Source organism: Williamsia sp. z71, assembly GCF_059553375.1.
In genome coordinates this window covers 1-225,752 of the sequence record NZ_JCANWX010000008.1, presented here as the reverse complement: position 1 = coordinate 225,752, position 225,752 = coordinate 1, and the positions used below count along the sequence as shown (strand labels likewise).

The 225,752-nt window shown below is 64.4% G+C and carries 231 protein-coding genes, 5 tRNA genes, 1 other RNA gene and 2 pseudogenes (1 of these 239 running past the window's edge); 118 read left to right on the top strand and 121 right to left on the bottom strand.

Annotated features, from left to right (window positions below; translation table 11 throughout):
* Positions 1-284: the start of an ABC transporter substrate-binding protein gene (locus AC51GR_RS20375; protein ID WP_496326536.1), read on the bottom strand. Its footprint begins 1,087 nt before the window's first position; 284 of the gene's 1,371 nt are visible here — the first part of the coding sequence; its start codon is at positions 282-284; its stop codon lies off the left edge, out of view.
* A 464-nt stretch (positions 285-748) separates the two neighbouring features.
* On the opposite strand from AC51GR_RS20375, the gene AC51GR_RS20370 reads away from it, so the two are divergent.
* The 7 genes from AC51GR_RS20370 to AC51GR_RS20340 are packed head-to-tail and all read left to right on the top strand — an operon-like array spanning position 749 to position 6,421.
* Positions 749-1,279, top strand: a complete 531-nt coding sequence (locus AC51GR_RS20370) for a carboxymuconolactone decarboxylase family protein (RefSeq protein ID WP_496326462.1) — start codon at positions 749-751, stop codon at positions 1,277-1,279.
* Positions 1,280-1,282: 3 nt separating this feature from the next.
* On the top strand, positions 1,283-2,554 hold the full coding sequence (locus tag AC51GR_RS20365; protein ID WP_496326461.1) for an aromatic ring-hydroxylating oxygenase subunit alpha: 1,272 nt from the start codon (positions 1,283-1,285) through the stop codon (positions 2,552-2,554).
* Complete coding sequence (locus AC51GR_RS20360; RefSeq protein WP_496326460.1) at positions 2,535-2,861, top strand: hypothetical protein; 327 nt, start codon at positions 2,535-2,537, stop codon at positions 2,859-2,861. Before AC51GR_RS20365 ends, AC51GR_RS20360 begins: the two co-directional genes overlap by 20 nt.
* Position 2,862: 1 nt before the next feature.
* A complete protein-coding gene (locus AC51GR_RS20355; RefSeq protein ID WP_496326459.1) occupies positions 2,863-4,074 on the top strand; it encodes a metal-dependent hydrolase family protein in 1,212 nt (403 codons plus the stop codon).
* Positions 4,061-4,477 (top strand): nuclear transport factor 2 family protein, encoded by a 417-nt coding sequence (locus AC51GR_RS20350; RefSeq protein WP_496326458.1) that lies wholly within the window; start codon positions 4,061-4,063, stop codon positions 4,475-4,477. The genes AC51GR_RS20355 and AC51GR_RS20350 overlap by 14 nt, the downstream gene beginning before the upstream one ends.
* Positions 4,474-5,604, top strand: a complete 1,131-nt coding sequence (locus AC51GR_RS20345; RefSeq protein WP_496326457.1) for an acyl-CoA dehydrogenase family protein — start codon at positions 4,474-4,476, stop codon at positions 5,602-5,604. Before AC51GR_RS20350 ends, AC51GR_RS20345 begins: the two co-directional genes overlap by 4 nt.
* 1 nt (position 5,605) lies before the next feature.
* On the top strand, positions 5,606-6,421 hold the full coding sequence (locus AC51GR_RS20340) for an acyl-CoA dehydrogenase family protein (protein WP_496326456.1): 816 nt from the start codon (positions 5,606-5,608) through the stop codon (positions 6,419-6,421).
* 72 nt (positions 6,422-6,493) lie between these two features.
* Here the strand turns inward: AC51GR_RS20340 and AC51GR_RS20335 are convergent, their stop codons facing one another.
* The 4 genes from AC51GR_RS20335 to AC51GR_RS20320 form a co-directional block, all read right to left on the bottom strand.
* Positions 6,494-7,009 (bottom strand): MTB12 C-terminal domain-containing protein, encoded by a 516-nt coding sequence (locus AC51GR_RS20335; RefSeq protein WP_496326455.1) that lies wholly within the window; start codon positions 7,007-7,009, stop codon positions 6,494-6,496.
* A gap of 249 nt (positions 7,010-7,258) precedes the next feature.
* Positions 7,259-8,044, bottom strand: a complete 786-nt coding sequence (locus AC51GR_RS20330) for an enoyl-CoA hydratase (protein ID WP_496326454.1) — start codon at positions 8,042-8,044, stop codon at positions 7,259-7,261.
* A gap of 4 nt (positions 8,045-8,048) precedes the next feature.
* A complete protein-coding gene (locus tag AC51GR_RS20325) occupies positions 8,049-9,224 on the bottom strand; it encodes an acyl-CoA dehydrogenase family protein (RefSeq protein WP_496326453.1) in 1,176 nt (391 codons plus the stop codon).
* Positions 9,208-10,209 carry an acyl-CoA dehydrogenase family protein gene (locus AC51GR_RS20320; protein ID WP_496326452.1) on the bottom strand — a complete coding sequence of 334 codons (1,002 nt, stop codon included), beginning with the start codon at positions 10,207-10,209 and terminating at the stop codon, positions 9,208-9,210. Before AC51GR_RS20320 ends, AC51GR_RS20325 begins: the two co-directional genes overlap by 17 nt.
* 202 nt (positions 10,210-10,411) lie before the next feature.
* On the opposite strand from AC51GR_RS20320, the gene AC51GR_RS20315 reads away from it, so the two are divergent.
* From AC51GR_RS20315 to AC51GR_RS20305, 3 genes are read left to right on the top strand one after another with little or no spacing between them, the layout of a single operon-like run.
* Positions 10,412-11,071, top strand: a complete 660-nt coding sequence (locus tag AC51GR_RS20315; protein ID WP_496326451.1) for a TetR/AcrR family transcriptional regulator — start codon at positions 10,412-10,414, stop codon at positions 11,069-11,071.
* A gap of 43 nt (positions 11,072-11,114) precedes the next feature.
* A complete protein-coding gene (locus AC51GR_RS20310) occupies positions 11,115-11,957 on the top strand; it encodes an acyl-CoA thioesterase (protein WP_496326450.1) in 843 nt (280 codons plus the stop codon).
* 48 nt (positions 11,958-12,005) lie between these two features.
* Positions 12,006-13,049 (top strand): NAD(P)H-dependent amine dehydrogenase family protein, encoded by a 1,044-nt coding sequence (locus tag AC51GR_RS20305; RefSeq protein ID WP_496326449.1) that lies wholly within the window; start codon positions 12,006-12,008, stop codon positions 13,047-13,049.
* On the opposite strand, the gene meaB is transcribed toward AC51GR_RS20305, so the two are convergent.
* From meaB to AC51GR_RS20290, 3 genes are read right to left on the bottom strand one after another with little or no spacing between them, the layout of a single operon-like run.
* Positions 13,030-13,917: a methylmalonyl Co-A mutase-associated GTPase MeaB gene (gene meaB / locus AC51GR_RS20300; protein ID WP_496326448.1), complete on the bottom strand. Its 888-nt coding sequence runs from the start codon at positions 13,915-13,917 to the stop codon at positions 13,030-13,032. The two genes, AC51GR_RS20305 and meaB, sit on opposite strands and share 20 nt — an antisense overlap.
* A gap of 28 nt (positions 13,918-13,945) precedes the next feature.
* A complete protein-coding gene (locus AC51GR_RS20295) occupies positions 13,946-15,085 on the bottom strand; it encodes a thiolase family protein (RefSeq protein WP_496326447.1) in 1,140 nt (379 codons plus the stop codon).
* Entirely contained in the window at positions 15,078-16,523 is a 1,446-nt protein-coding gene (locus AC51GR_RS20290; RefSeq protein ID WP_496326446.1) for a class I adenylate-forming enzyme family protein, read from the bottom strand. The genes AC51GR_RS20295 and AC51GR_RS20290 overlap by 8 nt, the downstream gene beginning before the upstream one ends.
* A gap of 52 nt (positions 16,524-16,575) precedes the next feature.
* Between AC51GR_RS20290 and AC51GR_RS20285 the strand changes: the two genes are divergently transcribed.
* On the top strand, positions 16,576-17,340 hold the full coding sequence (locus AC51GR_RS20285; protein ID WP_496326445.1) for an SDR family NAD(P)-dependent oxidoreductase: 765 nt from the start codon (positions 16,576-16,578) through the stop codon (positions 17,338-17,340).
* Positions 17,337-18,095, top strand: coding sequence for an SDR family NAD(P)-dependent oxidoreductase (locus AC51GR_RS20280; RefSeq protein ID WP_496326444.1), 759 nt, complete (start codon positions 17,337-17,339; stop codon positions 18,093-18,095). Before AC51GR_RS20285 ends, AC51GR_RS20280 begins: the two co-directional genes overlap by 4 nt.
* An 83-nt stretch (positions 18,096-18,178) precedes the next feature.
* On the opposite strand, the gene AC51GR_RS20275 is transcribed toward AC51GR_RS20280, so the two are convergent.
* Complete coding sequence (locus tag AC51GR_RS20275) at positions 18,179-18,958, bottom strand: enoyl-CoA hydratase/isomerase family protein (RefSeq protein ID WP_496326443.1); 780 nt, start codon at positions 18,956-18,958, stop codon at positions 18,179-18,181.
* 79 nt (positions 18,959-19,037) lie between these two features.
* Here AC51GR_RS20275 and AC51GR_RS20270 point away from each other — a divergent pair, with 79 nt between their 5' ends.
* Complete coding sequence (locus tag AC51GR_RS20270) at positions 19,038-19,931, top strand: TIGR03619 family F420-dependent LLM class oxidoreductase (RefSeq protein WP_496326442.1); 894 nt, start codon at positions 19,038-19,040, stop codon at positions 19,929-19,931.
* 89 nt (positions 19,932-20,020) lie between these two features.
* Here AC51GR_RS20270 and AC51GR_RS20265 read toward each other — a convergent pair whose 3' ends face one another.
* From AC51GR_RS20265 to AC51GR_RS20250, 4 genes are read right to left on the bottom strand one after another with little or no spacing between them, the layout of a single operon-like run.
* Positions 20,021-20,788 (bottom strand): enoyl-CoA hydratase/isomerase family protein, encoded by a 768-nt coding sequence (locus AC51GR_RS20265; RefSeq protein WP_496326441.1) that lies wholly within the window; start codon positions 20,786-20,788, stop codon positions 20,021-20,023.
* 2 nt (positions 20,789-20,790) lie between these two features.
* A complete protein-coding gene (locus tag AC51GR_RS20260) occupies positions 20,791-21,879 on the bottom strand; it encodes an acyl-CoA dehydrogenase family protein (RefSeq protein ID WP_496326440.1) in 1,089 nt (362 codons plus the stop codon).
* On the bottom strand, positions 21,866-22,771 hold the full coding sequence (locus tag AC51GR_RS20255) for an acyl-CoA dehydrogenase family protein (RefSeq protein WP_496326439.1): 906 nt from the start codon (positions 22,769-22,771) through the stop codon (positions 21,866-21,868). The genes AC51GR_RS20260 and AC51GR_RS20255 overlap by 14 nt, the downstream gene beginning before the upstream one ends.
* Complete coding sequence (locus AC51GR_RS20250; RefSeq protein ID WP_496326438.1) at positions 22,749-24,188, bottom strand: class I adenylate-forming enzyme family protein; 1,440 nt, start codon at positions 24,186-24,188, stop codon at positions 22,749-22,751. Before AC51GR_RS20250 ends, AC51GR_RS20255 begins: the two co-directional genes overlap by 23 nt.
* Positions 24,189-24,349: 161 nt before the next feature.
* Between AC51GR_RS20250 and AC51GR_RS20245 the strand changes: the two genes are divergently transcribed.
* The 6 genes from AC51GR_RS20245 (at position 24,350) to AC51GR_RS20220 (ending at position 31,415) form a co-directional block, all read left to right on the top strand.
* Entirely contained in the window at positions 24,350-25,369 is a 1,020-nt protein-coding gene (locus AC51GR_RS20245; protein ID WP_496326437.1) for a 2Fe-2S iron-sulfur cluster-binding protein, read from the top strand.
* A gap of 428 nt (positions 25,370-25,797) precedes the next feature.
* Complete coding sequence (locus AC51GR_RS20240; protein ID WP_496326436.1) at positions 25,798-26,754, top strand: ABC transporter permease; 957 nt, start codon at positions 25,798-25,800, stop codon at positions 26,752-26,754.
* Positions 26,751-27,653: an ABC transporter permease gene (locus tag AC51GR_RS20235; protein WP_496326435.1), complete on the top strand. Its 903-nt coding sequence runs from the start codon at positions 26,751-26,753 to the stop codon at positions 27,651-27,653. Before AC51GR_RS20240 ends, AC51GR_RS20235 begins: the two co-directional genes overlap by 4 nt.
* Before the next feature lie 62 nt (positions 27,654-27,715).
* Positions 27,716-29,299 carry an ABC transporter substrate-binding protein gene (locus AC51GR_RS20230; RefSeq protein WP_496326434.1) on the top strand — a complete coding sequence of 528 codons (1,584 nt, stop codon included), beginning with the start codon at positions 27,716-27,718 and terminating at the stop codon, positions 29,297-29,299.
* 29 nt (positions 29,300-29,328) lie between these two features.
* On the top strand, positions 29,329-30,378 hold the full coding sequence (locus AC51GR_RS20225; RefSeq protein ID WP_496326433.1) for an ABC transporter ATP-binding protein: 1,050 nt from the start codon (positions 29,329-29,331) through the stop codon (positions 30,376-30,378).
* Positions 30,379-30,383: 5 nt separating this feature from the next.
* On the top strand, positions 30,384-31,415 hold the full coding sequence (locus AC51GR_RS20220; protein ID WP_496326432.1) for an ABC transporter ATP-binding protein: 1,032 nt from the start codon (positions 30,384-30,386) through the stop codon (positions 31,413-31,415).
* 61 nt (positions 31,416-31,476) lie between these two features.
* On the opposite strand, the gene AC51GR_RS20215 is transcribed toward AC51GR_RS20220, so the two are convergent.
* The 4 genes from AC51GR_RS20215 to AC51GR_RS20200 all read right to left on the bottom strand — a co-directional run bounded on the left by AC51GR_RS20215 (position 31,477) and on the right by AC51GR_RS20200 (position 35,542).
* Positions 31,477-32,523, bottom strand: coding sequence for a CaiB/BaiF CoA transferase family protein (locus AC51GR_RS20215; RefSeq protein WP_496326431.1), 1,047 nt, complete (start codon positions 32,521-32,523; stop codon positions 31,477-31,479).
* Complete coding sequence (locus AC51GR_RS20210) at positions 32,520-33,476, bottom strand: TIGR03564 family F420-dependent LLM class oxidoreductase (RefSeq protein ID WP_496326430.1); 957 nt, start codon at positions 33,474-33,476, stop codon at positions 32,520-32,522. The genes AC51GR_RS20215 and AC51GR_RS20210 overlap by 4 nt, the downstream gene beginning before the upstream one ends.
* An 87-nt stretch (positions 33,477-33,563) precedes the next feature.
* The gene (locus AC51GR_RS20205; RefSeq protein WP_496326429.1) at positions 33,564-33,965 is read right to left on the bottom strand and encodes a cobalamin B12-binding domain-containing protein; all 402 of its coding nucleotides are present in this window, start codon (positions 33,963-33,965) and stop codon (positions 33,564-33,566) included.
* Positions 33,965-35,542 (bottom strand): methylmalonyl-CoA mutase family protein, encoded by a 1,578-nt coding sequence (locus AC51GR_RS20200; protein ID WP_496326428.1) that lies wholly within the window; start codon positions 35,540-35,542, stop codon positions 33,965-33,967. The genes AC51GR_RS20205 and AC51GR_RS20200 overlap by 1 nt, the downstream gene beginning before the upstream one ends.
* Positions 35,543-35,656: 114 nt before the next feature.
* Between AC51GR_RS20200 and pcaC the strand changes: the two genes are divergently transcribed.
* The gene (gene pcaC / locus AC51GR_RS20195; RefSeq protein ID WP_496326427.1) at positions 35,657-36,049 is read left to right on the top strand and encodes a 4-carboxymuconolactone decarboxylase; all 393 of its coding nucleotides are present in this window, start codon (positions 35,657-35,659) and stop codon (positions 36,047-36,049) included.
* A complete protein-coding gene (locus tag AC51GR_RS20190) occupies positions 36,046-36,930 on the top strand; it encodes an NAD(P)-dependent oxidoreductase (protein ID WP_496326426.1) in 885 nt (294 codons plus the stop codon). Before pcaC ends, AC51GR_RS20190 begins: the two co-directional genes overlap by 4 nt.
* A gap of 51 nt (positions 36,931-36,981) precedes the next feature.
* Here the strand turns inward: AC51GR_RS20190 and AC51GR_RS20185 are convergent, their stop codons facing one another.
* Complete coding sequence (locus tag AC51GR_RS20185) at positions 36,982-37,167, bottom strand: (2Fe-2S)-binding protein (RefSeq protein WP_496326425.1); 186 nt, start codon at positions 37,165-37,167, stop codon at positions 36,982-36,984.
* 14 nt (positions 37,168-37,181) lie between these two features.
* Entirely contained in the window at positions 37,182-37,799 is a 618-nt protein-coding gene (locus tag AC51GR_RS20180; protein ID WP_496326424.1) for a fatty-acid--CoA ligase, read from the bottom strand.
* Positions 37,800-37,952: 153 nt separating this feature from the next.
* Between AC51GR_RS20180 and bfr the strand changes: the two genes are divergently transcribed.
* The 4 genes from bfr to AC51GR_RS20160 all read left to right on the top strand — a co-directional run bounded on the left by bfr (position 37,953) and on the right by AC51GR_RS20160 (position 41,230).
* Positions 37,953-38,432, top strand: coding sequence for a bacterioferritin (gene bfr / locus AC51GR_RS20175; protein ID WP_496326423.1), 480 nt, complete (start codon positions 37,953-37,955; stop codon positions 38,430-38,432).
* A 138-nt stretch (positions 38,433-38,570) separates the two neighbouring features.
* A complete protein-coding gene (locus tag AC51GR_RS20170) occupies positions 38,571-39,236 on the top strand; it encodes a chymotrypsin family serine protease (protein ID WP_496326422.1) in 666 nt (221 codons plus the stop codon).
* Between the two features lie 111 nt (positions 39,237-39,347).
* Positions 39,348-40,301, top strand: coding sequence for a GlxA family transcriptional regulator (locus AC51GR_RS20165; RefSeq protein ID WP_496326421.1), 954 nt, complete (start codon positions 39,348-39,350; stop codon positions 40,299-40,301).
* Positions 40,302-40,357: 56 nt separating this feature from the next.
* Complete coding sequence (locus tag AC51GR_RS20160) at positions 40,358-41,230, top strand: hypothetical protein (RefSeq protein WP_496326420.1); 873 nt, start codon at positions 40,358-40,360, stop codon at positions 41,228-41,230.
* Between the two features lie 21 nt (positions 41,231-41,251).
* Here AC51GR_RS20160 and AC51GR_RS20155 read toward each other — a convergent pair whose 3' ends face one another.
* The 3 genes from AC51GR_RS20155 to AC51GR_RS20145 are packed head-to-tail and all read right to left on the bottom strand — an operon-like array spanning position 41,252 to position 42,567.
* On the bottom strand, positions 41,252-41,581 hold the full coding sequence (locus AC51GR_RS20155; RefSeq protein ID WP_496326419.1) for a rhodanese-like domain-containing protein: 330 nt from the start codon (positions 41,579-41,581) through the stop codon (positions 41,252-41,254).
* Between the two features lie 49 nt (positions 41,582-41,630).
* On the bottom strand, positions 41,631-42,047 hold the full coding sequence (locus AC51GR_RS20150; protein ID WP_496326418.1) for a MarR family transcriptional regulator: 417 nt from the start codon (positions 42,045-42,047) through the stop codon (positions 41,631-41,633).
* A gap of 49 nt (positions 42,048-42,096) precedes the next feature.
* Entirely contained in the window at positions 42,097-42,567 is a 471-nt protein-coding gene (locus AC51GR_RS20145; protein ID WP_496326417.1) for a hypothetical protein, read from the bottom strand.
* A gap of 169 nt (positions 42,568-42,736) precedes the next feature.
* Between AC51GR_RS20145 and AC51GR_RS20140 the strand changes: the two genes are divergently transcribed.
* Genes AC51GR_RS20140 through AC51GR_RS20130 form a run of 3 tightly spaced genes read left to right on the top strand, consistent with a single transcriptional unit; the run spans position 42,737 to position 44,856 of the window.
* A complete protein-coding gene (locus tag AC51GR_RS20140) occupies positions 42,737-43,360 on the top strand; it encodes an AIM24 family protein (protein ID WP_496326416.1) in 624 nt (207 codons plus the stop codon).
* Between the two features lie 5 nt (positions 43,361-43,365).
* Entirely contained in the window at positions 43,366-44,085 is a 720-nt protein-coding gene (locus tag AC51GR_RS20135) for an AIM24 family protein (RefSeq protein WP_496326415.1), read from the top strand.
* Between the two features lie 9 nt (positions 44,086-44,094).
* Entirely contained in the window at positions 44,095-44,856 is a 762-nt protein-coding gene (locus AC51GR_RS20130; protein ID WP_496326414.1) for an AIM24 family protein, read from the top strand.
* Between the two features lie 117 nt (positions 44,857-44,973).
* On the opposite strand, the gene AC51GR_RS20125 is transcribed toward AC51GR_RS20130, so the two are convergent.
* The 3 genes from AC51GR_RS20125 to AC51GR_RS20115 form a co-directional block, all read right to left on the bottom strand.
* Positions 44,974-45,447 (bottom strand): Dps family protein, encoded by a 474-nt coding sequence (locus tag AC51GR_RS20125; RefSeq protein ID WP_496326413.1) that lies wholly within the window; start codon positions 45,445-45,447, stop codon positions 44,974-44,976.
* Between the two features lie 131 nt (positions 45,448-45,578).
* Positions 45,579-47,033, bottom strand: a complete 1,455-nt coding sequence (locus tag AC51GR_RS20120) for a catalase (protein ID WP_496326412.1) — start codon at positions 47,031-47,033, stop codon at positions 45,579-45,581.
* Positions 47,034-47,160: 127 nt separating this feature from the next.
* Positions 47,161-47,598, bottom strand: a complete 438-nt coding sequence (locus tag AC51GR_RS20115; protein ID WP_496326411.1) for a Fur family transcriptional regulator — start codon at positions 47,596-47,598, stop codon at positions 47,161-47,163.
* 140 nt (positions 47,599-47,738) lie between these two features.
* On the opposite strand from AC51GR_RS20115, the gene AC51GR_RS20110 reads away from it, so the two are divergent.
* Positions 47,739-48,359 (top strand): DUF2231 domain-containing protein, encoded by a 621-nt coding sequence (locus AC51GR_RS20110; RefSeq protein WP_496326410.1) that lies wholly within the window; start codon positions 47,739-47,741, stop codon positions 48,357-48,359.
* Between the two features lie 25 nt (positions 48,360-48,384).
* Here the strand turns inward: AC51GR_RS20110 and AC51GR_RS20105 are convergent, their stop codons facing one another.
* Entirely contained in the window at positions 48,385-48,858 is a 474-nt protein-coding gene (locus AC51GR_RS20105; protein ID WP_496326409.1) for a MarR family winged helix-turn-helix transcriptional regulator, read from the bottom strand.
* Between the two features lie 65 nt (positions 48,859-48,923).
* Here AC51GR_RS20105 and AC51GR_RS20100 point away from each other — a divergent pair, with 65 nt between their 5' ends.
* The 6 genes from AC51GR_RS20100 (at position 48,924) to AC51GR_RS20075 (ending at position 54,584) form a co-directional block, all read left to right on the top strand.
* The gene (locus tag AC51GR_RS20100; protein ID WP_496326408.1) at positions 48,924-50,045 is read left to right on the top strand and encodes a substrate-binding domain-containing protein; all 1,122 of its coding nucleotides are present in this window, start codon (positions 48,924-48,926) and stop codon (positions 50,043-50,045) included.
* A 118-nt stretch (positions 50,046-50,163) separates the two neighbouring features.
* Positions 50,164-50,457 (top strand): FmdB family zinc ribbon protein, encoded by a 294-nt coding sequence (locus AC51GR_RS20095; protein ID WP_496326407.1) that lies wholly within the window; start codon positions 50,164-50,166, stop codon positions 50,455-50,457.
* Positions 50,458-50,502: 45 nt separating this feature from the next.
* Positions 50,503-51,759, top strand: a complete 1,257-nt coding sequence (fmdA, locus tag AC51GR_RS20090) for a formamidase (RefSeq protein WP_496326406.1) — start codon at positions 50,503-50,505, stop codon at positions 51,757-51,759.
* Positions 51,760-51,801: 42 nt separating this feature from the next.
* A complete protein-coding gene (locus AC51GR_RS20085; protein ID WP_496326405.1) occupies positions 51,802-52,842 on the top strand; it encodes an alpha/beta fold hydrolase in 1,041 nt (346 codons plus the stop codon).
* An 84-nt stretch (positions 52,843-52,926) separates the two neighbouring features.
* Positions 52,927-53,466: a DUF1097 domain-containing protein gene (locus tag AC51GR_RS20080; RefSeq protein ID WP_496326404.1), complete on the top strand. Its 540-nt coding sequence runs from the start codon at positions 52,927-52,929 to the stop codon at positions 53,464-53,466.
* Between the two features lie 155 nt (positions 53,467-53,621).
* On the top strand, positions 53,622-54,584 hold the full coding sequence (locus tag AC51GR_RS20075; RefSeq protein ID WP_496326403.1) for an SMP-30/gluconolactonase/LRE family protein: 963 nt from the start codon (positions 53,622-53,624) through the stop codon (positions 54,582-54,584).
* A 171-nt stretch (positions 54,585-54,755) separates the two neighbouring features.
* Here the strand turns inward: AC51GR_RS20075 and AC51GR_RS20070 are convergent, their stop codons facing one another.
* Positions 54,756-57,593 carry an ATP-binding protein gene (locus tag AC51GR_RS20070; protein ID WP_496326402.1) on the bottom strand — a complete coding sequence of 946 codons (2,838 nt, stop codon included), beginning with the start codon at positions 57,591-57,593 and terminating at the stop codon, positions 54,756-54,758.
* A 127-nt stretch (positions 57,594-57,720) separates the two neighbouring features.
* On the opposite strand from AC51GR_RS20070, the gene AC51GR_RS20065 reads away from it, so the two are divergent.
* Complete coding sequence (locus tag AC51GR_RS20065; protein ID WP_496326401.1) at positions 57,721-58,767, top strand: class I SAM-dependent methyltransferase; 1,047 nt, start codon at positions 57,721-57,723, stop codon at positions 58,765-58,767.
* Between the two features lie 311 nt (positions 58,768-59,078).
* Here AC51GR_RS20065 and AC51GR_RS20060 read toward each other — a convergent pair whose 3' ends face one another.
* Complete coding sequence (locus AC51GR_RS20060) at positions 59,079-60,476, bottom strand: GntT/GntP/DsdX family permease (RefSeq protein ID WP_496326400.1); 1,398 nt, start codon at positions 60,474-60,476, stop codon at positions 59,079-59,081.
* Positions 60,476-60,991: a gluconokinase gene (locus AC51GR_RS20055; protein WP_496326399.1), complete on the bottom strand. Its 516-nt coding sequence runs from the start codon at positions 60,989-60,991 to the stop codon at positions 60,476-60,478. The genes AC51GR_RS20060 and AC51GR_RS20055 overlap by 1 nt, the downstream gene beginning before the upstream one ends.
* Positions 60,992-61,116: 125 nt before the next feature.
* On the opposite strand from AC51GR_RS20055, the gene AC51GR_RS20050 reads away from it, so the two are divergent.
* Entirely contained in the window at positions 61,117-61,830 is a 714-nt protein-coding gene (locus AC51GR_RS20050) for a FadR/GntR family transcriptional regulator (RefSeq protein ID WP_496326398.1), read from the top strand.
* On the opposite strand, the gene AC51GR_RS20045 is transcribed toward AC51GR_RS20050, so the two are convergent.
* Both AC51GR_RS20045 and AC51GR_RS20040 read right to left on the bottom strand, forming a co-directional pair.
* Entirely contained in the window at positions 61,824-62,558 is a 735-nt protein-coding gene (locus AC51GR_RS20045) for a hypothetical protein (protein ID WP_496326397.1), read from the bottom strand. The two genes, AC51GR_RS20050 and AC51GR_RS20045, sit on opposite strands and share 7 nt — an antisense overlap.
* A 100-nt stretch (positions 62,559-62,658) precedes the next feature.
* Positions 62,659-64,074: an NHL repeat-containing protein gene (locus tag AC51GR_RS20040; protein ID WP_496326396.1), complete on the bottom strand. Its 1,416-nt coding sequence runs from the start codon at positions 64,072-64,074 to the stop codon at positions 62,659-62,661.
* Between the two features lie 99 nt (positions 64,075-64,173).
* On the opposite strand from AC51GR_RS20040, the gene AC51GR_RS20035 reads away from it, so the two are divergent.
* The gene (locus AC51GR_RS20035; protein WP_496326395.1) at positions 64,174-64,983 is read left to right on the top strand and encodes an endonuclease domain-containing protein; all 810 of its coding nucleotides are present in this window, start codon (positions 64,174-64,176) and stop codon (positions 64,981-64,983) included.
* Here the strand turns inward: AC51GR_RS20035 and AC51GR_RS20030 are convergent.
* Both AC51GR_RS20030 and AC51GR_RS20025 read right to left on the bottom strand, forming a co-directional pair.
* Positions 64,980-66,005, bottom strand: coding sequence for an aspartate-semialdehyde dehydrogenase (locus AC51GR_RS20030; protein ID WP_496326394.1), 1,026 nt, complete (start codon positions 66,003-66,005; stop codon positions 64,980-64,982). The two genes, AC51GR_RS20035 and AC51GR_RS20030, sit on opposite strands and share 4 nt — an antisense overlap.
* A 2-nt stretch (positions 66,006-66,007) precedes the next feature.
* Entirely contained in the window at positions 66,008-67,273 is a 1,266-nt protein-coding gene (locus AC51GR_RS20025) for an aspartate kinase (protein ID WP_496326393.1), read from the bottom strand.
* A gap of 171 nt (positions 67,274-67,444) precedes the next feature.
* On the opposite strand from AC51GR_RS20025, the gene AC51GR_RS20020 reads away from it, so the two are divergent.
* Complete coding sequence (locus tag AC51GR_RS20020) at positions 67,445-68,707, top strand: putative hexosyltransferase (RefSeq protein WP_496326392.1); 1,263 nt, start codon at positions 67,445-67,447, stop codon at positions 68,705-68,707.
* A gap of 106 nt (positions 68,708-68,813) precedes the next feature.
* Here the strand turns inward: AC51GR_RS20020 and AC51GR_RS20015 are convergent, their stop codons facing one another.
* Positions 68,814-69,512 (bottom strand): TetR/AcrR family transcriptional regulator, encoded by a 699-nt coding sequence (locus AC51GR_RS20015; protein WP_496326391.1) that lies wholly within the window; start codon positions 69,510-69,512, stop codon positions 68,814-68,816.
* Between the two features lie 123 nt (positions 69,513-69,635).
* Here AC51GR_RS20015 and AC51GR_RS20010 point away from each other — a divergent pair, with 123 nt between their 5' ends.
* From AC51GR_RS20010 to leuA, 3 genes are all read left to right on the top strand, one after another.
* The gene (locus tag AC51GR_RS20010) at positions 69,636-71,165 is read left to right on the top strand and encodes an MFS transporter (protein WP_496326390.1); all 1,530 of its coding nucleotides are present in this window, start codon (positions 69,636-69,638) and stop codon (positions 71,163-71,165) included.
* A 35-nt stretch (positions 71,166-71,200) separates the two neighbouring features.
* Positions 71,201-71,776, top strand: coding sequence for a nitroreductase family protein (locus AC51GR_RS20005; RefSeq protein ID WP_496326389.1), 576 nt, complete (start codon positions 71,201-71,203; stop codon positions 71,774-71,776).
* A 161-nt stretch (positions 71,777-71,937) separates the two neighbouring features.
* The gene (gene leuA, locus AC51GR_RS20000) at positions 71,938-73,791 is read left to right on the top strand and encodes a 2-isopropylmalate synthase (protein ID WP_496326388.1); all 1,854 of its coding nucleotides are present in this window, start codon (positions 71,938-71,940) and stop codon (positions 73,789-73,791) included.
* A gap of 81 nt (positions 73,792-73,872) precedes the next feature.
* Here the strand turns inward: leuA and AC51GR_RS19995 are convergent.
* Positions 73,873-74,762: pseudogene (locus AC51GR_RS19995) on the bottom strand (LysR family transcriptional regulator).
* 21 nt (positions 74,763-74,783) lie between these two features.
* Positions 74,784-76,115, bottom strand: coding sequence for a cytochrome P450 (locus tag AC51GR_RS19990; RefSeq protein WP_496326387.1), 1,332 nt, complete (start codon positions 76,113-76,115; stop codon positions 74,784-74,786).
* Between the two features lie 101 nt (positions 76,116-76,216).
* On the opposite strand from AC51GR_RS19990, the gene AC51GR_RS19985 reads away from it, so the two are divergent.
* Entirely contained in the window at positions 76,217-76,834 is a 618-nt protein-coding gene (locus AC51GR_RS19985) for a TetR/AcrR family transcriptional regulator (RefSeq protein ID WP_496326386.1), read from the top strand.
* Between the two features lie 13 nt (positions 76,835-76,847).
* Here the strand turns inward: AC51GR_RS19985 and AC51GR_RS19980 are convergent, their stop codons facing one another.
* A complete protein-coding gene (locus tag AC51GR_RS19980) occupies positions 76,848-77,012 on the bottom strand; it encodes a DUF1272 domain-containing protein (protein ID WP_496326535.1) in 165 nt (54 codons plus the stop codon).
* A gap of 109 nt (positions 77,013-77,121) precedes the next feature.
* On the opposite strand from AC51GR_RS19980, the gene AC51GR_RS19975 reads away from it, so the two are divergent.
* The 3 genes from AC51GR_RS19975 (at position 77,122) to AC51GR_RS19965 (ending at position 79,405) form a co-directional block, all read left to right on the top strand.
* Positions 77,122-77,742: a class I SAM-dependent methyltransferase gene (locus AC51GR_RS19975; protein ID WP_496326385.1), complete on the top strand. Its 621-nt coding sequence runs from the start codon at positions 77,122-77,124 to the stop codon at positions 77,740-77,742.
* Positions 77,743-77,820: 78 nt separating this feature from the next.
* Positions 77,821-78,750 (top strand): EamA family transporter, encoded by a 930-nt coding sequence (locus AC51GR_RS19970; RefSeq protein WP_496326384.1) that lies wholly within the window; start codon positions 77,821-77,823, stop codon positions 78,748-78,750.
* A gap of 64 nt (positions 78,751-78,814) precedes the next feature.
* On the top strand, positions 78,815-79,405 hold the full coding sequence (locus AC51GR_RS19965) for a TetR/AcrR family transcriptional regulator (protein ID WP_496326383.1): 591 nt from the start codon (positions 78,815-78,817) through the stop codon (positions 79,403-79,405).
* A gap of 172 nt (positions 79,406-79,577) precedes the next feature.
* Here the strand turns inward: AC51GR_RS19965 and AC51GR_RS19960 are convergent, their stop codons facing one another.
* Entirely contained in the window at positions 79,578-80,552 is a 975-nt protein-coding gene (locus AC51GR_RS19960) for an NAD-dependent epimerase/dehydratase family protein (RefSeq protein WP_496326382.1), read from the bottom strand.
* A gap of 119 nt (positions 80,553-80,671) precedes the next feature.
* Between AC51GR_RS19960 and AC51GR_RS19955 the strand changes: the two genes are divergently transcribed.
* Complete coding sequence (locus AC51GR_RS19955) at positions 80,672-81,529, top strand: SDR family oxidoreductase (RefSeq protein WP_496326381.1); 858 nt, start codon at positions 80,672-80,674, stop codon at positions 81,527-81,529.
* 11 nt (positions 81,530-81,540) lie between these two features.
* On the opposite strand, the gene AC51GR_RS19950 is transcribed toward AC51GR_RS19955, so the two are convergent.
* Entirely contained in the window at positions 81,541-82,263 is a 723-nt protein-coding gene (locus AC51GR_RS19950) for a lysophospholipid acyltransferase family protein (protein WP_496326380.1), read from the bottom strand.
* A gap of 57 nt (positions 82,264-82,320) precedes the next feature.
* The gene (locus AC51GR_RS19945; protein ID WP_496326379.1) at positions 82,321-83,208 is read right to left on the bottom strand and encodes an alpha/beta fold hydrolase; all 888 of its coding nucleotides are present in this window, start codon (positions 83,206-83,208) and stop codon (positions 82,321-82,323) included.
* A 92-nt stretch (positions 83,209-83,300) separates the two neighbouring features.
* Between AC51GR_RS19945 and AC51GR_RS19940 the strand changes: the two genes are divergently transcribed.
* The 11 genes from AC51GR_RS19940 to AC51GR_RS19890 all read left to right on the top strand — a co-directional run bounded on the left by AC51GR_RS19940 (position 83,301) and on the right by AC51GR_RS19890 (position 94,054).
* Entirely contained in the window at positions 83,301-83,948 is a 648-nt protein-coding gene (locus AC51GR_RS19940) for a TetR/AcrR family transcriptional regulator (protein WP_496326378.1), read from the top strand.
* A 196-nt stretch (positions 83,949-84,144) separates the two neighbouring features.
* A complete protein-coding gene (locus AC51GR_RS19935; RefSeq protein ID WP_496326377.1) occupies positions 84,145-84,591 on the top strand; it encodes a DUF6153 family protein in 447 nt (148 codons plus the stop codon).
* Positions 84,592-84,759: 168 nt separating this feature from the next.
* Positions 84,760-85,983: a L,D-transpeptidase gene (locus tag AC51GR_RS19930; RefSeq protein ID WP_496326376.1), complete on the top strand. Its 1,224-nt coding sequence runs from the start codon at positions 84,760-84,762 to the stop codon at positions 85,981-85,983.
* Positions 85,984-86,073: 90 nt separating this feature from the next.
* A complete protein-coding gene (locus tag AC51GR_RS19925; RefSeq protein ID WP_496326534.1) occupies positions 86,074-88,185 on the top strand; it encodes a heavy metal translocating P-type ATPase in 2,112 nt (703 codons plus the stop codon).
* A 42-nt stretch (positions 88,186-88,227) separates the two neighbouring features.
* A complete protein-coding gene (locus tag AC51GR_RS19920) occupies positions 88,228-88,548 on the top strand; it encodes a metal-sensitive transcriptional regulator (protein WP_496326375.1) in 321 nt (106 codons plus the stop codon).
* Positions 88,549-88,623: 75 nt separating this feature from the next.
* Positions 88,624-89,898 (top strand): Mur ligase family protein, encoded by a 1,275-nt coding sequence (locus tag AC51GR_RS19915; protein ID WP_496326374.1) that lies wholly within the window; start codon positions 88,624-88,626, stop codon positions 89,896-89,898.
* Position 89,899: 1 nt separating this feature from the next.
* Complete coding sequence (locus AC51GR_RS19910; protein WP_496326373.1) at positions 89,900-90,625, top strand: type 1 glutamine amidotransferase; 726 nt, start codon at positions 89,900-89,902, stop codon at positions 90,623-90,625.
* Positions 90,626-90,630: 5 nt separating this feature from the next.
* Positions 90,631-91,185, top strand: a complete 555-nt coding sequence (locus AC51GR_RS19905; RefSeq protein WP_496326372.1) for a hypothetical protein — start codon at positions 90,631-90,633, stop codon at positions 91,183-91,185.
* Complete coding sequence (locus AC51GR_RS19900; protein WP_496326371.1) at positions 91,185-91,721, top strand: hypothetical protein; 537 nt, start codon at positions 91,185-91,187, stop codon at positions 91,719-91,721. Before AC51GR_RS19905 ends, AC51GR_RS19900 begins: the two co-directional genes overlap by 1 nt.
* Before the next feature lie 70 nt (positions 91,722-91,791).
* On the top strand, positions 91,792-92,436 hold the full coding sequence (locus AC51GR_RS19895; protein WP_496326370.1) for a phosphoribosyltransferase: 645 nt from the start codon (positions 91,792-91,794) through the stop codon (positions 92,434-92,436).
* Positions 92,437-92,713: 277 nt separating this feature from the next.
* Positions 92,714-94,054: a hypothetical protein gene (locus AC51GR_RS19890; RefSeq protein WP_496326369.1), complete on the top strand. Its 1,341-nt coding sequence runs from the start codon at positions 92,714-92,716 to the stop codon at positions 94,052-94,054.
* Between the two features lie 3 nt (positions 94,055-94,057).
* Here the strand turns inward: AC51GR_RS19890 and AC51GR_RS19885 are convergent, their stop codons facing one another.
* From AC51GR_RS19885 to AC51GR_RS19860, 6 genes are all read right to left on the bottom strand, one after another.
* Complete coding sequence (locus tag AC51GR_RS19885) at positions 94,058-94,621, bottom strand: uridine kinase family protein (RefSeq protein ID WP_496326368.1); 564 nt, start codon at positions 94,619-94,621, stop codon at positions 94,058-94,060.
* A gap of 7 nt (positions 94,622-94,628) precedes the next feature.
* The gene (recR, locus tag AC51GR_RS19880; RefSeq protein ID WP_482137001.1) at positions 94,629-95,240 is read right to left on the bottom strand and encodes a recombination mediator RecR; all 612 of its coding nucleotides are present in this window, start codon (positions 95,238-95,240) and stop codon (positions 94,629-94,631) included.
* A 6-nt stretch (positions 95,241-95,246) separates the two neighbouring features.
* Positions 95,247-95,567 carry a YbaB/EbfC family nucleoid-associated protein gene (locus AC51GR_RS19875; protein WP_496326533.1) on the bottom strand — a complete coding sequence of 107 codons (321 nt, stop codon included), beginning with the start codon at positions 95,565-95,567 and terminating at the stop codon, positions 95,247-95,249.
* Positions 95,568-95,648: 81 nt separating this feature from the next.
* Positions 95,649-95,996 (bottom strand): hypothetical protein, encoded by a 348-nt coding sequence (locus AC51GR_RS19870; protein WP_496326367.1) that lies wholly within the window; start codon positions 95,994-95,996, stop codon positions 95,649-95,651.
* Positions 95,997-96,007: 11 nt separating this feature from the next.
* Complete coding sequence (locus tag AC51GR_RS19865) at positions 96,008-96,865, bottom strand: pseudouridine synthase (RefSeq protein ID WP_496326532.1); 858 nt, start codon at positions 96,863-96,865, stop codon at positions 96,008-96,010.
* 87 nt (positions 96,866-96,952) lie between these two features.
* On the bottom strand, positions 96,953-97,393 hold the full coding sequence (locus tag AC51GR_RS19860; RefSeq protein WP_496326366.1) for an SRPBCC family protein: 441 nt from the start codon (positions 97,391-97,393) through the stop codon (positions 96,953-96,955).
* Between the two features lie 119 nt (positions 97,394-97,512).
* On the opposite strand from AC51GR_RS19860, the gene AC51GR_RS19855 reads away from it, so the two are divergent.
* Both AC51GR_RS19855 and AC51GR_RS19850 read left to right on the top strand, forming a co-directional pair.
* Positions 97,513-98,925, top strand: coding sequence for an FAD-binding oxidoreductase (locus AC51GR_RS19855; protein ID WP_496326531.1), 1,413 nt, complete (start codon positions 97,513-97,515; stop codon positions 98,923-98,925).
* Positions 98,922-100,247 (top strand): class I SAM-dependent methyltransferase, encoded by a 1,326-nt coding sequence (locus AC51GR_RS19850; RefSeq protein ID WP_496326365.1) that lies wholly within the window; start codon positions 98,922-98,924, stop codon positions 100,245-100,247. Before AC51GR_RS19855 ends, AC51GR_RS19850 begins: the two co-directional genes overlap by 4 nt.
* Here the strand turns inward: AC51GR_RS19850 and AC51GR_RS19845 are convergent.
* From AC51GR_RS19845 to ffs, 5 genes are all read right to left on the bottom strand, one after another.
* On the bottom strand, positions 100,244-102,547 hold the full coding sequence (locus tag AC51GR_RS19845) for a DNA polymerase III subunit gamma and tau (RefSeq protein ID WP_496326364.1): 2,304 nt from the start codon (positions 102,545-102,547) through the stop codon (positions 100,244-100,246). The two genes, AC51GR_RS19850 and AC51GR_RS19845, sit on opposite strands and share 4 nt — an antisense overlap.
* Before the next feature lie 114 nt (positions 102,548-102,661).
* On the bottom strand, positions 102,662-104,005 hold the full coding sequence (locus AC51GR_RS19840; protein WP_496326363.1) for a glycosyltransferase 87 family protein: 1,344 nt from the start codon (positions 104,003-104,005) through the stop codon (positions 102,662-102,664).
* A 38-nt stretch (positions 104,006-104,043) separates the two neighbouring features.
* A complete protein-coding gene (locus tag AC51GR_RS19835; protein ID WP_496326362.1) occupies positions 104,044-105,366 on the bottom strand; it encodes a glycosyltransferase 87 family protein in 1,323 nt (440 codons plus the stop codon).
* A gap of 48 nt (positions 105,367-105,414) precedes the next feature.
* Positions 105,415-106,695: an aspartate aminotransferase type Ic gene (locus AC51GR_RS19830; protein ID WP_496326361.1), complete on the bottom strand. Its 1,281-nt coding sequence runs from the start codon at positions 106,693-106,695 to the stop codon at positions 105,415-105,417.
* 79 nt (positions 106,696-106,774) lie between these two features.
* Positions 106,775-106,871, bottom strand: an RNA gene (gene ffs / locus AC51GR_RS19825) — signal recognition particle sRNA small type.
* 93 nt (positions 106,872-106,964) lie between these two features.
* Between ffs and AC51GR_RS19820 the strand changes: the two genes are divergently transcribed.
* Positions 106,965-107,053 (top strand) — tRNA-Ser (locus tag AC51GR_RS19820).
* A gap of 70 nt (positions 107,054-107,123) precedes the next feature.
* Here AC51GR_RS19820 and AC51GR_RS19815 read toward each other — a convergent pair.
* The 3 genes from AC51GR_RS19815 to AC51GR_RS19805 form a co-directional block, all read right to left on the bottom strand.
* Positions 107,124-108,422 carry a dicarboxylate/amino acid:cation symporter gene (locus AC51GR_RS19815; RefSeq protein ID WP_496326360.1) on the bottom strand — a complete coding sequence of 433 codons (1,299 nt, stop codon included), beginning with the start codon at positions 108,420-108,422 and terminating at the stop codon, positions 107,124-107,126.
* A gap of 158 nt (positions 108,423-108,580) precedes the next feature.
* Positions 108,581-109,615 carry a DNA polymerase domain-containing protein gene (locus AC51GR_RS19810; protein WP_496326530.1) on the bottom strand — a complete coding sequence of 345 codons (1,035 nt, stop codon included), beginning with the start codon at positions 109,613-109,615 and terminating at the stop codon, positions 108,581-108,583.
* Positions 109,612-110,655: an ATP-dependent DNA ligase gene (locus AC51GR_RS19805; RefSeq protein ID WP_496326529.1), complete on the bottom strand. Its 1,044-nt coding sequence runs from the start codon at positions 110,653-110,655 to the stop codon at positions 109,612-109,614. The genes AC51GR_RS19810 and AC51GR_RS19805 overlap by 4 nt, the downstream gene beginning before the upstream one ends.
* Before the next feature lie 28 nt (positions 110,656-110,683).
* Here AC51GR_RS19805 and gluQRS point away from each other — a divergent pair, with 28 nt between their 5' ends.
* A complete protein-coding gene (gene gluQRS, locus AC51GR_RS19800; protein ID WP_496326359.1) occupies positions 110,684-111,607 on the top strand; it encodes a tRNA glutamyl-Q(34) synthetase GluQRS in 924 nt (307 codons plus the stop codon).
* A 69-nt stretch (positions 111,608-111,676) separates the two neighbouring features.
* On the opposite strand, the gene tgt is transcribed toward gluQRS, so the two are convergent.
* The 3 genes from tgt to AC51GR_RS19785 form a co-directional block, all read right to left on the bottom strand.
* A complete protein-coding gene (gene tgt / locus AC51GR_RS19795) occupies positions 111,677-112,939 on the bottom strand; it encodes a tRNA guanosine(34) transglycosylase Tgt (protein ID WP_496326358.1) in 1,263 nt (420 codons plus the stop codon).
* A gap of 67 nt (positions 112,940-113,006) precedes the next feature.
* On the bottom strand, positions 113,007-115,352 hold the full coding sequence (locus AC51GR_RS19790; protein ID WP_496326357.1) for an MMPL family transporter: 2,346 nt from the start codon (positions 115,350-115,352) through the stop codon (positions 113,007-113,009).
* A 51-nt stretch (positions 115,353-115,403) separates the two neighbouring features.
* Positions 115,404-116,030, bottom strand: coding sequence for a TetR/AcrR family transcriptional regulator (locus AC51GR_RS19785; RefSeq protein WP_496326356.1), 627 nt, complete (start codon positions 116,028-116,030; stop codon positions 115,404-115,406).
* A gap of 156 nt (positions 116,031-116,186) precedes the next feature.
* Here AC51GR_RS19785 and AC51GR_RS19780 point away from each other — a divergent pair, with 156 nt between their 5' ends.
* The 3 genes from AC51GR_RS19780 to AC51GR_RS19770 all read left to right on the top strand — a co-directional run bounded on the left by AC51GR_RS19780 (position 116,187) and on the right by AC51GR_RS19770 (position 118,543).
* Positions 116,187-116,690: a hypothetical protein gene (locus tag AC51GR_RS19780; protein WP_496326355.1), complete on the top strand. Its 504-nt coding sequence runs from the start codon at positions 116,187-116,189 to the stop codon at positions 116,688-116,690.
* Between the two features lie 138 nt (positions 116,691-116,828).
* A complete protein-coding gene (locus tag AC51GR_RS19775) occupies positions 116,829-117,275 on the top strand; it encodes a hypothetical protein (RefSeq protein ID WP_496326354.1) in 447 nt (148 codons plus the stop codon).
* Between the two features lie 110 nt (positions 117,276-117,385).
* Positions 117,386-118,543, top strand: a complete 1,158-nt coding sequence (locus tag AC51GR_RS19770) for an acyl-CoA dehydrogenase family protein (RefSeq protein WP_496326353.1) — start codon at positions 117,386-117,388, stop codon at positions 118,541-118,543.
* Positions 118,544-118,630: 87 nt separating this feature from the next.
* On the opposite strand, the gene AC51GR_RS19765 is transcribed toward AC51GR_RS19770, so the two are convergent.
* On the bottom strand, positions 118,631-119,440 hold the full coding sequence (locus AC51GR_RS19765) for a crotonase/enoyl-CoA hydratase family protein (RefSeq protein ID WP_496326352.1): 810 nt from the start codon (positions 119,438-119,440) through the stop codon (positions 118,631-118,633).
* Between the two features lie 194 nt (positions 119,441-119,634).
* Between AC51GR_RS19765 and AC51GR_RS19760 the strand changes: the two genes are divergently transcribed.
* The 18 genes from AC51GR_RS19760 to AC51GR_RS19675 all read left to right on the top strand — a co-directional run bounded on the left by AC51GR_RS19760 (position 119,635) and on the right by AC51GR_RS19675 (position 139,589).
* Positions 119,635-121,797, top strand: coding sequence for an MMPL family transporter (locus tag AC51GR_RS19760; RefSeq protein WP_496326351.1), 2,163 nt, complete (start codon positions 119,635-119,637; stop codon positions 121,795-121,797).
* A gap of 38 nt (positions 121,798-121,835) precedes the next feature.
* Positions 121,836-122,255, top strand: coding sequence for a response regulator (locus tag AC51GR_RS19755; RefSeq protein WP_496326350.1), 420 nt, complete (start codon positions 121,836-121,838; stop codon positions 122,253-122,255).
* Positions 122,256-122,524: 269 nt separating this feature from the next.
* Entirely contained in the window at positions 122,525-122,920 is a 396-nt protein-coding gene (locus tag AC51GR_RS19750; RefSeq protein WP_496326349.1) for an NADH-quinone oxidoreductase subunit A, read from the top strand.
* Between the two features lie 41 nt (positions 122,921-122,961).
* The gene (locus AC51GR_RS19745) at positions 122,962-123,516 is read left to right on the top strand and encodes a NuoB/complex I 20 kDa subunit family protein (protein WP_496326348.1); all 555 of its coding nucleotides are present in this window, start codon (positions 122,962-122,964) and stop codon (positions 123,514-123,516) included.
* Positions 123,513-124,205, top strand: a complete 693-nt coding sequence (locus AC51GR_RS19740) for an NADH-quinone oxidoreductase subunit C (protein WP_496326347.1) — start codon at positions 123,513-123,515, stop codon at positions 124,203-124,205. The genes AC51GR_RS19745 and AC51GR_RS19740 overlap by 4 nt, the downstream gene beginning before the upstream one ends.
* Positions 124,205-125,488 carry an NADH dehydrogenase (quinone) subunit D gene (gene nuoD, locus AC51GR_RS19735; RefSeq protein WP_496326346.1) on the top strand — a complete coding sequence of 428 codons (1,284 nt, stop codon included), beginning with the start codon at positions 124,205-124,207 and terminating at the stop codon, positions 125,486-125,488. Before AC51GR_RS19740 ends, nuoD begins: the two co-directional genes overlap by 1 nt.
* Complete coding sequence (gene nuoE / locus AC51GR_RS19730; RefSeq protein ID WP_496326345.1) at positions 125,485-126,318, top strand: NADH-quinone oxidoreductase subunit NuoE; 834 nt, start codon at positions 125,485-125,487, stop codon at positions 126,316-126,318. Before nuoD ends, nuoE begins: the two co-directional genes overlap by 4 nt.
* A gap of 1 nt (position 126,319) precedes the next feature.
* A complete protein-coding gene (nuoF, locus tag AC51GR_RS19725; RefSeq protein WP_496326344.1) occupies positions 126,320-127,618 on the top strand; it encodes an NADH-quinone oxidoreductase subunit NuoF in 1,299 nt (432 codons plus the stop codon).
* Entirely contained in the window at positions 127,618-130,023 is a 2,406-nt protein-coding gene (locus AC51GR_RS19720) for an NADH-quinone oxidoreductase subunit G (protein WP_496326528.1), read from the top strand. The genes nuoF and AC51GR_RS19720 overlap by 1 nt, the downstream gene beginning before the upstream one ends.
* Positions 130,020-131,258 (top strand): NADH-quinone oxidoreductase subunit NuoH, encoded by a 1,239-nt coding sequence (gene nuoH, locus AC51GR_RS19715; protein ID WP_496326343.1) that lies wholly within the window; start codon positions 130,020-130,022, stop codon positions 131,256-131,258. The genes AC51GR_RS19720 and nuoH overlap by 4 nt, the downstream gene beginning before the upstream one ends.
* Entirely contained in the window at positions 131,251-131,784 is a 534-nt protein-coding gene (gene nuoI / locus AC51GR_RS19710; protein ID WP_496326342.1) for an NADH-quinone oxidoreductase subunit NuoI, read from the top strand. Before nuoH ends, nuoI begins: the two co-directional genes overlap by 8 nt.
* Positions 131,785-131,832: 48 nt before the next feature.
* Positions 131,833-132,609 carry an NADH-quinone oxidoreductase subunit J gene (locus tag AC51GR_RS19705; RefSeq protein ID WP_496326527.1) on the top strand — a complete coding sequence of 259 codons (777 nt, stop codon included), beginning with the start codon at positions 131,833-131,835 and terminating at the stop codon, positions 132,607-132,609.
* The gene (nuoK, locus tag AC51GR_RS19700; RefSeq protein ID WP_496326341.1) at positions 132,606-132,905 is read left to right on the top strand and encodes an NADH-quinone oxidoreductase subunit NuoK; all 300 of its coding nucleotides are present in this window, start codon (positions 132,606-132,608) and stop codon (positions 132,903-132,905) included. The genes AC51GR_RS19705 and nuoK overlap by 4 nt, the downstream gene beginning before the upstream one ends.
* Before the next feature lie 6 nt (positions 132,906-132,911).
* Positions 132,912-134,795 carry an NADH-quinone oxidoreductase subunit L gene (nuoL, locus tag AC51GR_RS19695; protein WP_496326340.1) on the top strand — a complete coding sequence of 628 codons (1,884 nt, stop codon included), beginning with the start codon at positions 132,912-132,914 and terminating at the stop codon, positions 134,793-134,795.
* A complete protein-coding gene (locus AC51GR_RS19690; protein WP_496326339.1) occupies positions 134,792-136,357 on the top strand; it encodes an NADH-quinone oxidoreductase subunit M in 1,566 nt (521 codons plus the stop codon). The genes nuoL and AC51GR_RS19690 overlap by 4 nt, the downstream gene beginning before the upstream one ends.
* Positions 136,354-137,967 (top strand): NADH-quinone oxidoreductase subunit NuoN, encoded by a 1,614-nt coding sequence (gene nuoN, locus AC51GR_RS19685; protein ID WP_496326338.1) that lies wholly within the window; start codon positions 136,354-136,356, stop codon positions 137,965-137,967. The genes AC51GR_RS19690 and nuoN overlap by 4 nt, the downstream gene beginning before the upstream one ends.
* Positions 137,968-138,015: 48 nt before the next feature.
* Complete coding sequence (locus tag AC51GR_RS19680) at positions 138,016-139,113, top strand: NAD(P)H-dependent amine dehydrogenase family protein (RefSeq protein ID WP_496326337.1); 1,098 nt, start codon at positions 138,016-138,018, stop codon at positions 139,111-139,113.
* Positions 139,110-139,589, top strand: a complete 480-nt coding sequence (locus AC51GR_RS19675) for a carboxymuconolactone decarboxylase family protein (protein WP_496326336.1) — start codon at positions 139,110-139,112, stop codon at positions 139,587-139,589. The genes AC51GR_RS19680 and AC51GR_RS19675 overlap by 4 nt, the downstream gene beginning before the upstream one ends.
* Positions 139,590-139,609: 20 nt before the next feature.
* Here the strand turns inward: AC51GR_RS19675 and AC51GR_RS19670 are convergent, their stop codons facing one another.
* From AC51GR_RS19670 to AC51GR_RS19630, 9 genes are all read right to left on the bottom strand, one after another.
* The gene (locus AC51GR_RS19670) at positions 139,610-139,777 is read right to left on the bottom strand and encodes a hypothetical protein (RefSeq protein WP_496326335.1); all 168 of its coding nucleotides are present in this window, start codon (positions 139,775-139,777) and stop codon (positions 139,610-139,612) included.
* 188 nt (positions 139,778-139,965) lie between these two features.
* A complete protein-coding gene (locus AC51GR_RS19665) occupies positions 139,966-141,381 on the bottom strand; it encodes an ABC transporter substrate-binding protein (protein WP_496326334.1) in 1,416 nt (471 codons plus the stop codon).
* A 248-nt stretch (positions 141,382-141,629) separates the two neighbouring features.
* A complete protein-coding gene (locus AC51GR_RS19660; RefSeq protein WP_496326526.1) occupies positions 141,630-143,000 on the bottom strand; it encodes an ABC transporter substrate-binding protein in 1,371 nt (456 codons plus the stop codon).
* Between the two features lie 46 nt (positions 143,001-143,046).
* Positions 143,047-143,802 carry an SDR family NAD(P)-dependent oxidoreductase gene (locus AC51GR_RS19655; protein WP_496326333.1) on the bottom strand — a complete coding sequence of 252 codons (756 nt, stop codon included), beginning with the start codon at positions 143,800-143,802 and terminating at the stop codon, positions 143,047-143,049.
* Between the two features lie 41 nt (positions 143,803-143,843).
* Positions 143,844-144,053: a ferredoxin gene (locus AC51GR_RS19650; protein WP_496326332.1), complete on the bottom strand. Its 210-nt coding sequence runs from the start codon at positions 144,051-144,053 to the stop codon at positions 143,844-143,846.
* Positions 144,050-145,336 (bottom strand): cytochrome P450, encoded by a 1,287-nt coding sequence (locus AC51GR_RS19645; protein WP_496326331.1) that lies wholly within the window; start codon positions 145,334-145,336, stop codon positions 144,050-144,052. Before AC51GR_RS19645 ends, AC51GR_RS19650 begins: the two co-directional genes overlap by 4 nt.
* Positions 145,333-145,812 (bottom strand): hypothetical protein, encoded by a 480-nt coding sequence (locus AC51GR_RS19640; protein ID WP_496326330.1) that lies wholly within the window; start codon positions 145,810-145,812, stop codon positions 145,333-145,335. The genes AC51GR_RS19645 and AC51GR_RS19640 overlap by 4 nt, the downstream gene beginning before the upstream one ends.
* 31 nt (positions 145,813-145,843) lie before the next feature.
* Positions 145,844-147,190, bottom strand: coding sequence for an aromatic ring-hydroxylating oxygenase subunit alpha (locus AC51GR_RS19635; protein WP_496326329.1), 1,347 nt, complete (start codon positions 147,188-147,190; stop codon positions 145,844-145,846).
* Between the two features lie 335 nt (positions 147,191-147,525).
* Positions 147,526-148,140, bottom strand: a complete 615-nt coding sequence (locus AC51GR_RS19630) for a TetR/AcrR family transcriptional regulator (RefSeq protein WP_496326525.1) — start codon at positions 148,138-148,140, stop codon at positions 147,526-147,528.
* A 174-nt stretch (positions 148,141-148,314) separates the two neighbouring features.
* On the opposite strand from AC51GR_RS19630, the gene AC51GR_RS19625 reads away from it, so the two are divergent.
* Positions 148,315-149,307, top strand: a complete 993-nt coding sequence (locus AC51GR_RS19625; protein WP_496326328.1) for an NAD-dependent epimerase/dehydratase family protein — start codon at positions 148,315-148,317, stop codon at positions 149,305-149,307.
* A 63-nt stretch (positions 149,308-149,370) separates the two neighbouring features.
* On the opposite strand, the gene AC51GR_RS19620 is transcribed toward AC51GR_RS19625, so the two are convergent.
* From AC51GR_RS19620 to AC51GR_RS19605, 4 genes are all read right to left on the bottom strand, one after another.
* A tRNA-Ser gene (locus tag AC51GR_RS19620) sits at positions 149,371-149,461 on the bottom strand.
* A 76-nt stretch (positions 149,462-149,537) separates the two neighbouring features.
* Positions 149,538-149,747 (bottom strand): CsbD family protein, encoded by a 210-nt coding sequence (locus AC51GR_RS19615; protein ID WP_496326327.1) that lies wholly within the window; start codon positions 149,745-149,747, stop codon positions 149,538-149,540.
* Between the two features lie 184 nt (positions 149,748-149,931).
* Positions 149,932-150,390 (bottom strand): nucleoside deaminase, encoded by a 459-nt coding sequence (locus AC51GR_RS19610; protein ID WP_496326326.1) that lies wholly within the window; start codon positions 150,388-150,390, stop codon positions 149,932-149,934.
* A 16-nt stretch (positions 150,391-150,406) separates the two neighbouring features.
* Positions 150,407-150,916 carry a tRNA adenosine deaminase-associated protein gene (locus tag AC51GR_RS19605; protein ID WP_496326325.1) on the bottom strand — a complete coding sequence of 170 codons (510 nt, stop codon included), beginning with the start codon at positions 150,914-150,916 and terminating at the stop codon, positions 150,407-150,409.
* A 94-nt stretch (positions 150,917-151,010) separates the two neighbouring features.
* Here AC51GR_RS19605 and AC51GR_RS19600 point away from each other — a divergent pair, with 94 nt between their 5' ends.
* Positions 151,011-151,994, top strand: a complete 984-nt coding sequence (locus AC51GR_RS19600; RefSeq protein ID WP_496326324.1) for a prephenate dehydrogenase — start codon at positions 151,011-151,013, stop codon at positions 151,992-151,994.
* Here AC51GR_RS19600 and AC51GR_RS19595 read toward each other — a convergent pair.
* From AC51GR_RS19595 to AC51GR_RS19580, 4 genes are all read right to left on the bottom strand, one after another.
* Positions 151,967-152,593, bottom strand: a complete 627-nt coding sequence (locus tag AC51GR_RS19595) for a putative glycolipid-binding domain-containing protein (RefSeq protein ID WP_496326323.1) — start codon at positions 152,591-152,593, stop codon at positions 151,967-151,969. The two genes, AC51GR_RS19600 and AC51GR_RS19595, sit on opposite strands and share 28 nt — an antisense overlap.
* 163 nt (positions 152,594-152,756) lie before the next feature.
* Entirely contained in the window at positions 152,757-153,509 is a 753-nt protein-coding gene (locus AC51GR_RS19590) for a class I SAM-dependent methyltransferase (protein WP_496326322.1), read from the bottom strand.
* A gap of 13 nt (positions 153,510-153,522) precedes the next feature.
* The gene (locus AC51GR_RS19585) at positions 153,523-154,473 is read right to left on the bottom strand and encodes a hypothetical protein (RefSeq protein ID WP_496326321.1); all 951 of its coding nucleotides are present in this window, start codon (positions 154,471-154,473) and stop codon (positions 153,523-153,525) included.
* Positions 154,474-154,576: 103 nt separating this feature from the next.
* The gene (locus tag AC51GR_RS19580) at positions 154,577-156,073 is read right to left on the bottom strand and encodes a pyridoxal phosphate-dependent decarboxylase family protein (RefSeq protein ID WP_496326320.1); all 1,497 of its coding nucleotides are present in this window, start codon (positions 156,071-156,073) and stop codon (positions 154,577-154,579) included.
* A gap of 391 nt (positions 156,074-156,464) precedes the next feature.
* Between AC51GR_RS19580 and gad the strand changes: the two genes are divergently transcribed.
* Both gad and AC51GR_RS19570 read left to right on the top strand, forming a co-directional pair.
* Positions 156,465-157,835 (top strand): glutamate decarboxylase, encoded by a 1,371-nt coding sequence (gad, locus tag AC51GR_RS19575; RefSeq protein WP_496326319.1) that lies wholly within the window; start codon positions 156,465-156,467, stop codon positions 157,833-157,835.
* 291 nt (positions 157,836-158,126) lie between these two features.
* The gene (locus AC51GR_RS19570) at positions 158,127-158,753 is read left to right on the top strand and encodes a response regulator transcription factor (protein ID WP_496326318.1); all 627 of its coding nucleotides are present in this window, start codon (positions 158,127-158,129) and stop codon (positions 158,751-158,753) included.
* 35 nt (positions 158,754-158,788) lie between these two features.
* On the opposite strand, the gene AC51GR_RS19565 is transcribed toward AC51GR_RS19570, so the two are convergent.
* The 3 genes from AC51GR_RS19565 to ctaD all read right to left on the bottom strand — a co-directional run bounded on the left by AC51GR_RS19565 (position 158,789) and on the right by ctaD (position 162,074).
* Entirely contained in the window at positions 158,789-159,526 is a 738-nt protein-coding gene (locus tag AC51GR_RS19565) for an MBL fold metallo-hydrolase (RefSeq protein ID WP_496326317.1), read from the bottom strand.
* Between the two features lie 8 nt (positions 159,527-159,534).
* Positions 159,535-160,095 carry a hemerythrin domain-containing protein gene (locus AC51GR_RS19560; protein WP_496326316.1) on the bottom strand — a complete coding sequence of 187 codons (561 nt, stop codon included), beginning with the start codon at positions 160,093-160,095 and terminating at the stop codon, positions 159,535-159,537.
* Between the two features lie 170 nt (positions 160,096-160,265).
* Entirely contained in the window at positions 160,266-162,074 is a 1,809-nt protein-coding gene (gene ctaD, locus AC51GR_RS19555; RefSeq protein WP_496326315.1) for an aa3-type cytochrome oxidase subunit I, read from the bottom strand.
* 432 nt (positions 162,075-162,506) lie between these two features.
* Here ctaD and AC51GR_RS19550 point away from each other — a divergent pair, with 432 nt between their 5' ends.
* Positions 162,507-163,259: a hemerythrin domain-containing protein gene (locus AC51GR_RS19550; RefSeq protein ID WP_496326314.1), complete on the top strand. Its 753-nt coding sequence runs from the start codon at positions 162,507-162,509 to the stop codon at positions 163,257-163,259.
* A 15-nt stretch (positions 163,260-163,274) separates the two neighbouring features.
* On the opposite strand, the gene AC51GR_RS19545 is transcribed toward AC51GR_RS19550, so the two are convergent.
* Positions 163,275-163,664, bottom strand: coding sequence for an SRPBCC family protein (locus tag AC51GR_RS19545; RefSeq protein ID WP_496326313.1), 390 nt, complete (start codon positions 163,662-163,664; stop codon positions 163,275-163,277).
* 524 nt (positions 163,665-164,188) lie between these two features.
* On the opposite strand from AC51GR_RS19545, the gene AC51GR_RS19540 reads away from it, so the two are divergent.
* Positions 164,189-164,500, top strand: a complete 312-nt coding sequence (locus AC51GR_RS19540; protein WP_496326312.1) for a hypothetical protein — start codon at positions 164,189-164,191, stop codon at positions 164,498-164,500.
* A gap of 89 nt (positions 164,501-164,589) precedes the next feature.
* Positions 164,590-165,126, top strand: a complete 537-nt coding sequence (locus AC51GR_RS19535) for a glutathione peroxidase (protein WP_496326311.1) — start codon at positions 164,590-164,592, stop codon at positions 165,124-165,126.
* Positions 165,127-165,172: 46 nt separating this feature from the next.
* Here the strand turns inward: AC51GR_RS19535 and AC51GR_RS19530 are convergent, their stop codons facing one another.
* From AC51GR_RS19530 to AC51GR_RS19520, 3 genes are all read right to left on the bottom strand, one after another.
* On the bottom strand, positions 165,173-165,352 hold the full coding sequence (locus AC51GR_RS19530; RefSeq protein ID WP_496326310.1) for a hypothetical protein: 180 nt from the start codon (positions 165,350-165,352) through the stop codon (positions 165,173-165,175).
* Positions 165,330-165,701 (bottom strand): hypothetical protein, encoded by a 372-nt coding sequence (locus tag AC51GR_RS19525; RefSeq protein WP_496326309.1) that lies wholly within the window; start codon positions 165,699-165,701, stop codon positions 165,330-165,332. Before AC51GR_RS19525 ends, AC51GR_RS19530 begins: the two co-directional genes overlap by 23 nt.
* A gap of 144 nt (positions 165,702-165,845) precedes the next feature.
* Positions 165,846-166,436 (bottom strand): TetR/AcrR family transcriptional regulator, encoded by a 591-nt coding sequence (locus tag AC51GR_RS19520; protein ID WP_496326308.1) that lies wholly within the window; start codon positions 166,434-166,436, stop codon positions 165,846-165,848.
* 125 nt (positions 166,437-166,561) lie between these two features.
* Here AC51GR_RS19520 and AC51GR_RS19515 point away from each other — a divergent pair, with 125 nt between their 5' ends.
* On the top strand, positions 166,562-167,128 hold the full coding sequence (locus AC51GR_RS19515; RefSeq protein ID WP_496326307.1) for a hypothetical protein: 567 nt from the start codon (positions 166,562-166,564) through the stop codon (positions 167,126-167,128).
* 532 nt (positions 167,129-167,660) lie between these two features.
* Here AC51GR_RS19515 and AC51GR_RS19510 read toward each other — a convergent pair.
* Together AC51GR_RS19510 and AC51GR_RS19505 are read right to left on the bottom strand one after the other, a co-directional pair.
* A tRNA-Arg gene (locus AC51GR_RS19510) sits at positions 167,661-167,733 on the bottom strand.
* 56 nt (positions 167,734-167,789) lie between these two features.
* Positions 167,790-167,881, bottom strand: a tRNA-Ser gene (locus AC51GR_RS19505).
* A gap of 104 nt (positions 167,882-167,985) precedes the next feature.
* Between AC51GR_RS19505 and hisC the strand changes: the two genes are divergently transcribed.
* Positions 167,986-169,050 carry a histidinol-phosphate transaminase gene (hisC, locus tag AC51GR_RS19500; RefSeq protein WP_496326306.1) on the top strand — a complete coding sequence of 355 codons (1,065 nt, stop codon included), beginning with the start codon at positions 167,986-167,988 and terminating at the stop codon, positions 169,048-169,050.
* 99 nt (positions 169,051-169,149) lie between these two features.
* Here hisC and AC51GR_RS19495 read toward each other — a convergent pair whose 3' ends face one another.
* Entirely contained in the window at positions 169,150-170,133 is a 984-nt protein-coding gene (locus AC51GR_RS19495; RefSeq protein WP_496326305.1) for an alpha/beta hydrolase, read from the bottom strand.
* Between the two features lie 141 nt (positions 170,134-170,274).
* Between AC51GR_RS19495 and AC51GR_RS19490 the strand changes: the two genes are divergently transcribed.
* Positions 170,275-170,727: an acyl-CoA thioesterase gene (locus tag AC51GR_RS19490; protein WP_496326304.1), complete on the top strand. Its 453-nt coding sequence runs from the start codon at positions 170,275-170,277 to the stop codon at positions 170,725-170,727.
* An 8-nt stretch (positions 170,728-170,735) separates the two neighbouring features.
* On the opposite strand, the gene AC51GR_RS19485 is transcribed toward AC51GR_RS19490, so the two are convergent.
* Both AC51GR_RS19485 and AC51GR_RS19480 read right to left on the bottom strand, forming a co-directional pair.
* Positions 170,736-171,989: a hypothetical protein gene (locus AC51GR_RS19485; protein ID WP_496326303.1), complete on the bottom strand. Its 1,254-nt coding sequence runs from the start codon at positions 171,987-171,989 to the stop codon at positions 170,736-170,738.
* A 233-nt stretch (positions 171,990-172,222) separates the two neighbouring features.
* Positions 172,223-173,548 carry a UDP-N-acetylmuramoyl-tripeptide--D-alanyl-D-alanine ligase gene (locus tag AC51GR_RS19480; protein ID WP_496326302.1) on the bottom strand — a complete coding sequence of 442 codons (1,326 nt, stop codon included), beginning with the start codon at positions 173,546-173,548 and terminating at the stop codon, positions 172,223-172,225.
* 79 nt (positions 173,549-173,627) lie between these two features.
* Between AC51GR_RS19480 and AC51GR_RS19475 the strand changes: the two genes are divergently transcribed.
* Positions 173,628-174,716, top strand: coding sequence for a D-alanine--D-alanine ligase family protein (locus AC51GR_RS19475; protein WP_496326301.1), 1,089 nt, complete (start codon positions 173,628-173,630; stop codon positions 174,714-174,716).
* 27 nt (positions 174,717-174,743) lie between these two features.
* Positions 174,744-175,736 (top strand): magnesium transporter CorA family protein, encoded by a 993-nt coding sequence (locus AC51GR_RS19470; protein ID WP_496326300.1) that lies wholly within the window; start codon positions 174,744-174,746, stop codon positions 175,734-175,736.
* Positions 175,737-175,830: 94 nt separating this feature from the next.
* Here the strand turns inward: AC51GR_RS19470 and AC51GR_RS19465 are convergent, their stop codons facing one another.
* Positions 175,831-176,277, bottom strand: a complete 447-nt coding sequence (locus tag AC51GR_RS19465; RefSeq protein ID WP_496326299.1) for an Hsp20/alpha crystallin family protein — start codon at positions 176,275-176,277, stop codon at positions 175,831-175,833.
* 157 nt (positions 176,278-176,434) lie between these two features.
* On the bottom strand, positions 176,435-177,349 hold the full coding sequence (locus tag AC51GR_RS19460; RefSeq protein WP_496326298.1) for an alpha/beta hydrolase: 915 nt from the start codon (positions 177,347-177,349) through the stop codon (positions 176,435-176,437).
* Between the two features lie 96 nt (positions 177,350-177,445).
* Here AC51GR_RS19460 and AC51GR_RS19455 point away from each other — a divergent pair.
* Positions 177,446-177,733: pseudogene (locus AC51GR_RS19455) on the top strand (hypothetical protein); the annotation flags it as partial.
* A 329-nt stretch (positions 177,734-178,062) separates the two neighbouring features.
* On the opposite strand, the gene AC51GR_RS19450 reads toward AC51GR_RS19455, so the two are convergent.
* From AC51GR_RS19450 to AC51GR_RS19440, 3 genes are all read right to left on the bottom strand, one after another.
* The gene (locus AC51GR_RS19450) at positions 178,063-179,031 is read right to left on the bottom strand and encodes an antibiotic biosynthesis monooxygenase (RefSeq protein WP_496326297.1); all 969 of its coding nucleotides are present in this window, start codon (positions 179,029-179,031) and stop codon (positions 178,063-178,065) included.
* 8 nt (positions 179,032-179,039) lie between these two features.
* Positions 179,040-180,470, bottom strand: coding sequence for a guanine deaminase (locus AC51GR_RS19445; protein WP_496326524.1), 1,431 nt, complete (start codon positions 180,468-180,470; stop codon positions 179,040-179,042).
* A 149-nt stretch (positions 180,471-180,619) separates the two neighbouring features.
* Entirely contained in the window at positions 180,620-181,642 is a 1,023-nt protein-coding gene (locus tag AC51GR_RS19440) for an alpha/beta hydrolase (RefSeq protein WP_496326296.1), read from the bottom strand.
* Between the two features lie 246 nt (positions 181,643-181,888).
* Between AC51GR_RS19440 and AC51GR_RS19435 the strand changes: the two genes are divergently transcribed.
* Positions 181,889-182,944: a beta-ketoacyl-ACP synthase 3 gene (locus AC51GR_RS19435; RefSeq protein WP_496326295.1), complete on the top strand. Its 1,056-nt coding sequence runs from the start codon at positions 181,889-181,891 to the stop codon at positions 182,942-182,944.
* On the opposite strand, the gene AC51GR_RS19430 is transcribed toward AC51GR_RS19435, so the two are convergent.
* Positions 182,941-183,657 (bottom strand): GntR family transcriptional regulator, encoded by a 717-nt coding sequence (locus AC51GR_RS19430; protein ID WP_496326294.1) that lies wholly within the window; start codon positions 183,655-183,657, stop codon positions 182,941-182,943. The two genes, AC51GR_RS19435 and AC51GR_RS19430, sit on opposite strands and share 4 nt — an antisense overlap.
* Before the next feature lie 192 nt (positions 183,658-183,849).
* On the opposite strand from AC51GR_RS19430, the gene AC51GR_RS19425 reads away from it, so the two are divergent.
* Entirely contained in the window at positions 183,850-185,205 is a 1,356-nt protein-coding gene (locus AC51GR_RS19425; RefSeq protein ID WP_496326293.1) for a cytosine permease, read from the top strand.
* 40 nt (positions 185,206-185,245) lie between these two features.
* Positions 185,246-185,947, top strand: a complete 702-nt coding sequence (biuH, locus tag AC51GR_RS19420) for a biuret amidohydrolase (protein ID WP_496326292.1) — start codon at positions 185,246-185,248, stop codon at positions 185,945-185,947.
* A gap of 26 nt (positions 185,948-185,973) precedes the next feature.
* Here the strand turns inward: biuH and AC51GR_RS19415 are convergent, their stop codons facing one another.
* Positions 185,974-186,351, bottom strand: a complete 378-nt coding sequence (locus AC51GR_RS19415) for a DUF5997 family protein (protein WP_496326523.1) — start codon at positions 186,349-186,351, stop codon at positions 185,974-185,976.
* Positions 186,352-186,398: 47 nt separating this feature from the next.
* On the opposite strand from AC51GR_RS19415, the gene AC51GR_RS19410 reads away from it, so the two are divergent.
* Positions 186,399-187,121, top strand: a complete 723-nt coding sequence (locus AC51GR_RS19410) for a LysR substrate-binding domain-containing protein (protein WP_496326291.1) — start codon at positions 186,399-186,401, stop codon at positions 187,119-187,121.
* An 18-nt stretch (positions 187,122-187,139) separates the two neighbouring features.
* Here the strand turns inward: AC51GR_RS19410 and AC51GR_RS19405 are convergent, their stop codons facing one another.
* The 15 genes from AC51GR_RS19405 to AC51GR_RS19335 all read right to left on the bottom strand — a co-directional run bounded on the left by AC51GR_RS19405 (position 187,140) and on the right by AC51GR_RS19335 (position 197,078).
* Positions 187,140-188,060 carry an exodeoxyribonuclease III gene (locus AC51GR_RS19405; protein ID WP_496326290.1) on the bottom strand — a complete coding sequence of 307 codons (921 nt, stop codon included), beginning with the start codon at positions 188,058-188,060 and terminating at the stop codon, positions 187,140-187,142.
* A gap of 64 nt (positions 188,061-188,124) precedes the next feature.
* Positions 188,125-188,919: an endonuclease/exonuclease/phosphatase family protein gene (locus tag AC51GR_RS19400; protein ID WP_496326289.1), complete on the bottom strand. Its 795-nt coding sequence runs from the start codon at positions 188,917-188,919 to the stop codon at positions 188,125-188,127.
* A 259-nt stretch (positions 188,920-189,178) separates the two neighbouring features.
* Positions 189,179-190,159 carry an Abi family protein gene (locus AC51GR_RS19395; protein WP_496326288.1) on the bottom strand — a complete coding sequence of 327 codons (981 nt, stop codon included), beginning with the start codon at positions 190,157-190,159 and terminating at the stop codon, positions 189,179-189,181.
* Between the two features lie 550 nt (positions 190,160-190,709).
* On the bottom strand, positions 190,710-191,180 hold the full coding sequence (locus AC51GR_RS19390) for a hypothetical protein (RefSeq protein ID WP_496326287.1): 471 nt from the start codon (positions 191,178-191,180) through the stop codon (positions 190,710-190,712).
* Between the two features lie 32 nt (positions 191,181-191,212).
* The gene (locus tag AC51GR_RS19385; protein ID WP_496326286.1) at positions 191,213-192,136 is read right to left on the bottom strand and encodes a major capsid protein; all 924 of its coding nucleotides are present in this window, start codon (positions 192,134-192,136) and stop codon (positions 191,213-191,215) included.
* 3 nt (positions 192,137-192,139) lie between these two features.
* On the bottom strand, positions 192,140-192,907 hold the full coding sequence (locus AC51GR_RS19380) for a hypothetical protein (protein ID WP_496326285.1): 768 nt from the start codon (positions 192,905-192,907) through the stop codon (positions 192,140-192,142).
* Between the two features lie 39 nt (positions 192,908-192,946).
* Positions 192,947-193,348, bottom strand: coding sequence for a helix-turn-helix domain-containing protein (locus AC51GR_RS19375; RefSeq protein WP_496326284.1), 402 nt, complete (start codon positions 193,346-193,348; stop codon positions 192,947-192,949).
* On the bottom strand, positions 193,335-193,655 hold the full coding sequence (locus AC51GR_RS19370) for a hypothetical protein (RefSeq protein WP_496326283.1): 321 nt from the start codon (positions 193,653-193,655) through the stop codon (positions 193,335-193,337). Before AC51GR_RS19370 ends, AC51GR_RS19375 begins: the two co-directional genes overlap by 14 nt.
* A gap of 162 nt (positions 193,656-193,817) precedes the next feature.
* The gene (locus AC51GR_RS19365; protein WP_496326282.1) at positions 193,818-194,114 is read right to left on the bottom strand and encodes a hypothetical protein; all 297 of its coding nucleotides are present in this window, start codon (positions 194,112-194,114) and stop codon (positions 193,818-193,820) included.
* Positions 194,111-194,410, bottom strand: a complete 300-nt coding sequence (locus tag AC51GR_RS19360; RefSeq protein WP_496326281.1) for a WhiB family transcriptional regulator — start codon at positions 194,408-194,410, stop codon at positions 194,111-194,113. The genes AC51GR_RS19365 and AC51GR_RS19360 overlap by 4 nt, the downstream gene beginning before the upstream one ends.
* Entirely contained in the window at positions 194,407-195,633 is a 1,227-nt protein-coding gene (locus AC51GR_RS19355; RefSeq protein WP_496326280.1) for a DUF3631 domain-containing protein, read from the bottom strand. Before AC51GR_RS19355 ends, AC51GR_RS19360 begins: the two co-directional genes overlap by 4 nt.
* On the bottom strand, positions 195,630-196,031 hold the full coding sequence (locus AC51GR_RS19350; RefSeq protein ID WP_496326279.1) for a DUF2742 domain-containing protein: 402 nt from the start codon (positions 196,029-196,031) through the stop codon (positions 195,630-195,632). The genes AC51GR_RS19355 and AC51GR_RS19350 overlap by 4 nt, the downstream gene beginning before the upstream one ends.
* Positions 196,032-196,132: 101 nt before the next feature.
* A complete protein-coding gene (locus tag AC51GR_RS19345; protein WP_496326278.1) occupies positions 196,133-196,723 on the bottom strand; it encodes a hypothetical protein in 591 nt (196 codons plus the stop codon).
* Positions 196,720-196,890, bottom strand: a complete 171-nt coding sequence (locus AC51GR_RS19340) for a hypothetical protein (RefSeq protein WP_496326277.1) — start codon at positions 196,888-196,890, stop codon at positions 196,720-196,722. The genes AC51GR_RS19345 and AC51GR_RS19340 overlap by 4 nt, the downstream gene beginning before the upstream one ends.
* Positions 196,890-197,078: a helix-turn-helix domain-containing protein gene (locus tag AC51GR_RS19335; RefSeq protein WP_496326276.1), complete on the bottom strand. Its 189-nt coding sequence runs from the start codon at positions 197,076-197,078 to the stop codon at positions 196,890-196,892. The genes AC51GR_RS19340 and AC51GR_RS19335 overlap by 1 nt, the downstream gene beginning before the upstream one ends.
* Before the next feature lie 104 nt (positions 197,079-197,182).
* Between AC51GR_RS19335 and AC51GR_RS19330 the strand changes: the two genes are divergently transcribed.
* Together AC51GR_RS19330 and AC51GR_RS19325 are read left to right on the top strand one after the other, a co-directional pair.
* Entirely contained in the window at positions 197,183-197,854 is a 672-nt protein-coding gene (locus tag AC51GR_RS19330; RefSeq protein ID WP_496326275.1) for an XRE family transcriptional regulator, read from the top strand.
* Entirely contained in the window at positions 197,841-199,025 is a 1,185-nt protein-coding gene (locus AC51GR_RS19325; RefSeq protein ID WP_496326274.1) for a site-specific integrase, read from the top strand. Before AC51GR_RS19330 ends, AC51GR_RS19325 begins: the two co-directional genes overlap by 14 nt.
* Before the next feature lie 18 nt (positions 199,026-199,043).
* Here AC51GR_RS19325 and AC51GR_RS19320 read toward each other — a convergent pair.
* Together AC51GR_RS19320 and AC51GR_RS19315 are read right to left on the bottom strand one after the other, a co-directional pair.
* Positions 199,044-199,128: transfer RNA gene (locus AC51GR_RS19320), tRNA-Ser, on the bottom strand.
* A gap of 13 nt (positions 199,129-199,141) precedes the next feature.
* Positions 199,142-199,627, bottom strand: coding sequence for a MarR family winged helix-turn-helix transcriptional regulator (locus AC51GR_RS19315; RefSeq protein WP_496326273.1), 486 nt, complete (start codon positions 199,625-199,627; stop codon positions 199,142-199,144).
* Positions 199,628-199,774: 147 nt separating this feature from the next.
* On the opposite strand from AC51GR_RS19315, the gene AC51GR_RS19310 reads away from it, so the two are divergent.
* Positions 199,775-200,743, top strand: a complete 969-nt coding sequence (locus tag AC51GR_RS19310) for an NAD(P)H-quinone oxidoreductase (protein ID WP_496326522.1) — start codon at positions 199,775-199,777, stop codon at positions 200,741-200,743.
* An 82-nt stretch (positions 200,744-200,825) separates the two neighbouring features.
* Here AC51GR_RS19310 and AC51GR_RS19305 read toward each other — a convergent pair whose 3' ends face one another.
* The gene (locus tag AC51GR_RS19305; protein ID WP_496326272.1) at positions 200,826-202,022 is read right to left on the bottom strand and encodes a cysteine desulfurase-like protein; all 1,197 of its coding nucleotides are present in this window, start codon (positions 202,020-202,022) and stop codon (positions 200,826-200,828) included.
* A 92-nt stretch (positions 202,023-202,114) separates the two neighbouring features.
* Between AC51GR_RS19305 and AC51GR_RS19300 the strand changes: the two genes are divergently transcribed.
* From AC51GR_RS19300 to glfT1, 4 genes are read left to right on the top strand one after another with little or no spacing between them, the layout of a single operon-like run.
* A complete protein-coding gene (locus tag AC51GR_RS19300) occupies positions 202,115-202,663 on the top strand; it encodes a bacterial proteasome activator family protein (protein WP_496326271.1) in 549 nt (182 codons plus the stop codon).
* A 20-nt stretch (positions 202,664-202,683) separates the two neighbouring features.
* Complete coding sequence (gene wzm / locus AC51GR_RS19295) at positions 202,684-203,583, top strand: galactan export ABC transporter permease subunit Wzm/RfbD (protein ID WP_496326270.1); 900 nt, start codon at positions 202,684-202,686, stop codon at positions 203,581-203,583.
* 4 nt (positions 203,584-203,587) lie between these two features.
* Positions 203,588-204,385 (top strand): galactan export ABC transporter ATP-binding subunit Wzt/RfbE, encoded by a 798-nt coding sequence (wzt, locus tag AC51GR_RS19290; protein WP_496326269.1) that lies wholly within the window; start codon positions 203,588-203,590, stop codon positions 204,383-204,385.
* Positions 204,378-205,280, top strand: a complete 903-nt coding sequence (gene glfT1 / locus AC51GR_RS19285) for a galactofuranosyltransferase GlfT1 (protein WP_496326268.1) — start codon at positions 204,378-204,380, stop codon at positions 205,278-205,280. The genes wzt and glfT1 overlap by 8 nt, the downstream gene beginning before the upstream one ends.
* 63 nt (positions 205,281-205,343) lie before the next feature.
* On the opposite strand, the gene AC51GR_RS19280 is transcribed toward glfT1, so the two are convergent.
* From AC51GR_RS19280 to AC51GR_RS19270, 3 genes are all read right to left on the bottom strand, one after another.
* Entirely contained in the window at positions 205,344-205,832 is a 489-nt protein-coding gene (locus tag AC51GR_RS19280) for an SRPBCC family protein (protein ID WP_496326267.1), read from the bottom strand.
* Positions 205,833-205,952: 120 nt separating this feature from the next.
* A complete protein-coding gene (locus tag AC51GR_RS19275) occupies positions 205,953-207,164 on the bottom strand; it encodes an RNA polymerase sigma factor (protein WP_496326266.1) in 1,212 nt (403 codons plus the stop codon).
* Positions 207,161-207,496, bottom strand: a complete 336-nt coding sequence (locus tag AC51GR_RS19270; protein ID WP_496326265.1) for a YciI family protein — start codon at positions 207,494-207,496, stop codon at positions 207,161-207,163. Before AC51GR_RS19270 ends, AC51GR_RS19275 begins: the two co-directional genes overlap by 4 nt.
* 104 nt (positions 207,497-207,600) lie before the next feature.
* Here AC51GR_RS19270 and AC51GR_RS19265 point away from each other — a divergent pair, with 104 nt between their 5' ends.
* Positions 207,601-208,479 carry an LLM class flavin-dependent oxidoreductase gene (locus AC51GR_RS19265; protein ID WP_496326264.1) on the top strand — a complete coding sequence of 293 codons (879 nt, stop codon included), beginning with the start codon at positions 207,601-207,603 and terminating at the stop codon, positions 208,477-208,479.
* Here the strand turns inward: AC51GR_RS19265 and AC51GR_RS19260 are convergent.
* Both AC51GR_RS19260 and AC51GR_RS19255 read right to left on the bottom strand, forming a co-directional pair.
* The gene (locus AC51GR_RS19260) at positions 208,476-209,129 is read right to left on the bottom strand and encodes a response regulator (protein ID WP_496326263.1); all 654 of its coding nucleotides are present in this window, start codon (positions 209,127-209,129) and stop codon (positions 208,476-208,478) included. The genes AC51GR_RS19265 and AC51GR_RS19260 overlap by 4 nt on opposite strands.
* A 46-nt stretch (positions 209,130-209,175) precedes the next feature.
* Positions 209,176-210,387, bottom strand: a complete 1,212-nt coding sequence (locus tag AC51GR_RS19255) for a sensor histidine kinase (RefSeq protein WP_496326262.1) — start codon at positions 210,385-210,387, stop codon at positions 209,176-209,178.
* Positions 210,388-210,566: 179 nt separating this feature from the next.
* Here AC51GR_RS19255 and AC51GR_RS19250 point away from each other — a divergent pair, with 179 nt between their 5' ends.
* Positions 210,567-211,229 (top strand): DUF4352 domain-containing protein, encoded by a 663-nt coding sequence (locus AC51GR_RS19250; RefSeq protein WP_496326261.1) that lies wholly within the window; start codon positions 210,567-210,569, stop codon positions 211,227-211,229.
* A gap of 16 nt (positions 211,230-211,245) precedes the next feature.
* Here the strand turns inward: AC51GR_RS19250 and AC51GR_RS19245 are convergent, their stop codons facing one another.
* Positions 211,246-211,668 carry a GtrA family protein gene (locus tag AC51GR_RS19245; protein WP_496326521.1) on the bottom strand — a complete coding sequence of 141 codons (423 nt, stop codon included), beginning with the start codon at positions 211,666-211,668 and terminating at the stop codon, positions 211,246-211,248.
* A gap of 380 nt (positions 211,669-212,048) precedes the next feature.
* Here AC51GR_RS19245 and AC51GR_RS19240 point away from each other — a divergent pair, with 380 nt between their 5' ends.
* Both AC51GR_RS19240 and AC51GR_RS19235 read left to right on the top strand, forming a co-directional pair.
* Entirely contained in the window at positions 212,049-213,602 is a 1,554-nt protein-coding gene (locus AC51GR_RS19240; RefSeq protein ID WP_496326260.1) for an MFS transporter, read from the top strand.
* Positions 213,589-214,425, top strand: coding sequence for a GNAT family N-acetyltransferase (locus AC51GR_RS19235; RefSeq protein WP_496326259.1), 837 nt, complete (start codon positions 213,589-213,591; stop codon positions 214,423-214,425). Before AC51GR_RS19240 ends, AC51GR_RS19235 begins: the two co-directional genes overlap by 14 nt.
* A gap of 66 nt (positions 214,426-214,491) precedes the next feature.
* Here AC51GR_RS19235 and AC51GR_RS19230 read toward each other — a convergent pair whose 3' ends face one another.
* The gene (locus AC51GR_RS19230; RefSeq protein ID WP_496326258.1) at positions 214,492-215,877 is read right to left on the bottom strand and encodes a WS/DGAT/MGAT family O-acyltransferase; all 1,386 of its coding nucleotides are present in this window, start codon (positions 215,875-215,877) and stop codon (positions 214,492-214,494) included.
* A 173-nt stretch (positions 215,878-216,050) separates the two neighbouring features.
* On the opposite strand from AC51GR_RS19230, the gene AC51GR_RS19225 reads away from it, so the two are divergent.
* Positions 216,051-217,013, top strand: coding sequence for an LLM class F420-dependent oxidoreductase (locus AC51GR_RS19225; RefSeq protein ID WP_496326257.1), 963 nt, complete (start codon positions 216,051-216,053; stop codon positions 217,011-217,013).
* On the opposite strand, the gene AC51GR_RS19220 is transcribed toward AC51GR_RS19225, so the two are convergent.
* Positions 216,991-217,428 (bottom strand): DUF4259 domain-containing protein, encoded by a 438-nt coding sequence (locus AC51GR_RS19220; protein WP_496326256.1) that lies wholly within the window; start codon positions 217,426-217,428, stop codon positions 216,991-216,993. The two genes, AC51GR_RS19225 and AC51GR_RS19220, sit on opposite strands and share 23 nt — an antisense overlap.
* Positions 217,429-217,666: 238 nt before the next feature.
* Here AC51GR_RS19220 and AC51GR_RS19215 point away from each other — a divergent pair, with 238 nt between their 5' ends.
* Entirely contained in the window at positions 217,667-219,208 is a 1,542-nt protein-coding gene (locus AC51GR_RS19215; RefSeq protein ID WP_496326255.1) for a phytoene desaturase family protein, read from the top strand.
* Positions 219,209-219,218: 10 nt separating this feature from the next.
* Here the strand turns inward: AC51GR_RS19215 and AC51GR_RS19210 are convergent, their stop codons facing one another.
* Positions 219,219-220,013: an SDR family oxidoreductase gene (locus AC51GR_RS19210; protein ID WP_496326254.1), complete on the bottom strand. Its 795-nt coding sequence runs from the start codon at positions 220,011-220,013 to the stop codon at positions 219,219-219,221.
* A gap of 76 nt (positions 220,014-220,089) precedes the next feature.
* Between AC51GR_RS19210 and dprE1 the strand changes: the two genes are divergently transcribed.
* The 5 genes from dprE1 to AC51GR_RS19185 all read left to right on the top strand — a co-directional run bounded on the left by dprE1 (position 220,090) and on the right by AC51GR_RS19185 (position 225,728).
* Positions 220,090-221,511, top strand: coding sequence for a decaprenylphosphoryl-beta-D-ribose oxidase (gene dprE1, locus AC51GR_RS19205; protein ID WP_496326253.1), 1,422 nt, complete (start codon positions 220,090-220,092; stop codon positions 221,509-221,511).
* Between the two features lie 33 nt (positions 221,512-221,544).
* Complete coding sequence (gene dprE2, locus AC51GR_RS19200; RefSeq protein WP_496326252.1) at positions 221,545-222,306, top strand: decaprenylphospho-beta-D-erythro-pentofuranosid-2-ulose 2-reductase; 762 nt, start codon at positions 221,545-221,547, stop codon at positions 222,304-222,306.
* A gap of 4 nt (positions 222,307-222,310) precedes the next feature.
* Positions 222,311-224,194, top strand: coding sequence for a galactan 5-O-arabinofuranosyltransferase (locus tag AC51GR_RS19195; protein WP_496326251.1), 1,884 nt, complete (start codon positions 222,311-222,313; stop codon positions 224,192-224,194).
* A gap of 119 nt (positions 224,195-224,313) precedes the next feature.
* A complete protein-coding gene (locus tag AC51GR_RS19190) occupies positions 224,314-224,709 on the top strand; it encodes a hypothetical protein (protein ID WP_496324071.1) in 396 nt (131 codons plus the stop codon).
* 122 nt (positions 224,710-224,831) lie between these two features.
* Positions 224,832-225,728 carry a transposase gene (locus AC51GR_RS19185; RefSeq protein ID WP_496324072.1) on the top strand — a complete coding sequence of 299 codons (897 nt, stop codon included), beginning with the start codon at positions 224,832-224,834 and terminating at the stop codon, positions 225,726-225,728.
* Positions 225,729-225,752: the final 24 nt, after the last annotated feature.

Here is a 225,752-nt window from a genome sequence, read left to right as displayed (position 1 = left end):
CACCACGAGGTGAACACCTTGGCCGCGTCGACGAACTCCGAGTTCTTGGTGAAGCCCACATCGGAGAACACCCCGACCTTGATCTCCGAGTCCGTGACCCCCTGCGCCGTGGAGCCTTTCGGCGACCCCGACGTGCAGACGTCGGACAGGTCACCGAATTCGCCCGATGCGGCGGCGGCCGCAGTCGTGCCACCGCCCCCACCTTCTTCGGCCCCGGTTTCACTGCTGTCTCGGCCGCTACAGCCGGCAACGAGCACCGTGACCGCCATCAAGGCGATCAGCATGCGTTGTGGTTTCACATTGTTCCTCTCGACTACGTCCGTTCCGTCTTCGGATTAGGGAGATCCGAGACGGGTTGTGGACCCTGCCCACAGCGGATGGATTTGCACGCCGTGGGCTGTGACGCTTCCGCTAGTAGGAAACTAGCTTCTCCCATTTGAAGAATCAAGATTTTGTAGGATGCAGGTCACACCTTACTGAAACTGTGACCATCGGCAAACCGGACAAGATATGCACCCGGCGGACCGCCCTCCGCCCATTTATCCTGGTGAGCGGCCCAGGCGACCAGACGCTCACGGAAGTGGCCAAGTCAAGGACCCCGCAGACGGACCAAACCACCCATCACAGCCCCCAGGACCACCCGAGTCAGGGAATTCTTCGGCAGGATTGACTAACCGAGCGGTTCATGGAAATCTAGGTATTCGAAAGTGAGAACGTGATTCTCCGACTGAATGAGAGGAGGTGGTGGATGCGTCTGCCCCCGCTACCCGCGGACCAATGGGACGAGACCGTCGACACTGCCCTGAAAGGCATGTTGCCCAAGTGGCGCAGGAATCCGGAGAACGCCGGGACGATCCTCGCCACCCTGGTACGGCATCCAGCCCTGACACAGGCGTACCTCGGCTTCAATGTCTACATCTTGTTCAACTCGACCCTGCCGGCACGCCTCCGCGAACTGATGATCCTGCGGATCGCAACCGTCGCGAACTGCGACTACGAGGCGCACCACCACATCGAGCTCGGCAAGCAGGCGGGTTTGACCCCGGAAGAGATCTCCGCAGCAGCCCGCGGCGAGGGACTCAACGACTTCGACAGCGTGGCCCTGCGCTCAGTCGATGAACTGAATCAGCACTCTCGAATCTCTGACGAGACCTGGGCGGAACTGTCCGACCACCTCGACGAAAAGCAGCGGATGGATCTCGTCTTCACGGTCGGGTCCTATCGAATGCTCGCAATGGCTATCAACACTTTTGACGTACAGCTCGAACAGGAAAGGTAAATCATGGCCCACTTTGAAAAACCAGCTGCAGGCAGCTGGACCGAGCACTGGCCGGAACTCGGCACCGCACCGGTTGATTACTCGGATTCGACCGACCCCGAGTTCTACCAGGGCGAGATTGACGCCATCTTCAAGAAGAAGTGGGTCAACATCGGACGCGTGGAGCGCATCCCCCGCAAGGGCAACTACTTCACCCGCGAAATCGCGGCTCTGGGAACCTCGCTCATCATCGTGCGTGATTCCGAGGGCAAGGTCCGTGCCTTCCACAACGTCTGCCGTCACCGCGGCAACAAGCTGGTCTGGAACGACTTCCCGAACGAAGAGACCTCGGGTACCTGCCGCCAGTTCACCTGCAAGTACCACGCGTGGCGCTACAGCCTCGAAGGCGACCTGACCTTCGTCCAGCAGGAGGGCGAGTTCTTCGACCTGGACAAGAACGACTACGGCCTGGTCTCGGTCAACTGTGATGTCTGGGAAGGCTTCATCTGGGTCAACATGGACAACGACGCCAAGCCGTTGGATGAGTACCTCGGCCGGCTCGCCAAGGGCGTCGAGGGCTACCCGTTCCATGAGATGACCGAGGTCTACAGCTACAAGTCGACGATCAACAGCAACTGGAAGCTGTTCATCGACGCCTTCGCCGAGTTCTACCACGCTCCGGTGCTGCACCAGAAGCAGGCGACCAAGGAAGAAGCCGAGAAGTTGCTGCACCACGGCTTCGAGGCGCTGCACTACGACATCGACACCCCGCACTCGATGATCTCCACCTGGGGAGGCATGTCGCCGCCCAAGGACCTGAACATGGTCAAGCCGATCGAGCGCGCCCTGCGAAGCGGCCTGTTCGGACCGTGGGATCGTCCCGACATCGAGGGCCTCGATCCGCTGCCCGAGGGCATCAACCCCGGCAAGGCAAAGCCTTGGGGCATCGACGAGTTCGAGTTCTTCCCGAACATGTCGCTGCTGTTCTGGGCGCCGGGCTGGTACCTGACCTACCACTACTGGCCCACCGCGGTGAACCAGCACGTCTTCGAGGCCAATCTCTACTTCGTGCCCGCGAAGACCCCTCGTGAGCGCCTGGCACAGGAACTCGCCGCAGTCACCTTCAAGGAGTACGCGTTCCAGGACGCCAACACCCTCGAAGCAACGCAGACGATGCTCGCCACCAAGACGGTCAGCGACTTCCCGCTCTGCGACCAGGAAATCCTCCTCCGCCACCTCCACAAAGTGGTCAAAGACGAAGTAAGGGAGCACAAAAATGCCACAGCTACCAAGTGATTTCGCTGATCTAGAGAAGTTCTCTGACTGGATCCTGGCCACCGAGCAGGAGCGTTACGCAAAGCGTCTCGACTCTTCGATGGACGAGATGCAGGAGTTCTACGACGCCGGCATGGAGCGCATCGAAGCCGCGCTCGACTACTGCGACAAGTTCGATCTGTACGAACTGCCGGACGACGTCCGCGCACTCATGTACCTGTTGCAGTCGCTCATCATGGTGTCGTTCCCGATCGAGGTCTGGAAGCAGCCCCGCGTGCTCGACAGCGGTGCGGCGTGGGTCGAGACCGTGAAGCAGCCGGTGTTCTGACATGCAAACACTCGTAGCGGCGGGCCTACTCGACATCGATTCCGGCGAAATCGTCCGACCCGGAGTAATCCGGATCGACGGAGAACGGATAGTTGGAATAGGAGGTACTCCAGAAGGCGAAATCACCGATCTCGGTGACCTGATCCTGGTCCCTGGCTTCATGGACATGGAAGTCAACCTGCTCATGGGAGGACGTGGCGAAAAGCCCGTCGCATCCATGGTCCAGGATGATCCGCCGCTACGAATGTTGCGTGCCGTGGGTAACTCCCGCCGCACGCTGCGGGCCGGTTTCACCACGGTCCGCAACCTCGGTCTCTTCGTGAAGACCGGTGGGTATCTCCTCGACGTCGCCCTCGGCAAGGCCATTGACGCCGGCTGGGTCGACGGTCCCCGGATCATTCCCGCCGGACACGCGATCACCCCCACCGGTGGGCACCTCGACCCGACGATGTTCGCGGCCTTCATGCCCGGCGTCCTCGAGTTGACCATCGAAGAGGGCATCGCCAACGGTGTCGACGAAGTCGTCAAGGCCGTTCGGTACCAGATCAAGCACGGCGCCCAGCTCATCAAGGTTTGTGTCTCCGGTGGCGTCATGTCGCACACCGGAACTGCAGGCGCCCAGCACTATTCATTTGACGAACTCTGCGCGATCGTCGACGAGGCACATCGCCGTGGACTGCGGGTTGCCTCGCACACCCACGGGGCCGAAGCCGTCAAGAACGCCATCAGGGCCGGAATCGACTGCATCGAGCACGGATTCCTCGTCGATGACGAAGCGATTCAGATGATGGTCGACAACGGGACGTTCCTTGTCCCCACGACCCGGTTGATCGACGGCATGGACATCTCCCATGCCCCCGATGAACTCAAAGACAAAGCGGCCATCATGTTCCCGCAGGCCCGCATCTCCGTGAAGAAGGCCTACGACGCCGGTGTGAAGATCGCCGTCGGAACCGATGCCCCCGCAATCCCCCACGGCAAGAACGCAGACGAGCTCGTCGCCCTGGTCGACCGGGGCATGAGCCCGCTGGCCGTCTTGCGCGCCGCCACCACCGTGGCCGCCGATCTGATCAACGTCACCGACCGCGGCCGGCTGGCCGAGGGCCTGCTGGCCGACATCGTCGGTCTGCCCGGAAACCCCTTGGACGACATCACCGTTACCCAGAATGTGAAGTTCGTGATGAAAGGCGGCAAGATCTATGTCAACAAATGATGATCTGCTCGAGCTTCAGCAACTGCTGGCCCGGTATGCGGTGCGGATGACACAGAACGACGTCGAAGGCGTCGTGAGCGTCTTCACCCCGGACGGCACCTACAGTGCGTTTGGTGATGCCTTTCCACTCGATCAGTTCCCCGACCTGGTCGCCGCGGCGCCCAAGGGCCTGTTCATGACCGGCATGCCGTTGATCGAGATCGACGGCGACACCGGAACCGGTACGCAGCCACTGTGTTTCGTCCACGACGCAACACACGACATGCGGATCGGCTACTACAACGACACCTATGCCCGCACCGAGGCCGGCTGGCGGATCAAGACCCGCAAAATGACCTTCATCCGCCGCAGTGGCGAACATGATTCGGGCATTCCGCACGCATTCGAACGTCCGGGTGCATGAACGGCGATCACATGAACGGCGATCAATTGAACAATGCCGAGTTCCGCTCGGCTGTTCGAGAATGGCTCGACGCCAATGATCTGACTGGAGGTCCCGACCACTCTCTGGATGGTCAGGTCGAGCAGTTGAATCGGGTGCGTCGGGCCCTTTTCGATGCGGGGTGGATGCGTTACGGCTGGCCTGCCGAGGTCGGCGGGCTGGGCGGACCGGCGGAACTGCGCGCGGTCCTCGGTGAAGAGGTCGCGATCCGCGACCTCGCCGAGCCCGGCCTGTATTCCATGATCGAGGTCCTGGTGCCGACGATGATGTCGTACGCGACACCGGAACTGGCCGCGGAGATGGTCCCGTTGATGCTCAGCGGCGCCGAGCAGTGGTGCCAGGGATTCTCCGAGCCGGGTTCGGGCAGCGATCTGGCGTCGCTGACCACCAAAGCTGTTCAGCAGGGCGACAACTGGGTGATCTCCGGCCAGAAGGTCTGGACCAGCCTGGCCCAGTACGCCTCTCGATGCGTCCTGCTGACGCGAACAGGTCCGGGCCACAACGGGATCACCGCATTCTTCGTCGACATGGACACTCCCGGTATCACCGTTCGGCCGCTGCGTACGATGCACGGGGTCGACGAGTTCGCAGAGGTCTACTTCGACAATGTGGTCGTCCCGGCCGACCGGATGCTCGGCAAGCCCGGTGACGGCTGGGGGGTCGCGATGGACCTTCTCCCCCACGAACGCTCGACCTGCTTCTGGCATCGCATCGCATATCTGTTCACCCGGCTGGACCGCTTGCTCACCCAGTCCGCTCCGATCGTGACCGCGGCGGACGACGCCGAACTCGGCTCCGCCTATCTGGCGCTGCACACCATTCGCTGCCGGTCCCGGATGACCCAGCAGCGTCTGGCCGACGGCGCCCAACTGGGGCCCGAAACCTCTGTCGACAAGGTGCTGCTGGCCACTGCCGAACAGCAACTGTTCAACACCGCGCGTGACCTGCTCCCCGGCGCCATCGAGCTCTCGGAGTCGGAATGGCGGATCGAATACCTCTATTCGCGTGCCGCGACGATTTATGGCGGCACCGCGGAGATCCAGCGCAACATCATCGCGCGACGACTACTCGATCTCGGGAAGGAGTGAAATGGACAAGGACGAACTCCTTTTGCTCACAGAGACTTTCCGCAAGGCAATGACCGGCGCATCGGGCCCTGAGCTCGATGCCGCACTGGTCGCACTCGGCTGGAACGAGATGCTCGCCGAGATCCCGGACATCGCTGTGCCGATGGTGTTCCGACTCCTCGGCGAGACCGGTGCGCACGCATCGGTCATCAACGATGTGATCGGCGAATACATCCCACTGCCGTTTGCCGGCGGTTCCTGGGTTGTTTGGCATCGCAAGAGCAGTGCCACCTCGAGCACCCTCGATCCGGAGTTGCCGCTGGAGGTGGTCGGATCGTGCAGCGGGACCCCGCTGCCCGTCGCCACGCTGGCCGCCGCCCAACGCGCGATCGGATGGTGGCTGGTCGGCACGAGCCGGACGATGCTGTCCATGGCCCGCGAACACGCCCTCAGTCGCACCCAGTTCGGCAAGCCGGTTGCCGGGTTTCAGTCGATTCGTCACAAGCTCGCCGAAACCTATGTGGCGATCGAAGGCGCCGAGGCAACACTGCAGGCGGCAACGGGCGCGGCCGCGGCTGCGGGTCCGGAGACGCAGCGGGCCGACGAGCTGGGGTCGATCCTGGCGAAAGCCGCAGCGGGACAGGCTGCTCTCACCGCGAGCAAGCACTGCCAGCAGATCCTGGGCGGCATCGGATTCACCGAAGAACACGACCTGCAGCGCCACATCAAACGCGTGCTGGTCCTCGACGGTCTGTTCGGCAGTGCACGGGAACTCACCCGTGAGGCCGGCGCCATCATTCGCAAGCAGGGTCACGCACCCCGCCTCGTCGACCTGTAGAGGCAACACGCCGAACAAGAAGGGCCGGTATCTCGTAAGAGATACCGGCCCTTCTCGTTTCAGCTATCCGGTCTAGCAGCCCGGGATTGCTTCTCCGGAGCCCTGCACGGCCAGGACGGTGCAGAAGGTGACGCCTGCAACGACCCAGTTGCCGTCGACCAGCACGGCCTCGCCACTCTGGCCCGGCAGCACGGGGTTGCCGTCCATGGTCAGATCCCAGGTGACAAGCGCCTTGTCCTCACCATCGAGGGTGACTTCCTGGACGACAGCTCCGGTGTTGGCGGCCTGGGGGTTTGCGACCATGCCCTGCAGCACCGGCCCGAAGACCGCGGCATTCTCGACGTACTTGGTGCGCTCTTCGATCGGCGCCTGGCCGTCGAAGAAGGTCTCGTAAGCGACGGTGATCGCCTCGGTGGTTGCCGGGTCGGCGGCGGCTGCGGCACTCGAGGTGGCAGCGGCAGAGGACGTGGTTGCGCTGGACGTCGACGAGCTGTCGTCGCTGTCATCGCTACAGCCGGCAACGAGGCCGACCAGAACAGCAGCGCAAGCGCCCGCCGTGAGAGCCCTACGGACGATCGAGTTACGCATGGCGTGAGTCCTTTCTCGTGGACAGAGGTTCCGGCCACTGAAATCAAAGCTGAAGTCTCCGGCCGATCAATGGGCACTTGCGATTTCGCATGTGCGACCACTCACCCGCTACGACGACTGAGACTGATAATTGCATTCTCGGAAGGATCGTACGACATTCTCGCAGGGCCCTGAAGGGATTCGAGGAAATCCGCAGAACAGTATTCCCAAGATCCTTTGACCACCACACCTGTCGTGACCGTAACGCTCTTAAGTGATCTTCGCCTTCATTTCGTCGAGGCGTGCCAGGACCGGATATCCGTTGACACTCAGCGCATTTCCGTGACCGGTCTGATGAATGTCGAACACGGACTGGATCGCCGCGTAGAAGCCCTGGACGTCCAGGGTCTGGTTGACCGCCCGCTTGGCCTGACGCAGCCCGAACGGCGGCATCGACGCGATGTGCCGAGCCAGTTTCGTCGTCTCGTCGTCGAGATCGGCGCGCGGCACCACCTTGTTGACCATGCCGACCTGCTCGGCCTCCACCGCGGTGACCGGGCGGCCGGTGAACAGGATCTCCTTGGCCTTACGCGGACCGAGTTCCCATGTGTGACCGTGATATTCGACCCCACCGATACCCATCAACACCACCGGGTCAGAGAACTGCGCATCATCGGCCGCGACGATCAGATCGCAGGGCCAGCACAGCAGCAGGCCACCGGAGATGCAACGTCCCTGAACCGCCGCGATCGACGGCTTGGGGATGTTGCGCCACCGCAGCGAGTACTCGAGGTAGCGGCGGCTCTCGTTCTGATAGATCAACTCCAGCGTGATCTTGTCCGGGACCGGGCCGCCGCCCTTGAGATCGTGGCCGGCCGAGAAATGCTTGCCCTCGGCACGCAATACGATGACAACGACCTCGGGGTCGTCGGCCGCGCGCATCCACGCCGCATCCAGTTCGTCCAGCAATGCGGCGTTCTGTGCGTTGGCTGCTTCCGGACGATTGAGCGTGATGGTTGCGATCTTGTCGGCAACCTCGTAGTCGATGTACGTCATGGTCTCATCCCCTCGGTAGTCCGAGCACACGCTCGGCAATGATGTTGCGTTGCACCTCAGATGTACCGCCGGCGATGGTCCCGGCAAAGCTCCGCGCGTACCGGTCGAACCAGCTTCCGCTGAAATCATCGTTGTTCAAGGGCATGTGGGGTGAGCTGACGGCCGGATGGATCAGGCCGTCGACCCCGGCGGCGTTCAGCGCGACCTCGGAGGCCGACTGAACCGCCTCGGAACCAAGCACTTTCAGCACCGACAATGCGGCCACATCCTCTTCACCGCGGGCCGTGCGGGCCAACGCTGCCGAACCGAGCAGACTCAGGGCCTTGGCGTCCATCAGAAGGGTGGCGTATCGGTCACGATCCAGGGCCGTGGCGGGCCGGAAGTCGCCGATGAGATCCTGTAGGCGATCGGCGAACCCCATCCAGAGCAGATTGCGCTCGTGGCCAAGCGATCCGGACGCCACACCCCAACCACCGTTGAGTGGCCCGATCAGGTTTTCCGCCGGCACCCGGACGTCATCGAAGAACACCTCGTTGAAGTCGGTGTCATCCGCCCGGCAGACCGACGCGAACGGACGTCGGGTGACCCCCGGCAGGTCGGTCGGTATCAGCAGAACACTGATCCCCTTGTGTTTCGGTACGTCCGGATCGGTCCGGACAAATGTCAGCAGTACGTCGGCGTGGTGAGCGCCGGAGGTCCAGATCTTCTGTCCGTTGACGACGAAGTGGTCACCGTCGCGGACGGCGCGGGTGCGCAGCGACGCCAGGTCGGATCCCGCGCCCGGTTCGCTCATCCCGAGCGCAGCGGTGATCTCGGCGCGCAGAATCCTTGCCGCCCAGTGGTTTTTTTGTTCCTCGGTACCGAACGACAGGATCGATGCCGCGATGATCCCGAGACCCTGCGGATTGAAACTGTGGTAGATCCGGCGGCGCGACAACTCCCGCAGGTGAACGTACTGCTGCAGGATCGTTGCGTTCCGGCCACCGAATTCCGGCGGGTTTCCGGGCAGCAACCAGCCATGATCGAACTGCACCCGCTGCCAGCGTCTGGCCCACTGCGGCATGTCCGCACTCGAATGTGAACGCTCGGTGGTCTCGGCCTCCGCCGGCACATGCTCATCGAGGAAGGCGATGAACTCCTGCCTGAACGCCTCCAACTCGGGATCAAATGTCAACTGCATGTCGCTCCTCGAAGATGCGGGCACGGTGCTGCGCAGCGCCACCGAGCAACAGTTCGCCGGACTTCGCCCGTTTGAGCGCGAACTGTAGGTCGTTCTCCCACGTGAATCCCATCGCGCCGAACAGTTGCAGGCCATGCCGGAAGACCAGGGACTGGCACTCACCGGCCGAGGCCTTCGCCATGGATGCCGCGACCACACAGGCCTTGTCGTCGCCGGCCGCGATGGTCTGTGCGGCGAAATAGGCAAGGGCGCGTGCTCGTTCGATGGCCACGTGCATGTCGGCGGCCTTGTGCTTGACCGCCTGGAACGAACCGATCGGGACACCGAACTGCTGTCGGGATGCGACGTGCTCGAGCACCATGTCCAGCACCCGCTGGCAGGCACCGACCGTCGTCAGCGCCAGGCCGGTCAACGCCACCGGCATCGCCAGGGACACATCGACATCGGCGCGATCCGCACCATCGGCCCGGACCCCGACGAACGAGACCTCGGCGATGTGCAGGACGGGGTCGAAGACCTCACTACGGGTGGCGAGGACCTGATCGCCCCGCACGACAAACGTTCCGGCCGGGGTGAGGACGGCGATCCGGTCGGCACGATCGCCGTCGAGGATGTGCTTGGCGGTGCCGTCGAGCACCCATCCGGCGCCCTCACGGCGAGCGTTGACCCCGCCGAAGACGGCCGCACCCGACCCGCCGTCGAGTTCGTATCCCGGTGCCAGTGGAGCGAACTGCGTCATCGTGGCCAGGTACGGGGTCGGGTCGGTGGCCCGGCCTAGTTCCTCGAGCACGATCGCCAGTTCGACGGCGTCGGCGCGGTCGGACAATTCCGTCCACCCGAGTTTGTTGTAGAGCTTCCACAGCGGTGCGGGATCGACCCCGCCATCGACGACACTCCGGATGAACGCGGGGGAACACTCTTTCGCGACCACGCCGCGGATGGTGTCGCGCCATAGACGTTGGTCCGAGTCGAACTCCAACAGCATGCCGGCAGGCCTCCTTCTCCGTCGTGTTTCCACGACATGATGAGAATATCATTCTCACATAGGGTTAGTATCGATCTCGAAAGTGTTGGTGACTTGCATCCCGAACGGACTTTTCCGGGCTCAGGTCCGGTAGAGTGCCAGCCATGTTCTCCACACTTCGCCGCGGACCAGCGTCCGACAAAGGCCCAGGAGCGATCAGGTCGTGACCAGTCCCAGCGAAGAGCCGGCATGGAAGCAGCGCGCGGTCGAGCGTTCGATCAAGACCGCCAAGCTGCGCGCCGAGCAACGCGTCCAGAAGTTCCTCGATGCCGCGCAAGCGATCATCACCGAAAAAGGCACAACCGAGTTCACCGTCCAGGAAGTGGTCGACCGGTCGCGTCAGTCGCTGCGGAGTTTCTATCTCCAGTTCGACGGCAAACATGAACTCTTGCTCGCCCTGTTCGAAGACGCTCTGGGCCGGTCCGCCGATCAGATCCGGGCCGCCGCCGCCGGGCAGACCGATCCCCTGGCCCGCTTACAAGTCGCTGTTCAGCTGCTCTTTGAGCTCTGCAGGCCCGATCCCAACGCCAAGCGGCCGCTGTTCAACGACTTCGCGCCGCAACTGCTGCTGACGCACCCCGCCGAGGTCAAGATCGCCCACGCACCCCTGCTCGCCCTGTTCACCGAGTTGATGGAACTCGCTCACGAGGCCGGCGAGCTGCGTCCCGACGCCCATCCCAAGCGGACGGCCGCGATGACGATGCAAACCGTCATGTTCATCGCGCAGTCGAGCGGCGCCACCGACGACACCACGGTCCAGCCGATCACCTCTGACGAGGTCTGGCAGTTCTGCGCCAAGGGATTTTCCGCTTCCGAAAAGTGAGAATGCTGTTCTCCTGCTGAAGAATTCTGCTTACAATCGGTAAATGGCCGATATGTGGAGTGACCTTCTCAGCTGTCTCGAAGTACGGCAGTTGACCCCTGACAACAGTTCCGATACCCCGCAACCGGGCCCCGGGACGACTGCCGCGGTATTCGAGGGGCAGAACCAGAATCTCGAATATCACCGCCTTTTCGGCGGTCAGCTCCTCGGCCAGTTCATCGCGGCCGCACTGGCGACGTCGCCGGGCAAGACGATCAAATCGATCCACTCCGTCTTCAGCAAAGAGGGCCAGGCGGACGAGCCCGTCACCTACGACGTGGTGCGCCAGCAAGAGGGACGCACGTTCGCCAGCCTCCTGATCACCGCACATCAGTCGCGCGGCGTGATTGCGTCGGCCGCCGTGTCGATGCACGTGTCAGAAGACGGCCCGGAGCTCCAGGAGATCGGTGCACCCTCACCCCTGCTGTCCGCGGACCACGACGTCGACTTCAACCTCATCCCGTGGGAGACCCGGACCGCAGGTGACCTGAACTCCACCGGTGTCTCGGCGCCCGAGTTCGAGTTCTGGATGCGTACCCCCGCCGTGGACCCGGCGCTCGCACCCGCACTGGCCGCGTACGCCACCGACCTGACACTGATCGGCACCGCGCTGCTCCCCCTGGAGGGCTACAGCCAGATCGGCAACGGCACCGCGTTCCATTCCGCGGTCACCTCGCACACCATCTGGTTCCACCGGCCGTTCCGCACCGACGAGTGGCTGTTGCTGCGTCAGCACAGCCCGCTGGTCGCACATTCCCGTACGTTCGGTCGCGGTGACATCCTCACCGAAAGCGGAGCGCTCGTTGCCTCGTTTGCGCAAGAAGCCATGGTCCGCATCAAGTCCTGACCACTTCCGTTCGAAACACCTGGATTCACAACAGATCTGAGGGCACACATGGCGATCAATGCTGCACCGAACCGCGTTGTCCAGTGGGCAACCGGCAACATCGGCACCAAAGCACTACGAGGGATCATCGAACACCCGGCACTGTCCTTGGCCGGTGTCCATGTTCACAGCGACGACAAGGTCGGCCGGGACGCAGGTGAACTCGCAGGTCTGGACCCGACCGGGGTCACCGCGACCAATGACATCACCGACGTGATCGCGCTTGCACCGGACTGCGTGCTGTACATGCCGGCTGCACTCGACGCCGACGAGGTGTGCAAGCTACTTGCCGCAGGTATCAACATCGTCACCACCCGTGGCGAGTTCCACCATCCGGCGACCATGGATCCGCAACTGCGGGCAGCGGTGGAGGAAGCCTGCCGCGCAGGCAACGCCTCCATCCACAGCACGGGTAGCAGTCCCGGATTCAGCACCGAGGCCATACCCCTGGCGGTGACGTCCATCCAGCGGCGTCTCGACAAACTCACCATCGACGAATACGCCGATCTGACGTCACGCAATTCGCCGGAGATGCTCTTCGGGATCATGGGCTTTGGACAAGAACCCGCTGAGTTCAACGACGCTCGACTCGAACACGCACGGACCAGCTTCGGGCCCTCGATGCGACAGACCGCCGAGGCGCTGGGTCTGACCCTCGACTCGATCGAGGCGGGCGGCGAAATCGGCTTGGCCACCAAGGACATCGAGATCGCTGCCGGCACGATCAAAAAGGGAACCGTGGCGGCTCAACGGATCAGCGCGGTCGGCCTGCGCGATGGTGAGCCCCTCATCGTGTTCCGGGCCAACTGGTACTGCTCGGTCGACTTCGACCAGGACTGGGATCTGTTGGCCACCGGCTGGCGGATAACCGTCGAGGGCGACGCACCGCTCGTGATGGACATCAAGTTCACCGTCGGGTCCGAAGACATGGCCGCAACCACTCCGGGATACACCGCCAACCGGGCGGTCAATGCGGTCCCCTACGTCTGCGCGGCCCCCGCCGGTATCCGTACCACCGCCGATCTACCCCAGATCATTGCGAGATTGGGCTGACCCCTGCGGGCGCGGCGATCAATTGTTCGGCCGCGCCGTAGGGGTCGGTTCGGCCCGCGGCCACCGCTTCGGCCAGCGGTCCCAGATCCGGATGCATCTGCAGCAGCGTTTGGGCCAGTGACAGGATCTGCACCCGGGCCCGTGCGGACTTCCGGTCGGCGTTGTCATCACGGTGATGTGCGTCGATGACGTCCACCAGCTCATCGATCCCCTCGCCACGCACGGCGATGAGTTTGAGGATCGGGACACCGGATTCGGCCCGCAGGTCACGGACGGTCTGGTCGGCACCGTCGCGGTCTGCCTTGTTCACCACCAGCACGTCGGCGACTTCCAACAGACCTGCCTTGGCAGCCTGAATGGCATCTCCGGCACCGGGATTGAGAACCACGACGGTCGGGTCGGCGATGGCTGCCACCTCGACCTCGGACTGTCCGACCCCAACCGTCTCGAGGACGATCAGGTCGTAGGAGATCGCACCCAGGAGCCTGATCGCCGCCGGGACGGCAGCCGACAATCCGCCCAGATGGCCACGGGTGGCCATGGAACGGATCAGGACGCCGGTGTCGTTGATGTGCGCGGCCATCCGGATGCGATCGCCGAGCAGCGCACCACCGGAATACGGCGACGACGGGTCGACCGCGAGCACCGCAACCTTCAGACCACGCTGCCGATAGGCGGTCACCAGGGCTGCCACGGTGGTCGACTTCCCGGCGCCGGGTGGGCCCGTCAGACCGACAACACGCGGCTTTGCCGACCCGATCACCGCCAGTACCTCATCGCGGCGCGGACCCTCGACCAGAGTGAGCAACTTGCCGGTCGCCCGCTCCGATCCGGCCCGCGCCGCAACGATCAGTTCATCAATTGTCATGCGTGACAGTGACTGTGAGCCCTCGAGCTCACGCGTGGACCTCGACCACAACAGCAGATCCCATACCGCCACCGGCACACATGGCCGCCACACCGATTCCGCCACCGCGGCGACGCAGGTCGTGGATGAGGGTGGTCAGCATGCGGGCACCACTGGCGGCCACGGGGTGACCCAGCGAGCAACCACTGCCGCTGGTGTTGACCAGGTCGGGGTTGAGGTCGAGCAACTTGATGGTCGCGACACACATCGCCGCAAACGCCTCGTTGATCTCGAACAGATCGACGTCTCCGACCTTCAGTCCTGCTCGCGCAAGCGCTTTGGGGATCGCCTGGACGGGGGCCAGACCGGTGAACGCCGGATCGATACCCACCGAGGCCCAGGAACGGACCGTCGCCAACGCCGGCAATCCGAGGTCGCTGCTGGCGACCGTCAGGAGCGCAGCCGCGTCGTTGGCACCACTGGAGTTGCCCGCCGTGATCGAAAATCCCTCGATCTCGGGGTGCAGAACTTTCAGGGAGGCCAGCTTTTCCAGGCTGGTGGCGCGGCGCGGGTGCTCATCGACCGAGAAGAGTCCGTGGACCGTCTTGATCGGCACGACCTCGTCATCGAAACGGCCCTCGTCGATCGCGGCGATGGCATTCATGTGTGAACGGTATGCCCAGGCATCCATCTCTTCGCGGGTGACGCCGGCCTTCTGCGCAGCGTTCCAGCCGACGGTGATCGACATATCGCGGTTCGGGGCGTCGGGACGGTCGGGGTGGGTCGGCGACATCCACGGTTCGATCCAGTCCTCCCCCACCCGGAACTTCGATTTCGGTGAGGTCGAGGCGGAGTTCACGCCACCGGCCAGGATCAGCTGATCCATACCGGACTTGATGCTTCCGGCTGCGGTGGTCACGGCCGACAGGCTGGCCGCGCAGTGCCGGTTGACCGCCAGGCCGGGAACCTCGGTCAGGCCGGCGGTGATCGCTGCGTGGCGGGCGATGACGCCACCGCCGTAGAGCCCCTCGGCCAGGACCACATCGTCGATCAGTTCCGGGTCCAGGGTGCTGACCGCAGCGTTGACCACGTGGTCGGCGAGATCGTAGGCGTCGGTATCGCGCAGACTTCCCTTGACAGCGGTGCCGATCGGGGTGCGCAACGCCGATACGATGACGGCTTCAGGCATTGTTGTTCTCCAGTTCTGCCACAAGGTTGCGGCGCAATAACTTTCCGGTCTCGGTACGTGGGAGCTCACTCTGGAACACGATCACGTCCGGGGTCTTGGACGAGCGGAGACGATCCCGGACGAACTGCCTGATCTCGTCGGCGTCACCGGTGCCGACGACAACGGCAACGAGGCGCTGCCCCCATTCGGGATCGGGCACACCGATGACTGCGGCCTCGCTGATGCCGGGATGATCGTGCAGGACGTCCTCGATCTCGGCGGGGGCGATGTTCTCACCGCCCCGGATGATCGTGTCGTCCGAGCGTCCCTCGATGAACAGGTAGCCACCCGAATCGAGATGGCCGAGGTCGCGGGTGGCGAACCAGCCCTCGTCGTCGAGCACACTCTTGCCGCCGTACTCACCCGAGATCTGTTCACCGCGAACGAACACCAACCCGGTCTGACCGTCAGGTGTCGGGTTCCCCTCTTCGTCGCGGATCGCGATCTCGATTCCCGGCAATGGCTGCCCGACGGAGCCCAGACGATCCCGTACCTCGGGATCTGTTGAGGCGAAAGCGATTCGGTGGTCGTCCGGTCCGAGGACCGCGATCGACGAGGCGGTCTCGGTCAAGCCGTAGGCGTTGACGAAGTTGGTGTCCGGGAACAGCGCGAGCGCACGCTCGATCACCGGACGGGGCGTACGCGCACCCCCGTAGGCCAGGCTCTTCAGGAACGGTTGGCCCGCATCCGCCTCGGTGGTCGCATCGACGATGCGGGCCAGCATGGTGGGCACGACCATTGCGTGGGTGACCTTTTCGCGCCGCACCGTCTCGATCCACGCCCGCGGCTCGAAGGCGTCGATGTACACGATCCGCCGACCGCTGTAGAGATTCGACAGCAGATTGGTCAGACCCGCGATGTGGTACGGCGGCACCGCGACCACAGTCGCATCTTCCGGTGAGGCAGAGGAGAATTCGATCGTGTTGAGCACGTAGGCCAACAGGTGCCGGTGGCGCAGGATCGCCGCCTTCGGCGCGGCGGTGGTTCCACTGGTGTAGATGATCACCGCGACGGCATCTCCGTCGTAGTGCGCAGCAGGCCGGTCGGCATCGTCCATGGGGACGCTGCTCTCGAGGGAGTCGATCCAGGAATCGAGGTCGTCCTGGTCGAGCACCAGCGCACCCGGGTGTCGCTCGTGGAGAGCGGTCAACTGCGCCTGTCCGAGCCGGTAGTTGAGCGGCACGAACGGAACACCGGCCATCGCGGCGCCGAACAGGGCAACCGGATACGCCAAGTGGTTGATCCCGGAGTACAGAACCGCCGGGTACTCGGTGAATCTCGTCGCCGCCCGGCGTGCGAGGTCCAACATCTGTCCGGCGGTGCTGGTTCGGCCACCGGCTGTCACGACGGCTCGATCGTCCGCCGACGCTGCCATTTCCAAGATCATCGTGATATTCATGAGAACATGATTCTCTCAGACTGAGATCGTCAATTGCAAGAAGGGAAACCCCATGGAAATCAGTGGCAGTTCCGCCATCGTCGTCGGAGGCACCGGTGGACTCGGTGAGGCGACCGTGCGTCGTCTGCACGCCGCAGGCGCAAAGGTTGTGGTGGCCGACGTGGCCGACGACAAGGGCAAAGCACTCGAGAGCGAGCTCGGTGTCCGCTACGTACGCACCGACGCCAGCGATGAGGCCTCGGTCAATGCGGCCATCGCCGAAGCCGAGGCCCTGGGCCCGCTGCGCGTCTCCGTGGACTGCCACGGTGGTCCCGCCGGCGGCGGCCGACTGGTCGGCAAAGACGGCAGCCCGATGGAGCTCGAGGCCTTCACCAAGACGATCAGCTCGTACCTGACCTGGACCTTCAACGTGACCCGCCTCGCCGCGGCCGCGATCGCCCGGCAGGAGCCGCTCGACGAGGGCACCCGTGGCGTCATCATCAACACCGCCTCGATCGCCGGTTATGAGGGTCAGATCGGCCAGCTCCCCTACGCAGCCGCCAAGGGTGGCGTGATCGGCATGACGCTGGTCGCCGCGCGCGACCTCTCGCCCCTCGGCATCCGCGTGATGGCCATCGCCCCCGGCACCATCAACACCCCCGCGTACGGCAAGGCCGCCGACCAGCTGGAGGCCTACTGGGGCCCGCAGGTTCCCCACCCCAAGCGCATGGGCCGTTCCACCGAGTACGCCGCACTCGTCGCCGCGATCGTCGAGAACGACTATCTCAACGGTGACGTCATCCGCCTCGACGGCGCACTGCGGTTCCCGCCGAAGTGACCGACGGAAGGCCGCTTGACGGAAAGGTCGCATTCGTCGCCGGCGCCAGCCGGGGCATCGGTGCGGCCATCGCGGTGGCGCTCGCGGATGCGGGCGCCTCCGTGGCCGTCGCGGCGCGATCTGAGGCAGAGGGTCGGGTCCCGGGCACCATCCACTCCGTCGCCGAGCGGATCACCGCCGCGGGTGGCCGGGCGATCCCGGTGCCCTGTGATGTCACCTCCGAGGCATCGATCGGAACAGCGGTCGAGAAGACCGTCGCCGAGTTCGGTGGCATCGACATCCTGGTCGCCAACGCGGGCGTACTCTGGCTCGGCCCGATCGAGAAGACACCGCTCAAACGGTGGCAGTTGTGTCTCGACGTCAACCTGACGGGTGTCTTCCTGATGACCCAGGCCGTCATCCCGCACCTGCGGGCGCGGGGCGGTGGATCACTGATCGCCGTCACGACGACCGGTGTCGACATGATCGATCGCGGCTCGAACGCGTATTGGGTGTCGAAGGCCGCGGTGGAACGGCTCTACCTCGGGCTCGCGTCCGACCTGAAGACCGACAACATCGCGGTCAACTGCCTGAGCCCGTCGCGGGTGGTGCTCACCGAAGGGTGGGCCGCCGCCGGTGGCGGACAGAAGATCCCACCGGAGGCGATCGAGCCCCCGGAGACCATGGGTCAGGCGGCACTGCTGCTCGCGCAGCAGGATTCGACCGGGATCACCGGGACGATCCAGCGCTCGGAAACGCTGATCCCCCGGTCCTGACACACAGAAATTCGCGCCACTTGCCGCGATTCGCGCCTGTTGCAACGGGCGCGAATAACGGTAAGTGGCGCGAATTTTGCTTGCTACTCGGGGATGTCGGACGGGATCCAGCTCGGGGCGCGCTTCTCCATGAAGGCGCGCATACCTTCTCGGGGTTCCGGTGACGTTTCCAGCGCCCCGAACATCGTCTGGTAGTCGATGAGGCCGTAACGCTCGTTGAGCATGCGCTTGACCTGAGCCCGCGCCTCGGGAGCGGTCTGCAGGATCTCCCGCGCCGCGGTCAACGCCGCCGCCCGGAGGTCTTCGTGTGGCACGACCCGCGAGATCACGCCGAGGCGCAGGGCTTCCGCCGCGTCGAACTTGCGGGCGGAGAGGATGAGATCGCGCGCTGCCGCCAGGCCCACATGCGCGGGAAGTGCTGCGGCGTAAGTGGCATCGGGGATGCCGCGCAACAACTCGGGCACCCGGAACGTCGCCCGCTCGCTGGCCACCGCGATGTCGGACATCATGGCCACCAGCAGTCCGCCGGCCTGGCAGATGCCGTTGACCGCGGAGATGACCGGCGCGCGGCTGTCCCGAATAGTCAAGAACGGCAGCACATCATGGCCGATGCCGTCGGGAAGGTTGTCGCCCGGTTCGGCCCGGCCGCCGAGATCACCACCGGGCGCGAACACATCACCGGTACCGGTGATGATGAGTGCAGCCAGGTCGGGATCCGAATTGACCAGACGTACAGCTCGTTTCAATCCGTAGTACATCGCAGGGGTGAACGCGTTGCGCGCCGCCGGACGGTCGATCGTGCACCACCCGATCGGTCCCTCGCGTTTGAATTTCAGGCCACCGGCTCCCAGATCATCAGTCATGGGTGCAGACTATCCGATTTAACACAATTGAGAATTCGATTGTGCGACATTGGGAATCATCCTCGCATAGCCTGTCAGCATGAAATTCTGGTGCGGCACTGCATTCATGAACACAATCGAAATGCCGTCGGTGGCAAAGATGATGGACGAGGCCGGATATCACGGCATGCTCGTCTCCGACCATCTGGTCTATCCACGGAACCCCAAGACCCCATATCCGGCCACGCCGGACGGCAAACCGTTCTGGCACCCGGAAACAGAATGGCCCGACCCCTGGGTCCTCACCGGCGCAATGGCTGCGGTGACCACCAATCTCCACTTCGGCAACAACGTCTACATCGCACCCGCGCGTCCCATCATCGATGTGGCCAAAGTTGTCGGGACCGCTGCCGCGATCGCCGGCGGCCGCGTCTCGATCGGCCTCTCCGCCGGCTGGAATCGTGAGGAGTTCGAGCTCCTCGGACAGGATTTCGACAATCGCGGGCCGCGCCTGAACGAGATGATCGAAGCATTGCGCGTGCTGTGGAAAGGCGGCTGGGTCTCCTGGAAAGGTGAGTACTACGACATCCCGGAGATGATGATCGAGCCCCATCCCCCGGAGCCCGTCCCCATCCTGTGCGGTGGTGAGTCCGGCCCGGCCCTACGTCGCGCCGCGCGGCACTGTGACGGGTGGGTGGGCACCGCGTACACACTCGAAGATGCCAAGCCGTGGATCGAACGCATCAACGGTTTGCGTCGTGAGTACGGTCGCGAGAACGAACCCTTCGAGATCATCATCGGGTTGCGCGAGGAGCCATCACTCGACATCTACAAACAGGCCGAAGATCTGGGGATCGGCGCAATCATGGTGAACCCCTGGGCCAATTGGGAGCGTACGCATTCGGGTGACCACGACGATCTGCGCGCACCTGCCGAGCAGTACCGCGCCCCGTTGGAAGCGTTCGCCGAGAAGTACGTCTCCAAACTCGCCTGATAACGCCGTCCCCAAACGAGCCACCTATACGAAGACGAGCCACAAATTTGTGGCTCGTCTTCGTATTTCCGGCTCGTTTGGGGTTGGGGCTAGCTCTTCTTGGCGGTCAGTCGGGCGATGTTCGCCTGGAAATCGTCGGTGGTGAACGACTGATGCTCGGCGCTCATCGCGAAGTCGAGGGTCGCCAGCACTGCCCGCTCGAGGTGCAGGTTGAGTAGCCGCTTGGTGGCTTCCACGGCCTGCTGCGGTTGCTCGGAGATCCGCTTCGCGCAGGCCAGGGCCTCGGTGAGCGGGTCGGCGACAACATGATTCGCCAATCCCATCTCACGGGCCCGTTCCGCGGTGATGCGGGCACCGGTGATCGCGTATTCCTTGGCCAGCAGAAGACTGGTGTGGAGCGGCCAGGTGACCGGTCCACCGTCGGCGGCAACCAGCCCGACCTGCACGTGCGGGTCCGCCAGGTATGCGTTCTCGCCGATGTAGACCATGTCGCTGAGCGAGACGAGGCTACAGCCCAGTCCGACCGCGGGACCGTTGACCGCCGAGACCACCGGCACCCGGCAGCGAGCCATGCCGAGCACGATCTCCCGTCCGTCGGCGATGGTCTGTGCACGCAGTTCGTCGTCCTTGGCCAGCTCGGCGAGATATGCGAAATCGCCGCCGGCGGAGAAAGCCTTGCCGGCTCCGGTCAGGACCGCGGCGCGGGCTCCGCGGTCGGCGCTCAGCTGCGGCCACAACCGCGCAAGGCCCACGTGCAGCTCATGATTCACGGCATTGAGCGCGTCCGGCCGGTTCAGCGTGATGATGCGCAGGGACCCGTCGGCCTGGACGTCGATCTCGTCGGGCATGTCATACATGGTCAAACTCCCAATCCTAGGATTCGCGATGCGATGATGTTCTTCTGAATCTGTGACGTTCCACCCATGACGCTCTGCGCCCGGCTGTAGAGGTAGGCACCGAGCAGTTCCGGGTCCGAGGTCCCGACCACGTCGAGGGCAGCGTGGCCCACGGCCTGTTCGACCCACGTCATCAGCAACTTGTCGAGCGAGCCTTCAGAGCTGTGCTGGACGCCGTCGAGCTGTTCCGAGAGCCGGCGCCGCACGTGTAGGCGAAGCATCTCGGTTTCGATTGCCGCCCAGACGAGGTCGGCCGACGGCTTGCCTTCGGACTTCTTCGCGATCTGGTTGACCGTCTTGCTGTATCGGGCGGCGAAGCCCAGCGTCGACGGCTCCCGCTCGTGCCCGACCACGGTCATCGCCAGCTTCCAGCCGTCTCCGGGTGCGCCGACCATGTTCTCCGCCGGAACGCGGGCACCGTCGAAGAGGACCTGCCCGAACTCGGTGGTGACACCGCTGATCATCTTCAGCGGTCGCTGTTCGATGCCCGGCTGGTTCATCGGCACGATGAAACCCGAGATGCCCTTGTGCCGTGGCACATTCTTGTCGGTCCGGGCCAGGAGCAGGCACCAATCAGCGTTGTCGGAGTAGCTGGTCCAGATCTTGTGACCGTGGATGACGTACTCGTCGCCGTCGAGGGTGGCCGTGGTGGTGAGCGACGCGAGGTCCGATCCGGCACCGGGCTCCGAGAAGCCCTGGCACCAGCGCTGCGTGCCGTTGATCATGCCGGGTACAAAGCGCTTTCGGATCTCTTCGCTGCCGTGGTGGCCCAGGCCGAAGACCAGGTAGCCCAGGCTCGGCCGGGCGGGGAACGCGGCGCGCGCCAGTTCTTCGTCGAGGATGACGTCGTAGACAGCGGGCAACCCCTGTCCGCCATACTCTTCCGGCCAGCTCAGCCCGAAGAACCCGGCCTCGTACAGAGCCCGGTGCCATTCGCCCATGCGCGAGAAGTACTCGTCACCGGAGGTCGCGAACGTACCCTTGCGCTCCTCCAGCCAGGCCCGCAGCCGCTGCCGGAACGCGGCTTCTTCTGTGGTGTCACGAAAGTCCAATTTGGATCTCCTCCAGGCTCACTGGGAACAATTCGGTGGATGTCAGGGCCCGGCGCAGATAGAGGTGCACCACGCACTCCCAGGTATTGCCGATGCCACCATGTACCTGTATCGAGGTCTCACAGACCGTCCGCGCCGTGCGCGCACAGTAGAGCTTCGCGATGCGCGCAGCCTGTAGCGCTTCGTCGGTCGGCAGTTCATCGACGGCCCAGGCCGCATGCCGCAGCACACTGATCGAGCCCTCGATCAATGCCAGACCTTCGGCCAGCAGGTGCGCAACCGCCTGGTACGAACCGATTGTCGCGCCATACTGCTCGCGCAGTTTGGCGTAGTCGACAGCGGTGGCGTGTGCTCCACGTGCCGTACCGACCAGGTCCGCGGTCGTGGCGACCAGGGCCAGCGCCAGGTTGCGCTCGGCCTGCTCCGATGTCAGGTCGCCGACCGCAGCCGGTTCACCTGCGACGTCAGCGCGGAGCCTGGTCAGGTCCACTGCCTCATGCGACGGTCCCAGATCGATTGTGCTGACCTGGTTCCCGCGCAGGACCGTCCCGCGGTCGAAGCCACGTGCATCGATCGCCTCATCACCGACAACAGCGGTGAACCGATGAGGTCCCTCCACCAGGTGACGCAGCACGTCGTCGGCGAGGACGGGACCCAGGAACGGGACGTCGACCAGACCGCGACCGAACTCCTCGGCGACGATTGCAACCTCTACCGCCGAGGCGCCGTCGGAGCGCAGATCACGCCACCCGGTACTGTCGACCACTTTCTCCAGCCGCGCGATGCGGCTCGCGTCATCGAGATCGGAGACCGCGGACGGTCCCAGATCATCGGCCAATTTTGAAGCGGCATCGCGCAATTGCCGCTGCTCACTCGTCAGACGAACGTCCATAGCGCTCCTTCAGCACTCTGCGCAGCACCTTGCCGGATGGCAGGCGCGGGATATCAGATACGAATACGACCTCGCGGGGTCGCTTGTAGGTCGCCAGCCGCTGACCGATCAGATCGATGAGTTCGCCGGCCAACTCGGAGAGTTCATCGGTGCCGACGGATTCATGGACGGCCACCGCCGCGACGATCGCCTCGCCGGTGACCGCATCGGGGACTCCGAAAACGGCACAATCCGCGACCGCCGGATGACCGTGCAGTACCGCCTCGACCTCGGCGGGAGCCACCTGGAAACCCTTGACCTTGATCATTTCTCTCGATCGATCGGTCAACCGCGTCCAGCCGTCGGCGTCGATTGTGCCGATGTCGCCGGTTCGATACCAGCCGTCGCAGAACGCCTCGGCGTTGGCATCGTCAGGAAGATATCCGGCCATCACCGATTCGGATCGAGCCTGGATCTCCCCGACCTCACCGGGACCGAGGATCTTTCCCGTCTCGATCGACATCACCCGGAGCGTGACACCGGCCGGCGCCCGGCCGACGCTGTCCAGGCGCGCACCGTCGATCGGATTGCAGGTGATGACCGGAAGTTCACTGGCCCCGTAGGCCGGGACCCACGGCACACCGGTTCGGTCCGTGACCTCCTGCGCGACGCTGGGGGTCACCGGGGTCGCGCCCCACATGATGTAGCGGAGCGACGACAGATCGTACTTCTCGAGATCCGGATTCGAGGCGAGCGCCAAGGCGATCGGCGCGACCGCCATCTCGATGGTGATCCGATCGCTCTCGATGTGACGCAGCATCAGACCCAGGTCGAAGCGGCGATGCAAGCGCACCCAGGCGCCGGTGTCGAGGGCGGTGATGACGTTGAGGATGCCCAGGATGTGTGAGGGCGGGGTGAGTATCTGTAGGCGGTCCGTCGCGGTCAGCTCCAGCGAATCCCGCCAGTGCCGGACAGCGGCGCCGAAGGACGCGTGCGTGTGGCGGACGGCTTTGGGCATCCCGGTGGTCCCCGAACTGAACACCAGCACGGCGTCGGTGTCGGGATCCACCTCCGGCCGGACGCCCTCGCCGGAACCGGCTTCGGCGGGTTCGATCGGCTCATCGAGGTCCAGCATCGACATCAGGCCTGCCAGAACCGGGTTGTCACCGACCGCATGCGAGGCCCTGGTGATCGCCAGCGCATGCTCGACCTCGGCACGCTTGTAGGCCGGGCTGATCAGCACGACAGCGGCTCCGACCTGCCAGATCGCCCGCACCGCAACCACGAACTCGGGGCGGTTAGAGGACAGGAGCGCAACACGCTGTCCAGGCTCCACACCGCGGTCGACGAGGGTGGCGGCCAGCCCAGCCGTCATCGCATCGAGCTGCGGCAGCGTGTAGCTGCGCCCCTCGAATGCAAGGGCGACGGCCCCGTCCATGTCCACGTCCTAACCGAGGATCGACCGGCAGGCATACGCCGGTCCACCTTCTTCGAATCAACTTGAGAGGATCCTAGCTCACTGGCGAGAATACTATTCTCATCTAGTAGAATCTACGTATCAATCTGGGTACGCTCGACACAACACGAAGGAGGTGGCTCATGGCGAGGCCCCCGTTATTCCAGCGCGCAACCGTGACGAGGATCGTCAAGGAGACCGCTGACGCCCGCACATACGTACTCGCACCACACGAGGCGCCGATCACGTACCGGGCCGGTCAGTTCATCACCTTCAAGATGCACCTCGATGGTGAAGAGGTGTTCCGTTCGTACTCGATGTCCAGCGCCCCCGAGACCGATTCCGAGCTGATGACCACGATCAAGCGGGTCCCCGGTGGCAGGGTCTCGAATTGGATGCACGACAACATCAGCGAAGGCGACGAGGTCGAGATCACCAGGGCCGCAGGTCTGTTCTGCCTGAGTGACACGACCGCTCCCCTACTCGGATTCGCCGGCGGTAGCGGCATCACGCCGATCCTGTCGCTGACCAAGAGCGCCCTGGCGACCACCAACCGCCGTGTTCGACTCCTCTGCGCCGACCGGGATCCCGAATCGGCGATCTTCCACGCCGCCATCGACGAACTGGTTGCCCAGTACCCCGACCGCCTGTCCGTGGTGCGCAGTTTCGATGTCGAACACGGATTTCTCGACGCTGCAAAGGTTCTCGAGTTCGTCGGCGAGGACACCGACGCGGACAGCTACCTGTGCGGCCCCGACCCCTTCATGGCGGTCGTCAAATCCGCACTGCCCGGGCCCGGCCGGATCATCGCCGAAGAATTCGGCGCGGCGGCCCAGACCGTCCCCGAAGCCGAGCCCGAAGTCGAAATGGCGACCGCCCCCGTCGAGCTCGGCACCGCGTTCATCCAGCTCGGCCGCAAGAAGGTCGAGATCGCCCGCAAGGCCGGCGAGACCATCCTCGAAAGTGCCCGCCGCGCCGGCCTTTCCCCGCCGTTCTCATGCGAGTCCGGGAACTGCGCCACCTGCATCGGCGAGGTCCTCGAAGGCAGCGCGACCATGCGCGCCAACAACGCACTCGACGACGACGAGGTCGCCGACGGATTTGTACTGACATGTCAGGCCGTGCCGGATACACCGACGATCAAAGTGCGGTACGAGGACTAGGCCTCCCCCTCCCGATGCCGGTAGGGCTGACGCACTCTGCGTCAGCCCTACCGGCATTGCCTTTTTCGCGGCCACAGGCACTGAGAATGGTTGGTACAAGCAAGTTTTCGCCACGCAGAGCCTTCAAGCCCACACGGTGACAGCACGGCCGGCAGCGGGTTTCGGCGCCGGGCCGGGCGGGCGCCACCTCCACTGATCGTCAAGTGCATTTCAGCACAGCAAATGTACGGCCATACCTTGCCCTCACTGTCCGACTTCCGCTAGGGTTTGGATCACAGTCGCTGGTTGATGCGGCACACCTCACAGCGCGAGCTGACGGCGAGTACGTATCGCCGGCCGCGGGCACAGCCCGTTCCGCGGCAGTCGCGAAACCCGACCATGGCATCTCGACTCGGCCTCCGCCCTGTGCTGGACGAAAGTTGACACTCATGCTCCAAACGATCGCCACGCGTCTTGCACGCAGCATCGCGGTGGTATTGCTGGTGACCATCGCGGTCGTGGGCCTGCTGAGCCTCGCGCCCGGCTCGGCATCCCAGGTCATCCTCGGCGAGAACGCGACACCGGAAGCCGTGGCCGAGCTCGATGCGGAGCTCGGACTCGACCAACCCGTGTGGTCGCAATATCTAGACTGGCTCAAGAATGCGCTGCAGGGCGACCTCGGAACCTCGCCGCTGACAAACCAATCCGTCTCGGAGGCGATCTTCGAGCGCCTTCCGGTCACGCTCGAACTCGCTGTACTGGGCCTGGTGTTGGCACTGTTCGTCGCCGTCATCATGGGCGTGCTGTCGGCCGCCCGTCCCGGTTCGGCCCTCGATCGTGGGATCAACGCACTGTCCGCGGTGTTCCTGTCGGTGCCGGCATTCATCGCCGGGCCGATCCTGATCTACTTCTTCGCCATCCAGCTCCAGATCTTCCCCGTGCTGGGATGGTCCGACATCAGCGACGGTCTCGGCGAAAACCTCCGCAGCGCAATACTTCCGGCCATCGCAATCGCCCTGACCGAGATCGCCTCCTTCCACCGCCTACTGCGCACCGACCTCATCTCCACACTCGGTGAGGATTACATCGCCGCCGCGCGAGCGAAGGGGATGAGCCGCACCTACGTGATGTTCCGCCACGCGTTTCGGCCGTCGTCCTTCTCCCTGATCACCCTGGCCGGCATGAATCTCGGTCGGCTCATCGGCGGGACCGTGATCGTCGAAACACTGTTCGGCCTACCGGGACTCGGCCAGCTCATCGCCACCTCGATCACCACCCGAGATCTGATCATGGTCCAGGGCATCGTGGTGTTCATCGCCGTGGTCTATGTCGCCGTCAACACCCTCGTCGATCTGAGCTATGGACTGATCGATCCCCGGGTCAGAAAGGTTGCTGTAGCAGCATGACCAACATCGTTGCCAAACAGAGCGTTCCGCCCACCGCCGATGTTCCCGGTACGGAAATCGCCCTTGCCGTCCCCGTGGTCCGATCACATCGCTCGGTGCTCGTGTACCTCTCGGTGTTCTGGCTCTGCGCCCTCATCCTCGCCGCCCTGTTCGCCGGACTGTTGCCCATCGCCTCCTACGAGACCCCCGTGGGCGCACCACGACTCGGCCCTTCTTGGGGATCGCTCGACCTCCTCCTCGGGACCGACAACTACGGGCGATCCGAACTCTCGCGCATCATCTACGGTGCGCGGGTCTCCCTGGTGGTCGGCACCGTGGCCGGGATCATCGGATTCGCGATCGGCACCCTGACCGGACTCATCGGCGGGTATTTCGGACGCCACCTGGACAACGGCATTTCCCTGCTCACCGACGCAATGCTCGCGTTCCCGCCGCTGATCCTGCTCCTGGCGCTCGCATCGATCTTCAAGCCGAGTACCCAAACATTGCTCCTGGGCCTGTCACTGGTGGTGATCCCGGCCTTCATCCGGTTGTCCCGGGCCAACACGATGGCCTGGTCGTCACGCGAATTCGTCCGTGCCGCACGCAATATGGGGGCCGGCCATTCCCGGATCCTGTTCAAGGAGATCCTGCCCAACGTCATCGCGCCGTTGGCCTCCTACCTCCCGATCGTGATGGCAGCGCTCATCGTCGCCGAGGGCTCTCTGAGCTTTCTCGGTCTCGGCATCCCGCCGCCCACGCCCAGTTGGGGCGGCATGATCAGTGAGGGCAAGGACGCATTGTCCACCTCACCGCATCTGGTCTTCGTACCGTCGCTGGCGATCTTCTTCACCGTCTTCGCACTCAATCAACTCGGTGATCACCTACGCCAGAGGTTCGACAAGACGCTTCAGCACTGATCACTCGGCACCCGTCCACAGCCTCACCTTCACTGCCAATGCATCATCACGAGAGGTCACACATGTCCCCGAGCAGACGTTTACCCAGGCTCCTGGCCGCCCTGCTGTCCGTGTTCGTCTTCGCCTTCGTCGCCGCCTGCGGTGGCGGAAGCACCACCGGAGGTACCGGTGGCGCTTCGCAGGACGAGGGCGATCCGGTGGCCGGTGGCACTGCCGTCATCCTGCAGGCGGGCGAACCGCGATCACTTGATCCGGCCGCACTGTCGAACACCTACTCGCATCAGCCCGCCCTGGGCAACGCCATCTACGGGACATTGATGACCAACAACGTCGACACCTATGCGCCCGAGTACAAGATGGCAACCGACTTCTCGACCACAGACGGCGGCACCACCTTCACCCTGATCCTGCGACCGGGCCTGTCGTTCACCGACGGAACCCCGCTGGATGCCGAGGCGGTCAAGTTCAACTGGGATCGGCTGAAGGATCCGGCCCTGGCCTCGACGACCATCCGCCAGGCGATGCAGATCGCCGGTACCGAGGTCGTGGACCCGACAACGCTCAAGGTCACTCTCGCCGCCCCGAATCCGCACTTTGCCCAGTCCGTTCTCTCGGGTGCGCTGAACTGGATCGCGTCACCGACCGCTATCGCCAAGGGCCCGCAGGCCTTCGACGCCGCACCGGTTGGCGCCGGCCCATTCACCGTCGTCAACTGGACCCGGCAGGACTCGGTTGAACTCGTCAAGAACCCCGGCTACTGGGATGCACCGAAGCCCTACCTCGACAAGCTGACGATTCGGACGGTGGCCGACTCGAACCAACGTCTCAACGCCATCATGACGAACGCCGCCAATCTTTCTTCCGAGAACAACCTGGCCAACCTCAACAAAGCTGACCAGGCCGGTTTCAAAACCGAAACCGTGCCGACCGGTGGTGGGCAGTACATGGGCATGAACGAACGTCGCGCGCCCTTCAACGACATCCGGGCACGACGCGCCGTGGCGCTGGCAACAGATGTGGTCGCACTGAACACCGTTGTCTACAACGGCGAGAACGAGATCCCGGAAACCCTGTTCCCGGAGGGATCCCCATTCTACGAGAACATCAAGCTGCAGGAGACGAACAACAAGCAAGAAGCACAGAAGCTCTTCGACGAGCTCGCAGCCGAAGGCAAGCCGGTCTCGTTCACGTTCCTGTCGTACCCCACCACCGAGAGCAAGATGGTTTCCGAAGGCCTGCAGACTCAGCTCAGCGCTTTCGACAACGTCGACATGAAGGTCGAGGTGCTCGATTTCGGCGCACTCACCGCCCGAGCCGGGCAACGCGATTTCGACATGCTCATCTCGTCGGCCGTCATCCAGGATCCTGACTACCCGCTGTGGACGGCTTTCCACTCAAAGTCGCCCGGCGGCTTCGTGGGCACGAATGATCCCCAGCTCGACGCCGCCCTCGACGCCGGCCGGCTCGCCACCACCGAGGCCGATCGCAAAGCCGCGTACAAGACCGTGCAAGAACGTCTGGCCGCAGTTGTTCCGGGCATCTGGTACACAAAGGCCGTGCCCTCGGCCATGTACGGCAAGAACGTCAACGGCGTTGAACTCTACACGCTCGGATCGCCTTTGCCCGAGAACATCTGGATGAACTGAGCCACCCGCAGCGAAAGGGCACAACCGGCATGACAACTCACCGCGATCCCCAGGGCACCACGGCAGTGTTGCCGAAGAATCGGCCACTGCTCGAGGTCAACAACCTGCGGGCCTACATCGGAACCACCCGGGGCACGGTCCGGGCGGTCGACGACGTCTCGCTGACCCTCGACACCGGTCAGGCCCTGGGGATCGTCGGTGAGTCCGGCTCGGGCAAATCCGTGATGGCCCGCGCCATCATGGGTTTGATGCCCGCGCGGTCTGCCCGCTCCGGCGAGGTGTACTTCCAGGGACGGAATCTGTTGTCCCTGAGCAAAAAAGAGACGCTCGAGACCTGGGGCAAACAGATCGCCATGGTCTTCCAGGATCCGGGCCGATCGCTCAATCCCGTTGTCCGCGTGGAGCGTCAATTGACCGAGGGTATGCGGCGACACCTGGGTATCGGCCGATCCGAGGCCCATGACCGCGCACTGAAGCTCCTACAGGAGGTCGGTGTCCCCGACCCGGAACGTCGGCTGAGCAACTATCCACACGAGATGTCCGGCGGGATGCGCCAGCGGGTCATGATCGCGATCGCCCTGTCATGCGAACCCGACCTGCTCATCGCCGACGAACCCACCACCGCGCTCGATGTGACCATCCAGCGTCAGATCCTCGACCTGCTGCGCGGTGTGCAGCGGGAACGCGACATGGCGATGATGCTCATCAGCCACGATCTCGCCGTCGTGGCCGGGCGGACCGACCGCGTATCGGTGATGTATGCCGGCCGCCTTGCCGAAGTCGGTTCCACCCGTGAAGTATTCGATGCACCACGGCACCGCTACACCCACGCCCTCCTCGGGGCGACACCAACCATCGATCATGCTCGGCACGCCCCACTGAACGTGATCTCCGGGTCGCTGCCCGACCCGACATCGCCCCCTGACGGCTGCCGGTTCGCACCGCGATGCACCCATGCTCAGGACGATTGTGTGACGCCGGGCCCTGATCTGGCATCGGTCGGCACCGACCATCACGTCGCCTGTCTGCACCCGGTCACACCCCAACCCGTGAAGACTCTCACGGCATCCGGAAGGTAAAACCCATGGCCGGCAGCGGAAACGCACACCTACGCGGCGACGACGCACTGCTCAGCGTGCAGGACCTCGTGGTCGAATACCCTACCAAATCGGGAACTGTCCAGGCGGTGTCGAAGATCAGCTTCGATGTGCTCCCCGGCGAAACCCTCGGCATAGTCGGCGAATCCGGGTGTGGCAAGTCCACCACCGGACGTGCGGTTCTGCGCCTGGACCGGGTCACCGCAGGGCGGATCAGATTCGGCACCGACTGGATCGAGAAGGCGCCCGAAAAGCAGATGCGGGAATTGCGCCGCGACATGCAGATGATCTTTCAGGATCCGATCAGTTCGCTCAATCCCCGCCGGCCGGTGAAAGACATCGTCGTCGAGGGGATGACCGTGGCCGGCGCCTCGAAGGCCGAGCGCGCCACCACCTCGGCCACCGTCCTCGAGTCGGTCGGACTGCCACCCGAGCGATACTCGGACGTCTTGCCCCGCGCCCTCTCCGGCGGTCAGGCCCAGCGCGTGGCCATCGCCCGCGCGCTGGCGCTGAACCCCCGACTGCTGATCTGCGACGAACCCGTCTCCGCACTCGATGTGTCGGTCCAGGCCCAGATCCTCAATCTCATCGAAGAACTCAAGGCCGAGTTCGATCTCACCGTCGTCTTCATCGCCCACGACCTCGGTGTCGTGCGCACGGTCAGCGACAACGTCATGGTGATGTATCTCGGCAAGGTCTGTGAGTTCGGGGATTCGGCGGAGGTATACGACAACCCCACCCATCCGTACACCAGGGCCCTGCTCGACTCGGTGCCGTTGACCGACCCCGACAAGGCTTTTGCCGGTCCCGCCCTCCAAGGCGACGTGCCCTCGCCACTCGACCCGCCGACCGGTTGCCGGTTCCGCACCCGCTGCCCCGGCGTGCAAGACCGTTGCGTCACAGAAGAACCCGAGATCCGGCAGACGCGTCCCGGCCAGTATGCCGCCTGCCACTTTCCGCTGACAGTGTTTGACAACAGCGGGCCTCCCGCCGTGGATACGACGAAGACGCCGGCATGAGTCGGGTGCACGAATAAGAAAAGGCCCCGCGAAAGCGGGGCCTTTTCTTATCTGAAAGTCGCTAACCGGCCGCAGCACCGTGCTCACCCAGGGCTGGGGGCGCACCGTACTCGGGCACAAAACCGTCGATACGAATCGGGCAACCGACCAAGCTGAATTGGCCGGCCTTGACCACCATGCCGGGATTTTCCGCCAGTGCCTCGGGCAGGGTGCGGATGGCAGCGGCCGGGACCTGCAACGGACGCAACCGCGCCTCCCAGGACTGCGCGGTGTCGGTGGCCAGCACCGCGGACACGACCGCAAGGACCTCGTCGCGGTTCGCGGCCCGCTCAGCCATTGTGGCGAACCCCTCGATACCGGCTTCCGCGGAGAACGTCCGCCAGAATCCGTCGTGGGTGATGAACAGCGCCAGGTAGCCGTCGGCAGTCGGAAACAGCTGCGCCGGAACATAGTACGAATGCGCACCATTGGGCATCCGGCGCGGCTCGGTGCCCTCGTTCAGGTACGCCGATGCCCGGTAGTTGAGCTGCGAGAGCATCACGTCGCGCAGCGACACGTCCACCTGTCCGCCCCGGCCGGAGATGATCTGCGCCAGCAGACCGAGAGCGGCGGTCAGTCCCGTCGAATTGTCGGCGGCAGAATAGCCCGGCAGGGTCGGCGGTCCGTCGGGGTCACCGGTCAGTGAAGCGACACCGGTGACCGCCTGGATGACGTAGTCGAACGCCGGGTCATCACCCTGATCGAGGCCGTATCCGGTGAGTGCGACGCAGACGATCTTGTCATTCCACTTCTGCAGCGCCTCATAGGTCAATCCGAACTTCCTGATCGCCGACGGTTTCAGGTTGACGATGAGCGCATGGGATCGACCGGCGAGTTCACCGAGCCGGGCCTGACCGGCCTCGGTGGTGAGATCGAGGCAGATGCTGCGCTTTCCGCGGTTCAGGCTCGCGAAATAGGCGTCGCTGACCTGACGGGACAGGTCTCCGGTCGCCGGTTCGATCTTGGTGACCTCGGCGCCGAGATCGGCGAGCATCATGGTCGCGTAGGGGCCGGCCAGGATGTGCCCGACCTCGAGGATGCGGATCCCCGCCAGGGGTCCAGAACTCATCGCAGATCCGCAACGAGCCCGGCGATCACGTCCCGGGTGCGGTACTTGGAAGCAATCAACTCGTCCCGGGTGTCACCGATGGGGAGCAGGCGCATGGACAGGTCGGTCACGCCGGCGTCCTCGAACTGCTTGAAGCGCTTCATGATCGCCTCTTCGTCGCCGACTGCACACAGGTCGCCGACGTCTTTCGCATTGCCCTGATCGAGCAGTCGCTGATAGTTCGGGGAGACCTCGGCCTCGGCCAGGATGCGGTTGGCCCGTTCCTTGGCCACGTCGACCTGCGACGGTGCACACAGGCAGACCGGGATGCCGGCCACGATGCGCGGGGCACCGCGTCCGGCCTTCTCGGCGGCAGCGGTGATCTTCGGAACCACGTGATCGGCCACGGCACGCTCGTCGGCCATCCACAGGATGGTGCCGTCGGCGTGTTGGCCGGCAATGTCGAGCATGACCGGCCCGAGAGCGGCGATCAGGATAGGCAACGGCGCCACCGGTCCGAGGTCGAGCGGGTTGTGCACGTTGTACGTCGAGTTCACGACATTCACCTCACCGGGCGCCTTTTGCGCGGCGTTGAGCACCTCGAGATAGTCGCGGGTGAGCTTGGCCGGCTTGTCGTACGGAAGACCGAGCATGTCCTCGACGATCCAGTGGTGCGACGGCCCGACACCCAGCGCCAACCGGCCCCCGGTCGCTGCATGCGCCGACAGTGCCTGGCGGGCAAGAGCGATGGGATGCTGTGCCTGCAGCGGCACGACGGCCGTACCGATCTCGATGCGAGAGGTCTTGGTACCCATCAACGCCACGGTGATCAGGGCGTCGAAGTCGGTGGGGATCTGCGGCACCCAGGCCGTGTCCATCCCGGCCTCTTCGGCCCAGACGATGTCGGCCATCATCCGGTCGACCTTCTTGGTCGCGTCACCCCGCTCCGGACCGATCATCACCCCAACGCGCACGATACCTCCAAAGTTTACGAAATCAGTTCTTCCACATGGTTTGTAGAATCATGTGGCAGGTTGGTCCTGGTGCTTCCCCGGGCCGGCCTAAGCCGGCGCGGTGGTACCCGTCAGTTCCCGCATCCCGCTCACGAGCTTGTCGAGCGGGGTCGCAGTGGGGAACACCGCCGCCGCGCCGATGTCCAGGAGTTTCTGCACATCGGACTGCGGGATTGTCCCGCCGACAATGACTTTGATGTCTCCGGCGCCGGCCTCACGCAGTGCGTCGACCACACGCTTGGTCAGTCCGATGTGGGCGCCCGAGAGAATACTCAGACCGACAACGGTGCAGTCTTCCTGCAGTGCGATCGACACGATGTCTTCGATCCGCTGCCGGATACCGGTGTAGATCACCTCGAATCCCGCATCACGCAGGGTGCGGGCAACGATCTTGGCGCCTTTGTCGTGGCCGTCGAGGCCGGGCTTGGCGACGAGAATACGGGCGGTCATCAGAACACCACCGGCTGCGAGAACTCGCCCCACACGTCTTTGAGTGCGGTGGTCATCTCTCCGACGGTGCAGTAGGCATTGGCACAATCGATCAAGGGTTGCATGAGATTTTCCGTTCCTTCCGCGGCTCGCGACAGCTTCGCCAGCGTGTTCTTCACGGCCTCGTCATCACGCTCGGCCTTGACCTTCGCCAGGCGCTTGAGCTGCAGCTCACGCCCTTCGGCGTCGAGTTCGTAGGTCGCGATGTCCGGGGCGGCCTCTTCGGATGCAAAGCGGTTCACACCCACGACCGGGCGCACCCCCTGCTCGATGTCCTGATGGATCTTGTACGCCTCATCGGCGATGAGACCCTGCAGGTAGCCGTCTTCGATCGCAGCGACCATGCCACCGTGGTTCTCGAGGTCACTCATGATCTCGATGATCTTCTTCTCGGTGGCGTCGGTGAGGGCCTCCACGAAGTACGAGCCGCCGAGCGGATCGGCAACCCGGGTGACACCGGTCTCGAGGGCCAGGATCTGCTGGGTGCGCAGCGCCATCGTGGCCGATTCCTCACTGGGAAGTGCGAAGGGCTCGTCCCAGGCGGCGGTGAACATCGACTGCACACCACCGAGGACCGAGGCCATGGCCTCGTAAGCGACTCGTACCAGGTTGTTCTGGGCCTGCGGGGCGTACAGCGAGGCGCCGCCTGCGACACAGCCGAAACGGAACATCGCCGCCTTCTCCGTCTTGGCGCCGTACCGTTCGCGCACGATCGTCGCCCAACGGCGACGGCCGGCCCGGTACTTGGCGATCTCCTCGAAGAAGTCGCCATGGGTGTAGAAGAAGAAGGAGATCTGCGGAGCGAACTGATCGATGGTCATCCGACCGCGCTCGACCACCGTGTCGCAATAGGTGACACCGTCGGCGAGCGTGAAGGCCATCTCCTGCACGGCATTTGCGCCCGCGTCACGGAAGTGTGCACCGGCAACCGAGATCGCGTTGAAACGCGGGACCTCGGCGGCACAGAACTCGATGGTGTCGGCGATCAGTCGCAGCGACGGCTCCGGCGGCCAGATCCAGGTGCCACGCGAGGCGTATTCCTTGAGCACGTCGTTCTGGATTGTGCCGGTGAGCTTTTCGCGGGGCACACCCTTCTTCTCCGCGGCAGCGACATAGAGCGCCAACAGAATGGCGGCGGTGCCGTTGATGGTGAAGCTGGTGCTGATCTTGTCCAACGGGATGTCGGCGAACAAGATCTCCGCATCGGCGAGGGTGTCGACGGCACAGCCAACCCGACCGACCTCGTCGGTGAACTCGGGGTCGTCGGAGTCGTAACCGCACTGGGTCGGAAGATCGAGTGCCACCGAGAGTCCGGTGCCACCCTGTCCGAGCAGGTACTTGTACCGCTCATTGGACTCTTCGGCGGTGCCGAATCCGGAGTACTGCCGGAAGGTCCAGAGTCGTCCCCGATAGCCCGACGGGAAGTTGCCGCGGGTGAAAGGGAACTCGCCTGGGGCGGGCGGGGTCGACCCCTCGGGATTCGGTCCATACACCGACTCAAGAGGGATGCCAGAGGAGGTTTCCACGTTCTCGTTCATTGTTGAATACCGTACTTGCAAAAAATGAGAATGCCAATACCATTTATGGGAATGGTCCTTGAGCTGTTGCTCAACGCAGCGGCAGGGCCAATCGGAGAGAGGACCGTACACCAGATGAGCACCGACGCCACCCGCCGCGAGACCTACGACGCAGGTATGAAGGTTCGCGAGGAGGTGGTCGGGGCCGAGTACGTCGCCCGAGCGGTCTCCGCCACCACCGACTTCACCCGCCCCATGCAGGAGCTGGTGACCGAGTACTGCTGGGGCGCGGTGTGGACCCGCCCCGGACTCGGACGCCGCGAGCGCTCGATGATCAACCTGGCGATGCTCACCGCGCTCGGCAAGCCCACCGAACTCGCCGCCCACGTCCGCGGCGCACTGACCAATGGAGTGACCCCGGAAGAAATCCAGGAGGTCCTGTTGCAGACCGCGATCTATGTCGGCGTCCCCGCCGCACTCGAATCCTTCCGGGTGGCAAACGAAATCGTTGCGGAGCACATCGCATGAGCGCGCCACAGAAAAATCAGGTCGCTTTTGTCGGACTGGGCAACATGGGTGCCCAGATGTCGATCCGTCTCCTCGACGCCGGTTACGACGTCGTCGGGTTCGACCCGGCCCCCGCCGCGCGCGACGCCCTCATCGCCGCAGGTGGCAAGTCCGCCGCCGGCGCCGCCGAGGCCATCGCCGGTGCCGAGTTCGTCATCCTGATGCTGCCGAGTTCGCGGGTCGTCGAGGCGGTCCTCGGCGACGAGGCCGTGCTCAATGCACTGGGACCGGGGACCACCGTCGTCGACATGAGCTCATCGGAACCGTTGTCGACGGTTGAACTCGCCAAGGCCGTGGAGAAGACCGGAGCGGTCCTGGTCGACGCGCCCGTCTCCGGCGGGGTTGCCGGTGCGCAGGGCGGCAAGCTGACCATCATGGCCGGGGGCACCGAAGAAGCCGTCACCGCGATCGCCGAGGTGATGGCCCCGATGGGAACGATGACGCGCGTCGGCGACACCGGCGCAGGTCACGCCCTCAAGTCGATCAACAACCTGATGGCAGCGGTCGGACTCCTCGTCACCTCCGAAGGCGTGGCCATCGGCCGGCGTTTCGGTCTCGACCAGGAGCTGATGGTGTCGATGCTGAACGCGTCGAGCGGTCAGAACGCGGCCACCGATGTGAAGTTCCCCCGGTTTGTCATCCCGGAGACCTACAACTCCGGGTTCCGGATGGAACTGATGCTCAAAGACATGCGGATCGCCACCGGCCTCGCATCCGCGATCGGTGTCCCCACCCCGCTCGGTGAACGAGCCGTCGAGGTCTGGGCCACCGCCGACAAAGACCTCGGCCCCGGAGCCGATCAGACCGAGATCGCCAAATGGACGGCTTCCCAAACCCGATAATGTGCCCTTTTGGCGACCGTTTCCCCAGGTGAGCGCCGCCAAAACCCCACACTATCGGGGGGCGGTGGGCGCCTGGGCGTAATGCGCCTCGATGATGGCCCGGACGGTGTGCCGGCAGCGACCACAGTCGCGGCCGGCACCACAGGCGTTCGCGACCTCTTTCGACGTGCGGGCCCCGTCGACGACGGCCTGCTCGACGACGTGGCTCGTGACCCCTTGGCACAAACAGACATACATGCGAATACCTGCGGCTAACTGATCGTCTGGAGTTCCATGACACGCTCCAGCCTTCCGACGAACAGCGGCGGATACACGCCGACTCCGGCACCTTGCATCCATTCGGCGGCGGCGTCCGGCCGCTCCACCCAGGCGATGGCATTTTCTTCGGTGTCGAGTTCCACCAGGATCATGACTTCCTGACCATCATCGAAAGCCTGATAGATCCAGACCCTACGCACGCCGGCGGCGATGAACCGACGTAAACTGACCCTTACCTTTTCGAGCAATGCCGTCACGTCCTCCACCGGCGCAATGGCTGCCACGATGACCCCGGATTCCTCCGAAACCGGCGATTCGAGTTCGATTTTCTCGACGACATCCCCGGCGAACATCGGTGGAATTTCTTCCACACCGGCCGCGTCGTACCACTCCATCACTGCGGGGCTACGCAAGAGTTTGTCGATGGATCCCCGGTCATGCAGCCCCAGCGTGGCGAAAACCCGTTTGGGTTCATGTAGTGCCCGGTAGACGACGAGGTGATGGGCGCCCAGGCGGGCCAACGAATCATTGTTCACCGCAAGGCGATCCATGATTCCGGCTTCATCGGCCACGGAAAAGTCCGCGGCCAGGATTCGCGAATGCTGGGTCATCTGATCCGTTCCTGGTGTCAAAGGTCTGGCATTGTCGGTCAAAACGCCATGCTACCGGGTAAATTGATCTGAGCGCGTGGCTTCATACAGCCCCACCTGGACCAGCCCTCCCGGTGCTGAAATCACGCGCTTCTTTTGACGTGAGGAGAAACCATGCAAGGAGATCCCGAAGTTCTCAAACTGCTCAATGAGCAGTTGACCAGTGAACTGACGGCAATCAACCAGTATTTTCTGCATTCGAAAATGCAGGAACACTGGGGATTCACCGAGATAGCCGCCACCACCCGCGCCGAGTCCTTCGACGAGATGAATCATGCCGAAGCACTCACCAACCGGATCCTGCTGCTCGACGGACTACCCAACTACCAGCGGCTGTTCTCGCTGAAAGTCGGACAGACACTGCGCGAGCAATTCGTCAGCGACCGGGCCATCGAGGTCGACGTCATCAACCGACTGAAGCCGGGAATCGCGATGTGCCGGGAGAAGCACGACACCACGAGTGCGATTCTGCTGGAAGGGATCCTGGCCGACGAGGAAGTACATTTGGACTACCTCGACACCCAGCTCGAGCTGATGGACACACTCGGCGAGGCACTCTACCTCGCACAGTGCGTGGCGCGCCCTCCGAAGTGATCCGGATCGGCCGTACATAGCTCGACGAGGCGACATCGACGTGCCTGCGTTCTGCGGCTACCCTCGGCTCCAAAGGCGATGACACGAGGGCCTGACAACCAGGCCCTCGTGTCTTTGCATGGTTCACGTGAGGAATTGATGTTCAAGAAGGTCGGCACGGTCATCGCAGCCCTGTGCGCACTGCTCGCACTCACCAGCCTGGGGGTGTCGACCGCCGCCGCCGCGCCACCGAAGACCAACCTCGGTGGCGGATCCGGCCTCCTGTTCCCCGAGGGCCGGGGCGGATTCAGCGCCTGCACGCTCACAGCCATCGGACACGATCAGAACAATGCCCTGGTCGGCTTGACCGCCGGGCATTGCGGAGATGCCGGCACACCGGTCCTGGCGGAATCGGCCAGATCAGCAGGCGCCCTCGGCCAGATCACCTACAGCGACGAAGTCCTCGACTACGCGATCATCCGGTTCGACGCCGGCAAGGTCAATCCGGTCCAGCGGGTCGGCGGCGTGACCATCCGCGGACTCCGCACACAGGCGCCGCAGTTCCTCGAACTCATGTGCAAGGAAGGCCGCACCACCGGCAATACCTGCGGGGTCACCTGGTTCTCCGACGGTTTTGCGCATTTCAGTCAGATCTGCGTCGTCGAGGGTGACAGCGGAAGCCCCGTGGTTGTCGGTGACCGCCTCGTCGGCATGGTGAACGCCTACTACTTCTTCGGGTGCGTGGGTCCCGAGACCGGCACGAACATCAAGCCGATCCTCGACGACATGAGCCGTCGGGGCATCACGGACTTCCGGGTCATCTAACCCTCGCCGTTCAGGCCGTCCGGATTTCGCATTGCGGTAGATCGCGATGAAGGCTGCGACCAACATTGGCCAATTTGACGGTCATCGAAAATTTTCCGCCATACTGGTCAAGTGTTGAAATCAGTCGCGATCATCCTGCAGGAACCGGTGGCGGCATTCGAGTATGGCGTCGTGTGCGAGGTCTTCGGCGTCGATCGCACCGACGAGGGCGTACCTCCCATGGATCTACGGGTGTGCGGGATCGAGCCGGGCACACCGCTGAACTTCACCACCGGAGCGCAGATCGTCCCGACCTATGGACTCGACGCCTGCGCGGACGCCGACCTGGTGGCGATCCCGGCCGGTCGGCTCACCGCGGACTACCCCGTCGAGGTACTCGAGGTACTCCGCGCAGCCCACAGGCGTGGCGCCTACATCCTTTCGGTCTGCACCGGGGCGTTTGTGCTCGCCGCCGCCGGCCTTCTCGACGGGAAGTCCGCCACCACCCACTGGAAGTACGGCGCCCAGATGGCCGAACTTTTCCCCGAGGTCCGCGTCAACACCGACGTCCTCTACGTCCAAGAGGGCAACATCATCACCAGTGCGGGCACGGCTGCCGGTATCGATGCCAGTCTGCACCTGATCCGGACCGAACACGGACCGGTCGCAGCCAACAAGATCGCCCGCCGGATGGTGGTCCCACCCCACCGCGACGGCGGGCAACGACAATTCGTGAAAGAGCCTGTGCCCGAATGTGACAGCGACGGATTCGGGCAGGTCCTCGGCTGGATGTTGAGCAACCTCGACTCCGACATAGCCATCTCCGACATGGCTGCGAAAGCACACATGTCCCCGCGCACGTTCGCGCGCAGATTCCGCGACGAGGTGGGAACCAGCCCGCTTCGGTGGCTCACGGAGCAACGGGTACTGGCCGCCCAGGGATTACTGGAATCGAGCGATCACGGCATCGAGGAAATCGCGAGACAGGTCGGCTTCGGTTCGGCAACGCTGCTGCGTCATCACTTCTCGACCGCTGTGGGCATCACACCGACCGCATTCCGGTCCCGCTTCGGCTGCGTCGGCTGACGCCGACACCCCTCTACGATGGGTTCCGATCCCCCCGACGGGAAGTAGCGGAGACGATGACCAGCAACTCAGACGATCCAGAGGACCAGCGGCCGGATCTGAACAAGCATCCGGACAACACCGAAGCGACGCAGTTTTTCACTCCTCCGGTCAACCTCTACCCGGCGGAGCCGCCGTACCCGCCCTCGTCACCCGATCAGTTCGCGCCGTATACCCCGCCGCAGTACGGGGAGCCGCTGCACAGCCAATACCCATCGCAGCAATACCCAACGCCCCAATACCCGACTCATCCCTCGGGGCCGCAATACCCGGCACCGCGGTACCCCGAGTCCGGGTTTGCCGGTGGCCCTCCAGCGGTACGCCTTCAACCAGCCGCGGTCCCGGCCACCCGCACGTTGGGGGCCATTGCATTGGTGGGCGCGCTGTTGTTCATCCCGTACGGCTGGTTGACCTGGGCTTCGTTCGAACCGAAATACACCGATGCAGCGAAGGTTTCGGTCAATGGCTGGGGTCAGGTGTTCCAGGATGGTTCACAGCTCATCATGGATCCGGGAACCACCGGGATGCCCTTCGCGGCATTCTTCATCCCGTTCCTGGTGTTACCGGTGGCAATTCTGGCGCTGCTGGTCATCTGCAACATCGGCCGCTTCGGCAACTCGATCGCGATCCTTGTCCTGTCCGTCCTGCACCTGTTCCTGGCGCTGGTATTTCTGGCCGTGCCCAGCACGTGCATCATCTTCGACAACGACGACGATTCGATCTTGTTCGAAGGACTGAACGACTTCTCGACAGGACCGGGCACCATCCTGGCCACCGCGACCCTGATGGTGATGACCGGGACGAGCATCGCGGGCGTCGTCCTGGGTCGCAAAACGGTCAACCCCTCGCCGGTTGTCCCCGCCGGCCACGGCGGATATCTCGGCTTCTGAGCATCGCCCGCCAACGTCGCCTCAATCGGTGAGCATTCCGCCCGCAGCGCGCCATTGCACCAGCCCACCACTCATGTTGACCGCCTCGAAGCCGTTCTCCACCAGAAGGTTCGCCGCACCTGCCGACCGGATACCGCCGGTACAGAAGGCGATGAGCAGTCGGTCCTCGGGAAACTCCAGACAGCGCTCCAGCAATCCTTCGAGCGGCGCGTGGACCGCGCCGGGTATGTGCACCCGGTTCCACTCGAATTGTCGACGGACATCGATGATCAGCGCACCGTCTCCCACCAGACGAACAGCTTCGACGGCGGTCACCGACGGCGGGCGGCGTAGATAGTGCCGGATACTCATGAACGACTCGACTTCATCCCTTCAGCTTAACTGAAGGTTGCTGGCTTGGTCAGCCTTCCGACACCACACGCAACATTTGCGCGCGGAGCGCCTCGGTCAGTTCGGGATTCGCCGCCCCGAACTCCGCATCAAGGTCGGCCACCACCGTGGCCGCGCGGGCCAGCAGCGCTTCCCCATCGGCCGTCACCGCCAAGGTGGATGGAGTCCCGGCGTGTGCCGTCCCGTCGTCGACGAGACCGGCCGCCACCAGAGCCGCCACCGCGGTGTGGGTGCTCTGGACCGTGATCCGCGAGCGGCGGGCAAGTTCGCTGAACGAGATACCCGGCGTTCCCCGAATATGCCCGAGCAGCCCGAACTTCCGGGTGGTCAATCCGAGCGGCTTGAAGGCCTCGGCCAACTCCGCTTCCCACACCCGACTGACCGTGAGCAGCATGACAGTCGGACTGAACGGAGGTGGCTGCGGCATCTGCTCAGGCTACCCACCGACAAGGGGTCGCAACGGCCAGGGAAGTCCGTCAGCGCTCTGAGGGCTCCGCGTCATACGATTCGGCGAACGAGATCCGCGGCAGCGTGGTCGCCGCATAGACCGTCAGCGCCAGGAACACCACAAAGGTGAGCACGAAACCGGCTGCCACAACGGCAAATCCGTAGTGAACGACACGCTCGATGACACCGTCGCCCGACACCCATAACGAGGCAAACGCCGACAGCACCGTACCCAGCAGCGCCCACGCCGCTCCCCTGGCCCGCGGACCCACGGTCGACACGTAGAACAACCGCTCGTAGATGGCCGTCTCGAACTCGTCGACGGCAGCCGCCCGCACCGGATCATCCCCGGCAACCGAGCGCAGCTTCACCGCCAGATCGACGTCTTTGTCGAGGCGCTGCGCCTCGGTCTGGCGGTACCAGACGTACAGGCCCACCCCGACGACCACCGCGAGAACAAAGATCCCAACACCCACTGCCGCCCACGATGTGTCATTCACCTGACACACGTTACAGAAAGCGCCCTATCACGCCAGGGCACCGGTGGCCGTTGCGGACACCGGTGATCATTTGAACTATGGATGGGTCTGTTCACCAGGGTCCGCTGATGCCTACGATGACGCGGTATCAAAAGTGCACGGTTTCGAACTCGTAGGGGAAATGGGTCAGATGGCCGAGTTGATCGGATTGACCAAGCGCGTTGTTGAAGCACGCCTGAACAACACGTCAGTCAAGGCAGTGAGTGGATCGATGATCTCTTATCAGGGGCAGGTCGAATTCAAATCGGCCGGATTCGGCGGCGGATCAGGGGTTCTCGCCGGGCTCAAACAGAAGGCGACCGGCGAGTCACTGAAGTTGATGGAGTGCACCGGCAACGGCATCGTGCACCTGGCGATCAACGCGCAGTACACCACGGTCCTACAGCTGAACAACGAGACCATTCAGGTCGAGTCACGGCAACTCCTGGCCATGGCAGGTGATCTGCAGACCAACGTCCAGTTCGCCGGCGTCGGCGGGATGTCCAGCGGTCAGGGACTTTTCACCACCACCGTGACCGGTAGCGGTCAGGTCGCCCTGTTGTCGGCCGGCGGTCCACTCATCCATCTCGAGGTCAATCCCAATCTGCCGGTGGTGGTCGATCCTGATGCGTTCGTCTCCGCCAAAGGCCAACTCCAGCAATCGTTTGTCACCGATGTCAGCTGGCGGTCGATGATCGGCCAAGATGGCGGTGAGGCGTTCTCGTTGCGCTGGCAGGGCCAGGGTGTTGTGTCCATCCAACCTGCGGAGCGGTGAGCGACATGGTTTTTGAGAAGATCAACTCGAAGGTTGTCAAGGTCGACGTCGGCCAGGCCGGTGGTGTGGTCGCCCGTAAAGGCGCGATGCTCTTCTACACCGGTCAGATTCAGTTTTCCCCGCACCAGATCCCCGGCGCCGGCGGGATGCCCGGCCTCGGCGGTATGGGTGCGGTCGCCGGGATGGCCGGCCGGATGATGCGCGGCGAGCACGAGGCCACCATGATGGCGCAGGGTCACGGGCAGGTCCACTACGGATTCGGTGGGCTCGCAGTGCATGTCATCGACATGCCGCAGGGCGGCACCGTCACCGCCGACGCATCCAGGACACTCGGCTACACCGCGGGCCTGCAGGCTTCTATCGTCTCGATGACGTCCCAGGGCAACGGTGGCGGCGGTGGACGCGGCGGTGGACTGATGGGTGCGCTGCGCGGAGCGGCGACCGGCGCGTTGACCGGCGACGGCATGTTCACGACCCAGCTGCAGGGCATGGGCTCGGTGGTGTTGCTGGCCCACGGTGAGGTGCTGGAGATCCCCGTCGGTGGCCAATACCCGGTCATCGTCGACCCGCAGGCGTTTGTCGGCACATTCGGCAATGTGCAGACCCAGTTGAAGTCGACGGCGGGCTGGCGCGATGCCGTCGGACGTGGGGCCGGTGAGGCGATGCAGTTGCAATGCCATGGTCAAGGAACTGTGTTCGTACAAGCGTCCGAAGAAAAGCTGTAGGGGAAAGCCATGAGCGACATACTCAATCCGTCGATGCTGCAGGGCGACGACAACATTCCCGGCAACAACTACGCGTACTACATGCAGATGACCAAGCCCTGGATCATGTCCAAGGGCGCGATGATCGCCTACTACGGACAGATGCAGTTCCAGGCCCTCGTCCAGGGCATGCAGACCACGATGATGCAGCAGCTCGCCGGAACCATCAGCGCGCCACTGTATATGGGCGACTTCATCATCGCCCAGGGACAGGGCACGCTCATCATCGGCGACCGCGGATACGACATCAACTCGTACGATCTCGAGGACGGCAACCTGACGGTCCGCGCGGCGAACCTGCTGGCGTTCGAGCCGGGACTGCAGCTCAACCAGTCGATCGTCCCCGGCTACCTCACACTCATCGGCAGCGGCAAGTTCCTGGCGTCATCCAACGGACCGGTCATGTTCGCCGAACCACCACTACGCGTTGATCCCGAAGCGCTTGTCGGGTGGGCTGATTGCCCGTCCCCCAGCCATCACTACGACCAGGGTTGGGTCACCGGATTCATGGCCGCCGGTGCGGCCATGATGGGTGCGGCCAGTGGAGAAGAGCAGCAGTTCGACTTCACCGGATCCGGCACGGTCCTGATCCAGTCCAGCGAGAAGGTCATCAACGACCACAATCTGGTGCGGAGCCTGGAAAGCCAGATTCCGGGTCTGTCCTCGGTCGGTCTCACCCGCCTGAACCAGACGATCCAGTCGCAGATGGCACAGCAACAACAGATCCGCTGAGCGGGGAAGAACACCGGGCGCACCCGACACACAAAAGCCCCCCACGGCCGCGGGGGGGGTTGGCCGTGGGGGCTTTTCGCCGGGTGATGCGGGCTGCACATCACCTGCGGTCTGGTGTCAGGCGACCTGCGCCTGCCACATCCAGTGCAGTTGTTCGAGCCGCGCCGCAAAGCCGATCAGCAGATCCTGGGTGACCGGATCGGCCTTCTCGGTCGTCTCGATACGGGCCCGCAGACCGTCGACAACAGTCTTGATATTGGCGACGATCGCGGTCACCACGTCGACGTCCTTGGTCCAGCCCTCGTCGATACCCTTGGTGCCGGCGGTCTTCGCCACGGTCTCGGCCCGACCATCCGGGCTGACCCCGATCGCGGTGGCGCGTTCTGCTGCCGCGTCGGTGAAGTCGCGGGCCGTGGTGACCAGTTCGTCGAGTTCGAGGTGAACCGAACGGAACTGCTGGCCGACGACGTTCCAGTGGGCCTGCTTGGCGATCAGGGAGAGGTCGATCATGTCGACCACTGTCTCCTGCAACGCCTTACCTGCCACGGCCTGCTGATCTTGGGTCAACGTGCTGGTGATGGGATTCGTCATTCCGCTACCTCCTGGTTCGCGCAATTGATGCCGATGGGTTGCTTCGAACTCCGACGATCCCATCGAACGGCGCGGGATCTGTGGTCTGAAGTTCTGCCACTCTGGATCGTTCAACCAGAGCGAGCAGACTCCTATTCCCCGTTTCGGACACCTTCTTCGACCCGTTTGCCGAGATCGGCGTCCACGTTCTTCCAGTACTCGAACACGCGGGAGAGAACCGGCTCCCGGACACCACCGCGTACGTGACCAACGATGTTGCCCACCAGTCGTTCCCGGGCGTCGTCGTCGAGCACCTCGCGGTAGAGGATCCCGGCCTGCGTGTAATCACCGTCTTCGGCGTGCTCGATGTAGCCGGCGCGAACTGCCCGCCCGTCGAACTCCCACAGTCCCTCGTCACCGGCCGCCTGCGGGTCTGCGTGTGCCCCGCCAAATGAATTGGGCGCGTACACAGGCGTGTTCGGGTCGTTGAAGGTGTAGGCCATCGCGCCTTCCTTCGAGTAGGAATTGACCGTGGTCGCCTTGGCCGAGTTGACCGGCAGCTGGGCGAAGTTGGCGCCGATGCGGTACCGATGCGCGTCGGCATAACTGAAGACCCGTCCGAGCAGCATCTTGTCAGGCGAGAAGCCGATTCCCGGAACCACATTCGACGGTCCGAACGACGCCAGCTCGATTTCGGAGAAGAAGTTCTCCGGATTCCGGTTCAGCGTCCACTTACCGACCTCGATCAAGGGGTAGTCCTTCTGCGACCAGACCTTGGTCAGGTCAAACGGATTGAAGCGGTAACCTTCGGCTTCATCCACCGGCATGACCTGGACCTTCATGGTCCACGTCGGGAACTCGCCACGCTCGATGGCCTGGTACAGATCCTGACGATGGTAGTCGGGATCGGTGCCGGCAAGTGTGTCTGCTTCGGCCTGGGTCAGGAACTCGATGCCCTGATCGGTTTTGAAGTGGTACTTGACCCAGAAGCGTTCACCTGCGGCGTTCACCCACTGGTAGGTGTGCGAACCGAATCCGTCCATGTGCCGCCAGCTCTTCGGGATGCCTCGGTCACCCATCAACCAGGTCACCTGATGCGCACTCTCCGGACGTAGCGTCCAGAAATCCCACTGCATGTTGTGGTCGCGCAAACCCGAACCGGGCAAACGCTTTTGGCTGCGGATGAAGTCGGGGAACTTGATGGGATCCTTGATGAAGAAGACTGGCGTGTTGTTGCCGACGAGGTCGTAGTTGCCGTCTTCGGTGTAGAACTTCATCGCGAAGCCGCGCGGGTCGCGCCAGGTGTCGGGGCTACCCTGCTCGCCGGCGACCGTCGAGAAGCGGACCAGCGATTCGGTCGTCTTGCCCGGCTGCAGGAACTTGGCCTTGGTGTATTTCGACACGTCCCCGGTGATGGTCAGCTCGCCAAATGCGCCGCCGCCCTTGGCATGCACAACACGCTCCGGCACGCGCTCACGGTTGAACTGGGCCAACTTCTCGATCAGATAATGATCATGGAGCAAGATCGGCCCCTGGGTTCCTGCGGTGAGTGACTCATTGTCACTCGACACCGGAATCCCAGCATTCGTGGTGGTCCGTGGGTTCATTACTTCCTCCTGTTTATTTCGCGCCGAGGGCGCTCATGCGTTTTGAAAGGTGTTGCACTACAGGAAATGTGCGGCTTCCGGCGCCGATACCGATGGTCAGCGACAGTGGCCGTCGAAGGGTCTACCCTTACTCGGCTTGTGCCTGGCATTGCGGGCAAAGACCCCAGAATGTCACTTCGGCCTCGTCGATCTTGAAGCCGTGACCGGTTTCCGGCTGCAGGCAGGGGGCCATCCCCACCACGCAGTCGACGTCGCGGACCTCGCCGCAACTCCGACACACCAGATGATGGTGATTGTCGCCGATCCGGCTCTCGTACCGGACCGCAGAACCGGCCGGCTCGATACGCCGCAACAGTCCCCGCTCCGAGCAGACCCGCAGTACGTCGTACACGGTCTGTGTGGACACGCCCCCGAGCTGTTCGCGGACGCGAGTAGCAACGAAGTCGGCGGTGGAATGCGGATGGGTCTCCAGCAACTCGAGTACAGCCACCCGTGGCGCCGTCACCCGAAGGCCCACCGCACGCAGCTGCTGCTGTGTGTCGAGGGAAGGCTGCTGGAAACTCATGACACTGACCATACCTCCTTTTCTGGAATGAGTCCAGATTATTTCTGGACTGATTCCAGTAACCGGAAAGGGCAGGTCGCGGGCCTTGATCTCGACCATCCGAGTGATTGAAAGACCTCGACACGGGGAACCACTGCTGGGTGACCACCCCATCGAACGACCCCATCGAGAACCCCCCGAAAGAGACAGAAGCCGCCGGGCAACCGGACACCGTCTCGCTGACCGCTCCTGGCCGGCCGGATGGATCGCGCCCGATCGCACGCGCACTGCTGGCAGCGGAGAGCGTAGAAGCGGTCGACGGCCCTGCGAACGCGCTCGCCGGAATTCTGAACACCAAGTTTCCGCCGGCAGCCCTGACATTCCTACGAGGCCAATGGCTGGGACATCCACTTCATCCCATCCTCGTGACCGTCCCCATCGGAGCCTGGATGGCCGTGCCGTTACTCGATGCGACCGGCCAACGCGCTGCCGCCCAGCGTCTGGTCGCATTCGGTCTCATGGCCGCCGTTCCCGCCGGCGTCACCGGCCTCGTCGAATACACCACACTCGACACACCCCAACGTCGGGTTGCGGTATTCCACATGGCGACGAACACGATCGGGCTCGCCTGCTTCGCTCGCTCGTGGCGAAAGCGTCGGCGTGGCAACGCAGTGCGGGGATCGATCTGGTCACTGGCAGGACTTGCCGTCTCCGGTGTCTCAGGTGCACTGGGTGGGCATCTTTCGTACGCCCAGAGCGCGGGGGTGCTACGGGAGCGATAGGCGCTAACCGTCACTCCCGGGGGAATCAACGCAGAAGCGCTTCGCTCGAATCAGAGGGGACCGGCGGGACGACGAGCCTCTCAAGCATTCGCGTCAGCTTGGCGGCATCTCTGTCGCCGACCGTATCGGAGAACTCCTTGATCGTGGATTCGGTCACCCCGTTCCATTCGGCGAGTGCGGCGGCGCCCCGCGCAGACACGAGGACCAGAACCTTACGTCGATCATTCGCGTCCGCGCGACGCAGCACCAGATTGGATGACACGAGTTTGTCGATGATCTTGGTGAGAGTCGGGGCGGGCGTGCCCACGTGATCGGCGATCGCACTCATCGGCGATCCGGCCGTGTCTGCCACGAAGTTCAGGATTTGCCATTGATCCACAGTCGAACCGTACTGCGCAAGAGCGTCTTCGAGTCGACAGGTCAACTCACGTTCGGCAAGCATCAACAACCGGAAGAACCCCATGGTTCCACTGGTTCCTTCCAGTGATGACGATGCCATGCATAGAGACTCTAGACCAGTTCAATTGAAACGCCGATGTAGCAATCAGCGCCTACAGTGCATTCGTGAACATCGGCGGTGTGAGCCACCCCATCCACATGCGGGAGGAGCGGCCCGATCTGGTCGCGCGTCGCGAAGGTGTGCTCAACATCGCGTTGGTGATCCCACTTCAGGGACCGGCTGGACTCTTCGGACCGTCGTGTGAGGCTTGCGCCCAACTCGCGGTCGAAGAGGCAAACGCCACCGACGGGGTGATGGGCCGTGAAGTTCGACTGATCGCTGTCGACGGCGGCCAAGCACCGAACCGCGTCGCCGATGAGGTCGGCGCCCTGATCAACGCTTCAGCCATTGACGCCGTCACCGGGTGGCACATCTCTGCCGTCAGGGAGGTGCTGGCACCGCGAATCGGGGCACGCATCCCCTATGTTTACACCGCACTCTATGAAGGCGGTGAGCGACGGCCCGGCGTATTCCTGACCGGGGAAACGCCGGATCGCCAGCTCTGGCCTTCTTTGCGATGGTTCGACCGCAACGCCGGCATCCGACGTTGGGCCATCGTGGGCAACGACTACATCTGGCCTCGAATGTCATCACGCTCGGCCATCAAGTTCCTACGGGCCGAGGGTGGCATCGCCTGCGACGAGATGTTCGTTCCGCTGGGAACCACCGATTTCGGGGCGGTACTCCGTCGACTCGAGAGCAGCGGGTGCGAAGGGGTCCTGATGCTGCTGATCGGTGACGACGCGGTTGCGTTCAATCGGCAGTTCGCGGCCGCAGGATTCGACCGAGACCTGATCCGCTTCAGCTCGCTGATAGACGAGAATGTCCTGCTCGCTTCCGGTCCCGAGAACACCCGCGGACTGATGACCGCCGCAGGATTTTTCGACGATCTGTCCACTGCTTCGAGCCTGGACTTCTCTGCCCAATACTTCCATCGCTTCGGGTCCGGCGCACCGGTGCTCAACAGTCTCGGCGAATCGTGTTACGAAGGCATCCGATTGATCGTCGAACTCATGAGACGGTCCGGATCAACCGAGGTGAACCCGATGCGCGCGATCGCAGAGGGACTGACCTACGAAAGTCCCCGCGGCATGGTCGAGATCCGGGACGGACATCTGACCCAGTCCGTTTTCCTGGCTGCCGCTGACGGAATTCAATGGGATGTGTTGCACGAATTGCACTCCTGACGTCCTGGGACGTCCCGTTCGTCGCCTCGCCCAACGCGTTAACCGATCATTTACACAAAAACCCACCATCGTCACGTTCGCTTTGAAATAGTTTCTACAGAAAGTATTTCAAGAGAAAGTGAATCGGTTGGCCACTTACACCTACCGCTGCCCCGAGTGCGGGGAATTCGATCTGGCGCTCCCGATGGGCTCTGCGAACCGAATCACCGAGTGCCTCACGTGCCGCCAGCAATCCACGCGCGTCTACTCCGGGCCGGCACTACACGGGAGTGCATCACCGCTGCGCCGCGTTCGCGAACTAAGTGAAGCCAGCTCCTCCGAACCCATCATCACCCGCCACGTCCCGCAAGCCGCGCGCGCCCGACCGGCAGGGACCACAAACCCCCGCCATGGCCTCCTCCCACGTCCCTGACCAAATCCGTTCGTACCGAGCAACATCCACGAATCAGGAGATCACATGCCCGAAATCCTCTTCGATGTCGACCAAGCCAAACTCATGAAAGATCAAGCGGTGCCGGGCCATAACCGCTGGCACCCCGACATCCCGGCCGTCGCGACCGTCCGGCCTGGTGCAGAGTTCCGCCTCGAGTGCCGCGACTGGACCGACAATCAGATCGGCAACAACGATTCGGCCGACGACGTCCGCGATGTCGACCTGAGCAAGGTCCACATGCTCAGCGGTCCGATCGCGGTCGAAGGCGCTGAGCCGGGCGACCTCCTCGTGGTCGACATCCTCGACATCGGACCTGTGCCACAGGCTGCGGGTCCCGGATCGGGTGAAGGATGGGGCTACACAGGCGTCTTCGCGAAGAAGAACGGCGGCGGCTTTCTGACCGACCACTATCCGGATGCCCTCAAGGCGGTGTGGGATTTCCACGGCCAGAATGCGACATCCCGACACATACCTGGTGTCGAATACACGGGTATCACCCATCCCGGACTGTTCGGCACCGCACCATCGGCAAAGATGCTATCGCGCTGGAATATCCGCGAACAGGCCTTGATCGACACCGACCCTCACCGGGTGCCGGCGCTGGCGCTGCCACCCCTGGCGAAGAACGCGGTCACCGGACTGGCCACCGGAGAGGTTGCCACCCGAATTGCAGAGGAGGGCGCGCGGACCGTTCCCCCACGCGAAAACGGCGGCAACCAGGACATCAAGAACTTCAGTCGCGGTTCACGGGTGTTCTATCCGGTCCACGTAGAGGGTGCCCTGTTCTCGGGCGGCGACCTCCACTTCAGTCAGGGCGACGGTGAGATCACATTCTGTGGCGCCGTGGAGATGGGTGGGTTCGTCGATGTACGGGTCGATCTGATCAAGGGTGGCATGGAGACCTACGGGGTGACCACCAACCCGATCTTCCTGCCGGGCAACGTCGAACCGCGTTACAGCGAGTTCCTCTCCTTTGTCGGAATCTCGGTTGACCATGAAACCGACACCAACTATTACCTCGACAGCACCCTGGCATATCGCAATGCATGCCTCAACGCCATCGAGTACCTCAAGAAGTTCGGATACACCGGTGAGCAGGCATATCTGCTCCTCGGTTCCGCACCGATCGAGGGACGCCTGAGCGGCGTCGTCGACACCCCCAACTCGTGCTGCACACTCTACCTGCCGACCGCCATCTTCGATTTCGAAATCAGGCCATCGTCGGCCGGGCCTACAAGTGTGGACAGAGGTCAATGCGCGACCAGTTCCGCTGCCCTATAACAGCTTTCAAAATCCACCGATCCTTTCAAGCAGAGAGAACCAATGATGAGCGAAACCGAAGTGCACACCTTCGAACTCGGAGATTTCACCACCCAGCACGGCGCCACCCTGCGTGGAGCACAACTGGCGTACACCACCTACGGTGAGCTCAACGCCGACAAGTCGAATGCAATCGTCTATCCGACGTGGTACTCCGGCAGGCACTGGGATAATGAGTGGTTGCTCGGCCCAGGCCGAGCGCTCGACCCTGCGAACTACTTCATCATCATCCCGAACATGATCGGCAACGGCCTCTCGACGTCCCCGAGCAACACCGAGGGAGCCTATGCCGGACCACGGTTCCCCGACATCACCTTCTACGATCAGGTCCGTGCTCAGCACGCGCTCGTCACCGAGCAGTTCGGTATCGAGAAACTCGCGCTGGTCACCGGGTGGTCGATGGGTGCAGGACAGACCTATCAGTGGGGCGTGAGTTATCCCGAGATGGTCGAACGCATCGCACCGTTCTGCGGATCCCCACGGACGGCCCCCCACAACCAGGTGTTCCTCGACAGTATCGCCGCAGCACTGAAGGCGGACGCCAAATTTGCGAACGGATGGTACGGCGATGATCTTCCGATCGTCGGACTCCGGGCGTTCGCGAGAGTCTATGCGGGGTGGGGTTTCTCGCAGGCGTTCTACTGGCACAAAGAGTACGAGAAACTCGGCTACACGTCACTGGAAGACTTCGTGGTCGGCTTCTGGGAGGGCTTCTTCCTCGATGGACGTGACCCGAACAACCTGTTGACCATGATCTGGACTTGGCGTAACGGAGATGTCGGTCTCACACCCGGATTCAACGGTGACACCGAGGCGGCGCTTGGGTCCATCCGGGCAACGTCCATCGTGATCCCCGCCGAAAAGGATCTCTACTTCCCGCCGGAGGACGAGGCCTGGGCCGTGAGTCACATGAGCAATGCGGAACTCCGCATCATGCCCGGGATCTGGGGTCACTTTGCCGGTGGTGGCAAGAATCCCGAAGACATCGACTTCATCGATGCCGCACTCCTTGAGCTGCTCGCCAAACCGGGTGGCCTGAGCTGACTTTCATCCATCGGTCGGGTGGGTTTTCCCGAACCCACCCGACTGTCCCGGTCATACCCAGTCCACCTCTATGTCAGGACCTCCATGAAGTTCACACTCCCCCATGAGATCAGCGCATCGATAGTCGCTTTTGCGACGGTCTTTCTCACTATGAGTCCGCTATTCATGCCCACCTGGGCCATCTTCATCACGTGGGCCGGGATCTTCTTGCTCGGCGGTCCGTCGCGTGAGAACGCGACGAGGATGGTCATCGCCACCACTGCGGGCACCGCCTTCGGCGTTGTCGCCCTCTACGTGAACAACACCATCAGCCCACATATCGGTGGCGGGACATTCGGTAAGACACTTGCGCTCGCCATCATCATCTTCGTGGTGAACGCATCGCTGCTCACGCTCGGACGCCTTCCGCTCTTCAGCCTGATTCCAGGCATGTTCTTCGGATTCGCGTCGGTGACCGCAACCTACCTCGGCGGTTTCGGCTTCGACGCAGAAAATCTGGGTGCTGCTGCCGTCAGCTCCGCCGCGATGTGCGCGCTCGGTCCGCTCGCGGCATACCTCGGTGTGCGACTCATGAATGTGAAAGCCACACGTCTCGACGCTGCCGAACCCAGCCCGGCGACCTGACGATCTCGGTTCCCGTCACCCGCTGCCGGCTCCCGGGTGGCGGGTGGCGGGATGTCGGGCCGCTGATCCGGACATTGATCCGAAGTCGGACATCACCACAAACGGTGTCGCCGAGCACCTAAGCTGGGAACATCCGACTGGGCTGGGAGGCCATGATGTCGAAATTCTCACTGCGTACTGCAGTACGTCTGATTGCGAGCGCCGCGCTGATCACGGCAACGATATCCGTGGTGGGAGCACCGGCAGCACAAGCCGCGGCGACCTGTCCAGGCGCCGGGCAGGCGCCGGTTCTGGTCGCCCGGGTCCCCGGTGCCGCACTCGAAGGACTCACCGTCGATCCCGCCGGTCGTCTCTACACCACAGATCTGGTCAGCGGCCGCCTGTTCCGGATCGATCGTCCCGGGGCCGGGGCGGTACCGGTGGCGACCGTCCCTAATGGCGGCGGTGGAGCCCTGGCCTGGACCCCGGACGGCACGCTACTGGTTGGTTACGGTGCCGATGTCCGGGTTCTCGTCGGTGACGTGCTGCGCGCCGCCTCGATCGGGAAGTTCAACCCGGCCACCGGCAGCCTGACGCCGTTTGTCACGGGCCTGAGCGCCGCGAACGGTATGGACGTGGCAACAAACGGAACCATCTACGCCACCAACGATTTCGGCGCGCTGGTCGGCAGAGTGTTCCCCAACGGGGCGGTTCAGCCCGATTGGGCCAGTCTCCCGAGCGCCAACGGAGCGGTCCTGAACAGCGACGACACCTACCTCTATGTCTCACGCACCTTCGTGAATCCGGGGGTCAGCCGCATCCCGGTCAACAATCCCGGAGCCCCGCAGTCCCTCGTCACGTTCGCCGGTGGCGACGTGATCGCGGCCGCTGACGGTCTGACCCTGGATTCGCAGAACCGGCCGATCGTCCCCACCGACATCAGCGGTGAGATCCTGCGGGTCAACGGCCCGAACCAGTTCTGCGCCCTGGCTTCCGGCCTTCCGGCGTCGAGCGTGGTGTCCTACGGCCGCAGCGACTCCGGGTTCTCCAAAGGACGTCTGTTCCGAGCCGGTTTCGACGGCAACATCTACGAAATCCCCGGCGCCTTCGATCCGAACGCGACCACCGCAGCCCCCTGACCCCCCACCGTCGACCGTGCCGATAACACCGTCGACCGTGCCGAAATCGCAACTGAGCGTGCCGGAATCGTCACCGCGGGACCGCCAGGGAACCGAGTGGGAACCGAGTGGGAACCGAGTGGGGCACACTCGGTGGTCGGTTCGGCACGCTCGACGGTCGGTTCGGCACGGTCAACGGAGTTGGTCGGCGATGGCGGTGCGGGCCGACTCCAGCAAGGCGGTTCGGTCCGGTACAACCACATCCTGCGCATGCGGGGCCGGCGGACGGTCGATCACGGGCGCATCGGGCGCCTGGTCCGCCGCGGCGTGCAGCAGCCGCGCACAGGAATGGTCGCCGAGTTCGTCGAGCAGATCGGCCAGATTGCGCAACGCCGCCCACAGGTGCGTCCAATTGCCGGTGCTCGCAAAGTAGTCGATCACCTCGCGGTATCCATCAAGCGCTTGCCGGATGCGGCCGCTGCGTGACCGCACGGTGAGCAATCCGACCGTGGCCACGCCGATCAGGAACGTCGCACCGGTGGTCCTGGCCAGTTCGATCGTACGGAGATAGTGCGTTTCGGCAATCAGTCCGTTGCCGGCGAAATTCTCGATCTCGCCGCTCACGTACTCGTTCCACGCAACCATCGAGGGGAAGTTCGCACCGGTGCTGCCTCGACTGTTGTACGTCCGCGCAGACTCGATATCTCCGGAATAGACGGCCGCGAGCGCCGCGACCCCCAGCGGCTCGGCCGGCCTCGGTGTCACTTCCTCTGCGGCCAGGCAGTATTCGCGAACCTCCGGATAGTCGCCGCGGGCCAGTGCCGTCACCGACAGGGTGGCCAGGCACGTCCAGGTCTGGGACGGATCGGTGGCACACCCCAACCCGATCCGGGACAGTTCGTCGGCGCGGGCGTGATCCCCACCGTGGTACGCCGCTTCGGCGGCCACACCAAAGGTGAACGCGGCCTGCGGGTGCGCGAGGAGGTGGGGGTCGGTTGCCAATTCCTGAGCCCACTCGCGCAATTCGATCAGGTCGCGGTACGAGATCGCGTCGAAGAGTGAGTTGATCATGGATACCGCCGCATCCGTCGATCCGCGGCTCCGGGCCAGTCGCCACGCGGCACGCAGATTACCCAGTTCGCGGCGCAGATCCGCATCCGCCTCGGGTTCGCGATCGGTCATCATGGCCGCACCGATTTCATGGGACCGTCGGATCGCCCAGTCCAGCAACAGTTCCTGCGCCGACTCTTTCTCCTCGGCAGCGGCCAACCGGTCCATACCGAAGGTTCGTATCGTCTCCAGGATCCGGTATCGGGCGGTGCCGCCGGAGACGTCGACGACGATCATCGATGCATCAACCAGCCGGGCCAGAATCGCACCGGGGTCGCCGGGTATCCCCAGGTTCGCCGAGAGTTCCTCCGCTGCGGTCAGATCGATGCCGTCGGCGAACACGGTCAAGTGCCGGAACAAGCGGCATTCATCGGGCTCCAACAGGTCGTATGACCACTCGATCGTCGCTCGCAGGGTGCGATGCCGCAGGTCGCCGCTCGGTCGTCCGCCACCGAGCAGATCCAGCGACCGATCCAGGCGGTCGCGCAGGTCGGTCAGTGTGAGGGTCGACAGTCGTCCGGCGGCCAACTCTATGGCCAGCGGTATCCCGTCGAGACGGCTCACGATCTCCCCGACGATGGCCAGTCGTGGAGCCGTCGGTTCGAGATCGGGGCGGATGCGGCGACCACGTTCGATGAACAACTGCACCGACGGCGCCGTCGAACCATCATGATCATCGGCCGGCAAGGGCAGCGGCAACAGGCGCCACGCGAATTCTGTTGGAATCCCCAGTGATTCCCGAGAGGTTGCGATGACGGTCAACCGGGGGCAGGCATCGAGGAGGCTGACGATCACATCGCGAGCCGCGTCGAGCAGGTGCTCGCAGTTGTCCACCAGGATCATCAGCTCGCGGTCACCGAGCACCGCGACGCAAGCACTGACGACGTCACCCCGAACCACATTGACGTTCAACGCCGCCGCGAGCGCATGCGGTACGGCCGCAGGATCGGTCAACGGCGCGAGCAGAAGCACCGTCACGTCCGGTGCGTCGCGGGCGATCGCCAACGCGACACTCGTCTTGCCCACGCCCCCGGGTCCGACCAGCGTGACGAGCCGTTCCTTCACCAGCAGCTCGCGCAGCTCGGCCAGCTGCCGATCGCGACCGATCAGCCGGGTCCGTGGCAGCCGAGGCCTTGCCTCCGACGGCACCGCGGACGGTCCGGCGGCGCCGCCGGCTATCTGCCGCTCGAGTCTCGACAAGGCCGGGGAGGGATCCAGTCCCATCTCGTCGGCAAACCGTGCGCGGAATCGTCGTCCGACAGACAGTGCCTCCGACGACTCCCCGGTGGCCGCCAGAACACGCATCGCCAGCAACACCGCCGGTTCCCGCAACGGATCACCTGCCAGCCACGAGGTCGCCAGACCGACGACCTGACCTGCGACCCCGGCTTCGATCGCGCTGTGGATCAGAGCGTCGGTCACATCGCGGTGCAGCTGATGGCATTCGGCGACCGCGGTGGCGATATCCGTGACGTCCGTGAGGTCGGCGAGCAGCGGTCCTCGCCACAGTTGGTGCGCCTCCCGAAGCAGTTCCAGAGCCTCGGCCGGATCGTGCTCCAGTCGACTTCTGGCCTGCGCCAACAGATGTCGGGCCTGCGATACATCGAACTCCGCCGGTGCCAGCTCGAGCTGGTAGCCGGCGGCGACCGCCCGTAGTCGCCCCGACGCCGGACCGAGATGTCCACGCAGGCGCGAGATGTGCGCCTGGAGCGCGGCTCTGCCCGACGCCGGCGCCTCCGACACCCACAGCGCGTCCACCAACTGACCGGCCGGGACCGTCCGGCCCGCCGCCAACGCGAGCATCGCCAGAACCGCCCGGCGTTTCGGGCCTTTCACGTCTACCTGCATGCCGTCGACGACCAGACGGAGCGGCCCGAGGACCTCCACCCGGATTGGCGGCGACGTCGCATCATCGACCATCGCCCACCTCCTGTCAGTGCCGTGCATGCCGGTGTCAGCGACGTGTCTGTCACAGCATCGACGCTGTTCAGTGTGACCGGTTGGACCGGTCCACCGCATCAGTTACTCACTCGAAGGAGCAGTTGAGATGGATGAGAACAAGATCATGGAGTTTCTCGGCCGGGTCGTGACCGACATGGGAGCGGCCGGCGCGGCCGGTTCGATCACCGTGGGCAACCGCCTCGGCCTCTACCGCGCACTCGCGCAGGGCCCGGCCACCGAAGAAGCATTCGCACGGCGAACCGGGTACGACGAGCGGTACCTCACCGAATGGCTGCGCGGTCAGGCCGCCGGCGGATACGTGGCGTACGAACCGTCCACCGGGGAGTTCTCATTGACCGACGAGCAGGCGTTCTGCCTCGCCGATCCGAACGGACCGAACGTGTCGGCCGCGTTTGTGGGTGTCCTGGGCTACCTGCGTGCCGAGCCTGCGATCACCGAGGCCTTTCGCACCGGTGCCGGTGTCGGCTGGCACGAGCACGATCACAGCGTGTTCACCGGTATCGACGCCTTCTACCGTCCGGGCTATGCCGCCGAGCTGATCCCGAATTGGATTCCCGCGCTCGACGGGGTGGAGGCGAAACTCACTGCGGGGGCCGCGATTGCCGATATCGGTTGCGGTCTGGGGTCGTCATCGGTCTTGTTGGCCCAGTCATTCCCCCGCAGCACGTTCGTGGGTGTGGACTACCACCACGAATCCATCGACCTCGCGCGCAAACACGCCGCCGAGGCCGGGGTCGGAGATCGCGCCACATTCGAAGTCGGGACGGCACAGGACTTTTCGGGCCACGACTACGACCTGATCACGATGTTCGACTGCCTGCACGACATGGGCGACCCGCTCGGCGCGGCCCGGCAGGTGCGCAAGGCCATCGCCGGCGACGGCACCTGGCTCCTGGTCGAACCGGCCACCGCCGAGAACGTCGAGGATACGTTCAATCCGGTTGGGCGCCTTTACTACAGCGGATCGACGTTCCTCTGCGTCCCCAATGCCCTGTCCCAGCCCGGTGGTTATGCCCTCGGCGCGCAGGCACCCGAATCGGCATTGCGCCAGATTGTCGACGAGGCCGGATTCACCAGGTTCCGGTTGGCCGCACAGACCGCGTTCAACAACGTCTATGAGATCCGCCCCTGAGGCGTCCCGCACCACCCAGAGAGGTCGACATGGACATCCCGGTTGTCGCCGGCGGCGTCGCCACCGCGGTGTTCGCGTTCAGCACACTGCCGATGTTGACCAAGGCATGGCGCACCAAGGACGTGAATTCCTACAGTCCCGGCAACATCGCCCTGGCCAACATCGGCAATCTGATCTATCTCGTCTACGTCCTGCATCTCCCGCTCGGACCCGTCCTGGTCCTGCACCTGTTCCACACGTTGAGCACCGGACTCATGCTGTTCTGGTACGTGCGTTACGTGGCGCTGGCCCGGGGCGGCGGCCGCGCTCGGCTAGATCACCAGGCCGAGCAGCAGGACCACGATCAGCCCGGCCACCGACAGAACGGTCTCCATGATCGACCAGGTCTTGACGGTCTGGCCGACCGACATTCCGAAGTACTCCTTGACCAGCCAGAATCCGGCGTCGTTGACGTGTGAGAAGAACACCGAACCCGCGCCGATGGCCAGCACCACCAACGAGAGTTCGCCGCTGCTGAGTCCGTCGAGGAGTCCGAGGATCAGCGACGACGCGGTGATGGTCGCGATGGTCGCCGAGCCGGTCGCCAGCCTGATCAGTGCGGCGAGAACCCAGGCCAACAGGATGACCGAGATGTTGGCTTCCTTGGCCCAGTCGGCGAGGAGGGTACCGATTCCGCTGTCGACGAGCACCTGTTTGAACCCGCCACCCGCCGACACGATCAGCAGGATGCCGGCGATGGCCGGAAGTGCTGCGCCCGTGCACTTTGCGATGGTGTCGCGGTCCATGCCGGAACCCCGCCCGAGGGTGAACATCGCGACAACGACGGCGATCAGCAAGGCGATGACCGGCGTGCCCATCACGTCGAGGATCTGCCGGACGATCTGATCGTCGTTCTCGATGAAGATCTCGGCGATCGCCTTGCCCAGCATCAGGACAACCGGGAGCAGCACGCTGAAGATGGTGATGCCGAAAGACGGCCGCTTGCTGGTCTCACCGTCGGACGGGTCCGCGTCGAACGTGGTCGGGACCGGCAGCACAACCCACCGGCCGGCGAGCTTTCCGAAGAGCGGGCCGGCGACGATGATCGTCGGGACCGCCACCGCAACACCGAGGGCAAGCGTCGTGCCCAGATCTGCACCGATGACGTCGATGGCGACGAGCGGACCCGGATGCGGCGGCACGAATCCGTGCATCGCCGACAGACCGGCCAGCGCCGGGATACCGACGGTGATCAGCGACAGTCCCGAACGTCGCGCGACGAGGTAGATCACCGGCATCAGCAGCACCAGGCCGATTTCGAAGAACATCGGCAGGCCGATGATCGCGCCGACCAGCGCCATCGCCCACGGCAACATGCGCGGGGAGGCGTGTCCGACGATCGTGTCCACGATCTCGTCCGCGCCGCCGGAATCGGCGAGCAACTTGGCGAACATCGCGCCCAGGGCGATCAGGATGCCGACGCCGGCGGCCGTGGATCCGAATCCGGTGGTGAATGAGTCGAGCACATCGGGGATCGCCTCGCCGGCAACAATTCCCACGGTGAGTCCACCGCCGACCAGTGCGAGGAAGGGATGGAACTTCGCGACGGTGATGAGGAGGACGATCACCGAGATGCCGGCCAGCGCCGCCAGGATCAGCTGCCATCCCGGCGCGACGGGTTCGGGCAACTCCGTATCGGCTGCCAGCACAGCCATCGATGCGGCGTTCATCAGTTCTCCTCGGTGATGTTGGGGTCGGCGCCGGCGGCGGCGACATAGGCCTCGACGATCTCGTCGATGGTTTGGTCGATGTCGATCTCGTAGCCCTGCTCATCGGCACCGAGGGGCTCGAGGGTCTCGAACTGTGAGGCGAGCAGCGAGGCCGGCATGAAATGTCCCGGCCGGCTCGCCTGTCGGCGTCCGATCAACTCCGCGGTACCGGACAGGTGCACGAATCGCACCGTCGGGCAGTGCGCGCGAAGCTGGTCGCGATACTTGCGCTTGAGTGCCGAACAGCTCATCACGCCACCGTCGCCGTGTTCGGCGAGCCACTGGCCGAGCGTCTCGAGCCAGGGGTACCGATCATCGTCGTCGAGGGGATGGCCGGCCGACATCTTCGCGATGTTGGCCGCCGGGTGGAAGTCATCGGCATCGGCGAACGGGACCCGGAGACGTTGCGCGAGCGCGGCCCCGACAGTCGACTTGCCCGAACCCGACACCCCCATCACAACCAGAGCTGATCGCATACTTCTCCTCGCCACATCCTGCTCACCCACCGCAGTTCCCAGCTTCAATAGTCATACTTTTGTAAGGTTGTCCGTCATAAAACCAGTTCTTTGGTACACGAGCAAGCGAATGAGAAGATAATTGCGTGGCATCTGACACAACCGTGGGTGAATTGCATGGCAATGTTGTGACCGATCTCGGAACCCGGATCGTGTCCGACCACCATTCCGCCGGTGATGTGCTGACACTCGACGGCGTCGGCAAGCACTACGGGGTGTCGCGGACGGTCGCGCGCGAAGCCATCCGGGTCCTGGAATCCATGGGCATGGTGGCCTCCCGCCGTCGGGTGGGAATCACCGTTCAGCCCAAAGCGATGTGGAACGTCTTCGACCCACGGCTGATCCGCTGGCGCCTCGACGCGGGCGAGCGAACCGAGTTCCTGTTGACGCTCTCAGAGTTGCGCCGCGGTTTCGAACCGGTCGCCGCAGCGCTCGCCGCCGAACGCGCCGACGAGCATCAGTGCCGCATCCTGGCCGCCGCCGTGTCGGACATGGTGGTACACGGCCGGTCCGGCGACCTCGACCAATACCTGCTCGCGGACATGATCTTTCACCGCACCCTGCTCGAGGCGAGCGGTAACGAGATGTTCCGGGCACTCAGCGATGTCGTCGGTGAGGTCCTCGCGGGACGGACCCATCACGGCATGATGCCGACCCGCCCCAACCCCGCCGCGATCGACCTCCACGATCAGGTGGCACGGGCCATCCGACTGCGGGATCCGGCCGACGCGGAGCGGGCCATGCGCGAGATCATCGTCGAGGCCGCGGCCGCCGTCTCGAACCCCGGCAGCGATCAGTAGCGACTACCGGGGCGGAAGATCTGCGTCGGCTTCATCCGCTGCGACGACGGCAACCACTGATTGACGCCGCGCCGCAGGGCGAACAGCGCGGAGAACAACAACAAGGTGAACTGCAGCCAGCCGATGATCCGAATCGCAGCAGGCACCGACGAGTAGTCGAAGAGCAGGTCGATGCCCATCGGGATGCACAGGAGCATCACCAATGCCATCGTCACGTAAATGTTGCGGGCGCCGCGACTACGGCGACGACCGACCGCGACCAGCAGCGGGTACTGGACCGCCAGCAGCACAAGGGTGGTGATCAGCATGGCCGGCGGGAAGAATCCGGCGATCGACTCGATCTGGTCGGCAGGTGCGGCGTTGCTCGGGTCGTCCCGGACGCCCTCCTGGAGACGTTCCTTCAGCAGGTCGGTGATCGAACCCAGATTCGCGAACCCGTAGATCACCCCGATCAGGGCGGCTCCCGCGGCACCGAGCCACAACAGCCAGGCGTGATACAACGACGCCGGCGGTGGGGTGTCGTCTTCGAGGTCGGCGTGGTCCTTGTCTTTGGAGGTCCGGCCCTGCGCGATCCTGGCCATGTCGGCCGCATCGAGTTCCGCCAGCGATGGCATACCGGCCAGATCAGGCGGCACGATCGCCGAGTCGCCCGGCGCCACCTCTGACTTCTCGACGTTCGGTCGGTCGCGCTCCGGTTCAGTCGGCTGATCCCCTGGGTCCTGCGTCACACCGTCGATTGTTGCACCCGCCACCTGTCCGCAGACCGCACCCCGTCACCGGCAAAGTGAAGCGAGTTTGGTTTCACGGGAAACCCATGGCGGTGACGGTTCAGCCGATCTTCAACATCCGACCGATAGTCGCCTGCCACAGCGCGCCGTCGGCGCTGATCGTTCCGGTGAGCTGCATCGGCTCGTCGATGGGCGCGATCCCCACCTGGGTGTGCGCCCGTCGCTCCCCGGTGTGGAAGTCGACGGCCGTGTAATAGACCGGTCCGATCTGCTGCACTCCCCCGCCGGGTGCCAGTGGTCCGTAACTCAGCGCATGAATCAGACCGTCGGCGCGGGAGAGCTTGGGCAGGGTGGCCATGCGGTCACCGCTTTCCCATATCCGATGACATCCGTTGTCGGACACATCGATACGAGTCATCCCACCCGTAAATGCCGCCGCCGGTGGATCACTCGGTCCCGACGTGGCGAAGGGCGGATACTGGAAGCCATAGGTGCTCGGTATGACGATGGAGTTGCCCCACGCCATCGGTGAGTTCTCGGTGCCCTGCCCGGACGTCCCGAACGCGTCGGTGCTGCAGACCGGTGAACCGTCGTCGGAACGATAGACCAGCAATCTGGGTCGGGGCGCGTCGTCGACGATCGCGACCCATTCATCCCCGTTCGGACCGAAATATGTTGGCGTGGTGCCCGATCCCGGCGCCAGCTGGCCCGGGCGTCGAAATTCTCCGGTCTCGTAGGTGACCCGCCAGACGATGAGCGGCGTTCCCTGCTGATCAGCCCGCATCTCGTACAGCGCCTTGCTGGTCAGGATCGACGCCCCGTCCCGGCGGATGGTGAGACCGTTGGTGAGCTTCTCGCCTTCCGGCAAGTGCGTGGACCCGACCCGGCCACCGGTGTCGACGGTGCCGATGACACCACCGGTGGTCGCAAACCAGATCCGCCCGTCGAAGTCCGGCGCGAGTCCGGTGATGGCGTCACCGGCAGGGATCTGTCCGCTGACGTCCACGCGCTCATCGACGAACAGCTGACGGCGTCCGTCGGGATTCCTGCGGTGGGCGATCTTGAGGATCGAACCCGACCCGTCCGCCATCACGACGCGGTCGCGGCTGTCGAGATAGCCGTACACCCCGCCGAGCAGTCCACCTTTGGTGAGTTGCAATGACGCGATCGGCTGCGCTGTCGTGGGGTCGAAAAGTGCCACAGTCGGGACGGCAAAACCTGGTGGGTTGATTCCGGCGTAGCCGGTGCAGAGGGCGACCGGCAGTCCGTCACTGCCGATGAACGTCGCCGCGCAGGCGCCACCGGGCAGCGACGAGGCGAGCAACGTCCCGTCGGCGCCGGGGCCGGCGTGGGGGGTCGAATCCGTGGAGGCCAGGTCTCCGTGGATGAGCGCGGTTCCGGCCGGGCCGACATCGGGCGCAATCGGATCAGCCTGCGCGACCGGTGCCGTCAGCACGAACGACAAGAGCACCGCGAGAAACAACACTGCCGGACCCCCAGAGCGCATCACCCGCATATCCAAGCACGACGCGGGCAACTCGCCCCGAAAACTGGCAAATATCGGGACGCTGAGGGCTGTATGCCCTCGGAGCACTGGTATTTCACAGTTTTCAGGGTGATCGAACCTGCACTCACCCGAATTCGTCTGATCACCATGGATTTCGGTGTCTACTCGACAAAAGAACTGCACCGGCACGGGTTGAGCGCCTGGCAGATCCGGCGCGAGACCGAGACCGGCGCGCTGATCGGACTGCGGCAGGGCTGGTACGCGACGCCGACAGCGGATCCGGAGGTGGTCGAAGCGGTCCGGGCCGGCGGCGTCCTCGGCTCACTGACCGCTGTCGATCCGATCCCCACCGCAGTGCTCTCTGCGGCACGATGTATGAGCCCCGAGCACTGGATCGCCACCTGCGATTCGGCGCTGAACACGGCCGAGCTGACAGTGGCTCAGATGGCCTCGGAGATGGGCGCATCGTCCCGGCGGGTCGCTCAGCTCCTGGACAAATGCGATCCGGCATCCCAGTCAGGCACCGAATCAATCGTCCGCGTTCGGCTTCGGGCGATCGGATTCACGGTGATCGTTCAGCCTCAGGTCTCGGGCGTCGGCCGGGTGGACCTGGGAGTCGGTCGTCTTCTCCTCGAATGCGACAGCGTGCGGCATCACACCAGCCTGGAGAATTACCACAACGATCGTCGTCGCAACCGTCGCGCGTTGGTCGACGGCCGGCTGACGATGCGGCTCACCTACGACGACGTGCTCTACGGCTGGGACGGCGTGCTCGCCGAGATCAGGGCGATCGCCCGGTCTGATCGGCACCGTAGGCGGCCGCTGCCGGCGAAGTCTGGCAAATACAGGAACTCCGAGGGCTATTTGCCCTCGGAGTCCTGCTATTTGACAGTTTCGCCGGTGTCAGGCCCGAACTAAACGAGAAGCTCAGCAATCTGAATGGTATTGAGCGCCGCACCTTTACGGAGGTTGTCACCCGAGACGAACAGTGCCAGCCCGCGACCTTCCGGAGCACCCGGATCCTGACGAATCCGGCCCACCAGTGAGTTGTCCTTGCCGGCGGCCTCGAGCGGGGTCGGGACCTCGGTCACCGTCACACCGGGCGCACCCTCGAGGAGCTTGGTGGCCTCCTCGACAGAGAGCGGTCGTCCGAACTCGGCATTGATCGACAGCGAATGCCCGGTGAACACCGGAACCCGCACGCAGGTTCCGCTGACCAGCAGCTCGGGAAGTCCGAGGATCTTGCGCGATTCGTTGCGCAATTTCTGATCCTCGTCCGTCTCACCGGAACCGTCGTCTACCAGCGCACCGGCCAAGGGCAGCACGTTGAAAGCAATCGGCGCAACGTATTTCACCGGTTCGGGCAGCGAGACCGCGGAACCGTCGTGAACCAGCTTCTCGGCATCATCGATACCGGCGCGCAACTGCGACACCAGTTCTTCGACACCGGCCAGTCCGCTGCCGGACACCGCCTGGTACGACGAGATGATCAGTCGCTGCAGGCCGGCTGCGTCGTGCAGCGGCTTGAGGACCGGCATCGCGGCCATCGTGGTGCAGTTCGGGTTGGCGATGATCCCCTTCTTGGGGTTGCGCGCCTCCTCGCCGTTGACCTCTGAAACCACCAGCGGCACATCGGGATCCTTGCGCCACGCCGACGAGTTGTCGATCACCGTGACACCGGCGGCGGCAAAACGAGGTGCCTGCTCGCGGGACATGGTGGCACCGGCCGAGAACAGCGCGATGTCGAGTCCGGTGGGGTCTGCCGTTGCGGCATCTTCCACCACGATCTCGCCACCACGCCACGGCAGCTTCTTGCCCGCCGACCGCGGCGATGCAAAGAACCGGATCTCGTCGGCGGGAAAGTTACGCTCTTCCAGCAGTTTTCGCATGACGGCGCCGACCTGACCGGTGGCACCGACAACACCAACACGTACACCCATGGCTATCGCCCCGTTCCGCCGTAGACAGTGGCCTCTTCGTCGCCACCGAGATCGAAGGCGGCGTGCAGTACGCGAACAGCCTCGTCGAGTTCGGTGTCGCGGCACAATACCGAGATGCGGATCTCCGAAGTCGAGATGAGTTCGATGTTGATCCCGGCATCCGACAACGCTTCACAGAACGTCGCGGTGACTCCCGGGTGCGACTTCATTCCGGCACCGACCAGCGACACCTTGCCGATGAGATCGTCGTAAAGGATCGAGCTGAAGCCGATCTCGTCCTTGAGCTTCGACAGCTTCTCGACCGCGAGCGGCCCGACTTCCTTCGGACACGTAAAGGTGATGTCCGTCTTTCCGGTCGCGACCTCGGACACGTTCTGCAGAACCATGTCGATGTTGATCTCGGCATCGGCGACTGCGCGGAACACCTTGGCGGCGTAGCCGGGCTTGTCGTCGAGCCCGACGATGGTCACCTTGGCCTCGCTGCGGTCGTGGGCAACGCCGGTCAGGATGGCTTCTTCCACGGGAATGTCCTCCATCGATCCGGACACCATGGTGCCGGGCTTGTTTGAGTACGACGAGCGCACATGAACGGGAACGTTGTAACGACGGGCATATTCCACACAGCGCAGCATCAGAACCTTTGCGCCGCAGGCCGCCATCTCCAGCATCTCCTCAAAGGAGACGGTGGCCAGATGCTTGGCGTTCGGAACGATTCGGGGATCGGCGGTGTAGATGCCGTCGACGTCGGTGTAGATCTCGCAGACGTCGGCGTTGAGCGCGGCGGCGAGAGCAACCGCGGTGGTGTCCGAACCCCCGCGTCCGAGCGTGGTGATGTCTTTGGTGTCTTGCGAGACACCCTGGAAACCGGCGACCAGGACGATCTTGCCGTCGTCGAGCGCCGACCGAACGCGGCCGGGCGTGACGTCGATGATCTTCGCCTTGCCGTGGCTGCTCGTGGTGATCACACCGGCCTGAGACCCGGTGAACGACTGCGCCTCGGCGCCCAGGGAGCTGATCGCCATCGCCACCAGGGCATTGGAGATCCGCTCACCAGAGGTGAGCAGCATGTCCATTTCCCGCGGCGGCGGGGACGGGCACACCTGCTCCGCCAGATCGAGGAGTTCATCGGTGGTGTCACCCATCGCGGACACGACAACCACGACGTCATTGCCGGCCTTGCGCGTCGCGACAATGCGCTCCGCCACCCGACGAATGCGTTCGGCGTCGCCCACTGATGAGCCACCGTACTTCTGCACGACCAGAGCCACGCAGTTTCCCTTCTCTCGCTTGCATCGAGCTGCCAGAAATCAGACAGCCTGAAAAATAGGGACCGCTACAGCCCCGTGCAAGGATAGCCACCTGCATCTTCACGTGCGCCGACGCATCGGGCGCAACCACTTGGTCGATGCCGGCGGCCGGTCCACACTAGGATCCGTGAGGTGCTGAGCCGAGCGACAATCGAAACCGTCAGCGATCGGCTGTACAAGCACCGCAGCTGGATCGAACCGATAGCGGCTTTCCTGGTGATCCGCCTCATCGGACTGCTGACCCTGCAGCGGTTCGATCAGCTCCGAGGTAATGGTGGGCTCGGGTCGGTGCTGTCGGCCTGGGACGGCAAATGGATGTTGGCCATCGCAGAGCACGGCTATGGTGGCGTTCCTCTCACCCAGACCGACGCGCAGGGTATGCGCGACTCCGATACGCCTTACGCCTTCTTTCCCGGGTACCCGATGCTCGCCGGTGCGGTCGACAAGATCCCTGGCTTCAGCCCGCTCGGTGCCGCGCTCACCGTCAACGTGTTCCTCGGGGCGCTCGCTGCGGTGGGTGTGGCGCGGATCGGTGCCATCTGTTGCGAGCAGATGCAGAACCGGCCGAATCCACCCCGCTGGATCCCGGCCCGCATCACCAACTGGTTCACCGAGGAACGCGACGAGTCCGGTGAATCCCGCCTATCCAAGGCCGATCCCGCTCGGGCCGGCCTGCTGCTCTCGGTGTTTTTTGCCGCGGCCCCGATGGGCATCGTGCTGTCGATGGCCTACACCGAAGCCCTGTTCTGCGCCCTGGCCGCCTGGACGCTGGTCGGCGTCTTACAACAGCGGTGGCTGCTGGCCGGGACCTGCGCGATGCTGGCCGGGCTCAGTCGGCCGACCGCGGTCGTGCTGATCGGCGTGGTCATCCTGGCCGCGGCACTGCGGCATCGCGACGGCTGGCGCGCCTGGGTTGCGATCATCATCAGCCCACTGGGCTATCTGGGTTATCTGGCGGTGGTGTGGCAGAAGACCGGCGAACCGCTGGGCTGGTTCCGGATCCAGACGCAGGGATGGAACACCGGGATCGACTACGGCAAAGCCGCGTTCGACTTCGTGAACTTCGCCCTGGTGAACTCGCCGGAAATCGCGCCGGTGGCGACGGCCTGGATCATCGTCATCACCATCGCGTTGGCCATCTACAGCTTTGTGGACCGGGTGCCCTGGCCGGTGTCGGTGTACGGCGCCCTGGTGGTTGTCTCAATCGTCGCCTCGAGCGGACTGATGATGAGCCGGCCGCGGCTCCTGCTACCGGCCTTTGTCCTGCTGATCCCGTTTGCCATCGGGCTCGCCAAACGCCGGACATCGACTCAGGTGATCGTCGCCATCATCGTGATCACCTTCAGTTCCTGGTTCGGTGCCCACATGCTGACGGTGTATCCGCACGCCATGTGACCGGGCCACCGCGAAACCGGAAATTCGCGCCACCTGCCTGCGTTCGCGCCGGTTGCAACCGGCGCGAACGTAGGTAAGTGGCGCGAATTCAAGCAGGTCGGTGGAGTCAGCGGAGGCGGCGGGCCCTGGCCTCGAAGCCGTCGCACAGAGCGTCGATGCCTTGATCGAGGAGATAACGCGGATCGGTCAGTTGCAGGTTGCCGGTCCCGACGAGTTCTGCCAGATGCGGCGGAGGTGTGCCGTCGGGCCTACCGGCGAGCAGTCGCATGAATCCGCTTTGTCCTTCGCCGCCCTCGTCGGCCCGGTCGTGCAGCAGGCGTTCGGCGACAGTACTGAGGACCGTGCCCGCGATGTGATTCCACAGCGACAACGCCATCTCCGTGGCCTCCGCGGTGGTGATCTCCAACTCCAGGAATCCGTCCACCAGCCAGTCGAGACAGTTCAGGCTCTGCGGCCCCATACTGCTGCGCGGTGAGGCAAACGCGAGCAGGACCCAGGGATGGCGCTGATAGAGATTCCAGTCGACGTCGGCCGCGATCAACGCCCGCTGCCGCCAGTTCGCATCACCGGCAGGCGGATAAGGAAAGCGGACGCCGATCTCGTCGGACATGGCCATGAGCAGGGCGTCCTTGTCGGAGACATGCCGGTAGAGCGACATCGTCCCGACGCCCAGCCGGTCGGCGATCTTGCGCATGGTGACCGCACCGAAGCCGTCGGCGTCTGCGAGCTCGATGGCAGCGTTCACCACCGCGACACGGGTCAGTTTGACCCCATCGGTCCCCTGTTCGGGATCAGCAACACTCATCTCCGCAGCCTCCTTCGCTTGATCATTCTCCCGGCAGTCCCGAAACCGCGGAATAAACGCTTTGCGTACAACGTACTCATATGCGTACGTTGTACCCAAACCCTATCGACCAGGAGTACTGCAGTGAGCATCACGGACCGACCGGCCAACAGCGGAGCCGAGGCGAAAGACCATCGCCCCGACCGCCGCGCATGGCTCGGGCTCGCAGTCCTCACGTTGCCCGTGTTCCTGGTCTCGATGGACTTCTCGGTCCTCTACCTCGCCATCCCCACACTGAGCGAAGCACTGGCGCCCTCGGCGACCCAGCAACTGTGGATCGTCGACATCTACGGCTTCCTGATCGCGGGCCTGCTCATCACGATGGGCAACCTCGGTGACCGTTTCGGCCGGCGACGGTTACTGCTGATCGGTGCCACCCTCTTCGGCATCGCATCCGCGGTTGCCGCCTTCGCCCCGGACGCCTCCTCACTGATCGCCGCCCGCGCCATCATGGGCATCGGCGGGGCAACGCTGCTCCCGTCGAGCCTGTCGCTGATCGGCAACATGTTCCCGAATGCCGTGACCCGCGCCAAGGCGATCGGGGTGTGGACCGCAGCATTCGCGGGCGGATCAGCGCTCGGCCCGGTCATCGGCGGCGTCCTGTTGCACCATTTCTGGTGGGGCTCGGTGTTCCTCATCAACGTGCCGGTCTTGCTGATTCTCCTCACTCTGGCTCCGCGACTGGTCCCGGAATACCGCTCGGGCACCACCGATCCCTTCGACGTGCTCGGCATCGTGTTGTCGATGCTCGGCATCCTGCCACTGGTCTACGCGGTCAAACATGGTGCGGCAGAAGGCCTCGACAACACCACGCTGGTCTTTGCGGCGATCGGAATCGTCGGCATGTGGCTGTTCATCCGTCACGAACGCCGTACCCCGTTCCCGCTGCTCGAGCTGAAACTGTTCCGCAACGCCCGGTTCTCGGCCGCGATCGGCAGTGCGCTGACCGGCATGATGACGCTCGGCGCACTGAGCTACCTCACCGGCATCTACCTGCAGTCGGTGCTCGGACGAGACGTGATGACCGCGGCCCTGCTCGGGCTTCCGATGGCCATCGCCGTCGCGGCCTTCTCGATGAGCGCCTCCCGGATCGCGGCGTTTGTCTCGGTCCGCTGGGCGTTCGTGATCGGCATCGTGTTCGCCGCCATCGGCAACGCGGGGATGATCTGGCTCGGTGTCTCCGAAGGTGTCGGGGTGTATCTGATCAGTTCGGCGGTCGCGGGTATCGGCTACGGCATGATCTTCTCGCTGGTCTCCAACGTCGCGGTGTCGTCGGTTCCCACCGAACGCAGCGGTGCGGCCGTGGGCATCTCCGAGACCAGCTTCGAGTTGGGTACCGCGTTCGGCCTGGCCATCCTGGGTTCGGTGGCGACCATGGTGTTCCGCAGCAACACCGAGAACACCGGCGCCAAGGACACCCTGTCGGAAACCCTCACGCATGCGCAGGACCTGGACCCCGCTGCCCAGGCCACCCTCGCCGACGCCGCACGCAGCGCTTTTGTCGATGGCCTGCACGTCACCGCGGTCGTGAACGTGGCACTCTTGGCTGCGATGGCCGTCATCGTCGCGGTCTTGCTGCGCACTCGGACACCGGTCGCGCAACCGGCAAAGTAGGAGCCAAAGCGGCTCCACCACAAGGAGTTACGACCGTGCCCCTACATCCGATCCTGGCCGGACGGTGGAGCGCCCGCGGCTATGACAGCGCCGCGGTGATCTCCGCCGAACATCTCGAAGAAATCCTCGAGGCCGGTCGGTGGGCGCCCACCGGTGGCGGTGAACAACCCGTTCGTTTCATCGTCGGCGTCCGCGGCGAGCCCACGTTCGCCGGACTTGTCGAGGGCCTCAAGCGCGGCAACCAGTCCTGGGCACCGGCCGCGGCCGCGTTGATCCTGTTGTGCACGAACGACGTTCCGAACGAACCGAAGATGCAGGACTACGCGACCATGGACGTCGGCCTGGCGGCGTCGCAGATGATCACGCAGGCGCAGTCAAACGAATGGAATGCTCACCCGATGGGCGGGTTCCGGCCCGAGGCGATGATCGAACGGTTTGCGATACCGCCCGGCCACCGACCGCTCCTCATCGTGGCCATCGGCAAGCTTGCCGACCCGGACACCCTGGCACCCGAGGTGGTCGAACGTGACCGGCGCGAGCGCACGAGATTGCCCCTACCGGACGTCGCCTTCAGTGACTCCTGGGGCCATCCGTACACGTCAGGGCACTGACGGGACCCCCTTTGGAGTTCGGGAACGACGAGAGTAGAGTGCCAAACATGCAGCGCGTGCTCCTTCTCCTCTGCCGCGGCGGGGTCTGATCCAGACCGGCTTCCCGTCGCGGGATTTGTGACGCGCCGGTCTTGCCCCCACCACCTTCGGAGATTGACCCAATGCCTGCCGCAGATGCTTTCACTTCCAACGCCAGCCGAATCGTCGAACCGGCCGGCCCCATTCCCGCCGATCAGCCCGCCTGGAATCCTCAGCGCAATTCGGCGATGCCCGCCCACCGATACCGTCCATTCGCCGACGAGGTCGAGTCGGTGGCACTGCCCGACCGCACCTGGCCCGACAAGGTCATCGACCGCGCACCGATGTGGTGTGCGGTGGACCTGCGCGACGGCAACCAGGCGCTGATCGACCCGATGAGCCCGGCCCGCAAGCGTCGCATGTTCGACCTGCTGGTGCGGATGGGTTACAAGGAGATCGAGGTCGGCTTCCCGTCGGCCAGCCAGACCGACTACGACTTCGTCCGCGAGATCATCGAGGACGGCGCCATCCCGGACGACGTCACGATCCAGGTGCTGACGCAGAGCCGCGGCGAACTGATCGAGCGCACCTTCGAAGCCTGCCGTGGCGCCGCGAATGTGATTGTGCACTTCTACAATTCGACGTCGATCCTGCAGCGTCGGGTGGTCTTCCGCGCAGACAAGGAAGCGATCAAGAAGATCGCCACCGACGCCGCCCACAAGGCCAAGGCCGAAGAGCAGAAGTACCCGGACACCAACTGGCGCTACGAATACTCCCCGGAGTCGTACACCGGCACCGAACTCTCGTTCGCCAAAGAGGTCTGCGACGCGGTCACCGAGGTCATCGACCCCACCCCGCAGAACCCGATCATCCTGAACCTGCCGGCCACCGTCGAGATGGCAACACCCAACGTCTACGCCGACTCGATCGAGTGGATGCACCGCAACCTGGCCCGCCGCGACTCGGTGATCCTGAGCCTGCACCCGCACAACGACCGCGGAACCGGTGTCGCCGCAGCAGAATTGGGCTACCAGGCCGGCGCCGACCGGATCGAGGGCTGCCTGTTCGGTAACGGCGAGCGCACCGGCAACGTCTGCCTGGTGACCCTGGGCATGAACCTGTTCAGCCGGGGCGTCGACCCGCAGATCAACTTCTCCGACATCGATGAGATCCGCCGGACGGTCGAGTACTGCAACCAGCTCGGCGTGCACGAGCGTCACCCCTACGGTGGCGACCTGGTCTACACAGCTTTCTCCGGAAGCCACCAGGACGCGATCAACAAGGGCCTGGATCAGATGAAGATCGATGCGGACGCAGCAGGTTCCGACATCGACGACATCACCTGGGCGGTCCCGTACCTGCCCATCGACCCGAAGGACGTCGGCCGCAACTACGAGGCGGTCATCCGGGTCAACAGCCAGTCGGGCAAGGGCGGCGTCGCCTACATCATGAAGGCCGATCACGGCCTGCAGCTGCCCCGGCGTCTGCAGATCGAGTTCAGCCGCGAGATCCAGAAGATCACCGACGGCGAGGGTGGCGAGGTGTCGCCCAAGGAGATGTGGGACGTCTTCGCCGAGGAATACCTGCAGCCGATCCGTCCGCTCGAGCGCGTCAAGCAGCGGGTCGACGCAGCCGAGGTCGACGGCGGAGAAGATCAGATCACCGCGACGGTCAAGATCGACGGCAAAGAGAAGGAGATCTCCGGTGCCGGCAACGGCCCGCTGGCCGCCTTTGTCGATGCCCTCTCGACCGTCGGCTATCAGATCCAGGTCCTGGACTACTCGGAGCACGCGCTGACCTCCGGTGACGATTCGAACGCGGCCGCCTATGTCGAGGTCGAGATCAATGGTGAGACGGTGTGGGGTTGTGGCATCGCGCCGTCGATCACCACCGCCTCGCTGCGGGCCGTGGTGTCCGCCGTGAACCGGTCGGTGCGCGCTGCCGGCGGCGCCGTCCCCGAGGACAGTGAGCAGGCACCTCGGACCTGGGCCCCGTAGCCGGCCCGGCCACCACCCACTCGATTTCGCACCGTCCACCCGCAATTGCTGGTGGACGGTGCAAATTCAGGTGGCTGGGCACTAATCGAGCTCGCGCGCCTCGGTGACCAGGGCGCTGATCAATTGACGCACGGCGCCGCGGTCCTGGGCACCCGGGCGACAGAGCGCCTCATACACCCGGGCCGCCCGGACCCCGGTGAGCACCAACCGGACAACATTGGGGTCGCAGACCGAGTACCGCGGCATCAGAGCGATCCCATGACCTCGCGCCACCACGCCTCGATGGCCCGAAAGTCGTTGATACGATGCATCACCCGGGGCTGGACCCCGGTGATCGCGGCCAGCGACAACAGCGCGTCGTCGACGGGGAAACCGTCGCGCACACTGATCCAGTCCTCGTCGGCGAGTTCAGCGAGCGTGACCTCCGTGCGACCGGCATGGCGATGGTCCGGACCGACCACCAGATCGATGGGTTCCCGCATCACGAAAGTTGTTGCCACGCGGGCCGAGACGACCTGCGGGGCTCGCTCGTCGCGGTGGGTGAGAACCACATCCGAATCAGAGAGCAACGCCGGCGCTTCCTGGTATCGCACGTCCTCGTCCCGGGCGATCAACGCGATGCCGGCCCCGCCCATCCGCTCCATGACTCCCGGCAGGAGCAGTGCGGCACCCGAGGGGAACATCGCTATCCGCACGGAACCGACCGCATCATCGCGATACGACGCCATTTCTTCGGCCGCACGATCAACCGCCGAGACGACCTCATCCGCCCGCAGGACCAGCGCCCGACCGGCATCGGTCAGGCGTACTCGCCGTCCGTCTTGTTCGAGCAGGGCGATACCTGCCTCGCGGCCGAGCACCTTGAGCTGCTGCGACACCGCCGACGGCGTCATGTTCAGTGCCTGTGCGACGCCGCCGATCGTGCCGCGGTCGGCGAACTCTCGCAGTATGCGTAACCGCTGCAGGTCCATACCCGCAACGCTAGTCGCGGACTAGCGGCGCCGGACCGTCATCCGCCCACCCCGTCGCGGTGCGTAGGCCACTCCGCGTCCGTGCCACCGCTCCGGGCGGGCATCGGTGTCGGCGATCGCAAAATCGCGCAGCACATCCCGCAGCACGACGTCCATCTCCATGTTCGCGAACGCCGCTCCGATGCAACGCCGGGTACCGCCACCGAACGGTATCCACGCTGCCGATGGCCGGTTACCGACAAATCGTTGCGGATCGAAGATCTCCGGGTTCCGGAACTGTTCGCTGTCGTCGTGCAACAGCGAGATCGCCACGAGAATGGTGGTGCCCTTGGGGATTCGCCATTGCCCCAGTTCATAATCGGCAGCCAGGACGTGTCGGCCGGCGAAGTCGATCACCGGACGGCTGCGTTGTACTTCCAGGATGGTGGCCTGCCGCAGTTCGGATCCACCCTCCGCGGCCTCGGCGGTCAGGCGCGCCACCAATTCCGGGTGCCGGGTCAGCCGTTCAAACGCCCAGGCGAGGGTGTTGGCGGTGGTCTCGTGTCCGGCGGCCAGGAGTGTCGCCAATTCGTCGGCCATCTCTTTGGTGGTCATCGCCGAACCGTCGTCATACGAACTCCGGAGCATCAACGCCATTATGTCGGTGCGGTTTTCGAGATCCGGGTCCTGCCGGGCAACGGCAACCATCTGCTCGATGATCGCGTCGTATTCGGACCGTAATTTCCGAAATCGCGCCCAGGGACCGATCGGACCTCTTTGCACGTGATCGGGAATCGTCGCGCACCGCGACCCCGTTTCGACCATCGGCGGGATGACCTCCCGCAGCGCGTCGAAATGCTCCCCCTGTGCACCGAACACCGCCCGCAGGATCGCATCCAGCGTCACCCGCATCATCGGGCCGACGGTTGCGAACTCCTCACCCTCCGGCCAGGTGTCGGTCTCCTTGGTCAGCTCCTCCGCCACGATCTGCTCATAGACCTTGATGGCCTTGCCGTGCAGCGGCGGGGTGAGCAGTTTGCGCCGATTGCGATGCGCAGCGCCCTCCAGGGCGAACATCGATCCCTCGCCCAGGATCCGGCTGAGGTTGGGCTGGACGTTGGACAGCACGTCCGACGGTGTGGTGAACACCTGCTTGGCCAGGTGCGCGTCGGCAACCACCACCGATTTGCCGAAAACCGGGATATCGATGGTGAACACCGGACCAAAACGCTTGGCGGCCAACGCCATCGTCTGACGCCTCGAGATCACAAAGGGCACGGCCTGGAGCACTCGTGGTGACCGGAGTCCGGGCGGCAGATGCCCGGCCCCGGGACGGCCCTGGTCGGAGGTCGTCTCGTGTCGAACTGCACTCATGCCGAACCACTCCCCGCCAGTGTTCTGCGTCACTTGGTTTCACCAGACGGTACGCCGACGTACCGCACGTTACAAGGGTGGGCGCGCCGTATCGTGGCAATGTGCCGAATCCCGCCGCAACCCCGGCTCCGTCGAGCCCTGCGGGCAACAACGAATACCGCCTGCGGCTACTCGAAGCGCTCGGCGAGTCCATCACCGAACGCGGCTACCGCGCGACGACGGTCTCCGACATCGTCAAACACGCCCGGACCTCGCGGCGCACCTTCTATCAGGAGTTCACGTCCAAAGAGAATTGCTTCATCGAACTCCTGCGGGTGACCAACACCCAGATCATCGACGCCATCGTCGCCGCGGTGGACCCCGATGCCGGTTGGGCCGACCAGATCCGCCAGGCCATCGGCTCCTACATCCGTTCGATGGATTCACATCCGGCGATGACGTTGTGCTGGATCCGCGAGCTACCGGCACTCGGCGAGGATGCCCGCCCGATCCAACGTCAGGCCATCGATGACTTCATCCGCGCGGTCGTCGAGCTGACGGGCACCCGGCAGATGCGGGCGGCCGGCGTCACACCGGTCACCACCGAGATGGCCATCCTGCTACTCGGCGGACTCCGCGAGTTGACGGCGAGCACCGTGGAGAACGGCCGCCCCGTGGCAGACATCGAAGACACCGCGCTACAGGCCTGTTTCGCACTGTTGGGGCCGGCCGGCCGGTAGACCGACGTCCGCGTCAGCCCGTGACGCGCCGTGGGCGCGCAGAGAGTTCACCGGCACAGTTGGGGCAGCTCTCGAGACCGGCGCGGCAATCCGGGCAGTACGTGCATTCGAACGAACAGATCCACGCCGCCGCATCCAAACCCAATGGCGCCGAGCAGAGTTCGCATCGATCCTTCATCTCGAGCATGCCTCAGGCCACCCCGCTCCGGGCGACAACGGGAGGTCTGGACTTGCTGAACCGGCAAGTATCGTTGCCGCGTCGCGCATCATCAGGAACACTGAGAACCATGGATGAAGCCTATTGGGACGCCAAGTACACCACCACCGACCGCGTCTGGAGCAACAACCCGAACCAAGCGCTCGAAGGCGAGATCATCGACCTCACGCCGGGTCGGGCCCTCGACGTCGGGTGCGGTGAAGGCGCTGATGCCCATTGGTTGGCCGAGCACGGCTGGACGGTGACCGCCGTCGACATCTCGTCCGCCGCACTGGCACGGGCAAAAGAACTGAACGATCACCCCTCCATCACCTGGACGCATGCCGATCCGGTGCGCAACCCGCCGGAAGCATCGGCCTTCGACCTGGTGTCGCTGCACTACTTCCCGCTCCTGCGGACGCCCGGTGATGTCGCCGCCCGTCGATTCGTCGATGCGGTCGCGACCGGCGGAACGCTGTTCGTCGTCAGCCACGATTTCTCCGGGGAGCACGCCCGGAAGCACATCGAATCACATTCGGGCGAAGACGATTTCAACCCGCTCGACTACTACACCTCCCACGAGTTCGCGGCCTTCCTCGACGACAACTGGAAGATCCTGGTCGACCGGACACAACCGCGTCATGTCGACTCGTCGTCCGGCGGAGCCGGCCACATCAGCGACACGGTACTCAGGGCGGTACGCACCGCCTGAGAAGGTGAAGTTTCCCTACAACGTTCATCCACATTAATTAGATTGAACTGAACTGTCCGGGCCACTACACATGGATGGGTGACCACTCGCGACCGCATCCTGGGCCTGACCGTCGTGCTGCTGTGGGGACTGAACTTCCTGGCGATCCACGTCGGGCTCGAACATTTCCCGCCGTTGTTTTTCGCAGCCCTGCGGTTCGCCGTCATGGCGGTGCCGGTGATTCTGTTCGTACCTCGGCCCAACGTGCCGTTGCGGTGGCTCCTGCTCTACGGAATCGGTTTCGGCACAGTTCAGTTCGCGTTCCTGTTTCTCGCGATGGACGAGGGCATGCCCACCGGACTCGCGTCGCTGGTCCTGCAATCGTCGGCGCCGTTCACCGTGTTGCTCTGCGTCCTGCTGCTCGGTGAACGAATGAGCCGGCGCCAGGTGATCGGCATCAGTGTTGCGATCGCGGGAATGGTGATCATCGGCGTCGACCGGACCACACATGGCGCCACCGCGGCCTTGCTACCGGTACTCCTGACACTGGTCGCCGGCCTCGGGTGGGCGTTCGGCAATATCGGGTCGCGACTGGCCCGTCCGGACAACGCGCTGCATCTGACGCTGTGGATGTGTGTCATCCCACCGATTCCGCTGTATGCGCTCAGTCTGGCGGTCGAGGGACCGCAGGCCGGTTTCGACGCGATCACCACGACGGGTTCGCACACCGGGCTCGTCGCCCTCGCCGGCCTCGCCTATGTGGTGGTGTTCGGAACAGCGGTCGGCTCCGGTCTGTGGACCTACCTGATGTCGCGATACCCGGCGTCGCGGGTTGCACCGTTTTCGCTACTCGTGCCGGTGGTCGGTATCACGGCCGCCTGGATCTTCCTCGACGAGACACCGAGGCCATGGGAGATCATCGGCGCCGCCATCGTGATCATCGGATGTTTTGCCGGACTGAGTGCCCGGCGCGCACCCGAGCCGGCCGTCGAGGGACAACCGCCGTCGAACACCCCGATCCCGGCATAGCCGGACACTCACCCGAAGCGGCTTTCCGGCACCGACGACAGTCGGCCCTGGTTGAATCTGAGGTATGACCGGGGCTGGAGAACACGACGGCCAGCAGGTGGGACGCCCGCGCGACGACTCGATCGATCAGCGGGTGTTCTCCGCCTGCCTCGAGCTCCTCCTCGAGTCCGGTTGGGACGGAATGAGTCTGCGGCAGGTCGCCGTTCGTGCCGGTGTGAGTCGAACCAGTGTGCAGTTGCGCTGGTCGTCGAAGGCCGAATTGGTGTTGCATGCGATCCTCGGGCAGGCACCCGATCTGGCGCCGTTCACCGGCACCGATCGGAGCGGCTGGATCGCGTGGGTGGTGGAGGGCAGTCACCTCTTGTTCGCACGGGACGAGGTTCAGGCAGCCTTGCCGGGGTTGCTCGTGGCGCTGCAGAACGACCCCGACCTGCGCGCGTCGCTCTGGCGCCATTTCAGCGATCCGGCGATCGACCTGTTCACCGAAGGTGACGAATCCGCCCGCGACGACGCCCGCGCCGTTTTGGTCATGGCCGCCGGCGCCGCACTCTTCTCGGCAACCATTGCCGCCCAGGATGACACCCCGGCCCTGCGTTCGAGGATGACCACGCTGCTCACCCTGGCCGCAGGCTTGCCCACCGACCCCGCGGGGTAGTTCGCCACCACAATTTTCGGCACGCTCGGCGGTGATTTCGGCACGGTCAACGGACCCGCCCCCCGTCGAGCGGGCCTTAGTTGCCGTCGAGCGGGCCTTAGTTGCCGTCGAGCGTGCCAAAGATGTTTGTTACCGGGCATTTTCGGCACGCTCGACGGTGATTTCGGCACGGTCAACGGAAGGTGGCGACGATGGCCTCGGCCGGGGATCGCCACTGCAACTCCAGGTCGGCGAGCGTTCTGGTGTCATCGGTCGGGACCGCCGCGGTCAGGAACTCCGCGGCCTCCCCACTGAATCCTCCGCTGACCGGAATCCATCGACCGATGACGTCGACAACCTTGCCCAGTCGACGAAAAGCGTTCGGCTGCAGAGGTATCCGGCGAACCTTGCGGCCCATACCCGTTTCGACCGCGTCCACCATACCGTCGAATGTCAACATCTGACCGCCACAGAGGTAGCGTCGTGGACCCTTGCCCGATCCGGCGTTGATGATGCCGGCGTGGACATCTGCCACGTCCCGGACATCGATCATCTGCATGCCACCGCGCACCCGCGGCGCCCACCGCGAGCGGACGATGGTGCCCCAGCCCTGCTCGGTGACCCCGGGAGCGGTGTGCAGCGCCGGACCGACCACACTGCTCGGATAGGTGACCACGACCGGCGCACCGCTTTCCTGCAGCACCCGGGCCGCCCGTTCGGCATACCCCTTGCTCTTGCCGTAGGCACTGCGCGCCTGCGCGGTCGGGGTGTCGAGGGTGACGATCGGATCAGTGGTCGGAGTCAGCACCGCATAGCTGCTCACCAGCACCACCGGATCGAGTCCCCGTTCCACGGCCGATCGCATCACGGCCTCGGCGGCATAGGCGTTGACCTCCCACATCAGCTCCGCACGGCGATCGTCCGTGCCGACCACACCCGCGGCATGGATGACTGCGTCGGCCCCCGACAGCAGCGCGTCCACCGTGTCGGCGCTGCGCACGTCACCGATCAGGGTCTCGACGGTTCCCGACGCGGACAGCACCGGGAGGAGCTCGTCGATCTTCTCGTCCGGCGTGACCAGCAGGCGGACCTGATGCCCGGCCTCGAGGACCGCTCGGACCAGATGGGCCCCGAGGTAGCCGGTTCCCCCGGTGACAGCGACCAGCATGTACCCACTCCTTTCGCGCCGAACAGCCTCCCCGACGGCGTACACCGCGTACATTACTGTTCCGCTGGACCACTAATACGGGAATCCGAAAGACCCCCGACCTTCGAGGAAGTAGTGCCATGGGCGTGTACGCCGTAACCGGAGCCGCATCGGGAATGGGCCGCGAGGTGGCCACCAAGCTTGTCGCGGCCGGTCACACCGTCATCGGTGTCGACATCAAGGATTCGGACGTCGTCGCCGATCTGTCGACGACGGCGGGTCGCCGCAGCGCCATCGAGGAGGTCCTGGCCAGATCCGAGGGCGAACTCGACGGTGCGGTGCTCGCCGCCGGGCTCGGACCCGGCCCGGGCAGAGATCGCCCGCGATTGATCGCCGAGGTCAACTACTTCGGTGTCGTCGACTTGTTGCAGGGCTGGCAGGAGGCGTTGGCGGCCACCGACGCCGCGAAAGTGGTTGTCTTCTCCAGCAATTCCACAACCACGGTGCCGGCGGTACCACGTCGTGCCATCCGGGCCTTCCTGGCGGGCGACAGCGACAAGGCCGTGCGATCAGTTCGGATGTTCGGCAGGGCCGCATCGGTGATGGCCTATGCCGCATCGAAGATCGCGGTGAGTCGCTGGGTGCGACAACAGGCGGTCTCCCCCCAATGGGCAGGCGCGGGCATCCGACTCAATGCGCTGGCGCCAGGCGCGATCATGACGCCCCTGCTCGAGGCCCAGCTCGCCTCGCCCACGGAATCCAAAGCCGTCAAGAAGTTCCCGGTCCCCGTCGGCGGATTCGGCGATCCCGACAAGCTCGCCGACTGGGTGATCTTCATGCTGTCCGACGCCGCCGACTTCCTGTGCGGCAGCGTCATATTCGTCGACGGCGGCACCGACGCATACTTCCGGACCAACGAATGGCCACGCGCGGTCCCCCTCTACCGGATCGCGCCCTACCTCTACCGCTTCGGCACCTTCGGGCGCCGCAAGAAGTAGCCCGAGGCCGATCAGGCGCCGGCGAGATCCACGACGCGTTGCAGGTCGAGCCGGATCTGCCGGGCGACGGCGGCGGGACGCGCCCTCGGTTGCAACTCTGTGGGAGTTCCCATGATCACCACGGCATTTCGGTGGTTGTCGTGCGGGTACGACAGTCCCATGTTGACCAGCGCAACTCGGCAGCCGGCGTTTTGTGCCCGCACGGCGATGTGCGCGACCCCGCTGCCGATCGGTGCGACCGTGGCCGGGTCCTCGAGATTGCATGTGCCTTCCGGGAACACTGCAATGCTGTCCCCGCGTGACATCCGCTCGGCACAGGTGTCGATCATCTTCAGTCCGGCCTCCGCCGCGACCCGGGTTCCGTGGCTCTTGGCCCGGAACACCGGAATGCCCCCCATGGAATCGATCTTCCGGCGGAGGCCTTCGTCGAGGAACAACTCATCTTTCGCCAGAATCCGCGTGCGTCCGATCAGAGACCGCAGTGGGGACCGAAACGCCGCCGCGGCAACCACATACGGATCCACTTCGCTGATGTGATTGATCGAGATCACCAGTCGTACGCCGGACGTGATCAGCGCAGTCAGTGCTTTTTTCCCCGCGGGTTCGGCGAATCGAACCCGCGGCCGGTACCTCATTGCCAGGTAGCCGTATTTGACCAGCGCGTCACGACGATCCTGTTGATGCTCCAGGTAGTGGGCGTACACCTGGTCGGCCTCGGAAATATCGATGTTCACCAAACCTACGCTACCGTAAGTTACGGAACCGTAGGTTGATGGTCGGCCGACCGCTGCTCACCCGGTTTGTGGATGCGCCACCTTCAACGCCAGCCCGCGCAGGGCCTCTGTCACCGCGTCGGGGCATTCCAGAGGTCCACAGTGCCCGCTGTCGAGTTCGACGAGTTCGATCAGCTGGGGGAGCTTGGACGCGATCAGCCGCGACCGCTCTATCGGCGTGATCCTGTCGCTGCGCCCGGCGATCACCATCGTCGGGACGTCGACTGCCCCCGCGTCGACATGTTCGACCATGCCCACCAACAACGCACCGTAACCACCGCGTCCACGCGCGGATGTGGAGCCGACCATCCGGTCGACCTCGAAAGCGACCTCTGCAGCGGCAGACGTTCCGACCGCGACATGCGCCAACACCCTGCGCCGCAACGGCATCCGACGCGGCAGCGGCAATCGAGCCAACGGCACCACCGCGATCGCCAGGCGACGACGCAGACCGATCAGAGGCTCAGGACCCCGCAGGAAACGGACGTTGTCCAAGATCTGCCCCGACGTGGTGTTGACCAGGGCAACTGCCCGGACCCGGGTCGGCACGTCGTCGGGATAACGCTGCGCCCATGCCATCACCGCGATCCCACCCATCGAATGCCCGGCGACCACCGCTTTCCGTCCGGCCGGGACGGTCGCGGTGAGCACCGCATGCAGATCGTCGGCGAGATGGTCGAGGCTGTAACTGCCCGACCGGGCGGCCTCACTCTTACCGTGACCGCGGTGGTCGAAGGCGACCACCCGGAAATCTGCACTGAGTTGTTCTATCTGGTTGCGCCAAAAGCTGATCGAACACGTGATCCCGTGCGAGAGCACAATGATCGGGGCATCCGGGCGGCCGCGGATCTCGGTGTGCAACCGGGTGCCGTCCGCACTGCGGACATCGATCACAGAGGGTGTCATGCTCAGCCCACCCGAGCCAGCTTGTGTCTGGCTCCCCGATTCGGACATGAGTCCATTACTAACAGATAAGTCTCAAATGCGATACTGCTTCGATGCCACGCCCCGGCGCACCACTGCCCCGTCTGTTCGAGCGCGCTGCCGTCGCGGCCGTCTCCGACAAACACGCCGATTCCGCAGATGACGACGTGTTCGACGCGGCCCTGAGTGTGCTTGCCGAGCTCGGTACCCGGGCCGCGACGATGGATGACGTGGCATCGCGGTCGGGGGTCAGCCGGGCCACCCTGTTCCGCCGGTTCGGCAGTAAGGATGCGGTGTTCGAGGCAGCCATCGCAGCGCTGCTCCGGAACTTTCTCACCGAGATCACCGCCACGTTCCTGCGGGTCACCGATCCCACCGACCGCATCGTGGAAGCCTTCGTGGCCTGCCTGCAGCTGCGCAAGCGGTTCCTCGGCGACAACCCGAAACCAGAACACAGCAGGGACGTCCTGGCGATCTTGTCCAGCGGCGACCCGTCCCCGATCGAATACGGTCGGCAGTTCATCGCTGCGCGCATCGCGATGGCTCAGGCCGACAGCCTGCTTCCCCCGTCGGATCCCGCCATCCAGGCCGACGCGATCGTCCGGTTGACCCTGGGGTACCTGATCGTCCCCGACGGCTTGTTCGACCTCAACGACAAGGCCGTGGCACGGGATATCGCCCGTCGCACGATCGCGCCGCTGGTGACCGGCACCCTGCATTAGCCGTTCGCCCCCGGCCTCTGGGAGCAACTGGCACCCCGGGGCCTCGACGCGCGGGGGGCGACTCGTGCAATGAACTGCGCCACAAGCCGACCCAGCATGGATTCGGTCACAAACGTGGCACACGCTGGGAATTCGTCGACGTTTGAGGTATACCCGTGGGGGGTAAGCCTTTGCGGAGGCTGGGGAACGGAGGTGCATGTCAGTGGTCGTGGATTCAGACGCGCGACCTCTCGTCGTCGCACCTACCTGGCGGCAATCTCGCCCCTCCGCACTGCTGATGACGGGCGCGGCGCTCGCCGTCTTGGCCGGTGTGTTGCTGATGCACTCGGTACCGATGGCGCATACCCCTGGTGGACGCATGGTGTCGACCGGATCGATCACCGAAACCTCGACGTCAGCAGCCTCGGGTATATCGCAGATCGTGGAGAGCTGCGCCGCCAATTGCTCCGGTCGTGCCGGGATGGCGATGTGCATGGCCGTCATCACGATCGCCTCGGCCCTTATGTTCGTTCGACGACTGCTGAAACACCACGCCGCAGGCCCCGCCCACCGATCCGGTATCGGCCTGCTGGGCAGGCATGCTTCCCGGGCACCACCTTGGGCGACACCCACTTTGGAGAAATTGTCGATCTTGCGGATCTGATGGGCACCCCGTCCAGCCGTGACAACTTGCCGTTGCCGGCCGGGCCGAAATCGACACCATGAAGGTCATGCAGACGCAGCCCTGAACCCCAATAGCCCTTTCCGACCCCCCACCCCGCCGCCGTTCCCTGAGCGTCGGCGTGCCGTCCCACTTGTTTCTGGAGATCACATGCATATCCGCTCGCTTCTGCGGGTGTTGCTGCTGCCGCTCATCGTCGTGATGCTCGCGGCCTGCAGCTCATCCACCTCGCCCTCGGAGTCGCCCGGCGAGCCGTCCTCGGCCCCGGCCGTTGCCGCCCCCGACATCACGTTCACGCCCGGCGACGGCGCGGACTCGTTCAACCCGACCGACCCCGTCATCGTGGAGTCATCGCTCGGCACCTTGGAGTCCGTGGTGATGACCAACGAGGAGGGTTCGGTCATCGACGGGATCTTCACTCCTGACCGGGTTGCCTGGAAACCCGCTGTGCCACTGGGATACAGCCGCGAATACACCATTGTGGCCAACGCGGTCAACGATGGTCAGCGCACCGAGGAGACCGCCTCGTTCGCGACGATCATCCCCGGCAACCAGACCAAACCGACGTTCGTCACCACCGGCGGCAATCTGCTCGCCGACGGCGGCACCTACGGTGTCGGCATCGTGATCGTCGCGCACTTCGACGAGCCCATCCCCGACCTCGCGACCGCGGAACGCACGTTGTCGGTGCGCACCGACCCGCCCGTCACCGGCGCCTGGCACTGGGTCGACGACCAGAACGCACACTGGCGACCCCAGGAGTACTACACCCCGGGCACCACCGTCACCGCGAGCGCCGATGTCTACGGAATCCAGCTCGGGGACAACCTGTTCGGTCAGGAAGACGTGAGTACCTCGTTCACCATCGGTGACGCACACGTGTCGATCGCCGACGACACCACCAAGCAGGTCAGCGTCTACAACAACGGTGAGCTCGTGCGCACAATGCCGACCTCGATGGGCCGTGGCGGCACCGAAACGGTGAACGGACGCAGCATCCATTTCTGGACACAGTCGGGCATCTACACGGTGCTGGACAAGGCCAGCCCGGTCATCATGGACTCGTCGACCTACGGTCTGCCGGTCAACTCCCGGCTGGGCTATCGCGAGACCATCTACAACGCCACCCGGATCAGTAACGACGGCATCTACCTGCACGAGCTCGAGGACACCGTCCCCCAGCAGGGCAATACCAACATGTCCGCCGGTTGCCTCAACCTCAATGCCGAGAATGCCAAGTGGTTCTACGACTTCTCGGTACCCGGCGACATCGTCGAGGTGCGCAACACCGGAGGACCACCGCTGGAACTCTGGCAGAACGGCGACTGGAGCGTGCCCTGGGATCAATGGGTCGCGGGTAGCGCACTGGCCTGACCACGGGATCAACCCTCGACACATACCCCATAGGGGTATACATTTGGCATCATGCGCGCACCACATGACGGGGACCGGTCCATGCCGACCATGCGCAAGCCACCCGGTGCGGACCCCTCCGGTCACACCGGTTCTGCTGCGACGGCAAGCTCCGGGCACGACCACCACGGCGGGCACGGCGGGCACGGCGGGCACGGCGGGCACGGCGGGCACGGCGGGCACGGAGATCACGTAGGGCAGTTCCGGAGACTGTTCTGGATCATGCTGGTACTCGCCGTGCCCGTGGTCGGGTTCTCGGGCATGTTCGCTTCGCTGATCGGCTACGACCTCCCCGACGCCGAATGGGTCTCGTGGATCTCCCCGGTCCTGGGCACGGTCATGTTCGCCTGGGGCGGGAAGCCCTTCCTCACCGGCGCGGTCGGTGAACTGCGAGCCCGCACACCCGGGATGATGCTGCTCATCGCACTGGCGATCTCGGTGGCATTCGTCGCGTCGTGGGGTGCGAGCCTGGACCTGCTGCACCATGACCTCGACTTCTGGTGGGAACTCGCCCTGCTGATCGTCATCATGTTGCTCGGGCACTGGATCGAGATGCGGTCGCTCGCCCAGACCACCTCGGCCCTCGATTCGCTGGCCGCCCTGCTGCCCGACGAAGCCGAACGGGTCGACGGCGACACCATCACCGTCGTGCCCCCGGCCGGGCTACGGCTCGGTGACGTCGTCATCGTCCGCCCGGGTGCGGCCGTACCCGCCGACGGCACCATCGTCGACGGTGGCGCCGACATGGACGAGTCGATGGTCACCGGTGAGTCGAAGACGGTACGGCGTTCCGTCGGCGACGCCGTGGTGGCCGGCACCGTCGCCACGGATTCCGGGCTGCGCGTCGAGGTCACCGCAGTCGGGGACGACACCACCCTGGCCGGGATCGCACGGCTGGTCTCCCAGGCCCAGAACTCCTCGTCCCGCGCCCAGCGTCTGGCCGACACCGCGGCCGGCTGGCTGTTCTGGTTCGCCCTGGGCGCCGCGGTCCTGACCGCGATCGTGTGGTCGGTCCTCGGCTACCCCGACGACTCGGTCGTCCGCACCATCACCGTCCTCGTCATCGCCTGCCCCCATGCACTCGGACTGGCGATCCCGCTGGTCGTGGCGATCGCCACCGAACGCGCCGCCCGCGGAGGCGTACTGATCAAGGATCGTCTGGCGCTGGAGAGCATGCGCACGGTCGATACCGTCCTGTTCGACAAGACCGGCACCCTGACCCGCGGGGAACCTGCCGTGACCGCCGTACACGCCATCGCCGGACACACCGACGACGACATGCTGGCCGCAGCAGCCGCCGCCGAACGCGACAGCGAGCATCCGCTCGGCAAGGCGATCGTCAACGCCGCCACCGGCAGCGGCCTGACGATTCCACGGGCGTCGGACTTCACGTCCGCGCCCGCCGTGGGAGTGTCGGCGATGGTCGAGCACCGCCATGTCGAGGTGGGTGGACCGCACCTGCTCGCCCGGTACCGGCACCGCGAACTCGAGGTCGCCGACAGCTGGCGCGCCGACGGGGCGATCATCCTTCACGTGGTCTCCGACGGTGAGGTGATCGGCGCCCTCGCCCTGGCCGATGAGATCCGCGACGAGTCCCGAGAGGCCGTCGCCGCGCTGCAACAACTCGGCATCACGGTGGTCATGATCACCGGCGATGCCGAAGCCGTGGCCCACTCCGTGGCCGCCGAACTCGCCATCGACCGAGTGTTCGCGGGCGTCCGCCCCGAGGACAAGGCATCCAAAGTCGCCGAGTTGCAGCACGAAGGACGCAAGACCGCGATGGTCGGTGACGGCGTCAACGACGCCCCCGCACTGGCGCAGGCCGACGTCGGTATCGCGATCGGCGCCGGCACCGACGTGGCGATCGCGTCCGCCGGTGTCATCCTCGCCAGTGACGACCCGCGCTCGGTCCTGTCGGTCATCGAACTGTCGAAGGCCACCTACCGCAAGATGAAGCAGAACCTGTGGTGGGCAGCCGGTTACAACCTCATCTCCGTACCCTTGGCCGCCGGAGTCCTGGCCGGTATCGGGTTCGTGCTGCCGATGTCCGTCGGAGCGATCCTGATGTCCGCATCCACGGTTGTGGTCGCACTCAACGCCCAGCTCCTCCGGCGCCTCGACCTGCGGCCCGAGGCCGGCACCGAGAAGGTGCTGCGGCGATGAGCATCTACCCGTCCAACTCACGAGAACCCTAGGATCGTCACCATGACTGCCACCCCGACCGCTGACGCCGACCACTCGGCCCCACACGGGTACATCGACGACAAGAAGAAGTACCTCGCCCGACTCAAGCGCATCGAGGGTCAGGCCCGAGGGATCCATCGGATGGTCGACGAAGAGCAATACTGCATCGACATCCTCACCCAGATCTCCGCGCTGACGAAGGCGGTCGAAAGCGTCGCGCTGGGCCTGCTCGACGACCACCTGCGGCACTGTGTGCTCGACGCCGCACAGACCGGCGGCGAAGAAGCCGAACTCAAACTCGCCGAGGCGTCGGCAGCCATCGCCCGGCTGGTCCGATCCTGACTCCTCATCGGTTGCCACCAGGGCCCGACCGGTCTCGACACGGGTCACACCGGGACCTGTGACAAACTCGCTGCCATGCTCGACGATGACCGACCGCGCCCATCCGCCCGGCTCCGACCACGCGCCAAGCTGGCCCTGCGCGCCGCCGCTGCCGCCCGCTGGGCCTCTCAGAAAACCGGCCGCGGCAAAGGCTCCATGATCGGCGGCCTGGTCGCGCTGAAGATCGATCCGAACCTGCTCGGTGAGCTCGGCCGCGGCAAGCGGACCGTCATCATCACCGGGACCAACGGCAAGTCCACGACCACCCGGATGACCGCTGCGGCGCTCGCCTCACTCGGCGAGGTGGCCTCGCAGGCCGACGGCGCCAACATGGATGCCGGCATCGTGGCGGCGCTCTCACTGCACCCGAACGCAAAGCTCGCCGCACTCGAGGTCGACGAACTGCACGTCCCCCACGTCAGCGACGCCGTCGAACCCGAGGCGATCGTGCTGCTGAACCTGTCCCGGGATCAGCTCGATCGGGTCGGTGAGATCAACATGATCGAACGCCGCCTCCGCGAGGGCATCGCCCGGCATCCGCAAGCCACCATCATCGCCAACTGCGACGATGTACTCATCTCGTCCGCCGCCTACGACGCCCCGAACGTGGTGTGGGTGGCCGCGGGTGCGGGCTGGGCCAACGACTCGGTCAGTTGCCCACGCTCCGGGGAGCCGATCGTGCGCGAAGGCGATCACTGGTACTCCCCCGCCATCGATTTCAAACGGCCCCAACCTGATTGGTGGTTCGACGAGACGCACGTGTACGGACCCAACGGCTTCTCCCACCCGATGGAACTCGCCGTGCCAGGCAAGGCGAACCGCGGGAACGCCACACAGGCGATCGCCGCCGCGGTGACCATGGGCGCCGACCCCGCATCGGCCGCCGCAGCGGCGGGCACGGTCGGCGAGGTGGCCGGCCGGTACGGCGTCCACCAGATCGGACCACATCGCGTCCGCGTGCTGCTGGCCAAGAACCCCGCCGGCTGGCAAGAAGCCATGTCGATGATCGACCAGGACGCCGAAGGACTGGTCATCGCGGTCAACGGTCAGGTGCCCGACGGTGAGGACCTGAGCTGGCTCTGGGATGTGCGTTTCGAGGAGTTCGAGAACATCCAGGTCGTCGCCGCCGGGGAACGGGCCACCGACCTCGGGGTACGCCTTCTCTACGCCGGCGCCGAACACACCACGATCGCCGACCCGATGGCAGCGATCGCCTCCTGCCCACCGGGCCGGGTCGAAGTACTCGCGAACTACACCGCATTCCGCGACCTGGGAATCGCAATGGACCGCGCGGAGAAGGGAATCCGCTGACATGAGCGAATCGACATTGCGCATCGGTCTGGTCCTGCCCGATGTGATGGGCACCTACGGCGACGGCGGCAACGCCCTGATCCTGCGGCAGCGCGCCCGCATGCGCGGCATCGACGCCGAGGTCGTCCAGATCACGCTCGCCGACCCGGTCCCCGAATCCCTCGACGTGTACACCCTCGGCGGCGCCGAGGACTACGCGCAGCGCCTGGCGACCCGGCATCTGACGAAATACCCAGGGCTGCAACGGGCCGCCGAAGCCGGACGACCGGTCCTGGCGATCTGCGCGGCCATCCAGGTGCTCGGGCACTGGTACGAGACCTCGGCCGGCGAACGGGTCGACGGCATCTCGATGCTCGACCTCACCACCACACCCCAAAAGACCCGCAGCATCGGCGAACTCATCACCGAGCCGACGCCCGAGTCCGGCCTGACCGCGCCGCTGACCGGCTTCGAGAATCACCGCGGCGGAACCACTCTCGGCCCGGACGCGCGACCTCTGGCCCGCGTCAAGCACGGTGTCGGCAACGGCGTCGGCGAGAGAATCGAAGGCGCTGTACAGGGTTCGGTGATCAGTACCTACATGCACGGCCCGGCGCTGGCCCGTAACCCGGAACTCGCCGATCTGCTGCTGTCCCGGGCGCTGGGCGTGGACAACCTGGAGCCGCTGGACCTCCCCGAGGTCGAGCGCCTGCGCCGCGAGCGCCTGGCGGCCGGCCGCCGCGGCTGAGACCCATGGCGAACTCACCGGTGCCACCACGCGGTGGCCCTCCACCACAGAACCGTGTCCCCACCAAGGCACCATTGGTCTTCGCGCTCGGACTCATCGCGCTGGCCGTGATCGTGACCGCCACCTGGGCGATCACCTGGTCGGTGACCGGCAATGACGATTCTGCGGCGCCGCCGACCACGGTCGTGACGGCCCCCGCCACCTCGGCGGTCGACACCGTCCGGGCGACCACCGAATCGCTCTACAACTTCACGCCGGACACCATCGGCGCGACGGTGAAATCAGCACAGGCATCGCTGTGTGGAGATGCCCTCGAGCAGTGGAACGAGACCGCAAAAACGTTGCCCGGCATCGTCGCGGACACCAATCGCAGTGTGGCGACCGCCAATGCCCACTACGGCATCGTGGCGCAGGATGAGGCCACCGCAACGGTGCTCGCCTTCTTCGTCCTCAACACCACCGAGAACAACGCACCGGCCCCGCCCGCCACCACGGCCATCGAGTTCACGGTGGACCGCACCGCCGTCCCGATGTGCATCAACGCGATGGAGGTGTTGTGATGACCGACGGAACACCGGAACCCAGGCGCCCCGCAGGCTCAACCCGACGCCTGCGCACGGCGATCATCCTGGCAGTGGTCCTTGTCGCCGTCATCGCCCTGACCATCGTGCTGGCCACCCTGACCGCCCCGGACGACGACTCCGACGCCGCACCACCGGCCACCCCCACCCCGGTGATCGATGATCAGCAGGCCCGCGACATCGCCGAGCAGGTCACGCGCAGCATGTTCGAGATCAGCCCGGCCACCGCCGACACCCAGATCGCAACATTCAAGGACCGCACCTGCGGCGAGTTCGCAGAAAAAGCGCTCCCCAACCTGATCTCGTTCACCGACCAGCTCAAGGACCAGAACCGCTCCAGCACAGTCACATTCGACGCCATCGCGGTCACACCCCACGATCTGGCCACACCTACCGCCGAGGTCCTGGTCGCGTCGTCCTGGCAGTCGGGTGAGGCGGTCAACCAATCCCGCATCGTGTACGAGGTGATCGTGCAGAATGGAAAGAGCTGCATCACAAAGGCACAGTTCCTGTAACTGCTCGCATCTGTGCCGCCTGCGGAGGTGACCGGTCACGCGACAATCATGGGGCAACCGGGGTCACGCCTTGCGAGATCGCAAGGAGGCCGGCAAGCTGCTGGCCGACGCACTGATCTCCCGCGATGCCGGTCTCGTCGACAATCCGGACGTCACCGTCTTCGGCCTCGCCCGCGGCGGGGTTCCGGTGGCCTGGGAGGTCGCGGCGGCGTTGCACGCACCGCTCGATGCCTGCATCATCCGCAAACTCGGGGTACCCAGTAGTCCGGAACTGGCGCTCGGTGCGGTGGCCTTCGGCGGTTCCCCGACGATCAATCGGCGGGTGGTGTCCGAATACGGGGTCACCGACGCACAGCTGCGCAGCGTCGTCGAGACCGAGACCCGCGAACTCGCCCGCCGCGAACAGGCGTACCGCGCCGGCCGGCCGCCGCCCGATATCGCCGGCCGGATCCCCATCCTGGTCGACGACGGGCTCGCCACCGGGGCGACCATGCGGGCCGCGATCGAGGCCGCCCGGCCGCTGAAGCCCAAACGACTGATCGTCGCCGTGGGCGTCGCACCACACTCGGCCATCTCCGAGATCGCGCCACTGGTCGACGATGTCGTCTGCGTGAGCACGCCGGCCGATTTCCGGGCGGTGGGCCAGTGGTACCAACGATTCGAGCAGGTTTCCGACGCCACGGTGTGCAAGTTGCTCGCGCATTCGCCCAGTTGACCGGCCAGTTCGCATGCCCCGGCGGGCTGCGACACCCATTCGCTACCAGCAATCTAACGTTCGCCAGCTAGAAGTTGCGCATCGTGGATATCACGATGTTGCCGGCGCAATGTCCGCTTTGCTGCGATTCTTAGTCCGGGTTTCCACATAAACCGTGAGAACCTACTCTCGTGGCGCTGTCCGTTCGGGGACAGTCAAAAGATCGGGGATCGTCTTGTCAGCTCGGCCGCATCAGTCGTTACGGCACCTGCTCCACGTCGGCATCGCGGCAATCGTCATGAGCCTGACACTCGTGACCTTCGTCGGCAGCGGTGTGGTGGGCACCGCAGGTTCGGCTTCCGCCGCCCCGCCGCCGCCCTCGACGTCCTCACCGAGCGCCGGTCCACCGAAAGAATGCGTCGGGTCGAACTTCGCGACCCTTGGCGGTATCTACGATGCGGTCTTCGACTCGCTGCTACCCCAGATGCCCGAGCAGGTCCAGCGGGACGCCGCCTCCATCAAGGCCGGCGCCCATCGCGACATGGACGGCCTGAGGGTGTCGTCGCTGGCGATCTCGAACCACCCGAGGGGCCTCGGTGCGTCCGAGGACTCCCCGAGTCTGCAATACCGGGACCCACTGTCGCAGTACATCCTGACGCAGCTGATGAACATCCGGAACGGCACCGAGTACGAGGCGATCACCCTCGAGAACATGACCTTGTCGCAGGCCGTCGAGACCGTGTATCTCTACCTCTACATCACCGTCATCATCCCGATGACACTGGTGGCGGGAACAATTCCGCCGATCATGCCGATCGGCCCCGTCAGCCTCGGACTGCTGATCTCGCTGCCGCTGAGCCTTGGCTCGATGGCGATCAACATGGTCAAAGAAGCACTGAGCGCCGCGCTCCTCGATGCCTGCATCGTTTCGGTCACCCAGGAGCAGAAGGACAAGGCCGGTCAGCCCGTCAAAGACCTGCGCTTCCCGAACCGGGTACCGCAGATACTCACCGATATCGCCGGACAGGTGATGATCGCCGAAGAAAAGACCTGCCCCTCGGTGGGATCGCTGCCGCTGTCCCGGATCGTCGACCGCACCTCGCAGTATCTGCAGGACACCACGGATGCCTCGACGAGCGCGCAGGTCGCCGACCAGACCGCGCGGCTGCAGGACTTCATGAGCCGGGCGCAGGTGCCGCACAACCTCATCCCGGAAGATCCTGCGGACTTCGGGACCATCGAGACACTGATGGCCCTCGGCCTCGGGTTTGTTCCCTACGTGGGCGGTGCCCCGACACAGGCCATCACCGGTCTGGTGGGCAATCACCTCAAGGGTGCGGACATGTCCGAGACCGTCCCGCTCTCAGACCTGACGGTCACCAAATCCATGACTGCGGGCTATTACGCCTACGCCCTGAGCACCCACGTGTTCAGCCTGGCCTACACCCAGAGCAAGCCGGCTACGGCCTCGGTGTTGCAGCTACTGCTTCCCACGCTGACCCCGGAGCAGTTGACGCAACTGGTGCCGAACCCGGGCAGTCTGATCAATGCGCCCAACACCTACGGACTCATCGTCTACCACAACGTACTTCGATCCGTCTGTCTGGCCGAGGACAACACCGGAGCGTCGACGCGCTGACGATCAGGTCGTCGCGGACCCCAGCACGTATTCGGGAACGATCTCGCAGTAGTCGCGGGTTCGGTCGACGGCAAACCAACCGCGCTCGAAATCCTGCCAGCGACGCAGGTTTTCACGTTGCGACTCACCGTCACGGGCGACCCCGCGCTCCAGTCGCTGCTCCTCGGTGCCGCCGTCGAGCCAGAGCGCACGTTTGAGATGACGGCGTACCGGCATGCGGGCGCTCGAGACACCTTCGATGATCAGCAGCGGTTCCCAGCGCAGCCACACCCGCGGACCGAGTTCGGGTTTGCCGTCCCGCCAGATCCGAGGATGGAAGCGAAAGTCGTGTCCGCGCCAATACGACCGCAGCACTTCTTCTTCCAGCTCCGGCCACCATCCCACCGGGTCGTCCCAGGTGGCGAAGTCGTCGGTGCGGATGAGGACCACCCGGGTCCGCAACTCTTCGAGCCGTGCGACCAGGGCGTCGGCAAACGTCGATTTCCCCGCACCCGACGGCCCGTCGATCGCCACGATGCCCGATTTCAGTTGCCGGGCAAGGCTGTCCGTCCAGGATTGGTCCACCATCTCGAACCTAGGTCAGCACACGACGGCCGGACAGCGCCCGGCCCAGTGTCAGTTCGTCGGCGAACTCGAGGTCGCCGCCCATCGGCAGGCCGGAGGCGAGCCGGGTCACCGACAGCCCGGGGAAATCACGGAGCATGCGTTGCAAGTAGGTGGCGGTGGCCTCGCCCTCGGTGTTCGGATCCGTGGCCACGATCACCTCGCTGACATCGACACCGTCTTCCTGGTTTCCCAAGCGGCGCAATAGTTCCCGAATGCGAAGTTGATCCGGCCCGATGCCGCCCAACGGGTCGAGGGCGCCACCGAGCACGTGGTAGCGACCGGAGAACTCCTTTGTCCGTTCGATCGCCTGCACGTCTTTCGGTTCTTCCACCACGCAGATCTTGCTCGCATCCCGCCGCGCATCACGGCAGATGCGGCAGCGTGCCTGCGCGGACACGTTGCCGCAGACCTCGCAGAACACCACATCGTCACGGACGTGGACCAGCGACGCGGTCAGCCGATCGATGTCGCCGGCCGGGACAGCCATCAGGTGGAAGGCGATGCGTTGCGCACCCTTCGGACCGAGACCCGGCAGCTTGGCCAGTTCGTCGATCAAGTCCTGGATCGGGCCTTCATACACCGGTGGTTACCCGCCCAGGCCGGGGAAACCGCCGCCGAGACCGCCGAGGCCTCCGGCCAGCGGGCCCATCTTCTGCTGCGTCAGCGCATCACGCTTGTCGGCGAGATCGGCGAGCGCGCCCACGATGAGGTCCTGCAGGGTCTCCACGTCGTCGGCGTCGACAACCTTGGGATCGATCGTCACCGAGGTCACCTCACCGGTGCCGGATCCGGTGATGGTCACGAGCCCGCCACCGGCGGTTCCGGTCACCTGGGCCGCCGAGATCTCGGCCTGAGCTGCCAGCAGTTGCTGCTGCATCTCCTGGGCCTGTTGGAGGAGTCCGGCCATCGGGTTGTCTGGTTGCACTTGATCTTGTCCTTGCGTTGAATCGTCTGTTGTCGAACCTGCTGCGTCAGCGCCGGCGGGCGCTCACCGGCGCGTCATGCGTTCCAGCGCAGCGGCGATGTCATCGATGGTATCGCCGTCGGCGGGTTGCGCCTCGAATCGCAGTCGCGCGTTGCCCCCGAACATCCGCGACGCGGGGGGCGAGAGGGCGAACTCGAACTCGTCGCCGTTGCGCTGCCAGGCCACGATCCCCTGCTCCACCGCGGGCCCGGTACCGGTGCTGATCTGGTAGATCCCGGCCGCCGAGGTCGTCGACGGCGGCGGCGTCAGGTCCCGCTGCACCTGGAAGCAGTCCCCGGACTCGTCGTCGAGAAAGACGACAACCTCACAGTCGAGGTCCTCGTAGCGGTCATGGGAAACGATGATGGCCATGGGGTCCTCCTTCAATGCAGATCGCGGACGCTCTCGAATCGGCGGCGCCGGCCGGTCAGCGGGTCGTCGAACTCCACAGCGTAGGCGAGCAGTTGCAGCGGGCTGGAGAAGTCGCCGTGGTCAGGTGCGGCGGCGACATCCGGCCGGACCTGCGGATACAGCGGATCGCCCTCGATCGGGATCCCGAGACCGGACATGTGCAACCGGAGCTGATGGGTGCGGCCGGTCTGCGGGAGCAACCGGTAGACGCCGTGGTCGCCGGCGGTGACGGTGAGTTCGATGCGGGAGATCGCGTTCACCTCACCGGGTACCACCCGCGCCCGCAGGTCACCGGAGTCCTTCAGGATGCGATTGCGGATGGTCACCGGTAGCTCGACGTCGCCGAGCGGGGCCCGCGCCCGGTACTCCTTGTCGACCCGCCGATCGGCGAACAACAGCTGATATGGCGCCCGGGCCTGCGGTCGCACACTGAACATCAGGACACCCGCGGTCAGTCGATCCAGCCGGTGTACCGGGCTGATCTGCGGATTGTCGAGCTCGCGCCGCAACCGCACCAGCGCCGTCTGCACCACGTGGGCCCCCCGCGGCATCGTCGCCAAGAAGTGCGGCTTGTCGACCACCACGAGGTCGTCGTCGAGATGGATGATCGGCATGTCGAACGGGATCTGCGTCTCGTCCGGCAGGTCGCGATAGAAGTAGATCGGCCGGCCCACCTCCGCGGGCGCGCTCAGGTCGACCCGGTCGCCGGCGATGTCGAGCACTTCGCCCTCGGCGGCCCGGGCCGACAGGTCGACCACGGTGAGCCCGGCACAGGCCGGTGCCGCCAGCATGGCCTCGGCGACGGTGACGTCCGAGCGCCGCAACACCACGCGGGTCGGGTCGACACCGTCCCGCAGGGGCAGCGGCGACGGTCTACGGTTCCTCAACAGGACTCTTCCGGGCCGGGACGTCGCAGATCAGCCGCGTTCGACGTGCGACTTCAGGTTTCCGAGCACCTCGGCCTGGATCCGGCCCAGACCCTTCGGTGCGAAGGTCTTCTCGAAGAAGCCGCCGATACCGCCGGCACCCTGCCAGGTGGTGACGGTGGTGACCTTCGAGCCCGTGCCCAGCGGCTGTACCTGGTAGGTGGTGATCATCGAGGAGTTGGTGTCGGTCTCGGTGATCGTCGAACCCACCTGATCGACGGAGGCCTGCACGTTGCGCGAGCGCTTCGACGTCGCCTGCAGGGTCCACTTGGCGACGGTGCCGGCGCCGACCCCACCGGCGAGAACGGCGTAGTCGCGGTACTGCGAAGGAAGGATGGCCGGCCGAACGGTCTGGTAGTCGGACAGCGCCGCCAGAACCTGCTCGGGCGCGGCATTGATCTCAATCGATTGTGATGCGGTTACCTGTGCCACGAAAAATCACCTTCCGGTTTGTGATGCTGTAGACCCCGAGCCTGCCAGAACAACAGATGGGCACTCCGAGGTGGCATGTCCTGGACGGTGGTCCTAGGCTCTTATGCGTGCCGAGGGTTATGGGTTCCGTGTCCGGTCGCGCCGCCTTCGATGAGGGAGTCGCGACACTGTTGGCGAGTTACCGGGCAATTCCCGCTTCCGGCAGGGTCCGGCTGGCCAAGAAGACATCCAACCTCTTCCGCAAACGAGCCAAGAATCCGTACCCCGGACTCGACGTCTCCGGACTCGGCCGGGTGATCTCTGTCGACGTTGCCGCGCGCACCGCGGACGTGGCCGGAATGTGCACGTACGAGGAACTTGTCGCCACCACACTCAAGTATGGCCTTGCCCCGAAGGTTGTTCCGCAGCTCAAGACGATCACTCTCGGTGGCGCGGTGACCGGCCTCGGTATCGAGTCGACGTCGTTTCGCAACGGGCTGCCGCACGAGTCGGTCCTCGAGATCGACATCCTCACCGGTGCAGGTGAGATCGTCACCACCTCACCGACCAGCGAGAACTCGGATCTGTTCTTCGGATTCCCCAATTCCTACGGCACGCTTGGATATTCGACGCGATTGCGGATCGAACTCGAAGAGGTCGCACCGTTCGTCGACCTGAGACATGTCCGGTTCACCACGGTCGAGGCACTCCAATCGGCGATGGCACAGATCGTCGACGACGGCGAGTTCGATGGCGAACGCGTGGACTATCTCGACGGTGTGGTCTTCTCGGCCGCCGAGAGCTACCTGATCCTCGGTCGGCAGACCACCGCGGGCGGCCCGGTGAGCGACTACACCGGCGATCAGATCTTCTACCGCTCCATCCAGCACTCGGCCGACTCGACACCGATCCGCGACCGCCTCACCATCTCGGACTACCTCTGGCGCTGGGATACCGACTGGTTCTGGTGTTCCCGCGCCTTCGGTGCGCAGAACCCCCGTATCCGGCGGCTGTGGCCCAAGAAACTCCTTCGCAGCAGCTTCTACTGGAAGCTGATCGGGCTCGATCATCGATTCAACGTCGGTGACAAGCTCAATGCCCGCAAGGGCGAGCCCCCGAGCGAACGCGTCGTCCAGGACATCGAGGTGCCGATCGAGCGCACCGCCGAGTTCATCGCATGGTTCCTCGAGAACATTCCCATCGAACCGATCTGGCTCTGCCCATTGCGGCTTCGCGAACCGGCACTGCCCGGCGCCGACGCGCTGCGGCCGTGGCCGCTGTACCCCCTCGAACCGGCGCGGACCTACGTCAACGTGGGCTTCTGGTCGGCGGTACCCAAGCGCGACGACCAACCCGAGGGCTACGCAAATCGCCTGATCGAGATCAAGGTGTCCGAACTCGGTGGTCACAAGTCACTGTATTCCGAATCTTTCTACGGCAAAGAAGAGTTCGATGAGCTGTACGGCGGGGAGTCCTACCGCCTGTTGAAGAAACATTATGATCCAGGGTCGCGGCTTCTCGACCTTTACGCGAAGGCGGTGCAACGTCAGTGACGACATTCAAAGAAAATGACCTCACTTCCGGATCGGTGGTAGGTCCCAAGCTCAGCTTGGCAGAGGTCGTCGAAGCTTTTGCCGGTGGAGATCTGAACGTACGGGTGACCGCGTATGACGGCAGTTCGGCCGGCCCTGAGGATGCCGAGTACGGCGTGGAGTTGGTGACGCCCCGGGGAACCACCTATCTGGCAACAGCTCCCGGAGACCTCGGACTGGCCCGCGCCTACATCGCCGGCGACCTCAAGCTGCACGGTGCGCCCGGCGGCGACCCGTACGACGCGCTGCGGGCCCTCGCCGAGGACATCCACTTCGAGCGGCCCTCCGCCCGCACGATGGCTCAGATCACGCGCTCGATCGGTCTGGAACACTTCAAGCTGATCGCCCCGCCACCACAGGAACAGCTGCCGCGGTGGCGCCGGATCGCAGAGGGTCTGCGGCACAGCCGGACCCGTGACGCCGAGGCCATCCACTACCACTACGACGTCTCCAACGCCTTCTACGAACTGGTCCTCGGACCCTCGATGACCTACACCTGCGCCTGCTATCCGAACCGGGAAGCGAGCCTGGAAGAGGCACAGGACAACAAATACCGTCTGGTATTCGAGAAGTTGAAACTCAAGGCCGGTGACCGACTGCTCGACATCGGTTGCGGCTGGGGCTCGATGGTCCGATATGCCGCCCGTCGCGGGGTTCACGTCATCGGCGTGACCCTGTCCGCAGAGCAGGCGCAGTTCGCGCAGCAGGCCATCATCGACGAAGGTCTCGGCGAGTTCGCCGAGGTACGGCACAGCGATTACCGCGACATCACCGAGGACGGTTTCGACGCCGTGTCGTCGATCGGCCTGACCGAACACATCGGGATCGCGAACTATCCGTCGTACTTCAAGTTCATCCGGACCAAGTTGCGTGACGGCGGAATCCTGTTGAACCACTGCATCACCCGCCCCAACAACAGATCAAAGAGCAAGGCGGGCGCCTTCATCGACCGCTACGTCTTCCCCGACGGCGAGCTCACCGGTTCGGGCACGATCATCTCCGCAATCCAGGACATCGGCTCGATGGAGGTCCTCCACGAGGAGAACCTACGCGAGCACTACGCGATGACCCTGCGTGACTGGAACAAGAACCTCGTCGAGAACTGGGATGCCGCCGTCGAGGAAGTCGGCGAAAGCACCGCCCGGCTCTGGGGTCTCTACATGGCCGGTTGCCGACTCGGCTTCGACCGCAACATCATTCAGCTCCACCAGGTACTGGCAGTCAAACTCGACGACAACGGCGGCAACGGCGGACTCCCACTGCGCCCGTGGTGGCAGGCCTAGTTGATTCGCGTCGCCCCGAGTTCACTTGTCAGCAGCGCGATCGCGATCTGTTCGGGGTCCTGACGCGGGTCCGGCGTTGAATTGCGGGCGGTGGCAACCATTTCGTTGCGCTCGTCGTCGGTGAGGTCTTCATCTTTGACCGGTTCCGGAGCAGGTTCCGGTTCAGGCTCCGGTTCGGGTGCCTCGTCGTCGCTGGGGCTCGCCGCAACGGCGCCGCGACTGGGCCGGGTGTAGGTGGCCTGCTTCGCCTCGGGCTTGCGGGTATCGGCTTGGGTGGCCTTGGGTTTCGGCATGGCCGGCATCGCGGACGCCGCATGCACCTGCACCTGCCAGTCGCCGCCGAAAACATGTGACATCGCCGCGTTGATCACGTCGACCGCATGCTGCGAACTCAACCGCTGAACCAGCGGCTGCGAGTCGTGGCTCAAGATCAGTGTGCTGCCGTCGATCCCCCGGACCGAGGCTCCCGAGAGCATCACCTCGGTCACCTTGTTGGCAGCGCGGACCGCGGCCCGGACCTCTGGCCACTTCGCCTGTACCGCAGCCAGATCGATCCCGGCAGCGGCCACCTCGGGCTCCGGTTCGGCCTGTGGTTCGGGCTCACCTTGATGCTCGGGTTCCGGCTCGAAGTCGGGCTCGGGCGGCGGCGGGACGTCGTCGAACGGCGATGCCGGTTCGGGCTCGGGTTCGGGTTCCGACGCCGGTTCGGGCTCGGCCACTACCGCTGCCTCAGGCGTCACCTCAGGTTCGGGCACGACCGAAACCGGTTGCGGCGCAGGGATGAGCGCGGGTTCGGGCTCCGGCTCGGCCTCCTGGACAAGCTCGAGCGCGGGCTCGGGTTCCGGAACCGGCGCCGCTTCTGGGACCGGCTCTGGCTCCGCGACGGGTTCCGGTTCCGGTTCGGGTTGCGGCGCCGGTGTCGGTGCGGGCGGCGGGGTGGAGGCCGGAACCGGTTCGGGAGTGGGAACCGGGGCCGGTGCAGACGCCTCGGTGACCTCGGGTTCCGATTCGGCCACGTCGTCCTGCTGTTTACGCTGCGACGGTCGGACGAATTTCGAGGGCGCCGCGTCGACGGGTGCCGCAACCGGAGCCGCCGACGATCCGGACGGCGCAGGCGCACCACCGGCCGGGGCGGCGATCACGCCACTGGCGAGCTGTGATTCGATGCGCTCGATCCGTTGCAGGACACCCGATTCGGAGTCCGACGAGGCCGGCAGCAGCATCCGGGCGCACATCACTTCCAGGAGCAGCCGCGGGGAAGTGGTCCCGCGCATCTCCCCCAGTGCGTCGTGGACGGTCTCGGCGAATCGGGTCAGTGTGCCCGCTTCGAGCCGGGCGACCTGGGCGACCATCTGCTCGACCTGATCGTCCGGGGCTTCGACGAGGCCTCGGGCCGCGGCATCGGGGACGGCGTTCAGCAGGATCAGATCTCGCAGTCGTTCGAGCAGATCGACCGCGAACCGCCGGGGGTCGTGGCCGGCGTCCACCACGGCCTCGACCGTCCCGAACAGCGCGGCGCCGTCGTGGTCGGCCAGCGCGTTGATGGCGTCGTCGATCAAGGCCACGTCGGTGACACCCAACAACGCCAGCGCCCGCTGGTAGGTCACGCCTTCTGGACCAGCACCGGCGAGCAGCTGGTCGAGAACGCTGAGCGAGTCACGAGGAGAACCACCGCCGGCCCGGATCACCAGCGGGAACACCGTCGGCTCGACGGTGACCTGCTCACTGGCGCAGATGCGTTCGAGCAGGCCGCGCATCGTCGCCGGGGCCAGCAGACGGAACGGGTAGTGATGGGTTCGCGACCGGATGGTCGGCAAGACCTTCTCGGGTTCGGTGGTCGCGAAGATGAAGATCAGATGCTCTGGCGGCTCTTCGACGATCTTGAGCAGCGCGTTGAAGCCCGCGTTGCTGACCATGTGGGCCTCGTCGATGATGAACACCCGGTAGCGCGACTCGGCAGGTGCGTAGAACGCCTGATCGCGCAGTTCGCGGGTGTCGTCGACACCACCGTGACTGGCGGCGTCGAGTTCGATCACGTCCATGTTGCCCGGGCCACCCGGCCCCAGCGCCACACAGGACGAACAGACCCCACACGGGGAGGCGGTGGGCCCCTGCTGACAGTTCAGGGAACGCGCCAGGATTCGGGCCGACGACGTCTTACCGCAGCCACGCGGCCCGGAGAACAGGTACGCATGGTTGATCCGGCCGGAGTTCAGGGCCACACCCAAGGGCTCGGTGACATGCTCCTGCCCGACAACTTCGGCGAAGGTCGCGGGGCGATAAGTCCGGTAAAGAGCCACGGTGCGAGAGTACCGGCGAGGTCCGACGGCCGCGGGGTCGGCCAGTTGTTGCCCACCACGCAATCGTGTGCTGATCGATCCACCGATCACACCCGCCGCGATCGAAAGCCGGTGCTAGTCCAGCAAACTGTCCCGGACCGCGACCTCGGCCGGCTCCGGAGCGGGTTTCGGAGTCCGCGACCTCCGGAACTCCGCCGGTCCCCACACCACCAGCGTCGCCACCGCCGTGACCCCGAAAATCCAGAGATACGGCTCGGCGGAGAACCATCGCAGCCAGTCCGGGAAGCGGGTCATGAACATGCCCGTCCCGTAGAACGGTGTGAATCCCAGTGCGCCACCGGGCAGGTAGTTGCGCCAGATGAAGGCCGTGGTGAACAGCGCGGCTGGGAGCAACAGCGTCACCGACAGCAGTCCGATCCGCCCGGCGCGCCAGGCCGCGATGGGCAGATGGATCAAGTAGACGAGCAGCGGCACGAACCACACCCAGTGATGTCCCCAGCTGAACGGGGACACCGCGGTCGCCGTCATCCCGGTCAGGCACAGCGCCAGGAGCTCCTGTCCACGCCGGTGTGCGACGTACGCCGCGCCCATCCCGAGCACAACCGCGACGACGACCAGCACCGCCCACAACACCTGATTGGGGTTGACGGTTGCGAACGTCGTGGCGATCGCGCCTTTGATCGACTGATTGCTCGGCGCATCGATCGGGCCGACGCGTTCGGAGTTGACCACCCGATCCGTCCAGTACTTCCACGATTGCCGGGGCGTGGCCAGGAAGCCGATCACGATCGTGCAGACGATGGTGGTGACCACGACAACGATCGCGCGCCACCGCCGGGTGATTGCAAGGTACAGAACAAAGAAGCCCGGCGTGAGTTTTATGCCCGCCGCCAGGCCGACACCGATCCCCTTGAGCCGACTGCCGTCCGGCCGCAGCAGATCCCACAGCACGATCGCCATCAAGAAGATGTTGATCTGTCCGTACCAGATGGTGGTCCGGACCGGCTCGAGCAACGTCGACACACAGACCAGCGCCGCGGAAACCACCAGTAACCGCCAGTCGGCCCGGTACCCGAGGCTCCGGAACGACGCCACGATCACGTAGAACAGCGCCGCGAAGGTCAGGACGGTCCACACCACGTCGGCCGAGCCGACCGGGAGCCAGGCAAACGGCTGGAAGACGATCGTGGAGAACGGGGTGTAGGTGTAGAGCAACCCATTCGGCAGCATCGGGGCCTCGTACAGCGGCTGCCCGTGCATCAGGTGCAGGGCGCCCTGACGATAGACGTGCAGGTCGACCTGGTTCTCGAAGAGACCGAAGACATTGGCGTCGAGCGGGATGAAGGTGACCTGGACGTAGATCGCACACAGCGCGGCGACCACGAACCCGGCCAGCAACCAGGGACTCGTCGGGAAATGTGAGCGCGTCGAAGACGTGGTGGCCTCGTCAGTGGGCACTTTTCCGCCTTCCCCCAGCAGTGACTCCGCCAGAAATGTTAGCCTGGTAACACCTTGTCGGGCCTGCGGCGTGCCGTGAGGCAGATGATGCTGACGATCGCGATCACCAGGAACATCCAGTTGTAGGGGTCATAGGTGAACCACCGGAGCCAGGTGATCCCGAACTTGTGGAACAGTCCGGTGAAGTAGCCGTCGGGCAGGACGCGTTCGATCTGGAGCACCGGATGGTCTCGGTAGCTGCGCCAGATGAAAGTGGTCAGCAGCATTGCGAGCGCCCCGGCGGCGGCCAGGATCCGGAGCGCAGGCGTCCGCGCCGACAGCATCAGGTGCACCGTGATGACCAGCATCGGAACCACCCACACCCAGTGGTGACCCCACGACATCGGCGACACCACCGTGCCCGTCATCCCGACGAGTGTGATGGCCAGCAACTCCTGGCCGGCGCGATGGGCCAGGGAGGCCGCGACCATGCCCAACGCCAATGCCAACAACGCCAGCGTGCCCCACACGAGGAGGTTCGGGCTGTCCGTATGCCCCAGGTTGGCCAGGGCGCCGCGAATGGACTGGTTGCCGACGGTGTTCGGCGCCCCCACCCGTTCGGAGTCGATGAACGTCCCGCTCCAGTACTTCCACGAGTCGCGCGGCATCACCAGGAACCCGAGGACGACGGTTCCGACGAGCCCGGCACAGGCCACGATCACCGATCGCCAGTTGCGGTTGATCGCGAGATAGAAGACGAAGATCAGCGGCGTGAGCTTGATACCGGCCGCGATCCCGACCCCCAGCCCCCGGAGCCGACTGTCCTTTGCGCGCAGCAGGTCCCACAGGATCAACAGCATCAGGAAGACGTTGATCTGGCCGTACCACATGGTCGTGCGCACCGGCTCCATCAACGTGGAGATCAGCACCAGCGACATGGCCATGCTCCGCACGGGCCAGGTGATCCGATAGCCGAGATTCTTGAAGCTCAGCGTCATGACGAAGTACAGCGCAATGAAGATGCCCGCCATCCACACGACCCGGGCCATCTCGACGGTCATCAGCGCGAACGGCACGAAGACGAAGACCGAGGCCGGGGCGTACGTGTAGTCCATGACGCCGACGAGCTTGGCCTCGTACAGGCGGTGACCGTCGATGACGGCCTGGGCACCCTGCCGATAGACCTCGAGATCGAGCTGGTTTCCGAACAGACCCCAGTAGGGCTCGTCCAGCGGCACCGCAAGGTGCTGGAGCCAGATCGCGAGCAGGCCGAGGACCACCGAGACCACCACGACCGCGGCAGGCCACGGGACGGTCCGCTCGGGACGGGATTCTGCGATGTTCTCTGTGTGCGACTCCGCGGTGACGGACTCGGCGTCCATCGGTTTACGCTCGCTCAACGACCTGTCCGGTCACCACACGCATGCATGTCAGCTCTGCTGTTCGAGCAACTGCTCCGCCGACGCGAGCAGGACACAGGTCGCCACGCCGTCCATGGCCACCCGAAGCTCGTCGAGGCCGGGGAACGTCGGGGCCAACCGGATGTTGCGGTCGTTCGGGTCTTTCTTGTACGGGAACGCCGAACCCGCGCCCGTCAGCGAGATCCCGGCTTCCTTGGCCAGGGTGATGACCCGGGCAGCAGTGCCGTCGATGACGTCGAGGCTGATGAAGTAGCCGCCCTCGGGTTCGGTCCAGGATGCGACCTTGGCGCCCCCGAGCCGTTCTTCGAGAATCTGCAGCACCATCGTGAACTTCGGCACCAGCAACTCACGGTGCTTGGCCATATGGGCCCGCACACCATCGGCGTCCTTGAAGAACCGGAGGTGACGCAACTGGTTGAGCTTGTCCGGACCGATCGTCTTGATCGAGACGTGGCGCTGGTACCAGGCCAGGTTCTCCGCCGATGATCCGAAGAACGAGACACCGGCTCCGGCGAAGGTGATCTTGGAGGTCGAGGCGAGGATCAACGGCCGGTTCGGGTGACCGGCAGCGGCGGCGAGTCCGAGGACATCGATCGGGGTCGGAGGCTCGTCGACGAGGGTGTGCACGACGTACGCGTTGTCCCAGATGATGCGGAAGTCGGGCGCCGCGGTCTTCATCGACATCAGGCCGCGGGCGACCTCGGGGCTGTATGTGACGCCGGTCGGGTTCGAGTACGTCGGGACGCACCACATGCCCTTGATCTGCGGATCCGCGGCGACCAGATCTGCACAGAACGCCACATCGGGACCGTCGTCGTTCATCGGCACGGTGATCATCTCGATCCCGTAGGACTCGGTGATCGCGAAATGACGGTCGTAGCCGGGCGACGGGCACAGGAACTTGATCGGGCCCCGTCCCCACGGCTCCGGGGAATCGGGGGTGCCGTGCAGAAGGGCGAATACGACCAGGTCATGCATGATCTCGAGGCTGGCGTTGCCGCCGGCCAGCAGATTGTCGGTCGGGATGCCGAGCAATTCACCGAAGATCGCACGCAGCTCGGGCAGACCGGTGACGCCACCGTAGTTGCGGACGTCGGTGCCGTTGCCGTCGCGGTAGTCGTCGGCGCCGGGCAGGGACAGCAGTTCCGCCGAGAGGTCGAGTTGCGCGGGGGCGGGCTTGCCTCGGGTGAGGTCCAACTTGAGGCCGGCATCGACGAGCGCCTGATACTTCGCACGTAGCTCGGAGTGGGTGGCGGTCAGCTGGTCAGCACTCATCGAGTGGAAATTCACTACGGCCTTTCCCGGAACGGCCCGCTCCGGAACTGTGGTTGCGCGGCGGTTCGCGCGAAACAGCGGATAGCTCGAAACAAAGTAGGGGACCCCGCGCACCCGGCAGAGCCCGCTGACCCTTGCTGCCTTCCGGCCCTGGGGGAGTTCACAGGATGCTCGCCGCGCGGGATCCAGAAACGAGTGTAGCGGGCCGACCGCCGAGTGCGAAAACTTGCCCTATGACCAGCCCGTTTTTGGTGAGTACGCAGATACCCGGTAGGCTGCCGGACGGAGGATTCGCCTAGTGGCCTATGGCGCTCGCCTGGAACGCGGGTTGGGTTAATAGCCCTCAGGGGTTCGAATCCCCTATCCTCCGCCAAAGACAACAACAGCGCCTCGATCCGAGGCGCTGTTGTTGTCTGTGGGCACTTTCCGGTTGTCCGGCCGGGTCAGTCCGCGCGGTCTGCGCGCGCCAGCATGTCGTCGAGTTCGTCGGTGTCGAGGGTTTCGGCGGTGACCGACTTGCGCCCGTCGTAGACGTCGCGGTCGATCTCGTCGTCCGCGTTGGCGACCAGCATCGCGACGAAGGTGTCGCCGTTGACGTTCAGGAACGTCCGGAAGATGCCGGCGAACCAGTCGACAGCGATCAGCAGGCCCACCGCCTCGAACGGCAGACCGAGCGAGGTCGCCAGGAACATCGCCACCACCGGAAAGCCGCCGGGCACGGTGATGGTGCCCATGTTGAGCAAGATCGCCAACCCCATGCCGAGAACGATCTCCCCGACGCTCAGGTCGACGCCTCCGGCCTGGGCAAGGAACATCACCACGATCATGTAGTTGAGGACGGCACCGTAGGAGCCCATCGTCAGTCCGACCGACAGCGTGAAGTTGGCGATCTTCTGGCTGACGCCGACCTTCTCCACCGTGTTCTTCAGGACCGTCGGGAAGGTCACCGCCGAACTGGTTGTGGTGATCGCGATCGCCGTCTGCTCAGCGAGTTTGGACGGCAGCTTCCACGGGCTCAATCCGGTGCGCACGCTCACCACCACGACGAAGAGCACAAACAGGATGAGCACGCCGAGAAGGGTGGTTCCCAAGTACTTGAGGCTGGTGGTCACGACCGAGAAACCGACATCACCGGCCAGGGAGGCCAGCAGGCAGAAGACACCGATCGGGGCGACGTACATGACCAGCCTGATCATCGTCAGCACGATCTGCTGGACCTGATCGACGAATGTCAGGACGCGATCGTCACCGGTCTTCGTGATGTGCTGACGCAGTGCGATACCGAACAGCAGCGAGAAGACGATGATGGGAACCATCGTCGCCGTCGACATCGCGTCGAAGATGTTCTTCGAGATGAAGTTCAAGACGGTGTCCTGCCAACCGAGGGCCTCATCCGCGGACTCCTTGAGCGACGAATCCAGCTCGCCGTCGAAGACCATGCCATCACCCGGACGGATGACCGAACTCAGAACCCAGGCCAGAACCGCTGCGACCAGGGAGAAGCCGATCATCCACTTGAAAGTCCGGAAGGCGATCTTGCCGGTCCCGGCGCCGCTCATCGATCCGGTTGCCACGATGACCGACGCCATCACCAAAGGAACGATGGACATCTGGATCAACCGGATGAACATGTCCCCGACGAACTGCAGATTCGCGGCCCATTCCCCGACGATCAACCCGAATGCCAGCCCCGCGATCGCAGCAAATCCAATTTGGAATGCCGAATGCCTCACAACGTTCATCAAATCTCCCGACTTCGCACCTCGCCCACGTCCGAACAGAACGAACGTGGCCGACAAAACCTAGGCGGCGCTCACTACATCGGGGTTGCCTGCAAATTACCGCGCCGTTGCGGGTGCCGGGAGACAGCACCCACCAGGGGGTTGGGCGTGAATCCGGGTCAGGTGTCGTCCCGGGCGCGTGATGGCTGCACGCGTTTGGGTTCGCCCGGCATCTTCGGATAACTCGGCGGATAAGGCATGTCCCCCAGCCCATCTCGTTCGTCACGCGCCACCAGGTCGAGCAGCGGTTCGAGGCTGCTGCGATGAGAGTCGATGTCGACCATGGGGTCACCGCGTTTCTCCAGCAGACCCGGGACCGTGGCGATCGTGCAGTCCAGCGGGTCGACGTCGGACAACTCGTCCCAGGTGACCGGTGTCGAGACGGTGGCGGTCGGGGTTCGCCGGGCCGAGTAGCCGGCGGCCATGGTCCGGTCGCGGGCGTTCTGGTTGAAGTCGATGAAGATCCGCTCGCCTCGTTCTTCCTTCCACCACGACGTGGTGATCGCCGAACTGTCGCGGCGTTCGAGCTCCCGGGCCAACGCGATCACGGCCCGACGTGTCGCGATGAAGTCCCACTTCGGTTCGATCGGCACGAACACATGCAGTCCGCGACCACCCGAGGTCTTCGGATAGCCCTGCATTCCCAGCTCATCGAGCAGTGGCCGCAACACGTCGATCGCCACCCGTCGCGCGTCGGAGAAGTCGGTGCCGGGTTGCGGATCGAGGTCGATGCGGAGCTGATCGGGGTGATCGTTGTCCGGGGCGATGGTGGGCCACGGATGGAACGTGACCGTTCCGAGGTTGGCTGCCCAGACGATGTCGGGGGCGCTGGTCGTCCGGATGGCGTCGGCCTTACGCCCCGATGGAAAGGTGATCGACGTCGACTGCACGTGGTCGGGACGTTTGGCCGCGACCCGCTTCTGATAGATCTCCTCCCCCTCGATGCCGTCGGGGAAGCGTTGCAGGAATGTCGGACGGTCGCGCAGTGCCGTCAGCAGCGCACCCTGCAGAGCGACGGTCCGGTAGTACTCGACGAGGTCGCGCTTGCGGCCGCCCTTCTCACCGAGTTGCGGAAAATAGATCTTGTCCGGATTCGACAGCCGCACAGGTGTGCCGTCGACATCGAGTTCCTCAGCCGGTGATCTGGCCATCAGTTCTGTCCCTCCAATACGTCGAACAGGTCGTAGGTCAGTGGCACCTCGAGTTGGTCGTACCCACAGCTCTCCGGCTCCCGGTCCGGGCGCCAGCGCACGAACTGAACCGTATGCCGGAACCGGTGGCCTTCCATCTGGTCGTAGCCGACCTCGACCACCAGCTCCGGGCGAATCGGAATCCACTGCGACGAACCCTTTTCCTTCCACCGGCTGGGCTCACCTTCGGCGACGTTGTCCGGGTCCAGCCGCAACGGTTCGAGCATCTGCTGCAACTCGATCCGCTTGGCATCGGAGAACGCCCCGGCCCCTCCGACCATCTGCAACTCGCCGTCGTCGCCGTACAGACCGAGCAGCATCGAGCCGAGTCCGGTTCCGCTCTTGTGGATGCGGTAACCGATCACCACGCAGTCTGCACTGCGCTTGTGTTTGACCTTGACCATCTCGCGCTTGCCCGGAAGGTACCGACCGTCAAGGCGTTTGCTGACCACACCGTCGAGTCCGGCGCCCTCGAACTCGGAGAACCAGTTCCGTGCCAGGTCGACGTCGGTGGTCACCCGGCTGACCCGGCACCGGCCTGCGCCGGGGATCGCCTCGAGCAACGCTGCCCGCCGGACCGAGAACGCCTCGCTCGTCAGGTCGCGGTCCCCCACTGCCAGCGCATCGAATCCGATGAACATGGCGGGCGTCTGTTCGGCGAGCATCGTCACGCGGGATTTCGCGGGATGGATCCGGATCGACAACGCGTCCCAGCTGAGTCGTCGGACACCGCCCAGATCTGCCTGAACGCCGATCTCTCCGTCGACAACGACCCTGTCCGGCAACTCATCTCGGGCCGCCTCGATCAGCTCGGGAAAGTAACGGCCCAGATCTTTGCCACCGCGGGACCCGATGACGACTTCGTCGCCATCCCGGAAGATGATGGCCCTAAAACCGTCCCACTTGGGCTCGTGTGACCAGATCTCGGATCCGGGCTCATCCGGGATCTTGACCGCGGACTTGGCGAGCATCGGCACCACCGGGGGCATCACTGGGAGGTCCATGACCGTCAATACTTCCACTTGTAGGCTCATGCGCGTGGACTATCGCGGTGGTGGACGGTACGCGCCGTCTCCCTCAGGAGACCTGCACGTCGGCAATCTGCGCACCGCCCTGCTGGCCTGGATGTTCGCCCGATCCACCGGCCGGACATTCCGGATGCGGATGGAAGACCTCGACCGGGTGGCGGCCGGATCCGCCGAACGCCAGCTCGCTGACCTCGCCGAACTCGGCATCGAGTGGGATCCACCGGTGATGTGGCAGTCGCAGCGGCTGCCCACTTACGACAAGGTGATCGCCGACCTGGGTTCCCGCGGCCTCACCTACAACTGTTACTGCACCCGGCGCGAGATCCTGGAGGCACCGACGGCGCCACACGGACCCGCGGGCGCCTACCCGGGCACCTGCCGGAACCTGACAACCGCTGCTGAGCAGGCCCACATCGACGCCGGACGCCGGCCGGCCATCCGATTGCGCGCCGATGTCACCGAGTTCACGGTGTTCGATGTGATCAGAGGCCCATTCACCGGCCCGGTCGACGATTTCGTGCTGCGCCGCGGCGACGGGATCCCGGCCTACAACCTCGCAGTGGTCATCGACGACAACGCCCAGGCCGTCGATCAGGTCGTCCGCGGTGACGACCTGCTGAGTTCGGCGCCCCGCCAGAGCTATCTCGCCACCGTGCTCGGCCTGATGCCGCCGTCGTACGCGCACGTTCCCATGGTCTTGAACACCGAACACAAACGCCTGGCCAAGCGCGACGGCGCGGTCACGCTGGCCGATCTGAACGCGGGCGGCGTTGATACGCAACGTGTCCTGTCGCTGATCGCGTCCTCGTTGAATCTCGCCGACCCCGGCGAGGCGGTCTCCGCCGACCTGATGCTCGCCCGGTTCGTTCCGGCGAGCCTGCCTTCCGAACCCTGGATTCTCGATCCCGCAGACCTACTGCGCCGCTGACAGTTTCGAAACCCGATACGAGCGCCAGTCGACGGTCATTCATTCGGGATGGTGGTCAGCACCGCCTGATCACTTGGTCGCGGCGCCCGCGTAGTACCGGCCGAGGAACTCGTCCCGGAACTCGAAGTAGTCGCCGTCGATGATGGCCTGGCGGGCCCGCTCCACCAGCGTCACGATGAAGTGTTCATTGTGGATGGTGCAGAGTGTGGCCGCCAGGCCTTCTTTGGCCTTGAACAGGTGATGGATATACGCACGCGTGTATTGCGTTGTGTAGTTCTGCATTTCGGGGTCCAGCGGCGTGAAGTCACGGCGGAAGCGGCTGTTGGTCACGTTGTAGCGACCGTCGAGTGAATAGATCGCACCGTTGCGCGCCACGCGGGATGGCGACACGCAGTCGAACGTGTCGATGCCGCTTTCGATCGCGGTGAAGATGTCGTCGGGTTCGCTGATCCCGAGCAGATGGCGGGCCTTGTCGACCGGCAGTTCCTCGTTGACCCACCGGACGATGGTGCCGAGATTCTGCTTCTCGAGGGCGCCGCCGATACCGTAGCCACCGAAGCCGCGGCCACCGTCGGCAACATCTTTTTCGCTCATCGTCACCAGGTCGCGCGCCGCCTTGCGCCGCAGATCCTCGTACTGCGCACCCTGGATGACGCCCCACAACGACTGCAACGGACGGTGGCTGCGCTGCGCGGTGAGCCGATTGTGTTCGGCCAGACAGCGAATCGCCCACAGACGGGTGCGTTCGAGTGAAGTCTCTTGATAGGCGCGGGTATTCATCAGCGTGGTCAGTTCGTCGAACCCGAAGATGATGTCGGCACCGAGCTGATGCTGGATCTGCATCGACACCTCGGGCGTGAACCGGTGGGTCGATCCGTCCAGATGGGACTTGAAGGTCACGCCGTCGTCATCGACGCGGGCCAGCCGCTCTTTGCCCTCGGCGATGACGTCGTCGTTCTGCATGCCGGTCAGGTCCATCGCGATGACCTTCTTGAACCCGGCCCCGAGCGACATGACCTGAAAACCACCGCTGTCGGTGAAGGTGGGTCCGGGCCAGTTCATGAACTTCCCGAGACCACCGGCCTCGTCGATGATGTCCGGGCCCGGCTGCAGGTACAGGTGATAGGCATTGGCCAGCACCGCCTGCGCACCGAGATCGCGGACGGCCTCCGGCACAACCGTTTTGACGGTGGCCTTGGTACCGACCGGCACAAACGCCGGCGTCTTGATCTCCCCGTGCGGGGTGCTGATCACACCGGTGCGGCCGAGGGTGCCGGGCAGGGTGGCCCCGACCGTGAAAGTACGGTCGGGGCCTTCATTCAGATCGCTCACCGCTGCATCCTCGCAGCCGGTGACCCTGCCCGGCAAAACAGACTCTTTTGCCGGGATCTGACGCGGGTCAGATCCTCACCTCGGCATCCGCCTCGCGGGCCGCTTCTTCGGCAGCCAGCGTCTTGTTCAGCTTGTCGCCTTCGATGTCGACGTCCGGCAGGATCTTGTCCAGCCACTTCGGCAGCGTCCACGCCTTGTCGCCGAGCAGCGCGAGCACTGCCGGGATCACCATCATCCGGACGACGAAGGCATCGAAGAAGACCGCCGCGGCCAGCGCGAAGCCCATCGCCTTGATGAACGCCATGTCCTGGAACATGAAGGCGGCGAACACGGCGATCATGATCGTGGCTGCCGCGGACACCACCCGAGCGGTGTGACTGAAGCCGTCGATGATCGCTTCCTTGGCCGACATCCCGTGGACATAGGACTCCCGCATGCGGCTGACGAGGAACACCTGGTAGTCCATCGCGAGGCCGAAGACGACACCGATCAGGATGATCGGCAAGAAGCTGACCAGCGGCTGCGGATTCCCGATGATCCCGAGCGCACCATCGGTGAAGATCGCGACCGTGGCACCGAAGGTCGCGCCGATACTGAGCAGGAAGCCCAGCGCGGCGGTCAGCGGAACCAACAGCGACCGGAAGACGATCGTCAGCAGGATGAACGCCAACCCGACAACAACGATCAGGTACGGGACCAACGCCGAGGACAGCTTGTCGGAGACGTCGATCTCGATGGCCGTCTGGCCGGTCAGACCGTAGTTCAGTCCAGTGCTCTCGGTGACGCCGGATTCCATCGCGCGGAGGTCCTCGACGAGGTCCTTGGTGGCGTCGTCGCCGGCGCCGGTCTCCGGGATCACCGTGATGATCGCGGTTCCGGTGTCACTGCTGATGTCACCGGGGCTGATCACGGCCTCGGCGACATTTTCGACGCCGCGAACCTGCTCGACCAGACCTTCATAGGCCTCCACACGCTCGGCTTCGCCGTCGACACCACTGCCGTCGACAACCATCACGAACGGGTTGTTCACACCCGGGCCGTAGCCGTCGGCAACCATGTCGTAGGCCATGCGCTCGGTCGTGCCCGGTTCGCTGTTACCGGCGTTCGGCAAGCCCAGCTTGAGTCCGCTGATCGGAATCGCGATCAGCGCCAGCAGGACGATGCCGCTGATTGCGAAGACGGCCGGGCGTTTGACGACCTGGTTGATCCAGCGCTGGCCGTTGTGGCGGCGGGCCGGATCATGCGGTGTCACATCCGGCGGGTTGAGGGACTTGATGCGGGCACCGAAGACCTTCTCGCCGAAGATGCCGAGGATCGCGGGCAGCAGCGTCAACGCAACCAGTACGGCGATCAAGACGGTGCCGGCCGCGGCCAGGCCCATCGCCGTCAGGAACGGGATGTTGACGATGAACAGGGCCGCCAGGGCGATGAACACCGTGGCTCCGGCGAACACAACTGCCGAACCCGCTGTACCCACAGCCTTGCCGGCGGCTTCGGCACGGGTCTTGGACCGGTGCACCTCGTGCCGGTAGCGCGACAGGATGAACAGCGCATAGTCGATGCCCACGGCCAGGCCGATCATCATGGCCAACACGGGGGTCTCGGAGCTGAGGTCGAAGAAGAACGTCGCTGCGGTGACACCCATCATTCCGACGGCGACACCGACGATCGCGGTGATCAGCGGCATGCCCCACGCCACCAGCGACGCGAAGGTCAGGACCATCACCAGGGCGCCGACGGCCATACCGATCAGCTCTGAGGTCATACCCATCGGCTCCATGGCCATTGCGGTGCCCGACATCTCCACGGTCAGGCCGCTGGCACGGGCCTGGTCCGCGATCTCCTCCATCTGGGTCTGGGCGGTCTCACTGACGTCGGCTGCGGCCTCGACATCGAACGCAGCGCCCAGCTGGACCATGGTGGCGTCGGCGTTGATCGGCGAGGTGACCTGCGCGCCGGCCTGCGCCTGGGCCGGGGCGGTGCCGAAGGTCTGCTCGTTGAACTGGACCACCGCATCGCGGCCCGGACCCGGGTTCTGCTCGGTGCCGTAGGTGTCGAACGGGTTCGCGATCGACTCGGGCGCCTTCACCCCGTCGAACTGCTTCATCGCCTCGACCATGGTGTTGATCGCGGCCTGGTACTGCGGCTCCGTCAGGGTGGCACCCTCGGGCGCCTGGACCACGTAGGTGACCGCGATGTTCTCGGAGAACTTGGGTTTCTCCGGGAACGCCTCGACCATCTCGTCCTGGGCCTCGACCGATGAAACACCGGGGATGGTGAAGGTCTCCGACGTCGGCTTCGAGAGAGTCGCGGCGGCCACGCCCATTCCGATGAGGACGAGCAGCCAGATCGCCACCATCTTGAATTTGTTCAGATAGGCCCATCTGCCTATCCGGTAGAGATATGTAGCCACGTGCGGGGCTTCCTTCCGTCGGGATTTTCGTTCAGGAGGTCTGTCGGGGGATCAAGGTCGTGCCGGGGTCGGCGGCGGCGGTCCGGCAAGACCGGACTTGGTCACTTCGAACGCCTCGCCGAGGAAACGGCGCAGATCGTCGTGGGGTGCGGTTCCCGCGGTCCACATCTCCAAGGCCACGCGCAGAGTGCAGAGCGCGTTGGTGAAGACGAGCCGCTCGAAAAGGCCCATCGCAGTTGTCGGGCCGCGCGCGGCGACGACCTCGGTGAACCGTTCCTTCTGCATCGCAGCGAGGTCGCTGTTGTCCTTGTGCGCGACCAATGTCGGCTCGGTCTCGAGCAGCCGGATCAGGGTGGCGAACTGGTTCGGTACGGCTTCCGTATCGCAGGCGATCTCGGTGAGTGCGTATTCGACTGCATCCCAGAGAGATTCGTCCGCCGGACGGGACTCGATGAAATCGGCGATCCGGCCGAGGACAACACCGACGAAATGGATCAGCGCGTCTTCTTTGCCGGCGAAGTAGTTGTGGAAGGTCCGCGCCGAGACTCCGACCTCGGCGGCCACGGTGTCGACCGAGACAGACTCCAGACCACCATCGGCCGCATGCCGGAGCACCGCGGTCGCCAAGGCAAGCCGGGTCGCGGCCTTCTTGGATTCACGTAGTCCCATTTGCTGCATGCAGACCACGGTACGGAAATTGCAGTGCCCTGCAAATTTTCTGATGGGTGCAAAATTGACTGGTCGATCACATGCGAGCAGGGACGGTGACCCCGGTCACCGGCCATGGTTCAGAACTTCGGCGGCATTGCGGCCAGGGTTCGCTACGGTTGGCCGATGCGCGCAGCGATCTCAAAACTCGTCGGGGCCACGATCATTGCCGGAGGTGTGGCGATGGCATCGACCGCCTGCTCCGGAGACGACTCCGCCCAATCAGATGACTCCACATCGGTATCGGCCTCGGCGGTCACCACCGACACCTCTGCCGCCCGTGCCTCTCAGGCCGGTAGCGCGGCCTCCCAGAACTCGAATGCCCCTGCCGTTCCGGGCCCGTCGCTGCCGCCGGCAACCTCGATCCCGGACTCGAAACTGCTCCCCGACCTCGACGGCGCCCGGTGCGACACCGTGAACGGGCCGGACGGGGCGCTACACGTGATCATCCTCGAGGGCAGCTCGATCGACTGCGCCGTGGCGATGCCGATCGCCAAGGAATACGCACCCATGATCGCGACCGGCAAACCCCAACAGGTTCAGGGGTGGGACTGCGGCCCTTCGCAAACCAGCGGAGTGCTATCCAATTGCACAAAAGACGCTGACACGATCTCCTTTTCGGTCGAATAATCGACGCGACCCGAAACCCGCACCCAAGGATCACTTAGAAATGGTTTAGGAATGCAATATTTCAGGAAACCCATCCACATCTGTCGTCGGCACGAAGCCCAAGTGCCCGCCAGACCGCACAAGATGAGGAGTATTTCCATGAATCGAATTGCGCGCACGACCACAGGTGTTCTCGCAGCTGTCGCAGGAAGCGCGGCACTGGCTTTTGCGGCGGCCCCGGCCGCATCCGCTGCCCCGCTCTCGGTGTGTCCGAGCCTGCCGGGACAGACAACCACGACCGAGGATTGCTCGGCCGACTCCGGGCCGACCGGATTGACCCTGGCCATCACACTCAACGACGGTTCGGCCACCGTCACCGGCGACAACTTCTCCGGCCCGGCTGCCATCGCCATCGGTGAGGGAGCCACCGTAAACATGGAGGGCATTCGCCCCGGCCTCTCGATCGGTATCGCCGGCCCCGGAGCCGACGTGACCGTCACCGGAGAAAGCCGGGTGAGGTGCGAAGACGGCCTGAGCTTCGCCGGCGACTTCCAGACCTTCACGGGTTGCTTCAACGACGGTATGAACGAAATTCCGCTGGGTTAGTCGTTCACTTAGCCCTATCGTTCCGTCCCCGGGTGCTCTATGTTCGAATTCGCGCCGCATGCACGAGTTCGGACCGACCGACACGCAAGCATCCGGGGATGGAGGGGACAGTGCTTCGGACTGTGTTCAACGAAGAACATGAGGCTTTCCGCAAGGTCGTCCGTGATTTCATCAATCGCGAAGTCGTCCCCGTTCACCACGAATGGGAAGAACAGGGCCATCCGCCCCGCGAGTTCTACAACCGGCTCGGCGAGCTGGGAATCCTGGGTATCGAAGCCCCCGAGGAATTCGGCGGCGGCGGTTCCGACTCGTTCAAGTTCACCGCCATCGTCACCGAGGAGGCGGCTCGGGCCGGCGTCACATTCGGCTCATACTCGGTGCATTCGAATCTGATCCTGCCGTACCTGGTCGAATACGCGACCGAAGAGCAAAAGAAGCGCTGGCTCCCCGGATTCATCTCCGGCGAGATCATGACGGCGATCGCGATGACCGAACCGGGCACCGGCTCGGATCTGGCCAACATCGCCACCACTGCCAAGCTGTCCGAGGACGGCGAGTACTACACCCTCAACGGCTCCAAGACCTTCATCACCGGCGGCGCCCTCGCCGACCTCATCCTGGTCGTGTGCCGCACCGCATCGAGCACCTCGGAGAACCGGCGGGCCGGGTTGACCATCTTGTGTGTCGACACCACCTCCGAGGGTTTCTCGGTGGGCCGCAAGCTCGAGAAGATCGGGCTCAAGGCCTCCGACACCGCCGAGCTGTCCTTCGACAACGTGCGGGTACCGGTGACCGACCGTCTCGGCGAAGAGGGCGAAGGATTCAACTACCTCACCCACAATCTCGCCCAGGAACGTCTGACCATCGCACTGCAGGCCTCGGCCTCCGCCCAGGCCGCGCTGCAACACGGCATCAACTACGTCAAGGAACGCGTCATCTTCGGAAAGCCGTTGTCGTCGTTCCAGAACTCGAAATTCGTTCTGGCAGAGTGCGCCACCGAGGTCGACGCCATCGTGCTGATGGCCGACCGCGCACTCGAGCTGCACGACGAAGGACAACTGAGCGTTCCCGACGCCGCGAAAGCCAAACTCTTCTGCACCGAGGGCGCCGGCCGGGTCATCGACAAGTGCCTCCAACTGCACGGCGGTTACGGCTACGTCACCGAGTACCCCATCGCCCGCCTCTACGCCGACACCCGGGTCTCCCGCATCTACGGCGGCACCAGCGAGGTCATGAAGACCATCATCGCGAAATCGCTTGGAATCTGACCTCTTCCGTTCATCAAGCCGAACTCTTTCGACTCAAAAGACAAACGCTCATACGCGATGCCGTGATCGTCGACGTGGTGCGAGGGGTCACTCCCCGGTGAAGTCCCCCACGCGGCGTTCGTTGAAGGCGGCCAGGGCTTCCCGATGATCCTCGGTCGGATGAGACAGGGCCTGCAGGGCCGCCGACAGTTCCAGGAATCCGTCGAAATCCTGCCGTCCCGATTCGCGCAACAGGCGTTTCGTGGCACGTAGCGCGTGCGGCGGGTTCACGGCCACCCGCGCGGCGAGTTCCTGTGCGGTGGCCATCAACTCCTCGGGTTCGACGACCCGCGAGACCAGGCCCCAGTCGAGTGCGGTGGCCGCATCGACGCGATCGCCGGTGAACGCCATCTCGGCGGCCCGCGCGGCGCCCACCGCACGCGGCAACAGCCACGCACCGCCGTCGCCCGGGATGATGCCCAGCTTGACGAAACTCTCGGCGAAAAAAGCCTTCGTGGACGCGACGCGCATGTCGCACATCAGCGTCAGGTCGCACCCTGCCCCGACCGCGGGTCCGTTGACGGCGGCGATGATGGGTACCTCGCAGGTGTACACCGCGCGCGCCAGTCGCTGAATTCCGCGCCGGTACCCCTGGAAGATCTGATGTGGCTTACCACCGAACATTCCGTTGCCCTCGACCATGTCCTTGACATTGCCTCCGGCAGAGAAAGCGCTTCCCGCGCCGGTGAGGATCACCACCCGCGTTTGCGGATCCGTATTCGCCGCCTCGACCAGTTCGACGAGCCGGTCCACCACCTCACCTCCGGAGATCGGGTTCCGGCTCTCCGGCAGGTTCAGCGTCCAGGTGGTGACGTGTCCCTCGGTTCGGGCAAGTACGACATCATTTTCGGCAGTCATCAAACGATCCTATCCACGAGGCGATATCGCCCTGCCCGCGTGCAGCCGAATATCCGGTAATCACACTTGCCAATTTGCAATCGCGTTAAAATTGGCCAGCTCTGATGCGTTGTCGCATCGCGCGGCGGGTCGTCCCCAGGCGGCAACAAGGCCATCTCCTGACCACAGACACCTTGTCAGCGAACAGGATTCGAATGTTTGCATTCATCGCACGCGTCGTTGTCGGCCACCCGTGGCGGGTCATCGCGGGGTGGGCCGTGATCGCGTTGCTCATCATCGTCTTCTCCCCCAGCCTCGGGGACCACACCAGTGGCAACAATCAGGATTTCCTTCCGAAATCGTTCGAGTCGGTGAAAGCGCAAGAACTCGCCGACGAGTACTTTCCCGCCTCGGCCGGGGCCACCGGCACGCTGGTGGTCTCGCGAACCGACGGCGCGCCACTGTCGCCCGCGGATCAACAGACGGCCCTCGGACTCGCGACCACGTTGCAGAACGAGAAGATCCCGGGCGTCACCGCGGTCACCGGCAGCGAAGAATCCTTCTCGCCGGACGGAAAGCTGGCCGCCCTGCAGGTGTCCTTCGAGGGGCAGGCCGGCGACCACGACGCCGATCAGGCGGTACCGCTGGTTCGTGACGATGCCCGCAAGGCGCTCGAAGGTACGGGACTTCGGTCCGGCCTGACGGGCAACGCCTCGATCCTGGTCGATACCGATTCGGCCTATGACGATGCCGAGAACATCATCACGATCGCGACGGTCATCGTCATCGTGCTCACCCTCGGCCTGGTGTTCCGCAGCCCGATCATCGCAGTGGTGCCCATCGTAGTGATCGGCATCGTCTACCTCGCGGTTCGCGGGGTGACCGCCTTTGCCACCGACCTGTTCGACTTCGAGGTGCCCAACACCCTCGATGCCATCCTGCTGGTGGTGCTCTTCGGAGTGGGTACCGACTACATCGTGTTCCTGCTCTTCCGATATCGGGAACATCTGCGGCAGGGCGCAAACCACCATGACGCGCTGATCCTGTCCACCAGGGTGGTCGGGCGGGTGGTCGCCTCATCCGCCATCACCGTGATCGGCGCGTTCGCCGCCCTGTTCCTGGCCAGGCTCGGCTTGTTGAATTCGCTTGCGCCCGGGCTGATCATCGCCGTCGCGCTCATGCTGCTGACAGCCCTGACGCTGATCCCGGCACTCTGCGCCGTGCTGGGCAAATACCTGTTCTGGCCGATGGGCCCGGGCACCGACTCGAAGCGGTCGCCATATGGTCCCATCAGTCGCATGGTCGGGCACCGCCCGGCAATCGTCGTGGTGATCGTCGCCGCCGGGCTGATCGTCCTGACGGTCTTCGCGCCGTCATACAAGTCGACATACGACACACTCAACGAAATGCCCTCTGACACACCCTCTCTCGAGGCATACGACACCCTGTCCGCGTCGTTCCCCCAAGGCGTACTGAGCCCCACCCAGGTGTACGTCAAGACCGACGGACCGGTTCCCCAAGACGAATTGGCCACCCTGCGCGACAACCTCGGCAAGGTTCCCGGTGTGGCATCGGTGTCCGAACCCAGGATCAGTGCGGACGGCACGGCCGCGGTGATGGATGTCATCCTGACCGCCGGGCCATATACCTCCGGGGCACTCGATGTCGCCAAAGGTCCACTCAACGAAGCCGCCCAGAGCTCGATACCGGATGCCCAAGTGCTCGTCGGGGGCGAGTCCGCGACACTGGCAGACGTCCGCTCACAACTCGATTCGGACAGCTTGCGAGTGTTCCCGGTGGCCGTGGTGATCGTGGGCCTCATCCTCGGCTTGCTGCTGCTGTCCGTGCTCGCACCACTGAATCTTCTTGTCTGCGTGGGCCTGACGTTCGGCGCCACCCTCGGAGCGGTTGTCATCGTGTTCCTGTTCGCCGCCGGACTCGACGGGGTCGACTTCACCACCCCGATCGTGCTCTATCTGTTCGTGGTGGCCATCGGCACCGATTACAACATCCTGCTGACCGAACGGATCCGAGAAGAGTTCCTGAACGGCCATCGACCTGCCGAGGCCGCCAGGATCGCCATCGCGGGCAGCGGACCCACAGCCGCCGCGGCCGGCACCATCCTCGCATTGACCTTCGCCTCCCTGATCCTCACCGGACTCGACAACCTCAGAGAACTCGGCACCGGTGTGGCCATCGGTGTACTACTGGCCTCCCTGGTGATGGCGCCGATGTTGGTCCCCGGACTCTCCGTGCTGCAGCGAAGCGCATTCTGGTGGCCGACGAAAAGAACCAAACCCCCTGCAGCCGACGCGGATGCGAAATCACCCGGCCCCGGAGGCGACGGGCCGAAGTCAACAGAGCCTGTTCTTCATTGATCGATACCGCAGGTGTCCCGACGAGTAGCATCGGCCCCGTGACCGAAGCACCGGTACGCACCAACAATCGCCTCGATGCCAAACGTGTCCTCGTCTACAGCGACGACGCGAGCACCCGCAGGCAGATCATCGCCGCCCTCGGCGACTTCCCACCCGACGGACTCGATCCCTTCCTCTATGTGGAGGTCGCCACCGGACCGGGCGTGATCCGCGAGATGGACGCCGGAAGCATCGACCTCGCGATTCTCGACGGCGAAGCCGCACCGGCGGGCGGGATGGGGATCGCGCGGCAATTGAAGGACGAGATCGAGGCCTGCCCACCGATCATCCTGCTCACCGGCCGGGCCGAGGATCGATGGCTGGCGTCATGGTCGCAGGCCGAGGCCGTGGTGTCGCGCCCGATCGATCCCTTTGCGCTCACGAAAGCAGTGGTCACCGTGCTGCGTTCGCGCGCTTAGCTCCTTTTCCACCCACGCACCGTCCCCGGTTCACACCGCCCTGGCCGCGGAACCCTTTTATGAGCGATCCAGATAACTGCGATTACAAATCAGCACCGCCATCCATGCCCGTTACGGTGTCACGGCAGGGCCGGCCGGCGGTAGTCTGTGCTTCAGATCACACATAGCCCCCGGGTGATCCGAGCACGAACATCGACTTCCCATTCCGGCCCTGTCCGAGCGTCGTCACCCACTCCGCAACCACTCGCTGGGAAGGAGCAACCGCACCCGTGAACCTGTATGTGCCGATTTTCGTACTCGGCCTGATCGCAGCGGTATTCGCGGTCGGGTCAGCTGTGCTCGCGAGCGTCGTGGGTCCTCGGAGGTACAACCGTGCCAAGCTGGAGGCGTACGAGTGCGGCATCGAACCTCTCCCAAATCCACTGGGCGGCTTGGGAACCGATGAGGATTCGGGAAGTGTTACCCGGCAGCGCATTCCGGTGAAGTACTACCTGACCGCGATGCTGTTCATCATCTTCGACATCGAAATCGTGTTCCTGTATCCCTGGGCCGTCTACTTCGACTCGCTCGGCGTGTTCGGTCTGATCGCGATGGCGCTGTTCATCTTCAACGTCTCGGTGGCGTACGCCTACGAATGGAGGCGCGGCGGACTTAGCTGGGACTGACGGCTCGAACCGAGCACACTGCCCGAAAGAGAGTGTCCATCATGGGTCTTGAAGAAAAGCTCCCCAGCGGGTTCCTGCTGAGTACGGTCGAGGGCCTGGCCGGTTACATGCGCAAGGGATCGCTGTGGCCGGCAACCTTCGGTCTGGCCTGCTGCGCCATCGAGATGATGGCCACCAGCGGTGGACGTTTCGACATCGCCCGCTTCGGGATGGAGGCCTTCCGCGCGTCGCCGCGTCAAGCCGACCTGATGATCGTCGCCGGCCGGGTCAGCCAGAAGATGGCACCGGTCCTGCGCCAGATCTACGATCAGATGGCAGAGCCGAAATGGGTTCTTGCCATGGGTGTTTGTGCATCCTCGGGTGGAATGTTCAACAACTACGCCATCGTCCAGGGCGTCGACCATGTTGTCCCGGTCGACATCTACCTCCCCGGATGTCCCCCGCGCCCGGAAATGCTGCTGCACGCAATCCTCAAGCTGCACGAGAAGATCCAGGAGATGCCGCTGGGAGTCGACCGCGACGAGGCCATCCGCGCAGCCGAACAGGCCGCGTTGTCGGCCACCCCGACCATCGAGATGAACGGGTTGCTGCGATGACCGGGCCGACCGGCGACAATTCCGGACGTGAGGTGATCGGCATCCGCCGCGGCCTGTTCGGCGCGAGCGGCAGCGGTGACACCTCCGGGTACGGCGGGCTCATCAAGCCGATCGCCATGCCCGAGCGCACACCTCGGCCATACGGCAGCTATTTCGACGACGTTGTCGACCAGCTCGAACAGACCCTCGCCGGCCACGGTGGATCTGGTGCGGACCAGGCGATCGAGAAGGTCGTGGTGTTCCGCGACGAACTGACGATCTACGTGCGGCGCGAGCATCTACCGGCGGTTGCCGGTGCACTCCGCGACGATCCCGGCCTGAGATTCGAGCTGTGCCTCGGTGTCAGCGGCGTGCACTACCCGGCCGAGACCGGCCGCGAGCTCCATGCGGTGTATCCACTGTTGTCGATCACCCACAATCGCCGGGTTCGGATGGAAGTCGCTGTGCCGGATGCGGATCCACACATCCCGTCGCTGTGTGCGATCTATCCGACCTGTGATTGGCATGAGCGGGAAACCTACGACTTCTTCGGCATCGTGTTCGACGGCCATCCCGCTCTGACCAGAATCCAGATGCCCGACGACTGGGAGGGTCATCCGCAACGCAAGGACTATCCGCTCGGAGGTATCCCGGTCGAGTTCAAGGGCGCCCGCATCGCACCACCCGATCAGCGGAGGTCGTACAGCTGATGACCATCTACAACGCCACCGGACAGGACTGGGACGAGATCGCCGACGCCGCCACCGGTGCGGGCGAGGAGCGGATCGTCGTCAACATGGGACCGCAGCATCCGTCGACCCACGGGGTCCTGCGCCTGATCCTGGTGCTCGAGGGTGAGACGGTGATCGAGGCCCGTTGCGGTATCGGCTACCTGCACACGGGGATCGAGAAGAACCTCGAGTTCCGCAACTGGACCCAGGGCGTCACGTTTGTCACCCGGATGGACTATCTGTCCCCGTTCTTCAACGAGACGGCCTACTGCCTCGGCGTCGAGAAACTCCTCGACATCACCGACGCGATCCCCGAGCGGGTCAACGTCATCCGGGTGATGCTGATGGAACTCAACCGGATTTCCTCACACCTGGTCGCCCTGGCGACCGGCGGTATGGAACTCGGCGCCGTCACCGCGATGCTCTTCGGATTCCGCGAACGGGAGCTGATCCTCGACGTCTTCGAGATGATCACCGGCCTACGGATGAACCACGCCTTCATCCGCCCCGGCGGGCTGGCCCAAGACCTACCCGACGGTGCCGTCGACAAGGTCCGCGACGTGCTGCGGGTTCTGCCCGGTCGCCTGCGCGACATGGAAGATCTGTTGAGCGAGAACTACATCTGGAAGGCCCGGACCCGCGGTGTCGGCTACCTCGACCTCACCGGATGCATGGCCCTGGGCGTCACCGGCCCGATCCTGCGGGCGACGGGACTGGCCCACGATCTGCGCCGGTCCGCTCCGTACTGCGGGTACGAGGAGTACGAGTTCGACGTCATCACCGACACCGATTGCGACTCGTACGGCCGGTACCAGATCCGGGTCAAGGAGATGAAGGAGTCGCTCAAGATCGTCGAGCAATGCCTCGACCGGCTCCGTCCCGGCCCGATCATGGTCGAGGACAAGAAGATCGCCTGGCCTGCCGAACTCACGGTCGGGGACGATGGCCTGGGAAACTCCCCGAAACACATCTCCGAGATCATGGGGTCCTCCATGGAGGGTCTGATCCACCACTTCAAACTGGTCACCGAAGGGATGCGGGTCCCGCCAGGTCAGGTCTATATCCCGATCGAATCCCCCCGCGGCGAACTCGGCGTCCACATGGTCTCCGACGGTGGCACCCGCCCCTACCGGGTCCACTTCCGGGACCCGTCCTTCACCAATCTGCAAGCGGTGGCGGCGATGTGCGAGGGCGGGATGATCTCCGACGTGATCGCCGCCGTCGCCGGCATCGACCCCGTGATGGGAGGTGTCGACCGATGAGCGCCGAGCCGGTTTTCATCGACTTCGGGACACCCGGTGAGGTGGCCGCGGAATCCCAGCGCTACCCCGACGACGTGGCCGCCCGCCTGTCCGGTGACGCCGCGCAGATCATCGCCCGGTATCCCAGCCCGCGGTCGGCGCTGCTTCCCCTGCTGCACCTCGTACAAAGTGTCGACGGATACATCACGCCGGCCGGGATCGGCTTCTGCGCAGAACAACTCGGACTCACTCCGGCCGAGGTGACCGCGGTGTCCACCTTCTATTCGATGTACCGGCGCGAAGAGACCGGCGACTACCTGGTCGGGGTCTGCACCAACACGCTGTGTGCGGTCATGGGTGGCGACCAGATCCTGGACGACCTGCGCGAACACCTCGGCGTGGAGGCCGGGCAGACCACCACTGACGGCTTGATCACGTTGAAACACATCGAATGCAACGCGGCCTGCGACTACGCGCCGGTGGTGATGGTCAACTGGGAGTTCTTCGACAACCAGACACCCCGGTCCGGCCGCGACCTGGTGGACGCGCTGCGCCGGGGAGAGCCGGTGACGCCGACCCGCGGTGCACCACTGTGCACGTTCCGCGAAACCGCCCGGATCCTGGCGGGTTTCCCCGACGAGCGAGACGGCGCCTCGGATGCCGCCGAGCCCGGTGCCCCGACACTCGCCGGGCACCGCATCGCCCGGGAGCGGGGCATGCACGCCCCCGACCCGACGGCGTCCGACGACGTCGACGGGCCCGATGAAGATCGGGCAGCTGCCGAATCGAAGGCCGACAAGCCCGCACCGGCACCGTCGGCCGACGTGCCCTCAGAGGGAAAGGCGAGCTGAGATGCCGTTGACACCCGTTCTGTCCCGATACTGGGACGAGCCCCGGTCCTGGACACTCGACGCCTACCGCGGCCATGACGGTTACGACGCGCTCGACAAAGCGCTGGCGATGGACCCCGACGATCTCATCGCAACCGTCAAGGCCTCGGGACTACGCGGACGCGGAGGTGCCGGGTTCCCCACCGGGATGAAGTGGTCGTTCATCCCCCAGGGCGACGGCAAGCCGCACTACCTGGTGGTCAATGCCGACGAATCCGAACCCGGCACCTGCAAGGACATCCCCCTGCTCCTGGCCACGCCCCATGTGCTGATCGAGGGCATCATCATCGCGGCGTACGCGATTCGGGCTTCGCACGCGTTCATCTACGTTCGTGGCGAGGTGATTCCGGTTCTGCGGCGCCTGCAGACCGCGGTCGCCGAGGCATATGAGGCCGGACTCCTCGGCAGCGATATCCGCGGGTCCGGATTCGACCTGGAACTGGTGGTCCACGCCGGGGCCGGCGCGTACATCTGCGGCGAGGAGACCGCACTGCTCGACTCCCTCGAAGGTCGACGCGGCCAGCCTCGTCTGCGTCCCCCGTTCCCGGCGGTTGCCGGTCTCTACGCCAGCCCGACCGTGGTCAACAACGTCGAGTCGATCGCCAGCGTCCCGGCCATCATCCTGCGCGGCAACGACTGGTTCCAGACCATGGGCACAGAGAAGTCACCGGGGTTCACGCTGTACTCGCTGTCCGGCCACGTCACCACCCCGGGCCAGTACGAGGCCCCGCTGGGGATCACCCTTCGTGAACTGCTCGAGTTGGCTGGCGGTGTGCGGGCCGGCCACGAACTCAAGTTCTGGACACCGGGAGGTTCTTCGACGCCCCTGTTCACCGCCGAACATCTCGATGTCACCCTCGACTACGAGGGCGTCGGCGCGGCCGGTTCGATGCTGGGTACCAAGGCATTACAGATCTTCGACGACACCACCTGTGTGGTCCGCGCGGTATTGCGATGGACCGAGTTCTACGCCCACGAATCCTGCGGCAAATGCACACCCTGTCGCGAGGGCACCTACTGGCTGGTCCAGATTCTGCGCGATCTGGAGAGCGGAACCGGCACCGAAACCGATCTGCAGAAGTTGCTCGACATCTCCGACAATATCCTCGGGAAGTCGTTCTGCGCACTCGGTGACGGCGCCGCCAGCCCGATCATGTCCTCCCTCAAGTTCTTTCGAGACGAATACATCGAGCACGTCCGCGGCGGCGGATGCCCGTTCGATCCGGCCAGGTCCACCCTGTTCGAACCGGTGGGTGCATGATGACGCTGACCAACAATTCGACCTCCGACCCCGCCGTGACCGACGTGGTGGCGATCACCATCGACGGCACCGAGCTCCGAGTTCCGAAGGGCACCTTGGTCATCCGCGCCGCGGAGCTGGTCGGCGTGCAGATACCCCGATTCTGCGACCACCCACTGCTCGATCCGGTGGGGGCCTGCCGGCAATGCCTCGTCGAAGTCGAGGGCCAGCGCAAACCTCTCGCCTCCTGTACCACGACGGTCTCGGACGGCATGGTGGTCCGGACACAACTGACGTCACCGGCCGCCGAGAAGGCACAGCGCGGCGTCATGGAGTTACTGCTGATCAACCATCCCCTCGATTGCCCGGTCTGCGACAAGGGCGGCGAGTGCCCGCTACAGAACCAGGCGATGTCCAGCGGTGCGGCCGAGTCCCGGTTCGAGGGTGTCAAACGGACCTTCCCCAAACCGATTCCGCTCTCGACAGAGGTCCTTCTCGACCGCGAACGGTGCGTGCTGTGCGCGCGCTGCACCCGGTTCTCGGATCAGATCGCCGGCGACAGGTTCATCGACCTCCTCGAACGCGGCGCGCAGCAGCAGGTCGGGATCGCCGACGACGAACCCTTCCAGTCGTACTTCTCCGGCAACACGGTGCAGATCTGCCCGGTCGGCGCGCTGACCGGTGCAGCCTACCGATTCCGGGCCCGCCCCTTCGATCTCGTTTCGAGTCCCAGTGTCTGCGAGCACTGTGCCGATGGCTGCGCGCAACGTACCGATCACCGGCGCGGCAAGGTGTTGCGGCGTCTGGCCGGCGATGATCCGGAGGTCAACGAGGAGTGGAACTGCGACAAGGGTCGCTGGGCCTTCACCTATGAGACCGCGCGGGACCGCATCACCACGCCGCTGATCCGGGATGCCGCAGGCAACCTGGTCGCCGCCTCCTGGCCGCAGGCCGTGGCCGTTGCCGCCGCCGGCCTCAAGGCCGCAGGTTCACGCACCGGTGTCCTGGTCGGCGGCCGGAGCACCGCCGAGGACGCCTACGCCTATGCGAAGTTCACCCGAACAGCATTGGGCACCAACAACGTCGACTTCCGCAGTCGCGCCCATTCCGCCGAAGAGGCCTCCTTCCTGGCCTCCCGGATCGCCGGTCGGCCGCTGGCCCTGACCTACTCCGACCTCGAGAAGGCGCCGACCGTCCTGCTGGCGGGTCTCGAACCGGAAGAAGAGTCACCGATCATCTTCCTGCGCCTGCGCAAGGCGGTGCGCAAACGCGGACTTACGGTGATCTCGATCGCGCCATTCGCAAGCAATGGCCTGTCGAAAATGTCGGGCGGTCTGGTGAGGGTCGTCCCCGGCGCCGAACCTGCTGCACTGGAACAACTCCAGAACTCGGATCACCTGCGCAAGCCGGGTGCGGTGATCCTGGTGGGCGAGCGACTGGCCCAGGTTCCGGGTGCGCTGACCGCGGTGGGTGCACTCGCCGACGCCACCGGGGCCTCGATCGGATGGGTCCCCCGACGGGCCGGTGAAAGGGGAGCCCTCGAGGTCGGCGCGCTCGGCAACCTCCTGCCCGGCGGCCGACCGGTCCGCGACCGGATCGCCCGCGCCCAGGTACGTCAGGTCTGGGGTACGGAGCTGCCACCCACGCCGGGCCTCGACACCGGCGAAATGCTCTCGGCGGCAGCCGCCGGTGAGGTGGAGGCCCTGGTGGTCGGCGGTGTGGAACTGGCCGACCTGCCCGATCCGGACGCCGCCCTCGCCGCACTTGTCGCGGCCCCGTTCGTGGTGAGCCTGGAGATGCGGGCGAGTGTCGTCACCGACCACGCAGACGTCGTGTTCCCGGTCTCGCCGGTGGTCCGCAAGAGTGGCACGTTCGTGGACTGGGAGGGTCGTCCCCGCCCGTTCGAGGCGGCCCTGCCCAGCGACGGTGCGATGCCCGATCAGCGAGTCCTCGACGCGATCGCCCGCCGGCTGGGCCGCGACATCGACCTGCCCGATGCGGCCAGTTCCCGTGACGAACTCGGCCGGCTCGGTGCGTGGGACGGCGACTTCGAAACATCCCCTGCCACAAGCCCTGCCGAGATCCCCGAAGCCTCGCCAGGACAGGCAGTGCTCGCCAGTTGGCGGATGCTGCTGGACTCCGGGCGCCTACAGGACGGGGAACCCCACCTGGCCGGCACCGCGCGGCGTCCGGTGGTTCGGCTCTCCGCCGCGACGGCCACCGAAAACGGTCTTCACGACGACGAACTGGTCACCGTCAGCAGCGACCGCGGATCGATCACGCTGCCACTGGCGATCACCGACTTACCAGATCGTGTCGTGTGGCTCCCCCTGAACTCACCGGGCAGTTCCGTCCACTCCGCCCTGGGCCCGGCTGTCGGACAGTCGGTTCAGATCACGCCGGCCGCGAGGGTGGAACGCTCATGACCGACCTGTCCGCCTTCGGCCACGACGCCTGGTGGCTGATGACCATCAAGGCCCTGGCGATCTTCGTCTTCCTGGTGTTGACCGTCCTGATCGGCATCCTCGCCGAGCGTCGCGTGATGGCCTGGATGCAGACGCGGATCGGACCCAACCGCGTCGGTCCGATGGGGCTGCTCCAAAGTCTCGCCGACGGTGTGAAGCTCGCGCTGAAGGAAGGCATCATCCCGGCCGGCGTCGACAAGCCGATCTACCTACTGGCACCGATCATCTCGGTGGTGCCCGCCATCATGGCGTATGCGGTGATCCCGTTCGGTCCCGAGGTGTCGGTCTTCGGGCACCGGACACCGTTGCAGCTGACCGATCTGTCGGTCGCCGTCCTGTACATCCTCGCGGTCACGTCGGTCGGCGTCTACGGGATCGTGCTCGCCGGCTGGTCCTCCGGATCCACCTATCCGCTCCTCGGGGGGCTGCGGTCGAGTGCGCAGGTGATCTCCTACGAGATCGCCATGGGCCTGACCTTCGCAGCGGTCTTCCTCGATGCCGGGACCATGTCCACCTCGGGCATCGTCTCTGCACAGGACGGCACCTGGTACGTCTTCCTGCTGCTGCCCTCGTTTGTGGTCTACGTGATCTCGATGGTCGGTGAGACCAACCGTGCGCCTTTTGATCTCCCGGAGGCAGAGGGTGAACTCGTCGGCGGCTTCCACACCGAGTATTCGTCGCTGCGTTTTGCGATGTTCATGCTCGCCGAATACATCAACATGGCCACCGTGTCAGCGCTGGCGGCGACCCTGTTCTTCGGCGGATGGCATGCACCCTGGCCGATTTCGATCTGGGACGGCGCCAATTCGGGATGGTTCCCGTTGATCTGGTTCGTCGCCAAGGTCTGGGGATTCCTGTTCTTCTTCATCTGGCTGCGCGCCACCCTGCCTCGGCTGCGCTATGACCAGTTCATGGCGCTGGGCTGGAAGATCCTCATCCCGGTTTCCCTGGCCTGGGTGATGGTCGTCGCCACGGTCCGCGCACTCCGCAACGAGGGATACAGCAGCGCCACCGCCGTCCTGAGCGTGGCCGGCGTCGTCGTCGCGCTGGCCCTGATCGCGGTGCTGTGGAAAGTCTTCCGCGGCAGACGCGATCGCCGCCGCGACGCACCCGAACTCGTCGAGCGCATAGAACCGTTCGATGCCATGGCGGGCGGCTTCCCGGTCCCACCGATCAAGGAGAGCAGCGATGCGTAACCCCTTCGAGCCCCTGGCCGGTTTCGGCGTCACCTTCCGGTCGATGTTCAAGAAGAACAACACCGAGCTCTATCCCGAGGTCAAGAAACCAACCGCAGCCCGCTATCACGGGCGTCACCAACTCAACCGCTACGCCGACGGGCTGGAGAAGTGCATCGGCTGCGAGTTGTGCGCCTGGGCCTGTCCCGCCGATGCGATCTATGTCGAGGGCGCCGACAACACCGACGACAACCGCTATTCACCGGGTGAGCGTTACGGCGTTGTGTACCAGATCAATTACCTGCGATGTATCGGCTGCGGGCTGTGTGTCGAGGCCTGCCCGACCAGGGCCCTGACGATGACCAACTTCTACGAGATGGCCGACGACAACCGGGCCGACCTGATCTACGGCAAAGACCAACTACTGGCCCCGCTCGCCGACGGTATGACACCACCGCCGCACGCGATGGCTCCGGGCAGCACGGACGAGGACTACTACCGCGGCAATGTGATCGGCGAGGTGATGCCGCCGAGCACGTCCCGGTGACACCCGCCCGCCGACGAGAGACCTTGAAGGAGAATCGCAGTGAACAGCCTGTTGTCCGCATCGACACTTGTCGCACAGCCGCTGACGCAGACGTCGACCGCTGAGGCGGTGCAGTTCTGGATCCTCGGCACGATCGCCGTCCTCGGCGCCCTCGGTGTGGTGTGCTCGGCGAAAGCGGTGTACTCGGCCGTCTTCCTGGCGATGACCATGATCATTCTTGCCGTCTTCTACATCGCCCAGGGTGCAATGTTTCTCGGCGTCGCGCAGGTGGTCGTGTACACGGGTGCGGTGATGATGCTCTTTCTGTTCGTCCTCATGCTCGTGGGGGTCGATTCGACGGACTCCCTGGTCGAGACCATTCGCGGGCAACGCCTTGGGGCCACGGTGGCCGGTCTCGGTTTCGGGATCCTCCTCATCGCCGGTGTCGGAAGCGCCTCGGTCACCGTCTTTGCCGGAGTCGAGGAAGCCAACGCGGGTGGCAACGTCGAAGGACTGGCCGAGATCATCTTCATCCGGTACCTGTGGGCGTTCGAATTGACCGGTGCACTGCTGATCACCGCCACCCTCGGCGCCATGGTGCTCGCGCATCGGGAGCGGCTCGGCCCCAAGATCACCCAACGGGAGATGTCCATCAACCGGTTCCGTGACGGTGAACGAGCCACGCCCCTGCCCAATCCCGGCGTCTACGCCCGGCACAACGCGGTCGACATGCCGGCGCGACTCCCCGATGGCTCCTATTCCGGCCTGTCGGTCAGCGAAGTCCTCGTACCCCGCGACCCGTTCGGTCCGGGTCCCGAAATCGGCGATCCGGAGCGCCGATCATGAATCCGGAGAACTACCTGTATGTTTCGGTGCTCCTGTTCACCATCGGGGCTGCCGGCGTTCTTCTCCGGCGCAATGCCGTCGTGGTGTTCATGTGTGTCGAATTGATGCTCAACGCCTGCAACCTCGCATTCGTCACCTTCGCCCGCATGCACGGCAATCTCGACGGCCAGGTGATCGCGTTCTTCACGATGGTCGTCGCTGCCGCGGAAGTTGTTGTCGGCCTGGCGATCATCATGATGATCTTCCGCACCCGTCGCTCGACCTCGGTCGATGCTGCCGATCTGCTGAAACTCTGAGCCCCCATGGACAAACTCATCTGGGTTCTTCCGGCACTGCCCCTGGCCGGGGCGGCAATACTGCTGCTGGGCGGTCGACGCACCGACCGATGGGGTCATCTGCTCGGTTGCCTCATGGCACTGGCATCGTTTGCGTTCGGCGTCGCCGCGTTCTTCGACATGCTCGGCACCTCCACCGACGACCGGTCGATGAATCAAACCCTGTTCACCTGGGTCCCGGCCGGTGAACTGCAGGTGGACTTCGGGTTACAGCTCGACCAGCTCTCCATGTGCTTCGTCCTGCTCATCACCGGCGTCGGGTCACTGATCCACATCTACTCCATCGGATATATGGCGCCCGATCCCGGAAGACGTCGGTTCTTCGCATATCTGAACCTCTTTCTCGCAGCAATGCTGCTGCTGGTCCTGGCCGACAACTATCTCGGCCTGTACCTGGGCTGGGAGGGCGTCGGCCTGGCGTCCTACCTGCTGATCGGTTTTTGGCACGAACGACCCGCCGCCGCAACCGCCGCGAAGAAGGCCTTCGTGGTCAACCGCGTCGGTGACATGGGCCTGGCGATCGGCATGATGATCATGTTCGCCACGTTCGGCTCGGTCGGCTTCTCCGAGGTGTTCGGCGGCGCCGGCGAGGCCGGTGAAGGAACACTGACCGCGCTCGGACTGATGCTGCTGCTCGCGGCCTGCGGGAAATCGGCCCAGGTTCCCCTGCAGTCCTGGTTGGGCGACGCCATGGAAGGCCCGACCCCGGTGTCCGCACTGATCCACGCGGCGACCATGGTCACCGCCGGTGTCTACCTCATCACCCGTTCGGGTCCGATCTTCGATCTGGCCCCGAATGCCCAACTGGCCGTGGTGATCGTCGGCGCGGTGACCTTGCTCTTCGGCGCGATCATCGGCTGCGCGAAGGACGACATCAAGAAGGCGCTGGCCGCATCGACCATGAGCCAGATCGGCTACATGGTTCTCGCCGCCGGGCTGGGACCGGCCGGCTACGCCTTTGCCATCCTGCACCTGATCACCCATGGATTCTTCAAGGCCGGTCTCTTCCTCGGCGCCGGTTCGGTGATGCACGGCATGAACGACGAGACCGACATGCGACGGTACGGCGGTCTGCGGACCCTGATGCCGATCACATTCGTCACCTTCGGGCTCGGATACCTCGCGATCATCGGCATCCCGCCGTTCTCGGGGTTCTTCTCGAAGGACAAGATCATCGAAACCGCCTGGGCGGCAGGTGGCGTCAAGGGCATCATCCTCGGCAGCGTCGCGGTACTCGGGGCCGGGATCACCGCGTATTATATGACGCGCGTGATGCTGTTGACCTTTTTCGGGGACCGGCGGTGGAAGCCGGATACGCATCCCCACGAGTCGCCGCCCTCGATGACCGCGCCGATGGTCGTGCTGGCGCTCGGATCGGTGGGCGCCGGCGGGCTCCTGGTTCTCGGTGGTTCGCTACAGAACTGGCTGGAACCCGTTGTCGGGGAACACCACGGGCATCTCGGCGTCCCGGTGTGGGTGATCACCGTCAGCACCCTGGCCGTGGTGCTCGTCGGAGTGGGCATCGCCTACCGCCAGTACGCCGGGCGCACCGTTCCCGAAACGGCCCCGGACGAGGTGACACCGTTGACCGAGGCCGCTCGCCGTGATCTCTACGGCGATGCCTTCAACGAGAGGGTGTTCATGCGCCCGGGCCAGAAGCTCACCGCCGCACTGGGTGTGGCCGACACGAAAGGCGTCGACGGTGTTGTGCAAGGCATCTCGGGCGCGGTCGCCGGGGTGTCGGCAGGCGCACGTCGCCTCCAGACCGGCTTCGTTCGCTCGTACGCGCTGTCGGTGTTCGCCGGTGCCGCCCTGGTGGTCGCGATGATGATGGTGGTGAGGGTGTGGTGAGCGACGTTCCCTGGCTGACCCTGCTGTGGGCGGTACCCGCCGTGGGCGCCGTGCTCATCCTGAGCCTGCCGCCGCGGATGCGCGAGCACGTCAAGTGGATCGCCCTGGCCACATCGGGGGCGGTACTCACCATCTCCATCGGCCTCGCGATCGACTTCGACACCGGCGGCGAGCAGTTCCAGTTCGTCGAATCCAGGTCGTGGATACCGGCTTTCGGCGCCACCTATTCACTGGGCATCGACGGCATCGCCCTGGCCTTGGTGGTCCTGACGGCGGTCCTGTTGCCGCTGCTCCTGATGGCCGGCTGGCATGACGCCGACCCGGGCCGTCGCCGGGCCACCCATCGCTACGTGGCGTTGATGTTGCTCGTCGAGGCGATGGTGATGATCTCGTTCACCGCCCTCGACATCCTGCTCTTCTACATCTTCTTCGAAGCCATGCTGATCCCGATGTACTTCCTCATCGCCGGGTTCGGGAGTCCCCGCGATTCCGGGGCGCGCACCCGCGCGGCGGTGAAGTTCCTGCTCTACAACCTCGTCGGCGGACTGGTCATGTTGGCGGCGGTCATCGGACTGTATGTCGTCACCGTCGATCAGGGTGGTGGCACCTTCGATTTCCGCGAGATCGTCGCGGCGATCTCGTCGGGCACACTCGACATCGATCCCACCGTGGCCAAGGCACTGTTCGGCGGTTTCATGTTCGCCTTTGCGGTCAAGGCACCACTGTGGCCGCTGCACACCTGGTTGCCCGACGCCGCAGTTCAGGCCACCCCGGCCGGCGCAGTGCTCATGATGGCCGTGGTCGACAAGGTGGGAACGTTTGCGATGCTGCGCTACTGCGTGCAGTTGTTCCCAGATGCCACAAGGTATTTCACGCCGCTGATCATCACGCTGGCGGTGATCGGCATCGTATACGGCGCGGTCCTCGCGATCGGGCAGACCGACATGATGCGGCTCATCGCCTACACGTCGATCTCCCATTTCGGCTTCATCATCCTGGGCATCTTCGCACTGACCAGCCAGGGGCAGACCGGCTCGACGCTGTACATGGTGAACCACGGGATCGCCACGGCCGCGCTGATGCTCATCGCCGGATTCCTGGTGACCCGGCGGGGCACCCGCAACATCGCCGACTACGGCGGGGTCCAGAAGGTCGCACCGATCATGGCCGGCACATTCCTCATCGCCGGGCTCGCAACGCTCTCGCTCCCCGGCCTGGGCCCATTTGTCAGCGAATTCCTCGTTCTGATCGGCACTTTCACCCGTTATCCGGTGGCTGCGATCTGCGCGTCGATCGCCTTGGTCCTCGCTGCGCTCTACGTGTTGTGGATGTTCCAGCGCGTCATGACCGGCCCGGTGACGAAGGCCAACGCACAGATAGGCGATCTCAAACGACGCGAGCTCATGGTCGTGACACCGCTCATCGCGTTGCTCCTGGTGCTCGGAATCTATCCGAAACCGGTTCTGGACGTGATCGATCCGGCTGTCGGCCACACCCTGACCGTCATCGATGAACAAGATCCGGCGCCCGCTGTCGCCGAAACCGACGGAGGACCGCGATGAACTCCGCTGCGGACGTGTTGCCCGCCCCGTCCATCGAATACGCCCAGCTCTCCCCGATGCTGATCGTCTTCGGCGTGGCGGTGGCCGGTGTGCTGGTCGAAGCATTCGCCCCGGCCAGATATCGCTACGGCGGACAGCTGGTGCTGAGCAGCGGCGGCCTGGCAGCGGCGTTCATAGCCGTGGTGACACTCGCCGGCACCCGGGCATCGGCAGCGGTGGGTGCGGTCGCCGTCGACGGACCGACGCTGCTGATGCAGGGCACGATCCTGGCGGTGTCGGCCTTGGTGATCCCGCTCATCGCCCAACGGACCTCGGTCGGCGTCTCGGCGCATGCCGGGGTCGGTGCCACGGCATCGGGTGGACGAAAGGTCCTGGACGCGTTCACCTCTGCAGCCGCAACTGCACCCGGAAGCGAGAGCGAACACACCGCCACCCGGGCCGGGATCATTCAGACCGAGGTCTTTCCACTGGTCATGTTCGCGGTCGGCGGGATGCTGTTGTTCCCGGCATCGGACGATTTGCTGACGATGTTCATCGCCCTCGAAGTACTGTCGCTCCCCCTGTACCTGCTCTGCGCGATGGCTCGACGGCGTCGCCTGTTGTCCCAGGAGGCGGCGCTGAAATACTTTCTGCTCGGCGCCTTTTCGTCGGCGTTCTTCTTGTTCGGGGCCGCCTTTCTCTACGGTTATGCCGGGTCCGTCCAGCTCTCCGAGATCGCGGCCGCCGTCGACGCCGACACCGCCGATCGGACGCTGGTGTTGATCGGTGCCGGACTGGTGTCGGTGGGGTTGCTCTTCAAGATCGGTGCGGTGCCGTTCCACTACTGGATCCCCGATGTCTACCAGGGCGCGCCCACCCCGATCACCGCGTTCATGGCCTCGGCCACCAAGATCGCCGCGTTCGGAGCCGTCCTGCGTGTCTTCTACGTCGCGTTACCGGACCTCAAGGATGACTGGCGCCCGGTGATGTGGGCGGTGGCGATCGCGACCATGGTGCTCGGTTCGGTTGTGGCCATCACCCAGACCGACATGAAGCGGATGCTGGCGTATTCCTCCGTCGCGCACGCCGGATTCATCCTCACCGGCGTGATCGCGATGAGCCGAGATGGCCTGTCGTCGACCATGTTCTATCTGGTGGCCTACGGCATCAGCACGGTCGGGGCCTTTGCCGTGCTGACGTTGGTCCGGGACGGCTCCGGTGAGGTGACCGCGATGTCACGGTGGGCCGGGCTCGGTCGTCGTTCCCCGGTGGTGGCGGGGGTCTTCGCACTGTTCCTGCTGGCATTTGCCGGGATACCGCTGACCAGTGGATTCGTCAGCAAGTTCGCGGTGTTCGAAGCCGCCGCATCCGGTGGAGCCGTACCGCTGGTCATCGTGGGCGTGCTCAGCAGCGCGATCGCTGTGGTCTTCTACATCCGGGTGATCGGGTTGATGTTCTTCACCGAACCCAAACCCGACGCCGATGCTGACGCTGATGCCCCGACCGTCGTGACACCCAATATCGGCACCACCGTGATCATCGGGATCAGCGCCGCGGTCACCGTGTTCATCGGCATCTTCCCGCAACCGCTGCTCGACCTCGCCGACAATGCGGCGGTGTTCTACCGCTGACATCCCGGACTGCCGGTGAAACTGGAACGTGTTCTATATTGTGGCGGTATGACCAGCCAGAGCCCGGTACGGACCGTGGTGTGGGGAACCGGCAATGTCGGGCGGGCGGCGATTCGCGCAGTCGAGGCACATCCTGATCTCGAGCTCACCGCCGTGATCGTGCACAACCCCGACAAGGTCGGGCGCGACGCCGGCGACATCGCCGATGTCGGCCGCAGCCTCGGTGTCGTGGCCACCGACAACATCGGGAGAGCGCTGGCAGAGGCCCAGGCCGTGGTCTATGCGGCATCCGGAGACATCAGACCCGAGGACGCCCTCGCCGACATCACCCGCGCGATCCGCGGCGGCGCAACCGTGGTCAGTCCCTCGGTCTACGCGCTCTACGACCCCACCTCCGCCCCGGCGCAGTCGCGTGACCCCGTACTCGCCGCCATCGACGACGGTGGTGGATCGCTCTTCGTATCCGGTATCGATCCCGGTTGGGGCAACGACATCCTGCCGATCCTCGCGAGTGGTCTGGCATCGACCGTGGAACAGGTGCGTTGCCAGGAGATCTTCGACTACACAACCTACGATCAGCCGGACTCCGTGCGATATCTCATCGGAATGGGGCAACCCATGGACTACGACCCGCCGATGGTGGCAGCGACGGTCCCGACGATGGTGTGGGGCGGGCAGATTCGGCTGATCGCCCGCGCCCTCGGTGTCGAAGTGGACGAGATCCGGGAGACACTGCTTCGCCGACCACTGGAAACCACGATCGAAACTGCGCAGATGGGGACCTTTGCGCGAGGCACACAGGGAGCACTGCGATTCGAGGTCCAGGGCATCGTCGACGGTGAACCGCTGATCGTCATCGAACACATCACCCGGATCCACCCGTCCTGCGCACCGGACTGGCCGATGCCGCCCGACGGTGGCGACGGCGCACACAGGGTCATCATCGAAGGACGCCCACGGATAGAGATCACCGTCGAGGCGACAGACGAAGGGGGTAACCGTGCCGCCGGCGGAAATGCCACGGCGGTGGGCAGATTGGTGAACTCGATCAATTGGCTCCGCGCGGCCGGCCCCGGACTGTATGACGCGCTCGACGTTCCGCTGACACCGGCACTCGGCAAACTCAAGAGGAAGACACCGACATGAGAATCGACGTCCCCGACGGCAAAGACCCCATCTCCTACGTGTGGGGTGAGATGGTTCCGGCGATCGGGCCGGCGGCCGCCAACTTTTCGATGAAGGTCTATTCGGATTCCACCCTGGGACTTCGGGAATTCGAGGCGGCCCGGCTCCGGATCGCGCAGATCAACGGATGCGTCTTCTGCCAGGACTGGCGGACCGAACGGGACGGTGTGAAGGTGGAGCCGACGTTCGATCAGGCCGTCGAGAACTGGCGCACCACCGACGCCTTCGATGCCCGCACCCGCCTTGCAGCCGAGTACGCCGAACGGTATGCGATCGACCACCACGGACTCGATGACGAGTTCTGGCCACGGATGACCGCGGCCTATGACCAGCGTGAAATCGTGGAGCTGAGCATGTGCCTGGGCTCGTGGCTGGCGTTCGGTCGCCTCAATCACGTTCTCGGCCTCGACACCGCCTGCGCGCTGCCGAGCCACTGAGCTCCAGACCGCCCGGGGGGTCAGACCACCCAGGGAAGTCCGACGATCGAGCGGAAGTCCGAACTCGCCAGCTTGATCCGCCACCGGTTCCGCTGCGACAACGCAATGGCATGGAGCCTGGCCCCGCCCTCCCTGACAAGCGTCGAGGGATCCATCGGCGGATTCGAGTAGTACAGGCGTTCGGCCACTGCAACCATCTCCTATGCGGTCAGACATCATCAGGCGAGCAAGCGAGAGGGTTGTACTGGACAGAAATCGGGCTGTGATCTGGTCCATTCGGCGTACCGCCTGTGATGCAGAGCACAAGTGTAGCGGGAAATCGGACAATCGCAAGACCACTGCGACGAAGCCACCCACCGGCCGGAAAATCCCATCCTCACTCGATGTCGGCCATGGTCTTGCCGACGTCCGCCAACGTCATCGGTGAACTGAAATTGGTCCGGTACTTCAGCGGCGGGATATCGCACCGGTAAAGACCGTCGACATCGGGACCGAAGTCCGCGGCTTCCCAGCCCTGCGGCCTGGCCACCTCGACGTTGAAGCAGGGTGACGGCGGGATGGGCTCGGCCAGATTGCGCGCCACGTGCAAACCGCCACCGGTCCAGGCGGTCTCGGTCCTGGCCGCCTGATACACACAGGTCCGGGTCAGATCGTCACCACATGAGGCCGCCGCCTTCGCGAACAGCAACCACGAGGACATCGCCCGGATCGCCGGCAATGTCAGCTGTGAATCCGGGGCGTAGTTCGCCTGCAGGGCAAGCAGTTCCTTGATCGCCGAGGCTCCGCTGTTCAGCGGTGCGTTGCCGCCCAGATCGAGGTAGTTGTTCTGTTCCTCCGCGGAATCGCCGAGGAGTTCGATGAATTCGTCACCATAGGCGTTGTTGTTGGTGTCGACCCAGTCGAGCTTGTAATTCATCGAGGTCAGCACCGATTCGAGCTGGGCCAACTGCCGGAACTCCCCGTAGTAGATCAGCCCCTTGACGCCCTTGCTCTTGATGGCTTGCGCATAGGGCGTCCAGTCCGAGACACCCATCGCCGGATACAGATCGTTGTAGACGAAACTTCCACCGGCGGCCTCCACGGCTTCCACCGCTTGCGCGCCGAGAACCTTGGTCACCGGCGAATCCCCGTTGATGATCCCCACCAGGTTCTTCGACTTCGGATAGGCCTTGTTGACCAACCATGACCGGAACCCGAAATACGGGTCGTACCCCGGGGTCAGGCTCGGATCGGCGCTGACCTCCAGATCAGCACCGGCGGAGGCCACCTGGGTGGCCTGCGCGGTGAAGGTCGGCATCCCACAGTTCAGCCGTTCTTTGACACCGAGACCGTCGAGGGCGGATCCGCCACCGACGAGAACGAAGTCAGTGGCGCAGGCCTCGACCATCTGTTGACGGACATCCATCAATCTGGCATCACGGATGTTGGCGACGATCTTGCGGCCGTTGATTCCTCCGTTGGAGTTACACCAACTGGTGAACATCTCGGCAGCATCGACGAACTCGCGGTTCTTGGTGAAGCCGACGTCGGAGAAGACACCCACCCTGATCTCATCGTCGGTCACGCCCTGCGTAGGTGATCCCGTCGCGGTCCCTTCCTGACAAATATTGGTCAGGTCACCGAAATTGTTCGGGATGGATACAGCCGCCGCACCAGTACTGCCTGCGCCCTCGGCGTGGACTGTGCCACTGCCGGTCTCGGTGCGGACGGCACCACCGTCGACCTCGTTGCTACATCCGGCCACAAGCACCGCACCGGCAATCAAGGCGATCAGCACACGATGAGGTTTCACCTTCACTTGCTCCGTTCGTCGGCAGGACACGCTCGGCGTCCAACCACCCTCGACCTCGATGACCCCCGCCCCGTGCCACACGGGGACCCATCTTGGCAGAGAAGCCGATCGAATTCGGGGAATCCCCAAGACCGCCCTGCACCTTGCTCGGAGCTGAAGGTGGGCATTCTCCGACGCGGTGATGAAGTGACGCCGCGCCGGCCTGAACTCCCCGCCCGATCAGGAAGACCCGCAGCCCCACCGGCGACTCACTTGATATCGTCCATGCTCATTCCGACATCTGCGAGTGTCATCGGCTGACCGAAGTCGGTCGTGTACTTCAACGGCGGGATATCGCACCGGTAGAGACCATCGACATCCGCCCCGAAGTCCGCCGCTTGCCAACCATCCGGCCGGGCCACCTCGACATTGAAGCAGGGCGACGGCGGGATCGGCTCGGAGATGTTGTGCGGCACATGCAAACCGCCACCGGTCCAGGCCGTCTCGGTCCTGGCCGCCTCATACACGCAGGTCCGGGTCAGATCGTCACCGCAGGAGGCCGCCGCCTTCGCGAACAGCAACCACGAGGACATCGCCCGGATCGCCGGCAACGTCAACAGCGAGTCCGGGGCGTACTTCTCCTGCAGGGCAAGCAATTCCTTGATCGCCGCAACATCACTGTTCAACGGCGCGTTACCACCCAGATCCAGATAATTGTTCTGCGCCGCGGCGGACGTGCCGATCAGCCCGATGAACTCCTCGCCGTAGGCACTGTTGTTGGTGTCGATCCAGTCGAGCTTGTAGTCCATCGAGGTAAGCACGGCTTCGAGTTTGGCCAACTGCCGGAACTCGCCATACCAGATCAATCCCTTGACGCCCTTGCTCTTGATGGTTTGCGCGTAGGGTGTCCAGTCCGAGACGCCCATCGCGGGATACAGGTCGTTGTAGACGAAGGTTCCGCCGGCGCCCTCCACGGCTTCGACCGCCTGCGCACCCATCAATTTTGTTACCGGGGAGTCGCCGTTGATGATTCCCACCAAGCCCTTCGAACCCGGATAGGCGTCGTTGATCAGCCAGGACCGGAACCCGTAGTAAGGGTCATAGCCCGGTGTCAGACTCGGGTCGGCGCTGATCTCCAGATCGGCGCCCGCAGAGGTCACCTGGGCGACCTGGGCGGTGAAGGTCGGCAACCCACAGGTCAACCGCTCCTTGACGCCGAGACCATCGAGCCCTGCCCCACCACCGACGAGCGCAAAGTCGTTGGCGCAGGCCTCGACCATCTGTTTGCGGACGTCCATGAACTTGGTGTCGCGTGTGTTGGCAACGACCTCGCGTCCGTTGATACCACCGAGTTCATTGCACCATCCGGTGAAAATCTTTGCGGCGGTGACAAACTCTTCGTTCTTGGTGAAACCGACATCCGAGAAGACCCCGATCTGGATCTGATCATCGGTCACACCCTGCGTCGGCGACCCCTTGGCATCGCCTTCCTGACAGACCTCGGTGAGGTCGCCGAAGCTACTGGAAGCGGTACCGGCGGCAGCGGTATCGCCTCCACCACCGGCATCCTCGCCACTGCCGCCGCCGCGGTCGCCACATCCGGCCACGAGCAGCGCGGTCGCCATCAAGGCGATCAACATGCGATGGGTTCTCACGTTCGTCGTTCCTTTCGTGTACACAGCTCGCTCACGTCCTTCGACCGCCATTGACACCGATGACCTGACCGGTGATGTACGACGACTCGTCCTGGCAGAGAAAGACGGTCGCGTTCGCGATGTCTTCGGGACGGCCGGCGCGCTTGACCGGGGTGATCTTGGCGAAGTGCTCCAGCGAGGCGGTGAACCGTCCTTCCGCTATTGCCTTCTCGAGTAGCGGTGTGACCACCATTCCCGGGGGAACCGTGTTGACGGTGATTCCGTACCTGCCCAGCTCCAATGCCAAACTCTTTGTCAGGCCGATCAACCCGGCCTTCGAGCCGACGTAGGCGGCCATCTGCGACTGCCCGCCTTGCGCGCTCGACGAGGAGATGTTGACAACCCGTCCCCACTGGGCTGCCTTCATATCGGGCAGCGCTTCCTGCGTACAGATGAACGGTCCGCGAAGATTGATCGCCATGACCCGATCCCAGAACTCGTCTGAGATCTCGTCGAACTTCCCGAACTGCTCGATCCCTGCGTTGTTGATCAAGATGAGCACCGGCCCGAAGTCGAATCGCACTTGTTCCATTGCGGATCGGACCTGACCGCGATCAGAGACATCGACCACGTAACCGTTGACCGTGGCCCCCGTTTCTCGCAGACGCTTGACCTCGAGTTCGAGCTGTTCGGTTTGGATGTCAAAGATGGCAACCTGCGTGCCGCGGGCGATCAGCCCCTCGGCGATGGCCAGGCCAAGACCCGAGGCGCCGCCGGTCACAACCGCGGTGGTTCCCCCAAAGGGCATGATCTTCGTCCTTTCAGACACTGAATCGGATGAACAGGCTTCTATTCCGCCCCAGCGGAAGGCGGTCCCGATCGAATTGCTTGTTCCGGACAGTGGCGCTGGGCCTGACCCGCCAGTTCGGCGAGTTCGTCGGGGATTCGGTCCATCGCCACTTCCGCGAAACCTCCGTCGGCGAAGGCGAAGACCTCGGGGCAGGTGGCAACACATGCCCCGTGGCCGGCGCACCGATCGGAGTCGACGTGCAGAATCATGAACCGCTGAGGGGCGGACTGAACCCGATGTGCAAGTGGGTCAATCCACGCAGAACGAATGTCGGAAGGTAACTGTAACGCCGGTTCCCGGGGGGACCGTGCTTGTCCTCGTCGATCCAGATATCACCGGTCCGGTCGAGAAGCCGCTCCAAACTCACCACGGCCTCGGCCCGAGCCAAGGGCGCACCCGGACAACTGTGAATGCCGCGGCCGAACGCAACGTGGCTCCGCGCATTCACCCGATCGACGTCGAATACGTCCGGATCAGGGAACTTTCGTGGATCTCGGTTCAACGCCGCATTGATCAGCATCAGCGTCGTGCCTGCCGGCAAATCGACACCGCCGATCGTCACCGGAACCTTCGACAACCGGAAGTCGCCGCGTACCGGACTCTCGTAGCGGAGCGCCTCCTCGATGAATGCCGGAAGGAGACTGCGGTCGGCCCGCAACCTGGCTTGGAGCTCAGCGTCCTCTGCGAGCATCTTCACGGCCGAGGAGAGCAAACGCACCGTTGTCTCCTGGCCTGCGGCAAAGAGATTCGCCGCCACGGCCACCGCGTCGGATACCTCGGGGACACTCCCATCCGGGAAGGTCGCCGAGGCGACACCGGTGAGAACGTCACCGCGCGGCCGCCGGCGACGGTCCTCGATGTACTCGGTGAACTTGCCATAGAGGTACCCGAGCGGGGAATGCTCCATCGCGTCACCGGTGCTGCTCCCGATGGTCGGTCCGCTCAGCAGCGCCTCGCGAAACTCCTCGTGTGAGGATTCCGGGACACCGAGGAGATCGGCGATGACCAGCATCGCGAACGGCGTCGCGAATCCGCCGTTGAACTCACAACGGCCATCGACGAGCACCTCGTCGAGCTGGCGATCCGCGAGTCGCCACATGAACTCCTCGTTCTCCTTCAACCGCTTCGGTGTGATCATCCGCAACAGCAGCGCCCGATGGGCGGTGTGGGTCGGCGGATCCATCGTGGGCAGTTGATCATTCATGATCAGCTCAGGGCGATGCTTCTCGATCAGATCTGAAATGTCCTCGCCTTCAAGCGGTACCGGGAAGCCCGGGAAGGGGCCGGCGACCGAGATGCACGATGAGAAGCGTGCGGGATCGTTGTAGATCTCCAGGGCCTCTTCGTAACCGGTGATCATCACCACGTCATGGTGGGCCTCTTTGCGTACCGGACATTCGCTGCGGACTGCCGCAAGATAGTCGTACGGATCGGACAGCAGTTCGTTGTCGATGAAGAAGTCGACTTCATCAAGGTTGTCGGGTGCGCTCACTGTGAAATCGTCACTCCCTCATAGCTACCGAACATGTCACCCTCGGGCATCGCCATCTGCAGATACACGTCGATATGGGTGACCTTTCCCGCGTCGTTGAACTCGTAGACCGACACCGAGTTGACCACGCTCTTGAACTCCCCCACCGTGCTGCGCTCCTCCAGCTCGAGGAACACGGTGCGCCCGCTCTCGGTGACCCGTTTGAATGAGCAGTCCCAGTCGGCATTTCCGGCCCAGGCGGTCAGGAAGTTCACATAGTCGGTCCAGTTCATGACCTCTTTGAAGTTGCCGACACGCTCGAAGACATCGACATCGATCAGATCAGCCAGGGGAGCCCAGCTGTCGACCGAGAACCCGGGCTCCTTGGCTGCGCCCGCCACGATCTTCTTTGTGATGAGACCGTATTCCAGAGCCTTGCGCGAGAGCCCGGTGTAGTTGTCGATGACATCGTTGACGTCCTTCGAAGACACTGTCATTTCTTCTCCAATTCGAGACATGTTCAATACTTCACAGACCGGCGATGTGCTTGTTCAGGACCGAATGGAAATGCGATACGACGATTTCCTCTCTGACCAACGACATGTACTTGAGACCGGTGTTCCTCAACCCGCGCTGCTGCCTGGGCATCTGTTCGTAATCCTGTTGCAGGGCAAGGAAATACTTGTAGCTTCCGGGTTCGTCGACCTCGATCAGGTCCGCCTTGTAGACATCACGCAACTCCTCGGGCAACCACATGAAACTGGCGACATGCCAGATACACCTGTTGGGGTCACCGTCGGGATCGGGTACCGCCATCACCACATGCGCCTCGCCGGCCCGGATTGTCATGAAGAAGTTCGGGAACAGCACCCAGCCGTGGTTGTCACTCATCTGCGCGTCGGTGAGCCCACTGACGTCGAGCCCCATACCGGTGAGGGTGTCCCGGGTGGCCTGCTGCAGGATCGTCCGGCCGGTTACCCCTTCAGGGAAGCCGACTTTCCCGTCCGCATCCTGATAGGCGCTGACCAGTTCATCGAAGCGCGGCAATACCGCCGCTGTCCCCGGGAAGGTCTCCGGGAGTGCCTTGATACCCATGATCTCGTCATCTGCCGAGATCGAGTTCGCGACATCAAACGGCGCGCAGGCCACGCTGTGGTTCTCAAAGAACTGAAACCGACTCGTTTTCGGGTCCAACGCAATGACATTCAGCAGTTCGGGATGGATACCCGAGATGTGGTAGCCCTCCTCGAAGGCGTCCATGACAACTTTCCAGTTGCAGTTGATCCGCTCTCTCACATTCATGACCGTGGTCATCTCTTCGAGGGAGTACGGCTCCAACAGCTTGATCACCTCTTCGCCGAGGTAGTCGGACAGCGGCGCGGCATCGGGGTCGGGATTCAGAAAGATGAAGCCGCCGAAGGTATCGGTCGGCACCGAGACCAGCGACAGATCGTCCTTATCGATGTCACCCTGTGCATTCTCGCGAAGCATGCCGCGCAGCTTGCCTTCCAGGTCGTAGGACCAGAGGTGGTACTGACAGAGGAATCCCCGCTTGGCGTTACCGGTGCCTTGGCACAACACATTCCCGCGATGCCGGCATGCGTTCACGAAACCACGGATCTGGCCGTCCTTGCCGCGCACGATGATGTAGGTCTGGTCGAGGACCTTGTATTCCTTCCAGTCACCGACATTCGGCAATTCGCTTACGCGACCGGCGAATTGCCAGACCTTCATCCAGATCTTGGCGCGTTCCTGCTCCTGGAACTCCACAGAGGTGTACTCAGAGTTCGGAACCTCGGTGGGAAATCCATGGGACTCGTATTCGGCAAGCCCGCGGGCCTCGTCGACCCATTCTCCGGTCCTCGCTGTTTCCATTGGTTCACGCTCTCTTCGTCGGTGGTGACAGGCCGAACGGTCCGAGCGACATCGATACGCGAGTGCGGTCATCACGCGTCACCGGTTGGCCGGTGCGCGCTCAGTGGACCTTCGTGGCGAGATGTCGAATGAAACGTGGGCTGCTTCGTCGTGGCTGGGATCATCGGCCAACTGTGATCCACAGCACTATTGTACAAAGATGTACATAAAGCGCAAGAGTGTCTTTGAGTGCCCATAACCGCAGCTGAAGCGCTATTTACGCAACAAGAAGACCACCCGCGACGGATCCGCGGGTGGTCTGGACTCAGGGTGAGGCCGACGCCGGCCAGGGGGATCTAGCCGCCGTTGGGAGGCACGATGCTGGAGACGACCAACTGCAAGAAGGGGCGATAGAGATCTTCGTCGTCAACACTGCTGTTGAGGGTGACGGCATCGTTGGTGGCGATGATCACGTGCGCCAATGTTTCAGCGGGAATGGTCAGGGTGGCGCCGATCCGGGTGACATCCCTGGTGATGTATTCACCCAAGGACCGGATCTCTTCGAGTCGCTGGGCTGCAACGCGCTCCCGGGCATCTGGATGACGCAGCAAGAACAGGGTGAACTCGTACCCCAGCGCGGCCCGATTCGGGCCGTCCTGACTCAGGCTCAGCTCGCGCCAACGATCTGCCAGCACATCGAGATTGAGATCATCCAACCGATGCAGGGACGCAATCAGGTCCGTGAAGCCGTCCAGGAACCGCTCCCGACTTCGCACGATGACGGCGAGAAAGAGCTCCGATTTGGTACCGAAGTGGGAGTAGATGGCACTTCTGGTGTAACCCGCCGCCTCCGCTATGTCCTCCAGCGGCGTGGAACCAAAACCCTTGCGCGCAAACAGCTCTTCGGCGGCATCCAACAAAAGACCACGAGTGTGTTCGAGACGCCGCTCGCGTGTCCAACGTTCGACCATTCGCTCATCCTCGCATATGAGCAGGTGGCGGATCAGAACCGCCATCCGCCATTCCTTGACACGCCGCACTGTGACCCGCATCATAGGCATTCGATTGATCAAGCGATCGAATCGTGTTGACTCCCCTCTCCGACCCCACCTTTCCCGGGTCAATAAACAACGCAAAGGCGTTCAATGGCAAAGAAATTGGTGATCGGGGCCAGCGGCTTCGTCGGTTCGAACGTGACCAGAAAACTGGTCGAGCGTGGCGAGGACGTCCGAGTGATGCTCCGCAAGACCAGTTCCGTGAAAGGCATCGAGGGGTTCGACGTCGAGCGATGCTACGGCGACGTCTGGGATGTCGAGGCCCTGCGCGCCGCGATGGCCGGGTGCGACGTCGTCTTCTACTGCGTTGTCGATGCCCGGGCCTGGCTCAGAGATCCCGCGCCACTGTTTCGCACCAACGTCGACGGACTGCGGAACGTTCTCGATGTCGCGGTCGAGGCCGAACTCGAGAAGTTCGTCTTCATGAGCACCATCGCGACACTGGCGGTCGGCACCGACGGCGTACCCGTCACCGAAGACGATCCCTTCAACTGGTACGACATCGGTGGCCCGTACACACAGTGCCGGGTCGACGCGGAGAACATGGTCCTGAGCTACGCCGCAGACAAGGGACTACCCGCGGTCGCGCTGTGCATCTCCACCCCCTACGGACCCCTCGACTGGCAACCGACCCCACACGGCGGCCTGCTGGCACGGATCTCCGCCGGCAAGGCACCGTTCTACTTCCGCGGTCTTCGGCACGAGGTCGTCGGGATCGACGACGCCGCCGAAGCGATGGTGCTGGCGATGCATCACGGCCGCAACGGGCAGCGCTACATCATCTCCGACACCTACATGACCTCTCGCGAACTGCACACCCTGGCCACGGCGGCCGGTGGAAAGCGGGCCCCCTGGCTCGGATTGCCGTTGCCTGCCGTCCTGGCGACGGCCTCTGCGCTTCAGGTGATCGGCAAACTGATCCGGCGGGACATCATGTTCGTCAGACGGGCCTTCAACATGTGGGACTACATGTCCGCACTCGACCACAGCAAGGCCGAACGTGAACTCGGCTGGAAGACCACCTGCTTCGAAGACTCGGTCCGTGAGGCCGTCGCCTTCTACCGCGCACACGACATCGGCTGATCCGCCACCTCGGAACGCTCCGGAAACCAGAAATCCCCCCATCTGAAGATGGGGGGATTTCTATGGCGGTGGCGGAGGGATTTGAACCCTCGGTACGGGGTTACCGTACACAGCATTTCGAGTGCTGCACCTTCGGCCGCTCGGACACGCCACCGCGGAAAACATTACCGCAGCGGCGGCCCAGGACTACAATCGGCTGGTCAGAGCCGGTTTTTGCGGCCCCAGAGCACTCAGTGTCCGGTGAGCTTGTTCTTGATGTCGTCGGCCTTGCCCTTGACTGCGTCGGCGGCGTCGGTGACCTTCTGCTTTGCGCTGGCGCTGGCCTGGTCGCCCTTGCCTTCGGCCTTCAGCTCGTCGTCACCGGACAGGCTGCCCGCGGCCTCTTTGCCACGGCCCTTGAGATCTTCTGCCTTGTTCTTTGCATCATCACTGACACCCATGACAACCTCCATGTGCAGTTCGAACAGGTGGCCCTCTTCTTCGGTACGCAGGCGCGTACCACGGCCGATCTGACATCCACGATTTCCCCGGTACACAGATCTCAAACGTGCCAGCTGCCGCATAGCCGTCCACGACCTGAAAATCACATCTGGCACGGGATGTGATGTCGGAGATAAGGACCGGTCAGGACGGTCGGTGGGCGGCAAAAAAGTCGCGTAATACTTCTGCGCACCGGTCTTCGAGAACCCCGCCACGTACCTGTGGCCGATGGATGTTGCGACGATCGCGGACGACGTCCCAGAGCGACCCCACGGCGCCGGTCTTGGGCTCCCAGGCGCCGAATACCAACCGCTCGAGTCGAGCCAGGGTGATCGCACCGGCGCACATCGTGCACGGCTCGAGAGTGACGGCGATGGTGCATCCGGTCAGACGCCAACCGTCACCCAGTACAGCGACGGCAGATCGGATGGCGAGGACTTCGGCATGCGCCGTCGGATCGGAGGTGGCTTCGCGCGCGTTGGCCGCGGTGGCGATCACGCGCCCGGCGGGGTCGAAGATCACCGCACCGACCGGGACATCGCGCGGATCGGCCTGTGCCGCCACGGCGAGTGCGGCCTCGACCATCTGCTCATCGGTGTTCATGGTCGCCCCAGCGGGTCTAGTGCCCTAGACGCTCAAGCGTTTTCGCCAGCTCGTCCGCGAATCCCAACCGCGCCGCGATCATCCCGATCTGCTCATCGGCGTACAGGTCGGTGTCGCCGACGATGACGCTCATCACCGAGTCCGGCAGTCCGAGATCCGAGAGGATCGCGAGATCGCCCTCCTCCCACGGCTCGACGTCGGCGAGGTCGTCGGGGTCGATATCCGGGATGTCGACGTTGAGGACTTCGAGCACATCGGCGGCGATGTCGTAGTCGATGGCAGCGGTGGCGTCAGAGATGAAGAGTTTGGTCCCCGAGGGGGACGGACGCACGACGATGAAGAACTCATCATCGACATCGAGCAATCCGAACACTGCACCGGCACTGCGCAGGCCACGCAGCAGATTCTCGGTCTCCCGCAGTTCGCCGAGCGAGTTGCTGTCCAATGCGGTGAGGGTCCACTTGCCGTCCTCTCGGACGACCGCAATGGCAAACCCATCTACTTCATCCGCGCGCGCACCAGCCATAGCGGTCACGGTAGCGGGCGGCGCGGGTAAACCCAACTCTCTCCGGCACTGCCACCCGGCATCGCCGGAGGCGGCGATATGCGAATCTGAACAGGTGACACACAGCGCTTCGACACATCGGCCGCCCATCTGCGTTCTGGGTCTCGGCCTGATCGGCGGTTCCCTGCTCCGCGCGGCGGTGGCCGCCGGCCGGACCACGTTCGGATACAACCGTTCCGAGGAGACGGTGGGGGCAGCCGTCGCCGATGGTTACGACGCCTCGTCCGATCTCGTGGCGACGCTACGCCGGGCTGCCGACAGTTCGGCACTGATCGTGCTGGCGACCCCGGCGCCGACGATCGGTGCGCTCGTCGCCCAGGTCGCCCAGCATGCTCCGGAGTGTCCCCTGACCGACGTCGTCAGCGTGAAGCAGCCGGTCGCCCACGCGGCGCACGCCCACGGGCTCGGTCACCGGTTCGTCGGTGGTCACCCGATGGCCGGGACCTCCGAATCCGGCTGGCCGGCCACCGACGCCGAGTTGTTCACGGGCGCGGTCTGGGTGGTCGGAACCGATGACGGCGTCGATCCGCAGGTCTGGCAGATCGTCGCTCAGGTCGCGCTCGATGTCGGATCACGGGTGGTCGCGGCGGCCTCCGATGAGCACGACCGGGCCGTCGCCGGGATCTCGCACCTGCCACACCTGACGGCGGCGGTCACCGCCGTTGTCGGCGCCGGCGAGGGGGATCTGGCTCTGCGGCTGGCCGCCGGATCGTTCCGGGACGTCACCCGCGTTGCCGGGACCTCACCGGCCGCACAGCGGGCCATGCTCGAGGCGAATGCGACAGAGCTGCTCATCGCACTGAGTGAGACCATCGACCGGCTGACATACGCGCGCGATCAGCTGCGCGATGAAGGCTCGGTCGAGACGCTGGTCGCCGACGGACATCGGGCCCGCAAGCACTACGACAAGGTCAACGGAGTCGACGGTCCACCGGTGTCGGTGACCATCGGTGCGCCCGGTTGGGAAGCCGATCTGCGCAACGCGGCCCGCGACGGCGCCCTCTGGACGGGTCAGACCCGCTCGGCCAGCCCGGGATAGTCCCGGACGAATCCGTTGTCGTCGACCGTGATGGTGGCCTGCGCCATCGGCGAGACGATGTCGATGCCACCCTCGCGCGGGGTGTACTGCAACGCCTCCGCCGAGAACTCACCGGAAGGTATGTAGAGGTAGGCAACCGGCACGGTGGTCGGCGCCGTGGACGGCTTCTGCAATCCGAGCCGACGGATCGGCAGCGCGTTCAAGAAGGGACTCAACGCCAGATCAACGTCCTGGGCGCCACTGAAATCGCTGCGCTGCATGCCGCGAGCCGTCTGCACCAGCCACACGTCCTGCCCGTCACGCGTGATGGAGATCTGGGTGTCACCGCCGGCCCGCACCAGGTGCAGGGACAGGCGTTTCGTGAGGCCGGCGTCGGTGGTGATCAGGTCGTAGGAAGCACTGAATGCCTCGTGATCGGCGGTGGCCGCGGCGATGATCCGGCCGTAGGCCTTGATCCGTTTGCCGGTCACCGTGACCCGGACCTGCTCCAGGCGTTCGGCACCGACGCCACGCCAGGTCATCACGGTCTTGAAGTCGCCATTTCCGGCCGCCGCGGACGAAGATGCGGCGGGCTCGTGGGACACATCTGGGGAACTCACGACTCCACGGTAGGCGACCGGGTTGCCGGTTATCGACCCAACCGGGGATAACCGCCGATCAGCCCCTCCCCACTGCGCCCCGATCGTCCACACCGGAGGCCACCGGGCACTGTTCCCACGCACCCCCGCTCGCCGGACCGAACCCGGCTCGGCACCGGTCCCGCTAAACCGGCCGCGGGTTCCATTCAGAAACGTAGGTATGGGTGAGGTAGGGCAAAACAATGGTTCCGGTCTCATCGGCCACCTGTCCGGCCAGCACTTCGACTTCTGACAGCAATCGGTCCCGGTCTGTCTCCGAGGCAGTGATGACCGCACTACGCGAGGCAACCATGGCCAGCAATTCCCCGATGGTCATCGTGCGGGCCCATCGAAAGACCTTGCGTGCCAACGGCCCGAACCCGCCACCCGGTTCGGGGACGCCGGCGGCCACATACCGTTCGGCCTCGCTGGCCTTCATGATGGTGGTCAACCGATGCACCCACGGTACGGATTCGTCCCGGATGTTCCAGATCAATCCCAGCGTGCCACCGGGACGCAGGACCCGCTCGGCCTCCGCCACCGCCTCATCCGGACGGACCCAGTGCCACGCCTGCCCGAACACGAGTGCGTCGACGGTGTTGTCCGGCAACGGGATCTGCTCAGCCGTTCCGATCAGTGCACGCACCGTGGGTAGCTGCGCCCTCAACACATCGAGCATCTTGGCATCCGGTTCCACCGCGTACACCGTGCGGTCGGGCGCGATCAGAGACGCGGTGAGTTTGCCTGTGCCGGCACCGATGTCGGCCACGGCCCGCACCGTCGGGTCGAGCAGGGCGGCAACTGCCGCGGCCGGGTAGTCGGGCCGCCCCCGACTGTACGCACGCGCCTGCGCCCCGAAAGAGGTCGACATCTGCGCACGCTTGTCCGGATCGGTCACGAGTTCGGTGGCCTCACCAATCCAGACTCACACAGGCAGCCAACGGGCCGGTCTCCTCGGACACCGTTTTGGAGCCGACCTTGATGGTGCACGTGACATCGCTGCCATCGATCGCGATCGCACCGAGAACCAGGGGCTCGTCCGGATTACCTTCGAAGGACTTGCTCCACGGCATCGTCGGATCGTCGTCGGTCTGCTCCACACCGTCGGCATCGGTATAGGTGATCACGAAGGCATTGCCGGTGACCTCGTACGTGACCTCACCCGACAGGTCCTCGTCCTTCGTGGTGGTGGTTTGGGTTGTGGTGGTGTCGGTGTCGTCCTCTTCGGTGGACGTTGCGGTCGACGTGGCCGTCGCCGAAGACCCGGCGGTCGAGTCGTCCCCGTCGTCACCGGACAACGCCACGGCCGCGAATATGCCGCCGAGGACGAGCACGAGAGCGGCAACTACCGCCACGATGATCAGTACCGTCTTCTTGTTCCCACCGTTGCCCGGGGGCTGCCCCCCGTTTCCGTGGCCACCGAACGGCGGTTCACCGTACGGCGGGCCACCTCCGCCGTACGGTCCGCTCGGATACTGCTGGCCGTAGTCGGGTTGCTGGCTGTAGGCGGGCCGGCCACCGACAACCGGCTGCCCGTATTGACCACTGCCGTACTGATTGCCGCCGTATTGGTTGCCGTACTGATCGCCGCCATATTGGGGCTGCCCGTAATCGGGTTGCCCATACTGCCCCTGACCGTATTGCGGCGCCTGACCGTATTGAGGGTCCTGACCGTATTGCGGTGCCTGACCGTACTGCGGATCTTGCGACGGCATCTGCGTGGTCCCACTCGGCCCTTGCCCCGGCTGGTCCGGTGGCGCGCCCCAATACGGCTGTTGCGGTTGCGCGGGATCCTGATCCTGCCCACCACCCCACGTCGGCTGGTCGGGATTCTCGGGATCGTTTCCGTTTCCGGGACCCATGCGTGCACTCCTCGCGTCGGCGGTCTGAGTTCAGACATTACCGGCGACCGGTGGCCTGGCTTCTGTTCGTCGGGCAAGCTCGCGGTTCGAAAGAGTCCGCATATCAATTCGGTGGCGCCACCAGCCCTGCCAGGAACTCGATCAACAACTTGGCGGTGACCTCACGCGGCAACGCCTCGACCGCGGAGAGCACGGTCGCCATGTCGAGGTCACCGTTGCCATGTGGATCGAACCCGGCCGCGGTCAACGCCTCACCGGCCGCCGCGCTCGGCAGTGCCAGGATGTCGGACACCGCCAGGTCACCGCGCTCTAACGCGGCCGCGAGGTCCTGCAGCGCCTGCGGGGGTCGGGCAGGGGGCTGTCCCCGCACGGCCTGCGCGCCGTCCACGAGCGCGCCCACCAACTCGTCGAGGACGCTTTCTGTCACCGGGGTCACCGTGAAGTGTGTGGTCGACGGCAGGACCGAGCCGTCCGCCTGGGTGAACGACGGTTGCATCTGCAGGGTGAAACCACGTCTCCGCACGGCATCTGCCCACCGGTGCGGATCCAGCGGCGCTGCTGCGGCAGTGTCGGCCGCGACCGCGAACACCGGACCGATCGGTTCACCGACCACCCGCAGTCCGTCGATGCTCTCGATCGTCTTGAGCAGGTGGTCGGTGCAACGCCGGATCCCCGCCACCAGCTCGGCATATCCCTCGACGCCGAGTGTCTGGGTGATCGCCCACGCCGCGGCCGTCCCCGCGACCGACTTCGAACCCAGCAGGGTCGGGTTCACCACTGGATAGCCGGGCCAGTCGGTGATTCCGAAGTACTGGGCACGATGGCGATCCCGGTCCCGGTGCAGCAACAGAGATGCACCTTTGGGCGAGTATCCGTATTTGTGGAGGTCGGCGGAGATGCTGGTGACCCCCGGTACGCGAAAGTCCCAGGGCGGCAGGAGTACTTCGCCGGCTTCCCACCAGGCCAGGGCGAATCCACCGAGGCAGGCATCCACATGTAGCGGGATGCCGTGCGGCGCGGTCACGTCCGCGATGTCGGCGATCGGGTCGAGGGCACCCGTCGGATAATTGGGGGCCGAGACAACCACCAGCACTGTGTCGTCCCGGATCGCCGCGGAGATCGCCGCAGCGCTCACGCGCGTCGTGCCGGTGTCGACCGGCACCCGGATCAACTCCAGCGACAACAGCTCCGCAGCCTTCACAAAGGCCGCGTGTGCGGTGCTCGCGATCACCAGCGAGCCGGTGCCGCGAGGACGGGCGGCACTGTCGCGGGCCGCCTTGACCGCCAGCAGGCAACTCTCGGTACCGCCGCTGGTCACCGTTCCGACCATGGCCTCGTCACCGTGGAATATGTTGCGGCCGAAGGTGATCAGCTCGCGCTCCATCACTGCGACCGAGGTGAAGACCGTGGGGTCGAGGCCATTGACCGGCTGTACGAGACGGGCGGCGCCGGCGGCAATCCGGTCCAGTTCGGCCAGACCGCTGTCGTAGACATAGGACAGGATCCGGCCGCCGCGTGTCGGCGCGTCACGTGCCCGCAGATCTTCCAACCGTCGCAACACCCACGCACCCCGGTTTGCGATCGACTTGTTCTGTGCCATCAGTTCCTCCCCTTCACCGGTGCATCGCGATAACCGCGGAGCACCCACAGACTTCCGGCCCCCCACAGCGCGGCCGCAACCCGCGAACAGAATGGTCAACGCGGGAATGCTCGCCGCAACGTGAGTGCGGCCCGAAAAGTATTGCGACCGGATAAAATCGAACAGTCCTTGTCCGTGTGGGCGGCTCACGCTGCCCGCGGCATATCCGGCGACCACACCGCGGTCGAAGCCGGGAGCACGGGTCTCTGGTCGCACGATCACGCTCACACAGTAGGCCCTGGAATCGATACGCGGTTGCCCAATTGCCCTGCTCATCGGCGTGGAGCCGGTAATATCGTGCTGGATCTCGCTCAGTTCGTGCCACTCATCGCCAACGATGGAGTTCACCGAGATGTCAGAACTCGAACGCGGAGTAATCACGCCCGCCTATACCGGCCGTTTTGCGGTTTCGGGAGTACCGGCCCTACAGATGCCCGACGATTCGATGGATCCTGAAGTCGCATACCGGTTCATCCACGACGAACTCATGCTCGACGGAAACTCTCGCCTCAACCTCGCCACGTTCGTCACCACCTGGATGGATCCCGAGGCCGAGAAGCTGATGGCCGAGACGTTCGACAAGAACATGATCGACAAAGACGAGTACCCGCTGACCGCGGCCATCGAGGAGCGCTGTGTCGCCATCGTCGCCGATCTGTTCAACGCACCGGACCTCGATCCGACCGAAGCCTCCAGCGCCACGGGCACTTCCACGATCGGATCCTCCGAGGCGGTCATGCTCGGCGGACTGGCCCTCAAGTGGCTCTGGAAGGCAAAGCGCACCGCGACCTCCGGCACCCCGAACCTGATCATGGGCAGCAACGTGCAGGTCGTGTGGGAGAAGTTCTGCCGCTACTTCGAGGTCGAACCCCGTTATCTCCCCATGGAGATGGGGCGTTACGTGATCACCCCCGAACAGGTCGTCGATGCCGTCGACGAGAACACCATCGGCGTGGTGGTCATCGCGGGCACCACTTACACCGGCGAAATAGAACCGGTCAAAGCGATCGCCGAGGCACTCGACAAACTGGCCGCCGACGGTGGCGCGGACGTGCCGATCCACGTCGACGGCGCCAGTGGCGGCTTTGTGCTCCCGTTTCTGCATCCCGAACTCGAATGGGACTTCCGAGTGCCCCGGGTGGTGTCCATCAACGTTTCCGGGCACAAGTACGGATTGACCTATCCCGGCGTCGGATTCGTCGTCTGGCGCGGCCGCGAGTGGCTACCCGAAGACCTCGTCTTCCGGGTCAACTATCTCGGCGGCGACATGCCGACATTCACCCTCAACTTCTCGCGCCCGGGTAACCAGGTCATCGGGCAGTACTACAACTTCCTGCGCCTGGGGCGTCAGGGCTATACGGACATCATGAAGTCCCTGTCCGAGACGGGCCAGTGGTTCGCCGCCGAAATCGCCCAAGAAGATGAGATCGAGATCATCACCGACGGTTCGGCCATCCCGGTCGTCACGTTCACACTCCACGAATCCTGTGAGTTCACCACCTTCGACATCAGCCACGGTCTGCGTGCCTACGGCTGGCAGGTACCGGCCTACACGATGCCCGACAACGTGACCGACCTCGCCGTTCTGCGAGTGGTCGTCCGTGAGGGTTTCTCCCGTGACATGGCCCGCGTCCTGCACGGACACCTCGTCCAGGTGATGTCAGACCTCCGCCGGCTCAAGTCCGAAGGCCACCTGCCCCAGAAGCAGCATTTCGCCCACTGACCGGTCGCGGATCGTGACTACCCGGATCGCCGCGGTCATACGCGGCCCGGAGGTTCGGCGTACCTCGATATTCGGGTAGTGCGCTACTCGCGTTTCGGACACTCCCCGGGACCACGATCGGTCCATGTCCCGACACCACAGCACTCCGCAAACGTCACTTCTGGTTCTTCTGAAGTCGTCGACGGTGACTTTTGCTGTGCTCGTCGCCGGCATCGTCATGTTCGTCGCGGCGTGACCAACCGCCGGCCCGGACGGACATCGCCATCGTCATCGTCAATCAGGAGTCGACACATGCAGCAACGCATCCTCACCTACGTGTACTCGAACGACACCATCCTCCAAGCGGGGGTCGCCAGCCAACTCCGCATGCGACCGGAGATCCGGTTGGTCGACGAATCCGACGTCGATTCGGCCGAGGTCGCAATCGTGGTCGCAGATAGTTTCGACGAAGCGGTCAAGCGCAACCTGCGTGCCCTGCAGCGCGGCGGCATTCCGCGGACGATGTTGGTGCTCGGTGTACTCGACGACGCCACCGTCGTGACAGCCGCCGAATCGGGGGTCAGTGGATTGGTGCGCCGCGCCGATGCGAACGCCGATGCACTGATCGCGCAGATCCGCCGGGTCGCCGCCGGTGGCGGCGTGGTCCCGGCGGACCTGCTGGGCAGCCTGCTCGACCAGGTCGGCCGGTTACAGCGCCAGGTACTCGCCCCGCGTGGTCTCCGGTTCTCTGGATTGTCCGAGCGTGAGGTGGAGGTTCTCAAGCTGGTCGCCGACGGACTCGACACCACCGCGATCGCACGTCAGTTGTGCTTCTCCGAGCGCACCGTGAAGAACGTATTGCACGATGTGACAACGCGATTGCAACTACGGAACCGCTCACACGCAGTGGCGTACGCGATGCGCGAGGGGCTGATCTGAACGGATGCGCCCGTTGGGCGGGCACATTCGTCAGCTCAGTGCGGTCCGCGGGAGACCGCGAGGTCGGCAGCGGCCTCGATCCCGTCTCGCCACGGTGCACCGTGACCCGGCAGCACGACCGAGGCATGCGTTTCGGAGAGGCGCTGCAGTGACTGCAGTGCCAACGCGCTGTCGACAGTTGCTGCGCCGGCGACGATCTGCGGTCCCGCCTGCCCCGTGTACGGGTCAAATGTGACAAGCGCGTCGCCCGCGATCAGCGCGTCGCGATCGGGAAAGTGCAGTGCTATGTGGCCGAATGTGTGACCGGGACTGGGGATCACGACCGGACCAGCCGGCAGCACCTGATCGCTCGTCAAGGGCGTCGGGTCTCGGACACCCTTGACCATGAGAGCTCCGGCCATCGTCATCTTGCCCAGGGCGCGCACACTCGCCGGGTAGCGCAGCGGGTAGAAGAACCGGGCCCGCTCATGGGCGTAGCGATATGGATGCTCCGCGAGCGCCACGTCTTCGGCATGAACCCAGACCGGGACATTCCACTCCCGATGCGCCCGCCGCGCGGTCCCGACGTGGTCGAAATGCCCGTGCGTCAGCAGAACACCATCGACCGCGTCAGGACCCATACCCAGTTCCTTCAGCGCCGCCAGCAGTTGAGGCCAAACACGCGGTAAACCGGAGTCGACGATCAGCAGTCGGCCCTCGTGCTCGACGAGGTAAAGGTTCGTGGCGGCATACTCGATCCGGTGTATCCCTGGTGCGACGTCTCGCTGGAACATCGTGCGACCTAGAAGTGTGCGGTCATGGCGTCGCGCGCCCGGTCGAGCATCGAGGCGAACGGCCCGACGAGCGTATTGGCAGTTGCCGATTCGACCCCGGGATGCGGGCGGGTCGGAGCCATCGCCTCGGCAGCTGTGATCATCGTCCGCATTCTCTTCAGTTCTCCCTCGCTCAGTTCCTTTGACAACTCGGGGAACTCGCTCGCCTCCTCGTGCTCGGCGTGCTCGAGAACGGCCTTCTGCAACACCTTCGTCTTGGTGATGAATTCATCGGAGTCGACGTCCAGTTTTTCGAGCTCCGCGAGCATCTTCTTCGCCGAGTTCTCTTCCTCGAGACGTTCGTCGACGACCCTGTCGCCGAAAGCGATCCGGCGTCGCGCCATCGGATGGACGATCTGCTCTTCGGCCGTCTCATGAACGGCGAGCAGACGACGCATCTCGAAGAACGCCTCCTCCCGAGCAGTTGGGTTCTGGGCGGACAGAACCGTGTCGAAGTACCCACGGATCCGGTTGTGTTGGGCGACCAGGAAATCAATCGCATCCTTACTGCTGCCGATGCCTGCAGTCATGGTTGTCCCTCCTGAGAAACGCTGTGCATCTTTGCGGGCTGTCCAGCGGATACCCGACTGTGTCGGGTCCAAACACACTGCGTTCACAGCCCTTTCGCTTTCAATTCGGAAATCGCACCGAGGACTCGCCGATGGGATCTACGAAAGCCCTTGCCGAGCCCGCCGCCCGGTCACCCGCGGGCATCCGGGCCGCTGTGGTCCTCGGCCGTGGTGGCGCCGGGATTCCATGACGATTCGTTGTCGCCGACCGTGAATGGCTCACGGCGGGCCGACTCCGCACCTTTGCTTGCCCGGGTTCCCACGTGCGCCTCCGCACGCATGCGCTCGATCATGTGCGGATAATGCAGTTCGAATGCGGGCCGCTCCGAACGAATCCGGGGAAGCTCGGTGAAGTTGTGCCGCGGCGGCGGGCAGCTCGTGGCCCATTCCAGTGCATTGCCGAAGCCCCACGGGTCGTCCACCGTGACCACCTCACCGTACCGGTAGCTTCGAAAGACGTTCCACAAGAACGGAATAACCGATACACCGAGCGTCATGGCACCGACCGTGGAGACGATGTTGAGTTCGGTGAAGCCATCGCTGGACAGGTAGTCGGCGTAGCGTCGCGGCATCCCCTCATTGCCCAGCCAATGCTGGACCAGGAACGTCATGTGGAAACCGATGAAGGTCAGCCAGAAATGTATCCTGCCCAGACGCTCATCGAGCATCCGTCCGGTCATCTTGGGGAACCAGAAGTAGATACCCGCGTAGGTCGCGAACACGATCGTGCCGAAGAGCACGTAATGGAAATGGGCGACGACGAAATAGCTGTCGGTGAGGTGGAAGTCCAGCGGCGGACTGGCCAGGATGACCCCGGACAGACCACCGAACAAGAACGTCACCAGAAATCCGACCGCAAACAGCATCGGTGTCTCAAAAGTTATGTGCCCCTTCCACATCGTTCCGATCCAATTGAAGAACTTGACCCCCGTGGGCACTGCGATCAGGAAGGTCATGAACGAGAAGAACGGCAAGAGAACCGCGCCGGTTGCGTACATGTGGTGCGCCCACACGGCCACCGACAGCGCTGCGATCGCCAGGGTCGCGTAGATCAGGCCCGTGTAGCCGAAGATCGGCTTGCGCGCGAAGACCGGGAAGATCTCCGAGACGATGCCGAAGAACGGCAGCGCGATGATGTAGACCTCGGGGTGTCCGAAGAACCAGAACAGGTGTTGCCACAGGATCGCCCCACCGTTGGCCGGATCGTAGATGTTCCCGTCGAACTGCCGGTCGACGAACAGACCCATCAGCGCCGCCGTCAGCAGCGGGAAGACCATCAGGATCAGGACACTCGTCACCAGGATGTTCCAGGTGAAGATCGGCATCCGGAACATCGTCATCCCGGGCGCACGCAGACACACCACCGTGGTCACGATGTTGACCGCGCCGAGGATCGTGCCCAGGCCCGAGACCCCCAGGCCCATCACCCACAGATCGCCGCCGGGGCCGGGTGAGTGGTCCGGACCGCTGAGCGGCGTATACGCGGTCCAACCGTAGTCAGCCGCACCCTGGGGCAGCGCGAATCCACCCAACGCCACCAACGACCCGAACACGAACAGCCAGAAGCTCAGGGCGTTGAGGCGCGGAAACGCGACATCCGGTGCGCCGATCTGCAGCGGGAGAACCACGTTGGCGAATCCGATGACGATCGGGGTGGCGTACATGAGCAGCATGACGGTGCCATGCATCGTGAACAGCTGGTTGTACTGCTCGGTCGAAAGGAACTGCAGGCCCGGCTCGGTCAACTCGGCACGCATCAGGAGCGCCATCAGTCCACCGATGAGAAAGAACGTGAAGCAGGCAACGAGATACATCATCCCGATCAATTTGTGATCGGTTGTGGTCATCAGGCGGTAGATGGCCGAACCCTTGAGACCGGTACGAGCCGGAAAGGGACGTTGCGCGACAACATGATCCGGCGAAATTCTCACAGCGCTCATCTGGCCCCCAGGGGCGGGTGCCGAGCGCTTCAAACGCCGGCGACCACGTCGTGACGATTGGATTGCACGAAATACTCAAGATCGTTTCGGCGTCCGCTTCTAGGACTGCCCACATACGCACTCGTTGAGGCGTGGTCTCTACCCCGCACAATATCGGGTACGAATAGGAACTTTACGACGACGCCGCCGCCGGGGCAACCAGGCTCCTGCACATCGTTGGCCGTTTGGATGGATCACATCGTGGGTATTCCGCCGATCTGTTCGGTTGAGATTGCAGCCCACGGCGCCCGGCGGACCCGGTCGGTTCATCACGTGTTGCGCCACACCGACATTGATGAACGCGACGTCCCTCCCGAACTTTCCTACCGGGAAAAAAGCGACTACCCGAGTCAAGCTGAACTCGGCACCAGAAACAGTCACAAGGAGGTTCTGATGTATAAGTCATTGGCGGATCAGACCGAGCAACAACTCGGCGGCCGGTTCAGTGTGCTGAGCCGGCAAAAACGTGACCACGTCGAACTCGACCGTCTCATCCACGCGATCGAGGACGCCCACGGTCGCGAACGCGAGGAACAGTTGACTGCCCTGTGCCGGTTGGTGTTTCCGCACGCGTTCGCCGAGGAGTCGGTGTTGTGGCCGTTCATCCGCCGCAACGTGCCCGACGGTGAGGACCTGACTCTGCAAATCGAACAGGAACACCAGGAGATCAACGAACTGTTCACCGAATTGGAGAAGCTCGACCCGGATTCCGCTGAACACCGTGAACTCTTTGCCCGGATCGTCGTCGTCCTGCGCGAGGACGTCCGGGACGAGGAGGATGAGCTGTTGCCCCGGCTCCAGAACGTCTCCACGCGCCGAGACCTGGTGCGCATGGGCGCCGCGTGGGAAGCGGTGCGTCGCACCGCACCGACGCGACCGCATCCGGTGGTGGCGCGCCGCCCTCCGGGCAATGTTCTCGCTGCCGCTCCCCTGACCGTTCTCGACCGTGCCCGCGATCGGCTCGACCGTTTCGCCCGCGCCGACCACAGATTCAGTACCGCCGCCCGTTCCGGTAGCCGCCTGCTCGCTCGAGCTGCCGGACGGATCGAGCACATCACCCCACTGACCAAGGGTGAGGACCGGTCGACGCATTCGTCGGCCACCTCACGTGGAGAGCCGCCATCCTCCGCACCACGACAGAATTGAACGCGAGGTCGTCTGTCAGGCCGCGAGAAGCTCTGCCAACCGGTCGAGATCTTCTTGCACCAGGCGACAGTCACGATCGAACTCGTCGTCAGTCAGGTCGAGCTGACGGATGGTGAACACGATCTCGGCCCCGTCCGGATGCGCGAGCACCCGAATTGGATTGTTGACCGTCGCACCTGACGGCAATATCACGTCGTGATCCAGGATTCCGTATTCGTTGGGTGCCACGAAACGCACGGCGACTCTGCCCATCGGTGAATCCGCGAACAGCGTGTCGCCGTCGCGCGTCACTTCGGACCGGGCCAGGCCCGCCGCCCATTTGGGCAGATTGTCCGGGTCGGCTGCATATTCGTAGACCTCGGTGGGCTGGGCCGGGATCACCCGGCTGAGGTGGCGGCTACGCATTGTTGCTCTCCTTTTCTCCGACTTGCTCGGACGTTATTCATCCGGGCCCTGGGCGGGGCGACAACCACGGATCTGTTCGGCGAGGATGTCGGCGTGACCGGCGTGCAGTGCACTTTGTCATGTCCTCCTCGGTTCGTCTGAACCCTGCGCTCAGGAAAGCGGAACGAGGTAGGAGTCCACCCGGGCGATGAGGCCGTCCCGGAAAGTGAACATGCAGGTCCTTAGATCGGCGAAAGGTCCAGGCCCGGAACCGTCGATCCACGTACCCCGACGCGGTCGTCGGGATCATAAACTCAGTTCTTTGAGACCCATCTCGTGCGGGTGACCTCGGCTTCCAACTGAACAACAATTGTGATTCACAATGATTTTGGACACGGTGACCATTAGGCCAATGGAAGCTGATTTGTGTTTGCGCGCACTAAATTTCCGCCAATAATGGCTTGACCTGCAACGAACGTACCCCTCCCGTGCGACGGTCAATATGTTGGCCGAGTGGCCAACTTCCATCGCACAGGGAGAATCCATTGCACTCGATCGCGTACCCATCGCCGGCCACCGACCACCGCACGACCACGCAGAAGCTGGACGGGGTACCCGGGGTCAAGGATCCGAAAGAAGTACTCAGAATTGCGAGCGCAATCGAAGAGCACGGGGATTGGACTCGCATCGTCCAGGGCTGCTCGATGGGGATGTGGTTTGCGGTCGCGGTGCGACCGGGAGCCTGCGGCTCACTGCTGAGTGGACTGGCGTCGATGTACTTCGCCGACACCAGGGTTTTCGGTGAACCCGGCCGCCAATTCGCTGCGGCCGTGCAGGCAGCCCTCGTTTCCAGCTGACGGGCGTTGCCGCGTCGACTCGGGCACTCCGCGCTAACGTGGAGTGGACTTGCCCACCAGATTCCCACCCGTGAGGACACAGCACCCCGATGAGCACCCATGATTTCACCGCCACCACTGCCGATGGCGGCACACAATCACTGAAGGACTACGAGGGCCAGGTACTTCTGGTTGTCAACGTGGCGAGCAAGTGCGGGCTGACCCCGCAGTACGAGGGCCTTGAAGCGCTGTACCGCGACAAGAAGGACAAGGGACTGCAGATCCTGGGCTTCCCCTGCAACCAATTCGGTGGCCAGGAGCCCGGAACCGCCGACGAGATCGCCGAGTTCTGCAACGTCAACTTCGACGTGACCTTCCCGATCTTCGCCAAAGTGGAGGTCAACGGCGAGAACGCCGACCCACTGTTCAGCTACCTGCGCTCCGAAGCACCCGGAGAATTCGGTCCGGATTCCGGTTTCTTGTACGACCACATCAAGAAGTCGCGTCCGGAAGCCATCGGGACCGACGAGGTCAAGTGGAACTTCACCAAGTTCCTCGTCGGACGCGACGGCGCCGTCATCAAACGCTACGAACCCACCGTCACGCCCGAAGAGATCAGTGCGGATCTTGAGAGCGTGCTTTCCTGATACCGGTGTCTTCTGACACCTGAGCTCAAACCCGAAGCCACCGTGGTCAGTTGATGACCGCGGTGGCTTCGATCTCGTCGAGAAATCCTGACGCTGCCAGTGCCGCCACACCCCGATGAGCACCTGGACTCGTCGGTACATCCGCGACATCGAGGCCGCGTGCCGCGTCTTCGACGCCTGAAACCGCTGCGGCCCCGGCCTGATCAGCCGGCTTCGGCGCCCTCATCGAAGTCGTCTTCGAACTCTTCGTCGGCCTCATCGAGGACGCCGTCCGATGAGCTGAGTTCCAGATACGGCCGCTGAAGCGCTCCGGGGGTCACCTCATTCGGGTCGTCTTCGGTGATCTCCACAAATGCCACCTGCCCCCAGTTGATGACAAAAGCAGCATCGTCGGCGTCGAGGGCGATGACCAACGGGGGCACGATTTCTTCGAAATAGTCGGTCGTCCCCGGCACCTCGATCGTCTCCGTCGCACCGACGATGCTGCGTTGGATCTCGCGGGCGACCTCGTCGCGGTCGGCGTCTTCGAACGTCAGGATGTAAGGAATCTGCGGACTCGAGACATAAATGGTCATCGCCCAATTGTCACTGACATCGCACCGATTCGCGTATCCGGGTCTGACGCAGGCCAGGGCCAAAGCGTTAAACTGATCGACCCCGAGCGGGCCGTCTCAACCACGTGCGGCGTCAGTGGATTCCGAATTGATACCGGCGAAATCTCAGCTGCGCGCGATGATTGACGCGAATGCGGCGCCAAGAACGTTGGCAACCGATGACGCATCGCCGAGGTAGCCATTTACCATTGCGCCGTCTCGTAAGAACATCAATTGCCTTCCAACAGAGCTGGGTTCAGGCACCTCGGCCTCAACGGCGATGTCAACGAAATAGTCGAGTGTCCACTGGCGGTGCACATCAACGGCGACTCGAACAGGGTCGTTCGGGTCGGAAAACTCCGCCGCTGCATTGATGAAAGCACACCCCCGGAATCCGGGACCACAACTCGCGGCACCGATGTCGACGGCGAGATCGCGTAGCGATCCGACCGGATCGCCACGACGCCGTACCCCCTCCAGCCAGCCCCGCTCCCCTGCCGCCTGATGCTCCAGATACGCGACCACGAGATCACTCTTGGTGCGAAAGTGGCGGTAGAAGGTGACCTTGGTGATGCCAACCTGTTCGATGATGCGGTCGGCGCTCGTCGCCCGAATCCCGTGAGCGTAGAACATCTCGCCCGCAGCGGCCAGAATGCGTGCTCGCGTGGCGGACGCCGAGGACTTGCGCAACGCCGGCTCGGGCACTTCAGCAGTCATTCTCTGCTTCTCCTCTACTTCTCTCGTCGATCTGGTTGCTCTATCGCCGTGCACACCCTATAGTTCGGCATGTAGACGTACTAGTAACTCTACCGTCGATCCCCGCTCGAACAAAAGGAACCACAATGACCACAACCACCTCTCGTGCAACGACCTCGATGATCAGCACACTGCATCGCCTGTATTTCGCCCGCTTCGCGTTCGCCACCATCTGGGCGACGATCCTGATCGCGACCTCACCCGAGGTCGGGCCTCTCTTGACGGTCTTGCTGGTCATCTATCCGCTCGTCGACGCAGCGGCCGTCTCATGGCAACTGCGGAACGAGGGGCGCGGGCAGGCCCCACGGATGTCGGAGATATTCAACGTGGGCATCAGCGTGGCCGTGGCTGTGGCGCTGGGGTGGACTTCGACGGTGTCCATCGCCGCTGCGCTCGGAGTCTGGGGCGCATGGGCAGTAGCCTCAGGAGCCACGCAGCTCGCCACCGCCATACAGCGCCGGCGCGCCGGCGGTCAGATACCGCAGATCCTCAGCGGTGCTATTTCAGTACTGGCCGGACTATCGTTTCTGGCGCAGTCATTCCAAGACGCCACGTCCATCACCCCAGTGGGCGGCTACGCCACCCTCGGAGGAATCTTCTTCCTCGTCTCTGCCATCCGCCTCACCATCCTCCACCGCCGGCCACGGTTGTGATGACCCCGGGCATCACCAGTCAAATGGGGCTCAAATAACCAGTGCTGCAGTCAAATTGGCGTAGCATGCGAACGCATTGCCTTCGAAGTACTCGTTCACGACCGTCAGCCACAACAATCCGACGTCGGCGTTGCCCCAGCAGATACCGCACCGAGCAGTACTGGCAGGTCCCGATAGTCGGACTCCAAAGCCCGGTGGTTGAGTCCGCATCAGGAAGGCAATCTCGACCTCATCAACGCCGGGCCCACAATTTTGTCCACCGTGCGGTCCACTCAGACGACACCATGATCCTGCGCGAGTCGAAGCTGAGGTCCACTCTCGACTGGTCGGCGACCTGGGAGGTAACTTTGCGGGCAGTCCTCGGCCGGGTAATTCGAACCCTGCCCCTGAGCCAAGCCGACGCCCCTCAGATGCGGCTCCCCAGTACCGCGATCACCCAACACATTGAGGCAAACTGTTGAGTTGAGGCAATGTCGATTGAATCAAATACGGCCCGGACTACACATATGTGCAGGTCCGGGCCGTATCTCTGTGCGCCCGAAGGGATTCGAACCCCTAACCTCTTGATCCGTAGTCAAGTGCTCTATCCGTTGAGCTACGGGCGCATGCTGTGTTCAGTTGTCTAGCTGGTCGAACTGGTCGTGCATCCATTCGGTCGTACTGGCGGAGGCGAGAGGATTTGAACCTCCGGTCTCGTTTTAGCGAGACAACTCATTAGCAGTGAGTCCCATTCGGCCGCTCTGGCACGCCTCCTGGTGGAGTCCTTTCGAACTGCCGAGGAGAAGATTACACACGCCTCGCCGCAGACACCAAACCGACTGCTAGGCGCATTTTTCTCGTGGCCTAGATTGGATCGGGTGACCCCGCGTATCCGTCCCGACCTAGCCGATGTGCCCGCCTACGTCCCGGGCAAGAACATCCCCGGCGCCCTGAAGCTGGCGAGCAACGAGACCACCTTCGGTCCACTGCCCAGTGTGGCGGCGGCAATCGCCGACGCGGCCTCCCGCGTCAACCGCTATCCCGACAACGGTGCGGTCGCGCTGACGGACGAACTGGCCAAGCATCTCGGCGTCGCACCCGAGAACGTCCAGACCGCGTGCGGATCGGTGACGCTCTGCCAGAACCTGATCACCATTGCCACCCGCCCCGGTGACGAAGTGCTGTTCGCCTGGCGGTCGTTCGAGACCTACCCGCTGGCGACCAGGGTGGCCGGGGCCACCCCGGTCCAGGTTCCGCTCAACGACGATCTGGTGCACGACCTGCCGGCGATGGCGGCGGCGATCACCGACCGCACCCGGTTGATCTTCATCTGCAACCCGAACAACCCGACCGGCACCGTGGTCGACACCGACAACCTGATCGACTTCCTGGACCGCGTCCCCTCCGACGTCCTGGTGGCCCTCGACGAGGCCTATTTCGAATACATGCGACCCGATGAAGCCCAGCGCTACGACGCCGTCGAGCTGACCCGTCGATACCCGAATCTGGTTGTGCTGCGTACCTTCTCGAAGGCATACGGATTGGCGGGCCTGCGGGTCGGCTACGCGATCGCCGACCCCTCGGTCACCAACGCCCTGCTCAAGGTCCACCTGCCGTTCAGCGTCAACTCGCTCGCCCAGGCGGCTGCGATCGCCAGCCTGCACGCCAAGGACGAACTACTCGCGCGCACCGATTCGATCGCTCTGGAACGCGGCCGTGTCACCGGCGAACTGCGGGCCGCCGGCTACCGCGTCCCGCAGAGTCAGGCCAACTTCGTCTGGGTTGATCTCGGTCCGGACGCGGTGCCCTTTGCCCGGGATGCGGCGGAGGCCGGCGTGATCATCCGGCCGTTCGACGGCGACGGCGTGCGGGTGACCGTCACCGAGGAAGACGAGAACAACACGTTCCTCGACTTCGCCCGCAACCGCGCGGCTCGCAGCTAGCCCCAGACGACGCGGCAGTCCCCGAGGGGACTTCCGGGATGCACAGGCAACCACCGGCCCCGCAGCGTCCAACTCAGGAGCACCGGTAACGACCGCTGGTCAGAGTCCGGGGGCCAGAACCGGCCACATCGCCTTGAGGTCCTGGGTCCAGTACGGCCAGGCATGGGTGCCGATGGCCCGGAACTTCGAGGTTGCCTTCACCCCGCGGGTACGCATCAGCAGGGCGAACTCGACCGAGCAACGGTAGGCACCGGCCTCCAGGGTCACTCCGGCGGCGATCATCTGTTCCCGCGTCTGACCATCTTCGAGCTGCGTGGTCTGATCCAGCGGACCCGGGAGCCCCGAGCCCGCGGAGATGAAGAGGTTCTTGCCGCGCAATGCGTCGAGCCGGTGGGAAGGATCGTGATCAGCCCATCCCCGGGAGCCGAACGGTCCCCACATGTTGGTCGCGTCGGCACCGTCCTTGGCCAGCGTGGTGCGCACATAGCCCTCGTTGACCACGCCGGTCACCGGCGGGCAGCCACTGAGCGATCCGGCGCCCGTGTACAGGTCGGGCTTGCGCGCTGCGAGGGCATAGGCGGCCTGCCCGCCCATGGACAGTCCGGCGATGGCGTTGTTGCCGTTGCCATTGAACGTCGCGTCGATGAGCGGTGGCAGTTCCTTCGTCAGGAACGTCTCCCACTGGGGCTGTCCGAATACGGGGTCCCGGCGTTCCCAGTTCGTGTAGAACGCGCCCTCACCCGACGGCAGGACGACGGTGACGTCCTTGTTGGCGAAGAACTCCTCGGCACCACCCTTGGTCAGCCAGTCACTGACGCGATCCGTGGCGCCGGCGCCGTCGAGCAGATACAACGTGCCCCGCGGGCTGCTCAGGTCGGCGGGCGTCAGCACACTGACCTTGACGTCGCCACCCATGGCCGGCGAGGCGATCGTCAGATCTTGCCGCTGTGGACCGACCTGGGTCACGTTCTCGATCTCGGCGGTGACCGGGGCCGCAGATACCGCTGCCGTACCCGAGGCTGCCAGTGCGGCAACCGTCACCAGTCCGCCGATGGCCGACATCACACGTCCGACGCACTGCATGAATTGACCACTCCCCTGTTGTCTATCCCGGCCCGGAGGCTACCGAGGGTACAGAAAGCTGGGAAGGACCCTGCGCGACCCGAAGAGTCCTGTTCCGGGCGACGGTTCCAGTTCGGAAATCCAGCAGGGATCATGTGGGATATGGAAAATCCGACGAATACCGCAAACGCCGCAGACTCCTTCGCTCACGTCGCCGACGTCCCCGTTCGATGGTCGGACATGGACGCGTTCGGCCACATCAACCACGCCCGGATGGTCACCCTGATGGAGGAGGCTCGAGTGGCGTGGCTGATGAGCGCCGGTGAGCAATACGCGCCGCTCATCAAGAGTGCGATGATCGTCACCGTCGAGATCCGGTATCAGGCGCAGCTCCGACACGAGGACAGCCCGTTGCGGATCAGTATGTGGATCAAAGGGTTTCGATCTGTGGACTTCACCATCGGATACGAGGTCCGCTCGGCAACCGCCGACGCCACCAGCAAACCGGCATGCGTGGCAAGTACCCAGATGGCGGTCGTCGATGTCGAAAAACAGCGCCTTCGCCGGCTCACGGATCTCGAGAAGGATTACCTGAGGCAGTGGACCCGCGGCTGAAGGCGCGTTCAGTTCTCGATCTGCTTGCGTGGGCCGGTCACCCGCGGCGGCGCCGGGACGGGCGGGACCGCAGCCGAAGAGTTCTCGTCGAAAAATGGGGTCACGTTGCCTTGCAAGATGTTCCGGTAGTCACGCAGATGTGCCCGTCCGGCGCCGAGCTGTTCGCCCAATCGCCGCGTGTTCTCGGCCGACAGCTCGCGTTCACCCGACCTCGCGATGAGGTGGTCGATGCGCTGGTCGATGGTCCCGGCGTAGTTCACCTGATCGAGGACCTTCAACTCGGCCGCCGCGGCGGCGACCGCATCGGCCACATCCCAGAGGGCTGCCACCCGATCGATCAGCTGTGACCAGACCGGCCGCAACTCGGCCTCGCGGGAGCGCAGTTGTTCACGCAGCCGATCATCCGAATCGGCCACGGCCCGAACGCGATCGAGCTCGATGCGGACGGTCCGGAGGTTGATGACGTCGGTTGCGATCTCGGCAAGCTCCGCGTGCAGATTGATCTGGCCGCGCTGAACCTCGAAGTGGTCACTGTGCCAGACCGGTGACCGCGTGATCCGGTCATACGCGTTACCAGCGATGTACAGCAACGTCTCGTAACCGTCGACGAATCGCGAGCTGGCAGAAGAGGATTCGTCAGGCTCGCCGTCGTCGAACGTGGCCGCCTTTCCGGCGACCCACTGCCCCGCCTTCGACCGGTTGTCGGTCAGCTGTCCGATGACACCTGCCGCGGTGCTGGCAGCCATCGCGGTGGCGCGACGCAGATAATTCACGTCCAGAGCGTTGGGGCAGGGCGTGAAGAGCAGTCCGTTGAACAACCGCTCACGGTCACTCATGTCGAGGTGAAGACCCTCCCGGCGTTCGCGGCGGATGCCCCGGACGGTACCGGCGAAAACGGGCTTCGATGCCGTCACCAGATTGCGGGCCGCATCGCGTCGCCGCGAGAGCGCCACCGCCCGTGACCGCACCACGAGCGCCGCGACCTTCGGCATACGGGGGTTGCGCAGCTGATCCTCGAGTTGGCCGAGTTCACGCTGCAGTCGGCGCAGCTCACCGAATCCACCGATCGCCGGGACCGCCAGGCCGGCGGTACTGCGACGCACGAGCACCGCCCTCGCCTGCTCGGACAGGAACCCGGACGCGATCAGGATGGCCGCCGGATCGGACAGATCAGGCTGCCTGCCCGGCATCCGAGAGGTCTCACACCACCGGCGGATGTCTGCGGCACCGCCTGAGGTGGCAAAGGCAGAACTGTCGACCATCGGGGCCTCCGGGGGGTTACGGGCTTTCAACCAGTATTACCGGACGCGCCCGAGCGGGGCCGTTTTCCGACGCCAGAGCGGTGCGGTCACCGGATGAAGCGCCCAGGCGACCGGCATCGACAGGACCGACGTGATGATGAACACGCCGACCGCCGAACCAGACCACCGCCGACTGTGACAGCGCCGGGTCCCACCCAGTGTCCGCGGGCCGATCGCCAACGGCCCCACCAGGGTCAGCTGCCCGACAGGGCGTCGGCCACCCGTTCCAGGGCCGCGACGCGACTCCCCTTGACCAGGACCGCATCTCCGGATTCCAGATCGCCGAGCGCCGCCACGGCCGCGTCGACATCATCGACGTGCGTGGCGTCCGGGCCGTAATCGGGGGCGGCCACCGCGATCACCTCGATGCCCAGCGCGCGCGCACGCTCGGTGATGGCCAGGTGTTCGGCCGCGGCCGAGCCACCGAGTTCCGCCATCACCCCGAGCACCGCGACGCGGCGCCCCGCCTCGAGCGCGGCAAACGAATCAAGGGCGGCCGACATCGATGTCGGGTTGGCGTTGTAGGCGTCGTTGAGGATGCGTACCCCGGCATCGGTGCGGCTCAGTTCCATCCGGAGGCCGGAGATGGCCGCGCCACCCAGCCCGGCGGCGATCTGCCCGATGCCCACGCCGATGCCACCGGCGGCGGCTGCTGCGGCCAGCGCGTTGGCGACCTGGTGTTCTCCACGGGCCGCCAGATCGACCTCCGCAGTCCCCCAGGGTGTGTGCAACGTGAAACTGGCCCGCAGTTCCGGGTCCATCACGATGTGCTCGGCGTACACATCGGCGCTCGGGGTGAGGCCGAACGTGATCACCGGGGCTGCGCTGCGCTGCGCCATCGCCGCGACCACCGGATGGTCGGCGTTCAGCACGGCCAGCCCGTCGGCGGGCAGCGCCTCGATCAACTCGCCCTTGGCGCGGGCCACCGAATCGAGATCCCCGAACAACTCGAGGTGCACGCCTTCGACGCGGGTCACGATGCCGACCGTCGGGCGAGCGATGTCACACAGCAACTCGATATGACCTATGCCACGGGCACCCATCTCCACGACGACGGCTTCGGTGTCGTCGGGGGCACCGAGCAACGTCAGCGGCAGTCCGAGCTCGTTGTTGAACGAGCGCTCGTTGGCCGCGGTGACGTATGTGGTCGCCAGAACCGCCGCGAGCAGATCCTTGGTCGACGTCTTGCCCACCGAACCGGTCACCCCGACCACCGGTCCGCTCAGCCGGGCCCGCGCAGCGCGGCCCAGGTCGGCCAGGGCCAACGCCGTGTCCGTGACCTTGATGGCTGCGGTGTCCGCATCGCCCTGGTCACCCGCCCGGGCGGTCAGGTACGCCTTCGCGCCGGCGGCCAGCGCGCCGGGGATGAAGTCGTGTCCGTCTCGCTCGGCGACGATCGGCACGAACAGCCGGCCGGGTCTGATGCCGCGAGAATCGATACTCGCTCCGTCGATCTCCACATCGGGACCGAAGAGCTTTCCACCGGTTGCCGCTGCCACGTCGCTCGCCTTGAATCGCACGCATCGACGCTACCGGGCAGGTGGGGGCGACCACCAACCACCGGCGATGTCCGGTTCGCTGCTGGCCTATCGTGGCCGCATGGCCAATCCCGCATCATCCGACCGCATCCGCCTTGTTGTGCTGTTCGGTGGTGCGTCCGCGGAACATGACGTGTCCTGCATCACTGCGGCGCACGTCCTCGCGGCGGCCGATCGGTCCAAGTATGAGCTGATCCCGGTGGGCATCACCCGCGACGGAAAGTGGATCCGCAACGACAAGGCGATCGCGACACTGGCCGATGCCGCGCTGGATCTGCCGGGCGTACTCGAGCCCGAGGGCACAGAGATCGATCCGCTCTCGGCTCTGCAGCGCGCCGGCAACGAGACGGTCGTGGTCTTGCCGCTGCTGCACGGTCCACACGGTGAAGACGGCACCGTCCAGGGCATGCTCGAGTTGGCCGGTGTCCCCTACGTCGGCGCCGGGGTTCTGGGTTCGGCGGTATGCATGGACAAGGCGATGGCCAAGGTCGTGACCGCGCAGTCCCAGATCCCGCAGTGCAACTGGGTCGAGTTCCGTGCCGGGACCGGTGAGATCGAGAACCTGATCGAGCGCGCCATCGACACCCTGGGTCTGCCCGTATTTGTGAAACCCGCCAATCTCGGCTCGTCCGTGGGTATTTCAAAGGCCTCCGACCGCGCCGAGCTCGCCACCGCGATCGAGCTGGCATTGCGCTACGACGAAGTCGTGGTGATCGAGGAGGCGGTAACCGCCCGCGAGATCGAGGTGGCGGTTCTGGGTAACCGGGAGCCGAAATCGTCGGTACCCGGCGAAATCCTTCCCGGCGCGGAGTTTTACGACTACGAGGACAAGTACGTCAACGGCGCAGCCGGTCTGGTCATCCCGGCCCAGCTCCCCGAGCACCAGATCGCCGAGGTCCGGCGGCTGGCCGAACGCGCATTCCTGGCGCTGCGATGCGCCGGCATGGCCCGCGTCGACTTCTTCTATGAGGAGAACGGTCGCGGCTGGCTTCTCAACGAGATCAACACGATTCCCGGGTTCACCCCGGCGTCGATGTACCCGAAGCTCTGGGAGGCCTCCGGCCTCGGCTACAGCGACCTGATCGACCGTCTGGTCGTCCTCGCCCGCGAACGACACCAGGTCCGGTCAGGGTTCTCCATCGACCACTGAGGTGTCGCAGGTGGCACCATCGAAGTTGTGATCGACAACGTGCGCGGCCGGATCTGGCGGAACGGCAAACTCCAAGACGGCTTCGACATCGAGTCACTGTCAGATTGCCTGGCCGACGACACCACGCTGGCCTGGGCCGATCTGGTGAATCCCAGCCACGAAGCGCTCCGCACGCTGGCCGACGAACTCGACCTCAACTCCTGGGCGGTGGAAGACGCACTCGCCGACGCCGAGCGCGTCAAGGCGGTCAGCTACCCGCACCACAAGTTCATGACCGTCTACGCCGTGGACATCCACGACGATCCTTCGCTGTCCACCAACGGCGCCTTGCACGTCCATCGGATCTCCATGTTCATCAAGGACAACGTGCTGATCACGGTGCGGTTGTCCGACGACTTCGACATGGATGTGGTGACGCAGCGCTGGGATGCGATGGACGACGAACGGCTCGGCATCGGGGCGCTGGTCCACGGACTGCTCGACGTCGTCGTCGACAGTCACTTCGACGCGGTCCAGATGCTCGACGACAGCATCGAGGATCTCGAATCATTGCTCTTCGAAGAGAACAAGAACAGCCAGGACCTCCAGCGGCGCACCTACCGGGTGCGTAAGAACCTCGTCAAACTCCGTCGTGTCGTGCTCCCGATGCGAGAAGTGGTCAACCTGATCCAGCGAAACCGGCTCGAGAACAGGGCCAATCCCGCTCTCGACGCCAGTTTCACCGACCTCTACGACCACGTCCTGCGCGCCACCGAGTGGACAGAGTCGTTGCGCGACATGGTGACAACGCTGTTCGAGACGAATCTGTCACTGCAGGATGCCCGGCTCAACTCGGTGATGAAAAAACTGACCTCGTGGGCCGCGATCATCGCGGTGCCCACGGCGGTGACCGGGTTCTTCGGTCAAAACGTCAAGTTCCCGGGGTTCGGCAACTCGTTTGGTCTTGCGATCAGCGTGGCGATCATCGTCACCTCCGTGACCTTTCTCTACATGCTCTTCCGTCGCAAAGACTGGCTCTAGCCCAAACCCCGATGATGTGTCCTTTTGGCGACCAAAAGCCCTGGTGGGCACCGCCATAAGGCCACATCATCGGGGGCGAGCGACTATCTGGACTTCAGCCGCCGGGCTCGATGGAGTGAACTCTGTCGGTGTGTTCGATTTCGATGCGACGCGGCTTGGCCTTCTCGGCAATCGGGATGGTCACGGAGAGAACACCATTGTCATAATGCGCATTGATCCCGGCGGTATCGATTCCCTCACCCAGAGACAGTTGGCGACGATACGTTCCGAAGAACCGTTCATTGGTCAGCCATTGCACCCCGTCATCGGAGCGGGCACTGCGCTGCGCCGAGATGGTCAGGACGCCGTTGTCGACGTTCACATCGACCGAACCCGGATCCACGCCGGGCAGGTCCGCCGTCAGCAGATAGTGCTCGTCGAGTTTGCAGAGGTCCATCGGCATGAACCGGGGAGTTCGGGAAGATCCGGTCCCCTGCGCCTGCGCACCCAGCAATCCACGGGCGAATGCATCAACGTCACCGAAAGGATCAAAACGAAGCACAGCAACCCACCTCCTAGTCGCTCATGGCCCGCCACCCTGGCGGGCGACCAATCACTGTGCCCGATATTTTTAGCACTCCAGGGGCAAGAGTGCCAAGTGTTTCCGCGAACCAATTTCTCGCGGGAGCCACTGCCGCACAGTCCCATTGAGGTGGAGCTCAGCCACCGACCACCGCGGTGACCCGTTCGGCGATCAGCCCCAACGCCTTGTCGGCTGAGGGCAGGATCCCCGGAAACTGCACGAATCCGTGCATCTGACCATCGAAGATGTTGAGCTGCACGGGTACTCCCGCATCCCCGAGCGCCACGGCATAAGCCTGACCCTCGTCTCTCAGGACGTCGTATTCGGGTATCAGCACCAGCGCCGGGGGTGATCCGGCCGGCACACCCCGCAGTGGCGACGCGTCCGGATTGTCCCGGACCTCGGGGTCGGGGGCGTAGTGATTCCAGAACCAGATCATCGAATCCCTGTCCAGCAGCAGTTGATTCGCCGGATCGATATAGCTGACCCGGTCCAGATCGTGATCGGTGATGGGGTAGATCAGGACCTGCAGCGCAATATGCGGACCGGATTCCCGGGCGGCGCGTTGTCCGACAACGGTGGCCAGGTTGCCGCCGGCGCTGTCACCGGCGACGATCAGCGACAGGCTGGGCCAACTCGCCGCCGTCCAATTTGTCACATCCCACGCGTCACGCGCGGCAGTGGGATATGGATATTCCGGCGCCAACCGGTAATCCGCCGACACCACAACGCAATTGGTGATCGCGGCCAGTCGCCTGATGGTGGGGTCGTATTCCGCGGCGGACCCGAGTACCCATCCCCCACCGTGGAAATATGCGATGACCCCGCGCGGGTGCTCGGTAGCGGTGTAAACACGAACCGGGATCCGGTACCCGTCGTCGGCGACCACGGTGTCCTCGGAGACGGTGAGCAACTCCGGACCCGGAGGCAAGAGATCGGAAAGTGCCGCGAAGGCCTCACGGGCCCGGGTCACCGGCAGTTGATGGATCCGCGGTTCACCGGCCTCGGCCAACCGGGCCAGCAAGGCTGAGGTCGCATCATCGACTGCCATCGGCCCAATGTACTGCGCCGCAACAAACCCGCAGGTGAGACGGTATTTCACGGGACGGGATGTTTTGCGACGGGCGTCGGCGGGCACATTACGGACATGAGTATCGAAGACGGCCCCGGAGACACCCTGAATCCCAGCGAAAGCCTGGACCCCGACGAGCGCAACCTCGAAGACGACGGCGTCGTCGACCCGCCGGACGACTGGCAGGAGGCCGACAAGTTCGGAACCACGCACAGCGAGGAAGCCGAAGGTGAATCGCTGGACCAGAAGTTGGCCGAGGAGGTGCCCGATGTCGAGATCGAGGATGCACCCGAGATCCCGGTGGCAATCGCGCCCGACGAGGCGCTGTCCGAAGACATCGTCGATGCCGTGATCGACGAGGACGGTCCCGAGGTGATTTTGGACATCGATATCGATAGCGATTGACACGTGGATAGCCCCTGATCAAGACATTGTGGATCAGATTTATGTAAACCGGCATTCTCCAGCTGTCGCCATGGCAGACTGAGCTTCGATTGCTGATCCGTAACACAGGGAGTTCGATCATGACCCGCACCGCCGAAGCCGTCCACGACGATTCGCCGGATGGCCTCGGCGCACTGCCCGCGTACCAGAACGTCAAGACCGTCTTCCGCTAGAACCTCCAGACCAGTGCCTGGTCGGGCGGGGAGGCCCGGCCAGGCACTACCCAAGTCCGCCGCGTTCGTCGCTTCTCAGGCGTAGTCCCAGAATTGCAGCCAGCGGACAGTGGCGAACAACGTGAGGGTGACGGCGTAGAGCGAGACCACCACGACGACACCGATGACCGACATCTTGAGGGACGATCCTCGGAAGGGATCCAGCCAGAACGAGAATGCGGCCGTGGCCATGGGCATCAAGAGATACGTCAGCAGTGACACCGACAGAATCTGGCTGAGCCACATCGACAACCAGGGCGCGGCGCCCCATTGGTCGAAGTAGGGCCCCACAAAACGCGAGAGCACCATGACCGTCGGGTAGAGCACCAGCAGCACCATCATCCCGACTTTCCATTCGGGTGTTGCCGCCGGACGCCCGTCTTCGACCCGGACGATCGAGCCGAATGAGTTCGCCTCGAACGACGACGAGAAGTCCTGCTCGAGATTCGACCGTAGCTCCCCGAGTGCCTGCGCCCGTTCCGGGGCATCACGCCACCCGGCCAGCAGCTCATCGGTACGGAACTTGACCACGGCGGTCCACTCTTCGATACCGTCGTCGGTGACACGTGGGCCCATCAGGATCGAGTACTCGAAGCCCGGCGCTGCGGCACTGAGATCCATCAATCGACGTTGTGCCGCACCAAATCCCGCCACATGTTCCGGTTCGACCCGGTGGACGAAGACGCCCACCCCCGCGGGGGGTTGTTCTCCGTCGACGGTGACCAGGTCGCTGAACTCGCGGCGGATACCCCGGCTCGCCCCGGTCTTCACCAAATCCGCCCAGGACGGCGAATCGAGCCACGCCTGCATCAACGTCTCATCGGCGAAGGTCAGCGACACCGCGGGCTGCCGATCCCCGGCGACCGCCATGTGCCGATATCCCGCCGCGTCCTCGGCGATCACCCGCACCTGTCCTGACCATTCCGCGAAAACATCGCCGGACGCGTCGTCGGGAATCGGATGAAAGGCGACGAACACTGTTGCAACACTCGATTGTTCAGTCATCGAACGAATCAGTCCTCGTCGATCTTGCGGCCTCTGACGTACACCGAGGCAATGGCGGGTTCACGCAATTGCATGAGGAGCGCGAAAAGCAGCTGATCCCGGGCCATTTCGGCATCGTCGGCCCGTACTCCGTGGGTGACCGCGTTGTACAGAGCCGGCCACCGCTCCGGATCGATCACGATGAAATCGGCTTCCTTGCCGGTGTCGAAGTTGCCGAACCGGTCTTCCATGTCGAGCGCGCGGGCACCGGCAAGTGTTGAGACGAACAACATTTCCGCCGGATGCATCGAGACCCCGGCATCGCCGGGCTCGGTTATGTGAACCTTGAACGCGTCGTTGGCAACGCGCGAGATCAACCACTCGTCGCCACCGCCGTGGTCGGTGCCGAGCGAGATGTTCACCCCGGAGGCGACGGTTCGCAGCCACGGCATCGTGCCCGACCCCAGGAACAGCTGCGAGACCGGGCAATGGGAGATGGAGGTCCCGGTCTCGGCCATCCTGGACAGTTCGACGTCCTGGCAATGCACCGAATGCGCCATGATCGTGCGCGGTCCGAGGAGCGAGTCACCCCCGACCTTGGAGCCCGGCAAGAACTTTCCGTCATACGTGTCGAGGTAACTGTCGACCTGGTAAACCGCCTTGGTCGCATCGACCTCGCCGGTACCCGGACGATTGTTCTCGTTCAGGTGCGTGTGGACGTACACGCCCTTTGATCGCAGATCGGTGTACAACTCGCCGAGTGCGGCCAGCGTTGTCGGTGTCACCGACAACGAGAATCGGGGCACCAGTGCCACGTGCAGCAACGCGGTGGCCACATCTCCGGTGTCGGCGCCGTGCCATTTGTCGACCTCCGCGGCGGTCAGTTCGATGGCCTTCTCTTCGCTGGTCAGCAGAGGACCCGCGGAATCGGGCCCGCGGGTTTGGATTCCGCGGCCGCTGACGATGCGCAGCCCTCGCCGCTGGGTCTCTTCGAACAACGCGTCCTGTGCATGCGGGAACGCCGATCCGAACACCATCGCAGCGGTGGTCCCGGCCCGGACCCGCCGGCGGGTGAACTCGGCCGCGGCCAGCCTCCCGAACTCGGGATCATCGAGTCTTGATTCGGTGGGAAAGATGCACCGCTCGAGCCATTCCAGCAATTGCCCACCGCCGTACGCATCACCGGCGAATGTCTGGGGGAAATGGATATGGGTGTCGACGAATCCCGGGATAATGAATCCGGGCCGATGATCGACGACCACCGAATGCTCGTGTTCATCTGGAAGAGCCGAGAATTCGCCACACCAGGAAATGGTGCCATTTTCGTCGACCACAAGAGCGCCGTCTTCGATGAAGACGAGTGCGTCATGCGCTGTGGTCACTTTCGGCGAACCAGCGATATGGAATATCTGTCCGCGATAGAGGTGCTTCACCGAATCACTAAAGCACCCGCGCGCCATTCGCGCGCGGTGGTAACGGAAACGCATGTCATCAAATTCTCCTCGAAGTCTTTTTCGGTCAGGCTTCAAAAGACGCAACGCGCCACAACAACTCGGTACGAACCGCAGATACGCGATGGCTGCGAGCTGGCGTGGAATCCGAAGATGCGTCAGATAAGGCCCATCGAGAACGCGAGCGTGGGCCAGGACTTGCGCAGGTCCTCTTCCCAGTAGCCCCAGGAATGGCTGCCGGGCTGGTCGAGATCGGTCACCGCGGGGATTCCGAGTTCATCGAGCCGGCCGGCGACCTGCCGGGTGCACAGGCCGGTGGCCGCCTCGATGCCCCCGCCGAGGATGAGCTGGTCCCCGAGGGTGTCCAGCTTGCCGTTGAGCCGCACGTTGTCCTCGTTGTCATACTTGCCGGGCAGCCCGTTTCGGCTCGACAGGTAGATCGTCTTGCCGCGGAGCTTGTCTGCGTTGATGTACATGTCGTGCTCGGCCCACAGCGGGTTCTCCGGCTCGCCCCACATGTTCGTCAGATCGCCCTTGCCTCGGCGTTCGACGACCAGCTTCATGTACTCGCGGCCGACGACATCGGTGGTCCGGGCGCACCCGCTGAACGAGGCGACGCCCTGATAGAGATCGCCGCTGAGCGCGGCCAGGAACAACGAGGACGAACCGCTCATCGACATGCCCATGATGGAGTTGACGCCGGTGGTGCCGAGTTCGGCATCGATCAGCGGTGGGAGTTCCTTCGTCAGGAACGTCTCCCACTTGTTGTGGCCGAGGTTCGGATCGTCTTTGATCCAGTCGGTGTAGTAGCTGAAGGTGCCACCCCGCGGGGACACCACGTTGACGTCCTTGTCGGCGAAGAAGTCGACGATGTCGGTGGCCTCGAACCAACCGGACTTCTCCACCACGCCCTGCCCGGCGCCGTTGAGTGCGTACAGGGTCGGGCTCGGCGCACTGCGGTCGGCGGGGACGAGCACATCGAGCGCTTCGACGGAGTTCATCGACGGCGAGTAGACGTTGATCACGAGGTGCTGGTCCGTGAGGTTCTCGATGCTGGTGATGTAGGCCGGTGAACCGGCCTGGTCGATCTCCGCCGAGGCGGTGCCCGTACCTGATACGGCAGTGGTGAGAGCGACGAGTGAGGTCAGGGCAAGAGCCCCGAGCGTTGAGGTGATGCGCATCGAGAAAATCAGCCTTCCGAAAGGCCCGACGCACTCGCACCGGACACCACCCCTTTGCCGAATGTAGCCGACGGTGCGTACGGCTGCACCGCACTCGGCCCGCGATGAAAGTTGGCGCGCAACCGATCACGTTTACTTCGACAGGCGATGAAGGCGCAGCACCTCCCCCGCACAGGCCTTCCGAACGCGTAACCTCTGCGGAAATCGATGAACTCGGCGAACCGATCGAAGGGGCTCGGAGCAAGCATGAACATCGCAGCAACAACAGGCCATCGCAACGTCTCGATTCTGGGGATCGGCGCGTACCGTCCGAAACGGGTCGTCACCAACGACGAAGTGTGCGAAACCCTGGACTCGACGGACGAGTGGATCTTCGAGCGCAGCGGAATCCGCAGCCGCCGATGGATCAGCGGGGACGAGACCGCACGGTCCATGGCTGTCGCCGCCGCCGATCGTGCGATCAAGAACAGCGGCATCGACCGCAAGGACATCGGCGCACTGATCCTGGCGACCGGGAGTTGGAAGACGAAGATTCCCCACGGTGGTCCCGTCGTGGCGCTCGATCTCGGGATCAACGGGATCCCGGCGTTCGATGTCGCCTCCGGCTGCGGCGGTTTCGGCTATGGCCTCGGCCTGGCGACCGACATGATCCGCTCCGGCTCGGCCGAACACGTACTGGTCATCGGTGTCGAGACGATGTCGGTGGTGATGGAACCCACCGACCGCAACACCGCCTTCATCTTCGGCGACGGCGCCGGAGCGGTCGTCGTCGGGCCGAGTGCCGAAAACGGCATCTCCCCCACTGTCTGGGGTAGTGACGGCGAGAACAGCGACGCCATCTCGCAGAATTACGACATCCCCGAATACATGGACCGTGCCGAAGAGTTCCAGTCGAAGGACCCCGAGACCGATCCGGTCGGCCGGATGGTTGTCGAGATGCAGGGCAGTCGCGTATTCCGCTGGGCCGCAATCACCCTACCGAAGGCGCTGGGCAAAGTACTCGAACAGTCCGGGGTGGCAAAGGAAGACATCGAGGTCTTCATCCCTCATCAGGCCAATGCCCGCATCAACACGCTGATGAAGACCAATCTCGGCCTGCCCGAGGATGTTCCGGTCGCCAACGACATCGAGACCACCGGAAACACCTCGGCGGCTTCGATTCCGTTGGCCATCGAGGAGATGCTGGTGACCGGTAAGGCGAAGGGCGGCCAGACGGCACTGCTCCTCGGCTTCGGCGCCGGACTGAGTTACGCGGGCCAGGTCGTCACCCTGCCCCCGGCACCCGTCGAGGCCAGCTTCTAGCCGGAGATGGCGGCTTGGGCCGACGTCGATCTCGGCGTCTGCCCATCGGAGGCCACCAACTCCGGTGCCGGTGTACCGAGCCGCCGGGAGGCGTCGTCGCGGGTGTCGCGGATGTGCTCGGCCAACAGTTCGGCGGCGTCGTCGGGTCTGCGATCCCGAATCGCAGCAAGGATGGCGCGGTGCTCCGACAACGAGTCGCCCCGCCGGTCCTCGGCAGCAGGCAGATAGAAGAAACGCACACGCTTGTTGAGGTCGGTGACCATCGACGACAGCACCGCGTTGTGTGCGCAGGATGCCATGGCGATATGGAACTCCGCGTTGATCGCGGCCAGGATGGCCGGATCTTCGGCGGCGGCCTGCCGGGCCACGATCTCGTCGAGCTCGATCAGCTGGTCCGACGTGCGGCGTTGCGCCGCCAACCGGGTCGCCTGGTGTTCGACGATCAACCGCGCCTCGAAGAGGTCGGCCATCTCGTCCCGGTCCCGCTCGCGGACGAACATGCCCCGGTGGTGGCGCCGGACGACCCATCCATCGGCCTCCAACGCGCGCAGCGCCTCCCGGACCGGGATGTGACTGACCCCGCGAACACGAGCGAGTTCGTCCGCGTTGATCTTGCTTCCCGGTGCCAGACGGCCGGCCAGAATCTCTTCCTCCACGTCCGCTCTGATCAGGTCGGCGACCGGTGCCGCATCGGCAGACGACTTGGATGGCATGCCGCAGATCCTATATGTAACAGCGGTCACCCCGCAGTGTCTCAGGCACATCGACCACCGATACGAGAACCCCGTATTCCTTTTCCGCTGTCGAACACTGTTTAACAACCAGTTCACACATGCGAAACCAAAGGCGTCAAGAAGGGCTGTTTCCTATAGGAAATCGCACGCAACCTTCTCGGAAGGACTTCCATGACCCCCAAGGCGAGCACGGTCGACGACCACACCAGGGCCGACATGCCCCCTACCGGCGCGCTCGAGAACCCGCCCCCGGCGGATCCTTTCGAGGAGTATGAAGACCGGCCGGTTCCCGCGAACGCACGAAAATCACTGTTCTCGGTGTCGGCGGTATGGCTCGGCTTCCCGATGATCCTGACGTGCGCGGTGTTCGGTGGCATGGTCGTGTACTCGCTCGGCTTCTGGCTGGGCATCGCCGCCATCCTCACCGGCAACCTCATCCTGATGGCATATGTCGGCCTGCTCAGCCACCAGGCAGGTAAGACCGGCGAGAACTTCGCACTGATGGCGGCCCGCACGTTCGGCGCCCGCGGTTACCGCATCCCGGCCGCCTTCCTGGCCACGGTCGTCATCGGCTGGTTCGCATTCCAGACCGGACTGACCGGGTCGACACTCGAGAGCGGCATGGGCTGGAACGCCACCCTGATCGCACTCATCGCCGGCGTCGGCTACCTGCTGGCCACACTGCTGGGAATCCGCGCGCTGACGGTCATCGGGATCATCGCGGCACCGCTGTATCTGATCCTGGGTGTCGTGGCCATCGTCCAGGCGTCGTCGACGCCGGGTGCCTCCGATTTCGCCTCCTATTCGGGCGGGGCGGGCGCAAGCGCGCTGAGCTTCGGCGCCGCCGTCACGCTGGTTGTTGCACTGTTCGCAGACTCGGGCACGATGACCGCCGACTTCACCCGCTGGTCGAAGAACGGCCGGGAGGGTTTCCTCGCCGCATTCAGCGCGTTTCCGATCGGCAACACCATCGCACTGATCATCGGCGGAGTGATCGTTGCCATGGGCGCCTCCGCCGATCCCGGCACCGACGGCGGCGGCTTCCTCAACATCCTGATCGACCACGGCGGCATCCTCGTCCCGCTGGCCGTGGCATTCGTGTTCATCAACCTGGGGTCGGTGTGCACCCACTGCCTGTACAACGGCGCGGTCGGGTGGAGTCAGCTGACCGGCGTGCGCATGCGGCCATTGACCGTCCTGCTGGGCGCGGTCGGTGTCGCCCTCGCAGTGGCCGGGGTCTGGAGTCACTTCGAGGACTGGCTCAACCTGCTCGGCGTCGTCGTGCCGCCACTGGGCGCGGTGCTGATCACCGATCAGATGTTGCGCCGCAAGGCTTCCCGCGGTCCGGACCGGGACTGGCAGGCAGGCGCCTTCATCGCCTGGGGCCTCGGCGCGGCCGCCGCTCTGGCCGCCCACTACATGTTGCCGGAACTATGCGTGGTCGTCGTGGGCATCGTGGTCGCCACCCTGACCGCTCTCGCGCACGATCGCATCGTGCGGGGTACGACCGCCCCGTCAGCGCCATGACCATCGAGCCCACCTCGCACGATCACATCAAAGGAACTCTGTGACAACCACTTTCGATTTCCCCGCTCTTCCCGGCGCCACCCCGTACGCCTGGCCGTACAACGGTTCGTTCCGTCCGGAATCGACCGCCCTGCTGTGCATCGACTGGCAGACAGATTTCTGCGGCCCCGGCGGGTACGTGGACGCGATGGGTTATGACCTGTCCCTGACCCGCACACCGCTGGAGCCGACCGCCCGGGTACTGGCGGCCGCGCGTGCCGCCGGACTGACCGTCATCCATACCCGTGAAGGGCATCGTCCCGATCTCTCCGACCTGCCGGAGAACAAACGCTGGCGGTCCGCCCAGATCGGTGCGGAGATCGGCGCCGAAGGGCCGTGCGGACGGATCCTGGTGCGCGGCGAACAGGGCTGGCAGATCGTGCCCGAAGTCGAGCCCATCGACGGCGAGGTGATCATCGACAAGCCGGGCAAGGGTGCGTTCTATGCCACCGATCTGGATCTGGTGTTGCGCCGCAACGGGATCACGCACATCATCCTCACCGGGATCACCACCGATGTCTGCGTGCACACCACGATGCGCGAGGCCAACGACCGCGGATACGAATGCCTTGTTCTCTCCGACTGCACCGGTGCGACGGATCCGGCGAATCACCAAGCAGCACTGCAGATGGTGACCATGCAGGGCGGAGTCTTCGGCGCGGTCGCGTCGTCGGCCGATCTGTTGGCGGCCCTGGGTTCCTGAACCGGTCCCGACGCTCGCCGGGGGGGTTACCGCCGTTTACGGGAACGTGGCCGGGCGGCCTCGGCGGGCGCCGACTTTTCGGCAGCTGCTTCCTTGCGAACCTCGATCTGGGTGGCACGTTCGGCCTCGAGCCAGTCGGGCATCTCGGACAGCAGGGCGTTGATCTGCTCGGTGGTCAGCGCTTCGGTGATGCCATGGCGCACGAGAGCGCCCTTCGAGATGCCGAGTTTCATCGCCACCAGGTTCTTCGGGTGGGGCCCGTTGACGCGCAGATCGCGCAGCCATTCCGGCGGGTCCGCCTGCAGCGCTTCGAGTTCCTCCCGGGTGATGGTGCCCTCTTGGAACTCGGCGGGCGTCGCCGGCAGGTACACGTCCAACTTCTTGGCGGCGGTGGCCGGCTTCATCGACTGCGAACTCATCTGTCAAGGGTATCGGGCGGTAGCCTCTTGGCGTGACCACACCCGACGACGCCCCCTCATTTCGGCTGGCGTACGTGCCCGGCGTGACACCCGGCAAGTGGGTTCGCACCTGGAGTGAACGAATCCCGCAGACACCTCTCGAACTCATCGCGATGGACGTCGCCGCATGCACGGACGCGATCCGCACCGGCCGGGTACAGATGGCGATCACCCGTCTGCCTGACGCACTGCGCCACGGCGATCCCGGGCCGCACCACACCATCGAGCTCTATCAGGAGACGACCGTCGTGGTTGTTCCGAAGGACCACGTCTTCACCGTTGGCGATGAGATAAGCGTTGCCGACCTCGCCGACGAACAACTCCTGTGGCCACTCGACGAGCCCCTGGCGATGAAGCAGCGACCCGGCAACGCGGTGGATCATCGACCGGAAACCACCGGTGACGCAATGGAACTCGTCGCGGCGGGCACCGGTGTTCTGCTCGTCCCGCAGTCGCTGGCCCGACTGCATCACCGTAAGGACCTCGTCTTCCGCCCCGTGACGGACGCACCGGCCGGATCCGTCGGTCTGTTGTGGCCGGCCCCGACCACCGAGTTGGCCGACGAGTTCATCGGCATCGTGCGGGGACGTAAATCCAGCTCGTCGCGGGGTGGTTCGGCCCCGGCACCGAAACGGTCGGCCAAGGAGAAGTCGTTGGCCAAACAGGCGCGCCGCGAGGCCGCAGGAAAGAAACCCGGCAAGGGCCGGCGCCGCTGATCTCACCGCTCGCTCACGTCACAACCCGGGCGAGGGTGCGTCCTCCGCACGAACGTCGTCGTACTCGACGATCAGCGGGGCGTGATCGGAGAGCCTGAGTTGAGGCGTGGATTCCTTGTCGACGGTGACCCGACGTGCGCGCCGGGCCAGGCCCGGGGTGGCCAGCTGGTGGTCGACGCGCCAGCCGACGTCCTTCACGAACGACTCCCCTGCCCAGCTCCACCAGGTGAGCGGGCCCGGACGGTCACCGTGCAGCGTGCGCACCACATCGACCAGCCGACGCGGTCCGGTGATCTCGTCGAACCAGGCCCGCTCCTCGGGCAGGAAGCCTTCCATCTTGCGGGCGGCGCGCCAGTTCGTCACGTCGTGTTCGGTGTGCGCCACGTTGAGGTCGGCCAGCAGCAGGAACTCTCGTCCGGCCTGCCGCGCGGCCAACCGGTTGCGCTGCAGCTCGCGGGCGAATCCGGCCAGAAACCGTTGCTTGCGTGCATATTTGACTCCGCCGTCGGGTTGCTCACGCATCGATCCGGGGCGCTGGAGCTCGGCGGGCAAGCCGCCTTTGGGGAGGTAGAGATCGCCGATGGTCAGCGGCCGATCGGCCAGATCGACCTCGATGTAGCGGCCCTCGGCGGCGAACACCGACAGCCCCCGGGCCTTCGGCGGATGCGTCAACCAGGTGCGCACCGCGGCGGGTTCGTGCCGGGTCAGGATCGCCACCCCGTTGCGTCCCGGAATCGAACCGACGTCGATCGACGCGATGTGGTCACCGAAGTCGCCGACGTCATCGATGCCGCACCGTAGTTCCTGCAACCCCACCACGTCCGGGGCGCGCTGAACCAGCCAGTCATCGAACCCGCGGCGCCGGGCCGCACGGATTCCGTTGACGTTGAACGATGCGACGGTGAAACCACCGGTGGGTGTCACTGTCGCCTCCTCCATCACATCTGTCCCGCAGCCGCGGGGCGAGGATACCGCGAGAGGGCTTCAGCGACGACGGCCCACCTCACACCTCGACCAGCAGTGCTCGGTGGTCGGAAACCTCGGGTTCGGAGACCACCTCGAAGCGACGCACCGCACTCGGAGACGACACCAGCAGGTAGCTCGCATGGCGAGTCGGCTTGGTGTACCGAGATGTCCGGGTGTCAGCGTCGCCGACGAGGTCGACCATCCCCACATCGCGGAGCACCTCAAAGGTCTCGCTCGTCGGCAGCAGGTTCAGGTCGCCGCAGGCCACCGTGACGTCGCTCGTCGCGCGAACCTGTTCGACGATCTCGGCGAGCCGCCGGGCCTGATCCTTCCGGGCGGCGGTGTCGTGCTTCCCGGCCGGATCCCGTAAGCCGTGAAGCTGGATCACCGACACGGTACGGCCGAGGTCGCGGTCCCTGACCGCGGCCGCCAGCGCCGCCCGGGGCCGGTCCTGCACAGCCCAGTCCGGGTGGTCGACGTATTGCGCGTGCACGAACCTGGCATCGAGCCCGACCACGGGGAACTCCTGGCGAATCCACGTCGCGATTCCGAAATCCTGACGACGCGTGAGGCCGTCGGCATCAACGACGGGACCTGAGTCGTTGACGACGAAATGCGGGCGATGATCGACGAGCACGCCCGACACATCATCGAAGAGGTTGAGTCGCTGCGGCAGCGTGCGCTCGCCGTCGGTGAAGGTCGCCCAGCCCGAATCATGCGGTGTCCGGGTGACTTCCTGCAGACAGACGACGTCGGCCTCGACCGCGGGCAGCCAAGAGATGAGGGCGTCGTACATCGCGCCGCCCCAGGCATTCACCGACACGATTCGCATGGAGGCGAACGTATCGGCAAGCCGGCCCACTACCTAGTGATTTTTCGTGTGCGCCCGAAACCAAAGGGACCCCGGCATCTGATCTGATACCGGGGTCCCCTTGACCTGCGGAAGCGGAGGGATTTGAACCCTAATCGACCCTCTGGTCAGAGGCACGATTCAGCGTTTACCTGCGTAAATACATCACTCCGATTCACCTAGGTTCACCCTGTTTCGTGGGCAAGTGTGGGCAGATTGTGGGCATGACCGCCGTAGATCGCTACGGGCGCGGTTCGTAGTTCCAAAGGTCAAGATCCTTCCAACCCTCGGGAAATCCCATAATCGAATGCGACACAACACCGTCGTGTGTAGGGAGTTTTCCAACTAAAGTCTTGAAGGTTCGAGGCCAGTTAGTCTCAGACTTCGTTAGCGTAACCACGTGCGCACTCAGCGCTGCCGCTGTGTAGATGCGCTTCCTTGCGTCGTCACCCAGAGTCGACAGGTGCTCCAACGTGTGAGGGACTTGCCCCGGATGTACCGCAGGAATTCCATACACGGCGATCCGATTCCAGATTCTGTCGTGGTGAGCGCAGTGGTTACGTACGTTATTCAGGCGGACCAGCCATTGCTGCAATACGTTGTGGCCCTTGACTCCAAAGTGGTCCGAGATGCGGCGTTTATCCTGTTTATCGAGCAAGCCGTACAGCCGGACCAACTGACCGAACTCTAGGATCTCTACTGCAACCCAGATCGGTAATTGGCCGTCGTACTTGTCACGAAAGTGCCGGATGAAGTCTTCATTTTTCGAGTCATCGGCGCGGCGCTGATATCGATCCACCCATTCGGCGTGAGCATCAGCGCCACCGACCCGTCGTCGCGCTCCGCACTCGACACCATCCAAATGCTGTCGGTCGAGGTGCCCAAACCTCTCGCGCTTGCCAAGTACGTAAGCCACCTGCACCCGCAGGGCCACCTCGACTACATCCATGGCCGTTAGCATTAGTGCGCGCAGCTTGCTGTCAAAATCACATAATTCCACGACCTGCTCGAATGTCGCTCCCTCGATGAAATCGTCGAGGCGCTTACCGGGCCGATCTGGATCGAAACTACGGAATGGATAGGAGTATGCCGATAGCCGGTAGTAACCAATACGCTTTAACGCACGCACTGCGGCCCGGTCATCTTTGCAGTCCAACCCCCGCGACTTCATGAGGGCAATCTGCTCGTTGAAGTTGCGATGGGGCTTGTTGTAATCCGCCATCGACGCAACTGCTCCCAAAAGAAAACCGACCCTTGTTAGCCGGTGACACGCAGTCGGTGACTAACAGAGGGGCCGGGGTTGATGACAAGAACCTACCCCCGTCGCGTCAACGCCGTCAAAGTCGGATCCGCGCCTTGATCTGGCACTACAGGACCCTCAAATAGCCTCACCGCGCCCTCGATGGCGCCGGGGTTGGGGACACCTAGCCGCAACTAAGTTCGGCCAACAGCGCCCAAGACAGAGGCCCCTAACTCCTTCGGCTTGGCGGGTGCGCAAGTTTTGAGTTATCCACAAGAAGTCACGGTTTCATAACGGTTCAACCACCGACCCTGTGGATAACCCGACCGCCTGCCGCGGTCAGACCTGTCTCGCACGTGCGTTTCAGGCCCCTGTAAAAAAGGCTGACTGCCCCGACCGGAGGGTCAGGGTTTGGGGGGGTCGAATGATTGGGCGGGGGTACCGACACGAAGGCCCCCACCGGCGTGGTGGGGGCCTTGTGCGCTGCTGCGGCCAACCTGGCGGAGGTCGGGGGACGCCAGGTGGTGCCGCGTCAGAACCAGGTGCCGGCGGCGTCTGCCTGTCCGCCGGTGTCGACTCCGCTGCCGATCTCGGTGACCGGTACGGCTGCACTGTCGGGGATGGATGCCAGGACTCGGCGTGTGCCGTCGAAGTCTTGACCGGCCATCGCCACCCACGATGCAGCGTCGCGCGAGTGGATGGCGCCGCGGCGGACCGCGGTATCGACCAGGACCTTCTGATCGCGTTCGACGGCTGCGGCCACCAGGGTGCGACCGCGTTCGGCGTCGGCGCGTAGCTCCTGCACAGTCGACAGGGCGAGGGCCACCATGCCGGGCATCTGCGCGGCGGCCACTGAGTCACCACCTTCGGTTGTCGCGGTGAGCTCTCCGACCTTGGCCACGATCAGTGCCACGATCTCGGCGGGGTCCGGCGGGTCGGTGGCCGGCATCTCGAGGCCGAGTGCGGCCAGGATCTCTGCCAGTTGTTCGGGTGTCAGTTCCATGTTGTGTTCTCCGTTCGGTGCGGTCGAGTGGGTCAGGCGGCGTCGAGGCCGGTGAACTTGCGGATGGCCTGCGGGTTGGTGACCCCCATCGCGGGGATGGCCCAGCTCTGGACCCAGGTGCGCTTGGTTGCGTTCTCGCGCCAGGTCTCGGTGGTCAGGCCCTGCTCGTAGGAAATGAAGCCGACCTCGCCGGTGTCGACGGCGTACGCGGCGCCGGGGGCCATGCGGTTGGTGGAGAAGACGGTGATGCCGTTCGCCTTGAGCACTGCGTCGAGCTCGGAGCCGTAGGCGATCTTGAGCGCCTTGTGCTCGTTGGGGTGGATGATCCACAGATCGAACGTCAGGCCCATCTCGTCAAGGTCTGCGAGCCACTGGGCGGTGGCGAAGTCGGCGGCCGGCAGTTCATCGGAGGCGGTCAGGTCGGTCGCTGGACCCACGGTGATGGCCGACTTCCAACTGTTGCCGATGACGATGAGGTTGTTCTCGCCCTCCTCGTGGTATTTGGTCAGTGCGTTCTCGATGGTGGCAATGGCCCGGTCGTTGATCTTGCGGACGATCGTGTTGGCCAATGCGGTGACGTCGCGGTCCATGACGCGCTTGTCGTTGCGGATCTTGGCGGCGTCGGTGATGAAGAACTTCCCGCCCCAGTCCTCGACGTTGGCGACGGCGGTCTCGGGTCGACCACTCGAGACGACGGGGTATTCGTTGCCGGGGGTGACTTGCTCGATGTCGCGGGACAGGTACTCGCTGCCGGGTGCGGCGACCTCGTAGAGCACGGCGCCGCCGGCGACTGAGAAGCCACTCGAGGCGAACACCTTGTCGACGATGAACTTCTGTTTGGTCAGATCAGCGATTCGCTGGGTGATGAGCTGCGGCTGATTGAGCGCGGCATCGACGGTGAGGGTTGATCCGGTGAGCTTGGGCGCGCCGAGCGGGTAGGCGATGGGCGAGTTCATGGTTCAGTGTTCTCCTTGCTGGATGAGGCGTACGAGTGCTTCGGTGTGTGCGTTGTGTGCAGCGCGGTCGAAGCTGGATGCTGCGACGAATTCGGTGCGGACCTCTTCGGGGTCAGCCCAGGTGATTGCAGTGCCGGCGATCGCGTACCGGACTCGGTAGCGCTTGCCCTCTTTGTCGTCGACCGCGATGACTTCCGGCGGTGAGATGCGGAGCATTTCGATCCACAACCACTGATCCGCGCCGGGTCCGTCGTAGAACGACTTCGAGATATGTTCGGCGGTAACAGCTTTCGCTGAAGCGGTCACGCGTTGGGACATGTTGATAGTCACCCCCTTTCCTGTTGAGGCGGCAACGTCATATAGGCGAGCGACGTCTTGGATGGATTTGAGGCCGGACACTGCCGGTGGGGTGACGCCGAGCAACGCGACCGCGGTGAGCGCGAATTGGTGTTGTGCGCCGGTGGCGTCCTTGGCCGCGAACTGGCCCTCGATAGAGCGATCGGGGTAGGCCGATCCGAGAATGCTGGCCAGCCAGCTCGGTACGCCTTTGTAGTCACCGATCAGGGTTGAGCCGTCCGCGGATGCGCGGATGTTGTCGACGTAACCGAGTGCGGGTTCTCCGTCGAACCGGGGGTCGACGTGGCCGAGTTTGATGATCGGCCGGCGGAAACCGGGTGCGGTAGAGGCGGCGGCTGCGGCGGTGATGTCAGACCGGGTGAAGGTGACCTTGCCGGTCGAGGCCGGCCATGTGCCGATCTTCATCAGTTCCACGCCGGGAACTGTTTTCAGATCGACCATGGTCGGCCTCTGTCAGCGTCGGTGTGCTGCTCGTTGCCGTACCGAGGTGGCGTCGTAGAACCAGCGGCCACCGTTCTTGTACCCGATGAGTGTGCCGCGTCGGGCGAGGGCCCGTAGGTTGTCGAGCCCACAGCCGAGGATGTCGGCAGCGTCTCGGGCGGTGAGTAGTTCATGAGTCAACAGTGATGTGCCACTGCTGTTTTCGGACGCCGATGTACCGTTTGACGGATTGTCGGCGTACCGGCCGGCGGATTCAAGCTGTGCCTTGAGGTCGCGGACCGGGGCGATCAGCTCCATTCCGCGTCGGCGCATGACTCGCTCGACTTCGGTCAGCGCTTCGGCCAGGTACCGAACCTCGGCCGGACCGAGGGTGACTTCACCGGGGCGATGCAGTCGGATATCAAGTCCACCCATCGTGATCTCCCAGTGAGTCGGCGAGCGCGGCGATCTCGCGTTCGATCCGTTCGCCACGCTCGTAGAGCTCGGGAGCGTAGGTGGTCGTCAGGTCGAGCAGTGCGCGGGTCACGGTGGCCCAGGTCGCCCCGGCCTCGCGCAGCATGTCGATGGCCACATCGAGGCCATCGTCGTCGGCATTGAGGTAGTGCAGCAGCAGCACTGCGGTGCCGGACCGAAGGCGTAGCGCGCGCACCGATGCCTCTGGGTCAGGGTTGGCACTGAACAAGTCGTCGTTGTCGGCGTATTCATCTGCATGGTCAGTCATGTTGTGGCTCTTCCTGTTCGACGGCATCTATCAGTTGGTTTGCAAGGTCGATTGCTTCGGCGATCGACATTCCGAACGTGTCGCCGCCGAGCCTCAGTCGAATCGGCCGACTGTCGGATACGCGGCGCGTGACCTCGGTCAGACAGGTGCGTGCGTAGCGCCTCATTCGCTCACGTCCTCGAGGTGGCAGATCCGCAGGAACTCGGCGCGGTTCCATTCGCGGCCACGGGACTCGACGCGGTGCTTGAGGCTTGCGAGCCAGTGGCCGTGCGCCTCTAGCACGTCGGCTTCGAGGTCTTGCCACGCGCGCAGTTCAACGCACAGCGGGTGATCCCAGTACGGATATCCGGCGAGACCATCAAGCACCGAATTGCGGGCGATCTCGTCGAGGTTGTCGCGGGTCTGTTGCGGTAGCGCGTGCCACCACTGGTCGACGTCGTCGCGGCGTGGGGTACTCATGACGCTTTCCTCTCGGCGACCGGGCGACCGCGCTTTTTCGGTGGTGGGATTCGACCGGCGATCACACCGGCGTAAGGGTGCTCGGTGGTGGCCCACGCATCGCAGGCGATCATTACCGGGCAGTCGAAACAGATACTCTCGGCCGCGGCGTGCCGACTGGCGACCTCGGTGGCCGGTTCACCGTCGTGCGCCGGGTCGTGAAGACCGGGCCACTCGATGCACGCGGCGCCGGGCAACTTTGGGGTATCGGCCAAGATTTTCGCCAGTAGGGCGATCAGATCCGGTGACGGTTTCATGCCGATTCCCGCTCTGAACCGGTTGCTCCGGGGGGTCTGTTTGGAAGTGGTGCAAGTGGTCTGACTGGTGCATCCGGCTGGGGCGGCGCACCGCTTGCGCCGGATTGACCACTTGCACCACTTGAAATGCGACCTATACCCAAGCGGTGCCAGACCGGCGCGAGAACGGTATGCGAATACCCGCGTGGCCCCCTCCCACCTGGTCGAACAGACGTTATCTTCGACGCCTGCGACACGATCCGGGCCAGTCGATGAGCGGTGATCGCCTTGCCGTAGCTGCTCGCCAGACCCCAGTACTCCGGATTGTGAACGATCAGCTTGGAGACCAGTTGATCGGTTGGTACGAACTCTTCGCCCGCCGGCCACACTGCGTGTAGATCGCGCATCAGCACCATTCCTGGCGGGGCAGATTGCAGTCCCGCATCGCGCTCGTCCCGGTCCTCATCGAGTCCGCGGCTGATCAATTCGTCGATGACCGCCGGCCAGTGCCCGCCGGCCGCGACTGCCACTCGCTTGAGCGGCCGCCACTTCTCTTTGCTCCGCCCGATACATCCGGCAGGTAGCTCAACAGCCATACCGGTGACCTGATCGCGTACCGCGTCAGCGAAGTCGACGACACGCTTCTTGAGCTCGGCGGCATCGTCTTCGAGGTGTTCCCAGTCAGAGTCCTCACTTCTGCCGTCGATGTCCGGCATCAGCAGGATTCGCAGCGACCGTGAGCGGGTGTCATCGGGCAGATGCGGACTGTTGCCGGCCATCGCTACCGGAGCAAACGTCGGCATCTCGCACACGTCCCAGCCGCCGGACTTGTTCGCAACCAACACCGGCCGGGTGGCCCCGCGGCGGTAGCCAGAGTTCAGGATGCCGATCAGATCCTCGACTCCTTGTTTGTTCGGCGACAGCGACCGGTCGACCTCATCGATCAGGATTGTGCGAATCCCGTGTTGCACCAGGCGCACGAGCATCGCCGGCGACGACAAAGACGCTGCCTGTACCGGCGCGATACAGAACCGGCTCAGATGATCGAGGACTGTGGTTTTCCCGCTACCGGGCATCGTCGAGTCGATCAGCAGCCTGGGCGAGGTGTAGAGCTCGACAGCCAAGTGCGTGGCCACGGTCCAGAGCGCCAACAGACTGAGGTCTCGGTCGTCAGGAACAGCGATGAATCGACCGAACCAGGCTTCGAGGGCGTCGAGCACCTCGGCGTAATCCGTGTCGCTCACGCGACCACCCGCTTGGCCCACGGATTCGCAGCCTCGAACGCGGCCTTGTCCCGACCGAACTTCCCGATCGCACGCCAATCGGCGCCGGCCGAAACTTCCTGTAGCGCATCAGCACGAGCCTCTTGGTCGAGCTCCATTTGTAGGGCCATCCAAACGGCAGCGAGATGGACCGCTCCAACCTTGCGAGGTTCACCCGCCGGTAAGTCGAGCCACGAGTGCGTGCCGATCACCGGCAGTGGTCCGTAGCGCCCCGCCCGCTCGATGACCGGCCAGAGATCGGAGTACGTCAACGCCCAGGAGACCTCACGTGATTCTGTAGTGCTCGTGAGCAATTCGGGTAGGTCGACGCCGGAGTTTATTGTCTGCACCGACCACGGTGGTGGCGATATGATGGCCATTGGATTGGTTATCCTTTCGGTTCGTAGAGTGCCCCGGCTCGGGAGTGAGCCGGGGCTCTTGCGTTTCCTGGTGTCGGTGCAGCGGCACCAGGAAGATTGAGTTAGAGCAGGTGCTGGTACTTCTCGAGAACGTCAGGTTGGTTGCGCCAGAACGGATCAGCAATCTCGATGGCACGCGTGAGATCGGCCAGCACTTTGCGGGCTTCGACGATGCTCATGATGGCCTCGGTGTCGTCGCCGACCGTGATGACGATCGGCGGCACAAGGTCGTGGTCATCGAGCCACATCCCAACGATGAGCGGCGTCGACTCGTCGAGGTCGCGTCGTTCACCGTTCTTGCCCAGGCTCGCCTGGGTGTAGCCCTGCCAGAAGTGCTCACCCATGCTGCACGGATACTCTGCGCATCCGTTGTCGCACCAGTCATGTTCGAGGCATTGGTAATCGCTCACCGGAGTCTCCGACACCGGGAAGGGTGCGCGCTGGTGGTTGGCAAGCAGTGAGACCCACTGGTCGTCACTGACGGAGTCGAGATGCTGTTCGCCGGCCAACTCCCGCATGTCGCGTGCGATGCCCAGGCAGTCGTAGTCGTCGGCCACCTTGCCTTCTGCGCGGAGGTCTTTGACCACACGGGCCAGGTCCGCAGCCAACAACTGCGGTGGCGTGGTATCGGTGGTGTGCTCTATCGTGGTCACAGTTCAGTTCCTTCGTGAGAGTTGGTTTGAACTTTGGCCTCGTCACCGGTTGCAGCCGGGGCGAGGTTTTTCTTTTCGGTGATGCCAACGAGATCGTCAGTGTCGTCGGCCGGCGGATACGCCAAGCCGAGGTCTTCCACTCCGCGAATCTGTGCGTAGCGATCCATCAGGCAGCACCCGGCGTGACTGTATTGGAATCGAGGTACGCCTGAATATCGTTCCAGCGGTACAAAACTCGGCGCCCAACCTTAATATAGGGAACCCCAATCCCCTTGTAGCGATCCTGAGCGAGACTCGCCGTAGTGGTGTGCATGTGGGCTGCGACCTCATCTGGTGTCGCCAGTTCGTCTGCCATTTCCTACCCTTCTCTCAAGCCGTTGTTTTCTACGGTCTGTGTCAATCAGTACACGTCACCACTCATATCGTCAAGCCGTAGTTTTTCGCGTATTGTGATTCCGCATGAGCGAACCAAAGGCACTGGCCGAGGTCGTCGGCAAAAACGTGCGGCATCTCCGGGGCGACTTCACGGCGGACGCACTAGCGCGAACGATCCGCCAGATGTTCGACTTGAAGTGGGATACCGGTCGTATTGCTGGACTAGAAAATGGTCGCGCTTCGCCCACTGCCACAACACTTTTCATTGTTTCTCAAGCGTTGAGTGAACTGACGAGATCGCCGGTACTCGTGGCCGACCTGGTCCGCTCCCCCAGCTTTGTTGAGATCGGAGGCACAGCGATCGCGGCAGACCGGATCGCTGACGCTCTGAGTGGTGTAGCGGTCGAACTAAAGGTTCGGGACTTCATTGATGCTGCCGAGCGTTCGGAACGTGCTCGGCGTGGCCTCCTCGAGGGGGCAGCGGAGTGGCAAGAACTACCGGAGGAGCTGGGTCAGCTACCTGCCGAACTGATTCAGAAGGTCGAATCACAGACCAGCGAGGCCGAGTACCGCGTAGCGAAATCACTCGGCATTAGCACCATCCGATTAACGGCGGAGTCCGCGCGATTGTGGGGCGACAGCTTCTCTGTCGAACGGGACAGGCGCGCCGGCGCCGGCGCCAACGCTCAGCAGCGCGGACGAGTGAGCCGTGAACTGAAATCTGAATTGAAGGCCGTGCTCGATGGCGACGATTGAGAGCTATCAAACGAAGACCGGTAAGAGGTATCGGGTCCGCTACCGCACGCCCGATCATCGTCAGACCGACAAGCGCGGGTTCAGAACCAAGCGCGATGCCGAAGCATTCTCTGCCACAGTCGAAGTCGAGAAGTTACGCGGCGAGTACGTCGCTCCGCAGCTCGGTCAGATCACCGTCGAGGAACTGGCTGTCGATTGGTTGACGCGCAAGCAATCTGACCAGAAGCCCTCGACGTACCGGACCACCGAGGTCGCGTGGGCAAAGCACGTAAAACCGAAGTGGGGCAAGACAAAGGTCGTCGACATCGATCTCGACGCAGTCGAGCGGTGGATTGCAGACATGGGCCGAACGGTCATCGACGCCGATGGACAGATCAGCAAGAAGGGATCCGGCGCCACTGTGGTCATCCGGGCCTACGGCATCCTGGCGGCGATCCTCGACTCTGCTGTCAAAGCTCGCCGGCTCCCCCGCAACCCAGCTCGAGGGGTCGAGAATCTACCGCGTAAACGCCCGAAACCACGGACCTACCTCACGCATGATCAGGTCGCACTCCTCGCGGATGAAGCCAAGGATCATAGGGTGCTGGTACTGCTCCTGGCCTACTGCGGATTGCGATGGGGTGAGGCGATTGCGTTGCGGGTCAAGGATCTCGACCTGTTGCGTCGCCGGCTCACCGTGGTACAGAACGCAGTCCAGATCGATCAGAAGATCAACGTTGGAACGCCGAAGTCTCATGAGTCGCGAGCGGTGCCGGTGCCGGAGTTCTTGACGTTCGAGCTCGCCGGTCAATGCGAAGGCAAGGCACCCGACGATCTCGTGTTCCCCGGCCGCGACGGCGGATACCAGCGACGGCCGGTTTCGTGGTCAGGATGGTTCGAGGGAGCAGTTACACGCGCTGGGGTACCTCGGGTCACCCTGCACGATCTGCGACACACAGCGGCGAGCCTGGCCGTCTCGGCGAATGTCAACGTTCTGGCCCTCCAAAGGATGCTCGGTCATGCGTCCGCGGCGATGACTCTCGACACCTACGCGGACCTGTTCGACGACGATCTCGATGCAGTCGGAATCGCCCTCCATCAGGCGGCTTCAGTGACGAATGTGGGCAGATTGTGGGCAGAGAGCTCGGGCAATATGACTGACCCGGCGAAAAAGAACGCCCCACCTGCGTAAACAGGTGGGGCGCATCTGCGGAAGCGGAGGGATTTGAACCCCCGGTGGTTTCACCCACGCTCGCTTTCAAGGCGAGTGCATTCGGCCGCTCTGCCACGCTTCCTTCGGCACAGAGCCTACTTCACGCGGGCCTGAGGGTTCTCACGCAGCCACGTATCGACCTTCAGGAAGGTCGTCGCCATGGCCTCCCGCTCGTGATCTTCGAGGTGGTCGAGCAGATAGGTACGTACCGCGACGACGTGTCCCTTGGCGGCGTCGTGGAGTTTGGTCCGGCCCGACTCGGTGATGCGACAGACGCGATTGCGCTGGTCTTTGTCGTGGTCCTTGGCCATCCGCTCGACCCAGCCGGCCTCGGCCATCCGGTCCACGCGCCGCGAGATCGTGCTCTTGCTGCTCAACGCCCCGTCGGCGAGCGCACTCATCCGCATCGAGTCCGTCTCCGACAGCAACACCAGGATGCGGTAGTCGGCGAAGGTGAGACCTGCGGTTTCGACCAGGGCGTAATTGATCGCATCGAATAGACGCTGCGATCCGTTCATGAATGATCGCCACGCGAGTTGTTCAGAGTCATCGAGCCAGGGCACGGCTCTATTCTCTGTCATTTATCCCCCCGGACTACGACGTTTGTCCAACCACGCCAGGAATGAGCGCTTACGAATCAGGACCCTACCGCCATTGAATTTCGGCGTAGTGTGCCACCGCATGCCGCCCGGGCGCACCGGACGGGTAAAGGTAGAGAGATGACCTCAATGCGCGCAGTGAACCTGACCGAGTTCGGGCCGGCGGAGAACCTCATCGTCACCGAGGTCGACAAACCCCGCCCAGGCGCCGGGGAAGTGCTGATCAAGGTGGCCGCGGCCGGTGTGAACCGGGCCGACCTGCTGCAGCGACAGGGAAATTATCCGCCGCCACCGGGAGCGAGCGACATCATCGGTATGGAGGTCTCCGGGACCATCGACGAACTCGGTCCGGGCGTGGCCGGCTGGACCACCGGAACCGATGTCTGCGCACTGATCGCAGGTGGCGGCTATGCGGAGTTCGTCGCGGTCGCCGCCGAACACCTGATGCCGATCCCGGAGTCCGTGGGCCTGGTCGAGGCCGCGGCCCTGCCCGAGGTCGCCTGCACGGTGCTCTCCAACCTCAAACGAACCGCCCACCTCGTGCCGGGTGAGCTCGTCCTGTTCCATGGCGGCGGAAGCGGCATCGGCACCCACGGGATCCAATGGGCCAAGGCACTGGGCGCAACGGTGGCCGTGACGGCCGGCTCGGACGACAAGCTCGAACTGTGCCGCAGCCTCGGTGCCGACATCACGATCAACTACAAAACCGACGACTTCGTGGAGGTGGTCAAGGAGCACGGCGGCGCCGACGTGATCCTCGATATCATCGGCGCAAAGTACCTGGGCCGCAACGTGTCTGCGCTCGCCAAAGACGGCCGACTGGTGATCATCGGCATGCAGGGCGGCGTGAAGGCCGAATTGAACATCGCCGCACTGCTGAACAAGCGTGGCACCGTCCACGCCACCGCGTTGCGCGGCCGGGATCAGTCCGACAAGGCCGCCATCGTCACCGACACCATCGCCACCACCTGGCCACTGATCGCCGACGGCAGGATCAAACCCGTTGTCGGAGCGACATTCCCACTGGCCGAAGCTTCCGCGGCGCACATCCTGCTCGAATCAGGTGAGGTGTCGGGCAAGATCCTGCTCACGCTCTGAGTCTCACCGTATTCTTCCCCTGCAGAGGGCCCGAGGGACATGTTCCCTCGGCGCCCACTGCAGGGGACGAAAATGGCGAGGGTCAGCCGAGTGACCCCAAAGTGCGTACCAGCTGGTCGATTTCGTAGGGCGTCGTATATGGGCCGAGACCGAGGGTGACGGCACCACCGACGTCGTTCACGCCGATGCCGCCGAGTACCCGGCTGTTCACATCGGCAAGCGCGCAGATCCCGTTGTCGGCCAAGCGCCGAACCACTTTGTCGGCGGTCACCCCGGTGACCGTGAAACTGACCGCCGGGATGCGGTTGTCGGCCGAACCGATCAGGTTCACCAGGTTCAACTGGCCCAGCGACCGCAGCAGGTACTGCAGGAGTCGTTGTGAGTATTCACTCAGCGCCGTCATCGACGTCACCAGTCGCTGACGGCGGGTACCGGTGGCCGATTCGTCGAGTCCGGCGAGATGTTCGATCGAGGCGACGAGTCCGGCCAGCAGTGCGTGCTGATGTCCGTCGACCTCCAGTCGATTCGGGCCCTGCGCATCCGGGTCCAGTGACATCGACCGCACCCGGGACAACATGTCGGGGTCGCGGAAGATCACCGCGGCGGTGGCCGGACCACCCCAGCGGTCGGCGCTGACCACCAGGACGTCGGCGCCGAGCGCCTCGATGTCGAGCAACATGTACGGAGCCGCGCTGGTGGCATCGACGACGACCAGGCCGTCGATCGCGTGGACCACTGCCGCCGCGGTGGCGACATCGACCACCGAGCCGATCGTCGACGACGCCAGCGGCATCGCCACCACGCTCGTGGACCGGCTCACCAGTCCGTCGTACTGCCAGACCGGCAGTTCGCCGTTCTCGATGTCGACCTCGGCCCAGCTCACCTTCGCGCCGAACCGGTCGGCCGCACGCAGCCACGGCAGGATGTTCGCCTCGTCGTCGAGCCGGCTGACAACCACCTCCGAACCGAGCCACACCCGAGTGTTGAGGCTTTCGGCGAGCACGTTCAGCAGGTGCCCGCGGGACGGTCCGAGCACCACTCCGCGTGGATCACCACCGACGAGATCTGCCACCGCCTGCCGGGCCGCATCGATGATGCCCGACGATTTCCGGGCCGACGGATAGATGCCGCCGGGCTGTGACACCAGGGAACGAAAACCCTTGGACACCGTGGTCGCGACCGAGTCGGGGATCTGCATTCCTGCCTGCGGATCGAGATGTATCCAACCATCACCCAGCGACGGGAACAGTCCCCGAACGCGGGCGACGTCATAAGCCATGGCAGCCACCATAGACGGTCCCGGCGACACTGCAATGCCTCTCGTCTGGGCAACTGCGTGCAATCGCCACTCAACATCGGGAGAATGAACGGATGACCGATGAAAATCTCAACAAGCGTTCGATCTCAGGCGTCAATGACGATGGCATCCTCGTGGTCCCCTCCGCCGGTTCGGCAGGTTCAGAAGAGCCCGGTGACGAAAACCAAGGGATGACCGCCATGGTCGAGCCCGCGAAGGTGATGCGGATCGGCACCATGATCAAGCAACTGCTGGAGGAGGTGCGGGCCGCACCGCTCGACGACGCCAGCCGCGCCCGCCTCAAACAGATCCACCGGTCGTCGATCCTCGAACTCGAGGACGGTCTCTCCCCCGAACTGCGCGACGAGCTCGAACGGCTCGCGTTGCCGTTCACCGAGGACGACGTTCCCTCCGACGCCGAGTTGCGGATCGCACAGGCGCAGCTCGTCGGCTGGCTCGAAGGCCTGTTCCACGGCATCCAGACCGCTCTGTTCGCCCAGCAGATGGCCGCGCGGGCCCAGCTCGAACAAATGCGTCAGGGACAGCTGCCCCCGTCCGGACCCTTCGCAGGCGGCGGCCCCGGTGGACCGCATGGCGCGGCCGGCACCGGTCAGTACCTCTGACCCCGCACCCCACGGGAGCGATGGCCCCCGACGCGTTGACGGTAGGCTCGACTCTCGTGTCAACTGCAGCCGACGAAGTACCCATGCGGCCCCCACCAGCGGAGTCCGATTCGCGGTCGCTCCGGCGGGCGTTCGGCGACCTGTCGTCCGGCTTCAAGCACTCCGAACTCTGGCTGCTCCTCGGCTGGCAGGACATCAAGCAGCGTTACCGACGGTCGTTGCTCGGGCCCCTGTGGATCACCATCGCGACGGCGGTCACCGCTGTCGCGATGGGTCTGCTCTACTCGCAGCTCTTCGGCAACGAGATCCACGACTTCCTGCCCTACGTGATGCTCGGGTTCATCTTCTGGAACTTCATCCAGGGATCGATCCTCGAAGGCGCTGAACTCTTCTCCAGCAACGAAGGCCTGATCAAGCAGATCCCGGCTCCGCTGAGCGTGCACGTCTACCGGCTGACCTGGCGTCAGCTGATCATCTTCGCGCACAACATCCCGCTGTACTTTGTCCTGCTGATCATCTTCCCGCAGCCGGTGACCTGGACAGTGATCCTGGTCATCCCCGGTATTGCACTGCTGGTGGTCAACGCGATCTGGGTCTCGATCGTCTTCGGCATCCTGTCGACCCGCTTCCGCGACATCGGCCAGTTGCTCACCACCGCGGTCCAGCTCGTCTTCTTCATGACGCCGATCATCTGGAGCGCGACCGACCTCGAGAAGAACATCGGCGCCGACTCCAGTCGCGTCAAGATCGTCCAACTCAACCCGATGTTCCACTACCTCGAAATCACCCGCGGACCGCTGTTGGGTGAGTCGGTAGCGCTCTATCACTGGTTGATCGTCATCGCATGCACCGCCGCCGGATGGGCCGTGGCGTTGCTGGTTCTGCGTAATTACCGCGCCCGTGTGGCGTATTGGGTGTGAGGTCATGAGTCAAGTTCGAGTCGATACCTGGGATGCCTGCGTGGATTTCCCGATCTTCGACGCCAAGACCAGGTCATTGAAGAAGTCCGTCCTGGGCCGGGCCGGTGGAGTGATCGGGTCCAACGAATCGAACGTGGTCGTGGTCGAGGCCCTCAAAGACATCAATCTGCACCTGTCCCATGGTGACCGGATCGGTCTGGTCGGACACAACGGCGCCGGTAAGTCGACACTGCTGCGACTGCTCTCCGGCATCTATGAGCCCACCCGCGGGTCGTGCGCGATCAAAGGTCGCGTGGCACCGGTCTTCGACCTCGGTGTCGGTATGGATCCCGAGATCTCCGGCTACGAGAACATCGTCATCCGCGGCATGTTCCTCGGCATGAGCCGCCGCGAGATGCTCCGGAAGATGGACGACATCGCCGAGTTCACCGAACTCGGTGACTACCTGTCGATGCCGCTGCGCACGTATTCCACCGGTATGAGGGTGCGGGTTGCGCTCGGTGTGGTCACGTCGATCGATCCCGAGATCCTGATTCTCGACGAAGGCATCGGCGCCGTCGATGCCGAGTTCATGAAGAAGGCCCGGATCAGGTTGCAGGAATTGGTGAAGCGGTCCGGCATCCTGGTCTTCGCCAGCCATTCCAATGAATTCCTGGCCCAGCTCTGCGATCGTGCGCTGTGGATCGATCACGGCGCGATCCGGATGGACGGTGGCATCGAAGAGGTGGTCGGGGCCTATGAGGGTCCCGAAGCCGCCCGGCACGTGCGTGAAGTCCTGGCCGAGGTCGAAAAAGATGCCTGACCCCAAGGTCATCGCCGTGGTGGTGACCCACCGTCGGCTCGAACTCCTCGAGCAGTCGCTGATCGTGTTGACCAACCAGACCCGTCCCATCGATCACCTCGTGGTGGTCGACAACGACGACGACAGTGCAGTCGCCGAACTCGTTGCCGCCCAATCGGTTCCGGTGACCTACATCGGCTCGGCCCACAACCTCGGCGGGGCCGGCGGATTCGCCCTCGGCATGCTGCAGGCGCTGGCGCTGGGCGCCGACTGGGTCTGGTGCGCCGACGACGATGGCCGCCCGGAAGGCCCCGAGGTCCTGCAGAAACTGCTCGATTGCGCTCTGACGCATCACCTCGACGAGGTCTCGCCGGTCGTCTGCAACATCGACAACCCGGAAACCCTGGCGTTCCCGCTGCGCCGGGGCCTGGTGTGGCGCCGTAAACGTTCCGAACTCTTCGCCGACGGCGAGACCTCGGATCTGTTGCCCGGCATCGCCTCTCTGATGAACGGCGCACTGTTCTCGGCGGCCGCGATCGACGCCGTGGGCGTACCCGATCTGCGGTTGTTCGTCCGCGGCGACGAGGTCGAGATGCACCGTCGCCTGGTGCGGTCCGGCCTGAACTTCGGAACCTGCCTGACCACGGCCTACCTCCATCCGGACGGCAGCGGCGAGTTCCGCCCGATCCTCGGTGGCCGCATGCACACCCAGTACCCCGACAACGAGACCAAGCGGTTCTTCACCTATCGCAACCGCGGGTATCTGATGAGCCGGCCGGGTATGCGAAAACTGTTGCCCCAGGAGTACGCCCGATTCGGCTGGTATTTCCTTGTGCAGCAACGTGATGTGGCCGGCTTCAAGAACTGGCTGCGACTGCAGTCACTCGGTCGCCGCGAGCGATTCGGCAAACCCTGAAAGCCAGGTGACACCAGAGTTCGACACCCTGATATCGCCTGGCTCCCTTTCGGTTCGGCGTGACTAGTACCGCCCGATGGGCTTCCCGGTGCCCGTCGTGGCCAGCTGCGGCAGGCTCTGGGTGATGTAGAAGCCCCACCCGCGTGAGCAGGCGTCGAAGCACTCGGACTCCTCGGTCAGGCCTTCGTGGGTGAAGTCGACCCTCGCCCCGCCCGGTGCGGCGGAGATATCGAAGACGACGTTGGTGTCGGTCCACTCGTTGCGGTCATCGATGAAGGTCAGGACCGAATCGACCACGTGCCAGACCATCCGCTTCCCGGGGACCACGTCGGTCAGGTGGAACCTGCAGTACCGTATGCCCTCTTTCGAGGTCAGGGCCAACTCGCCCGGATACTCGGCGTCGTCGAAGAAGACGAACTCGTCGCCGAGGTCGTGGGTGCTGCCGATGATGTTCTCGGACCACCACCCGCGCACATCGGCGACTGCTTCGAAGACCTCTTCGGGTGTGCGATCGACGGTCATCGTGGCGCTCAAATACTGTTTGTTCGACATGTGTTCAGCCTCTCTGTTCGGCGGGTTACACCCCACCGACGAAGCACCCGGCCTCAGATCGACATCATCGAAGAACTTTTTCACCCGGTTACGCCGCACCCCGATAACGCCGGACGCCGTCTACAACTCCCGGAGACGACGGTCCAGGTATCGGCGCTCGGCATCGGACGGCGCCAACGACAACGCCTCCCGATACGCCGACGCGGCCCGGTCCGTCTGACCGTCGCGCCGCAACAGGTCGGCGCGTGCCGCCGGGAGAAGGTAATAGCCATCGAGGTCCCCGGTCGCGGTCAGCTCGTCGATCAGGCGAAGGCCGGCCGGGATGTTGTCGGCCATGGCGACGGCGACCGCGCGATTGAGTTCGACGACCGGAGACGGTGTCATGCGGGCGAGTTCGGAATACAGGGCCGCGATCTGCGGCCAGTCCGTGTCCGCGGAATCGGTTGCGGTCGCGTGACAGGCGGCGATCGCAGCCTGGACCTGGTACGGCCCAGGGCGCCGAACCGCAAGCGCGCCGTCGAGCGCGGCAACGCCGTCTGCGATGAGCGCGCCGTCCCACCGGCTGCGGTCCTGGTCTTCCAACGGGACCAGCGTGTCGGCTTCGAAACGCTGTTCGCGCCTGGCCTCGAGCAGCAGCATCAAGGCGAGCAGGCCACGCGGTTCCGGCTCGTCGGGCATCAGCCGGACCAACATCCGGGCCAGGTGGATCCCCTCAACGGCCAGTGCCCGCTGCCCGTCCTTCTCGTCGTAGCCCTGGTTGAAGATCAGATAGAGAACCGCGAGTACCGCCGACAACCGTTCCGGAAGACTCTCGACCGGCGGGACCCGATATGGGATCCCGGCCTCCGCGATCTTGCGCTTGGCCCGCACGATTCGTTGCGCCATCGCGGATTCGGACGTCAGGAACGCATCGGCTATCTCGGCGGTACTCAGCCCTGCCAGCGTGCGCAGCGTCAGTGCCACGCGGGCCGCGAACGGCAGGGCGGGATGACAGCAGGTGAAGATCAGCCGCAACCGCTCGTCGGGAATCTCCTGCGGCGCAGCCGGTGCCATGGGCAGCACCGAGATCTGGCGTAGCTTCGCCGTTTCGGCGGTGGCGTGACGCAGCCGGTCGGTCATCCGGTTGCGGGCCACCGTGGTGAGCCACGCACCCGGCCGGCGTGGGATGCCGTCGCGTGTCCAGGTCGCCATGGCGGCGGCGAATGAATCCTGTGCACATTCCTCGGCGAGGTCCCAGTCCCCGGTCAACCCGATCAGGGTCGCGACCACCTGACCCCACTCGTCTCGATACGCGGCGTCGACTGCGGCACGGACCTCGTCCGGTGTGGTCATTCCCAGACGGGACGCACTTCCACGCATCCCCTACGCGCGTACGGATGTCCCGCGGCGATCTCGATCGCCTCGTCCAGATCGGCGCAGTCGATGATGTCGACACCTCCGACGAAGTCTTTCGTCTCGGCGAACGGGCCGTCGGAGATGAGCGTCTCACCGTCTCGGACGCGCACCGTCGTGGCATCGGCGGTGGGCCGGAGCCGGGCGCCGCCGAGCTGGACGGCTCGCCGGGCGACCTCGGCGTCCCACTCCTGATACGCGGGATCGGCGGCGATCTCCTCATTGGAGGGCGCGTCCTTCTCGTCGTCGCAGATCAGGAGCACATATTTCATTGGCCACATATACCGCACGGATCGGGACGCAACAAGAGGCACCGATCGCCACCACCATACTAGAACTCGTTCTAGTATGAGCGGACGACGATTCTAGGAGGATCATGCGGTTCACGTTCGCGGAGGCAATGACGGATCCGAGCCATTACCTGCCCCTGGCGAAGGCGGCAGAGGAGGCCGGTTACGAAGGTTTCACGATCCCCGACTCGATCGCGTATCCCGAGCAATCGGACTCGACATATCCGTACACCGAGGACGGCAACCGGGAGTTCCTCGAGGACAAGGCGTTCATCGAGACCTTTGTGATGGCGGCGGCGATGGGTGCGGTCACCGAGAAGATCCGCTTCAACCCATTTGTCCTCAAGTTGCCCGTCCGGCCGCCGGCGCTGGTGGCAAAACAGGCGATGTCGGTTGCGGTGTTGACCAACAACAGGTTTTCACTCGGTGTCGGCACCAGCCCCTGGGCCGAGGATTACGAGATCATGGGCGTCGACCCCAAACGCAAGGGTCGCCGGATGAACGAGTGCATGGACATCATCCGCGGGCTCAGCACCGGCGACTACTTCGAGTTCCACGGGGAGTTCTACGACATCCCCCGGATCAAGATGAATCCGGTTCCGACCAAACCGATTCCACTACTCGTCGGCGGCCACGCCGACCTCGCCCTCAGACGCGCGGTGATCCGCGGCGACGGCTGGATGCACGGCGGCGGGCAACCCGAGGAACTCGACGCACTGCTCACCAAGATCCAGGACATCCGCAAAGCGGAGGGAAAGCTGAACGACCCCTTCGAGATTCACGTCATCTCGATGGACGCATACACCCCGGACGGCTGTAAGCGCCTTGAGGACAAAGGCATCACCGACGTGATCGTCGGCTTCCGGATCCCCTACATCGTCGGCAACGACACCGAGCCGTTGCAGAAGAAGATCGATCACCTCAACATGTTCGCCGATTCGGTGATCAGCAAGGTCAACGGCTAGCTCACCAGGCCGGCCCGAAACGCCACCAGCGCCGCCTCGACCCGATTGCGGGCACCGAGCTTCATGAAGACCGCGGACAGATGGGTTTTCACGGTCGTCTCGCTGAGGAACAATTCTGAGGCGATGGCGGCGTTGGGGGCGCCGGTGGCCATCGACTTCAGCACGTCGCGTTCCCGCTCGCTCAGTTTGTCGATCGCGGACGGGTCGGTGACCACCGTCTGCGTGCGGCCGCCGGTGATGCGGCGCAACGACTCCTGGCTGAACAACGTGTTGCCGGCCGCGACTGCGCGGACCGATTGCTGGAATGTCTGGGGTGGCTCATCCTTGCTCAGGAAACTGTGGGCCCCGGCGCAGACCGCCTGCACCACAAGGTCATCGACATCCATGGCTGTCATGGCGATCACCCGGGGCGGGTCGGGCATGGTCATCAACGCGCGGGTGGCATCGAGACCGCCCATGCGTTTCATCTTCAGGTCCATCAGCACCACGTGCGGACGGAACTGCGTGACCGCGGCAAAGACCTCGTCACCGTCGCCGACGTCGGCAACCACAACGATGTCCGTGGTGGCGGCGAAGATGTCCGAGACACCGCGCCGCACAAAGGGATCGTCGTCGGCGATCAGCACGGTGATCAGGTGTGGTCCGGTCATGGTGCGCCCAGCGTATTACCCGCCACCGACAGCGCGACCGGCGACACTAGGAATACCAGGGCAACCAGCAATCGGTGACGAACTCGCCTCCCACCACACCCGCATGAAAGGTCCCACCGATGTCTCCGGCCTGCTCGGCGAGTCCACGCAACCCGGACCGCGATCCCACCGGGACCAGCGGCGGGCGGTTGCTGAGCCGATTGCAGATGTTGATGCGGATCCCGTGTTCACCGGCACCGACGATCGAAATTCGAATCGTCTGATCCCCCGCGTACTTCTGTGCGTTGGTGAGCGATTCCTGCACCACCCGGTAGGTGACGTGCCCGGAGACGGTCCCGATGTCGCCGGGCAACAGGTCTGTGTAGAGGGTGGCGTGCAGGCCCGCGGCCCGCGCGCCCTGCACCAGTTCGGCTATGGCGTCGATCCCCTGGTGCCCACTGTGTTGTTGGGGAGCCGAACCCCGCAGGACCCCGACGATGTTCTTCAGGTCGTCGAGGGCGTCGTGCGCGGTCGAGCGGATCAGTGAGGCGTTGTTGACGATTTTCTCCGGATTGTCGGTGCCACCGACCTGGACCGCCCCGGCCATCAGGGAGATGCGGCTCAGGCTCGCCGCCAGGGTGTCGTGCATGTCGCGCGCGATGCGGGTGCGTTCTTCGGTTCGGATCATCTCGTCCCGCATCACATCGGTCTGTTTGGTCGCCCGGTCCCGGCTCAGTTCCGCGCGGGCCAGTTCGACCTGGGTATGCCGCAACAGTGCGACGGTGATGACGATGGCCACCAGGGCTGCGGCCACCAGCCACGGGATCCACAGCGGCACATCCCAGTCCGGACTGGGAGCGCCCTCTTCGGGCTGGGGGGAGCTGATGGTCAGGACCGAGTTGTCCCGGGTGCGCATGGTGTCGTAGATCAGTGACATGCTGGATGCCAGATATGCCGCGAAAGCCGCCAGGGCCAACCGGATCCCGCGTTCGGCCTGCGCGACCGCGTAGAGCGCGATGAGCGCCGCGGTGGCGTCGGTCGAGAAGAACATCGGACCCACGGCCGCCACCGCCAGCACCGGCATGGGGAAGCGGTGACGCCAGACGAGCGCCGCGGCCGCCAGCAGGTTCAGCAGCAACCCGATGGTGGAGTTCCACACCGGGACGCTGCTCGACTCAGAGGTGAGCGCGACAGCCAGAATCGAGCCGAACACGCTCAGGCTCACGGCGCCGGTGGTCCAGAGCCGGCGCCGGATGGTGTCGCCGGAAGTTGTTGTCACGGTATGCAGGCTACGGCGAACCTCCGACGCCGCGCGATCCACCGAACGGTCGGAGTCCGCCGGGGTTCTCCGCCCGAATGTAGGAGGGACGCCGTCCCTTCGGAGGAGGTGCGCGGGTATCCGGATGCGGTCTGCTGTTCACACCACGCCAACCCCCCCACCACTCAGGAGGATCTGCCATGACCAATCCAGGCGCCCCGGGCGACAACAACCCGTACAACCAGCCCTACAACCCCATTCCGGGGCCGTATCAGCAGCAGCCGCCGACGAAGAAGCGTCGGGTCTGGCCCTGGGTCGTGATCGGTGTGCCGATCCTGTTGATCGGTGCCTGCACCGCGATCGTCGCCGGCAGTGGCGGCGACAACGACACCAGTGTCACCACGGCCTCGGGTGAGGCCTCGGCGCCGGCGGCCGAGGGGAACGAGACGAATACCGGACCCGACTTCCCGGGGAAATTGGACGACGACACCGCTGCGGTGGGCGGCGACACGATTACCCACGACAACCTGGCATATACCGTGGGACCGCTGGAAAACGCCAATTCCGATTTCGGGGATTACCTGTGCAGCAGTGTGACCATCAAGAATGTTGGTTCGAAGCAAAATGATTTCAATGGCTATTTGGACTGGAGCCTGCTGGATGCCTCCGGCACGATCAGAGACGCCACCTTCGCTCCCGAGAAGCAATCGCTGAACTCGGGCGACCTCGCACCGGGCGGGCAAACGGGGGGCGACATCTGCTTCGAGGCGCGCGACGGAGCCGGCCCCGGAACGTACGTGGTGCTGTTCGAGGACACGTTCTCGCTGTCGTCGGACCGCCTCGCGTGGGTCAACACCCGGTAGCCCGGGCGGGAGGTGGTCAGCGGATCTTGAAGATCACGGTCCGCTGCACCACGAAGTTGATGACGGTGGCGGTGCCCTGGGCGACGACGAAGGCGACCAGGCTCCACACCACCGTGTCGTCCCAGGCCCGCGACAAGACGGTGTAAATACCCACCTGAACCACAAAGGTCACCAGGTAGAGCACCGCAACGGCCACAAATCGGGCGACGCTCGGTTCGGCCCGGAACGTCCACCGCCGGTTGATGAGGTACGCCATCGTGGTGCCGAACACGAACCCGATCGACTTGGCGGCCCACTCCGGGAATCCGAGCACATGCTGGAAGAGCAGGGTCAACCCGATGTCGAGGACTCCGGACGCCGCGCCGGTGATGACAAAACGGACCACCTGGGTCTTCAGATCGCCACCGGCCGGCTTCGGGCTCTCGACTGCCGTGTCCACTTCGGTTGCCCGACGCCCCTCTGCCTGCTCTTCTGCCACCCCGACACCCTAGCGGCCGGCGACCCCGACCGTCCGCGGGGCTCTCCACCTGCTCGACTCGGAAAACGAACGCGGCGTCGAATTAGAAATAAGAGAATTGAAAAACTCCGACCCCCGACGTGGCTTGCGAATTGGACACCCGAGGCCTATTCTCCAAATCTGGACGCTTTGCACAAAGGCGATCTATTGCAATATTGTGCATCTCGCCATTCAACACCACGTCAATTGTCAATCTTTATGGTTTCCGATTTCGTCCCCACGTGCGTTGATCACGCGTGTGTCGAAAGGCGCTCTTGTCCACGTTGAATGATCGATCTGTTCACGCCCCCACAACCCTTACCGTGGTCTGCGTCGGCGTCTTCATGTTGCTCCTCGACATGACGATCGTGTCGACAGCACTTGCCGACATCCAGTCCGATCTGGCCGCAGACCTGACCGGACTGCAGTGGGTGGTCGACGGATACGCGCTGCCGATGGCCGCCTTCCTGCTGACTGCGGCGACCCTCGGGGACAGGTTGGGGCGCAAACGAATCTTCCTGGGCGGGCTGACGGTATTCGTCCTGGCGTCGCTGGGTTGCGCATTGGCCGACAGCATCACCGCCCTGAACCTCATTCGTGGCCTCCAGGGCTTCGGCGCTGCGATGATCCTGGGCGTCTCGCTCCCGCTGATCGCAGCGGCGTACCCGCCCGGACGAGGTCGTTCCTTCGCGATCGCGATATACGGCGCGGCCATGGGCGCGGGCACCGCCGCCGGCCCCTTGATCGGGGGCGCACTGGTCGGAGTGTTCGGATGGACATCGATCTTCCTGATCAACGTCCCGATCGGGATCATTGCGCTGGCCGTCGCATACTGGAAAATCCAGGAATCTCGCGGAGACCGGACCCGCTCGATCGACTTCGGCGGCACCGCAGCACTCAGTATCGCCCTGTGCGCCGGCGTGTTCGGGATCATCGAAGGTAACGCGCAGGGCTGGACCTCCCCGCTGATCCTCGGACTGTTCTCCGTCGCGGCGCTGTTCACGCTCGCGTTCGTGATCTGGGAGGCAAGGACGGCCGATCCGCTCATGGACCTGTCCCTGGTGCGCCGACCAGGGTTCACCGGGGTCGCGCTCGCTGCGTTCGCCACCTCCGGAACCCTCATCGCCGCAACCAATTACCTTGCGCTGTACCTGATGAACACGTTGGGATACACCCCATTCGAAGCCGGGTTGCGCGCACTTCCCCTCACGCTCTCGGGCATCGTCGGTGCACCGGTCGGGATGATGGTGATACGCCGGATGTCGTTGGGCCACCTGGTCCCACTGTCCACCGCGTTGATCGCCGTCGGGCTGTGGACGACCGCCGGCATCTCGGCCGAGACCGAGTGGACACACTTCATCGTGGGTTCGATCATCGCCGGATTCGGTGTCGGAATGATCAGCGCGATCGCATCGGATGCAGCCCTGTCGTTTGTCCCCGAATCCGATTCAGGGATGGCAACGGGCGTGGTCAGCACCGCGCGACAGATCGGAACCGTGATCGGTATCGCCGGAATGGGCGCCTTGTTCGCACAGGCCGCCGCCTCTCGCGCCCGCGAAGAACTCGGGTCGATGACCATCGCCGGAACTCCGGTCGACGTGTCCGCAGATCAGGCCGATGCGATCTCCGACGGGCTGGGGTCGGGTGCGGGCCTGGTGATCCTCGATCACATCCCCGCCCAATTCTCGCTTGCGCTACCCGAACTCGGCCGCATCGCCCGCGAGTCCTCTGCGGCCGGCCTACAGGCGGCATTGCTGGCCGCCGCCGCCGCCGCAACTGTCCTGAGCGTCATCGTCTACGCGTTGATCCGCCGCGACCACGCATTACATCCGGCTGCCGCGGAGCAGCCCCGAGAGGAGCCCCATGTCCATCACTGAAACGTTGCTGATCCCGGCCGCATCCGAGAATGGCTACGCCATCAGCGTGACAACCGATCCGGGCGATATCGAGGCCGCCCAACGCCTGCGCTATCAGTCGTTCGCGGACGAGATGGGGGCATTCCTGCCCGACGCGGTGCTCGGGGAGCACACCGGCGAGCTGATCGACGTCGACCAGTTCGACCCGTTCTGCGAGCACCTGGTGGCGCGCTCCGCACGGACCGGCGAAGTGGTCGGTTGCTACCGGGCACTGTTCCCTGACGGCGCGAAGGCTGTCGGCACCACGTTCACCAAAATCGAGTTCGAGTTCAGCGAGGCACTCGAGGCGCTGCGACCCTCTCTCGTCGAACTGGGCCGGGCCGCAGTACATCCCGATCACCGCAACGGCGCGGTGATGGGTCTGCTATGGGCCGGGATGCTCCAGTACCAGGAACGCACCGGGCACGAGCACGCCATCGGCTGCGCATCAGTACAGATGGAGGCCGGTGGGCCGCGCGGATCGCTGGTCCGCAAAGTCCGGGACTTCGCGAACAAACGCTCCATCGCGCCACCGGAATACCGCGTGACGCCCAAGACCCCGGTCATCGTCGAAGGCCGAACCCTCGATGACATCGCAGCCCCGGAGGGCCGGGTCAAGATTCCACCGATGTTGCAGGGCTACCTGCGAATCGGTGCCGTCGTCTGCGGCCCACCAGCGTACGACCCCGAGTTCGACGTGGCCGATTTCGCGGTCCTGCTCTCCCGCCCGCAACTCAATCTCCGGTACGTGCAGCGGCTGACCGAGGCATTGGTGGCCCGACAGGCTTCCGTCTCCACGCCATGACCCATGGTGCGATCCACCTGATCTGGGCGGTGACACGGTGGTCGACCTGATCAGGCGGTCCGGCCCTCAGTCGACGCTGCAGAGCTTCTCGAGCTCTTCCAATGCGGTGTCGAGGTGGGTCAGGATCCGCTGCAGGCTCGGGACCTCCGCTCGCGCGCCGGTGACCCCGAAGTTCACCATGTCCGCGTTTGTGGCCACGGTGATGTTGAGCGCCTGACCGTCCATCGCGATCGACGCCGGGTACACCCCGGCGAGCCGGGCGCCGTTCCAGTACAGATCATGCTGCGGCCCGGGCACATTCGAGATGATGAGGTTGAACGGCGGCGGGGTCATCCGGACGAATCCCGGTACCGTCGAGAACGCGAGCGGCGCGGCGATGACGGCGCCGTATCCCATCGCCTGCAACGGGCTCAGTCCCCGGATGACCTGCTTGCTCGCCTGGGTCGATTCGACCACGGCCGCGAGCCGGCGTTCCGGATCGGGTTGATCCGTCGCGAGATTCGCCAGGATCGCGGTGATCGCGTTGCCTTCCGACGAATCGGAACCCTTGGCGTGCATCGACACCGGCATCATCGCGATCAACGGGGCCTCGGGCAGGGCATTCTGGTCGATCAGATACGAGCGCAGGGCGCCCGCACACATCGCCATCACCACATCGTTCAGGGTGATCCCCAGCCCCGATGCCAGCGCGAGCAGACGCGTCGTCGACCACTGCTCACCGGCAAATCGGCGGGCGCCCCCGATCGGGACGTTGAATATGGTGCGCGGCGCCTGCATCGGCACCATCAGGTTTGTGTCCCGCAGGGCCCGGAGTCCGACCCGCGCGGAGGCAGGCAGCAAACCCATGAGCTCGCCCGCCACCTTGAAGCCGTCGGAGAGCAGACTCCGGGACTCCTCCGAACCCAGTTCCGGCGCCTTGGGCCGCGGAACGAACAGCTCCGGATCCCAGGACGCCCGGCCCGTCCGGGCATCGCAGTGCGGCGACAAGGTCTTCTCGAGCAGCTTCAGAGCCGAGACCCCGTCGACCAGCGAATGATGGATCTTCGTGTACATGGCCACCCGTCCGTCGGCGAGGCCCTCGATGAGATGTAGCTCCCACATCGGTCGATGCCGGTCCAGCAGCGCTCCGTGATTGGCCGAGACGTAGCGCAACAGTTCACGCACCCGGCCCGGACGGGGCAGCACCGTTCGTCGAACGTGATATTCGAGGTCGACCTCTTTGTCGTGGGTCCACCGGACGGTTCCCATGACACCCACCGGCGACGCCGGGCGCTTACGAAACAAGCGATGTACGTCGGTTTGTGCCTGGAAGGTCTCGAACATCTGCTCGCCCAGTTCGTCGGCAGAACTGCCCTCGGCCGGCTCGAACAACTGCAGGCCCCCGACGTGCATGGGGTGTTCCCGAGATTCCGCCAGTAGGAACATGGATTCGGTGATCGGCATATAAGGCATACGCACTCCTGACCTCGGCTCGTGTGCTTCAGGCCTCGCGCCCTCGTGCATGTGGCACACGTTACAAGCTCGCCGTCGGTGGCACGGGGTTTGGAGGCCCCCCGCATCTGTTCAGCGCACTCGCCGGCGGCTCGGGGGTTTTGCCGGCGCACCCGCGGGGAAACCTGGGAGGTATGCGGTACGGATACACACTGATGACAGAACAGAGCGGACCCAAGGATCTGGTGCGCTATGCAGCATCCGCAGAGGATGCGGGCTTCGACTTCGAAGTCGCCAGCGACCATTACTCGCCGTGGCTGGCCTCGCAGGGACACGCACCCTACGTCTGGAGTGTTCTGGGAGCGGTCGCCCACGTCACCGAACGCGTCGACCTGGCGACGTACGTGACCGCACCGACGATGCGGTACCACCCTGCCGTCGTCGCACAGAAGGCCGCGACGATGCAGTTGCTCGCCGACGGACGGTTCATCCTCGGTCTCGGGTCCGGCGAGAACCTCAACGAACACACGGTCGGCCAGGGCTGGCCCGCGGTGGATCAGCGCCAGGACATGTTCGTCGAAGCGGTCGAGATCATCCGTGACCTCCACGCGGGCGAGCTGGTGACCTACGAGGGCAAGTACTTTCGGGTCGATTCCGCCCGGATCTGGGACCTGCCCGACGATGGGATCCCGATCGGGCTCGCGGTGTCGGGCGACAAGTCGATCGAGAAGTTCGCACCGCTCGGGGACCACCTGATCTCCACCGAACCCGAGGCCGATCTGGTCAGCGCATGGGACCGGTATCACCCCGACGGATCCAGGAAGATCGGTCAGGTGCCCATCTGCTGGGATCCCGATCGCGACGCTGCGATCGCTCGGGCCCACGACCAATTCCGCTGGTTTGCCGGCGGGTGGTCGGTCAACGCCGATTTGCCCACGACCGCAGGTTTCCAGGGCGCCACCGAATATGTCCGGCCGGAAGATGTCGCCTCATCGATTGCGTGTGGCCCAGATCTCGATGAATTGGCCGAGAGCGTCAGACCATTTTTGGAGGCGGGCTATACCGATGTGGCGCTGGTACAGGTCGGCGGTCAGACGCAGGACGCTTTCTTGAGCGAGGCAGCAGAACCTTTGCTCAAGAAGCTGCGCGCACTCTGAGGCTGCGCGCCGCCCGTTCTTCCAACTCGTCGGTCACCGCGTCGAGGACCGCAAGCGCATCATCGAGACGGTCCGCGCGGGCCCACACCCGAGACCATGCACTGGTGGGTGATGCGAGGCGCTTCAGTGTGGCCAAAGCAAGGTCGAGGAGATCTGACGTAACCGGGAATCCTTTGTCCGCCAACATTTTTGGTCCGACACCCGGCACCAGAAGCGGGGTGCCCGGGAGCGCTGCCGCCACAGTGGTCGCGGCGGCCATAGCCGACAAACCGGCTGCTTCGTCATCGCGTTCGAACACCGCCGCCAACGCGGCCCGAACCACGACCGGCCTCGCCGCATCCGCGGCCCGATCGAACCTGCCCACCCACGCGATCGCAGGTTCGTTGTCGAATGCCCCGGTTCCCCAGATCTGCACTTCGATGCCCCTGCCGTGGTGAACAAGTTCGGATAATTACCAACGCAAATAATACCGGACGTGTTGGTCCGACAGTTGTTTCAGCGCCTTTCGATATCCCTCCCCGCCGACCGCGATAAACGCTCATGATTTTCTCGGGTTCGGCTTCGCAGTGATTGCCGCAGGGCCGAATCAGACATTCCGACCATTGTTCGGCTCACCGGATCACCCGGTGGTGCGAGGACGGTGGCGGCATCATGTGCGCATGGAGACCTTCGACGACATCGTGATCGGGGCCGGCCACAACGGCCTCACCGCGGCCGCCTACCTCGCCCGCGCCGGTCGAAAGGTCCTGGTCCTCGAGCGGTCCGATCACACCGGCGGGGCAACGGTTTCGGCGCAGCCCTTCCCCGGCATGGACGCCCGACTCTCCCGCTATTCGTATCTGGTCTCGCTACTGCCCCGGCAGATCATCACCGACCTCGACCTCGACCTCACACTCGTCAGGCGACGCTATTCGTCGTACACACCGCTGCCCGATGACCCCGGTCGCGGCATCCTCGTCGACACCGCCGACGACCGGGCGACCGCGGCCTCGTTTCGCGCCGCCACCGGCTCCGACCGGGACTTCGCCGCCTGGCAGAAGTTCTACGCCACGATGACGACCATCGCCGACGGCGTCTTCCCGACCATGCTGCGACCGCTGATGAGTGCCGACGAGATGGCGTCGATCGCCGGGGTCGACCTCGACTCCATGGATCTCTGGGAGGAGCTGACCAGCACGCCGCTGGGCAACATCATCGACCGCACCTTCACCGACGACATCGTGCGCGGGATCGTCGCGACCGACGGATTGATCGGCACATTCGCCGACCTGTACGACCCCTCACTACTTCAGAACGTCTGCCTGCTCTATCACCTGATCGGGGGCGGGACCGGCGACTGGGATGTGCCGGTCGGGGGCATGGGCGCGGTGTCCGGCGCGTTGGCGACAGCAGCGGTCGCGGCCGGCGCGCAGATCAGGACGGGTGTCGAGGTCACCGCCATCGACGCCACCGACGGCCGGGTCGGCTGGCCCGGCGGTTCCGCGTCGGCGGAGTTCATCCACGCCGCGTGCGCGCCCGCGGTCGTAGACTCATTGCTCGAGACCCCGGCTCTGGGCGGGCCGGCACCGCAGGGCGCGCAATTGAAGATCAACGTGCTGCTGCGTCGCCTGCCGAAGCTTCGCGATGCGACCATCGCACCGGGCGTCGCGTTCTCCGGGACGTTCCATGTGCATGAGGGCTTCGACGCCCTCGCGCGCTCACATCAGCAGGCCGCGGCCGGTTTCATCCCCACCACGCCACCCTGTGAGATCTACTGCCACACCCTGTCCGACCCCACGATTCTCGGCCCCGCACTCGACGGCATGCACACCCTGACCCTGTTCGGACTGCACATGCCGCCCGAGTTGTTCACCACTGCGGGCGCCAAAGACCAAGCGGTGCAGTCAACTCTGGCCGCGCTGGACTCGGTACTCGACGAACCGATCGTCGACGTGATCGCCGTCGACATCAACGGCGACCCGTGTATCGAGGCGAAGACACCGAACGAATTGCAGAACGACGTGGGCCTGCCCGGCGGCAACATCTTTCACCGGCCGTTGCAGTGGCCGTGGGCGCAGACCGCCGATGCCGTGGGGACGTGGGGTGTGGAAACCGCGCATCCCCGGCTCCTCATCGCCGGCGCCGGAGCCCGACGGGGCGGCGGGGTCAGCGGAATCCCCGGCCACAATGCCGCCGCGGCGGTGCTCGAACCCTGAAGCCCTCGCGCTAGGAGTGGGCGAGGCGTTTGTTGACGAGTCGGGTCAACCAGGCCGGAGAGAACCGCGACCCAACCGTCATCGCCTTGGTCTGCCTGCCCACCGCGTAGTGGACCCGGTGGATGAGTTTGTCCACCCTGGATTCCTCGACCGCGGCCACGATCGCATCGGCCACATCCTGCGGTCCGAGCTTGATGCCGAGCGAGTCGGTGGTGCCCGTCGACACGTTCTCGGTCATCGCGGTCTGAACGAACAGCGGCCACATCGCGATCACCCGGATCCCGTGGGCGCCCCACTCGATGTCGAGTGCCTCGGTCAGGCCGCGGACGTAGAACTTGGTGGCACTGTAAGTGGCCAGTTCGGCCTGGCCGTAGATCGCCGAGGCCGACGCCATGTTCACCACCACGGAGTCCGGGGTGTTCTTCAGATGACGGAAGGCCTGGTGGCAGCCGTTCGTCACGCCTTTGACGTTGATGTCGATCTGGCGTTGCTGAGCCGCCAGCGAGATGTCCTCGAACGCCCCGGCCAGCAGGATCCCGGCGTTGTTCAGCAGCACGTCGAGACGGCCACCGCTGTGCTCGGCGAACTCGTCGAGCCGCCTGCCGAACTCGTCGGCGTCGGTCACATCGAGATGGCCGGTGACGATCCGCCCGCCGGCCGCCTCGACCTCCGTGGCGAGCGTGGCCAGTCCGGCGTCGTCGATGTCATAGGCCCCGACCACATATCCCCTGCGTGCAAAGGTCAGTGCACTCTGACGCCCGATTCCCGCCGCGGCCCCGGTGATGAACACCCATCGTGTGGTCATACCTTGATTCTTACCATCGCTGGTTGTCACACAGACTCCGCGGCCCACTGCTCCGCCCCAGGTAGTCTCTGAATCGATGTCTACCGCTGAATTGCCCATTGAAACCCGCAAGCTCGTCGGCTGGAGCCGGACGACGCCGATCGAGGGTCACGTGCTGGCCACACCCGATGTCGAGGTGATCGCCAAGGCTGTCGCGCAGGTTGCCGATGCAAATGCCGACAAGCCGTCCTACCTGCGTCGCGGTGTCATCGCGCGCGGTCTGGGACGCTCCTACAACGAGTCCGCGCAGAACGTCGGTGGCCTGACCATCGACATGACGCAACTCAAGCGCATCCACTCGATCGACGACACCACCGGGATCGTCGACCTCGACGCCGGTGTCTCACTCGATGAGCTGATGGCCGTCGCCCTGCCGTTCGGGCTGTGGGTTCCGGTGTTGCCGGGCACCCGCCAGGTCACCATCGGTGGTGCCATCGCCCATGACATCCACGGCAAGAACCACCACAGCGCCGGCACGTTCGGGCAGCACGTGGTCGAGATCACGCTGCTCGTCGCCGACGGTCGCATCCTCACCCTGACCCCCTCGGGCAGCAGCGACGATCCAACCGGCGAACTCTTCTGGGCCACGGTCGCCGGCATCGGCCTGACCGGCATCATCCTGCGCGCCAAAGTGCAGCTCAAGCGCACCGAGAGCGCGTACTTCATCGCCGACACCGCCACCACGGCGAACCTCGACGAGACGATCGCCCTGCACCTCGAAGACGGATTCGAGGACGGCTACGAGTACGCATCGGGCTGGTTCGACTCGATCAGCAAGCCACCGAAGCTCGGACGCGGATCATTCAGCCGGGGCAACCTCGCCAAGCTCGAAGAACTCCCGCCCAAGTTGCAGAAGGATCCGCTGAAGTTCGTCAGCAAACCGCTGCTGACCCTGCCGGACGTCTTCCCGAAGGGTCTGGCGAACAAGTTCGATTTCTCGATCGTCGGCGAGGCCTACTACCGGATGGGGTCGAACAAAACCGGTCAGGTGAAAACTTTGCCGCAGTTCTATCACATGCTCGACGTCCTCGGAGAGTGGAATCGCGCCTACGGACGCGGGGGCGGATTCACGCAGTATCAATTCATCGTGCCCACCGGCAACGAGGATGAATTCAAGTCGATCATCGCCGATATCCAGGCTTCCGGACACGTCAGCTTCCTCAACGTCATCAAGCTCTTCGGCGAGGGAAACCAGGCCCCGCTGAGCTTTCCCTTCCGGGGCTGGAACGTCTGCCTCGATTTCCCCGTGAAGCATGGGCTCGGGGAGTTCCTCAACGAACTCGACCGTCGGGTGATGGCCATGGGCGGTCGCCTGTACACCGCCAAGGACTCGCGGACCTCCGCGCAGAATTTCCACGCCATGTACCCCGAGATCGACTCGTGGATCGCAACGCGGCGCCGCATCGACCCGACCGGAGTCTTCATCTCCGATATGGCCCGGCGCCTCGAACTCGCCTGACCACAACAACTCTCAACGCAGACAGGAACATTCATGATCAACGCCGTAGGCGTACCCCAGTCCGTGCTCGTTCTCGGCGGAAGCTCCGAGATCGGCCTGGCCATCACCGCCGAGTACCTCAAGAAGGGCCCGATGCGGGTGGTCCTGGCCACCATGCCCGGCGACCCCGCCGGTGAAGCGGCAGTGGAGACCATGAAGGCCGCGGGCGCGTCGTCGGTGGAGCGCATCGACTTCGACGCACTCAAGCCCGAGACGCATCCGGCAGTCATCGACCAGGCGTTCGCCGGCGGCGACATCGACGTGGCCATCGTGGCCTTCGGCGTCCAGGGTGTCGACGAAGAGGTGTGGCAGGACCAGCGCAAGGCCGTGTTCACCGCCACCATCAACTACACCGCAGCCGTTTCGGTCGGGGTGCTCCTCGGCCAGAAGATGCGCGAGCAGGGCCACGGCCAGATCATCGCCATGAGCTCGGTGGCCGGAGAACGGGTCCGGCGCAGCAACTTCGTCTACGGCTCCACCAAGGCCGGCCTCGACGGCTTCTACCTCGGACTCGGTGAGGCCCTGCGCGAGTACAACATTCGCGTGCTGGTGATCCGCCCCGGAATGGTCCGCACCCGGTTGTCGGCCCATGTGAAAGAAGCGCCGCTGACGGTCAACAAGGAAGACGTGGCCAAGCTGGCCGTGGCATCGGCCGACAAGGGCAAGGAACTGGTCTGGGCCCCGGGGCCGTTCCGTTTCGTGATGATCATCCTGCGGCACATCCCGCGCCCGATCTTCCGCAAGCTTCCCATCTGAGCCGATGCGGACCCATCTGTCCTCGATAGGGGATCTGATCGGCGCGGTCATCGTGGCCCTGGTGGTCTCGGGCTCCGGCCTGGCAGTGATCTCCCGGGTCGACTGGCCGGCATTCAACTCATCGAATGTCGCGACCGCGCTCACCACCACCGGCCAGGTGGCAGCCATCGTGATCCTGTTGATCGCGGTGATCCTGTCACGGACCGGCAAGGCCGGCCGGCTGATCAAACCCCTGTCGTGGGTGGGTATCTCATCGTTTGCGGCGATCACCCTGGCGATGCCGCTGGGTGCCACCAGGCTCTACCTGTTCGGGATCTCTGTCGATCAGCAGTTCCGTACCGAATACCTCACGCGTCTGACCAACAGTCCACGGCTGGCGGACATGACCTATGCCGATCTGCCGCCGTACTATCCGGCGGGCTGGTTCTGGTTCGGCGGACGCTATGCCGACCTGACCGGCCAACCCGGCTGGGAGGCGTACAAGCCCTGGGCAATCATCTCCATCGCAGTTGCGGCCACGATCGCAATGGCGTTGTGGCAGCGCATGATCCGTACCGATCGCGCCATCGCGGTCACCCTTGCCTCCACGGTTCTGACCCTGATGTACGTCAGTCCCGAACCCTATGCGGCCGTGCTGGTCGTCGTCGGCGCACCGATGCTGATCACCATCCTGCACGGGCTGCGTTCGGGCAGCCGACCCGCCATCCTGGCCGGCGGACTGTTCCTCGGCGTCAGCGCCACCTTCTACACGCTCTACACCGGCCTCTACGCGATGACCGCCGTCCTGATGGCGTTGTACTTCGTTCTGGCGGCCTGGTTCGGGCAGTCCAACAAGACAATTCCGCCCCGCGACGTCCGGTCGGCCCGATGGCGTGCGGTCCGCGATTACGGCCTGCGCCTGGCGGTCATGGGTGTCATCGCAGGCCTCGTCGCCCTGATCGTCTGGGCGCCGTACCTGATCGACCGACTGCGGAACGAGCCGGCTTCCGGCGGTACCGCTGAGCATTACCTCCCGAGTTCGGGTGCGGTGCTGCCGACGCCGATGCTGCACTGGTCGCTGACCGGTGCCCTGACCATGGTCGGCCTGATCTGGATCGTGCTCCGATTCCGGACGCGCACAGTCGCTCTGACCTACGGCATCACCGTCTTTTCCATCTATCTGTTCTGTCTGCTCTCCATGGCTCTGACCGCGACCGGCACCACGCTGCTCTCGTTCCGTATGGAGCCCGTTCTGACGGTGATCCTCGGCGTCGCCGGGGTCTACGGGTTCGCCGAACTCGCCGGTTATGCCGTCCGCCGCTTCGGCGACATCCGCACCGCCATCGCCATCATGGCAACCCTTGCCGCGATCGCCGTGGGACAGAGCATCCCGAACCATCTGGCCGCAGAGATCACCGTCGCCTACACCGACACCGACGGCTACGGCGAGCGGGCCGATCAGCGACCCGCCGGCGCACAGGCCTATTTCCCCGAGATCAACGACGTGATCCTCGAACAGACGGGTAGGCCTCAGGCCGACACCATCGTCCTGACCGCCGACTACGGATTCCTCTCGATCTACCCCTACTTCGGCTTCCAGGGCCTGACCTCTCACTACGCAAATCCTTTGGCCGAGTTCGACAAACGCGCCGCTGCGATCAAGACGTGGTCCGAATCCGAGACCACCGACAGCCTCATCGAACAACTGGACTCGTCACCCTGGCTTCCGCCGACGGTCTTCCTGTTCCGTTACAGCGCGGAGGGCTACGCACTGCGGTTGGCCGAGGACGTCTACCCCAACGATCCGAACGTCCGCCGGTACACGGTGACCTTCAACCCCAACGTGTTCGACGATCCCCGCTTCACCGTCACCAACATCGGCCCGTTCGTGTTGGCGGTCCGGAACTAGCCGCCGACCGTGCCGAAATCACCGTCGACCGTGCCGAAATCACCCCTGAGCGTGCCAAAGTTGCAAGACTGCCCTCCGTGTCAGCCTCAAGGTGAGTCACCGCACCGAGAGGAAGCCCGATGCTCGCCTTCACCACCGATGAGAAACGAGAGTTCGTCCTCGATTACCTCCAACAGCGCCACGGCAGCAAGACCGCCTGGCTGCAGGACAAACCGTTCAGCCTCCGACAGTTAGCACGCTGGCGCAGCGCCTATCTCCACGGCGACCTTGACCGCGACCTCGTACCTCGCAAGACTCGAGGAATGACCAGCCACCCTGCTCGACTTGAGGATCTGGAAAAACTCCTGACCCAACAACAACGCGAACACGACGCGCAACTGGCCGAACTCCACGAGGAAAACTCCTCCTTACGAGCGGCCAACGACGCGTTGGGAAAAGCTATCGGGCTCATGCACAAGTGGAGCGAGCACACGCCCGACGACACCCCCACTCCACCCGAGCCACCCAGTTCCTGACCTCCGAAAACATGCTGGTCACCCTACTTGCACAGTTACCCGGGATGAGCCAACGCAAAGCCCTTGCCGTACTGAATATTTCACGGTCAACCTGGCAATACCGCCAACGCCCCCGAAACCGGGTGAGCAACCCGATCTCACACCCCCAACGCCACCAACCACACGCACTGAATCTGACCGAGATCACCACGATCGAGGAGCACGTACTACGGGCCTGGACGCGCGGCGACTCCGTCGACCAGGCCTACGCCACCGCCTGGGACCAGGGCATAACAGTCGGCTCACGCCGCACCTGGTGGCGCTACGCCGCAGCCTTGGAACAATCACAGCGACCAGTCAAAACCCACCGCACCAAAACCGGGCCCCGCGAAAAACCTGTACTGCTGGCCACCGGACCGAACCAAATCTGGTCCTGGGATATCACCGACTTCAAAGCCCCTTACCGCGGACAAGCATTCAAGGTGTACTCAATCATCGACATCTTCTCCCGCAAGATCATCGCCAACCGCGTCGAAAACCGTGAACTCGACTACATGGCAGTGGAAATGTTCGAAACCGCATTCACCACAGAAGGAACCAAACCCCAATGGGTACACGCAGATTCAGGATCAGCGATGCGCTCCGATGCCATGAAAACCATGCTCGGCAACAACAAGATCAACGAATCGCACTCACGTCCCAGCGTCTCTAACGACAACCCGTACTCCGAGTCAGAGTTCCGAACCCTCAAACACCGCAAACATTTCCCCGGCATCTTCGAAACCCTCAACGACGCCCGCGACTACGTCACCACCTACACCGACTGGTACAACAACCACCACCGCCACAGCGGCATCAGCCTCTACACACCCAACGACGTCCACGACGGATCCTGGCGAGAAACCCACCGCCGCCGGCAACAAGCACTCGACGCCTACTACACCGAACACCCAGACCGATTCCGCCAACCACCAACCGCCCCACCCGCCCCGAACTGGTCAGGAATCAACTCCACCGGACCCCAACCCGCCACAAAATGACTCCACACAGGTTGACATCTACCG

Excerpts from the sequence above, each read along its gene's own strand:
- AC51GR_RS20370 (WP_496326462.1), top strand. The coding sequence starts at position 749 with ATGCGTCTGCCCCCGCTACCCGCGGACCAATGGGACGAGACCGTCGAC.
- AC51GR_RS20365 (WP_496326461.1), top strand. The coding sequence starts at position 1,283 with ATGGCCCACTTTGAAAAACCAGCTGCAGGCAGCTGGACCGAGCACTGG.
- AC51GR_RS20360 (WP_496326460.1), top strand. The coding sequence starts at position 2,535 with ATGCCACAGCTACCAAGTGATTTCGCTGATCTAGAGAAGTTCTCTGAC.
- AC51GR_RS20355 (WP_496326459.1), top strand. The coding sequence starts at position 2,863 with ATGCAAACACTCGTAGCGGCGGGCCTACTCGACATCGATTCCGGCGAA.
- AC51GR_RS20350 (WP_496326458.1), top strand. The coding sequence starts at position 4,061 with ATGTCAACAAATGATGATCTGCTCGAGCTTCAGCAACTGCTGGCCCGG.
- AC51GR_RS20345 (WP_496326457.1), top strand. The coding sequence starts at position 4,474 with ATGAACGGCGATCACATGAACGGCGATCAATTGAACAATGCCGAGTTC.
- AC51GR_RS20340 (WP_496326456.1), top strand. The coding sequence starts at position 5,606 with ATGGACAAGGACGAACTCCTTTTGCTCACAGAGACTTTCCGCAAGGCA.
- AC51GR_RS20335 (WP_496326455.1), bottom strand. The coding sequence starts at position 7,009 with ATGCGTAACTCGATCGTCCGTAGGGCTCTCACGGCGGGCGCTTGCGCT.
- AC51GR_RS20330 (WP_496326454.1), bottom strand. The coding sequence starts at position 8,044 with ATGACGTACATCGACTACGAGGTTGCCGACAAGATCGCAACCATCACG.
- AC51GR_RS20325 (WP_496326453.1), bottom strand. The coding sequence starts at position 9,224 with ATGCAGTTGACATTTGATCCCGAGTTGGAGGCGTTCAGGCAGGAGTTC.
- AC51GR_RS20320 (WP_496326452.1), bottom strand. The coding sequence starts at position 10,209 with ATGCTGTTGGAGTTCGACTCGGACCAACGTCTATGGCGCGACACCATC.
- AC51GR_RS20310 (WP_496326450.1), top strand. The coding sequence starts at position 11,115 with ATGGCCGATATGTGGAGTGACCTTCTCAGCTGTCTCGAAGTACGGCAG.
- AC51GR_RS20305 (WP_496326449.1), top strand. The coding sequence starts at position 12,006 with ATGGCGATCAATGCTGCACCGAACCGCGTTGTCCAGTGGGCAACCGGC.
- meaB (WP_496326448.1), bottom strand. The coding sequence starts at position 13,917 with ATGACAATTGATGAACTGATCGTTGCGGCGCGGGCCGGATCGGAGCGG.
- AC51GR_RS20295 (WP_496326447.1), bottom strand. The coding sequence starts at position 15,085 with ATGCCTGAAGCCGTCATCGTATCGGCGTTGCGCACCCCGATCGGCACC.
- AC51GR_RS20290 (WP_496326446.1), bottom strand. The coding sequence starts at position 16,523 with ATGAATATCACGATGATCTTGGAAATGGCAGCGTCGGCGGACGATCGA.
- AC51GR_RS20285 (WP_496326445.1), top strand. The coding sequence starts at position 16,576 with ATGGAAATCAGTGGCAGTTCCGCCATCGTCGTCGGAGGCACCGGTGGA.
- AC51GR_RS20275 (WP_496326443.1), bottom strand. The coding sequence starts at position 18,958 with ATGACTGATGATCTGGGAGCCGGTGGCCTGAAATTCAAACGCGAGGGA.
- AC51GR_RS20270 (WP_496326442.1), top strand. The coding sequence starts at position 19,038 with ATGAAATTCTGGTGCGGCACTGCATTCATGAACACAATCGAAATGCCG.
- AC51GR_RS20265 (WP_496326441.1), bottom strand. The coding sequence starts at position 20,788 with ATGTATGACATGCCCGACGAGATCGACGTCCAGGCCGACGGGTCCCTG.
- AC51GR_RS20255 (WP_496326439.1), bottom strand. The coding sequence starts at position 22,771 with ATGGACGTTCGTCTGACGAGTGAGCAGCGGCAATTGCGCGATGCCGCT.
- AC51GR_RS20250 (WP_496326438.1), bottom strand. The coding sequence starts at position 24,188 with ATGGACGGGGCCGTCGCCCTTGCATTCGAGGGGCGCAGCTACACGCTG.
- AC51GR_RS20245 (WP_496326437.1), top strand. The coding sequence starts at position 24,350 with ATGGCGAGGCCCCCGTTATTCCAGCGCGCAACCGTGACGAGGATCGTC.
- AC51GR_RS20240 (WP_496326436.1), top strand. The coding sequence starts at position 25,798 with ATGCTCCAAACGATCGCCACGCGTCTTGCACGCAGCATCGCGGTGGTA.
- AC51GR_RS20235 (WP_496326435.1), top strand. The coding sequence starts at position 26,751 with ATGACCAACATCGTTGCCAAACAGAGCGTTCCGCCCACCGCCGATGTT.
- AC51GR_RS20230 (WP_496326434.1), top strand. The coding sequence starts at position 27,716 with ATGTCCCCGAGCAGACGTTTACCCAGGCTCCTGGCCGCCCTGCTGTCC.
- AC51GR_RS20225 (WP_496326433.1), top strand. The coding sequence starts at position 29,329 with ATGACAACTCACCGCGATCCCCAGGGCACCACGGCAGTGTTGCCGAAG.
- AC51GR_RS20220 (WP_496326432.1), top strand. The coding sequence starts at position 30,384 with ATGGCCGGCAGCGGAAACGCACACCTACGCGGCGACGACGCACTGCTC.
- AC51GR_RS20215 (WP_496326431.1), bottom strand. The coding sequence starts at position 32,523 with ATGAGTTCTGGACCCCTGGCGGGGATCCGCATCCTCGAGGTCGGGCAC.
- AC51GR_RS20205 (WP_496326429.1), bottom strand. The coding sequence starts at position 33,965 with ATGACCGCCCGTATTCTCGTCGCCAAGCCCGGCCTCGACGGCCACGAC.
- AC51GR_RS20200 (WP_496326428.1), bottom strand. The coding sequence starts at position 35,542 with ATGAACGAGAACGTGGAAACCTCCTCTGGCATCCCTCTTGAGTCGGTG.
- pcaC (WP_496326427.1), top strand. The coding sequence starts at position 35,657 with ATGAGCACCGACGCCACCCGCCGCGAGACCTACGACGCAGGTATGAAG.
- AC51GR_RS20190 (WP_496326426.1), top strand. The coding sequence starts at position 36,046 with ATGAGCGCGCCACAGAAAAATCAGGTCGCTTTTGTCGGACTGGGCAAC.
- AC51GR_RS20185 (WP_496326425.1), bottom strand. The coding sequence starts at position 37,167 with ATGTATGTCTGTTTGTGCCAAGGGGTCACGAGCCACGTCGTCGAGCAG.
- AC51GR_RS20180 (WP_496326424.1), bottom strand. The coding sequence starts at position 37,799 with ATGACCCAGCATTCGCGAATCCTGGCCGCGGACTTTTCCGTGGCCGAT.
- bfr (WP_496326423.1), top strand. The coding sequence starts at position 37,953 with ATGCAAGGAGATCCCGAAGTTCTCAAACTGCTCAATGAGCAGTTGACC.
- AC51GR_RS20170 (WP_496326422.1), top strand. The coding sequence starts at position 38,571 with ATGTTCAAGAAGGTCGGCACGGTCATCGCAGCCCTGTGCGCACTGCTC.
- AC51GR_RS20160 (WP_496326420.1), top strand. The coding sequence starts at position 40,358 with ATGACCAGCAACTCAGACGATCCAGAGGACCAGCGGCCGGATCTGAAC.
- AC51GR_RS20155 (WP_496326419.1), bottom strand. The coding sequence starts at position 41,581 with ATGAGTATCCGGCACTATCTACGCCGCCCGCCGTCGGTGACCGCCGTC.
- AC51GR_RS20150 (WP_496326418.1), bottom strand. The coding sequence starts at position 42,047 with ATGCCGCAGCCACCTCCGTTCAGTCCGACTGTCATGCTGCTCACGGTC.
- AC51GR_RS20140 (WP_496326416.1), top strand. The coding sequence starts at position 42,737 with ATGGCCGAGTTGATCGGATTGACCAAGCGCGTTGTTGAAGCACGCCTG.
- AC51GR_RS20135 (WP_496326415.1), top strand. The coding sequence starts at position 43,366 with ATGGTTTTTGAGAAGATCAACTCGAAGGTTGTCAAGGTCGACGTCGGC.
- AC51GR_RS20130 (WP_496326414.1), top strand. The coding sequence starts at position 44,095 with ATGAGCGACATACTCAATCCGTCGATGCTGCAGGGCGACGACAACATT.
- AC51GR_RS20125 (WP_496326413.1), bottom strand. The coding sequence starts at position 45,447 with ATGACGAATCCCATCACCAGCACGTTGACCCAAGATCAGCAGGCCGTG.
- AC51GR_RS20120 (WP_496326412.1), bottom strand. The coding sequence starts at position 47,033 with ATGAACCCACGGACCACCACGAATGCTGGGATTCCGGTGTCGAGTGAC.
- AC51GR_RS20115 (WP_496326411.1), bottom strand. The coding sequence starts at position 47,598 with ATGAGTTTCCAGCAGCCTTCCCTCGACACACAGCAGCAGCTGCGTGCG.
- AC51GR_RS20105 (WP_496326409.1), bottom strand. The coding sequence starts at position 48,858 with ATGGCATCGTCATCACTGGAAGGAACCAGTGGAACCATGGGGTTCTTC.
- fmdA (WP_496326406.1), top strand. The coding sequence starts at position 50,503 with ATGCCCGAAATCCTCTTCGATGTCGACCAAGCCAAACTCATGAAAGAT.
- AC51GR_RS20085 (WP_496326405.1), top strand. The coding sequence starts at position 51,802 with ATGATGAGCGAAACCGAAGTGCACACCTTCGAACTCGGAGATTTCACC.
- AC51GR_RS20080 (WP_496326404.1), top strand. The coding sequence starts at position 52,927 with ATGAAGTTCACACTCCCCCATGAGATCAGCGCATCGATAGTCGCTTTT.
- AC51GR_RS20075 (WP_496326403.1), top strand. The coding sequence starts at position 53,622 with ATGTCGAAATTCTCACTGCGTACTGCAGTACGTCTGATTGCGAGCGCC.
- AC51GR_RS20070 (WP_496326402.1), bottom strand. The coding sequence starts at position 57,593 with ATGGTCGATGATGCGACGTCGCCGCCAATCCGGGTGGAGGTCCTCGGG.
- AC51GR_RS20065 (WP_496326401.1), top strand. The coding sequence starts at position 57,721 with ATGGATGAGAACAAGATCATGGAGTTTCTCGGCCGGGTCGTGACCGAC.
- AC51GR_RS20060 (WP_496326400.1), bottom strand. The coding sequence starts at position 60,476 with ATGAACGCCGCATCGATGGCTGTGCTGGCAGCCGATACGGAGTTGCCC.
- AC51GR_RS20055 (WP_496326399.1), bottom strand. The coding sequence starts at position 60,991 with ATGCGATCAGCTCTGGTTGTGATGGGGGTGTCGGGTTCGGGCAAGTCG.
- AC51GR_RS20040 (WP_496326396.1), bottom strand. The coding sequence starts at position 64,074 with ATGCGGGTGATGCGCTCTGGGGGTCCGGCAGTGTTGTTTCTCGCGGTG.
- AC51GR_RS20030 (WP_496326394.1), bottom strand. The coding sequence starts at position 66,005 with ATGGGTGTACGTGTTGGTGTTGTCGGTGCCACCGGTCAGGTCGGCGCC.
- AC51GR_RS20015 (WP_496326391.1), bottom strand. The coding sequence starts at position 69,512 with ATGAGTGTTGCTGATCCCGAACAGGGGACCGATGGGGTCAAACTGACC.
- leuA (WP_496326388.1), top strand. The coding sequence starts at position 71,938 with ATGCCTGCCGCAGATGCTTTCACTTCCAACGCCAGCCGAATCGTCGAA.
- AC51GR_RS19990 (WP_496326387.1), bottom strand. The coding sequence starts at position 76,115 with ATGAGTGCAGTTCGACACGAGACGACCTCCGACCAGGGCCGTCCCGGG.
- AC51GR_RS19980 (WP_496326535.1), bottom strand. The coding sequence starts at position 77,012 with ATGAAGGATCGATGCGAACTCTGCTCGGCGCCATTGGGTTTGGATGCG.
- AC51GR_RS19975 (WP_496326385.1), top strand. The coding sequence starts at position 77,122 with ATGGATGAAGCCTATTGGGACGCCAAGTACACCACCACCGACCGCGTC.
- AC51GR_RS19965 (WP_496326383.1), top strand. The coding sequence starts at position 78,815 with ATGACCGGGGCTGGAGAACACGACGGCCAGCAGGTGGGACGCCCGCGC.
- AC51GR_RS19960 (WP_496326382.1), bottom strand. The coding sequence starts at position 80,552 with ATGCTGGTCGCTGTCACCGGGGGAACCGGCTACCTCGGGGCCCATCTG.
- AC51GR_RS19955 (WP_496326381.1), top strand. The coding sequence starts at position 80,672 with ATGGGCGTGTACGCCGTAACCGGAGCCGCATCGGGAATGGGCCGCGAG.
- AC51GR_RS19945 (WP_496326379.1), bottom strand. The coding sequence starts at position 83,208 with ATGACACCCTCTGTGATCGATGTCCGCAGTGCGGACGGCACCCGGTTG.
- AC51GR_RS19940 (WP_496326378.1), top strand. The coding sequence starts at position 83,301 with ATGCCACGCCCCGGCGCACCACTGCCCCGTCTGTTCGAGCGCGCTGCC.
- AC51GR_RS19935 (WP_496326377.1), top strand. The coding sequence starts at position 84,145 with ATGTCAGTGGTCGTGGATTCAGACGCGCGACCTCTCGTCGTCGCACCT.
- AC51GR_RS19930 (WP_496326376.1), top strand. The coding sequence starts at position 84,760 with ATGCATATCCGCTCGCTTCTGCGGGTGTTGCTGCTGCCGCTCATCGTC.
- AC51GR_RS19925 (WP_496326534.1), top strand. The coding sequence starts at position 86,074 with ATGCGCAAGCCACCCGGTGCGGACCCCTCCGGTCACACCGGTTCTGCT.
- AC51GR_RS19920 (WP_496326375.1), top strand. The coding sequence starts at position 88,228 with ATGACTGCCACCCCGACCGCTGACGCCGACCACTCGGCCCCACACGGG.
- AC51GR_RS19915 (WP_496326374.1), top strand. The coding sequence starts at position 88,624 with ATGCTCGACGATGACCGACCGCGCCCATCCGCCCGGCTCCGACCACGC.
- AC51GR_RS19910 (WP_496326373.1), top strand. The coding sequence starts at position 89,900 with ATGAGCGAATCGACATTGCGCATCGGTCTGGTCCTGCCCGATGTGATG.
- AC51GR_RS19905 (WP_496326372.1), top strand. The coding sequence starts at position 90,631 with ATGGCGAACTCACCGGTGCCACCACGCGGTGGCCCTCCACCACAGAAC.
- AC51GR_RS19900 (WP_496326371.1), top strand. The coding sequence starts at position 91,185 with ATGACCGACGGAACACCGGAACCCAGGCGCCCCGCAGGCTCAACCCGA.
- AC51GR_RS19890 (WP_496326369.1), top strand. The coding sequence starts at position 92,714 with ATGAGCCTGACACTCGTGACCTTCGTCGGCAGCGGTGTGGTGGGCACC.
- AC51GR_RS19885 (WP_496326368.1), bottom strand. The coding sequence starts at position 94,621 with ATGGTGGACCAATCCTGGACGGACAGCCTTGCCCGGCAACTGAAATCG.
- AC51GR_RS19875 (WP_496326533.1), bottom strand. The coding sequence starts at position 95,567 with ATGGCCGGACTCCTCCAACAGGCCCAGGAGATGCAGCAGCAACTGCTG.
- AC51GR_RS19870 (WP_496326367.1), bottom strand. The coding sequence starts at position 95,996 with ATGGCCATCATCGTTTCCCATGACCGCTACGAGGACCTCGACTGTGAG.
- AC51GR_RS19855 (WP_496326531.1), top strand. The coding sequence starts at position 97,513 with ATGGGTTCCGTGTCCGGTCGCGCCGCCTTCGATGAGGGAGTCGCGACA.
- AC51GR_RS19835 (WP_496326362.1), bottom strand. The coding sequence starts at position 105,366 with ATGGACGCCGAGTCCGTCACCGCGGAGTCGCACACAGAGAACATCGCA.
- AC51GR_RS19815 (WP_496326360.1), bottom strand. The coding sequence starts at position 108,422 with ATGAACGTTGTGAGGCATTCGGCATTCCAAATTGGATTTGCTGCGATC.
- AC51GR_RS19805 (WP_496326529.1), bottom strand. The coding sequence starts at position 110,655 with ATGGACCTCCCAGTGATGCCCCCGGTGGTGCCGATGCTCGCCAAGTCC.
- gluQRS (WP_496326359.1), top strand. The coding sequence starts at position 110,684 with ATGCGCGTGGACTATCGCGGTGGTGGACGGTACGCGCCGTCTCCCTCA.
- AC51GR_RS19785 (WP_496326356.1), bottom strand. The coding sequence starts at position 116,030 with ATGCAGCAAATGGGACTACGTGAATCCAAGAAGGCCGCGACCCGGCTT.
- AC51GR_RS19780 (WP_496326355.1), top strand. The coding sequence starts at position 116,187 with ATGCGCGCAGCGATCTCAAAACTCGTCGGGGCCACGATCATTGCCGGA.
- AC51GR_RS19775 (WP_496326354.1), top strand. The coding sequence starts at position 116,829 with ATGAATCGAATTGCGCGCACGACCACAGGTGTTCTCGCAGCTGTCGCA.
- AC51GR_RS19765 (WP_496326352.1), bottom strand. The coding sequence starts at position 119,440 with ATGACTGCCGAAAATGATGTCGTACTTGCCCGAACCGAGGGACACGTC.
- AC51GR_RS19760 (WP_496326351.1), top strand. The coding sequence starts at position 119,635 with ATGTTTGCATTCATCGCACGCGTCGTTGTCGGCCACCCGTGGCGGGTC.
- AC51GR_RS19745 (WP_496326348.1), top strand. The coding sequence starts at position 122,962 with ATGGGTCTTGAAGAAAAGCTCCCCAGCGGGTTCCTGCTGAGTACGGTC.
- AC51GR_RS19740 (WP_496326347.1), top strand. The coding sequence starts at position 123,513 with ATGACCGGGCCGACCGGCGACAATTCCGGACGTGAGGTGATCGGCATC.
- nuoD (WP_496326346.1), top strand. The coding sequence starts at position 124,205 with ATGACCATCTACAACGCCACCGGACAGGACTGGGACGAGATCGCCGAC.
- nuoE (WP_496326345.1), top strand. The coding sequence starts at position 125,485 with ATGAGCGCCGAGCCGGTTTTCATCGACTTCGGGACACCCGGTGAGGTG.
- nuoF (WP_496326344.1), top strand. The coding sequence starts at position 126,320 with ATGCCGTTGACACCCGTTCTGTCCCGATACTGGGACGAGCCCCGGTCC.
- AC51GR_RS19720 (WP_496326528.1), top strand. The coding sequence starts at position 127,618 with ATGACGCTGACCAACAATTCGACCTCCGACCCCGCCGTGACCGACGTG.
- nuoH (WP_496326343.1), top strand. The coding sequence starts at position 130,020 with ATGACCGACCTGTCCGCCTTCGGCCACGACGCCTGGTGGCTGATGACC.
- nuoI (WP_496326342.1), top strand. The coding sequence starts at position 131,251 with ATGCGTAACCCCTTCGAGCCCCTGGCCGGTTTCGGCGTCACCTTCCGG.
- nuoK (WP_496326341.1), top strand. The coding sequence starts at position 132,606 with ATGAATCCGGAGAACTACCTGTATGTTTCGGTGCTCCTGTTCACCATC.
- nuoL (WP_496326340.1), top strand. The coding sequence starts at position 132,912 with ATGGACAAACTCATCTGGGTTCTTCCGGCACTGCCCCTGGCCGGGGCG.
- nuoN (WP_496326338.1), top strand. The coding sequence starts at position 136,354 with ATGAACTCCGCTGCGGACGTGTTGCCCGCCCCGTCCATCGAATACGCC.
- AC51GR_RS19680 (WP_496326337.1), top strand. The coding sequence starts at position 138,016 with ATGACCAGCCAGAGCCCGGTACGGACCGTGGTGTGGGGAACCGGCAAT.
- AC51GR_RS19675 (WP_496326336.1), top strand. The coding sequence starts at position 139,110 with ATGAGAATCGACGTCCCCGACGGCAAAGACCCCATCTCCTACGTGTGG.
- AC51GR_RS19660 (WP_496326526.1), bottom strand. The coding sequence starts at position 143,000 with ATGTTGATCGCCTTGATGGCGACCGCGCTGCTCGTGGCCGGATGTGGC.
- AC51GR_RS19655 (WP_496326333.1), bottom strand. The coding sequence starts at position 143,802 with ATGCCCTTTGGGGGAACCACCGCGGTTGTGACCGGCGGCGCCTCGGGT.
- AC51GR_RS19650 (WP_496326332.1), bottom strand. The coding sequence starts at position 144,053 with ATGATTCTGCACGTCGACTCCGATCGGTGCGCCGGCCACGGGGCATGT.
- AC51GR_RS19640 (WP_496326330.1), bottom strand. The coding sequence starts at position 145,812 with ATGACAGTGTCTTCGAAGGACGTCAACGATGTCATCGACAACTACACC.
- AC51GR_RS19635 (WP_496326329.1), bottom strand. The coding sequence starts at position 147,190 with ATGGAAACAGCGAGGACCGGAGAATGGGTCGACGAGGCCCGCGGGCTT.
- AC51GR_RS19630 (WP_496326525.1), bottom strand. The coding sequence starts at position 148,140 with ATGGTCGAACGTTGGACACGCGAGCGGCGTCTCGAACACACTCGTGGT.
- AC51GR_RS19625 (WP_496326328.1), top strand. The coding sequence starts at position 148,315 with ATGGCAAAGAAATTGGTGATCGGGGCCAGCGGCTTCGTCGGTTCGAAC.
- AC51GR_RS19615 (WP_496326327.1), bottom strand. The coding sequence starts at position 149,747 with ATGGGTGTCAGTGATGATGCAAAGAACAAGGCAGAAGATCTCAAGGGC.
- AC51GR_RS19610 (WP_496326326.1), bottom strand. The coding sequence starts at position 150,390 with ATGAACACCGATGAGCAGATGGTCGAGGCCGCACTCGCCGTGGCGGCA.
- AC51GR_RS19605 (WP_496326325.1), bottom strand. The coding sequence starts at position 150,916 with ATGGCTGGTGCGCGCGCGGATGAAGTAGATGGGTTTGCCATTGCGGTC.
- AC51GR_RS19585 (WP_496326321.1), bottom strand. The coding sequence starts at position 154,473 with ATGGGTCCCGGAAACGGAAACGATCCCGAGAATCCCGACCAGCCGACG.
- AC51GR_RS19580 (WP_496326320.1), bottom strand. The coding sequence starts at position 156,073 with ATGGCACAGAACAAGTCGATCGCAAACCGGGGTGCGTGGGTGTTGCGA.
- gad (WP_496326319.1), top strand. The coding sequence starts at position 156,465 with ATGTCAGAACTCGAACGCGGAGTAATCACGCCCGCCTATACCGGCCGT.
- AC51GR_RS19570 (WP_496326318.1), top strand. The coding sequence starts at position 158,127 with ATGCAGCAACGCATCCTCACCTACGTGTACTCGAACGACACCATCCTC.
- AC51GR_RS19565 (WP_496326317.1), bottom strand. The coding sequence starts at position 159,526 with ATGTTCCAGCGAGACGTCGCACCAGGGATACACCGGATCGAGTATGCC.
- AC51GR_RS19560 (WP_496326316.1), bottom strand. The coding sequence starts at position 160,095 with ATGACTGCAGGCATCGGCAGCAGTAAGGATGCGATTGATTTCCTGGTC.
- ctaD (WP_496326315.1), bottom strand. The coding sequence starts at position 162,074 with ATGAGCGCTGTGAGAATTTCGCCGGATCATGTTGTCGCGCAACGTCCC.
- AC51GR_RS19550 (WP_496326314.1), top strand. The coding sequence starts at position 162,507 with ATGTATAAGTCATTGGCGGATCAGACCGAGCAACAACTCGGCGGCCGG.
- AC51GR_RS19545 (WP_496326313.1), bottom strand. The coding sequence starts at position 163,664 with ATGCGTAGCCGCCACCTCAGCCGGGTGATCCCGGCCCAGCCCACCGAG.
- AC51GR_RS19535 (WP_496326311.1), top strand. The coding sequence starts at position 164,590 with ATGAGCACCCATGATTTCACCGCCACCACTGCCGATGGCGGCACACAA.
- AC51GR_RS19530 (WP_496326310.1), bottom strand. The coding sequence starts at position 165,352 with ATGAGGGCGCCGAAGCCGGCTGATCAGGCCGGGGCCGCAGCGGTTTCA.
- AC51GR_RS19525 (WP_496326309.1), bottom strand. The coding sequence starts at position 165,701 with ATGACCATTTATGTCTCGAGTCCGCAGATTCCTTACATCCTGACGTTC.
- AC51GR_RS19520 (WP_496326308.1), bottom strand. The coding sequence starts at position 166,436 with ATGACTGCTGAAGTGCCCGAGCCGGCGTTGCGCAAGTCCTCGGCGTCC.
- AC51GR_RS19515 (WP_496326307.1), top strand. The coding sequence starts at position 166,562 with ATGACCACAACCACCTCTCGTGCAACGACCTCGATGATCAGCACACTG.
- AC51GR_RS19495 (WP_496326305.1), bottom strand. The coding sequence starts at position 170,133 with ATGCAGTGCGTCGGACGTGTGATGTCGGCCATCGGCGGACTGGTGACG.
- AC51GR_RS19490 (WP_496326304.1), top strand. The coding sequence starts at position 170,275 with ATGGAAAATCCGACGAATACCGCAAACGCCGCAGACTCCTTCGCTCAC.
- AC51GR_RS19485 (WP_496326303.1), bottom strand. The coding sequence starts at position 171,989 with ATGGTCGACAGTTCTGCCTTTGCCACCTCAGGCGGTGCCGCAGACATC.
- AC51GR_RS19475 (WP_496326301.1), top strand. The coding sequence starts at position 173,628 with ATGGCCAATCCCGCATCATCCGACCGCATCCGCCTTGTTGTGCTGTTC.
- AC51GR_RS19460 (WP_496326298.1), bottom strand. The coding sequence starts at position 177,349 with ATGGCAGTCGATGATGCGACCTCAGCCTTGCTGGCCCGGTTGGCCGAG.
- AC51GR_RS19450 (WP_496326297.1), bottom strand. The coding sequence starts at position 179,031 with ATGACTGAACAATCGAGTGTTGCAACAGTGTTCGTCGCCTTTCATCCG.
- AC51GR_RS19445 (WP_496326524.1), bottom strand. The coding sequence starts at position 180,470 with ATGGCGCGCGGGTGCTTTAGTGATTCGGTGAAGCACCTCTATCGCGGA.
- AC51GR_RS19440 (WP_496326296.1), bottom strand. The coding sequence starts at position 181,642 with ATGCGCATCACCTCAACGCTCGGGGCTCTTGCCCTGACCTCACTCGTC.
- AC51GR_RS19435 (WP_496326295.1), top strand. The coding sequence starts at position 181,889 with ATGAACATCGCAGCAACAACAGGCCATCGCAACGTCTCGATTCTGGGG.
- AC51GR_RS19430 (WP_496326294.1), bottom strand. The coding sequence starts at position 183,657 with ATGCCATCCAAGTCGTCTGCCGATGCGGCACCGGTCGCCGACCTGATC.
- AC51GR_RS19425 (WP_496326293.1), top strand. The coding sequence starts at position 183,850 with ATGACCCCCAAGGCGAGCACGGTCGACGACCACACCAGGGCCGACATG.
- AC51GR_RS19415 (WP_496326523.1), bottom strand. The coding sequence starts at position 186,351 with ATGAAGCCGGCCACCGCCGCCAAGAAGTTGGACGTGTACCTGCCGGCG.
- AC51GR_RS19405 (WP_496326290.1), bottom strand. The coding sequence starts at position 188,060 with ATGGAGGAGGCGACAGTGACACCCACCGGTGGTTTCACCGTCGCATCG.
- AC51GR_RS19400 (WP_496326289.1), bottom strand. The coding sequence starts at position 188,919 with ATGCGAATCGTGTCGGTGAATGCCTGGGGCGGCGCGATGTACGACGCC.
- AC51GR_RS19395 (WP_496326288.1), bottom strand. The coding sequence starts at position 190,159 with ATGGCGGATTACAACAAGCCCCATCGCAACTTCAACGAGCAGATTGCC.
- AC51GR_RS19390 (WP_496326287.1), bottom strand. The coding sequence starts at position 191,180 with ATGGAACTGACACCCGAACAACTGGCAGAGATCCTGGCCGCACTCGGC.
- AC51GR_RS19385 (WP_496326286.1), bottom strand. The coding sequence starts at position 192,136 with ATGAACTCGCCCATCGCCTACCCGCTCGGCGCGCCCAAGCTCACCGGA.
- AC51GR_RS19375 (WP_496326284.1), bottom strand. The coding sequence starts at position 193,348 with ATGGGTGGACTTGATATCCGACTGCATCGCCCCGGTGAAGTCACCCTC.
- AC51GR_RS19370 (WP_496326283.1), bottom strand. The coding sequence starts at position 193,655 with ATGACTGACCATGCAGATGAATACGCCGACAACGACGACTTGTTCAGT.
- AC51GR_RS19365 (WP_496326282.1), bottom strand. The coding sequence starts at position 194,114 with ATGAGTACCCCACGCCGCGACGACGTCGACCAGTGGTGGCACGCGCTA.
- AC51GR_RS19360 (WP_496326281.1), bottom strand. The coding sequence starts at position 194,410 with ATGAAACCGTCACCGGATCTGATCGCCCTACTGGCGAAAATCTTGGCC.
- AC51GR_RS19350 (WP_496326279.1), bottom strand. The coding sequence starts at position 196,031 with ATGGCCATCATATCGCCACCACCGTGGTCGGTGCAGACAATAAACTCC.
- AC51GR_RS19340 (WP_496326277.1), bottom strand. The coding sequence starts at position 196,890 with ATGGATCGCTACGCACAGATTCGCGGAGTGGAAGACCTCGGCTTGGCG.
- AC51GR_RS19335 (WP_496326276.1), bottom strand. The coding sequence starts at position 197,078 with ATGGCAGACGAACTGGCGACACCAGATGAGGTCGCAGCCCACATGCAC.
- AC51GR_RS19330 (WP_496326275.1), top strand. The coding sequence starts at position 197,183 with ATGAGCGAACCAAAGGCACTGGCCGAGGTCGTCGGCAAAAACGTGCGG.
- AC51GR_RS19325 (WP_496326274.1), top strand. The coding sequence starts at position 197,841 with ATGGCGACGATTGAGAGCTATCAAACGAAGACCGGTAAGAGGTATCGG.
- AC51GR_RS19315 (WP_496326273.1), bottom strand. The coding sequence starts at position 199,627 with ATGACAGAGAATAGAGCCGTGCCCTGGCTCGATGACTCTGAACAACTC.
- AC51GR_RS19310 (WP_496326522.1), top strand. The coding sequence starts at position 199,775 with ATGCGCGCAGTGAACCTGACCGAGTTCGGGCCGGCGGAGAACCTCATC.
- AC51GR_RS19305 (WP_496326272.1), bottom strand. The coding sequence starts at position 202,022 with ATGGCTTATGACGTCGCCCGCGTTCGGGGACTGTTCCCGTCGCTGGGT.
- AC51GR_RS19300 (WP_496326271.1), top strand. The coding sequence starts at position 202,115 with ATGACCGATGAAAATCTCAACAAGCGTTCGATCTCAGGCGTCAATGAC.
- wzm (WP_496326270.1), top strand. The coding sequence starts at position 202,684 with ATGGCCCCCGACGCGTTGACGGTAGGCTCGACTCTCGTGTCAACTGCA.
- wzt (WP_496326269.1), top strand. The coding sequence starts at position 203,588 with ATGAGTCAAGTTCGAGTCGATACCTGGGATGCCTGCGTGGATTTCCCG.
- glfT1 (WP_496326268.1), top strand. The coding sequence starts at position 204,378 with ATGCCTGACCCCAAGGTCATCGCCGTGGTGGTGACCCACCGTCGGCTC.
- AC51GR_RS19280 (WP_496326267.1), bottom strand. The coding sequence starts at position 205,832 with ATGTCGAACAAACAGTATTTGAGCGCCACGATGACCGTCGATCGCACA.
- AC51GR_RS19275 (WP_496326266.1), bottom strand. The coding sequence starts at position 207,164 with ATGACCACACCGGACGAGGTCCGTGCCGCAGTCGACGCCGCGTATCGA.
- AC51GR_RS19270 (WP_496326265.1), bottom strand. The coding sequence starts at position 207,496 with ATGAAATATGTGCTCCTGATCTGCGACGACGAGAAGGACGCGCCCTCC.
- AC51GR_RS19265 (WP_496326264.1), top strand. The coding sequence starts at position 207,601 with ATGCGGTTCACGTTCGCGGAGGCAATGACGGATCCGAGCCATTACCTG.
- AC51GR_RS19260 (WP_496326263.1), bottom strand. The coding sequence starts at position 209,129 with ATGACCGGACCACACCTGATCACCGTGCTGATCGCCGACGACGATCCC.
- AC51GR_RS19250 (WP_496326261.1), top strand. The coding sequence starts at position 210,567 with ATGACCAATCCAGGCGCCCCGGGCGACAACAACCCGTACAACCAGCCC.
- AC51GR_RS19235 (WP_496326259.1), top strand. The coding sequence starts at position 213,589 with ATGTCCATCACTGAAACGTTGCTGATCCCGGCCGCATCCGAGAATGGC.
- AC51GR_RS19230 (WP_496326258.1), bottom strand. The coding sequence starts at position 215,877 with ATGCCTTATATGCCGATCACCGAATCCATGTTCCTACTGGCGGAATCT.
- AC51GR_RS19225 (WP_496326257.1), top strand. The coding sequence starts at position 216,051 with ATGCGGTACGGATACACACTGATGACAGAACAGAGCGGACCCAAGGAT.
- AC51GR_RS19210 (WP_496326254.1), bottom strand. The coding sequence starts at position 220,013 with ATGACCACACGATGGGTGTTCATCACCGGGGCCGCGGCGGGAATCGGG.
- dprE1 (WP_496326253.1), top strand. The coding sequence starts at position 220,090 with ATGTCTACCGCTGAATTGCCCATTGAAACCCGCAAGCTCGTCGGCTGG.
- dprE2 (WP_496326252.1), top strand. The coding sequence starts at position 221,545 with ATGATCAACGCCGTAGGCGTACCCCAGTCCGTGCTCGTTCTCGGCGGA.
- AC51GR_RS19195 (WP_496326251.1), top strand. The coding sequence starts at position 222,311 with ATGCGGACCCATCTGTCCTCGATAGGGGATCTGATCGGCGCGGTCATC.
- AC51GR_RS19190 (WP_496324071.1), top strand. The coding sequence starts at position 224,314 with ATGCTCGCCTTCACCACCGATGAGAAACGAGAGTTCGTCCTCGATTAC.